Raw genomic sequence first — 223542 nt, forward strand, 5'->3', positions numbered from 1 at the left:
GGAATCCACGCCTTCGCCAGGGTGCTATCTGGCAACCTGACAGATAAGGGAATCCGCGTTAACGACGTTGCTCCGGTCCAATGTCGCCACCGCTCAACCGGCCTGAAAAGCAAGCCGCCGACGTCTCGAAATTTGGCGCGAAGGCCGATGAAACGGCCCGCGCAGCCGGAAGAAATTGCACCCGCCTAAGAGTTCTAGCATCGCCGCAATCTCCAGTCACATCACCGCAGGGATCCTTCCAGTCATAGGCGCCTGGTAGCTTAGGAGCAGAGCTATGCTATGCCGTTGCAATCCGGATGCTCGATCAACCAGCAACGCGCAAAGCGTCCGGTTGAGCTGACACGGTTCCGCATTGTGTCAGCTCAGAATAGTCGCGGAACCTATTTCTCCGCGCGAAATTTAGCCCCTTATGAGCAAGCGTGGCCGCGACTTTTTACGAAATTGGATGAATGAAAACGTTCCCGATCACCCTTCCTTCGATCCGGCATTGGTGACTGACCTGGCCGACCGGGCGATGGAAGACGCCGTACTTGTAGGCATAGAGTACCGCGAAATCGACGAAGAAGTGCATAGTCTGTTTGCACTGATGGTTGAGGCAGTAGCGAACCAGAAGAATGGGCCCCGATAGGCCAGCGGAATAAGCCCGGAACTTCCATCGATCGGAGGCATCGCGCAATCCTTGCACCAGCAGGCCAATTGAAGACCCTGCCGACTTCGCGGCCACTCTGATGCTAACCCGGCGTAAGCTTGTTATTGTGCAGTGCAGCAACGATGTTGCCGTAAGTGCATTGTGCTCAGGCTTCCGCCATTCCGCGGTCTAGGACTCGATTTGCGCAACATCTCAGATACGATCGCTCGCCTTTCGGCCATGCGAGGCCGGCCAGCATTTTCCCAACAAAGCCATCTCGACAGTCTGTCCGACCTGGCCACGTTCGGGTCCAATCCAGGCGCCTTGCAGGCCCGCTTCTACATTCCCGAGAACCTGCCGCGCGAAGCAGCGCTGGTGGTCGTTCTGCATGGCTGCACGCAGACGGCGGCCGGCTATGATCACGGTTCTGGCTGGTCGCGCCTGGCAGAAGAGGAAGGCTTTGTGGTGTTGCTGCCCGAACAGCAGCGCGCCAACAATGCCAATCTCTGCTTCAACTGGTTCGTGCCCGAAGATGTCACCCGCGATCGCGGTGAAGTGCTCTCCATCCGCCAGATGATCGAAGCCACGGTGACAAAACATGGTCTGGACCGCCGGCGCGTCTTCATCACCGGTCTGTCCGCCGGCGGTGCCATGGCGGCGGCAATGCTGGCAACATATCCGGAGGTGTTTGCCGGCGGCGCAATCATCGCCGGCCTTGCCTATGGCAGCGCATCGACGATCCCGGAAGCTTTCGATCGCATGCGTGGCCATGGCGGCCCGTCCAATTCGGAACTCCAGCGGCGCCTGGGGCAGGCGTCGTCGCATAAATGGAGTTGGCCAAAGATTCGATCTGGCAGGGCACCGCCGATCACACGGTGGCGCCTGAAAATGCGGACGCCCTCGTCGCCCAATGGCAGGGCGTTCACCGCATTGTGGCAAGCCCTGCTCGAAAAGAGACCGTCGATGTACAAACGCGGCAGGTCTGGCGCAACGCCGATGGCAATGCGGTGATCGAGAAATACACAATTGCCGGCATGGGCCATGGCACCCCCTTGAAGACGGGTGGTGAGGATGGTTTGGGCCATGCCGCGCCATTCATGCTGGACGTCGGAATATCGTCGACTCGCCACATTGCGGCCTTCTGGGATCTCACAAATCGAGATGCTAAACATCGGGCCAACTCAGAGCCCACCTCGGCGCGACGAGCAAGCAGAGCGGCGAAAGGGCCGAGTCGCCGAGCTGAAGAGGCAGGCGGCGGACGCCGATGCCAAGCTCACGCGATTGTACGAGGCGATCGAAAATGGCCTCGCCGATTTGGGTGATTCCAATCTTAAAGGGCGGATCGGTGAGCTGAAGCAAGCGCGAGACACTGCGCGTGCCGACGCTGAGCGTGCAGAAGTGCGCATGGAAAGCGGGGAAACTCCGATTACGCCGGAGTTGCTTCACCGGTTCGGCCTAGAGGCGCGAAAGAAGATTCGAACGGATAATGGGTTCAGCCGTCACTACGTGCAGGCGCTAGTGCAGCGGATTGAAGTGGGAGAGGCCGAAATTCGGATCACTGGCTCCAGACTAAAACTCCTGCAGACGCTCGCCACGGGGCAGGGCGGCTCTGGAGTGGAACTGCGTGCAAGCGACGTTCGCAGTTTTAATCTGAAGTGGCTCCCCGGGCCGGATTCGAACCGCCGACCTTAGGTTTACAAAACCGTAGGTCGTTTTACCGGCGGAAGTGATCGAGGCCCTGCTTCGTCGCTGCGCGATTGTAGCCGCGGCCATCCATCGGAGGCGTTCAACGCCGCCCGAGATTGCGGACTGATACCAGCAATCGCGTCAACTACGCAGCCTTTGCCGCTTGGATAGTGTGGAGCATTTCCGGCTTGAGGTGCGTATAGCGCCGCAACATCTTCCAATCCTTGTGCCCCGTGACCAGCGCTACCTGTTCGATTGTAAACCCAGCTTCAAAAAGGCGGCTCGTTCCTTCGTGCCGCAAGTCGTGAAAGTGAAGGTCGTGGATGTCCAGGTCAGCGCACCCTCGGCGAAAGGCGGTGCCGACTGACCGATGGTTGAACGGGAAAATTCGATCGTCGTCACTGCTTCGCTTTGCGCGCTGCTCCTCAACAATGGCCCACGCATCGTATCCAGTTGCCGCAAACAGCGGTATGCGCTGATTGTTACCCTTTTTGTTGCGTGGGTCTTTGCGGTCGCGGATGAGAAGCATCCGCGTGCGAGACTCCAGATCGGACCAACGCGCCTTGCAAATCTCCTCCTGACGCATCGCGGTTGCAACGGCGAAACGTATAATGCGGCCAACCGGCGCTATCTGAAGAGGGTTTGCGTCGAAGTGAGCGACTAGCCTGTCGAGTTCATCCTGAGTGGGTCGCCTGTCGCGCTCACATCCCTTGCCGACAAGGCCGAGGCGCTTAAGCGCGATGCGCGCGAGATCGACGGGTTCGACCTTCACCGGTAGACCGTGGACGGCCGCAGCATGAGACAGGATAAGTTTCACAAAGCCGATGTCGATGCCGAGAGTCATCGGTCCGGCACCTTGGGCGGCTCGATCGCGACCAAAGCGAATGAGCCGTTCGCGATCGAGGGCCGCTATGTTGCACTTCCCCAGATGTCTTTGGAGCATATCGAGCGCTGCGGCCTTGGAGCGGCGAGGGGACTTGCCTACATCGCACATGTCGTCGATATGAAGGTCGATGAGTTCGCCGAAAGTTTTTAGGCGCGCTGTGCGGGACTTGGTTGGCGTCTCACCGCGATCGACCTGGCGCTCGGTTTCGGTCGCCCAGCGCCGAGCGTCGTCTCGGCGCAAGAAGGTCTCGCTGACGTAGCGACCTTTGCGACGGACTTGGACGCGCCAGGAACCGGACGAGAGTTTTGTGTAGGTGGCCATTTTTTCGTGTGCGCTCCGTGTGCACTGAGAGATCGAAACGTGGCGAAAAGGGTCGTATTCTGGCGTAAAGTGGCGTGGCCGCGCTCGCGACTAACGGATTGATGTTAAAGAAAAAATGCTGAAAAATCAAGATCATAGAGTGGCCGTGGCCCCGATGATGGACTGGACGGACCGGCATTGCCGATTCTTCCACCGCCAGCTGACGAACCGTGCGTTGCTTTACACCGAAATGGTGGTGGCAGACGCGGTCCTCCACGGCGCGCGCGATCGGTTGCTTGGCTTCGATGCGGTGGAACATCCGGTCGCCTTGCAGCTCGGCGGTTCCGATCCCGCGAAACTTGCCGAGGCGGCGCGCATTGGCGAGGCTTTCGGCTATGACGAAATCAATCTCAATGTCGGCTGCCCGTCCGACCGCGTCCAGTCGGGGACGTTCGGTGCCTGCCTGATGAAAGTGCCCAACCTTGTCGCCGAGTGCGTCGCGGCGATGAGAGCTGCGGTGACGATCCCCGTCACCGTAAAATGCCGCATCGGCGTCGACGAACAGGATCCCGAGCCGGCGCTCGATACGCTGGCCGACGGGGTCTTCGATGCCGGCGCCGACGCGTTGTGGGTGCATGCGCGCAAGGCATGGCTGGAAGGGCTGAGCCCCAAGGAAAACCGAGACATTCCGCCGCTTGACTATGACAGGGTCTATAGGCTTAAGGCTGGAAAACCGAGCAAATTCATAGGCATCAATGGTGGTATTCAGTCACTTGAAGAGGCGCGCGCGCATCTCGATCAGGTTGACGGCGCCATGCTTGGACGCGCCGCCTACCACACACCAGGCATTCTGGCCGGCGTTGACGCCGGCTTCTATGGCGCAAAGCCCGAGGCGTTCGACTTCGCAGCGCTTATCGACGCGATGGCCGGTTATGCGGCGCGCCACATCGAACAGGGCGGGCGGCTCGGCCATGTCACCCGCCATATGGTCGGGCTGTTCCATGGGCTGCCCGGCGCGCGCCGTTACCGCCAGATCCTGTCGACCGACGCAAACCGGCCCGGCGCCGGGCCTGATGTGCTGAAGACGGCGTTTGCGGCCGTCGACTTTGGCGCAGGGACCGCCGAAGCGGCCTGAGCTGGAGCAACTCCAGGACAGTGTAAAACGGTTTTCCGTCCGTGAATTGCGTCGAAACAAAGAGTGGGAGCAGCTCACCGTCTCCATGAAACGGTGAACTGCTTTAATCCCTGAGGATCATGCGGTCGCCGCGCACGTCGAAGCCTGACAGCGAACCGATGAAATTCATGCCGAGCAGGCTCTGGCTCAGCATGCCAGGGGCCGCGACCATCACCGACATGTCCTTGCGCACGATGCCGCCGATCGCAACCGCGTCGGTCTTGACCGCCGCGGCGCGCGCCATGCCGTTGGCTGTCGACACCGGTATCGTGTAGTTGAGCGCGGCAGGGTTGAAGCCGGCGGCTTGCGCGTCTTCCGACGTCAGCACCGTGCTGGTAGCGCCGGTATCGACCACGGCCCGCACCGGGTTGCCGTTGACCAGGATGCGCGCCTCGAAATGGCCGTTGTCGGCCTTGTCGAGGGTAACGGTGGCGTGGCCGTCTTCGACGCCAAGCGCAAGCGGACTACCGGGAACGAGGCCCGCAGTCACCCGGCTGGCAACGTCCTGCAGTTCGTACCGATACTGGTAGCCGGTGATCAGGGCGAGCACGATTGCCGCCCAGGCGCCAAGGTTGCGGGCCATCGCGCCCAGCGGGCGGCCTGACCGCAGCAGGCCGGCGCCGATCAGGGCGCCGAAGGCGCCAAGCCAGATCAGCCGGCCGAAATCGTAATTTTCCACGCCCAGCGTGCTGCCGGCGGAATCGTTGAGCATGAGCAGGACCGCGCCCACGCCGATCACCGCCATCATAATCCAGAACAGCCGGCTGCTCATCCGTGCCTCGCTAGAGTGCGTCGCGTTCGCGCGCCATGCGGGTGCGGCGCGTTTCCCGGCGCGGCCGGCGCTCGACCGTTTCCAGCCGGGCCGGCAGTTCGGCCATCACATTGCGGCGCGTTTCGGGCGTCATCCCCATCCAGGCGCCGATTTCCTCGCGCGTGCGGCCGCAACCGAAGCAGAAGCCGGTTTTCATGTCGATCGAACAGACGAGGATGCAGGGCGATTCGATGGCCGTCATGACTTTCTCACGAGCGACCCGTTTGGAATCCGCTCTTCCATCTCCACATGGTGCAACGGCAAAGCCAATGCAAGCCCTCGCAATCGCGCCGTCCCGGGCCATCTTTGCGGCAATCAAGGCGGATGTTTGGGGGAGGTTGTGCCGATCACGCAACGCGGCTATGCCGCTCACCAAATCCAGGAATGATTGCTCACGACATGACCAGCGCGTTACCTTTCGACGATTTTCGCAACCTGCTCGACAATTTGCCGGCAGCCGATCTCAAGGCGGAAGCGCGCGTGCATGCGCTGTTCGCCAAGGCGGACAAGCCAGCGCATTCGCTCGGCCGCATCGAGGAGATCGCCGCGTGGCTTGCGGCCTGGAGCGGCAGGGCTCCGCCCGCCGTGACAAGGCCGCTGATGGCGGTCTTCGCCGGCAATCATGGCGTGGTCAGACATGGCATTTCGCCACGCCCGGTGGCAGCAACAGCCAATGCGGTCGAGCTTTGCGCGGCCGGTGGCGCGGCGATCAACCAGATCTGCATCGCCAACGATCTCGGGCTGAAAGTGTTCGATCTTGCGCTGCACGTCCCGACCGGCGACATCACCGATGATGCCGCGCTTGACGAGCGCGGTTGCGCGGCGACCATGGCCTTCGGCATGGAAGCGATCGCCGGCGGCACCGACCTGCTTTGCCTCGGCGATCTCGGTGTCGGCAATTCCACCGTCGCTGCCGCGCTGTTTGCGGCACTGTTCGGGGGCAGGGGTGCCGATTGGGTCGGCCCGGGATCCGGCGCGGATGCGGCCATGCAGGCGCGCAAGGCGGAGGTGGTCGATGCGGCACTGGCGTTTCACGGCGGCCATCTAGAGGACCCGCTAGAGGTGTTGCGCCGGGTCGGCGGCCGTGAGTTCGCGGCGATAGCCGGCGCCATCCTCGCCGCGCGGATGCAGAAGATCCCGGTGCTGCTCGACGGCTTTGCGGCAACGGCCGCAGCGGCGGTGCTTTATGCCGCGAACCCCGCAGCGCTAGACCATTGTCTTCTCGCCAGCCTGTCGCCGGAGCCCGCACATGCAAGGGCCGCCGAGCTCCTCGGTTTGCGCCCGCTGCTCGACCTCGGCATAAGCCATGGCGAGGGGGCGGGGGCGGCGCTTGGCGCAGGCCTCGTCAAGGCGGCGGCGCTGACCAGTTCGGGCATGGCGGCGGCTGTTCGGGGTTAGCCACCAGGCATACGCGGCGTTGACGAGGTAGCGCCTATCGCCGCCGTGCCGCGACCGCTGCGGTCGGCAATGCCGGCAGCTCTTCCATCACCCGGCTCAGCGGGAAGATGGCAATCGCCTCGGTGCCCTCGCGCAGCTTGGAATGGAGCTCGAATTCGCCGCCATGCATGGCAAGCAGCCCTTGCACGATCGGCAGGCCAAGCCCGGTGCCTTGCTCGGCGCTCTTGATGGCGATCGAGCCCTGGCCGAAGGCTGAAAGCACGATCGGAATCTCGTCCTCGGGAATGCCCGGGCCATTGTCCTTGATCGAAATGTATTGCCCGCCGCCCGCCGTCCAGCCGACGCGGACGCGGATTTCGCCGCCGGTGGCGGTGAATTTTATGGCGTTGGACAAAAGGTTGAGCGCGATCTGGCGCACGGCGCGCTCGTCGGCGAACAGACGCGGCAATGTCTGTTCGAAATCCTGGATGACGCGGATGTCCTTGTTGCGCGCCCTCAACTCCATCATGTGGCAGCAATCCTCGACGATGTTCAGCAACATCACCGGCTCCTCGTTGAGCTGGTAGCGGCCGGCCTCGATGCGCGACAGGTCGAGGATCTCGTTGATCAAGTCGAGCAGATGCTGGCCGGAATCGTGCACGTCATGGGCGTAGTCGCGATAGGTGGGGTTGCTCATCGGCCCCAGCACTTCGTTCGCCATCACCTCGGAAAAGCCGAGAATGGCGTTGAGCGGCGTGCGCAATTCATGGCTCATCGAAGCGAGGAAGCGCGACTTCGCCAGATTGGCATCCTCAGCCCGCCGCCGCGCCTCGTCCGACATCGATTTCGCCGTCTCGAGTTCGGCGATCAGCGCGTCCTTTTCGGAGCGGAACGACAACAGCATCAGGGAGGAGCGGTTGAGTTGACGGGCGACATAGGCGAAGAAAGGCAGCGACACGACAAGCAGCCCGGCCATGATCGCCTCGACCGGCATCCACAATCTGGTGCCGACATAAGCATAGAGTGCGACAGGCACGGCAAAGGTCACCAGCAGTGTTCCGCTGAGCGACGAGGCCATGAGAGCCGTCCCGGCCATGGCAAGCAGCATCACCACCGCCTTGACCACCTGGAACTGGTCGACTTCGCAGGCGGCGCAGCCGAGCAGGACGAACCAGGCCCAGCCGAGGCCGCACAGGAAGTGGCCGACCAGGAATTCCCTTCGCGTTTGCAAGGGGTTGAGCTCGGAAGCTTCCGTGCGCTCAATGCGCCGGGCCATGAAGGCGACGATGGTATAGCAAGTGAGCGTGAACAGCGCCCAGAGCCCGATCTCGTTGCCGACGCCGGCCAGCCGGCCAGCCGCGGCGATCGCCAGGACCAGCAGCGGGATGGCCACGGCGCCGCTTGTCATGGCGCGGGCGTGGAGATTCAGCAGTTCACGGTCGAAATCGGGATTGCCCGCCTGCTGCGAAAGACGGTCGCGCGTCTTGCGCACCGCGCGCGCCACATCGCTGTTGCGATGAGGTTTCCTGCGGTCCACAATGAACTTGTCCGCTGTGTTCGAGCGTTGCAAGGGCATCAAAAACTTCAATTTATGCGTGCAGCGGTTCCAAGGTGTTAAGCTACGTTCGAATGATTAACCAACCGTTTGCCATATGAGCCGTTCCTGGTCGCCAAGATCGCGCCGGTACGCGGCGCCGCGCCCGAGAAGCCTGTGGCGCAAGCTCATGGACTACGGGCTGACTATCGTCATTCTGGGGCTGCTGATCCTGCTGGCGGCACGCCTCGACCGGGTCGAGACGCGCAAGACGCAAGGCGCGGCCGTCATCAATGACGGCGATTCGATCACGCTCGGCACCGAGCGCATCCGCATGCGCGGCATCGACGCGCCTGAATACACCCAGACCTGCCGCAGGAACGGCGCCGATTATGCCTGCGGCACGCTTGCGCGCCAGTCGCTGGTGCGCCTGATCGCCGGCAGGCCGGTCACTTGCAGCGGCTGGCAGCGGGATCGTTATGGCCGGCTGCTTGGTAACTGCAAGGCGGGTGACACGGATCTCAACCGCGCCCAGGTCGAGGCTGGCTGGGCCGTTGCCTATGGCGATTTCGAAAGCGAGGAAGCGACTGCTCGCGCGGCAAAGGTCGGCATCTGGGCAGGCACGTTCGACCGGCCGCAAGACTGGCGCGACAGCCACCGCGGCGAAGTCGTGGAGCGAAAACACGGCACGCTGGCATCGATCGGGGATGCCGTGCGGGAGATTTTTCGCTTCTGGTGAAACGCATCTGGCGGAAGGGAAGGAGGATCGAATGAAGCTTTTCGACGGCGGCCGGGCGCCCAACCCGCGGCGGGTACGCGTTTTCCTTGCCGAGAAAGGGATCGCGGTTCCAATCGTGTCCGTCGACATGGGCGCGCTGGAGCACAAGAGCCAAACAGTGAGTTCGCGCAACCCTTTACAACGCCTGCCGGTTCTGGAACTTGACGATGGCACCATCATCACGGAATCCGTCGCCATCTGCCGCTACTTCGAGGAGTTGCAGCCCGAACCGGCCCTGTTCGGACGCGGCGCGCTCGGCAAGGCGCAGGTCGAGATGTGGCAGAGGCGGATGGAGCTCAATCTGCTGGGCAGCGTCGCGCAGGCCTTTCGCCATATCCATCCGGCCATGAAGGAATGGGAAATCCCGCAGGTCCCGGAATGGGGCGAGGCCAACAAGCCGAAGGCGGTCGAGTTCCTTAAGATCCTCGACCGCGAGCTGGCGAGCCGTGAGTTCGCCGCCGGTGACAACTATTCGATTGCCGATATTACCGGCCTGATCGCGATCGACTTCATGAAGCCGGCCCGCATCAAGGTGCCGGAGGAATGCACCAATGTGTTGCGCTGGCATCAGGCGATCTCCAGCCGGACGAGTGCCGCCGCTTGAGTGTGGAACTGGACAGCTTTGCCGCGACGGTCCGGGCCTGCCGCATCTGCGTCGAGAACCCCGTCGGCAAGCCGCTGCCGCATGAGCCAAGGCCGGTTCTGCGGCCGTCGTCCAGCGCGCGCATCCTGATCGCCAGCCAGGCGCCGGGAACCAAGGTGCACCTGTCAGGCATGCCGTTCACCGATGCCTCCGGCGACCGCCTGCGCAACTGGCTTGATGTGACCAGCGACGAATTCTACGACATAGAGAAATTCGCCATCGTGCCGATGGGCTTCTGCTTTCCCGGTCAGGATGCCAAGGGCAGCGACTTGCCGCCAAGGCGCGAATGCGCACCGGCATGGCGCGCGCCCTTGATGGCCCTGATGCCGGCGATCGACCTGGTGCTGACGATCGGGATCTATGCGCAGTCCTGGCACATGGGCGCCGCGCGCCGACCCTCGCTGACGGAAACGGTGATGGACTGGCGTGCCATCTGGGAGAATTCGGTCGGCACGAAAGTGCTGCCTCTGCCGCATCCGTCCTGGCGCAACACCGGCTGGCTAAAGCAGAATCCATGGTTTGAAATGGATTTGCTGCCTTTCCTTCGGTCGGAAATCCGCTATCGCATTGGCTAGGCATTCAGCAAGAAATCACTCGCTTTAGTGGCGATTGGCAGAATTTCTTTCTTGTGAAAGCCTCGAATAAGAGGGAATATAGATAAACTATTCCCCAGGAGCCTCTCATGGACCGCCTTGACCGAAAAATTCTACGCCTCCTGCAGGAGGACGCGACGCTCGCGGTCGCCGATGTCGCCAAGAAAGTCGGCCTGTCGACCACGCCCTGCTGGCGCCGCATCCAGAAGCTCGAGGAGGAAGGCGTCATCAAGCGGCGCGTCGCCATTCTCGACCATGAGAAGGTCAATGTACGGGTCACTGTCTTCGTCTCGATCCGCACCAATTCACACAGCCATGAGTGGCTGCGGCGGTTTTCCGAGGTCATCCAGGAATTTCCCGAGGTGGTCGAGTTCTACCGCATGAGCGGCGACGTCGATTACCTGCTGCGCGTCGTGGTGCCCGACATCGCCGCCTATGACGCCTTCTACAAGCGGCTGATCGCCAAGATCGAGATCCGTGACGTGTCGTCGTCCTTCGCCATGGAGCAGATCAAGTACACCACAGAGATCCCGCTCGACTACATGGTGTTGGACAAGGAATCGGGTGCCAACGCTGCCTGAGCGCCAAACCGTTAGAGTATTTCACCGTTTCGCGGAAACGGCGAAATGCTCTAACTCTTTGTTTTGACGCAATTCCTGTGGGAAAACCGTTCACACTTTTCCTGGTATTGCTCTAGTTCTTCTTTTTGTTGAGGAAACTCCAGGGCGAATTCACCGGCAGGACGATGGTGTCCGGCACGGTGTCGACGCCGACAACCTCCGCCTTGCGCACGGTATAGCCGGACTGGATGACACTGACGCCATCCAGAATGAACAGCTGGCTCTTTTCCATGTCCGGCCTCAGGGCGTCGGTGACGGCGACCGACTGGTAGGCTTGCGACATCTTGTAGGGATGGGCTGGCGTGACCAGCACGATCTGGTTGGGTGGCGGCGTCGGCATGTGGCTGCACGCGCCCGTCCATGGCACCAGCAGGAACTGATACACAAGGTCACCGTCGCGATCGACCGGCAATGCATAGCCGGCTAATTGTACCGTCTTGTCCGCAGGCCAAGCGACAGCGTCTCGCCATGATCGGGCAATTTTGCCGCGATCATCGGCAAGCCGGCGTCTTCGGCAACCGCCTGGCTCGCCGGGCGCAGATCCTTCCAGAATATGTGCATGGTCTCGGCCGAGGCACCGGCGGCGCAGAGAGACAGCGCGGCCGCGAGCGCCAGCATTGATTTGAAATGGATGCTCATGCCGCTTCCTTTGCGGGCGAGTAGAGACGCCGTGCCCAATGGCGTCAATGCTCGAGCCGCATCACATGTCGGCGAGAACCGGCCATGCCGGCCTCGCGGAAGCCACGCGATGCAAACATGTCGCGAAAACCCATGAAACGGTAACTCGGCGACGCCTCGGACACCGGATAGGCCTCAATGATACGCGCGCCCTTGGCGAAGGCATGATCGATGGCCGCATCGAGCAACGCCGAAGCAAGGCCGCCGCCGCGCAAAACCCTCGGCACATAGAAGCAGACAATCGACCATACGCCGCTCTCGCCGTCATCCTGCTGCTTTGAAAGCTTGCGATAGGTCTCGCGTGGCGCGACCGAGCACCAGCCGATGGTCTTGCCGTCGAGCTCGGCGGCTATGCCGACCGGGGTGCTGGCATCGATGAGCGCCATCATCCGCCGCTTCTTCTCGTCGCTCTGGGCGTGCTCGCGGCCGGACTGCCGCCAGGCCATGCACCAGCAATATTTTGGCGCCCCCGGCTGCTCGAACAAAGTCTCGAAGCCGCCACGGGTTGCTCGCGTCACCTCGGTGAATCGGATGTTGGCGAGGTCAAACGTTTCTGGCGGCGATCCGCGCGAGCGTTTTGGCATCGGTCAGCTCCTTCACGGCATTCCTGCCGTTCCAGCGTGCCGTCTTGTCGGTCGATCGCGCGAGCCGTTCAGCGACAGCAAGGGCCGCGCCGTGCATGGCCATCGATCGCTTGCCGATCGAACGAAGCGCCCAGTTCACGGCTTTCTTCACGAAATTACGGTCGTCCGTGGCATGCGCCTCGATGATCGGCGGGAAGGTGAGAAAGGTCGCCTCCGGCTCTTTCTTCCGGTGGACGACAGACCAGGCCATCATGGCAAAGGCCGTGCGTCGAACGAATTCCCGTTCATCGGCCGCGAACTCGCCGATCAGTTCCTTCCAGGCGTCCGTGTCGACGAAAAGGTCGGAGACGCCGTCGACGATATCCCAGGAATCGAAACTCGACGCCCATTGCCTTGCGTTCGCGGCAGAAAACCGGCTCGGGTCGGCCGTGACGGAAGCGATGAACTGCGCCTCCATAATGCCTGACTCCCACAGCTCAAAAGCGCGCTCATGGTTGCGTTTGATCTTCCGGGCGATCTGCCGCTGGACGCCATGTGGGATTCCAAGCGCGCGTTCGATCCTGATACCGTAGCGCAGCATGCCAAGACGATTTTCCTCCGAGCCGATCAAGCGCAGATGCGCGACGATTTCGTCGGCACTGGATTGGGGCGAAAGCTCGGCCATCGCAAATCCTACTTCTCCAGCCGCGCCAGCAGCGAGGACGTGTCCCAGCGCTTGCCGCCCATGGCCTGCACGTCCTTGTAGAACTGGTCGATAAGCGCGGTCACCGGCAGCCTGGCGCCGTTGCGATCAGCCTCCTCCAGGCAGATGCCGAGATCCTTGCGCATCCAGTCGACGGCAAAACCGAAATCATATTTTCCCGCATTCATGGTCTTGTGCCGGTTTTCCATCTGCCAGGATCCGGCCGCACCCTTGGAAATCACCTCGATCACCTTCTCGATGTCGAGCCCGGCCTTCTTGCCGAAATGGATGCCTTCCGACAGGCCCTGCACCAGCCCGGCGATGCAGATCTGGTTGATCATCTTGGTCAGCTGGCCGGCGCCCGCCGATCCCATCAGCCCGACCATGCGGGCATAGGCGTCGATAACCGGCCTGGCCCTGTCGAACGCGGCCTGGTCGCCGCCGACCATGACGGTCAGCACGCCATTCTCGGCGCCAGCCTGGCCACCGGACACCGGCGCGTCGAGAAACGAGAAGCCGCCGGCTTGCGCGGCCTCCGCCAATTCGCGCGCGACCTCGGCCGAGGCCGTGGTGTTATCGATGAAGACCGAACCTTTCTTCATCGATTTGAACGCACCATCGGGGCCTGTCGTCACCGAGCGCAGATCGTCGTCATTGCCGACGCAGGAAAAGACAAAGTCCTTGTCCTTGGCTGCCTCCGCCGGCGTCACCGCAAGGCTGCCGCCATGCTGGCCAACCCATTGCTCGGCCTTGGCCTTGGTGCGGTTGTAGACAGTGACGTCGTGGCCCCCCTTGTTCCTGAGGTGCCCGGCCATCGGATAACCCATTACGCCAAGACCGAGAAATGCCACGGATGCCATAAGCTTGCCCTTCAGACTGAAAATGGAATTTGCTGCGAAAGCTCTAGAGCAATTCCTGGAAAAATGTGAAGCGGTTTTCCCACAGGAATTGCGTCAAAACAAAGAGATAGAGCGGTTCCGCGTTTCCGCGAAACGATGAACCGTTCTAGACTCTGCGTTCAATTCGTCAAGACGCGAGGGAACACGATCGACTGGTGCAGCCGAAGCCGAGAACGGGTCAGCGTTTCAGGTGAATGGTGATGCGGCGCTCGATCCATTCGATGGCATGACGCAAGATCTCGACCATCACCAGATAGACGATGGCGACCCAGATATAGGCTTGAATGTCGAAGCTGTTCGCGAAGGCGAGCTTTGCATTGCCCATCAGATCATAAACCGTGATGATGGCGACGATGGCGGATGCCTTGACCATCAGGATCAGTTCATTGCCATAGGGTCGCAAGGCGACAATCAACGCCTGCGGCAAGACGATCTTGCGCAGCGTCTGCAGTTTGTGCAGGCCGAGCGAGGCTGCCCCTTCCCATTGCCCTCTTGGCACGCTTTCGATGGCACCGCGCAGGATTTCGGCCTGGTAGGCGGCGGTGTTGAGCGCAAAGGCGAAGACGCCGCAGTTGAAGGCGTCCTTGAAGAAATCCCAGAGCGTGAACCATCCCATCGTAAATCCGACCGGGATGCTTACGTGAGGCAGAACTTGGACCCAGTCGCTGACGACCGGTAGGTATAAGCCAACCGCACTGAGCTCCGGTCTGAACGAACCCACCCCGTAATAGACCAGAAATGTCTGAACCAGCAGCGGCGTGCCCCGGAAGAAATAGACGTAACAATAGGCAAGACCGGACAGGATCCGGTTCCTGGACATGCGCCCATAGGCGACAGGCACCGACAGGACGGCGCCAAGCACCATTGAAATGGCGACCAGCGACAGGGTGACGCCAAGCCCTCTGAGATAGGCCGGCGCATATTTGGCGAAGAAGGCTGCGTTCCAGGCAAAGAACAAGTAGCTGACGATGCCGAGGCCAAAGGCGATCCACAGGCAAACAAGCGCGTAGCCGACGATGCGCCGTCGCGGCCAGCCGCGAGCTCGCGGTGGTGGCCGTTCGACCATGGTGGCTGTCGCGCTCATCGTTGTGCCTCGCGTTTGCCGAGCGAGCGCAAAATGGCGTTGGTGGCGAAGGATGACACGACGGCCAGACCAAGAAAGACCAGTGCCGCCACACCGTAAAACAGGAACGAATGCTTAGTGACGCGAGCGGCCACGCCGGCGTTGCGCAACGTCTCTGCTAGACCGACGACCGACACCAGTGAGGTGTCCTTCAGCAGGCTGAGCCAGCAATTCTCAAGACCAGGAAACGCGATGCGCAGCAGCTGCGGCAAGATCACAAGGCGCATTGTCTGCCCGTAGGAAAGACCAATGGCATAACCACCCTCATACTGACCTTTCGGTATGGCACGGAAGGCCGACAGGAAAACCTCGCTGGCGTAGGATGAGAAGATCAGGGCAAGCACGATCATGCCGGCGACGAAGCTGTTGACGTCGATGGTCGCTTCGGGGCGAAAATACCTGATGATGTGCTGCAGCAGGATCGGCACGCCGAAAAAGAACAGGAAGAGCGTGACCAGTTCCGGCAAGCCGCGAAAGACCGTGGTGTAGATGTTGGCGGCCAGGCGCAGCGAAGGCTCTTCGGATTGCTTGCCGAGCGCAATGAAAAAGCCGATCGTCAAACCAATGGGGAGCGTCGCCAGCGCCAGCAGAACCGTTACTACGACGCCATAGGCAATATCGTCACTCCAGCCATCGGGTCCCCAACTGAGAAGTGTCCATATGCTTTGGGCTGGCATTGACGGGTCTTATCTCCACGGCATTCCCAAGACGAATAGAAAGACGGCGGGGAATTTCCCCGCCGTCTTGATCCAGTCTATCAGGATTCGGCGCCGTAGACGTCGAACTTGAAGTACTTGTCGTTGATTTCCTTGTATTTTCCGCTGGCTCGGATGGCGTCGATGGCCTCATTGAGCTTGTTGACCAGGTCGGTCTCGCCCTTGCGCACGGCAATGCCGGCGCCCGGTCCGAAGATCTCGACCGGTTGCGGCGAGGGCTGGCCGAGAATCTTGCAGCAGGCACCATCGGGCGAGTCCAGCCACTGCTGCAGCACGACGATATCGTCCTCGATCGCGTCGAGACGGCCATTGGCAAGATCCGCCTGCTCCTCGGGGCTGCTCGGATAACCCTTCACGGTGCTGTCGGTGTAGGTCTTCGAGGCATAGTTGAAATGCGTGGTCGTGGTGGCGACACCGATGGTCTTGCCGGCGAGATCTTCCTTGGTCACGCCCTTCAGCGTTGAGTCTTTCGGCACTGCCAGAGCCGAAGGCGTGTTGTAGTATTTGTGGGTGAAGTCGACCTTCTCCTTGCGCTCGGGGGTGATCGACATCGAGGCGACGATTGCGTCGAACTTGCCGGCCTGAAGCGCGGGGATGATGCCGTCCCAATCCTGGGCGACGAAGGTGCACTTGACCTTCATCTGGTCGCACAGCGCCTGGGCGATATCGATGTCGAAGCCGACGAGCTTGCCGTCGGAGGTGAGATTGTTGAACGGGGGATAGGCGCCTTCGGTGCCGATCCGCAGGGTCTTTTCCTGGGCCTGGGCTACGCCGAGCGTCAGCAGCGCGGCCGATGCGGCGAGCGCGATACGCAGTGCAATACGCATGATAGTCCTCTCTTTATGGTCCCGGCCGTCGTTCCGAAACGGCTCTGTGGGGCGGTGCTTTTGACCGCCCGCTGAAGCGATACTCCCACTCTTTCAAAGAAAAAAGCAACTGCAAAACCACCAAAATCGGTAACGGGGTTCTGCCGTTACGTTAGATCTCAAGCAACGAGGCCGGTGGTGCGCTCGATGAAGTCGACTATCGATTTTACGTCGTTGAGGTCGAATACCGGCAGGCTCTTGTCCGTGACGGCGAAATCCGCGGCGACGGCGACAATATTGGGATCGTCAGCCGAAAGCGGCGCCCGGTCCTTTGCCTCCAGCCGCCTCGTTTCGATCTTGCGGTGGGACTCGCGCTTGTAGCCTTCGATCAGCACGATGTCGCATGGGGCGAGGCGCGAAAGGATCCCTTCCAGCGGTGGCTCGTCCTCGCCGCGCAATTCGTGCATCAGCGCCCAACGGTTGCCGGAAACGATCGCGACCTCGGTGGCGCCGGCCTGCCGATGGCGGAAGCTGTCGGCGCCAGGCTTGTCGATGTCGAAGTCATGATGGGCATGTTTGACCGTCGAGACCTTCCAGCCGCGCCGCACAAGCTCGGCGACCAGCTTTTCGGTCAGTGTGGTCTTGCCGGAGTTTTTCCAGCCGGTGATGCCGAAGATGTTCATGATGTCATGCTCTGCAACAGGCGTCTGGCCTCGGCAAGATCGTCCGGCACGTTGATGTTGAAGAAAGGATCGAGCCCTGTGGATTGCTGGATCGGGAATTCCACCTCGACATGACCGTGACGCTCGATGAAGGTCAGCACCCGCCGGCTATCCTCATCGACGAGGAAATGCCGCAAGGCGTCGCGACAATCGGTTGGCCACAGCGCGAAGGTCGGGTGGAGCCGTCCGGCCGAGGAGGCGACAGCGATCGAACCGGGGCTTCGGCCGGCCGCCGCCGCCAGGCGGTCGACGAGATCAAGCGGCAGGAAGGGCGTGTCGCCGGCAGCGGTGACGACAGCCTTGCAAGGTGTGCTGGCAACGGCCCATTCGAGGCCGGTCAGAATTCCGGCAAGCGGGCCAGCAAAGCCTTCGACGGTGTCGGCAAGCACGGCCAGTCCGAAACGGGAAAAGCGTGCCGGATCGCCATTGGCACTGAGCGCCAGGGTTTCAATCTGCGGGCCAAAGCGCGACAGTACCAGGTCAAGCACGCAGCCGGCGCCAAGCGGCAACAGGCTCTTGTCGCCGCCTCCCATTCGCCGTGACTGGCCGCCGGCCAGAATGATCCCCGCGACATCCCGTTTCATGCCACCCAGCCTCTACGCCAGCCGACGGAAATCGCAAGCAGCTTCAAGGGCTAGATTCCGTCCGGCGCCATGGCCGGCCCGGTGCTTTCGGCGACGATTCTTCTCCGGCCGACCAGCCGTTCGCGGTAAAGCGTATAGAGACCCGAGCCGACGACTATCGCCGCACCGACGATCATCGGCATGTCCGGGAAATCGCCGAAGACGATCAAGCCAAGCAATATGGACCAGAGGAGCGCGGTGTAACGGAATGGCGCGACGAAGGAGATCTCGCCCGAGCGCATCGCCATGATGATGAACTGATAGCCGACGAGCACGAGCACCGCAGCCAGCGCCAGCAGTGTTGTGCTCTTGCCGGTCATCGGCGTCCAGCCACCCATCGGCGACAACAGCACCGCGCCGACGACGGTCATTGCCAGAGCGGTGGCGGTCGAGACCAGCATTGTCGGTATGGCTTGAGGGATACGCTTGGTGGCGAGATCTCGCACGGTGCAGCATGCAACGCTGACCAGTGCCACAAGGGAATAGATGCTGAAGCCGTCGAAACCCGGCCGCACGATAATCAGCACGCCGGCAAAACCGATGGCGATCGCCATCCAGCGTCGCCAGCCGACTGGTTCGCCGAAAAACAGCGCGGCACCCATCGTCACCGCCAGCGGCAGCGCCTGAAGAACCGCCGAGACGCTGCCGATCGGCAAATGAGCCAGCGCCACGAGGAATGACACGGTGGCACCCGCTTCGCCCAGGACTCGGATTGCCACCAATGGCTGCAGCATCAGGCGCGGCTGCAAAAGCGCGCCACGTTGCCAGGCCAGCAGGCCGACGAAGAGCGAGGCAAAAGCCCCCCTGATCAGCATGACCTGCGCCATGTTCATCGATTGCGAAGAGTATTTGGTGATGGCGTCGTTGAGCGTGAAGCCAACCATCGCCACCATCATGAACAACGCGCCGCGAAGATTTGGAGAAAGGGGCAAGAGATCTACCGATTGCCTGAGCAATCAAGCCTGTAACAGCCCGCCGCGAAACAGCAATGGCAAAGGGCTGTGCCAGAACAGGGAGAATCCGTCGGCGCCGGGGTAAAATCACATCCCGGCTTCGTCACGGATCGTATCGGGAGGCGGCTTCGCCTCCCGGAAACCGACCAACCTGGGCGATGCCTATTTCTTCGGCGTCAGCACTTCGGTGCCGTTGCCTTCCTTGCCGGCGATCGTCCACAGGCCATGCAGCGAGCCGTCCTCCTCGACCTTGTAGACAACGAGGCCGATATCCTTCTCCATGACATAGCCGGCGGAGAATGCGTCGTCATTGCGCATGCAGATGCCGTCCGAGGAGGAGCCGCCCGTCTCCCAGTGGATCGTGCAGGTGGTCCCACTGGTCAGCGTGATGGTGGCTTCGCCGCCATAGGCCGAGCCATCGAAGTTGGTGCCGGCCACGGTGTAAGTGCCGCCGATCGACTGCGCTGCCACGGGCAGGGCCGTGAAGCCAAGCAATGCAAGAGAAAGAATGAGTTTGCGCATGACGTTTTCCCCCTATCAGCGAAGAGCCGCTTTCAGCCGAAAAGCTAGGCCGGAACAAGCTGGCCGTAAATCCGGCGGTGGTCGCGAACGAGACTTTTTCTGGGGTGTGATCCGAAATGCTCACTGTCCCTCGAGGCTGCCGGCAATGGCGCCAACGAGCGGGTCGTATTTCGACTTCAGGGCCGGCGGGTAATCGATCCAGACCGTGCGAATGACACCATCCCTGCCGAACAGGCGCCGCTCGTAAAAAATCTTTCCGTCCTTCATCCCCGACAGCACCGCCCAGTCCTTTCCGGTCTTGCTGTAGGTGACGGCATAGCCGGGTTCCTTGCTCGCCTTTTCTTCCGCGACAAAGCCCTTCGGCGTGTCGTCGTCGACGTTGAGGATGCCGGAGCAGGTCAGGCTGGCGCCATCCGCGCTCAGCCATACCTGTCCGTCGCCATTTTCGGGCTCGGGCTGACGATCGGTGAAGATCTCGTCGGGAAAGGTGCAGACTGTGCCGAAGCGCTCGTTCACATAGGTGAAGGGCTTGGCGATTGCGCCGCTTGCCGCAATCGCCGCGAAAGTCGCAATCACTGAAAAAAGCCGCCGCATCTACCTCCCCAAAGCCAATGACCGGGAGCAATCCTTGCACAGATCGGCGGGAAGGTCAGCCGCCGGTGACGCTCATATGCCGGGACACGGACGGGCGGCTGGTGCGGCGGTCGATGATGAAATCGTGGCCTTTCGGCTTGCGGCCGATGGCTTCGTCGATCGCGTCGGCGACAAATTCGTTGCCTTCGGACGCCCGCAAGGGCGCGCGCAGATCGGCGGCATCCTCCTGGCCGAGGCACATATAGAGCGTGCCGGTGCAGGTCAGCCTAACCCGGTTGCAGCTTTCGCAGAAATTATGCGTCATCGGCGTGATGAAGCCGAGCTTTCCGCCGGTCTCGGCGACGTGGACGTAGCGGGCCGGGCCGCCGGTCTTGAAGGGAATGTCGGTCAGCGTGAACTGTCGCTCCAGCGAAGCGCGCAGCAGCGATAGCGGCAGGTACTGGTCGGTGCGGTCGGCGTCGATCTCGCCCATCGGCATGGTTTCGATGACGGTCAGGTCCATGCCGCGGCCGTGCGCCCAGCGCATCATGTCGGGCAATTCGGCGTCGTTGAAGTCCTTCAGCGCCACGGCGTTGAGCTTGACCTTCAGCCCGGCCGCCTGAGCGGCATCGATGCCTTGCATGACCTTGTCGAGATGGCCCCAGCGGGTGATCTGGTGGAATTTGTCGGCGTCGAGCGTGTCGAGCGAGACGTTGATGCGCCTGACGCCGCAATCGGCGAGCTCGGCGGCGAAGCGCGACAGCTGCGAGCCGTTGGTGGTCAACGTCAGTTCTTCCAGCGCGCCGCTGTCGAGGTGGCGCGAGAGCTGGCGCACCAGATGCATGATGTTCTTGCGCACCAGGGGCTCGCCGCCGGTGAGGCGCAGCCGTTTGACGCCCTTTTCGATGAAGACGGTGCAGAGCCGGTCCAGCTCTTCCAGCGACAGCAGGTCCTTCTTCGGCAGGAAGGCCATGTCTTCGGCCATGCAATAGGTGCAACGGAAATCGCAGCGGTCGGTGACCGATACTCTGAGATAGCTGATCGTGCGACCGAAGGGGTCGATCATGTTCATGTTCGAGCGTTTCCGTGGCCGTTATCGGCGTCGTTATATACAGCTATGTGATACGATCCAGCCCGCCATTCAAGATACCGCGTCTCGATCTTTGGTAACATCCCGGAGCCGACACGGTGTGTCGGTCGTCTATCAGGACTTTTCCCCTTTCGCGAAGCGGCGTAGGGAAGGGCAATCGATACGGGATGAAACTGCATGACCGCGCCAAAAGAACTCAGGGTCTCCAAGGACCGCAAGCTGCTGTCGGTCACCTTTCCCAATCAACAGCCATTCGAATTGCCGGCGGAGCTGTTGCGCGTTGCCTCGCCATCGGCCGAGGTACAGGGGCATTCCCCGGAGCAGCGGGTGACGGTTCCCGGCAAGCGCAACGTGGCTATCCTGAAGATCGAACCGGTCGGCAACTATGCGGTGCGCATCACCTTCGATGATTTCCACGACACGGGTATTTTCACCTGGAACTACCTGCATACGCTCGGCCATGAGAGGGATGAGCGCTGGAATGCCTATCTTGCCGAGCTTGCGGAAAAAGGGCTGAGCCGGGATCGCTGAGCTGGCGTCGTAAAGGCGTCACACATCTGGAGTAGCGCCGGCAAAGGTTCGGAGACGAAACGATGTCGCTCATCACCACGGTCGAACAGCTCGAAGCGCTCTATGGCTTTCCCGGCGAAGCCTCGCTGGTCAAGGAACTCGACCACGTCATTCCCGAATACGCAGCCTTTATCGAGGCTTCGCCCTTTGTTGCGCTTGCCACCAGCGGCCCGGAGGGGCTGGACTGTTCGCCGCGCGGCGATCTCGCCGGCTTCGTGCGCATCGTTGATCCGAAGACACTGATGATGCCGGACCGGCGGGGTAACAACCGTGCCGATTCGCTGAAAAACATCATCCGGGATCCTCGCATCGGGCTGCTGTTCCTGGTGCCGGGCTCCGGTACGACGTTGCGCATCAACGGCCGCGCGCACCTCACCACGGATGCCGCCCTTTGCGCGTCGTTCATAGTCGACGGCAAGGCGGCGCGTTCGGTGACCGTCATCGAAGTCGATTCGGTCTATTTCCAGTGCGCCCGCGCCATCGTGCGGTCGGAACTTTGGAATCCGGCGAAACATGTCGACCCGAAATCACTGCCGACGCCAGGAAAAATCCTGGAAATCACCAGCCTCAAGAACATCGACGGCGAAACCTATGACAAGGAATGGCCGGAGCGGGCGAAGAAGACGATGTGGTGACTGACCGGGCCGTCAGGCTTCCTTCAGCACCTCGTAGATCTTGCGCATCTGTTCGCCGATCATGTCGCATTGTTCCGGCGTCGACTGGCTCATCGCCTTTTCGATCAGAGCCATATGCACTTTCAGCGCCTGCATCAGCAGCGCCTCGCCGGCCTCGGTCAGGGCCAGCCGCAGGATGCGCTTGTCCTTCTCGTCGCCTTCGCGGCGCAGCAGGCCGCGCGTCTCCAGCTGCGGCAATAGCATGGTGATGTTGGAGCGGCCGACGAGCAGCTTGCGGGCAAGGTCGTGCTGCGACATGCCGGGATGGCGGTAGAGGTTCATCAACACGTCGAGCTGCGCCGGCTTGAGATCCAGCGTCGCGAGCTTCACCGCCAGCGTGCGCTCCAGCACATGGCAGGCGCGCGCCACCGCGACCCAGTTGCGAAAACGCGGGTTGTCCCAGGGCAGCTCTTGTTTATTGTTCATCTTTGAACTATTATGTTCATGCTTGAACGTATGGATGGATTCTCACTATGGCATCATTCGGGCTGAAGGTCATCCGAGGTGTGTTTGGTGCGGCCGAACATATTGCGCCGCGCATCACCGGGCGTGCGGCCTTCGAACTGTTCTGCCGTACGCCGAGCGCCAGGGCGCTGACCGACGGTGAGCGCCGCGCAATCGGCCGCGCCGCCGAATTCATGACGGAGGCGCGCCATCATCGGCTGAAGACGGCGACCGGCTGCGTGGTGGTGCATGAATTCCGGCCGGAGCCGGGCAGGGCGGCTCCCGGCACCGTGCTTGTCGTTCATGGCTGGCGTTCGCGCACCGAATACATGCGCGCATTGATCGAAGGCTATCGCGCCGCTGGCTACAGGGTCGTTTCGCTGGACCTGCCGGGCCACGGCCATTCGCAGGGCCGGCACCTGAACATGGTCAACGCGGTTGACGCTGTGCGGGTTGCTGGCGAATGGTTCGGTCCGTTCGTGGCGGCGGTGGGGCATTCCTTCGGCGGCGCCGTCGCCGCCAATGCCATCGCCGGCTCGGTCAAAAACGTTCCGCCGCTGACAGCCGGGCGTCTTGTGCTGATCGCGGCGCCAAGCTCCTTGCCGGCGATCTTTGCCGACTTCAGCCGCATGCTCAATGTCGGTCCCCGCTCGCAGGTTGCCATGGCGGACCGTGTCGAACACCTGTCCGGCCGGCCGCTGCACGAATTCACCGGCGACCGCCAGCTCGCACAGGCGCCCGTGCCGACGCTTATCATCCACGCGCCCGATGACCGCGAGGTGCCAGCTGAGCATGCGAGACGCTATGCCGGCGCCGGCGGTCATGTGCGGGTGCACTGGGCCGACGGGCTCGGCCACCGCCGCATTCTTGCGGACAAGGGTGTTGTCGAACGCGCCGTTGCCTTCGTCGCGGGGAACCACGAGCCGTCATTACTGCATTGAGCCGCGGTCCTCGTTCCATGCATGTCGTTGTCTCGAAACCGGGACCGCTTTTGAGCGACATGCATTGGGCTACTTCTTCTTCTCGCCGGGCTCGACCGGCAGTCCGGCCGCCTTCCAGGCGGTGTAGCCGCCAAGGATGTGCTTGACCGGCGTCAATCCCATGTCCTGCGCGGTCTTGGTGGCGAGCGCCGAGCGCCAGCCGCCGGCACAAAAGAAGACAAAGCTCTTTCCCGAGGCGAAAAACGGCTTGTGATAAGGGCTTTCGGGATCGATCCAGAATTCCAGCATGCCACGGGTGACATGTTTGGCGCCGGGTATCCTGCCGTCGCGCTCTACTTCGCGCGGATCGCGCAGGTCGACGAAGATGGTGCCCTCGTCCTCGATCAATCCCGCCGCTTCTTCAGGCGAAACCACTTCGATCTCGGCATTGGCCTCGTCCAGCAGTTCGCGATAACCCTTTTTCACCGTCGTCCCTCCCGGCCTTGCTGGCAGGTCCGAATTTCGAGCACACCAGCCTGCGTTTGTCACGCTGCCTCGGTTGCGGCCATCGTCTTCCACGCCGCCATCGCCCCGGCCACGGTCGCCAGCAGGGCGGCGCGCGATGCACCATCCCGCGCCTGGATCGACATGCCGTGCTGAACCGTGGCAAAGAAAGTCGCCACGGCACGACAGTCGAATTTCGCCGGCAATTCGCCCTCGGCCACGCCGCGCTCGAGGCGCTTGCGCAAGGCTGTGAGGTTTCCGGCGCGACGCCGGCGCAAATCCGCGCAGATGGCGCCGCTGCTTGAGTCTTCGTGCAGTGCACCCAGTGCAATCAGGCAGCCCTGCGGGCGATCGGTCCGCGAATAAGCCTTGGCTGTCTGCCGCAGGAAGTTCTCGATCGCCTTGCATGCCGTCGATGCCTGGTCCAACGCGGCCCAGATCTCTGTTCCTTCGGCTTGCGTGTAATATTCGGTCGCTTCGAGGAACAGCGCCTCCTTGCTGCCAAAGGCGGCATAGAGGCTGGGCGAATTGATGCCCATCGCAGCGGTCAGCTCGGCAATCGAAGTGCCCTCGTAGCCTTTGGCCCAAAAGAGCTCCATCGCGCGCCGCAGGGCCGCGGTTCGATCGAAGGTACGGGGACGGCCTCTTTCCGACATGGCGCCTTTTCTGTGTTGATCGATACATAAATCAGTTGACGCAACCGGGCAAGGCTGCCAGACATTTATGTATTGATCGATACAAAAATGGAGAAACAGATGTCTTCCAGCAATTTGAACGGCAAGGCCGCCCTCGTCACGGGTGGCAGTCGCGGCATCGGGGCGGCGATTGCACGGCGCCTGGCCGCCGATGGCGCGGCTGTCGCACTGACTTATGTGCACGGCGAGGAGCAGGCTCTCTCCGTTGTTGCCGATATAGAGGCCAAGGGCGGCCGTGCCTTTGCGATCAGGGCCGACAACCGGGATGCGGCGGCGATAGACAGAGCCGTCGATCAGGCCGTTGGCGCCTTCGGCCGGCTCGACATCCTGGTCAACAGTGCCGGCATCTGGCGAACGGCACCCATCGATACGCTGTCGCTTGCCGATTTCGACGAGACCATGTCGGTCAATCTGAGAGCCCCGTTCATCGCCTCGAAAGCCGCGGCGGCTCATATGGGCGAGGGCGGTCGGATCATCTCGATCGGCAGCAATCTCGCCGAACGCGTCACCGACACCAGCCTTGGCGCCTATTCCGCCAGCAAGGCGGCACTGGTCGGGTTGACCAAGGCCCTGGCGCGCGACCTCGGTCCGCGCGGCATCACCGCCAATGTCGTCCATCCCGGCTCGACCGACACCGACATGAACCCGGCGGACGGACCGCATGCCGAGCACCAGCGCCAGAAGATGGCTACGCCGCGATTCGGCAAGGCCGACGACATCGCCGGCATGGTCGCGTGGCTTGCCGGCCCCGAGGGGCGTTTCGTGACCGGCGCCGCATTGACCATCGATGGTGGTGCCAACGCCTGAATTTTGCGGAGTTCCTAGGCGGGAGCGGGAACACCCGCGCTCCCGCCGTCACGATGTTGTGAAACCGTTCTGCAACAGGCTTTCCGAAATTTATGAAAGCTTAACGAAATCGGTATGAATCGGTATAGTCGCGCCTTACATCCGCCATGCGGTGAGCGAGACGGTCTAGCGTGCGGAACGGGAACCGGTTGCGACCGGAGCGGGTGATTCATGAAATTCCTCGGAAACAAAGCAACCGCGATGCCGCTGATGGCGATCGCGGCAACGCTCGCCTTGGGCGCGCCTCAAGCCGGTGCGCAAGGGCTTTTCGACATGCTGTTCGGCGGTGGTGTCAGGCATGAGCCACAAGGGGAATTTCCGCCTCCGCCAAAGCACAAACCCAAGCCGAAAGTCCCGGCTGGCGGCGGTGGCGGCGTAAAGATCAGCAGCCCGTCCTATTACACCTACAAGGCTGACAGGCTGGTGCGCGTCGACTTCTCGACGCTGTCGGCGGCGCCGCAACCGGCAACGCCGCAGGACGCGGCGTTCGTTCCGTCCGCCACTGGTGCTGCTTTCCACGACGCCATTGCCGGTCTCAGCGACTACGAGCTCTATGCCGAGCCCGACATCGCCAAAGCACTGATTGCCTACTATTCGGCCAATCCGGACTTCATCTGGGTGAGCGGAGCCAGCCTCAACAACCGCGCCCAGGATGCGGTTCGGGTGCTTGGCGAGGCCGCGAGCTATGGCTTGACGCCAGCCGATTATACGGTCGACGTGCCGGCCGTGAATTCGGCCTCGTCGGACGACGCAGCCAAGTTGAAGGAATTGGTGCGCTTCGAAATGTCGCTTTCGGCGCGCGTCTTGCGCTACGCCCATGATGCCCAGAGCGGCCGTGTCGAGCCCAACAGGATGACCGGCTATTATGATTTCCCGGCCAAGCCGCTCGACATGGTCGGCGTACTGAAGACGCTCGCGCATACGCAGGAAGTGCGCACTTACCTCGAATCGCGGCATCCGCAGAATGCGGAATATCAGGCGCTGCGCGTCGAGTTGGAATCCTTGCAGGCAAGTGCCGAGAACGAGATCGTCGTCGATCCCAAGCTGCTGCTGAAGCCGGGGCAGACCAGCCCCGAACTGCCGAAGCTGCTGTCGCTGATCGCACGCAATCTCGATGACGACATGGGCGGCACCTATGGCGAGATCCTGTCGCGGCTGGCGACCAGCGAAGTCTACGTCCCCGAACTGGTGCCGCTGATCAAGGCGGTGCAGGTGAAGGAAGGCATGAAGGGCGACGGCGTCATCGGTCCGCGCACCGTCGCCTTGCTGGCCGGTACGTCGAAGGCCGACAGGCTGCTCAAGGTGCAGGTGGCGCTGGAGGAACTGCGCTGGCTGCCTTCCGATCTCGGCAGCCCGCGTGTCTTCATTAACCAGCCCGCATTCACCGCCAGCTACATCGACAATGGCGAGGAAAAGCTGAAGATGCGCGCCGTCGTCGGTCGGGTCACCAACCAGACGGCGTTCTTCTACGACCAGATCAAGCAGGTCGATTTCCATCCCTATTGGGGCGTGCCGCAGTCGATCATCGTCAACGAGATGCTGCCCAGATTGCGCAGTGATCCCGGCTATCTCGACCGGGCCGGCTACGAGGTGACGGACTCGCGCGGCAAGCGCATTCCGTCGTCGGCGGTCAATTGGGGCGCCTATGGCGCCAACATTCCCTACAGCGTGCGCCAGCAGCCGAGCGAGGCCAATGCCCTGGGCGAACTGAAGATCCTGTTCCCCAACAAGCACGCGATCTACATGCACGACACGCCGCAGAAATCGTTCTTCAAACAGGACATGCGCGCGCTCAGCCATGGCTGCGTGCGCCTGCAGGACCCGCGCGGCATGGCGGCCGCTGTGCTTGGCACCTCGGTCGACTATGTGGCCGAGAAGCTGAAGCACGGACACTCGACCGAGGATGTGACGCGCAAGATCCCGGTCTATGTCGCCTATTTCACCGCATGGCCCGACATGTCCGGCAAGGTCGAGTATTTCAACGATGTCTACGATCGCGATTCGCGGCTGAAGCAGGCCTTGGACGCGACCGAGGCGGTGCGTTCGCCGTCCAGCTGATCGTTCAGAACTGCGACAACGGGCGGCGGAAGCCCGCTTCCCGCCCGGCGATCAGCCAGTAGATCAAGCCGGCGACAAGGCCGGCGGCGGCGATGATGCCGATGTCGGCCCATCGCTCCGGATCCATGTCTTCCGCCGAACTCGGCCAGATCAGGAAGAAGCCGCCGGCGGCGGCAGCGGCGCCGAAGACCATGTGCATCAGGATATTGCGCAACGAGAAGAACTCGGCGATCAGCGCGAAGATCAACGTCTGCAACGCGGTCACGACAATCGTCAGGAAATAGATGAACATGCCAAGCGGCGGCACCACCAGGGCGGCGATCGGCGTAACCCCCATGACGTCGAAATACGCCGGCGCATTGGGTAGGGAACTGAGCGCGGCGTAGATCGCCACCACGGCGAACAGGCCGACCAGTATCGCGACGAGATAGCCGGCAAGCATCATCAGGATGCGCTTCATCACGTGCTTCGCCGTCGCCATGCCCATCCCCCATACGGCGCAGTCAACCGGTTCAGTCAGCCATCAAAGACGATCCGGCGCAAGGGCAGGCGCCTTTGCCGGCATGCCAGGCTTTCCTCATACACCAAGCATGGCTGGTCAGGCGCCGCCGCACAGATGCTCGGAGTCCGGCAAGGCCCAGTTCCCCTTGGCAACCAGATCGATCGAATAATAGACCCGGCCGCGGTCGTCGTCCTTGGGGCAGTCCCTGGGAATCGCGATCAGGCACATCACGACGGGTTCGCCTACCTTCGAGGCGGCGAGGCCAGGTTCGCGATCATAGGAGACGGCCCCGCCGCCATTGGTGAATGTCGCGGCGCTGCCCGCGTCGGGGTTGGCTGTTTCCAGCGGATCGTCGCCGAGCCGCGTGGTCAGCGTCTTGATGTGCGTGGACGCGCATTGCCCGACCGCGGAGGGCAGGGGCTGATCCTTGTTGCCGGGGTTGCGCGCCGCGGCGTCCAGCGCCTTCTTGCCGATCAGCGCGATGTTGTAATCCTGCACCCATGATGGCGCGTTGCCATAAGTCTGCAGGGCATTGTTGAGTGCGCTGACGATGCAGGCGGTGTCGCTCTTGCAAGCATTGCGGTCGGCGTTCAGCCCGCGGGCGATCTTGCGTTTGTCGCCGCCGAATGCCGGCTCGTATCCCTTGTAGGCCTTGGCGACCAGCAGATCGATGGCCGACAGCTGCGGGTCGGCGCAGATCGCTTTCTCCGCCGGCAGGCTTGCCTTGGCACAGTCGAAGGACGGCCCGTCGGCCCGCGCCGAGGGCGCGGCAAGAATGCTGCCGGCCAGCATGATGGCGAGGACGAGCAAGACATCGGTTCGAACGGAAAATCGCATGACTGCCCCCAAGCCAACAGCATTGCCCAAGGCGCTGCCCGCGCCCTGGCGTGCATATCACACTCCAAGGATGGACAATTTGCGGCACTCCGATTGGCCATGAAGGCGCGCGGAGAAAACGGCAGGCCCGTCGAATGGAGAGTGTCTGCCGACGGCTCCTACTTAGGCTCGGCGGTCACCGGATCGTAGGTGATTTCGACCTTCGCCTTGTCTGACGTATAATAGGTGACGGTGTAGGCACCATTGTCCCAGTCGACTTCCTTCACATAGCGGAAGCCGTCGCGCTGCTCGACCTTGGCGATGATCTCCGAAAGCTTCTTGGCGTTGGGCGGCGGCAGCGGCTTGTCATCCGCGGCCAGAGCCGGCCCGGCGGCGAGAAGAACGGCAACGCTGGTCACCACGAGAAATCTGGACATGGTTTTCCCTCAAGTTTCGACGCAAGGAAACTCGCTGGCCTGGGGGTTGGTTCCAGATGGGAGGCGAGGGTCTTGCAAGTCCACCGACTTGCGGTTGCGCGAAAAAAGAGTCCGCCAAAAAACCATGATGCACGCGTCACTATCCCCCCAGCCATAGTGCTGGCAGTTGATTGGGGGGTCCATATGCGCACGCGTCACATCGTCATGCTTGCACTGTCAGTGCTTTCCATCCCGGCCGTTTCCATGCCTGTGCAGAAAGCCCGAGCGCTGGAACCCGAACGCCACACGGTCTACTGCGCCGACGATCGCATCGAGGTGTCGTTCTGGGATCTCGAACAGATGAAGGTGCGGAACGGCTTCAACGTCTGCCAGTTCCAGAGCTACACAAGCTACAGCAGCGCGCTGAATTTCGCCCAGAAGAATTTTGGTGGGGAAGGGGCGAGTTGTAGTTGCTGAGGCGATTCCGGCCTTGATTATAATGTGCAGGAAAGCCGATAACGAGGCGCAGCTTACGCGCCAGTTACGCAACGCGACATCCGTGTAAACCGCTGTTCTTCACGTGTAATGCCAGTCGCCTACCCTGCCAAGCACAGGGATACTGGATTTCGGCTGGGGAGCACAGCGCTCACAGATGTCCAGGATACCACGCAGCCTAGAGCGGCTACGCCAGAGAGGTAGGCACGGTCAGAGGCATTCACGAGAAGCGTCTTTGCCGGGCGTCGAAAGCCGTCAACAATAAATATGGTGGTGGACGGCCCGAGTCCTTTTGCAGCCTGCTGCAATAACTATGTAATCACCGCGGATTGGTGAGGGCTTAGATGGTCCAGCAGAGGGTTGTTCGCGTCGCTTCCAAACTTTTGACTGTGGCTCTAGCAGGCCCGGCAGCGATTCATATTCTCGGTAAGCTCAATGAGAAGGTCGAATTCTCGGGCATCCTCACCAGGATTGTCTGGAATTTCCGCCTCGTCAGTCGCGCAATATGGACCGAGATTTTCGCCTTGATCCCCAATTTTCCGGTCATCAACGCGGACGTGCTCACGCTGGCCGTCCTGCTCATCGTTCCTACACTCCTGCAGAAGCCCACGCTCAGGGAGTTGCCCGAAAGCCAGTTTTATATTCGACTATCGCTGTGCCTCACTTACCTGCTGACAATCTGGTTCATACCGCTGCCCGGAAACAGTCTTGTCAGCCTGGCTTTGATGTCGCTCATATTCCTCGCAACGGTAGAATTCGCGTTCCGTATCGGCGTCATGCACGACACCCTTGGCAAGCGGTGGCGTTCGATTGACCCTGCGGGAATCGTTATAATGATTGCTGGGACCTTCGCAGCCGCTGTGGTCCTGAATTACATCGGCGGACGACCGGGCTTTGCGAAGGCACTCAATGACACCGTGCAGACCTTGGTGTTGGTGTTCATCTTCTATTTGGTGGTGCAACGCATTGAGCGAGGCGCCCCTGGTCCGCTGTACGTCGTACTCCTCGCCGGAGGTCTTGTCGGGCTGGATTGGCTGAGCACGACGGCCAAGCCAGCCATGGATGCTTGGCTTACCCATATTGGGGCCTAAGGGGAACTGCCATGAGCAAGACCGAGGTAATGTTTGATCTTCTCGCCGACACCTTTAACGAGACCATGAAGCTTTTGCCTCAGGTCAAGTTCGATAAGAACAACCGCGTCCATCAGGGCCTAATGGCCCTTTACGCGTCAATTATTGAAAATACGGACAGTGCGCTCGTGCTCCGCCGGGCTGGTAAGGCCGCAGGTGTGGATAACATCCTACGCACAAATCTGGAGGCATTTGTTGACCTCATCAACTTGGCCAACGATGACGCCTATTACGACCAGATGCTTGCGCTGTACCACAAGGATTGGCTGGATCTCATGGAACGGGGATTGGCCGGCAATCCGTACCTTGCCTTCTTCAGGGGTGATCCCGATGCAGCGAAGAGGCTCAGGGAGCATAAGGACGCATTGAAGGAACTGGAGAAGCTCGGCAAACCTAAGACCATCTTCCAACGCTTTCAGATGGCTGGGATGGAAAATGAATACCGTGCCGCGTACAAAGACCTGTCGGGTGTTGGCCACAACAACATCAAAGCCCTCTCTGAGCGCCATTTCATCTACAACGAGAATGGGGAGATAGAGGTGGCGGTTTTCGCCGAAATGGCCGAGGAATCTTCGCTGGCTTCCCTTGACCAGTTTGTGACTATTTTGACCCAAGCGGGGCACATTATCCACGACTACTTCAAGTCGGCGGGCGCTGTCGAAGCCGCAGCGTTGATGAAACATCGTGCTGACATGCAAGCGTTCTTTGCAGGTGGGTCGGACTGACAACAGGACGCAGTGGAGAACCCTGGGGCATCTGTGCTTTTCCCGCTAGGTTCTGCGGTAGCCTGAAGTAATGTCCGATGGTTTATCGGCAGGATTCAAGTGGCGCTGAGAGTGTGAAGCGGCCACCCAAAGAAGGGAAGAAGCCTTTCGACCGCGACACCGCAATCGCCATCGTGGCTTAGCTACTCCTAGATGGTCAAGTTCTATCTCGGGAGGCTCACTATGAAATCCCAGATACGTTTATCCAGAAAATTCTCAGCAGCTCCTTCTTGGGAACTCAGTTTCAGCATCTCGATAAGGTCCAAATTCGACAAGAGGATAAGAAGTTTGCCAGATTCCCGCATGGCCCCTTGGGCCGCACGGATCGCCCCTTCATTAGCTCCAAATCGCGAGATCAAGATGCATACAGTGCGCAATGCTCCGGAAAACAGATAGCGCTCTGTCGAATAAACTTGGTCCGGACCAATCCTTTCGCCGTAATTCTTACATTCAAACAATATCGCTTTCGTTCTGAAATCCTGCCGAATGCCATCCCAAAAGGGATTCCCCGGTTGTATCCTGCAGATAAAATCATATCGATTACCGCCATCCGAGGTTTCAGCCTGCTTTTGAAAGCCATAAAGATAGGGGTCGAACAGCTTTATAAAAACCGACATGCATAGCGTTTCGTATGCGGACGGAGAGAGATCGTTATTGGCAAAATGATCGCTCAGTTGTCGGCGCAGCATGTCGCTCTCTGAATCATTCGGTGCTGAGCCGGTAGGGTCCCCTTTTTTGAATTGTTGCAGCCGTGCTGTGATTTCCTTGAATGGCGCTGCTTTATCAAACAGTTCCTTCAGATCCCATATATCTACCGCGTATTGACTTTCCGCCCAGGCTTTTGCAGCCGGAGTGAGCTCGCTTCCCACCACGACGATCGGTCGAGAAATATCGACTGTTTGACTCAGGGAACGCAGCCGCTCGGCGTCAGCACGAAGCTTCAACATCGCGGATTCGACCCTCACTATTGAAACTTCGACGGGAATTTGGGCTCCTCCGAGGCTTGCAATTAGGTCGACTTCCATCTTTCCGATGCGTGCGTTGCGCACCACATCGTAGCCCAGCTTCACGAAAAGGTCCGCCACGACGTCCTCAAAAGCGAATGCTTTAAGGACCGTCTCACGGTTGCCGCCGTTCCTCATGGAATGCCCCTCAGTAATCTTCGTGTGTTCAGTAGGCGTTAGCAGGCAAAACCAACCACCGATCTTTTGGCGTCTAGTACCTGGCAAAGGCCACACGCTTAAACTTCTTCCGCCGAAAGGGCCAGGCACTGTGGCGCGGCTCCAACGTCTGTCAGTTCCAGAGCCATTCGAGCTACAGCAGCGCGCTGAATTTCGATCAGAAGTATTTTGGCGGGGAAGGGGCGGACTGTAGTTTCTAGCTACTGATCTGGAGTGCAATTTCAGCGCGGAAAATGGTGGGCGATGCAGGGATTGAACCTGCGACCCCACCCGTGTGAAGGGTGTGCTCTCCCGCTGAGCTAATCGCCCGCTCGTTGCCCGAAGGCCAAGCGAGCCGCGATATAAGGGAGGCCAACCGGTTTAGTCAAGGCGGTGTCCGGCATTCTCACAGCGATCGGATTCTTCACCCTTTCGGGTCTGTTCCGACAGGATGCCGGTCGCTGCCCGTTCAATGTCCAGCGGCGCTGATCAGCCTTTCCGCCAGATCCACGGTCAGCGCATCGAAATGCGAAATTATCGCCGAGGGCTCGAATTCGCGGACGTGGCGGTCGGTGTAGCCGAAATCGACGGCCACCACAGGAATGCCGGCGGCCTTGGCGGTGTCGATGTCGGTTTGCGAATCGCCGACCATCAAGGCGCGGTGGGGATCGCCGCCGGCCAGCCTGATGGTTTCGGTCAGGTGACGCGGATCGGGCTTGCGGAAGGCGAATGTGTCCTGTCCGGCGATGGCCGCGAAATGCCTGGTCAGGCCGAGCGCTTCGATCAGCGCCAGCGAGTTGGCCTCGTACTTGTTGGTGCAGATGGCCAGGAGATAGCCCGCCTTCTCGAAGCGTGCGATCGCCTCGATGACACCAGGGTAGGGGCGGGACTTGCCGGGAATGTTGTCGGTATAGTGATCGAGGAACAGTTTCAGCAGCCGGTCATGCTCGGTGACATCGAGCGAACGCTGCTGCGCGGCGTGCGCCCGCTCTATCATCACGCGGCCGCCATGGCCGACGAAACGCTTGAAGCCGGCCTCGTCGACGGCGGCGAGTTCGCTGGCGGCCAGGCTGTGGTTGAGGCTGTCGAGCAGGTCCGGCGCTGTATCGATCAGCGTACCGTCGAGGTCGAACACGATTGTCGGGCGAATCATTGTCTGTCCCACGCAGGTTTGTACAGCTGGCAGGCGATAAAGGCTGGCGCGCGTCAAGGCAAGCAGGGCGGTGGTATGGCCGCCAGGGGCTTTGACCGGACCGGCAAAAATGCTAGGAGCCCAAAACACTTAAGCGCGTCGCATGTGGTTCCCAAAAACCGAGGTTACTTTTGGGCGACATGCATCAAGTTTCGGGGCGGCAAAGCAGCATGGATGCGAGGCAATTGAAGGTCGAGGCCGCGCGGGCGGCTCTTGCCCATGTCAGCGATGGCATGCGGCTCGGGATCGGCACCGGCACCACTGCCGAAGAATTCGTACGGCTGCTCGCCGACAAGGTCGCGACGGGCATGACCGTCATCGGTGTCCCGACGTCGGAGCGCACCGCTGCATTGTGCCGCGAGCTTGGCGTGCCGCTGTCGACATTGGAGGAAACACCCGAGCTCGACCTCACCATCGACGGCGCCGACGAGGTCGACCCGGAACTGACCTTGATCAAGGGCGGTGGCGGCGCGCTGCTGCGCGAGAAGATCGTGGCCGCGGCCTCGCAGCGCATGATCGTCATCGCCGACCGGTCGAAGATGGTCGAGACGCTCGGCCGGTTTCCGCTGCCGATCGAAGTCAACCAATTCGGCCTGCGCGCCACCGAGATCGCGGTAGCGGCGGCGGCTGAAAATCTCGGCCTTTCCGGTCCGATTACATTGAGGATGACGGGAGGCCAGGCTTTTGTTACAGACGGCGGCCATTTTATCCTCGATGCATCTTTTGGCCGCATTCCGGATACAAGAGCGCTTTCGAATGCTCTCCACGCCATTCCGGGCGTGGTCGAGCATGGTCTTTTCATCGGGCTGGCGTCAGCGGCCATCATCGCCGGTGGCGACGGCATCCAAACCGTCCATGCCGCCCGAAAACCAGGGAGTTCTACCGATCATGATGTTGCATAACCGGGTTCGCGGCCTTTGCGTCGTTCTGGCGGCCTCGGCCGTTTTCGCCTTCTCCTCGCCGGCGTTTTCGCAGGACGTCACCGAGTCGCACCTGAAGGCCGCCCGGGCGGCGGTCGCGGCGATCCATGCGACCGACCCGTTCGACAACATCCTGCCGCAGGCGGCGGCCGCGCTCGAATCGCAGCTCATCCAGAAGAACCCGGACATGCAGGAGTTGATCGGCAAGACCATCAACGAGAAGGCGCTGGCGATGGCCTCGCGCCGCGCCGATCTCGAGAAGGAAGCGGCCCTTGCCTACGCGAAGGTGTTTTCCGAAAAAGATCTCAACGACATCGCGGCCTTCTATGGCTCCGAGGCCGGCAAGAAGCTGCTCGACAACGGTCCGGCCGTGACGCGTGATTTGGTCAAGGCAGCCGACATCTGGCAGAACGGCCTTGCCCGCGATCTCGCCCAGCAGGTCGGCGAAACGCTGGCCGCGGCCGCCAAGGCCAAGGCGCCGGCTGCGCCGGCACCCGCTGATGGGGCTGCTCCGGCGGATGGCGCTGCTCCGGCGGATGGCGCCGCGCCCGCTGATGGTTCGGCTCCCGCCGACGGCACGCAGAACTGATCCTGCGTTTTCAAATACGGCCTTGCGGCCATCTGTGAAGCCCGGCTTGTCCGGGCTTTTCTTTTGGCCTTTGGCGGCCTACCTGTCACTCACATTTTCCGACGTTCAAGGAGCTGCCTCATGGCCGGTTATGATTACGATCTCTTCGTCATCGGCGGCGGCTCCGGCGGGGTAAGGGCGGCGCGCGTTGCGGCGGCACTCGGCAAGCGCGTCGGCATCGCCGAGGAATACCGCTTCGGCGGCACCTGCGTCATCAGGGGCTGCGTGCCGAAGAAGCTCTATGTCTACGCCTCGCAATTTCCGGAGCATTTTGCCGACGCGGCCGGCTATGGCTGGACGGTGCCGGAGGCCAGTTTCAACTGGCAGACACTGGTCGCCAACAAGGATCGCGAGATCAGCCGGCTGGAGGCGATCTACAAGAAGAATGTCGAGGGCGCCGGCGGCGAGACCTTTCATTCGCGGGCGATGATCGTCGATCCGCACGTGATCCATCTTGTGGGCGAGGACCGCACCGTCACCGCCGACCAGATCCTGATCGCCACCGGTGGCCGTCCAGCGGCGCATCCGGCGCTGCCCGGCCACGAACACTGCATCTTCTCCAATGAGGCTTTCGATCTCAAGGCGTTGCCGAAGGCGATCATGATCGAAGGCGGCGGCTACATCGCTGTCGAATTCGCCAACATCTTCCACGGCCTCGGCGTCGACACGACCCTGGTCTATCGCGGCAAGGAGATACTCAGCCGCTTCGACATGGATCTGCGTCACACCCTGCACGAGACGATGGAAAAGAAGGGGATAAAAATACTCTGCCATTCGGTGACCGAACGGGTGCACAAGCGGCCGGATGGCCGGCTCGACGCCCTCCTGACCAGCGGCAAGACGCTGACGGTGGACCAGGTCATGCTGGCTATCGGGCGCATCCCCAACACCGAGAATATGGGGCTGGAAGGCGTCGGCATCGAGATGACCTCGACCGGCGCGATCAAGGTCGACGATTATTCCCGCACCAACATCGACAATATCTGGGCGATCGGCGACGTCACCAACCGCGTGCAGCTGACGCCGGTGGCGATCCATGAAGCGATGTGCTTCGTGGAGACGGCCTTCAAGAGCAACCCGACCGCGCCCGACCACGAAACGATCGCGACCGCCGTCTTCTCGCAACCGGAAATCGGTACGGTGGGCTTGTCGGAAGACGAGGCCGTCAAGCGTTTCGCGGATATCGAGATCTATCGCGCCAGCTTCCGGCCGATGAGGCATACGCTGTCGGGCCGCGACGAAAAGATGCTGATGAAGCTGGTGGTCGACGGCACTTCCCGCAAGGTGCTTGGTGCCCACATTCTGGGGCCGGATGCGGGCGAGATGGCGCAACTGCTCGGCATTCCGCTGAAGGCCGGCCTGACCAAGGATGATTTCGACCGCACAATGGCCGTGCACCCGACCGCGGCGGAAGAGCTTGTCACCATGTACAAGCCGACCTACCGCGTGAAGGACGGCCAGCGCGTCTGACTTCGCCTGCCGGCAGCGCCCGCCCGAGGGAGCAATCAATGCCCGTAACCGCTGGGCAGCGAACCTGACGGTGGCGGCACTGACAAACGCAGCAATTGCCGGCGCCTTCCCCGATGAACTGCGCGACGCCGGCCAGCGGCGGAGATAACTGGCGCGGCTACAGCAGGGTGCCGCGCAGGATGACGAGCGCCACCGAGAAATAGATCACCAGCCCGGTGACATCGACCAGCGTCGCGACAAATGGCGCCGATGCGCTGGCAGGATCAAACCCGATCCGTTTCAGGGCGAACGGCAGCATCGACCCCGAGAGGGAACCAAAGGTAACGATGCCGACCAGTGTCGTCCCGACCGTCGCTGCAATCAGCGGCCAGTGCGGGCCGTAATCGTAGAAACCGAAATACTGCCACAGCGTGATGCGGCAGACACCGACAACGCCAAGGATCGATCCCAGCACGAGGCCGGTCGGCAGTTCGCGCAGCGCAACCCGCCACCAGTCGCCGAGGCCGATCTCGCGCAGTGCCAGCGCGCGGATGACCAGCGAGGTCGCCTGCGAGCCGGAATTGCCGCCGGAACTCATGATCAGCGGGATGAAAAGGGTGAGCACGATCGCCTTCTCCAACTCGCTCTCGTAGCTCTGCATGGCGTTGGCGGTGAGCATTTCGCTGAGGAACAGGGCGCAGAGCCAGCCGGCCCGCTTCTGGATCATGGCGAGGAAGCTCATCTTCATGTAGGGCTCGTCGAGCGCCTCCATGCCGCCGAAGCGGTGCACGTCCTCGGTCGTCTCCTCGATCATCGTATCGATGATGTCGTCGATGGTGACGATGCCGAGGATCTTGCCATGGTCGACAACCGGGACGGCGAGCAGATCGTATTTGGAGATCGTCTGCGCCAGGTTTTCGCGATCCGTCAGCGGTGTGACCGTGACCGGCATGCGGTCCGGCGCCACCGACAGGATCGGATCGTCCGGCTCACCGGTGATGAGCCGGCGCAAGCCGGTCGACCGCACCAGGAGGTGCGTCTGCGGATCGACAATGTAGATCGCGTAGACGGTTTCGCGCGTCCGCTCGACCTTGCGGATGTAGTCGAGCGTGCGCCCGACGGTCCAGTCCGAGGGTACGCTGACGAACTCCGTCGTCATGATCGATGCGGCGCTGCCTTCGGGATAGCCCAGAATGGAAAGCAAGGTCGCGCGCAGTGGCGGCGCCAGCGCACCGAGCAGTTCGGAGCGTGCCGGCTCATCGAGCTCGCGCAGGATGTCGGCCGCGCGGTCGACGGACATGGCGGTGAGCAGCTTGCTTGCCTTGGGGCGAGGCAGGGCCTCCGCGAGTTCGGGCGCACCCTCGAGTTCAGGCTGATCGAAAATCTCGACCAGACGCTCGAAGGGTACGGCGCAAAGCAGATCCGTCGCGGTTTCGCGCGATTCATGGTTGAGCGCCTCGACCACGTCGGCGACATGGTCGTTTGCAAGGATGCGGGCGATGGCGACGGCCTCGTCGTCCGCTACAGGGAAGAAATCGTTCATGGCTCACTCCTTGCCGTCCGGCAGGACATGAACCATTCAGGTCACGTCTAGGCGGACGGCGGTTGCGTTCGACTAATACTGTCGCCAGGCATGGCGCGGTGACCTTTCTGCTTGCGGGTTCGCGTTTGACTATCAGCAAGCCGGCGCAACATAGGAGCGCGCCTTGCCGAGTCAATCGTGGTGACGATGGAAAACGGTGCCTGATGGCTTCGATCGCGACACTGTGATCGCCGACTGCCGTTTTGTCCGGCAAGTCGAAGTGAACGCATCGTTATTTCTGTTTCAGCCGGCGCGAGAAACGCAGCCATTTGTCTTCGACCGGCCGTGGCTGGGCCAGGATCGTGGTGAGTTCGACGGGCAGGGTCGGAGCCAGCGGCTTCTTGGTGGCGACACCGTCGGCGATCAAGACGATCGAGTGGTAGAACTCGGTACCGGCAGCCGATCTGGGTGCGACCGCCTCGTGCATGACGCTGATCACCGTGACATCCGGACAATTGTCCTTGATCGCCTGGTGGAAGGCAATCTTGCCCTCCGGGTCGAGCGCGCCGGTCGCCTCGTCGAGGAACAGGAGGCCCGGCTGCTGCAGGATGATGCGAGCCACCACCAGCTTCTGTTTCTGACCGCCCGACAGGACCTGATCCCAGCTTTTACCCTCGCGGTTTTCATTGGCCATGTGTTCGATGAAGTCACCAAGGCCAGCCTTGTGCAGCGCCGACGCAACCTGAGCATCGCCATGGTCGTGTTCGGAGCCCGGCAGGCAGACCAACTGTTTCAGCGACACCTGCTGCAGCTTGACCTCCTGGGCGGCATAAAAACTCTTCACCCCGTCAGGGAAGACGATGGTGCCGCGGCCATAGGGCCAGAGGCCGTTGATCGCCTTTATCAGCGAGGTCTTGCCGCAGCCGGATTCGCCTTTCAGGAAGGTCCACTCGCCGCGCCGGAAGCGCAGGTTCGCGGCGCTGAGGAACGGTGTCGCATCCTCGCCCTGATGCGCCAATTCGAGTTTCTGGATGGTCAGGCCGAAAACCGGGTTCTGGCTGGCATATTGGAAGTCGGAGCGGCCGGTCTGGCTGTAGAATTCCTGCGGGTGCTGGACGTTTTCGATCGCATTCGCCAGTTCGGTGACACGCTGGCTGTTGGCGCGCAGCGTGGCGATTGCCGGCATGACATGGATGAACCAGGAACATTGGCCGATCAGCGAATTGACCAGTTCGGAGCCGGTTATATAGCCCTTCAGATCGAGGCCGTTGTGAATGAACGGTACCAAGCCTGGCCCGTAGGCGACGATGCGGGCGCCGATGAAATTGTAGATCAGCTCGAACGACATATAGACGGTGTTGACAATGTTCAGCCGCGACCAGGTTCCGTCGATATCGACGTAGAGCCGGCGATGCATTGACTTCTGCACACCTTCACCATGCGATGCCGCGACATGAAAACTGCGGCGCAGGAAGGTGGTCAGTTCGCCGCGATAGCTACCTTCGGCTTGCTGCATCCGCACATTGAGGCGTTCCAGCAGGCTGCCGAGCTTGACCGCGATCCATGTGTTCAAAGGCACGTAAGTGGCGACCGCCAGGAAGGCGAGGATGGCGCTGCCGTAGCTGCCGAGGAATTCCAGTCCCTTCACCTCGACGGAGGTTTCGAGCAGCTTCTGACCGACGAAATAAAGCGAGGTGGCGACGCCAAGCACGCCCATGGCGAGGCCTATGGCGCCGCCCGTCATATCCTTGATCGATTCCTGCACGCGCTGGTCGATGTTGTCGGGAGCGGAGGCGCCGCCGCCGGTCGAAGCATGCTGGGCATGGAAATGCGTATGGTTGCCGTCCAGCAGCGCCTCGTTGAAACGGCTGTCCAGCCAGCCGCGCCATTTGCGGTGCAAGGTCACAGAGACAAGATTGCGGATGCCGGTGAAGCCGGCGTCCTTGAGCACGACCAGCAAAACGAGAATACCTGCATTGACCAGCAGTGTGCGAAGCGGCGTGGTGTTGGCGGCGTCGTGGAAGAAGGCGATCGAGTTGACCAGCTCACCAGAAGCTTCGGCGAACCAGACGCCCGCCTTGCTGGACAGCGCGGTAAGCAGCGCGATTACCAGCGTCAGCGTCCAGGCTTCTTTCCACCGATCCGACAACCAGTAGGCCCGCATGAGCCCCCAGAAACTGCGCATCGAGGATACCGGCGTCAAATGCGACCGCTCCGCGCCGCCGCTGTGTAGTCCATCCGGTACTGACTCCTGCGATCGTCTGCCGATCCGAATCACGATCCCGCCCAAACCTTTTTTGTTTTGTTACGGATGGTAACACCAATTGATCATTTTCCATTAATTTTTGTAGAGGGACGGCGGGATAAAGGTGCCAGCCGTGTCGGCAAGGCAACAGAACGGGCTTCCCATGCGTCGCGGGCAAGCCCGCCGAAAGGCGATTTAATACAGTGATATCATTCGTTTACCGGGCCCGACAACAGGACACACATACCTTCCCTTGGGGAAGGTATTCACACGATTTCGTGACCCATTTTGGCTTGTTCGGTCGACCGATTTTTCATTGCGGCTAACGAAAATTCCGGAAAACAGGCCGTCATAATGTGTCAACGGCCCTGTCCCAAAGGCCGAGCAATGACCTCAAAAAGTCTTTGCGGCAGGCGAAGGAATGACAGGCGTCAGCCGACCGTGTCCAGTTCGCCGCGCGCCTTGGCCGCCGCCACCTGGCGGATGGCATCGGCCAGCGTGTCGACGTCTTGCGCACCCATCACGGCATATTTGCCTTCAAGCAGAAAACACGGCACGCCTGATATGCCCATGCGCGATGCCGTGGCGATCTCGGTGCGCACCGCCTCGACATCGGCGTCGGTCGGCAAGAGCGTCGCCACCACGGATGCGTCCATGCCGGCCTCGCGGGCGGCTTCGACCAACACGGCATGGTCGCCGATGTTGACGCCCTCCTCGAAATTCAGCTGGAACAGGCGGCGGACCAGCCTGTTCTGCACGGCTTCGCCAGCGGCGCCAGCCCAGCGGATCAGGCGGTGCGCATCCAGCGTGTTTGGTGCCACCTTGATGGCATCGAAGGCAAAGGAAATGCCCTCGGCGTCGCCAAGCGGTTCGATGCGGGCATGGATCTCGCGAATGCGCTCGTCGCTGCCGAATTTGGCCAGCATATACTCCCGGCGGTCCTTGCCCTGCGGCGGAATGGTCGGATCAAGCTGGAACGGCCGCCAGCGTATGTGCACATCTATATCGCCGGCCGCGGCAACCGCCTTGTCCAGCCGCTTCTGGCCGATGAAGCACCACGGACACACGACGTCCGACACCACGTCAACGGTTATGGCGTTCGCTTCGCTCATCTCGATCTCCGGATTTTCAGTTCGGTTTGCGCCACCAGGTCGGCAGCTGATAACCGAATATGGGCGTCTTCCGCGGATGTTCCAGATAATTCCAGTACGCAAGCCACTGCTGCGTGTTGTACTGCATCGGCACCATGTAGTTGCCCGAGATCAGCAGCCGGTCGAGAACGCGAACGGCGGCGACATAATCCTCCTTGGTGTGTGCGTTCAGCATGGCGTCGATCGCGGCATCGATTGCCGGGTCGGCGACGCCGGCAAGATTGAATGATCCTTCGGTCTTGGCCGCAGCGGACGACCAACGCCCGATCTGCTCGATGCCCGGGGACAAGGAATTGTTGAAGCCGCTCGAGCCGACCAGCACCTCGAAGTCGAAACGCTGCTTGCGCGACTGGATCTGGTCGCCATCCAGGCTGCGGATGCTGACGTTGATGCCGATCTTCTCCAGTGTGCGCTGGTAGATGCCGGCCAGGCGTTCTTCGTCCTGCGAAGCGGTCAGGATCTCGAATCCGAAAGGTTTGCCTTCGGGATCGAGCATTGTGCCGTCCTGCACGTGGTAACCGATGCTTTTCAGGAGATCGAAAGCGGCCTTAAGCACCTTGCGGTCCTGGCCTGAACCGTCGGTCACCGGCGGTTTCCAGGTGCCGTCCATGATTTCGGCCGGGACGCGGCCGGGGTAGGGGGCCAGCAACGCCTTTTCCCTGTCGTCGGCCGGATGGCCAAGCGCGGAGAGTTCGGAATTCTGCCAATAGCTCATCGTTCTCGTGTATTTGCCGCCGAACAGGTTCTTGTTCGCCCATTCGAAATCGTAAAGCATGCCGAGCGCGCGCCGAACCACCGGGTTGGAGAATTTCGGCAGCCTGGTGTTGAACAGGAAACCGGTCACGACAGGCGGAATGCCGGTGTCGAAAGTTTCGGAAACCACCTCGCCCCTGTGGAAGGCGGGAAAGTCGAGATCGCGCTCACGCTTCACCGGATCACTGTCGTCGTCGATGGCGCAAAGGCCCTTCTTGAAGGCTTCGAGCTTGGCGTTGGCGTTGAGGAAATATTCGATGGTGATCTGGTCGTAATTGTCGAAGCCGCGCTTGGCGGGTGCGTCCTTGCCCCAGTAGTCCGGATTGCGCTTGAAGACGATGCGCTGGCCGGGCGTCACCTGCGCGATCGTGTAGGGTCCGCTGCCGATCAGCGGCTTCAGCGTCGTCCTGTCGAATGTGTCCATGTCAAAGGCATGCTTGGGGATGATCGGCGTCAGCGCGATGATCAGGGGAAATTCGCGATCGGCCTTGTCGTTGAAAGTGAAGCGCACGCTGTGGTCGCCGGTCTTTTCGAGCTTGGCGATCCTGGCCATGCGGTCGCTGTAGGGCGGGCGGCCCTTTTGCGTATAGACATCATAGGTGAACAGCACGTCTTCCGGCGTCACCGGCTGTCCGTCCGACCATTTGGCCTTCGGGTTGAGATGGAATTCGATGCTCTTGCGCTCCGGGTCCATGTCGGCGGTATCGGCGAGCAGCCCATAGAGCGTGAATGCCTCATCCGCGCTGCGCTGCATCAGCGGCTCGAAGACCAGATTGCCGAAGATCGTGTCCATCATGCCGCGCGCGGTCGTACGCAGGCTTTTCAGGATGAAAGGGTTGAGATTATCGAAGCTGCCGACGACGCAGTAGGTGATGCTGCCGCCCTTCGGCGCGTCGGGATTGACGTAGCTGAAATGCGCGTAGTCCGGCGGCAGGGCCGGTTCGCCTTGCATGGCAATCGCGTATTTTGGCTCCGACAGCGCCGGCAGCGGCAGGGTGAGAAACGATATCGCGGTGATCAGCCAAACAAGAACGCGGCCCATGACCGTCTCCTTAACAGGTCGGCTTGATGATTCGGTGCGCACCCTAGCATGAGGCAGCTGCGTGCCGGCCAATGGTGTCATCAAGAATTACAAGTGAGCGGGCTGGATTCGGCACCGCTTGCAGTGTAACACGCCGTCCGAAGTCATTCTGTTGCCTCATTTCGGCAACAGGTAGCTGGACCACACGGCGCAGAGAAGCCGGTTCCGGGATCATTTGAGAGGAAATGCACGACATGACGAGCCTGAACAGCAACGCGTACCGCCTGTCGGTCATGGCCGCTGGCGTGATCGGCTTTCTGGGCGCAGGACTTCCCGCGGCTTCCGCGCAGCAACAGCAGCAGATACCCCAGGGCTGGTTCAAGGCCTGCACCAAGCAGGAAGACGTCGATATCTGCAACGTCCAGAACATCGTCACCGCCGGCAACGGTCAGCTCGTCACCGGTGTCAGCCTGATCGAACTCAAGGGCAAGGTTAACCGCAAGGTGTTCCAGGTCACGGTGCCGACCGGTCGCCTCGTGCCTCCCGGTATCGGCCTGCAGATCGACACCGGCAAGGCTCAGAAGCTCGACTATGTCATCTGCTTCCCGGATCGTTGCGTGGCGGAAGTGCCGCTGACCGACCAGCTCGTCGCCTCGTTCAAGAAAGGTCAGGGTATCACGCTGACCTCGATCAATTTCCAGAACCAGGCCAACCCGATCAAGATCGCGCTGCAGGGCTTCAGCGGTGCCTATGACGGCCCGCCGCTGCAGCAGTCGGACATCGAGGACCGGCAGAAGAAGCTTCAGGACTTCGTGGCCAAGAACAACCAGGACTTCGCCAAGAAGCTCAAGGACGAGCAGGACAAGGCGAAGACCGCCAACTGATCACCGGCATCCGGCCAAGGCCGGTGCCAAAGAAAAAGCGGGGCCATGCCCCGCTTTTTTCGTTTCCGGCCTGAATTTCTCGGCGGATAGCTGGAGTGCCGGGAGGTCAGTGCCTGGATTGCCGTTTCGGCTCGTAGCGTCCATCCGGCTTCTTGTCGAACATCTCCTTGATCTGCGGGTGGCGAACGGGCTCGCCCGACCGGTCCTCGAGCAGATTCTGCTCGGACACATAGGCTATGTATTCGGTTTCCGAATTCTCCGCGAGCAGATGGTAGAATGGCTGATCCTTGCGGGGCCGCACATCGGCGGGGATGGCTTCGTACCATTCGTCGGTGTTGGCGAATTGCGGATCGACGTCGAAAATGATGCCCCGAAACGGAAACAGCCGGTGACGAACCACCTGTCCGATCGCGAATTTGGCCGTTTTCATCGTACTCACCACTGAATTCCTTGACTTTATTTGGCGCAGACTCCGAGTCAATTCAATCCCGAAGCGTCTGAGCGTCTTCAAGCTACGCAGAATTCGGCGCAAAGGTTTGGGTTGATGTCGCGATGCCGCGATAAAGTCCGCAAGTCGCTACCGATGCCGCACCGGCTTTCGCAGGCCACCCACGAGTGCTGCAAAGCCGCTGCCCGGACGAAGCCCTTCGCGCATGAAGAAGGCGCGCAGCGGCGCAAAACCGCCGAGAACGCCCAGACCAGCGCCCCGCGCGATCTGCGCCGGCAACATGTCGGAAAGCAGCGACATGTTGAGGAGATTGACCGCACCGCTACGCGCCAGAATATCGGGGCGACGCTTGAAATCGTAGGCGGCAAGGGCCTTGGCGCCGCCGGGGTCCTCACGATTTTCGCTCGCAATACCAACCAGATCGTCAATATCCCTGATGCCAAGGTTGAGGCCTTGCGCACCGATTGGCGGAAACACATGGGCGGCTTCGCCGACGAGCGCCACCCGCTCTCGTGCGAAGCGCAGGGGCGTGACGGTCGAAAGCGGATAGATCTGCCGGCCCGGTTCCACGGTGACCCGACCCAGCATTGACTGCATCTGCTGCTCGACCCGCATTGAAAGCGTTGCGTCATCCAGGGCGGCAAGCGCCTTGGCTGTCTCGGGCTTAACCACCCAGACGAGACTTGAGCGATTGCCCGGCAGCGGAACCTGTGTGAACGGGCCTGTCTCTGTGTGGAACTCCGTCGAGGTGAAGGCATGGTCTCGGCCATGGCCGAAATTGAGCACGAGCGCGGCTTGCGGGTAGGAGCGTGCGGCAGTCGAGATGTCCGCTGCCTCGCGCGCGGGCGATTGGCGTCCATCGGCGGCAACCGCCAGCGACGCGCCAACCTCACTGCCGTCGGCGAGGTCGGCGTGGGCTTTGTCGGCGCCGAGATGCCAGGCCTTGACCATAGACCTGCGCCATTCGATCCCGGAATGCGCGGCCACCTTGGCGGCAAGCGCCGGGCCAAGGACGCTGTTGGGCAGGTTCAGCCCAAACTGCTCCTCGTCGATCTCGGCGGCGCGGAAGGTGACGACGGGACTGCGGATCAGCCTGCTCGTCGCATCGACGATGCGCATGACTTTCAACGGCGCGGCCTTGGGTTTGATGTCTTCGAGGAGATCAAGCCGCTCAAGCACTTTCAGGGCAGGGTTCATCAGCGCCGTGGTACGGCCATCGGGAGCCGACGCCTCGGGCCCGACAAGCGTCACCGCAAAGCCGGCATCAGCGAAAGCGAGCGCCGCGATCAGGCCCGCGGCCCCGGTGCCGGCAATCAGTATGCGCGCTGTTTCCTGATGCTCCAAGGTCGGCTTCCGGCTTATGATGCTAGGCGGGCCACCAGACCTGCCAATCTATAGGCATATAGGTCAGATCATGCGGCTTGATCAACGCGGCGATTCGGCCCATTCGGTTGTCATGACCGGCCACCAGGACGATTTCAGCCATCTCGACCGCGCCGGCCGCGCCATGGCAAATGTCGCGCGCAACCCGCGTTTGACGGTCAACATCGTCGTCGGCGCCGGCATCGCATTCGCCTGGCTGTTGCTGGGGGCGATGGCGATTCGGGGCGCCGATGTCCGAGGCAGCGCGCCCGGCGACACCCTCCTGCACGGCCTGCCACAGCTGCCGCTGCCCGATTTCCTGGAGCGGTTCTTCGCCCTCTGCCTATCGCCGGCGCCGCTGGACGCAAGCATCGGCTTTCGTGCCGTTGCTCTCACCGTGATGTGGTTCCTGATGGCAATCGCGGCGATGCTGCCGTCCGCTGCCCCGATGATCCGCACCTATTGCGAGATCGCCGATACAGCCCGGATCAAGGGCGAGCCGGTCGTTCATCCTCTGGTGCTGGTTGCCGGATATCTCGGCGTCTGGCTCGCTGCCTCAGTCCTGTTCTCGGCACTGACGCTCAGCGTGCACACATTCGCCGCGTCCAGCGAGATCTACGATCCGGTGCTTGGGATTGCCGGCGCGCTCGCATTACTGGTTGCCGGCCTCTATCAGTTCAGCGGCCTCAAGGAGGCCTGCCTGAAGAAATGCCGCAACCCGTTCTCGATCCTGTTTTCGAACTGGAGCGGCAAAGCCAGCAGCGTCTTCCGGCTTGGTGTCGTGCAAGGCATCTGGTGTTTCGGCTGCTGCTGGGCGCTCATGCTGGTGATGTTCGCCGTCGGCGTGATGAACATCTTCTGGATGGCGCTGATCGGCGTGTTCACCCTGATTGAAAAACAAATGACGGGCAGTCTTCCAACCCGGCTGGCCGGTGCGATACTGCTTGTCTGGGCAGCCGCGCTGCTAGTAGTCTCGCTTTCAGTGGGGGAAATTCGATGACAGATCAGGGCTGGGCAATGAAAGGAGAGCTCGTACTCTCCTGCAATTGCACGGTTTTTTGCCCTTGCGTGCTGTCGCTCGGCAGTCACCCTCCGACCGAGGGCTATTGCCAGACCTGGGCGGGTTTCCGCATCGATGCCGGTCATTTCGGCGAGGTCGACCTGTCAGGCCTAAACCTTGGGCTGATCATGGAAATCCCCGGCTACATGAGCCGAGGCAACTGGACCGCCGGCCTGTTCATCGACAAACGCGCCTCGATCTATGCGGTCAAGGCCTTGACGAAGATCTTCACCGGCAAGGCGGGCGGGACCACGTCGCTGCTGTCGATCCTCGTCGGAAAATTCCTGGGTGTGGAACAGGTGCCGATCACCTATGAGACGCGGGACAAGACGCGTATCTTCCAGATACCGAAGATCATCGATGGCGCGGTGACGCCAATCGCCGGCAAGGATCGCGAGAAGGATACGGTGATCACGAACTCGGAATACTGGATCGCGCCGGAGATCATCGTGGCGAGGTCCGACAAGAGCAAGATGCGCGCCTTCGGCCGCAACTGGAATTTTGCTGGCCGCTCGGCCGAAATCTGCAAGCTGGATTGGCGGGGCCCGTGAGCAAGAACACTACGGCCAGAAAGGCCGCCAAGAAGATCGCGGACCGGATTCCGCGGCCGAAGAAGAAGGTCACCTGGCCGCAGGCAAGGGCGTTCTCCGTCCACCTGCTGACCGCGTCAGGCTCGTTCCTTGCATTCCTGTCGCTGGTGGCGGCGAGCGAGGAGCGCTGGACGGCAATGTTCTGGTGGCTCGGACTGGCGCTGTTCGTCGACGGCATCGACGGGCCGATCGCCAGGAAGCTCGAGGTCAAGGAAATCCTGCCGACCTGGTCGGGCGAACTCCTCGACAACATCATCGACTATGTGACCTATGTGCTGATCCCGGCCTTCGCGCTCTACCAGCGCGGCTTCATGGGCGAGGGACTGTCGTTCCTTTCGGCTGCGATCATCGTCGTTTCCAGCGCGATCTATTATGCCGACACCGGCATGAAGACGAAGGAGAATTTCTTCAAGGGCTTCCCCGTGGTCTGGAACATGGTGGTGTTCACGCTGTTCGTCATCGAACCGGGACAATGGGTGTCGTTCGCTGTCGTGGTGGTGGCTGGCATCCTGACTTTCATCCCGATCAATTTCATTCATCCGGTGCGGGTGGTGCGGCTGCGACGCATCAATCTCACAATGACCCTTTTGTGGTGCGCCTTCGGCGCGCTTGCGCTTGCGCAGGCGGCTCTGGCAGCCTTCTACGATCAGATCGGCGTGCTGGGCGAACAGGTCGGCACTTTCACCAAGATCGGCATTACCATTACCGGGCTCTATCTGGCCTGCATCGGTGGCATCATGCAGTTCTTTCCAAATCTCGGTGCCAAGAAGGCCTGATCAGCCAGAGGAATCCCAATCCATGTCCAAAGCGATCCGTATCCACGCCCATGGCGGTCCGGAAGTTCTGACCTATGATGACGTCGATCCCGGCCAGCCAGGTTCCGGGCAGATTCTGGTCAGGCATACGGCCATCGGCCTCAACTTCATCGACGTCTATCATCGCTCCGGTCTCTATCCGCCGCCCGGAGGTTTTCCGCTCATTCCGGGCAGCGAGGCCGCCGGCGTGGTGCTGGAGGTAGGGCAGGACGTCGATTGGCTGAAGCCGGGCGACCGGATCGCCTATGCCGTGACGACGGGAGCTTATGCCGAAGAACGCGTCATCGATGCCAGCCGGGTCGTCAAGGTTCCGGACGGCGTCAGCGACGAACAGGCCGCCGCGATGATGCTGAAGGGCATGACGGCCGAATATTTGCTGCGCCGGACCTTCAAGGTGAAAGCAGGCGACACGATCCTGTTCCATGCCGCTGCCGGCGGCGTCGGGCTCATTCTCGGCCAATGGGCGAAACATCTCGGTGCGACCGTCATCGGCACGGCAAGCTCGACCGACAAGATCGAACTCGCCAGGGCGCACGGCTTCGACCATGTCATCAACTACAGAGAGCAGGATTTCGTCGCCGGCGTCGCCGCCATCACCGGCGGCAGGAAATGCGACGTCGTCTACGATTCGGTGGGCAACGACACCTTTCCGGCTTCGCTCGACTGCCTGAAGCCGCTCGGCATGTTCGTCAGCTTTGGCCAGTCCTCGGGACCGATCCCGCCATTTTCCATGTCGCTCTTGGCGCAGAAGGGTTCGTTGTTCGCCACAAGGCCGACGCTGTTCGTCTACAACGCAAAACGCGAGGACCTCGATGCCTCCGCGGCCGCGCTGTTCGAGGTGGTGCTCAGCGGCGTCGTTAAGATCAAGATCAACCAGCGCTATGCGCTCAAGGATGCGGGCAAGGCACACTCGGATCTTGAAGGCCGCAGGACAACGGGGACGACTATTCTCGTTCCTTAGTCCCGCCTGCCTTGTTATCCCTTGAATTTCCGCTGAAATTCTTGAAGCTCTTTCAAGACGCGTGCCGCTTTCCGTTGAGAGCCGGCGGCGCCTACCATGCTTGCGGGAACACAGAACATATCTGGCGAACCAGATGGGAGGCACTGTGAGTGCAGATCATGATGGGGCGAACCTGCTTGAGGTTCGTGGCCTGACCAAGATATTCGGCACGCTGACCGCGTGCGATCATGTCGACCTCAACATCGCCAAGGGCGAAATCCACGCGCTACTCGGCGAGAACGGAGCCGGCAAGTCGACGCTGGTCAAGATGCTGTTCGGCTCGCTGGAGCCCAATTCCGGCGAGATTTTCTGGAACGGCCAGGCGGTGCGCATCATCAGCCCGGGTGCCGCCAAAAAGCTCGGCATCGGCATGGTGTTCCAGCATTTTTCGCTGTTCGAGGCGCTGACCGCGGCCGAGAACATCGCGCTGTCGCTCGATGACGGCTCGCCGATCAGCAGCATCGCCGCGAAGGCGAGGGCGCTTTCCTACAGCTACGGCCTGCCGCTCGATCCGGACTCGCTGGTCGGCGACCTGTCGGTCGGCGAACGCCAGCGTATCGAAATCATCCGCTGCCTGCTGCAGACGCCGCAGCTCATCATCCTTGACGAGCCGACCTCGGTGCTGACGCCGCAGGAAGCCGACAAGCTGTTCGAGACGCTGGAGCGGCTGCGCGCGGAAGGCAAATCGATCCTCTACATCTCGCACCGGCTGGAAGAGGTCAAACGGATCTGCGACCGCGCCACCGTGTTGCGGCATGGCAAGGTGGTCGGTCACTGCAATCCGCGCGAGGAGACAGCCGCCTCGCTCGCCCGCATGATGGTCGGCAACGAAGTGCAGGCCGTGGTGCGCGCGCCGGTCGAGGGGATCGAAACCGCGCAGCCGCTGCTCGAAATCCGCGGCCTCAGCCGCAAGCCGGCAACGCCGTTTTCGATTCCGCTCAAGAACATCAGCCTGAATGTCCGCGCCGGCGAGGTGATCGGCATTGCCGGTGTTGCCGGCAACGGCCAGGGCGAGTTCTTCGAATCCGTTTCCGGCGAGGTCTTGCAGCAGGATGCCGCCTCGGTGCGTATCCGGGGCAAGGATGCAGGCGGTCTCACCATCACCGGACGGCGCCTTCTTGGTGCCGCCTTCGTGCCGGAGGAGCGCCTCGGCCACGGTGCCGCGCCGCGCATGAAACTCTCGGAAAATCTTTTGCTGTCGCGCCACGCCACTGACGGCAGGGCCTTTGTCGGCGCTGGCGGGATGGTCAAAAGCGGCGCCGTCTACGCTGCCGCTCAACGCATCATCGTGGCGATGGATGTGCGCAAGAGCGCGCCGGACCCGGAAGCGGCCGCACTTTCGGGCGGCAATCTGCAAAAGTTCATCGTCGGCCGCGAACTCGACCGCCGCCCAAGCGTCATGGTGGTCAACCAGCCGACCTGGGGCGTCGATGCCGGTGCAGCCGCCCATATCCGACAAGCCTTGATCGAGCTGTCGCGCAGCGGCTCGGCGGTTCTGGTGATAAGCCAGGATCTCGACGAGCTGTTCGAGATATCGGACGCCATCGCGGTCATGCACAATGGCGAATTGTCCAAGCCGATGCCGATCGCCGAGGCGACCTTCGAGAAGGTCGGCCTGCTGATGGGCGGCGCCGAGCCCGGCCACGCCGAACACACGCTGGAGACGGCATGATGCGCCTTGAACTCGTCAAACGCCCGCAGCGCTCGGCGCTGTTTTCGATGCTGTCACCGTTCATCGCCTTCGCGCTCACCATTATCGCCGGCGCCATCATGTTCGCCCTGCTCGGCGTCAATCCGCTGACCGCGTTCCGGATCTACTTCATCGAGCCGATCAGTCAGGTCTGGCAATTGCATGAGCTGGCGATCAAGGCGGCGCCGCTGATCCTGATCGCGGTCGGCCTGTCGGTCTGCTACAAGGCCAACATCTGGAACATCGGTGCCGAAGGCCAGTTCATTTTCGGCGCCATCTTCGGCTCGGCCATTCCGGTTCTGTTTCCTCAGTTCGAAGGCCCGCTGGTGCTGCCGCTGATGCTTCTGCTCGGCATGGTCGGCGGTGCCGCCTACGCGGCGATCCCGGCCTTGCTCAAGACCCGGTTCAACACCAATGAGATCCTGACCAGCCTGATGCTGGTCTATGTCGCCCAACTCTTCCTCGACTGGCTGGTGCGCGGCCCATGGCGCGATCCGCAGGGCCATGGTTTCCCGCAGACGATCCAGTTCGGCGATTCGGCGGTCCTGCCGGAACTGATGCCGGACGCCGGACGCGCCAACTGGGGTTTTGTGTTCGCGCTGGTTGCCGCGGTGCTGATCTGGATCCTGATGGGCCGCATGCTCAAGGGCTTCGAGGTCCGCGTGCTGGGCTCCAGCCCGAGGGCAGGGCGCTTCGCCGGCTTCGGTCTCAGCCGCATGGTGTTCTTCGCCTTCCTGCTGTCGGGCGCACTGGCCGGCCTTGCCGGCATTTCGGAAGTCTCCGGCGCCATCGGGCAGTTGCAGCCGGTGATTTCTCCCGGCTACGGCTTCACGGCCATCATCGTGGCGTTCCTCGGACGCCTGAACCCGCTCGGTATCGTCGCCGCGGGCCTGGTTCTGGCGCTGACCTATCTCGGCGGTGAAGCGGTGCAAAGCGCGCTCGGCATTTCAGACAAGGTGGCGAGGGTGTTCCAGGGCATGCTGCTGTTCTTCGTGCTCGGCTGCGACACGCTCATCCACTACCGCATCCGGCTGATCGGCCTGTCGTTGATCAAGCCGCAGGGCGCGGCACCGCTCGAAGCCGCGCCGAAGTTGAAGGAAGCCCGCTGATGGACATCACCGTCAACATCCTCCTGACCATCGCCACGGCGGCGACGCCGCTTTTGATCGCGGCGATCGGCGAACTGGTGGTCGAACGCTCCGGCGTGCTCAATCTCGGCGTCGAAGGCATGATGATCATGGGCGCGGTCGGCGGGTTCGGGGCCGGCTACCTGACCGGATCGCCCTGGATCGGCCTTCTGGCGGCAATCGCGATGGGCGCGCTGTTCTCGCTGCTGTTCGCGGTCATGACGCTGTCGCTGGCCACCAATCAGGTGGCGACCGGCCTGTCGCTGACGCTGCTTGGCCTCGGCCTCTCCGGCATGATCGGAACGAGCTTTGTCGGCCAGCCCGGCGTCAGGCTGCCCAATCTCGACATTCCCGGCCTCAGCTCGATCCCGGTCGTGGGCAGGCTGCTGTTCGGCCAGGATCCGATCTTCTACATCTCGATCGCGCTGACCGCCGCCGTCATGTGGTTCCTGTTCAAGACGCGTACTGGCCTGACACTCCGCTCTATCGGCGACAGCCATGCTTCGGCGCACGCGCTCGGCATCAAGGTCATCCGCTACCGCTATCTCTCGGTCATCTTCGGCGGCGCCTGTGCCGGTCTGGCCGGCGGCCATCTGTCGCTGGTCTACACGCCGCAATGGGTCGAGAACATGACCGCGGGCCGCGGCTGGATCGCTCTGGCTCTCGTTGTGTTCGCCTCGTGGCGGCCGTGGCGCGTGCTGGCCGGCGCCTACATCTTCGGCGCGGTGTGGATCGGCCAGCTTCATGCACAGGCTTTTGGCATTCCCGTGCCTTCGCAGATGCTTTCTTCTCTGCCCTATCTGGCAACCGTCGTGGTTCTCGTTCTAATCTCGCGCAACAAGCGTCTGACGATGATGAACACGCCGGCATCCCTGGGGCAGCCATTCGTTCCGGATCGTTGACAATAATAACAAACGGGAAGCTCCAAGGCTTAACACAGAGAGGTAACACAATGAAAAAACTGCTTATTGCCCTGATGACGACGACAGCGGCATTGTCGCTGGCCGCGTCCGCAGAGGCTGCCGACAAGTTGAAGGCCTGCTGGGTCTATACCGGCCCGATCGGCGATTTCGGCTACTCCTACCAGCACGACCAGGGCCGCCTTGAGGTCGAGAAAGCGCTCGGCGACAAGGTCGAGACCGCCTATCTGGAGAACGTCTCCGAAGGCCCCGATGCCGACCGCGCCTTTGAGCGCCTGGCACGCGAAGGCTGCAAGATCATCTTCGGCACGTCGTTTGGCTTCATGGACGCCGAAGTGAAGGTCGCCAAGAAGTTTCCCAAGGTGATGTTCGAGCACGCCACCGGCTACAAGACCGGTGACAATCTCGGCATCTACAATGCCCGCTTCTATGAAGGCCGCTACGTACTCGGCCAGATCGCCGCCAAGGAATCGAAGTCCGGCGTCGCCGGCTACATCGTCTCCTTCCCGATTCCCGAAGTGGTGATGGGCATCAACTCCTTCATGCTCGGCGCGCAGTCGATCAACCCGAACTTCAAGGCCAAGATCGTCTGGGTGAACTCGTGGTTTGACCCGGGCAAGGAAGCCGACGCCGCCAAGGCGCTGTTCGACCAGGGTGCCGACATCATCGTCCAGCATACCGATTCGACCGCTGCCCTGCAGGTGGCCGAGGAGCGCAAGCTGCACGGCTTCGGCCAGTCGTCCGACATGATCAAGTTCGCGCCGAATGCGCAGATGACCTCGCTGACCGACGAATGGGGTCCCTATTACATCAGCCGCGTGCAGGCAGCCATAGACGGCACCTGGAAGCCGGACAATGTCTGGCTCGGGATCAAGGACGGCGCGGTGAAGCTCGCGCCCTACACCAACATGCCCGACGATGTGAAGGCGATGGCCGAGGCGACCGAGAAGAAGATCGCCGGCGGCTGGAACCCCTTCACCGGACCGATCGCCAAGCAGGACGGCTCGGCGTGGTTGAAGGACGGCGAGGTCGCCGACGACGGCACGCTGCTCGGCATGAATTTCTACGTGAAGGGCGTCGACGACAAGCTGCCGCAGTAAGCTGCGCACCACGTTTCGAATAGGAAAGGGCGCCGCGAGGCGCCCTTTTTATGTGCCTGGAGAAATGGACGGAAGGCTCAGACGGCCGAACCGTAGAGATCATAAGCGTCGGCACGCTCGATCTTCACCGTGACGATGTCGCCGGCACGCATCGGGCGGCGCGACTGGATGTGGACCGAACCATCGATCTCGGGCGCGTCGTATTTGGTGCGGCCCTTCGCCGAGGTGCCGTGCGCCTCGTCGATCAGCACCGGCAGGCGCTTGCCGACCTTCCTGGCCAACTGCGTCGCCGAAATCTTCTGCTGGCGCTGCATGAAGCGGTGCCAGCGTGCTTCCTTGACCTCCTGCGGAACCTGTTCGAGGCCGAGGTCGTTGGAACGGGCACCCTTGACCGGCTCGTATTTGAAGCAGCCGGCACGGTCGATCTTGGCCTCGTCCAGCCAGTCGAGCAGCATCTCGAAATCCTCGTCCGTCTCGCCGGGGAAGCCGACGATGAAGGTCGAGCGGATGGCGAGGTCGGGGCACACGTCGCGCCAGCCGCGGATGCGTTCGAGCGTCTTTTCGCCATGCGCCGGACGCCGCATGTTCTTCAGCACCTGCGGCGAAGCATGCTGGAACGGGATGTCGAGATAGGGAAGGATCTTGCCGTCGGCCATAAGCGGGATGACGTCGGCGACATGCGGGTAGGGGTAGACGTAATGCATGCGCACCCAGATCCCGAGCTTGCCCAGTTCTTCCGAGAGATCGAGGAATTTCGCGCGCACTTCGCGATCGCCGAACATCGACGTCTGGTACTTGATGTCGATGCCGTAGGCACTGGTGTCCTGCGAGATGACGAGGAGTTCCTTGACGCCGGCCTTGGCCAGTTTTTCGGCCTCGCGCAGCACGTCGGCGGCCGGGCGCGAAACGAGATCGCCACGCAGGGCGGGAATGATGCAGAAGGTGCAGCGGTTGTTGCAACCTTCCGAGATCTTCAGATAGGCATAGTGGCGCGGCGTCAGCTTGACGCCTTGCGGCGGCAGCAGGTCGATATAGGGATCGTGCGAAGGCGGGGCTGCCTCATGCACGGCGGCCATCACGCTCTCGTAAGCTTGCGGTCCGGTGATCGCCAGCACGTTGGGGTGCTTCTCGCGGATCACGTCCGGCTCGGCACCAAGGCAGCCGGTGACGATGACCCTGCCGTTTTCCGAAAGCGCGGAACCGATGGCATTGAGCGACTCGTCGCGGGCGGAATCCAGGAAACCGCAAGTGTTGACCACAACGAGATCAGCGCCATCATGCTTGCGGGCGATCTCATAGCCTTCGGCGCGCAGGCGCGTGATGATACGCTCGGAATCCACGAGCGCCTTCGGGCATCCAAGGCTGACAAAACTGACGCGAGGGGCGGACATAGGCTAGTTTCCAATGGGGGTACGGGCCGAACGCTGATCCGGCCTCAAGTCGCTGTAAATGTCGGTCTGTGGCGCGTGGCTGGAGCCAATACGCGCGGCGCAATAGCATGGCTTCCACAATCAAGCAAACCGGCCGACAGGCCGATCCGCGCCATAAGGATGGCTCAGTGGCCTCCGGATCCGAACCAGGGTGCCAGGAAAGCGAAGTTTTCGGGGAATTGCTGCACGGCCCCGTCAAGCAGCATTTTGACCGCAACATAGAGGATGATCACCAGGCCGAGATAGGCAATCCAGCGGTATTTGTGGAGCAGGCGCGCGACGAACGATGCGGCAAAGCCCATCAGGGCGATCGACAGGGCCAGCCCGACAATCAGCACCGTCGGATGGTTCATGGCCGCGCCGGCTACGGCCAGAACATTGTCGAGCGACATGGAAACGTCGGCAATGACAATCTGCCAGGCTGCCTGCGAGAAGGTCTTGCTTGGCCCCTTGCCGCCGATGACCCCATCCTTGTCGAAGTCGCCGTTCGATAGCGCTTCCGTGGCGTCACGCTCCTGCTCGTGGCTGACGCGCAATTCACGCCACATCTTCCAGCAGACCCACAGCAAGAGCAGGCCGCCGCCGATAAGCAACATGGGCCCGATGGTGAGCAGCCATTGCGTGATCAAGGCGAAGAAAATGCGAAGGACGGTGGCCGCGGCGATGCCGACGAGAATGGCCCGTTTGCGTTGGCTGGCCGGCAGTCCGGCCGCGGCGAGGCCGATGACGATGGCATTGTCGCCCGCAAGCGCAAGATCGATGGCAATGACCTGAAGAAGGGCCGATAGGCCTGCGGCGGTAAATATTTCCATCGACCTGGAAGCCCTTCGCCGAGTGTTCGTCGTCGACTATTGCGACGGGCCTAAAGGCATGGTCCGCTGCCGTCAAGGCGCCGCATTGGACAACGCTGGAAAACCACTTTCGTGGCAGTGGCATTACAGGAGATTTTCAGCCGCCGCCGGCTCGTGAACCGAAGCCGACACAAGCCCGCGAAAAAACTAGTCGTAGAGATTGTATTTTGCCCAGTCGGCTTCTGGAATCTCATCGCCGATCCGGTAACGAAGCTGGAGAACTTCCATATGGTCCGGCCCCGTCTGGCATTTGAACTTCAGCCGGTACCATTGCCCCTTGCTGCGGAACGCCGCACCGGGGCTCCTGATCGCATCGGCGCTCATCTCAGGCGTGGCGAAGGCGTAGGCGACAACACGGTCGGCCTTGAACTTGCGATCGTCGTGGGTGATCCGGTCCAGGATTTCGGCATCGCACCGCTGCTCGAGGCGTGTTTGCGGATCAAGTTTCATCAGCCCGGCACGCAAGGCGTTGTCCATTGCGCTGGCCGGGAAAGCTAGCGTCAGGGACGCCATGGCCATCATGCAGAGTGTCTTCATGGGCGGGACAAGCAGCATATTTTGTCTGAAAAATCAACCAACAGGGGCGTTTCATGCCGGTCATGCGGCGGCATTCAGGGGGTCGACGCAATCAAAATCTCGTGTCGGACATCCTCGTGCGAGGCCTGCGGCCAACGCACCAGCGAGGCGCGGCCGGCATCCGTGAGATCATAAAGGCCGCGGTCCACGCGCGCGAACCAGCCATAGACGTTGTGCTGCAGGATTTTCGGGGCGATCGGCGTCAGCGCCTTCAGGTCGCGCGGCCGTTTGGGTCCGTGGACAAGCGCGGCGGCACAGGTGAGGGCGCTCTGGCGGTAGGCGGTCATGATAGGATTGCGCGATCCTCCGCCCGCGACAGGATCACCGCGGCGGCGCTGGTGTTCGTCGACAAGGCGAGAGCGCCGCCGCGCATTCCTGCGTGGCTCAGGCGCGGCCGGGCTGACAAGCACTTCGACCTTGTCATTCGCGGTCACACCGAGCAAGCCGAAACCGAGCCGGCGGCAGAGGTTGCGAAACCGGGCGTCGCTTTCGCGTCCCTTGCCTCGTGCCGACATACGCGCCGCCAGCCACACTTCGTCGCAAGCGGCCGCGCGGTCGACGCCCTGCAGCACCAGTTCGAGGTTGAACTGCAATTTCAGCTCGCAGATGACGACAATCGGCGGCTCGCCCTCGCGCAACGCGACGATGTCGCAGCCGCCAATCTCCCCCTTCACCACGAAGTCGAGAGTTTCGAGGAACCGCTTCACCGGCGCATAAAGGGAGGTCTCGTTCATGCCCCAAGGCTTAGCCGATTCGAGGCAAAAAGCCTTCCCGCTTCAGGGAGCGCAGCGTGGTCGGATGCTCAGGAATGAATATTTCCGAGGAAGGCCAAGAGCACGCTGTTGAACAGCCCGGGGCGTTGCAGCGGTGCGAAATGGCTGACGTCAGGCAGGACGATCAGTTCCGACGCCGGGACGTTTTGGGACAGATAGTTCGCGTGCTCCCGCTTGATGAACTCGTCATGTTCACTTTGAACGATCGCCACGGGCACGCGCGTCCGCGCCATGTCGGCGGCGGAATAATTGGGTTCGGTCTTCATCATCAGGCCGACGGCTTTGACGAATGCGTCGAACTGGCCCGGCGTTGCCGATAGTTCACGCATCGAGGCCAACGCGAAACACCTATGACTATTGCTGGTGCCCGCCAAAACCAACCCGCGACGCGATCTCCGCTACCAGGCGACAGCGCCATTTCGAGCAGCAGATGGCAGTCGCCATTGATATTAGCCGTCAGGCTTCCGTGCTCGCCACCGCCCGTTTCGATCGCTTGCCGCGAGGCACGAGCGGGTAGCCGACCTGACCGAAATAGCTGGACGGGATCGGATCATCGACACCGTATTTTTCCGGCACCTTGTTGCCGGTGGCATTGTAGGTGCCGAACACCATGTCGAGGAGGGGGAGTTGGCCGGCGAAGTTCTTGTCATAAGCCTCGCGCTGATTGGCATGGTGCCAGCGATGGAATTGCGGACTGGCGATCAGCCACTTCAAGGGGCCAAACGGAATCCGCAGGTTCGAATGCACAAGCAGCGTGTGCCAAAAATATATGACCGAGAAGGCGGCGATCGAGGCTTCGGAGAATCCGAGGAAAAAGATCGGCGTCAGCGATATCGCCTTTGTGGCAATCGCGTCGACCGGATGGGAGTGGAAAGCGCCGAGCCAGTCCAGTTCCTCAATGCCGTGATGTACCGCGTGGAACCTCCAGAGCGCAGGGATTTTGTGGAAGGCCCGGTGTGCCCAATAGACACCGATGTCGGTGATCAAGATGATTTCCGCGACCTGCAACCAGACGGGCTGACCGCCGACGGCGCGCATCATCGATTGCGGGACCACGATTGCGGCGGCGTCAAGGGTGTAGGCCGCTATCAGGACGATGGCTACCTTTACGATGAAGCCGTTGAACAGCACATAGATCAGATCGACACCCAAGCCCTTGCGGAAGGTCTTCTGGGGCCGCTCGTGGAACAGATGTTCGAACGGAATGAATATCAACGCGGAGATCAACAGCGCCTTGATGCCAAAAATATCCATTCGCCCGCCTCTATAGCCCAGCCTTGGTCGGCACCCGCTCGCACTTCAGCTTCTGACAGAACCATATTTCTCCTTTCCAAAGGCTTGATGCCGGACTTTCGTCTTTGCAGCCGGGCAGGTGAGGGATGCGCCCGCCGGCATGTCACACCAGCGTCGCAACCGGGCGATATCTTTGTAGCGCGCGGTGGCGAACGCAGCGCGTCGCGCGTCCTCCCAGGACTAACCCCTCCGGTTCCCTGCCGGCGGGGTTTTCTATTTCAGGAACCACGCGCCCATCGCCAGGGATACGCCGCCCGACAAACCGACATGATCGTTGTCGCGCAACCGACGATGGGTCGAAAGTGAAGCCGTCCAGCGCGATTGCCCGTTCTATCCGCGGTCCGACGCCGGCGGTTGTCGATGCCGTCTGTCTGCCAGATCAAGGTTTGCTCTATAGAAATCGAGACGATCGCGATCTTTCCCCAACCATTGAACCGTTTCCCGCAAACCGGTGCGCAATGGCGTTTGCGCGGTCCAGCCCAGCTCTGTCGCGGCGTGTCGGGTGTCAGCCTGCCAGATGTCCGTGTCCCAGCCTCGATCAGGCATGCTCTGCCAATGCGGTTCAGCCTCGCAACCTGTCATGGCGCGCACGATATCGACGATTTCTCCCAGTGTGGTTTGTCTACCGGTGCCGATGTTGAATATTGCCCCAGGATCCGCCGGCGGACGGCTGGCTGCGATGAGCATGGCGTCGATCGCATCTTCGACCCAGACGAAATCACGAGCCGTGTTGGGATTGGCAAGCGGCGGCCATTTCCCGGCTGTTGCATGAACAAGCAGTGACGGCACAAGGCGTCGCGGCTCTTCCCATGGCCCATAGATCGAATAGAGACGAAGCGTCGGCATACGAATGCCGGATTTTCGCGCGAGATCGCGACAGAACGCGGTCGCCGCGGCCTTGGAGACGGCATAGGCCCCTTCCGGCTCGGTTGGCTCGTCCTCGGAGGGGGGGTGTCTCTTGCGGCCGTACTCCAGCGAACTGCCTGTATGCACGAATGCCTCGACGTCCGCCTTGAGCGCGGCAAGAGCCAATGCGCGGGTGGCCTCCAGGTTTGTACGCGCAATCCTGGCTGCGTCTGTCTGCCATGAATATGCGCCGTGCGCAGCCAGATGGAACACGTAGCGGGGGCGCAATCGATGCAACAGCACCTCCACCGACGAAGCGTCCGTCAGATCGACCACATGCGTCGAAAGCTGCGGCTGTTGTGTGGGGATACGCCACGTCGCGTAGCCCGGGCGCAGCAGCAGATCGACATACCACCCCATCGACAGCAGCCGTCTGACCAAACTCGCGCCAACAAAACCGCTGCCGCCCGTCACAACGGCGCGTTGCATCTCAGACGGCTCGCATTCCGGCGAAGTCTCCATAGTCGAAGACATCGAGATATTGCCAGGCGGCCTGCGCCACCGCCGCATGCTCCTGGACAGAGAGTTCCGCGGCTGTCGCCCGATTGGCTTCCGGTGTGGCACGGCGGATCGTTCCCCAAGGGTAGACTTCACGCAACGCCAGACCGTTCCATGACGGCGCCGAAAGCGCGACGTGATCCTCGATGCCCAGCGCGGACAGAACCGGCGCCAGAGCCTTGCGCGGGTCGGACAAAGTATCCTCCAGCCTCACGATGTGAACCCGGTCTGGATGACGATGCCGCGCAAGCAGGGCATGGTATTGGTTCAGGCACCACGCCCGCATATAGTCCGACAGGCGCATGGGAACCGGCCGCTTTTTTGTATCGGCGTAGGCAGAGAACGGATTACGCACCACATGCATCATGTGAGCGGTGGGCATTGCGGCGAGAATTGCCTCGGAGTCCACCGTGATGATCGGACTGTAGCCGACATAAACCTTCTCGCGGCCGCTGCGGTTATAGTCTTTCCAGCTATCGAATGTAGACCTGAAGAAGGCCGCGACGTTGTTCGCGGCGCTGCGCCCGCTAGCCTTCACGCACTCGATGTATCGATCGCTCCGGGCATCGTCGTTGAAGTCGAAGGCCATGTCACGAAACTTGCTGACGTGTGGCGTCCGCGCACGCACTTTGCATTCTTCGTCGATGATCAGCCTGTAGTCGTCCATTGGACTCGCATCGAGCGGGAAGACTGGCCAGCGGTATTTGACCGGGAACAGCGAGGTCAAGGCATCACTGACGAACCGCGTGCCGATCTGCGACTCGAACGGATAGACGAACAGCTCCGGGTGGCCGTCAAGAAACCGATGTGTGGTGTTTCCGCCATTCTCATACATGGCGCCGAGCATCAGCAAGCGGAAGTCGTCGGTCATCAATTCCTCTCGACGTTATTCATTGGGACGGCTTGGGCACGGCTTGCCACGCATAAAACAGCGCGTGCTCCGCGTCAGGCATCCGATCAAAGGCATCAAACGGAAGGCGATCGACCATCGACGAAGGGACGGCCTCGATCGCGAAAATCTGGTTGCCGGCCGGCCAGATCAGGCTGGCCACGATACGTCCGCTTTTGATGTCGACCGCGTGGAGTCCGCAGACGCATTTGTCCGCTTCGAGCCCCGGCGCATAGGCGCGAAAGCGCGGAATGATCCTTGAGGTGCCGACGATGGCAAGATCACCGAGCGCGCACAGGCCCCTGGTCCAGCCCGGCAGGCGCGCGACGACCTCGACGCGGCCATCCCGACCACAGTTCACAACGGTGCCATACCCGCTATTGGCCACCCACAAGTCGCCGCCGACGAAGCGGGGCGAGTGCGGGCGGGTCAATCCTCGCGATATCGGCAATCGGGTCGCGCCGCTGAAAACGACACCGCGCCCTTCAGGGGCAAATTCGATCTGGCCTGGCCGCGCGCCGGCAAGATCGTCCTTGGACGCCGTGAAATAGCTTTCGGCGAGGCTCTCTCCGGCCGCGATGCCGTTAAGCTGCAAATGATTCAGGCCAAAATCAGCGCCCGCGATCCCCTCGATGCATGACGGCCACCATACCCGCTGGTGATCGCCGCCCGCCGGAAATGACACAATGGCGTTGTCGCCGACCGCGCTTCCGTGAAGTTGAGGGCCGATCATCGCCAGATCGTGCAGATAGGTGCTGCCAGGCAGGAACCGGGTACTCGCAGGCATCAGCACGCGGCCGGCGATGCCCTTTGACTCGAGGTCTCTGCGTGGCAGAAGCCGCTCCGCCGGTCGCAACGTGTACAACATGTTCGGATTGCGCGTGCTTGCGACGTGGACTTCCGCGCGTGCCGCGTCGAAGGCGATGCCGGACGGATGCGGCAGCCGCAAATAACTTACCTGAGGTGATCCCGACGCCGTCGAGAGCGCCATCAGGAGATGCTCGTATTCGCGGCTGACCAGCAAGGTGAGGCCGGTCTCGGCAAGAACATCCCACCATGGTCCGCTTATCTCGGATTCAAGCAGGCTGCTTCGGACCGCCTCCCCATCTTGCCACTGCGCCACGACACTGGCCGGGTCGCGCCAGGCCTCATGGTCGGCCTGGAAGCGTGCGTGATCCTCCTGGTCGCTCAATTCTGCAATCTCATTCGCAAGGCACCGCGATAAAGCCTCATGGCTGTCCGCCATCCGGTTGTCGAGCGACCACCGTGTCGGTGGCCTGATGCCACGCCCAATGGCACTATCGAGTATCCATGGCGGTGACAGGCCACGCAGAATTCCAGATCGATCAGATCGTCATCGCGCTGCAGGTCCAACAGCGCCTTGAAGCGACGATGAAACAGCTTCGGCGTGCCATTGATGTCGCGCGATCGCAGTCCGAACAACAGCCTCGCCTCGAGATTGTACAGCCACGAACCGAGTCCACGCAGCCATGCCCGGCCTTGCTTTCGCTCAGCCTTGAGGACACTTTCCGGCCTGCTTATTCCGGCATCCAGCGCCCGCCGCAGGTCATCGCCCCTGGTGCGGGCCGAATTCGTGTAGCATAGGAACTCTCCCTGGGCCGCTGCCAGACCAGCCCTCACGGCGCGCCCCCAACCGGCGCAATCGGCGCGCAACGCACGCACATTGGCGTGATGGGTTGCCAACTCCGTACATCGTACCGCGCTTTCGTCACGCGACCCATTCTCGACAAGGATAATTTCCCAGGGCACCGAAAGACCACGCAGAGCGGCACGGTATTCGTCAACCACGGTGACAACATGGTCGGCCTGATTATGAACGGGAAGGATGATCGAGACTGTAGGGTTCATCGCAAATCTACAAAAGCAGTGCCTGAGCAGCGGCTGAAATGCGGTCGGCGGTCAAACCGCTGTGTTCCATCAGCCAGGCCGCACTGCCGCCATGGCCCCCGCCGGGTAGGGTTGCCGCGAGGCGGCGGAAAGGTCTTGCCAATCCGGCTTCCGCGAGAACCTCCGCGACCAATGAGCCAAGTCCTCCTGTCTGCTGATGCGCCTCGATCGTCAGGACGGCGCTGGCATCCGCCAGTGCTGTTCGCAGATCCGCCAATGGCACAGGCGCAAGACAAGGCACTGACAACACCGTCGCCTGCACGCCGGCATTTGCCAGTCTCTCGGCAGCCGTCATGGTCTCCGCAACCTGGGCACCGGTCGAAATGAGCAGCACATCGGCGCCTCGACGCATGGTCTGAGCCCGCTCGAGTTCGAACAGGCCACCCGAAATCGCGACCTGCGGACTGTCCTTGCCCAGCCTGAAATAGATTGGCGAGGGCACCGACCACAGGCACTCCAGCGCCGCGGCGGCCTGAGGTCCATCGATAGGCGCAATAACCGTCATTCCGGGCAGTGCGCGCATGACCGCGATATCCTCGAGACTATGATGTGTCGAGCCGCCCGTACCGTAGTCGAAGCCGCCGCCGACGCCTATGATGCGGACGGGAAGTTCGTGCGCCACCGGGCCGTTGCGAATGAATTCGTAAGGCCGCAACGTTGCAAAGGTGGCGATCGAATAACAGAACGGAAGAAATCCGGCTTCCGCCAAACCGGTTGCGACACCAATCATATTCTGTTCGGCGACACCGACATTGACGAACCTGTCCGGATACGCCTGGGCAAACGGCTCCACGACCGAGAAGCCGAGGTCGGCGGTCAGCAGCACTATGCGCGGATCACGCGCGGCCAGTTCGCAGAGCTTGGCAATGAACTCGCGCCTCACGGCAGCGCCTCGCTCTGAGCCAGGGCAATCGCATAATCTTCATCCGACATCGGCAAGTAGTGCCAGCGCACCTCGCCCTCCATGAAACTAACGCTACGCCCCGATACGGTCTGCGCCAACACCACCAGCGGCTCCTGCTGGTGCGGGCGAAGCGCCTCGAGAACGGCCGCGGGCGCATGCCCATCCACCTCCCGCACCGTCCACCCGCAACTCATCCAGCGCTCCGGCATCCGGCTTTGATCCATGATCTCGGCGGTCCTGCCCAACGCCTGCTGTCCATTGACGTCGACGACGACGATCAAGTTCGCGAGCCGATGATGCCCGGCGAACATCGCCGCTTCCCATGTCGACCCTTCATTGCACTCGGCATCGGACAGCAGGGCATAGGTGCGGCGGTCCTTGCCGAGCAGGCGTGCGGCGAGCGCCGATCCCGCGCCGATCGACAGACCAAGACCGAGCGAGCCCGTCGAGAAGTCGACGCCGGGGAGGTGACGGGTCGGGTGCACGCCCAATCGGGAATCATCAGCGCAATAGCTTGCCAACTCGGAGCGGCTAAGCCATCCGCGCAAGAACAGAGCGGCATATAGCGCAAGGGCGGCATGCCCTTTTCCCAGGATGAAGCGATCACGATCCGGATCGTCCGGCGATTTCAATCGTATCGCGCCACCGTAGAGAGCTGCGAGCAGGTCCACCACGGACAGCGCCGATCCGATGTGTCCAACATGGGCGCGATATGATTCTTCAAGAATCAGCTTGCGGAGAGCCCGCGAACTCAGGATTTGCTGATCAGCGAGTGGCTGATCAGGCTCCATGACAGCCTGCCATGTCCGTGGTAGTGATCGACATCATGCGGCTGCCCTCTCGTATGATACGACACACTAGCGCATTCCTCGCCGATCTTGAAAGGCGGCCTGTACTTCTTCTCTGTTTAGGAATCTTGCTTGCCTGGTTCATGGCGGGCGTCCCGTTCATGAGGTTCGACGTCCCGACCGAATTGTGGGGCGATCGCATCTTCCTGTTGCTTCACGGCAGGCTTTTTCTCGATTGGCCACATATTTTTCGAACAGATGCCGTCGGCTTTCCCGATCGGCTGGATCTGCTCGGCTTTCCGTTCACCGACCTCACTGAACGCGTGGTGCAATTTCTGGCTACGCGCCTGTCGGGTGATGTCGTCGTCGGTGCCAATTTGTATCTTGTCGTCATCATCGCGGCGAACTTCGCAGCCGCATTCCACGCTCTGCGTGCCTTTCAGATTCGTCCCTGGTGGTGCCTCGCGGGCGCTTTCGCTTTTGCATTCATTCCTTATTTCGCCAAACGTTCAACCGGGCACGATTATCTAGCCGCCTATTATTCGGCCCCGCTTGCATTCCTGATCCTGCCTAGGATCGTCACGGCTGTTCGCAAGCAGTCGCTGATCGACATCGTGAGGGACCCGGTCACGCTCGTGTGCTGCGTGGTGATCGCTACTTCAGGAATCTATTACAGCTTTTTTGCCCTGCTCACCTGGGCATTTGCCGGTCTGGCCCTGGCTGCACAGGAACGAAACTGGCGCTATTTGCCAGCCTTGGCCCTTCCAGCCGGGGTGATGTTGGTCACGTTGCTGCCGATTCTGGCGTTCTTTGTCGCGGTCGCGCCAGACAACGCCGGCAGCTTCGCAGCAAGAACAGCATCCGAGCAGCCACTGTATGGCTTTCGTATTTCCGACGTAGTCCTCGGGCTGAAGCAATTCGGCATCACGCCGAACGCACTTTCCGATTACATGGCAATCCGCGGCACGGCCGAGGGAACAGATGCCTGGCCTGGTCCCATCCTGTCGGCCTTCGCATTGCTGGCTGTCCTGTTTGGTTCATCGCTGCTGCGAAGGCGCAGTCCTGGTTCCCGTCCGGACTACGAAGGCCTGGCGCCAATGTTCAACGCGTATCTCGTCTTCTGTATGATCTATTGCGTGCCCTTCGGTCTGGGATTGATCTTCAATCTGCTGATCGCGCCAGAAATCCGCGCACAGAATCGGATCTCACCTTTTTTTGCATTCGCGGCACTGCTTGTGTTCCTCGGCCTATGGCAGCGTGTAACGCTCTGGCTGCAGTTCAGATTCGGCCGCCCGATCGGCGGGGTAGCAGCCACGGCGGGCCTGATTGCGCTGCTATTTGTAAACAGCGTCGGTAGCGAAGCGCTTTTTGCGCGGCAGCAGCGCGCCTTGCAGCGCGAGCCGGCTTTCGCCGCGGAGATGACGAGCATTCGCGCGACTTTGGCCGCGGCGGATTCAGCAGGGCTGCAGCGGATCCTCGAGCTGCCGATAGCGGCCTGGCCTGAATCGCCCGCCATACGCGGCTTCGCGCCCTACAATCATTTCTTGCCTTTTATCTTCAGCGCTCCGGGCAGTTCCCGACACTGGAGTTACGGCGCATTCGCGGGAAGCGATGGCCTGTCGCGCCTGCAAGCCCTGCTGAAAGTCGCGAACTGGCCCTGCGCGCTTGCCGAGCTGGCATCCAGCTACGATGCCGTGCTGATCGATCGCCGTGGCTACGGTGCCGCCGAACTCGCGGCGTGGGACAGCCGGCTGACCGCATCCGGAGCGCGCTTGGTCAGCGATGATCCGGTTCGCCGCCTCTATCGCTTGCCGACTTCGGAATGTTCGCAACCGCTGTTGCCATTCGATCGATGGCTCAGCGCCGCCAAGGGCGGGGAACTCGAGCCACTCCTCGATCGGGGATGGCATTCGCCGGAGCCATGGGGACGTTGGGGCAAGGACGCGATGCATCGCATACTTTTGCCCAATCGCGGCCTGGGTAGCCACGACCTTATCCTGGATCTCAAAATCCTGCAGCTTGCCGACAATGCCGGCCGAATTCCGCGCGTCGAAGTGCGCGTCAACCAAACCCTGATCACCACATTGGGTGTTGCACAACCGATGCACCCGGAAGAGCAACGCATCGTCATTTCCCGTCGGCTTCTGCCCCAGACGGGCTTCACGACGATCGACCTGAGGCCCGAGGGCGGCCCCATACCCGCATCGAGGGTGGTGCCTGAAGACAAAAGATTGCTTGGGGTCGGGTTGATTGCAATGCGCCTGCATGAGGCCGCCGAATAGCTCAATATTGTGGCGGAGGGAGTGTCATTTAAACCCACGTCCGTTGACGTTTGCTGACGCAACTAAAACCTGTTGAATCATAAGGGTTTTCGGCTTTCTTTGTTTGGCATTATCCGCGCCAATCCGCTAACATCATGCTCCGAAGTTAGGAACGGAGTTGCTGATTTGGTCCGCTCGCTCAACCTGCTTGCTGAGACAACTATCCGCGCAAAGGACATGAAGCCGGGCCGCTACAGTGACGGCGGCGGGCTCTATCTGATGGTGAAGCGGGGAGGCACCAAATCCTGGACCTTCGTCCACTTCAAAGGCTCTGGAAAGGACCGTGAGTGGAAGGAGGCCGGCTTAGGCTCCTATCCCTCGGTGTCATTGAAAGACGCGCGCATCGCTGCAACTAATTGCCGCGACCGTCTACGCCGTGGGCTCGAACCGATCGACACGGAAGTCAAAGCCGAAAAGCCGACCTTCGGCAAAAGTGCTGACGATTTGATTGCGGTGGTCGGGAAGGGCTGGCGGAACGCCAAGCACAAAGCCCAATGGGAAATGACCCTCGGCGACGCATACTGCAAGCGCATCCGTCCTAAGCCTGTAGATACCGTCGACACGGCCGACATCTTGGAGATCCTGAAACCCATCTGGCTTGAGAAGCCCGAGACGGCGCAACGTCTGCGCGGGCGCATCGAACGCGTTCTTGATGCGGCTAAGGCCGCTGGTCATAGGTCCGGCGAAAATCCAGCTCTGTGGCGCGGGCACCTGCAACACCTGCTGCCGAAGCGGAGGAAGCTTTCTCGCGGGCATCACGCGGCAATGCCATATACTGACGTGCCGGCGTTCGTGCAGCGCCTTCGGGCTTCAGAAGCTATGTCGGCGAGGGCGATGGACTTCCTCATCCTGACGGCGGCTCGATCCGGCGAAGTTCTAGGCGCCGTCTGGCCGGAAATCGACTTCGGTGAAAAGCTCTGGACTGTGCCAGCGGAACGCATGAAGGCGGGCGTCATCCATCGCGTGCCGCTCACCGATGCGGCCCTAAGCATACTTAAGCCTCTCCACGAAGCTCGCATCAACGATTACGTTTTCCCAGGCGAGAGCAAGCGCCAGGAACATGTGCAACTGTCGGTCATGGCCATGACAATGCAGATGCGGCGCATGGAGGTTGGCGAGTTTACACCGCATGGTTTCCGGTCGGCGTTCCGTGACTGGTGCGGGGACCAAACGTCTTTCCCTCGGGAGGTTGCCGAAGCGGCTCTTGCCCATCGGGTCGGCGACTCGGTCGAGAACGCGTACCGGCGAAAGGATGCGTTGGAGAAGCGTCGCAAGCTGATGGCTGCATGGGCAAACTATCTCAAAGCTCCGGCAGTGCGCGGACACCTGCGTCTTGTTAGGGGAAACCAGATTTAACTTCCGCTGCTGTCCGTGGGACTCTTGACGGCTCTTTCCCAGAAGCGGATATTTGCTGCGTGTGTTGAAGTTCCCGGTTTGAGGACCGTTCGCGGCTTGATCTGAGCCGGTCGCGATATCGCGTGTGCAACGCGGGGTTTTCCCATTTTCCGTGCATAGCCTGGTGGGGCCTTTCGGTCGTTTGGCGTCAAGCCAAATTGCCGAACGCTATCCCCTAGAACCAAAAGCGAACACCGCTGGTGATAACCTGTGGAAAAACTCGGTTACAACGACCCATAACTGACTGTTCCAAAAGGGAAAAATTCAGGTCTGTGGAAACCGGGTATTGCGCGCTTACAGGTTCGACGTCGAGTCCTGATTCTGGTACTATGTCCGAGTTGATTTGTTGATGTCTCAACGGAACGAAAGGAAGGAAATGTCTGCCACTCCCAACGCCTTTACCGTCGCCGATTTTTGCGACGCTTACGGCATCCGCCGCAACTCTGCGTATCTCGAAATGAAGGCCGGTCGGCTGGAATATCGAAAGGCCGGCAGGAAAACGCTGATCCGCAAAGTTGATGCCGACGCCTGGCTGGATAGCCTGCCGAAGGGAAACCCTGAACCAGCCCACCAAGGGGAAGAAGCTTGAGCGGCGGTCGCCAAACCAAAGCCGCTCAAGCCAATCCTGAACCGAACTCTCTCCCCACGAGATCGAAAGGAACAGAACAATGCAGCCTGTAGCAGGCGCGAAGGCGTCCGTTAATTCACATTCAAAAACAGCGAACAGAAAATTCGCCATTACGGTCAAGATCGAGCCAGATGGCCGCACCGTCAAGCTCGACGGGCGCGCTGCCTGGATGATGAAGCAGTTGATCAGTGCCGGGAAGCGCGGCCTGACTACGCTGGACCTGCCGGCCGGCATCAGAGTTGGCCACTGCATTTTTTTGCTGCGCCGAGCCGGGTTCATCATCTCGTCTCCGCGCGAGAGCCACGGCGGCCCTTTTCCGGGTACTCATTCCCGCTACTCCCTTAAGACTGAAGTCACCATGGTTGGTGGCGCGGCAGAAGCCGCATGAGGGGCGCTGCTAAACGGCAAACCGGGGCCGCCAGCGCTCCGATCACTGAAGCCGCCCAATGGCTGGCGACAGGCGGCGCCGACAAAGCGCACGCCGTCCTTCCTCAAATTCGTAAGCTTTTCAACCTGTCGATCGCCGAAGCCATACACGCCGAGCGAGAGGCAAATTTGATCCGTGCGAGGGCTCAATAATGGCGTCACGGAACGAAAGAGATCACAGCCGCACGGAGCGTGGCAAACGGTTCTCCCTGGTGAAGAAGCATACTCTGCCGCCAACCGACCAGGGCGGCTGGATGGCTGAAACTCGCGATTTTTTGGAGTCTGTCGCCTATCGGACGCTGAGCACCAACGCTCGTCGCGCACTCGACCGGCTTAAGATAGAGCATATCAGCCACGGACGAACGCACAATGGACGCCTGATTGTCACCCATGAACAGTTCATATCGTACGGCGTAACTGCAGAGTATGTAGGCGACGCGCTTGATGAATTGGACTTTAAGGGCCTGCTCAAGATCAATCGCGGGCGCGCAGGCAATGGGACTGCTCATCCGAACGTCTTCCGGTTAACCTTCGATGGCGACCACGAAGGGGCGGCGGCAACAAATGAATGGCGCCGTTGCACTGACCAGCAAGCGAAACAGTGGGTCGAAACCGTCCGAGATCAGCGCAAGCTGAAACGCGCCGGAGTTGGTCGCAAGCCTAAATCCTCGCTTGGGGTTCCCGAAATGCCTCCGCTTCGGGTTCCCGAAACCCGTCGTCTGGCCGGCGCGAGGTGACGCATGGCAACTCCTTGGAAATCAACGCGTCGTCCAATTTCGGGAATCCGAAGGGCTATATATAGTTTGGCCGGTGAGGGGACACGCTATGACCCTTGATGGCCTGGCCGTCCCAGCCTGGCGAGCGGCGCCATGCCAGATTGTGCCTTTTCCGGCCAGAATGAGGATCGGGAAGATCCGGCGGACTGCTGAAATCCTCGGCGGCCGGCACGGAAAGGGTGCTGACCGTTACTGGCAGCAGGTCATCGGCGGCATGCGGTCTCAGATGGAAAAGGCCGGTCTGCCCTCCGCCTTAATCGAGAGCGAGTTGCAGGGATTCGCCGACGCGGTTTTCGCACAGCTTTCCGGTGCCCACCCATACGATGGCGACGCAGCATGATCCGACTGTTCTCGCCCGCGCCAGCGGGCGGGCAGCAAAAGTCCGGCAAACGAGCAGCAATTGCCTGATCTGAATTCTAACAAGGGGTTGAAGATGACTGACCTAGCTTGTTTTCCAGCGTTTCCGAGCCAACCCGATGACGCTTTTGTCGCCGGCTGGTTGGCCCACATCAACGACACGGGCTATCCTGAAACCTACCGCGACATCACGACCACGCATCCACCGTCTGACGGAAAAGTGGTGTTGCTAACCGGTGAGGTGAGGGTGCCGGTTTTAAGGCGCGAAGGGCAGGAGTTGGTGCCTTGCCCGATCTGTTCGCCTACGGCCAAAAAGTTCAAGGTCGGTCGCGGCGCATGGTTTCCCGAAGAAAAAACCGTGAGGTTTATCGGCCACCGCTGCGCGGCGAAGCACTTCGGCGAGCTGTACGCCGAGGCCGAAGAGCGGTTTAAGATTGACGCCCGGTGCCGTCACCTTGTCGCGGCTTGGGCTTCATTGGCCGCGCGGCGCGATGACCTGGTATCGCTGATCGACCAGATTCAGCCGACTGCCGAAGCCTTGGCTTTTGTGCGAGAGCAGATCGATGATCAGGCACCGGGTTTCGCTGATTTTCTGTACACTGATCTGCATAAGCGCGGCGGCGAAATCAGCATCAAGAACGACACGGGCCTTCGGGATCAAAAAGGACAGGTGATCCTCGATACCGTCGTGCTCGGGCAAGCCTATGGCTATGTCTTCCTGAAGCGAGGCTTTGGACCTCAAAACGTGCTTCGCGAGGCCAGAGGCTTTCTGGCCACGATGGACACGCCGTTGCCGGCTTGGTCTCCGGGTGGAACGAACGACACCGCCACACTGGAAATTCTCAGCCGAGGCGGTCAGGCGATCAAGATGATGAGTGCCGTTCGAGAGACGATTTCGCTCATATCCAGCGCTCAATTATTCTTGGGCAATTTCACCCTTGCCTTGTTGGAGCGATGGGGGCGCAACGACCAATCGCCTTTCCGCTCACTCGTCTTCAACAAATCCGGCAAGCAGCTTTTGCTGCGATCAGTGTCATTTGCCGGTGAGCACTTCGCGAACGCGCTCTTCCCGGACATTACCTTAGCGGATCTGCCGTATAACGGCGCCGCGCTGGACCCTCTGACGTCGGAGCGGCAGTTTTGAGCCGCGCTCGATCGACCGCGCAAACGTTGGCGCACGTTGACCAGCGTTTGGCGGCTAATGTCACGTCACGTCACGATGACGGCCTGCTTGTCTACGCCGATGGCGCATGCGAACCGAACCCTGGCGCCGGTGGCTGGGCCTTCGTGGTTTATCGCGATGGGCTCGAGGTCTATTCCGAGTGCGGCGGCGATCCGGATGCCACCAACAATACGATGGAAATGACCGCGGCTTTGCAGGCTCTCCGCTGGATCGCCGAGAACATTTCGGGGGAGCCGGTCCGGCTGCTCACTGACAGCATGTACGTGGTCAACGGCTGCAACGACTGGCGGCATGGCTGGAAACGCAAAGGCTGGAAGCGGGGTGCAGTCAAGGCATTGGCGAATGCCGACCTCTGGCAAGCGCTCGATGCAGCTTTGATTGCGCGTCCGATCAAGCTGGAATGGGTCAAGGGCCATTGCGGCATCATCGGCAATGAACGAGCGGACGAGCTTTCCCTGATCGGCCGACAGTCCGCCTTGGACCGGTCGCCGTCGTCGCTCGATCTAATTCGCCAACAGCTCGATTACAGCGCAAGAGCATGACAGGAGCCGCCCAGATGACGCGCCCGCATCGTGCTTCCATGCCGTTTCACGCCTTCAGCAGCTTCAACAAGAAGGGCGGGAAGGCCGTAGACATCGTGATCAGGCGCCGCAACCAGGCGCTCGACATGTACCAGGAAATGAGCACGTACGAGAACATCGCGGAGTGTCTAGACATTTCGCCGACGACAGTCGTCCAATACGTCAAGCGGGCTCGAGACAAGGGCGACGTGCGGGCAAGGCGGCCGTTCAAGCATCGTGGCCGGCTGCTCGCGCTGCAAAGGCGGAAAGCGATCAAGGATATGAGAGCACTGGGATTTTCAGCGCGCGAAATCGCGAAGCAGCTTGGTGTGCACGTCAGGCTGGTGCAGATCCGGCTCAAGGAAGGTCAATAAGCATGGCAAGGCCGAGTAGCTACACCCAGGAGATAGCGGACACGATCTGCGAGAAGCTGGCAGACGGGCAGAGCCTACGGACCATATGCCTAGCAGAAGACATGCCCGGCAAATCGACGGTCTTTGCGTGGCTTGCTGATCCCGCCCGGGATGATTTCAGGACCAAGTACGCGCATGCGCGCGAGGCCCAGGCTGACGTGCTGGTCGACGAGATGACCGACATTGCCGATGACGGCAGCAACGACTGGATGGAACGGAGGAACAGCGACGGCGCCGTGATCGGCTGGCAGGAGAATGGCGAAGCGCTGCGGCGCTCTGCACTACGCATCAGCGCGCGCCAGTGGATCGCTGAAAAGCTCAGGCCGAAGAAGTACGGCACCAAGGTCGCGCTGACGGATGCCGAGGGCGGGCCGCTGACAATCCAAATCGTGAAGTTCTCGGAAGAAGCGGGCGATGCCGACAGTCAGACTTCCGGCAAATAACTGGCGGCCGCGCTGGTATCAGCAGAAGGCTTGGAACACATGGGAGCAGGGGTGTAAGCGCCAACTGCTGTTCTGGCACCGCCGCGCCGGCAAGGATGACGTCAACCTGAACATGCACGCTGTGTCCGCCTATGAGCGGCCCGGCACGTACTGGCACATGTTGCCGGAGGCGGCCCAGGCGCGCAAAGCAATCTGGAACGCGGTCAATCCCCACACCGGCAAGCGCAGACTGTTCGAGGCGATCCCCGAATCCATCATCGCGAACATGAACGATCACGAGATGTTCCTTCGCTTCAAGGATGTGGATTCCACGTTTCAGGTCGTCGGGTCGGACAACTTCAACAGCCTGGTCGGGTCTCCGCCCCGCGGTATCACGTTTTCGGAATGGGCGCTGGCCAATCCGTCGGCGTGGGCATACCTGTCGCCGATCCTGGCTGAAAACGGCGGCTGGGCTTCGTTCATCACGACGCCGCGCGGCAACAATCACGCCAAGGGCATGCTGGACACGGTGAAGAACGATGTGTTCCACCCGGTCACCAATCCGCTTGGCTGGTTTACGGAAGTGCTTTCAGTCAGCGCGACGAACGCGATCAGTCTCGACGCCATAGAGCGCCAGCGCCGCGAATATACCGGCCTATTCGGCAAGGACATCGCCGATCTGCTGATCGAGCAGGAATATTACTGCTCATTCGCGGGCGCCATGGTCGGCGCCTACTGGGGCGCGGAGATGGCCCAGGCGGAAACGCAAGGCCGTGTTCGAGCCGTGCCAGTCGACCCGGCATATCCCGTCCACACCGCGTGGGATCTCGGCAAGGCCGTCAACAATCCTATCTGGTGTTTTCAGGTTGTGCCGCAATTCACCACCACCGCAATGGGAACCCCGGTCCACATAGGATCGCAATTGCGCATCGTAGATTTCTATCGACCCGACACTGAAGACCTGGAGCAGTGGTGCAAGTGGCTGAACGACAAAGGCTATAACGGGAACGATTATGTGCCGCATGACGTCATGCACCCGGTCTGGGGCACGAAGCACACGCGTTTCGACATGCTGAAGGCCATGGGCCGCAAGCCGAAGATGGTCGGCATGGTCAGCGTGGCGGATGGCATCAACGCTGGCCGAGAGGCGATCAAGCTTGGCGTCTTTGACGAAGAGCGGACATGGGACGGCAGAGATGGTCTGAAGTCCTATCGTCGCGAGTGGGACGACGATCTGAAGCGGTTCCGCGACAATCCGGTGAAGGACTGGGCAGAGCACATCGGCTCAAGCTGGCGGTATCTGGGCTTGGCATGGCGAGAAGTCATCGTGCCATCGGCCAAGCCGGAAGGCGACAAGGGCGCCTATCAGGCGATGCCAGACGGCTCCATTCGCAGCGGTCAGACGGTCAAAGAGGCGGTCGACGCCATGATCAAGCGTCGGCGAGCGGGAAGAAACTAATCGACGGTTGCGCGGTAGATTTTCAGCATGCCGTAAGGCTCTGGATCACCGAGGCCGCATTCATAGTCGGAACGCGTCATAGTCGGATCGCCGTCAGCGTATGCCTGGCCATTCACCCAATCCCGGCAACTCTGGACATTGGGCAGTCCATGCTGCTCGCGGACGGTACTAAGATCTGCGCTATTCGGATAATAGAACGCGTCAACGGTTTCCCAAGGAGCGGCATCGTTTGGCCAATACCAGTCGGCCACGGTTCGCGCCGGATGTCCGAAGGAAAACCATAGCCCGACAACGATACAAACGAGTACCGGCAAGCAGCCGCTGTTCTGATCCATCACCAATCCCCCGGCGGGACGATAGACCCGAAGTCACGGCGATTTCAAACGGCTTATCTTTTCGTAGCGGCATCAGCACCCTAGCGCCAGTCAACAGGATTGGAGCGGCCATGCCTCGCGCTGCTGGTATATACTCAGCCCCTCCGGGCACAACGGCAACGCCGAACACGACAGTTGCCAGCGCGCCGTACAACGCCTTGGTGGCGGACCTTGTGGCGGATGCCAACGCGGCGCGACCGGTCACGGCTGGCGGCACGGGCGCGACAAGCCCGGTTGGTGGTCATGACGCCTTCAACACCCAAGGGCAGGACATTGCCTCGGCGGCAACACCCAACATCGCCGCTGCGACTGGCGCGTACCTCAACATCACCGGCACGGTCACAATCACCGGGTTTACCAGCGCCGCCGCCGGCATCGAGCGCGAAACGACCTTTACGGGCGTCCTGACGCTCACACACAACGCCACCAGCCTCATTCTGCCCAGCGCGGCCAACATCGTCACGGCGGCCGGCGACGTTGCGCGTTGGCGCTCTCTTGGCTCGGGCAACTGGAAGTGTGTCGGCTTCACGCGGGCCAGTGGTGCCCCAACCGTCAACACCCTGACCCAGCCCTCCCTGATCTTGAAGCAAAGCGCTGCGCCGACACCGACAGCTGATGGCGACGTTCAGTGGGACACTGACGATAATATCCTACTGATCGGCGACGGTGCCGCCGCGCAGACGTTCGTCCCGTTCCCTGCTTCTGTGGTGGCTGGCGATCTGTTCTATGCATCGAGCGCGAAGGCGTTGGTTAGGCTCGCGAAAGGCACAGCCGGTCAAGCTCTCGTGATGAACGCTGGAGCAACAGCGCCAAGCTGGGCTGCGCTACCCCTTTCGAAGTCATTTGAGAGCGCACAGCAGACGGTCACGAATGGCGGGTCCTTGACGCTTGCCCATAGTCTCGGGGCCAGCCCCAAACTGATCCAGGTCAGCATGATCTGCCAGACAGCCGAGCGCAGTTATTCGATCGGCGATGAGGTTGTTATGAACCCGTCAGTCAGTGATCCGGGATCGAACGGCCACGGCTTTGCTGTCACGGTTGACGCGACGAATGTGAATGTTCGGTTCAGCGCCAATGCTCCTCTCACCGGGTTCGACAAATCAAGCGGCTTTTGGGGCAATTTCACCAACGGCAATTGGAAACTGGTTGTCAGGGCGTGGGCCTAGCCGTGCTTTGCGATGAAATTGTCAATCGGGCCGGTTAACAGGTCGGCTTCCTGCTTGATCTTCTCATCGTCCCAATCCCACCAGCGGATTGCGAGCATCTTCTCGACGGCTTGTTCAGGGAAGCGAAGACGGATTTTCTTTGCAGGGTTGCCACCGACAATCGTATAGGGCGGCACGTCCTTTGTGACCGTGGTCTGAGCAGCTACGACGCCTCCATGACCAATCTTGACGCCTGGCAGGATCATCGACCGTCTGCCGATCCAAACGTCGTTGCCGATGGTGATGCCGCGCCGTCCGCTTGGGTCCTTACGTGCCGGCTTTCCCAGCATATTTGCGTGGATGAAGGAGGTTGTCGCACTAGCTGTTGGGTGATTACCGCTGCACAAGAAAATGACGTCGGCCGCGATCGAGCAAAAAGAACCTATCTCCAGGGGAGCGTCAGGATTGCAACCGAATATCTTAAGGCCGTTGTCGATGCCATAAGTCCAGCGGCCAATTTTTGTGTCTTTCGGCACAGGATTCTGTCTATTACGAAACCAAATAGTCAATTTTGACATCAAGCCCCCCCGGAATTTTGAATATTCGTTGCCGATAGCATGGTGCCATCACAACGCGCGATAGAAAATCAAGCGGCTACTGTTTTCGCCCTCCCTGGCCTCATCTTGCGCCGGTTCGTAAACCCCGCAGGGATCAGCCATGGATCGCAGCGCATTTTATGCCGCTCTTCGTTCTCGAAACTCAGGCGTGTTCGGCACCAGCCTATCCACGGGTCAGGTTGCCGTCCTCGAACTGATCCTGGATGAGGCCCAGGCGCGCGACGTGCCGCTTCAGCAGCTCGCCTACATCATGGCCACGCCGTATCACGAAGTCGGCTCGCCCATGCAGCCGATATCGGAAAACCTGAATTACTCGACCAAGGCGATGATGGAAGCGTGGCCTTCCCGCTTCCCGACAACCGCCAGCACGCTCGGATACGTGCGCCAGCCGCAGAAGCTCGCCAATTTCGTCTACGCCGGCCGGATGGGCAACACTGCCCCGAATGACGGCTGGGCCTATCGCGGGCGTGGTCTGTCGCAGATCACCGGCAAGGAAATGTATGCCAAGATGGGCTTGGCGATCGGCGTTGATCTCGTCGGGAATCCAGATCTCGCGCTGAAGCCGGACATTGCCGTACAGATCATGTTCGTTGGCATGTTGCGCGGCCTGTTCACCGGCAAGAAGCTGTCAGACTGCATCACCACTGCCAAGGTCGATTACGTCAACGCGCGGGCGATCATCAACGGCGACGTGAAGCGCAACGGCGCAACCATCGCCGGCTATGCCAGAGCTTTCGAGACGGCATTGCGAGCCGGCGCCTATTCGGGGGCGGAAGCCGCTACAGCGCCGACCGCGCCTGTTGCGCCAGCACCACCCGTCATCGCCCCGCAACCGAGCGTTCCAGCGGCTTCCACGCATGAAACGCCGCCTGTCGTCATCACCCCGGCACCGCCTCCGCCAGCGCCGCAGATCGTCTACCCCGAACCCACGCCGACGACCGAAACCAAGACAGTGGAACGCAACTGGCTGTGGCGCCTGCTGTTCGCGGTGGTTGGCGCAATCTTCAAGAGGAAATGACCATGTGGACCAAAATCAAAGCCTGGTTCAAGAACTCCGAAACCATCGCATGGGCGCGCCTTCAGATGTTGGCCGGTGCCATCATGACGACAATTTCAGTCACCGATCCGGCGCTGTTCAACCAGTATGTGCCGGAGAAGTGGTTGCCCATCTACATCGTGGCTTCCGGCGTCCTGACTGAAATGCTTCGCCGCGTCCGCGCAAAGGACATGTGAGATGACCGCGCTCCTCGCATGGTTCCTCAGCAATCCTACCATTCTTGGCATGGGCGCAGCCGTCATTGCCGCGCTCAGCTACGGCTTTCAGCAGCGCTTGGCCGGCGCCAAGGCAGAGCGCAACAAGCAGGCGCAAGCCGAGACCGAATCTCGCGACATTAAGGACCAGGTTCAGAACGATGTCGGCGCATTGCCGGCTGGTGCGGCAAGGAAGGAACTCGGCACATGGTCAAAGGGTTGATCCTTGTAGGCCTGATCGCGCTTGCCGGCTGCACGAGCCCCAAGGGGAGCTTCTGCGCTATTTCAGAACCGGTGCGGCTTTCTGAAACAGCCATCGCCGCTATGTCAGATACGGAGGTGAAAGCCGCGTTGACCCACAATCGGACCGGCCAAAAGCTGTGCGGATGGAAGCCGTGATGCATGATCTCTTCGACTTCCTTGGCATCAAGGCCCCTGTCGTGGTAGCCGGCCTTTCTGGCGGCATTCTCCGGGCGTTGTCGCGCCATCGCTACAAGATCCGCGAAATGGTGGCTTCGCCTGTCTGCGGCGCCCTGGCGGCGGCCTATCTGACACTCCCCGTCGTTGCCTACTTCCGCGCGACTGGTGTCCCGCTCCCCGACCCGGCGGACGACACCACCACGCTCGCCGCCGCATTCCTCATAGGCGTTTCGGCAATGTGGATCTCGGACATCCTGTTTGAGATGATCGTGCGGAAACTCAAGTCCGCGATGGACGAGTAATTCAGCATCAGTCGCAGGAATCGGCTTGGACGGGTCGAAACTCGATAAAGGACGGTTGCATTGCGCTGGCATCTGACGGAACCTGCAGCAGGTCATACCCATTGAGTCCAGCCGCTGCGAGAAACAGGCACCGGTTAACGAATTTACAATCCGCTAATATCAAGCTGTGCAATGAACATGCGCTGTCTTGGCAAAATACGAATATAGTCGTGAGAACACGAGGGAGAGATGGCAATGGCGAAGTCCATGACTGGCATGTCCGTAAAAAGGGCCGCAACCGCTGCGGCTACCGACAAGAATCCCGTTTACAAAACGGTGGTTCGCGAGTTGCGCACGCTACAAACGGCTGTCGAAAGCCCAAGTGGCAGTTGGACGTTGCTGAAAGAGCGTTCGTCCGCTAACGGTAGCATTATTGAAAAGCGGAAATAGCGTCGGGGGGCCATGCGGCCGTTGTATTCTGCGTCCGACCACGGACGGGTTGTTGGTACCCAGAATACCGAAGAATACCGCGAAGAGTGGCGCAGAGATTACGCGCGCCTAATCCACAGTGCTGGATTTCGAAGGTTGCAGGGCAAGACACAGGTCTTCCCTGGCCACGAAGGAGATTTCTTTCGAAACAGGCTAACCCACTCGTTGGAAGTTGCCCAGATCGCGAAATCCATTGCGATAAGACTGAATGCAAGCCATGAGTTGTTTGCCGATCCGGCCCAGAAGCTAGCGCCAGATCTCGTTGAATTTGCCGGTATGGCTCACGACTTAGGGCACCCACCGTTTGGACACAATGGTGAGGAAGCCCTCGACGAATGTATGCGGAAGCATTTCGGCGGCTTTGAAGGCAATGCTCAAACTTTTCGAATATTATCCCGGCTCGAGAAAAAGGTGACTTTGGCCGCACCGGACGACCTGCGTCCGTTCATTACTGGAAAAGATCAGCGCTGCGGGCTAAATCTCACTTTTCGATCCCTTGCTTCAATATTGAAGTACGACTCGGTAATTCCCATCAGATCCGCTGATAGACCTCAGGAAAAGCGGAATGAGGTGGTCAAGGGATACTATGATTCCGATCGGAAATTGGTGGAGGAAATCAAGGAACGGGTTCTCGGTGAGAAATACATCGGCAAGTTTAAAGTTGTTGAATGCTCGATCATGGATATCGCTGACGATATTGCGTATTCAACATACGATCTAGAGGACGTGTTCAAAAGCGGATTTTTGAGTCCGCTAGATTTATTTGCGCTTGATTCTGCAATATATGACAATGTTGTAGCCACAATAAATAAGAGATTGGCAAAACAATATCCAGATGTTTCTACGCGCATAACTGTTAAGGATGTACCTGAGATTTTGCACGACGTTTTTTCAGACTTATTTACGTTCGGAACAGAGCAAATAGAAATTTTGAAGAACAGAAAATCTACAAACGAATATAAAAAGATGTACTTTTCTGTCGAGGCACAGCAGAGATCACGGCTATACGCTGCGGACGGTTACAATCGAACAGCATTCACATCGAAACTCGTCGGAGCATTCATTCAGGGTGTCGAGGTTCAACCGAATTCGGCCCATCCGCAGTTGCACAATGTGCGCCTTGACTATAAAACATTTGTGACAGTCGAAGTTCTAAAAAACATAACATACGAAGCGGTAATAAGAGCTCCAGCGCTACAGGTTGTAGAGTATAGGGGAAAAGATATAATAAAGAAGATCTTTCATGCTATCAATCAAAAAGGAGGGGATAGATTACTTCCGGCAGATTTTCGTGATGTATACACCAATGGTGATGAGCTTAATAGATGCAGAACGATATGCGACTTCATTGCGGGAATGACTGATCGCTACGCGGTTGAATTTTACAGTCGCTTGTTTGGCGCGAACGGCATGACGATGCACAAGCCGCTCTAGTACGACGTTGCTACCCAGCCAGTAGCCGGCCTCCGATTGACTCTTTGGGCCTGATTGCTGCTTCTCCTCCGCAAGCGGCTTATGTTTTCGCTGAGCGAGCCGGCATTTTCCCGCCATGGCCAAGGCGGACAAGCGCACCCCCGAAGAGCAGAAGCAGGGAAAGGCCCTTCGCGAAGAAGGCGCCAAATGGCTGAACCGTGTCGAAGCCGCCGGCAAGCTTGAAAAGCAATGGATGGACGACGCCGAAAAGGCGGTCAAAGCCTTCACTGGCGAGACGGCCAGCAACGATTACACTACGCCGACGACGCTCGGCACGACCTACGATTTCAACATTCTCTACGCCAACGTCGAGACCATCGTTCCCGCCGTCATCAACAGCCCGCCGGCACCGGACGTACGCCGTCGTTTCGGTGATGCCGATCCGGCCGCCAAGGATGTGGCCGAGATAATCGAACGGTCGATCAAGGTTCAGGTCGACGATTCAAAGCTCCAGGTCGAACTGGAGGCCGAGGCGCAAGACGCTTTCCTGGCTGGTCGCGGGGTCGTCCGGCTGCGCTTCAACAGCGATTTTGTGAAGGATGCCACCGATGGGCTCGACGAGACCGAGAATGCTGACGGAAGCGGAGCTTCGGATGGTGCGGGCGGCGGGAACGACGGAGCCGAAGTGTATGCTGACGGTGATGGCCCGGGCGCCGACGGCGTTGCCAGCCAGCCGGGAAGCGCAGCAGGAAACGAACGTCTCGCCAATGAGCGGATCGAATTCGAAGCCGTAAGCTGGCGGGATTATCGCCACGGCCCGGCCAAGCGCTGGAAAGACCGGCCTTGGGATGCCTTCCGATTCTGCATTCAGCGCGAAGACGAGGATACAGCCTTCGACGCCGGAATGATCGGCATCCAGACCTCCGATCAGGAGAAGAAAGCGCGCGGCGAATCCGACAGCGACCTCACCGGATGGGAAGTCTGGTGTAAGAAAACCCGCAAGGTCTATTTTGTCGACGACACAGGCGTCATCCTGAAGACGGTCGACGATCCCTTGGGCCTGACTGACTTCTTCCCGATCGCAACGCCGGTTCAGCCGATCGAACTCACCGGCCGACTGATGCCAGTCAATCCCTTCTCGATCTATTCGAAGCTCGCGGACGAGCTGGACCTGACCACCAAGCGCATCAACATCATCACCAACCATATGAAGGTGAAAGGCTGGTATTCCGGCGATGCGGGCGACATCGCCAACATGCTGGCGGCCGATGACACGGAATTTGTCCCGATCGGCAACTCGGATATCTGGGCGGCCAATGGCGGCCTTGCTGGTGCGGTCGCCTTCTGGCCGGTGGAAAAGTTCATCCTCGTTCTTCGCGAACTATACAACGCCCGCGACCAGACCAAGCAGGCGATTTACGAAATCACCGGGATATCGGACATCGTTCGCGGTGCCTCGAAATCCAACGAGACGCTAGGCGCCCAGCAGATCAAGACCCAGTGGGGCTCGCTGCGTATCCAGAAGATGCAGCGCATGATGGAACGCGGCGCGCGTGACCTGTTCGTGATGATGTCGGAAATCATCCCCGCCAAGTTTTCACATGAAACGCTCCAGCAGATGACCGGCATCCAGATTATTCCGACGCAGCAGGATTTGACGCCGATCCAGCCCCCGCCAGCACCGCCGCAGGGCGCTCAGATGCCGCCGGAGATTGCGCAGCAGTATCAGCAGGCATCGCAGGCCGCCCAGGCAGCGGAGAAGGCAAGGCAGGCCAAGGTGGCGCAAATGCAGAGTGTCCAGCAGCTTCTGGGGCAAAGACTTTCCAGCATGTACCGGATCGACGTCGAGAGCGATTCCACCGTGCGCGCGGACCTCACCAGGCAGAAGTCCGAAACGGCGGAATTCATGCAGGCGGCCGGCGCCTATTGGGCCGCCGTTGGCCCTCTCGTCCAGCAGGGCGCGCTCCCGAAGGATGTCGCTGTTGAAATCTTCGCCTCGAACTCGCGCCTGTTCAATCTCGGCAAGTCGGTCGAGGACGTGCTTGAAAAGATGATCACCGATGCCAAGGCGCAAGCCCAACAGCCTCAGAAGCCAAATCCCGAACAACAAAAAGCTGAAGCGGACGCGAAGGCGCGAGCGGAGGACCAGGCGTCAAAAGCTGCTGATGCGAAGCTCAAAAGCGACCAGGCCACGCAAGACATGCAGTTCAAGCGCGAACAGCACGACATGACGATGAAGGAAAAGCAGTTCGATCTGCGCTCCAAGCAGATCGCGGCTGCGTCCGATCAGAACCAGGTGCTCGCCGCGAATGGCATTGTGCCTCCGCCAATCCAAATCGACCCGATCGGCGGCGAGGCCGTCATGAAGGAGCTTGCCGCGCAACGGCAGATGTTCGGCGAATTCATGGTCGCAGTCACCGCTGCGCTGACAGCCCCGAAGAGGGTCATCAAGGACCAGCAGGGCCGCCTTGCCGGCGTCGAGACCATCCAGCCTCAACAGCAACAGGGAATGCAGTAATGGCAACCACCAGTGAAATCGAAGTTGGCATGGCCGCCATCGCGGCGCGTCTCAGTGAGCAGCGCCAGGTGATGCAGAAGGTCAAGGCTAATGCGGGCACGGCGTCGGCGGCCCTCGCTGCCATTCCGAGCGACTTCGCCGATGTCGTAGCGACCGTCAACGCCTTCGGCACGGGCAATGCCTATGAGGCAGCAGTGAAGGCCCAGCTTGGCAAGATGACGACCGAATTCAACGCGCTGAAAGCGAAGGCCGATGCGGTCGCGGCGGTGGATCTCAACAGCTAATGCTTGATGGGCAATTCTATCCCGGCCAGCAGCCGCAGTTTGACAGCGAAGTGTCAGGGATTCGCAATCCTTGGTACAAAAGTTCGCTGTTGCAGATAATTACACGGCAGTCTCTGACGACCAATCTGAAGCTGTGCCTTGATGCCGGCGATTCTGCATCGCTTCCGGCCGCCTCTACGAAATGGCTGGATACAGCTGGCGGCGGTTACGATTTTTTCCTGGGCACGACAGCGGGGGCAGAAGCGACCGACCCGACGATCAACGGGACCGCCAACGCTCGCACGCTCAACGAATATTTGTCCTTCGACGGCGGTGACTACCTAACCTACGACACCACCAACGAAGCGTGGATGAACAATCTCCATAAGGACAACGCGAAAAATGCCAGCGCAATTTGGATCTGGTACCCGTCGACAGCATCCAACTCTCTGTTCGGCAATAGCAATCAGGCTCCGGCCAGCATTGGCGTCGATTGGGTGGTCGTTGCCACGGGAAACCTTAAGTGGGCTCAAAGGAATGGGATCAGTACGGGCGTTAGCGTCACTTCCACGCTGGCCTTGACGCCTGGAGCGTGGAATTTCGTTGCCCACTCGATTGATGAAGCTGCTGGAACGATAGTTATTCAGGTCAATGGCAGTCAGGAAACGCTGGCGATTACCTACGTTTCCCCCTCAGCCGCCGCCGCCAGCTTCACGTTTCAGATCGGGACGCGCGGGAATGCAAGCACGCCTATGGCGAACACGTCTCGCCTGGCATCCATGGCTATGTGGGAAGGCAGGACGCTAACAACGGCAGAGCTTACTGCGCTATTCGAAGCCAGCCGTAGAAGGTTCGGCATATGAGAATCCCCAGCGGCAAGATCGACCAAAACATCTACTTCGTCGCGGTTGACACCACCGACCTTGTGACCCGCAAGACGGGCCTTACCACGTTCACGGTCTATCGCAGCCGCAACGGCGGTACCGCGACCGTCTACACTACGCCGACCATCGCCGAACTGTCCGCCGCCAACATGCCGGGCGTCTATTCGCTGCTGATCGATGAGGACACCACGATAGCGTCCACGTCGGACGCAGAAGAGTACACGGTGCACATCACCCAGGCGAGCATGGCGCCGGTGACGCGGGTGATTGAGCTTTTCCGCCGCGACACCACGAGCGGTCGAACCCAGCTTGTCGATGCCAACGGCAGGGTTGATGTTTCTGCCATCTCAGGCACGGCCCAGTCAGCACGCGACATTGGTGCAAGCGTTCTGCTGTCATCGGGCACCGGAACGGGCCAGGTGAGCCTCGCAGCCGGCGTAGTGGCCGCAAATGCAACCCAGATTGCCGGCGCGGCAGTGAACACCGCGAGCGCCCAGCTTGGCGTCAACGTGGTCAATGCCGGCGGTACCGCATGGAATTCAGGCGCGATCACGGCCAACACCTTCGCGGCCGGCGCGATCACGGCTGCAAAGTTCGCGGCCAACGCTCTTGACGCGGTCTGGTCGACCACGACGCGCATTCTTACGGCTGGCACGAACATCGTCTTGGCGAAGGGAACGGGCGTCACCGGTTTCACCGATCTGGATGCATCAGGAACCCGCGCAGCGGTTGGCCTGGCATCGGCCAATCTCGATACTCAGCTCGCCGCGATCGGCAACAAGACCATCAATCTGCCGCCCGATCCCGCCGACGCATCGGATATTGCCACGGCAACGAATGCCATCTTCAATCGCCTTGGCGCGCCGGTCGGAGCTTCCGTCTCGGCCGACATCGCCGCAGTTAAGTCAGATACGGGAGCGATCAAAACTAAGACCGACAACATCCCGGCTGCTCCTGCCGCCGTCGGAGACATTCCGAGTGCCGCGACAGTCGCCACGGCGGTTCACGATGCAGTGGTGGACGGCACCATGACTTTCCGCCAGTCGACCAGGCTGCAGAACGCCGCGCTTCTCGGGAAGGCCAGCGGCATGACAACCGCGACCGCAGTCTTCCGGGACGTTTCGGACACCAAGGACCGAATTGTCGCCTCTGTCGATGCTGACGGCAATCGCCTGGGCGTGACGCTGGACCCGACCTGATGTTTGCGGACCGCTATTTCGGTAAGCGCTACTTCCCGAACCGGTATTTCCCGACCGCGGCGGAATCGCCTGTCATTGCCCATCCCTTCGGTGGTGACCCCGGGGGGTACCGCCGGCCCATCAAGTATGTGCGAGACGGGAAAATCGTCGACCTCAACGAGCCGCCAGCGCCCGTCCTTGAGGTGGTCGAAGAGTGGCCGGAGCTTTCACCTCAGATCGTTGCGGCGCTGCGTGCTGGCCTGCCTGTGGACCAGCCGGCGCCCGTGGATCTCGCCGCGATGCTCGAACAGAAGATGGGCCAGTTGATGATACAGCGTCATCTGGCTGACCTCGCCGACGATGACGCTATGGCGGCCCTGCTTCTCGCCTGATTTTTCAAACGGCTTATCTTTTCGCACCAACCGGCCGCACCCTCCGTCCTGCCTCCAAGCGGGACTAGAAATGGCTCGGTACGTGTTTCGAAATGGCATCTTCGTCGACCGGCAAACGGGCGCTCCTATGGAGAAACCGTACGCCGGCCAGATCACGATGCCTAGCGTCATGTCGGACATTCCCGAATACCGTTCACCGATCGACGGTGCGGTAATCGGCTCGCGCTCACAGCGGCGCGACGACCTGAAGAAACACAACTGTGTCGAGTACGAGCCCAGCCTCTCCCCGACCAAGGGCAAATTTCGCAATCCCGACTTCTGCCAGAAGCGGGGCCTTCAGGTGTCAGAGGAATTTCGATGAGCGCTCAACTTGCTGCCGTGGCTGAAGCCGCACCCGTAGTCGTCGATGCCGGGGCGATCAATGACAATACTGTCGCCGACGATTCGGCGCTTGAAGCCATCTGGAACAAGAACGAGCGCGACAACGGGGCGGAACGCGAGAACGGCAAGTTCGTCAGCGCGGACCGGAATGAAACAGCCGACACGGTATCGCCGAAGGGCGATGATGGCGGGGAACCGGCCGGCGATGGTCTGACGCCTGGCGCCGGTTCGGTTCCCCTGCCTGACAACTGGAAAGGCCTTCAGGGCGCCGATGTCGTCAAGGGCGCATGGGAAAAGACCCCGGCTGAAATCCGGGCCTTCGTTGCGGCTCGTGAGCAGGAATTGCAGGGCCGCCTGTCCGACCACGGCCGGCAGCTTTCCGCAGTCAAGCCCATTCAGGAGGTGATCGACCGCCACGGCCACTACTTCGACCCCCAGAAGGGCCGCAAGCTGGCTGATGGGACGGTGGTCACGCCCGCGAAGGCGATCGACTTCCTTTTCAATGCCCAGGCCAATCTGGACCGGGCACCCGTCGAATCTATCATGGCCATCATCGACAGTTACGGCGTGCGCGACAAAATCGCGGCAGCCTTTGGCCATACCGTCCAGCAGGGCGAAAGCGAATTGCGGCAAGAGATTGCCGGGTTGAAGACGTTGCTCGCAACGGTCGGAAACCCCGCAAGTATCGATGACCGCATAAACCAGAAGCTTCAGGAGCGCGTCGAACAGCAGTCGGCCGCCGATGAGTTGACCCGCTTGTCAGCCGACAAGCCGCTCTACTCGGAAATTCCTGAAGTCGACATGGTAGAAGCAATCCACAAGGCGCGAAGGAAGCTTGGCGATGCCGCCTCGAAAGAGGCCGTATTCGGACTGGCTTACGACATGGCCGTGAACGCCGACCCCGATCTTCGGGCCAAAGCAGCCGCTGGAAAGCCAGCCGCTTCGAATGGTGCCGGCAAGGTCGAAGGCGCTCGTCGAGCCGCCGCCGTCAACATCCCATCAACCGCATCTGGCAAGGGCCGCGCTCTCACCGAAGAGGAAGAGTTGGCCGCTGTCTATGATCGAAACCAAAAAGGTTAAACACCATGGCTGGTCCGTCGACCACCTTCACTGAAATGGTGTCCACCACGCTTCGCAACAGCGCGAACGAGGTGGCGGACAACGTTTCGAAGAACAACGCCTTCCTCAACCGGCTGAAGAAGAAGAACAAGATCCGCAACCTTGACGGCGGCACCGAAATTCAGGTGCAGCTCGAATACGCGGAGAACAACACCTATCAGCGTTACGCCGGTCTCGACACGCTGAACACCAACGGCTCGGATGTCGTCACTTCCGCGAAATTCGACTGGGCGCAAGTCGCGCTGCATGTCGTCTCGAGCGGCAAGGAGCTTCGCCAGAACAGCGGCAAGTTCGCGATGATCAACCTCGTCAAGACCAAGAAGGGCAACGCGCTGAAGACCGCCGCGAACAACTTCTCGGTCGATCTGTACTCGGACGGCTCGCTGTCCAACCAGATCGGCGGTCTCGCCAACATTCTCCAGACCAACGGTCAGGGGACGGTCGGCGGCATCGATTCCGCAACCTGGACGTTCTGGCGCAACAAGTTCCTGGAGGCCACCGGCACCAACCTTGCCGCATCGCCTTCGGCAGCTAACGCCGCATCGTTCAAGGCCGACATGAACCGGCTCTGGCTGGGTCTGACGCGCGGCGCCGACAAGCCGGACATCATCACCTTCAGCCACGACTTCTATTCGCTCTACGAACTCGGAGAACAGCAGTTGCAGCGGTACATGGACGCCGACATGGCCCAGTCTGGGTTCATCGGCCTCAAATACAAGACCGCTGACGTGATCTTCGACGACAACACGAATTTCACGACCACGGCTGAAAAGGGCTACTTCCTCAACACGGATTACATCTACGTCGACCAGCACAAGGAGGCGCAGTGGACCCAGGACGACGAGAAGAAGCCCGTCAACCAGGACGCCGTTGTCATCCCCTTCTACTGGATGGGCAACCTCGTCACCTCGAACCGGTCGCTTCAGGGCGTCCTCTTCGACGCGGCATAAGGAGCGAAAACCATGACCTCTTTTGTTGGCATCGACGTTACCCAGACGTTCTCGGCGGCACAGTTGACCGGCGCGAATTCTGGCAAGGCTCCCAAGATCAACGACCTCTACGAGTCGTTTGACGGCAAGACCTACCGTTTCGTGAAATACAATCAGGGGGCGGGCGCCATCGCGGCCGTCATCAACAATGTTGTGGGCTTCTATGCTCCCGGCGGAACTTCGACCGGCGTCACGAATGAAGTCACTTCGGACGTTTCCGACACCGCTGCAAACGGTGCTGGCGTTCTGGCCGGCGCGCCTGGCAACGGCGAATACTGCTGGATCCAGGTGAAGGGGCCGGCGACGCTGAACACCGCCCTGGTATCCGGCGCATCCGGTCAGGCTCTTGCGCTGTCGGTCACCACTGACGGCACCCTGAAGGTTGCCGCCGCGGTTACCGAAACGGTCTGCGCATATTCGATCCTCTCGGCATCGAAAATCATCATGTGCGCCTTCCCGTACTGATCGACACATAGGCGGGGCTTCGGCCCCGCTTTTCCCCTTTCAACCAATAGGAGGCCAGCATGGCCAGAGTACGAAAAGCAGAAGCGCCTGCGGGCTGGGACGGCATCAGCCAGTTTCGCAAGCTCTGGAACGGCGGGGAGCATCGCAGGGCCTACGATCTGGCGACGGCCGCCGAGTTGTCGGAAGACGATTGGGCCGTGCTGCACGGCGAATTCCCCGAACTTCTGGAACTGATCAACACCTAAAGGGCGCTTCGGCGCCCGCCCATTTGGAGCAAAGACCAATGTCCGACAACCAAGCCCCGATGATCCGCGTGATGGGATTCAAGACGAGCTACGAGATGTTGCCGCTCAAAGGCGATCCCGTGACCGAGAAATGCGATCTGAAGGGCTACAAGCTCGACGCCAGCGGCCGGCGCATTCTTGAACGGCAGGCGGAGGACTGGGTGACCTATTCCCCGTCGCATTCGCCGATGAACACCAAGACGACCGAACGTGTTCGCCTGATGCTGCCCGATCCGTCGAAGATGGGCGAGGACCAGGACGGCGAAAAGCTGAAGTTCATGACGTTGCGCTGGATGCAGATCGAGCCGGCCTATGAAGCTTTCAAGAAGGGGCAGGACATCCCCGTCAACGGCATGGCGCTCGCGGCGTGGCCTGGCGTTTCGCCCGAGCAGGCCGAAGTGCTTCGGCAGTCTGGCATCCGCACGGTGGAAGAAGTCCGCGACCTTCAGGAAGGCCAGATGGACAAGGTTCGTCTGCCGAACATGCGCGAGATGCGAAAGCAGGCGAAGATGTTCCTCGAGCACACCGACGCGGCCAAGGCATCGGAGCGCGAGGCCCAGAAGGACGCCATCATTGAACAGATGGCGGAGCAGAATGCCGCCTTGGTCGAACGAATGGCGGCCATGGAAGCGCTTCTTGAAGAGCGCACCCAGCCCAAGGCGAAAGCCAAGGACGCAGCCTGATGGCTATTCTCGATGTGGTGAAAGGCGCTGCAACCGTGCTCGGCCTCGACGTGCCGAACCAGGTCTATGGCGCCACCACGCGGGAAATGGTCGAGATGCAGGATCTAGCCAATGTCATGGCGGCGGAAATTGTCGACGCCTACGACTGGCAGAAGCTGCTGATCTACTACACCATCACCGGGGACGGCGTGGCCTCCGACTTTGACATTCCGTCCGACTACAAGCGGATGCAGAAGACCTCTTCCATGTGGTCGTCCCGCTGGCTGTGGCAGACGATGCATCTGACCGGCCCGGATCAGTGGACAGAGCTTCAGGTGACGCCGATCGCGACCGTCAACGGCTACTGGATCATCTTCGGGGATCAGTTCCACCAGTGGCCGGTCATGGCCAACGGGGAGACCGTGAAATTCTTCTATGTCTCCAACCTGATCGTGAAGGCGAGCGACAATTCGACGAAAACCAGCTTCACGGAAGACGCCGACAGTTTCCGGCTTTCCGAACGGCTGCTGAAGCTCGCCATCATCTATCGGTGGAAGCAGAACAAGGGGCAGGCCTACGAGCAGTGGTTTGACGACTATCAGACCCTGCTGTTGCGCGACATCGACAAAGATCCCGGCTCCAAGGCTGTCATCTCCGGCGCTCCGCCTGTCAGTTGGCGCGGCCGCGGTATTGCCTGGCCCGGAACGGTCACAGGTGCGCCGTGAGACTGGAACGCTTCCCAGGAAGGCGCAAAGCGGTTGCGCCCCAGGCGCGCGCCGTCGCCAACCCGTATACGTTTGGCGCTCCCGTCGCCGGCTGGGTCACCAACCACAGCCTGGTGAAGTCGGCGCCGTTCTCGGCTCAGACCCTTGAAAACTTCTTCCCGACCTCTACCGGCATTGCCCTTCGGGGCGGCTCGATCAAGCGCGCGACGATCAGCGCCCTGCCGGTTGAAAGCTTCATCACCTACAACGCTAACGGCACCAAAAAGATTTGGGCCTGTGACGCGAATTCCATCCGAGACGTGACCTCGCCGGCAAGCCCGACCGTGCCGCCTTCCGCCGACGTCTCCGGGCAAACCTCGGGCTATTACGCCTACGTGAATTTCACCACGTCCGGCGATAGCTTCGTGATCGCGGTCAACGGCACCGATTTTCTTCAGCTCTTCAGCACCGCGTTCGGCTGGTCGGCCGTCAATGGGCTGGCGACCTATCGGCTGAACTTCGATGCGCAGACGGTCAATTTCCCAAGCTCGGGCACAGTCACGGGCGGGACGAGTGGCGCAACCGCTACCATCGTCAAGAACATCGACAACGGCGCCACCGGCTCGCTGCTGGTGCAGTCGATCACCGGCACGTTCCAGGACAATGAAACCATCACGGGCGGCGGCGGTTCGGCCAAGGCGGATATCCCTACCGGCGTTGTTCAGGTTTCGGCGGCGATCACCGGCGTCAACACGTCCTTGCTCTCGCATGTCTGGCTCTATCGCAATCGCCTGATGTTCATTGAGGGCGGCACGATGCGCGCCCGGTTCCTGCCCGTTGACAGCGTGACAGGCGCGATCGGCACCCTGAACCTGTCCGGTGTCTTCCAGCGCGGCGGTTCTCTCCTGTTCGGCGCAACCTGGTCGATGGATACAGGCGCCGGCATCGATGACAAATGCGTCTTCGTCACCACCGAAGGCGAGGCGGCGGTTTATGAGGGCTCCAACCCTGCCGGTTCGACCGCGGCGGAATGGAACATGGTCGGCCGCTACGACATCACCACGCCCATGGGCAAGCGCGGCACGATGCGCGCTGGGGGTGACTTGATCATCCTGACCAAGGAAGGGCTGGTTCCGATTTCGTCGGCGATCACCAAGGACGCGGCGGCCCTGTCGCTGGCGGCAATCTCGCGCAACATTGAGCCGGACTGGAAGCGCGAAGCGGCCCGCCGGCTTTCCTTGCCCTGGGAAATCGTGAAATGGCCTGACATGAATTACGCGATTGTGTCGCTTCCGATCACGTCGACCGGACAGGAAGCATGGTCGTTCGTCGTCAACCTTGAGACTGGCGCCTGGTGCAAATTCGTCGGCTGGGAAACCCGCTGCATCGAGCTTCACAATTCCCGGCTGTTCTTCGGCACGAATGACGGCAAGGTTTACGAGGGCGAAATCAACGGCAACGATGATGGCAATCCGATTGCCTATACCTATGTCGGCAATCCCGACCACATGAAGTCGCTTGGCCGGCTGAAGACGGTGCGCGAAGCCCGCGCGACGTTCCTCAGTGCCACGCCCTACACGCCGCTGATTTCGTTCTCGGTCAACTACTCCGTGTCGCTTCCTCCCGCGCCGACTGCCGCAGACGGTGGCACGGTCGATCTTTGGGATTCCGGCCTCTACGACGTGATGAAGTGGGACCAGGCCGCGCCTACGCCTTCGATTGGCGGCGGCCAGTGGATATCGATCGGCAAGACCGGCTACGTGGTCCAGCCGCAGTTGCAGATCACCGGCTATCTCGGGTTCCGGCCGAATACCGAATTCGTGCAGATGGACGTTACCTTTGAAAATGGAGGTGTCGTTGTCTGACTACGGCATCACCATCGAGAATTTCAAAGAGGCATGGCCCGAACTGGAGCCGCTGTGCAGAACCCACTACGGGGAGATGCAGGCGCGCATGGCCGCCGAAGGGATGAGGATCGGCGATTTCAAGCCGCGCGTGTCGACCTATGCCGGCGCGCCGCATCTGCTCTGCTTCGTGGTTCGGATCGAGGGCGAGGCAATTGGCTACGCATTCATCTGGATCACCCAGGACATGCACAACAGCGAACCGATCGCCCAGGAGGACACGATTTATATTCGGCCGGATCACCGGAACGGCATCGGCCGCCGGTTCACCAAGCATATCCTGGGCGAACTTAAAACGCGCGGCTGCGTCAGGGCGCACGTGACCATCGCTACCGATCTCCGCGTTGCCGCCATGTGCGAGCGCGTGGGGTTCAAGCGATCGGCAATCGCAATGACCTATTTTCTTCAGGAGACCTGACCCATGTGCGCGCCGTCAGCACCAGAACCGCCGGACCCCAAAGAGACTTCCGCAGCCTCGACCGCCACGAATGTCGGCACCGCGATTGCCAACGCCAACCTCGGCAACGTCAATCAGGTGACGCCCGATGGCTCGCTGACCTATTCTCAGACGGGAACCTATAAATGGAATGACCCCTATACGGGCAAGTCCTACGACATCCCGACTTACACGGCCACGCAGGCGCTGTCAGGCACCAGCCAGGCGATCAAGGATCAGACCGACCAGGCGAAGCTTAATCTGGGCGAACTGGCGGCCGGCCAGTCCGGGTTCCTGAAGGATTGGCTTGCGAAGCCTGTTGATCTGTCCAACGACGCCACGGAAGCGCGGTTGATGGATCTCGGCATGAAGCGGCTTCAGCCGGCGCTGGACGCTCGTCGACAGGCCAATGAGGCCGACTTGATCAACCGCGGCATCCGCCCCGGCTCGGACAACTACGCCCAGGCGCAGAACATCCAGGACCAAGGCGAAAATGACGCGTACAACTCGCTGCTGCTGAGCGGTCGCGGTCAGGCCGTCCAGGAGGCTTTGGCCCAGAATTCGGCGCCGATCAACAACCTCACGGCCTTGCTGTCTGGCTCACAGGTCAGTCAGCCCAATTTCGTCAACGCAAACATGCCGACGATCCCGACCACGGACACCGCCGGGTTGATCAACACGAACTACAATCAGAAGCTCCAGGCATGGCAGCAGGATCAGGCCAACAGCAACGATCTGTTCGGAGGTCTCTTCGGTCTCGGCGCGAACCTGATCAAATATTCAGACCGTCGATTGAAGAAGAACATCCGCGCGATCGGCACCTATGCGAACGGCCTGACCAAATACGTGTTCGAATATCTCTGGGGCGGTGGCGAACAGGTTGGCGTCATGGCCGACGAGGTTCGCGCCTATCGACCCTACGCGGTGATGAAGGTCGACGGCTTCGATGCCGTTGATTACGGGAGGGCCTTCGCATGACGGTGCAACCGAGTTTCATCTTCGGCGGGGACACTGGCGTACAGACGCCGGAAGAACTCGCGCGCCTTCGCGCCATTGCTGACGCCCTTCGCGGACCTGTGGCGCCGAAGACGGCCGGGCAGGGCCTTTCTGCGGTCGGCGAGGCTCTTGGCTACCGTTTGGCCAACAGCAGGGCGAACAAGGCGGAAGCAGATTGGCGCAAGGGCGGCGACAGCGTGTTCTCGGCGCTGTTCGGCTCCACTGGCACCGGATCGGCGCCGGCCGCTGCTGGCGGGGCACCCACGGCCGATAGCGGCAGCGTTGCAACGCCCAGCCAGGGCGGCGCCGCTGGACCGGCTCCAGACCTGTCAGGCAACGATATCTATTCCAGTTTCATGGACACGGTGAAATCGAAGGTCACCAACCCCAATGGCCTCGCCGCCGTCGCGTCGACTGCGAACGCCGAAAGCCGGTTCAATCCGAAGAATGCATTCGGCTCATGGTCCGATCCGAGCGAAAGCGGTCAGGCCGGCACGGCCGGTGGCATCTTGTCCTGGCGCGGCCCGCGTTTCGAGGCCATGCGGCAATTCGCGGCCAAGAACGGCGGCGATCCCAACAGTCCTTCGCCGAAACTCCAGGCGCAGTTTTTCCTTCAGGAAGATCCGGGGCTGATCGATCGGCTGAACGCGGCGAAGTCGCCGACCGAAGCCCAGCAGATCATGAACAACGCATGGAAGTTTGCGGGCTACAATCGGCCGGGCGGTGAGGCTGCACGGCGTATCGCACAAGCCAATTCGTTCGCCTCGCGGTTCACCGGGTCTGACGCACAACCGGTGAAGGTGGCGAGCCTTGATCCGGCCGCTGGAATGGCACCGGCAGCAGGCAGCGCCGTTGCCAATGCTCTGGTCGCTCCTGCCGTCTCAGGACCGCAGCAGACACCCGCGCAAGCCCTGTCGGGCGCTCCTGTGCCCACGCCGGCCCCGCGCGTCGTGCAGTCTCCCCGTGCCTCTGATGGCGGCGGTCTTCCGGTCAACGCGCCGGCACCTGGCTCAATCCGCAAGGGACCGGACGGCAAGACGTATCAGTATGCCGAGACGAAAGGCATGGCAGGCGCGACAGGCGATTTCGGATGGATTCCGGTCAACACTGGTGCGGCGCCGGCCGCTCAGGGCGGTGTTCAGGTCGCCGGTGGCGGCCCTCCGGTCCAGCAGCTCATGCAGGCCGCGACCGATCCTCGGTTGAGCCCCGAACAGCGAGGCGTTGTCAGCATGCTCCTGAAAAAGAAGATGGACGAAGCCGACCCGGCCACGCAGATGGAGATGGAGAAGAACCGGCTCGAAATGGAAAAGACCCGGATCGAGACGGAACGCCTGCAAAATCCGCAGATGACGCCGGCCGAAAAGGCTCGCCTCGATCTGGATGAACGCAAGTACGAGGCAGACAAGAACAAGCTGATTGAAGTGGGCGGCACGTTGGTCGACCCGAACACGCACCAGCCTGTCTACACCGGCCCGCAAACCGATTGGGAGAAGCTGGACGACGGAACGCTTTACAATAAGCGCACCGGCGAAACGAAGGCTGTGACCTCTGGCGACTCCAACGCCGGCAAGTTCCGGTTCAAGGGCAATTCTGTTGAGGCACAGTCGCTCAATGGGCTGATGGATACCGGGGATCTGACAGAGGAGCAGGCCCAGCAGCTCGGCGCCGGCAAGACGATCACCGGCCCGAACGGTGAAATGCTGTTCCTGACCCCGCAAGGTGTATTTGGCCAGGCCGGCAAGGACGCTCCCGCAGTGCCGGTCGCGCCTCGCTCCGCTCCGCCGGCCGCCCCGGCTCCCGCGCCACAGGCAAGCCCGTCTGCGGCTCCTCCTGCTCCTGTGGCCCCGTCTGCCCCGGCACCAACTCCGGCGGCGCCTGTAAGCCCGCGCGCGGCAAACCCGGCGCCGGACCAGAATGCCGGCATCATGCCGCTGACAGGGCCGAAGACGAAGGCGCCGAACGAACAGCAGCAGCGAGACGCCAAGCTTTATTCCGTCGTCGCCCCGGAACTCGGCATCGTGGAGAAGAATTTCGACGCGCTGTCCAATCTGTCGGACCAGGCGCTTTCAGCCGTTCCGCACGGCTCGGACTATGGCGCCGACTATCTGAAATCGGAGGATTATCAGCGCGCATCGAACTCGCTGAAGACCATCATTGCTTCCTACCTCTATAGTGTGTCGGGTGCGACCGCCGCGCCGGCCGAGGTTGAAAACCAAGCCTCTATCCTGACACCGAAGCCGGGCGAGGCGAAAGCGTCTGTCGCGGACAAGCTGGCGCGGGTCAGGGCAATGGTCGAGGCGATCAAAGGGGGCAGCACAGTCGCGGCTCCAGGTGGCGCCACCAGCGGGAACGGCGGCACGACCAGCAACGGCCTCAACTGGAGCATTGAACCCTGATGGCAACGCTCAACATCCAGGGCCGCAAGGTCAAGGTCGACGATGCCTTTCTGTTGATGACGCCCGATCAGCAGAATGCAGCGGTCGAGGAAATCGCCAAGTCCCTGCCGGCGGGGCCTGGCGGTGACGTGGCGGCGGCCGACGAGCGCGCGAAGGCTGGCTTTGCCAAGGCGCGGCAGATCATGGACAGCGGCGGCCCGACGCCTGACGGCGGCCACAAGGTGCCAGACTATCACCCTCCAGGCTTCGATATGGGCGCCGGTGGCACATTCCTGACCTCGACGGGCGAGGGCGTTCCTATCGCCGGCCCACTCATCGACAAGGGCCTTACCGCTGCATCTGCCGGGATCGGATCACTTCTCACCGGCGAGCCTTATGACAAGGTGCACGGCGACATGTCCCAGATGCTGGAGACGAGCCGTGCGGCTCACCCTGTCGCCAAGACGCTGGGCAATGTCACCGGTGCGGTTGCTGGAACGTTGCCGGCGATGATGGCGGCCCCGGAGGCATTCGGCATCGGCGTTGCGTCGAAGCCTCTGCAGTACGGTCTTAGCGCGCTCTCCGGCGCTGCGATCAACGGTGCAGATTCCGCGGTTCGCTCGGGTGGCGACACGAGGGAGGCGATCAAGGGTGGTATCATTGGTGGCGGCCTTGGATTGGCCGCACCGATCCTCGCGCCGCTCGTCGGCAAGGGCGTCAAAGCTGTAGCCGACAATCTGCACATCGGGGCGGTAGCGCGGGCTCTCGGATTGGACAAGAGCGCGACCAAGGTATTGGCGGATGCTGTTCGGCAGGACGGCGTAGATCCCGCCGCGCTGTCCCAACTCGGCGACAATGGCATGCTGATGGATCTTGGCCCGAACATGCGGCACACGGCTGGTGCAATCGCGGCCACTCCGGGCGAAGGCAAGGCTATCGTCCGTGGCGCCATCGGTGCCCGTGATGCCGACGCCAACTGGCGCATTCGTTCGGCCTTGAATGAGACGCTTGGCGAGGCGCCCACGCCGTCGCGCATCATCGGTAGGGCCGATCAGAACCAGATGCGCTTGCAGCCTGAATATCGGGATGCACTGCGCGATGCCTCAGATGTCGATACAGCACCGATTGCCCGCTACCTTGATGCGGAAGCCCAGACGCTGCGCGGAGATGCGCAGCGGGGCATCCAGCGCATCCGAGGCATGCTCAACTATGTTCCCACCGGAGAGGAAGCCGCTCGAGCCAGGGCATTGGGCCAACCAGTGCAAGGCGGGCTGATCTATGACGCCGGCACGCTGCTGAACACGCGGCAGGCCGTCGACGACCTTCTTCAGACAACGCAGGGCAGCAACGCCATTAATGCGCTCCAGACTGCGCGGCAAGCCATTGACGACGAGCTTGCCGCCAAGGTGCCAGGCCTTAAGGCGGTGGACGCCAAATATGCCGAACTGGCCCGCCAGAAAGAAGCGGTTCAGCGCGGTCAAACGGTCCTGTCCAGCGGCCGGGAAGCTCCCCGCCCGGATGAACTCGCGGCCGAGGTGCAACAGGGCGCGCTGCCGCAAGGTTTGCAAGTAGGGCCGTCGGCGGTGCCGGTTCGCTTGCGTGAGGGTGCCCGGGCCGAGATTGAGCGCATCGTGGGCACCAACGCGAACGACCGCGTGGCGCTTCAGCGTCTGATCAAAGGTGAGGGTGACTGGAACCGCGCTCGCCTCTCGACGCTGTTCGGTTCGGAGAAAGCGCAGGCGATCATCAGTCTGCTCGATCGGGAAAAGCTGTTTGCCGACACGTCGAACATCGTCACGCGCAATTCGGAAACGGCTGCGCGTCTCGCTGCCCGCGAAGCGATCGACCCCGGCAACGCGCCCGGGTTCGGCGTGCGCGAGGGCTTCATTGCCGGAGGCGCGCGCGGCGCGGCGCGAGCCGCAGGCATGCGGACGGTGGATAAGGTCATTGAAGCCCTTAGCAATGGCGGGAATGAAAAGGCGGTGGCAGATATGGCGCGCACCCTGACTGGTGGCCCTCGGCAGAGTGCCGTGCTGGATGCCCTTATGAAGGCCGGCCGGGGATCTCGCCTTCACCGGTCACAGGTCGATCGAGTGGCGCGCACGCTCCTGCTCAGCGGCCCCGCTGCGGCCGACCGCCCGTGAACGCCGCTCCCGGCTGTCTTCATAGAACCAGATCAGCCACATCACGACCAGGCCGACCATCACGCCAACCATGAAGTCGGTCGAGGTTTTGCTTAGGAACCAGTCGAGGCCCTGGTGCAAGACCGCCAGCAGGGCGATGGTGATCAACGCGGCAATGATCTGAAGAACGGCGTTCCTGGACATGGGGCGGGACCATAGGGCGATTTCTCCGATTTTCAAAGCGTCCTCAATCTCTGTAAAGGCAAGTTCTTTATTCGGTGAAATAGGCTGGCCCATGTCAAAGGTACTCCTGTATGTTGCGCGCTCTTTCGGGAGGGGATTATGCGCAATTTTTTTCTGGTGGCTTTTGCCTTAGCAAGCACCGTCGTTTTTGCCGACGCGGGTAACTATGACAGTCTATATTTGATACCGAAGAATGGGACAGATCCAAAAGTAGTCGACGCGATAACAGGCACTGTGCAGCCCGTTTACGAAACGCCAGATGGAAAGAAGCCGATCGATTGCCCACCGGAGGGTTATTGGTCAGCCGCTGGTGCGTTGTTTCGATGCAAAGATGACTTCAAATTCCAACTAGTGAGCCCACGAGATCCTGCCGCGTATCCGGCCGGAGCGCTCATATTAAAGAGTTCTAATCCAGGCACCGACGACCCTGGCCCAAGCGCGCCGAAAGCGAAATAAGATGTTGAAACGTGAAGACTTCCTTGAAGATAAAAAGTATCTAAGTGCAACTATCTCTGAACTTTGCCGGTATATTGCCTTCGGCCTGCTTATCGCATTTTATACCATAAGTTCTGATAGTTCAGATTTCTCCAAGCATTTGAAAACCTACGGGGTTCTTGTGTTCCTCATAGGCTTCTGCAGCGCGATGGCCATACTTTGTGATTACCTTCAATACGTATTTGGCTTAATGACTGTGGAAAAGGCGCTTGCGAAGAAGGTCTATGAGTACGACGACGCATCGGGCGCCTATTGGGGGAGAAAGGCCGCATTTGAGGCCAAGCAAGTTTTTGTAGGAGTAGGCGCGCTATCACTGGTCCTCATGGTTCTGGTGGCTACTTTCGCGAGGCGGTGACGGTCTTTGGCAAATGATAAGGACGCTGCCCGGCGGGGCAGCCATTCTCATTTTCGTCGCGGGAACTCAATAACCTTCGCCTCGGACTCCAGCTCCAGCGGGTCATGGCCTGGCCCTTCATGGTACAACACCTGGCGTAGGTCGCGCTGGTCGACACGCTGGCCGCAATAGGGGCAGGGGTAAAAGTTGTCTCCCTCGCTGGCGGGTTCGCCGCCGTGGCGCTTGCCGGGAATAGGCGGGCCAAGGTCTGACAGCTTTGTCATGCCGCAGGAATTAGCCGATGGGGCCGGGATTTTGTCGCCCTGCCGCTGCTAAGCTGTTGGCGGGGTTTCAGATAGGTCGCAAAAATCGACAGCTTCTTTTCGTAGCCAATTCGGACCATCGCTTGGCACCCGTCGCACCTGAAGGCTCCAATTGTACGGAGCCAGGATCCGAATCTTACAATTGGTTGCGAACAGACCGGACAGTGGAATTCCATCAGCACATTGCTCAGTTCGTCGGATAAAGCCATTTCGTCGTTCTCCCAACCCGGCGCCCCACCGGTTGGACTCAAGCAAGAATGCCGCAATATGTTCCAATATGTTCCAATGTGGGCCTTCTGGCTGGTCAGTGAAGGGACTTAGGTCCTAGCTAGGCGGTCGTGATGGAGGGGTCGGACCGCGATGCCAAATTGATTCGTCGTTTCAATTATGGAACTATTTTAGCCAAAGCTGATTGAATCGCGTTTTCGTGAGTCAGTTCATGCGTCTAGCGTTCATCGAGCCTCTGCTGCCGACCCTTGTCGACAAGCCTCCCGACGGCGACGAATGGATTCACGAAATCAAGTTCGACGGCTACCGCTCCCAAATCATCATCGACCACGACGTGCGGATCTTCACCCGCAACGGCCACAACTGGACGGCGAAGTATCGCAACCTAGTCGGGGCGGCGAAAAGGCTAGGCGTCGAAAACGCGATCATCGACGGCGAGATTGTCGTGCTCAACGAGGCTGGCCTGTCTGACTTCGCCGCGCTACGCAAGGCCATCACAAGCCGAGAGGAGGACCTCTATTTCGTGGCGTTCGACCTATTGCACCTCAACGGCCACGACCTGCGCGACATGGATCTGGAAGACCGCCGCGAGATTCTGGAAGGCCTCATAGGGCTGGACGATCATATCCAGTTCAGCCAGGCGATGCCGGGCGAAGCGAGCGCCATCTTCCACCTGATTGACGAAGCCGGCATCGAGGGAATGGTATCGAAGCGGCGCGACAGCAAATATCGCAGCGGCCGGTCGACCAGCTGGCTCAAGATCAAGAGCTATGCGGTCGAGGAGTACGACCTGCTCGGCGTCGAGCGTGAGATGGGCAAGCCAGCCTTCGCGCTCATGGCTGACCGCAAGACCGGGAAATATGTCGGATCGGCCTTTATCAACTCGAAGGGTGCGATAAGAGATCGGTTGTGGAAGCGGGTGCAGGAGCATGCCGGGCCCGCCCCAAAGGGCATGAGGCGGCCGGCGACGCAATGGGTCAAGCCTGGCATCATTGGACGGGTAAAGCACTTGCGCGGCGAGGAGGACTTGCGGCACGCTTCGTTGCAGGATTTCCGGGAGGAGGATTGATGCCTCGTCGGCTCGTATCTAGAGGCTGAAACTATACTCAAAGACGTGGCCACGCTGTTCGTCGGTCACGCGGACCCATATAGGCTCGCTGGTGCGCAGGGTAACTTCGCGCTCGGTAGCTTCCTTGGCGGCCCTTAAAGGCGTGGTTGCATTAACAAGGTGCGTTGCGGTGACGGCATCGCCGTCCATCTCCTCGACATGATATTTAGGCACTATAGCGCTCCCAGGCGTTAATCCCGACGCGCAACGTCCAGATCAGGTCTTTGTTGCAGTGATGCCTCACATCAGACCACGACACGCCCGACATCATCGACGAGATCGGTTTGGGGCCGTGGGATCTGTTTGACGTTTGATAGCGGCATCACGCTTCGGAGCATTGACCCTGTCGAGAAAGGTCTGAAGAGCGAGCACCATGGTCCTGGCGCCTTGCTTACTAAGTCCGAACTTGGTGACGCCGTCCACCGTCAACAGTCCGACAATGCACCTCGTCGGTCGCGGGTCGTCACCATCAATATCGATCGTGCAACCATAAACGGTCGGCAACATATGGTTCTTCTGTCGCTTTGCCATCGTGAGACCTCACAGGTAGCGCTCGCCGTCGTCTCGATGGTCCAAACAGAACCAATGCGTGGCTTGGCGGGGTCGGGAAAAACCAAAACCGGCGTGTTTCGAGCAGCCGGGGTGTTCGCACATATGTCCCAGCACTTTCGCGCGCTCTCTCGGCGCCGGCGTCATGCCGTCGGCAAGCTTTGCTGGTTCGTCGCTCATGCGCGATAGATTCCACAACACGGCTTGACGGGCAAGGAATTTGTTCCTTTTCTGTTCTCAGGTGGGGCGACTATCGAGAGGTGTCGCAATGGCTAGGTCGAAACCGTCAAAGCAATTATCAGAGACTGAAATCGCAACTTTCCTTACAGCGGCGGAAGCGCTTCATAGGAGCATTGTGAAGCCGTTTATATCTCCACATTGTGACCACTACAGGCAGACGCACGTCCTGCATGAAGTGCTGCTGAAGGCGGTGAGGGATGTGACCGGGAAGGAAGTTGAGTTCATTCAATGGCACACCACGGGACCGGTTAGATCGCCTGAGGCTGGCTAGTCCGCACTTGGATAGAAATGGCCGGCGCCTGGTTGGGAGCGTTGGGGGCTTTGGGCAAGGCGCCGGCCGAGCGGGGATCGTATCCGCCGCCATTGAATGATGATCGATTCTCACACGCGTCGTTATGGTGTGATCGCGGAAGACGTACCTGCCCGGAAGCGACGACTCGCGCTCATAGCTTCTTGAGCCTGACGCCTGGGCTACCGTGATTCAAAAACTCGATGCCCGCTTCCTCAAGAACGGTCATCACGGCGCGCACCTTGTCCAGACCGCTGGTCAGCCCCTCGGCGCCCTTCTTTTCCATCGCGCTTATCGTGTTGATGTTGACGCCTGCCCGTTTGGCCAGCGTCCCTTGATCCATGTCAGCGAGCGCCCGAGCAGCGCGAAGCTGGTTTCCTGTAGTGAGCATGTTATGTCCCCATATCGGTAGACTAGGAATATTTCATAGTTTGCTGTTGACGGCAAGCGAATTGCGGTTCATGGTTAACTAGTAAATGCAACTAGTCTATAGGGAACCAAACACATGCCGAACGTACCTGTTCGGGCTGCCGCCGAAGGCATGCCCAATCTCAGCCGCCGCCGCCTCCTGCTTGGCCTCGCCGCTGCATCTACTGCCGCCGCAGTTGGAACCGTCGCCGCTCATGCTGGCGCAAAGGCCGCGCCGGTAGAGAACCCCGATCTGATTGCTATCGGCAATCTGACCCCGGCAATCGAACAGGCTTATGTCGATGCCTGGGAGCATGAGGAAAGTGTCGTTCGGAAATGGGCGCCGAAATGGCCAACTGCGCCGGCAGCGCTTACAGCGAAGCCTTCCCATTCAAGCGAGCTTGAGCGTGATTTCTTCGGCGCGCATCACGGGCGACACATTTACACCAGTGATTATTTTGAATGGCGGCTTGACCGGGCCGGCCGCGCTTTGAAAAGCCGTTCGACATCGCCGGGTTCGACGCGTGATGGCTGGCGGGCAGATTTTGATGAAGCGTCTCGGCTGCTCGTCGTTGCCAAAAAATATGAGCGCCGGACGGCTAGCATACAAAAGGCTTCCGGCTATACGTCGGCTTGGAAGGCTCGGCATGCAGCCGCGCAAGCCCTCGCCGCCCATATCACTGCCGTTCTGGATCAGCCCGACATCACCATTGAAGGGATGCTGATCAAGGCTGAAGCATTGGCTGTATGGGGAAGGGTACCCGAAAAGGACCGTATCTGGGCCGCCGTCGATCGCAAGCGGAACTGGCACGGGCAGATTGCGGAGTCCGTCCTCCGCCATGCGAAAGGCGGTGTCGCATGACACGGCCTGTCCTTAGCAAGCAGTATCCTGGCAACGAAGCTGTTGACGTGATGGATCATGCACTTGACCTCATCCGGGTCACGCGGCTGGCCATCAACGCCTATGAGGCCGACCCTTCGAACGTCTCCGCGAAGGAAATGGCATCGATCGCTTATGTCCTCATCTATGCCCAAGACTTGCTGGAGCCGCTTCGGGAGCATCTGAACAAGGCGGGCGCGGCATGAATGCGCGCGCCCGCCTTTCAGACCCGACTGTCCGCCGCTCGATCGAGGACGAAATCGAACGCCTGATCTCTCTGCTCGACTTCGTGGAGCCTGACCCGGATCTAGAGCCGTACCTAGCTGGCGGCATCGAGATTGTCGGGACTGATGACAGAGAGCAAGATGATTGCGACCTAGAAGAGCAGCACGACGCCGAAGGGTTTTGCCCGGAGGACTATGGCGATGGTCAGGCATGGTCAAACGATGCTGAACTCCCGCAAGAGGGGCAGGAATGGCAAACTGATCCGTGGGCTCGACTAACCCCGCGTCGACGCGCCCGCGCCTGACAATGCCTCGTGTTCTTTAAGCCCGCTGCCTCTCGGTAGCGGGCTTTCGTTATTGGGGGCTAACTGCGGGATCAGCGGGCATAAGCGATACCGCGCCCTTGCGAAGGCCGCAGCACCGGCCCCCAAATCTGTGATGGTCAAGGATCCCGCCAAACACCGCGAAGAGCAGCGACGATACAGGGCCAAACACCTTGAAAAGATTCGAGCAAAGGAGCGAGAGCCGGCATTCAGAGAAAGAAAGAAGCAATGGATGATTGATCACCCAGAGACGATGGCTGAGTCGCGGCGAAAGTACCGGGCCAAGCACAAAGAGGCGATCGACGCCTACAACGGTGCTTGGAGACTAGCTCATCGTGAACACATAGCGGAGTACCAGCGTAAACGTTATCCCGAGAAGCGCGACGCCATCTTGGCCCAAGGTCGAGCGTACAAGCTTGTGAACCGCGACAAGGTTCGGAGGCAAGAGGCCGCTCATCGGCTCGTAAAGAAATCCATCAACGCCATCCGGCACAACCCCGAGGACGTCTATCGCGTAGTCAGCCGGGCGGTCAGCGCCGCACTACCCCGGTTCATGCGTGACGACGTCATCAACTCCATGCTCCTGGCCGTACTGGAAGGCGAATTGCTCCTGCAGAACGTCGCCGCTCGCGTAAAAGACTACCTTGGTCGCTACAACCAGCAGTACGACACTTTCAAAACGCTATCGCTCGATGCGCCGATGGGAGGCACGGACCTCAGACGAATCGATTTGCTGGAAGCGCCGGCACCATATGAGCCCGAAGAGGACGAGGAAGACCCCGACATGGTGATGCTCCGGGGAGGCCAATCGCTGTGGCGATGACCGATCATCATCGGGAAAAGTTAGGAATTGAGTTAGGAATACAATAGGGTAATGGCGAATTTCATCGCCTTATCAATGCGATAGCGAGATATCTGGCGGAGGGAGTGGGATTCGAACCCACGGTGAACTTGCGCCCACGCCGGTTTTCAAGACCGGTGCCTTAAACCGCTCGGCCATCCCTCCAAGCAATTGCAATCATTGCGCTTTTGACAATTTGCGTGGGGCCATGGAATGCCCGTTGCTACGCAGTTTGCAACTGTTTGCCTTTTCGCTCGCTGCTTATAGCGGCCTGAAGCGCAACGTCAACTTGCTCCGCTGCATCTGTCGTAAGCACATGAGTTGTCCGGATTAGGCAGCACATGAGTTGTCCGGTTTTATCGCCAGCGAATGGAGGCTGGGGATGGCCCAGGCGCTCGCTATCTTCGGGTGGGTGCCGGCTGAAAGCATCTGTGTAGCGTGGGTATGCCGAAGGTCGTGGACGCGCGGCAGCGGCGGACCGAGGGTCTAAATATTCGCTTGCGCTAATATAAAAGTGACGTAACGTCACTCCCCAGCATCTTGGGGATGCGCAACCGTGGGGAAGTACGATGAGAGTGATCTTGTTTTGCGCGGCACTCGTGATCGCTGCGACTGGTGTCGCCGTTGCCAAGGAGAAGAAGGTCGCGGTCAGCGATGCAGCGGCCCTGTGCTCTACGAAACATTCGAGCAAGAAGCCGAGGCCGGAGTTGGACTGCAACTTGACCGGAACAACTAAATTGCCGGGTGGAACAACGCCGGAAAAGCCACGCCTGGGATACGACGCCAATCCGTGGATCATGACTGGCCTTTAAAGCCGGGCTTAGGCGGACAGCGGAGTGAAGCACTTCAGGACCGGTGCGGCCGGCTGGACGAAACTGTTCAGGCCGTACGTCCTTTACGCACCCTTACGAATCCGTAAGTCGCGCATATGGGCATTGTCTCGTAGGCTGCAGGTCGGAGCGGCGATGCCCGTCGATGCTCCACGGGGTGTGCACAGACCACCCTACAGCCCGTTGCCTTTGCCTGCCCCCCAAGCTTGGCAACGGGCTGATCCCATCACCATCAGAGGCTCCCGATTCTTATCGTCGGCCATCAGGCTCGCGCCGGGCTCTACGCAAGCCCCGCTCATCACTGCCCGTTTCGCGCAGTTTGATCGACGACGTTTGAGCGAGGAAAAGCGCTGGTTCACGCAGCAAGCGCCGTCACAATCTTGCCCGGTTCCGGCCACAATCGGTTAATATCGTGATAAACAATTCCTGCGCACAAAGGATCGGGGTTCAGGGCGTCGTTGATATCGTCGAGTGAGTGCTTTGGCTCCTCTGTTGTTGAAACGACGGCGTCTTGATTGAGACTGTAGGGGATTTCAGGAAAATGCAGGCTACGACGCGCCCGCGTCTTCGTCGCGCTTCCACGCTTACGCTGCTTGCTGCGTCGGCTGCCTTGCTGGCAGCCTGCGCGTCGCAGCCCGAGCCGAAAGCGATGGTGAATCCCAAACCTCGTTCCAAGGAATATTTCGCCGAGACCGAATATGGCGTGAAGGCGAGCCCGCGCGCCAACTTCATGCGGCGCGGCGGTGGTCGCGACCAGCTCGGCAAGCCCTACCAGGTTCGCGGCAAGTGGTACTATCCCAAGGAAGATCGGCATTACGCGAAGGTCGGCCTGGCCTCCTGGTATGGCGACGCCTTCCATGGCCGGCTGACCGCCAATGGCGAAGTGTATGACACAGCGCAACTGACCGCCGCGCATCCGACCATGCCGCTGCCGAGTTACGCCCGTGTCACCAACCTCGACACCGGCAGTTCGGTCATCGTGCGCGTCAACGACCGCGGGCCGTATCATGAGGGCCGCATTATCGACGTCTCGGAGCGCGCGGCGCAGATGCTCGACTATGACAAGGTCGGCACCGCGAAGGTCAAGGTCGAATATGTCGGTCGCGCACCGCTCGACGGCAATGACGATCAGTATTTGATGGCATCCTACCATCCGGGCAACCGGATTCCGGATCCGTCGGATGGCCTGCCGACCGGTGTCATGGTGGCCATGAACGGACCGTCGCCAAGTCTGCCCGTGGGTGCGGCAGCCGTACCGTTTCCGGGTCAGTTGACGAATTCCGGTGAGGCGTTCGCCACGCAGCCGGCTCTGTCGGCGCAGGCACCGGCTTTAGGCGACCTGGCGCTGCCTGACTTCGGACCGATCGTTCCCTCGCGCCCGGAAATCGGCCTGCCGCCGCAGTCGCCATTCGCGATTGCCTCGCTGTCCTACGCGGATGAACGCGTGCGGCGCGGGGATGTCTTTGCCGCACTGGACGACAACGGCATGTCACCCGCCGACATCCTGCGGTCGTGGAAAAAGTCCAGTCCGCAAGCAGCGCCGTCCAGCGCCGACTATGTCGCCGCCGGCACGTTCGACGACGCCGCGGAAGCCAAGCGCGTGGCAGCAGCACTTCAACCCTTCGGCAGAACGGAGATCCAGCGTTCCGATCTCGACGGCAATGATTGGTACGCGGTCAATCTCTATCCGAATGGCCATGGCGGGCTGGACGAGTTGCTGCAGGCGGCATGGTCGCACGGCGCGCCCGACGCACTGGCCGTGCGCAACTGATTCACGAGCCGGTTTTCCGCTGAACAGTTGATCCGTCCCGGAAAAAGCCCGATAGTTTCGCGGGCTTGCCGGAGGGACCGGCCAACGGGTCGAATTTCATGCAGTTTCGCTTGCTTCAGCCTTTTGCCGGGTTTTTTCTTCTCGGTCTCCTGATTTCCCTTGCTCCAGCCCACGCGCAGCTTTTCGAGACCAAGGCCACACAGGCCTTCATGATCGATGCCGATACCGGCACGGTGCTGTTCTCGAAAGATGCCGACAAGCCGATCCCGCCGGCCTCGATGGCCAAGCTGATGACCATGGAAGTGGTTTTCAACGCCATCAAATCCGGGCGGCTCAAGCTCGACGACACGTTCGTGGTGAGCGAAAACGCCTGGCGCAAGGGCGGCGCGCCGTCGGGAACATCGACGATGTTCGCCAAGCTCAAATCGGCGATCCGGCTCGAGGACCTGATCCAGGGCGTGACCGTGCAGGCAGCCAATGACGGCTGCATCGTCATCGCCGAAGGCATGGCCGGGTCAGAGGATAATTTTGCCGCGCAGATGACCGAGCGTGCCCGCCAGATCGGCCTCAAGACATCGACCTTCGTCAATTCGACCGGCCTGCCGGCCGATGGCCAGCAGACGACCGTGCGCGAACTGGCGCAGCTGGCCCTGCATTTGTGGCGCGATTACCCGGATTTCTATCGCTACTATGGCCTGAAGGATTTCACCTGGAACAAGATCTCGCAGAGGAACCGCAACCCGCTGCTGACCATGGATATCGGTGCCGATGGTCTGGCGGTCGGTGCAAGCGAGGCGTCCGGCTTCGGCATCGTCGCTTCGGCCAGCCACAACGGCACGCGGGTGGTCGCGGCGATGAGCGGGTTCGCCAATGACAAGGAACGCGCCGAGGAGGCGCGGAAGCTGCTCGACTGGGGCGCGCGGTCCTTCGAGAAGACCGAGATCTTCGCCAAGGACGAGGTGGTTGGCGAGGCCCAGGTTTTTGGCGGTGCGAAATCCGGCGTGACGTTGAAGGCAAAAGGGCCGATCGCCATCTTCCTGCCGATCACCAACCGCGACAAGCTGACGGCAAGGATCGTCTATACCGGCCCGGTCGCCGCACCGGTGGAGGAGGGCCAGCCAGTGGGTGCGCTGCGCGTCTGGATCGGCGACACGCTGAGCCAGGAGACACCGCTTTTCGCCGCCGAGTCGATCGGTGTCGGCACGCTGCCACAGCGCGCACTCGATGCCGTCAAGGAACTGGCGATCGGCTGGCTGCGCTAATGCATGTCGCTCAAAAGTGGCCACGGTCTTGAGACAACGACATGCGTAAAAGCAAAAATCTGACGGCATGGACGTTTCCCCGAACGCGGACTATCTAGAGCGCAACAATCCACTCCAACATGGACAAAGGCCGTTTCGATTGGCGCGCGGATTTTTCATCACCTTCGAAGGCGGCGAGGGCGCAGGCAAGTCGACGCAGATCGAGCGGCTGGCAAGGAAGATGCGCGCCAAGAAGTATGACGTCCTCGTCACCCGCGAACCGGGCGGCTCGCCGGGCGCGGAAGCGGTCAGGCATGTGCTGCTTTCGGGTGCCGCGGAGCCATTCGGGCCGAAGATGGAAGCACTGCTCTTCGCCGCCGCCCGCTCCGACCACGTCGAGCAGGTCATCCGGCCGGCGGTCGAGCGTGGCTCTATCGTTCTTTGCGACCGCTTCCTGGATTCTTCGCGCGTCTACCAGGGCGTCACCGGCGGGATCGACCCGGCATTCATGGCTGCGCTCGAACAGGTCGCCATCAACGGCATGATGCCCGACATCACGCTGGTCTTCGATATCGATCCGGCCGAGGGCCTCCGGCGCGCGACCCTGCGGCGCGGCAGCGACGCCGGCGCCGACCGCTTCGAAAAGGAGACGCTGGCCATCCATCAGGCTCGGCGCGAGGCCTTTCTGGCAATCGCCGCAGCCGAGCCGGAACGCTGCATCGTCATCGACGCGTCCACCGATCCCGATACGGTGGAGCATGTCGTCACCGCCGCCGTGTTCGCGGCGCTGGAGGCGAGGGCGCCCGCGCGCAACAGGCAGGCCGCACCAGTATGATCTTCGAGCGCATCGCGCCGGAACAGCATGATACGCTGGATGGCGTGCCCGAGCCGGCCGAAACGCCTCGTCTGGTCGGGCACGGGCAGGCCGCCGAGATGCTCGCCGCCGCCTACCGATCCGGAAAACTGCCGCATGCTCTGATCTTCGCGGGGCCGGTCGGCATCGGCAAGGCGACACTGGCCTTTCACCTTGCGCATCACCTGCTGAAGCACCCAGACTTCGGGCAGGCGCCGGAAAGCCTGGCCGTTCCCAATCCGGGCTCGTCGCTGTTTCGCCAGATCGCGACCGGAGCACATCCGGGCGTGCTGCACCTGACCCGGCCGATGAATGACAAGACCAAGAGCTTCAAGACCGTCGTCACCGTCGACGAGATCCGCAGGGTCAGCCGCTTCCTGTCGATGACCTCGCATGATGGCAGCTACCGGGTGGTCATCGTCGATCCCGCCGACGACATGAATGCCAATGCTGCCAATGCCTTGCTTAAAAATCTTGAGGAGCCGCCGGCACGAACGCTGTTCATTCTCATCGTCCATGCGCCGGGCAGCCTGCTGCCGACGATCCGCTCGCGCTGCCAGGTGGTGCGCCTGACGCCGCTCGGCGCCGACGAGCTGCTGGCGGTGCTGGAGACCGCGGAGCCGCCGCCACCGAACGATCCGGCCGCACGGGCGGCATTGGTCGAGCGGGCAGGGGGCAGTGTGCGCAACGCGATCCTGCTGACGCAATATGGCGGGCTGGAAATCGCCCAGACACTCGATGCGCTGGTGGCGGCGGGAAAGACCGATATCGGCGGAGCCTATCGGCTCGCGGAAGTCGTCGCCGGCCGCGACCAGGCGATCCAGTTCGATATCTTCAACCGCCGCGCGCTCGACCTATTGTCGGATGCGGCAAGCCAGGCAGCACTGTCAGGCGACCTCGCACGGGCGAAAACGCTGTCGGACACTTGGCATGAGGCGCTGGACGCGATATCTGAGACCGACACCTACAATCTCGACAAGAAGCAGCACGCCTTGACCATGATCGACCGCCTGAATTCTGCGATGCGAATGTGACGGCCTTTTTGGTGCATGCCGTTGCCCCAAAACCGGGGCCACTTTTGGGCGGCATGCATCGGCACCGGGATGGCAAATGCCATTCCGATGCGATATCCACCGCCACGGCTTCCATTCAGACATTCATGACGGTTCATTCATGTCACGCGACACATTCTACATCACGACCGCGATTTCCTACCCGAACGGCAAGCCGCATATCGGCCATGCCTACGAACTGATCGCCACCGACGCGCTCGCCCGCTTCCAGCGGCTCGACGGCAAGCAGGTCTTCTTCCTCACCGGGACCGACGAGCACGGCATCAAGATGCTGCAGACAGCGAAGCGCGAAGGCATTTCGGCGCGCGAACTGGCCGACCGCAACGCGGCCGATTTCAAGCGCATGGCGACCGCGCTCAACGCCTCCAATGACGATTTCATCCGCACCACGGAAGAGCGGCACTACGCGTCCTCGCAGGCGATCTGGAAGGCGATGGACGCCAATGGCGATATCTACAAGGGCGGCTATGCCGGCTGGTACTCGGTGCGCGACGAAGCCTATTACGGTGAGGAGGAGACAGAAGTCCGTCCCGACAATATCCGCTACGGGCCGCAGGGAACGCCGGTCGAATGGGTCGAGGAAGAGAGTTATTTCTTCCGCCTCTCTGCCTATCAGGACAAGCTCATCGCGCTTTACGAAAGCCAGCCCGACTTCATCGGCCCGGCCGAGCGCCGCAATGAGGTGATGAGCTTCGTCAAGTCGGGGCTGAGGGATTTGTCGATTTCGCGCACCACTTTCGACTGGGGCGTGCCGGTGCCGGGCGACGAGAAGCATGTCATGTATGTCTGGGTCGACGCCTTGACAAACTACATCACCGGCGTCGGCTATCCCGATGAAAATGATGAGAAATGGCGTTTCTGGCCGGCCGACGCGCATATCATCGGCAAGGACATTGTGCGCTTCCATGCGGTCTACTGGCCGGCCTTCCTGATGTCGGCCGGCATCCCGCTGCCGAAGCGCGTTTTCGGCCACGGCTTCCTGTTCAACCGCGGCGAGAAGATGTCGAAGTCTGTCGGCAACGTCATCGACCCGTTCACCATGGTCGAGCATTACGGCCTCGATCAGGTGCGCTATTTCTTCCTGCGCGAAGTGCCGTTTGGCCAGGACGGCAGCTACAGCCATGAAGCGATCGTCAACCGCACCAATGCCGACCTCGCCAATGGTCTCGGCAATCTGACGCAACGCTCGCTGAAGATGATCGCCGCGAATTGCGGTGGCGTGGTGCCGCAGCGTGGCGAACTGACGGAAGCCGACAGTGCGATCCTCGACCAGGCGGTGGAAGCGCTTGGCACGGCGCGCAAGGCGATGGCGGATCAGGGCATTCATCTGGCGTTGGCGGCGATCTTTGGCGTGGCCGCCGAAGCCGACCGTTATTTCACGTCTCAGGAGCCCTGGGCGGTGAAGAAGACCGATCCGGCGCGGATGGAAACGGTGCTGTGGACGACCGCCGAAATCGTCCGTCGCGTCGCACTTTTGAGCCAGCCCTACATCCCGGGGTCGGCCGCCAAGCTGCTCGATCTGCTGGCGGTGCCGGCGGACCAGCGTAACTTCGAGCATGTCCACGCCGACTATGCGCTTGTGCCCGGCACGACATTGCCTGTGCCGGAAGGCGTGTTTCCGCGCTACGTCGAACAGCCGGGCGCGAACGCCTGATGCTCGTCGACAGCCACTGCCACCTGGACTTTCCAGATTTCGCCGAGGAGCGGGCGGCCATTGTCGCCCGCGCCAAAGCGGCCGGCATCGGCCGCATGGTGACGATTTCCACTCGCGTAAAGCGGTTTCAGCAAATACTTGAAATCGCTGAAACTTTTGATGAAGTTTACTGCTCAATCGGCACCCATCCGCACAATGCAGCCGAAGAGCTCGACGTCACCGCTGCGGACCTCGTTCGCCTGTCCGATCACCCGAAGGTGGTGGCGATCGGCGAGGCTGGGCTGGATTACTTCTACGACAAGGCGCCGCGCGATGCGCAGGCGCGAGGCTTTCGCAATCACATCGCGGCGGCTCGCGTGACCGGGCTGCCGCTGGTCATCCATTCACGCGACGCCGATGACGACATGGCGGCCATTCTCGAGGACGAAACAGGGAAGGGCGCCTTCCCCTTCATCCTGCACTGTTTTTCCTCCGGACGCCGGCTGGCCGAGGTGGGCGTCTCGCTCGGCGGCTATGTGTCGTTCTCGGGCATCCTGACCTTCAAGAACTCGGCCGAATTGCGCGCCGTCGCCGCTGACGTGCCGCATGACCGGCTGCTCGTCGAAACCGACGCGCCATACCTGGCGCCGATCCCATTCCGCGGCAAGCGTAATGAGCCGGCCTATGTCGCGCACACCGCCAAGGTGCTGGCGGAGACGATTGGTGTCAGCGAGGCTGAAATCGCCGATCTGACGACGAACAATTTCTTCCGGCTGTTCGGCAAGATGCCGCGACCTGCCGAGCTGAGCGCCTGACCGATGACTGACCGGCTGCGCCTGACCATTCTCGGCTGCGGCTCGTCGCCAGGTACGCCGCGCATCACCGGCGACTGGGGCAATTGCGACCCGGACAACCCGAAGAACCGGCGCATGCGTACGGCCGTTCTGGTTGAACGGATCGCGACGAATGGCAACCGCACGACCGTCGTCATCGACACTGGCCCCGATTTCCGCCAGCAGATGCTGATGGCCTCTGTCAGGCGCATTGACGCGGCCGTCTACACGCATCCGCACGCCGATCACATCCACGGCATCGATGACCTGCGCGGCTTCGTCCTCGATCAGCGCCAGCGGATCGATATTCACGCCGACGAGCCGACAATGCTGCGGCTGCGCCAGGCATTCGGCTACTGCTTCGAGACGCCACCCGGCAGTTCCTATCCGCCGATCGTCAGTGCCCATATCATCGACCACGCCAAGCCGGTGGTGATCGAAGGAGAGGGGGGTGCCCTCACCCTTGAGCCATTGCCGCAGGTCCATGGCGACATCATCTCGCTCGGGTTTCGCATTGGAGCGCTGGCCTATTGCCCTGACATCAGCGACTTTCCCGACGCCACCGCCGAGCGGCTGTGCGGCCTGGAGATGCTGGTCATCGACGCGCTGCAGTACAAGACCCACCCCAGCCATCTGTCACTCGGCCAGGCGCTCGGCTGGATCGAGAAGCTGGCGCCGAGGAATGCCGTGCTGACCCACATGCACGTGCCGCTCGACTATGCCACAGTGATGGCCGAGACTCCGGCCAACGTGGCGCCTGCCTATGACGGCATGGTGATCGAAATACCTTATAAATCAGAGCGATAGATCGATTTTCTCGCAAGCTGCAAGCCATGAAATCGTTCAAGCTGGGTAGAAACCTCGGAAACCTGCTCTATCGTGACTATCTGGCCCACGGTCACGAGGATCTGGTTAGCAAATCCCAGGTCGGATGGCGGTGGGCATCTGGGCTGCCTTCATTGTCGGTAAGCGCACCGTATGCCCGTGCACCGTGGAGTCGCCGATTGCCGGCGGCAAACCGACTTGGCGTGAGTTGCTGCGTCCTGGGAGAATCCGGGCCGGATTGGCGGGCTCGATGCGGAAAGCGCTGTCCTGATTGCTGCGCCACCTGCGTCCACAAGTTCCATAATCTATCTTATGCGACTTTTGCATGCGCACACTTCGGGCCCCTGAGCGGCCCGGATAGCGGGTAAGTTTCAGCCGAATGGCGTCCGCTGCGGTGGAGACGAAGCGAGGACATAGCGGTCGCCCTATGGCGCGGGCTTCCTTAGTCGCCCTCGAGCCTGTCGTGCACCGACGACGAAGCCTTTTTGCGCGCACAGGCGAACAGCGCTCGCAAGCGCCGCATCCGCTTCTTCCAGGTGGCCGGCGATGTGGAGAACCTCTCCAAGACCGTCGAGGACGAACGACTGGAGGAACAGAAAGTCCGTCGGCTCGGCGATCGCGACAGCCTCCCGGGCCATACGGAGAGCTCCCTCCACATCGCCCGCACGGACCAAGATCTTTGACCGAACGCATCGCAGCAGGCCTTGCGAGTACGTATCGTCACTGCCGGCGATCCCCTCGCCCAATCGAACAAACGCTTCGGCCTCCTCGTACCGGCCTTGGACATAGATGGCTTGGGCGAGGATGCCGGCAATCGTGGGTAACCATGCGAACTCGCCGGTGCGTTGAAGTGTCTTTACACCCCAGCGAAGCTCCCGCTCGGCGGCTGCCGCGTCGCCTGCCCAGAGCTCGGCCAAGGCGCTCATCTCCGTAAGAGGTCCCGCGCTCCACACGGTCAGTGCGACTTCCTCGACCGTTGACCGCGCCTGCGCTATCAACTGCCGCGCCTCGCCAAATCGGCCGCGCATCGCCTCGAGATTCCCCCAGCTGAAGAGCGCCGCCGACATCGCCTTGCGATCACCCTGCGCCCTGGCGAGCACGTCCTTGCACCGGCCGATCGCCGCCTTGACCGGCATACGGCCGGCCCACACGACAAGCGGCACCCATGAGAGCGACTCGAGCCATTCTCTGTCGTTGCCCGCTGCAAACGCATGCGCCGCCGCGCTCTCCCACGCCTCTTCAGAGGCACCGAAATTGCACTTTGTCAGGTGAAACAGGCCAAGCAAGGACCAACCCTTGGCCAAGCCGTGCTCGTCGTTCTCCTGCTCGAACATCGATATGGCCTGCCGTGCCTCTCGGTACGCCTCGCCCGCCCACCCCTCCGGTTCTGACAGGAAGCGCACCCACAGATCGAGAATGAGCGCATGCGCTTGCAGTCGACGATCGGCGGAGGCGGTCGCTGCCTCACGCATCTGCGCGATCGCGCCACGCGTGCGCTCGAGATCGCCGGTCTCCAGCAGTGCAAATGCGAGCTCCGGCAAGAGTGCCAGTCGCCCAGGATCGTCGCGAGGGCCGAGCGAGATGGCGCGCGACAGCATGTTGACCGCGGCAGGCATGTCGCCCCGCGCGAAGGCGCGCTGCCCGGCAGAAGCCAGCGGCACGCTCGCACGCCGTGCCAGCGACTCGACGCGCTCGTTCGATAGACCGAGCTCCGCGAGAGACCTGTAGGCTCGCTCGAGGTGGTAGCCGACGATCTCTTCGTACTCTCGGGCCCGCTCGCGCATCCTTGCCTCCAACCATGAGGCGAAGCGCTCATGCATGTGGGCTCGCACGCCCTTTGGAATGCCATTGTAGGCCGCGTCCCCGACGAGACTGTGAGTGAAGCGAAAGGCATCCTCCTCCTCCAGATCCGAGCGATCTGGGCGGATCAGCTGCTTTCTCGCCAGAGACTGAAGCTGGCCGCCAACGCGAGGTCGCTGCTCTTCGGGCGACATCTCCTCGACGGCCCCCCACCAGAAGATGCGCCCGATCACGGATGCCCGCTCGATGACAGAGCGCTCCTCGCCGCCGAGCCGGTCGAGGCGCGCGTTGATAAGGGCGTTGATCGTGGGTGGAATCGTCAGCCTCGACAGGTGGTCAGCCGCCGTCCACGTGCCGTCGACGGCAATAAGCAAACCGTCGTCGATCAGCATCCGCAGCGTCTCCTCCACGAAGAGAGGGTTTCCCTCGGCGGCATCGGCGATCCGCGCGCGGGCCTCGTTCGCTAGCTCCGCGCCTCCGAGCAAGTTCCGGATCAAGCCATCCGTATGGGCGTCGCTCAGCGAGCGCAGGGTAATGAGGGACGCATTCGCCTTCGACGTCATCCAGCCGGCGCGAACCTCGAGCAGCTCAGGGCGAGCGAGGCAGAGGAAGAACGCCGGCACGCCGTCAAGCGAATCGGCGAGATATTCGAGGAGATCGAGGAACGTCGGCTCGGCCCAGTGAATGTCGTCGAACACGACGACCAATGGCCGATGCGTTGCCAGCTTGCCGAACAGCTTGCGCACGGCCCAGAACGTCTCTTGAACACCAGGCGTCGCACGGGTGAGGCCCATGAGTGCGGACAGGCGTTCGACGACCAGCGCGGCATCGGGACCTTCCAGTAACTTGCCAATCTTTGCGCGAGCATCGTCGGGCGAGTGACTGTCTGTGATGCCCGCCGCGGCCTTGAGCACCTCGATGATGGGCCAAAAGGTAATCCCCTCGCCGTATGGCAGGCACCGCCCCCCGACGACCGTCGTTGTCCTTTCGAGTCGGGGAAGAAATTCACGCGTCAGCCGCGACTTGCCGATTCCCGCCGGGCCCATCACCGTCACGATCTCGCATACTCGAGACTTGACCGTCCTTTCGAACATCTCTCCAATTGCGGCGACTTCTTTGTCGCGACCGATCAGAGGGGATTCGAGACCACGGGCAGCGGGCGCCGCGGGGGCGACATCCATGAGGTTCCACGCGGCGACGGGCTCTGACTTCCCCTTCACGCGAAGCGGCTCGATCGGCGACGTCATCGCGACATCGCGGACAAGCCGATACGTCGCGTCTCCGATCAGGATCTGCCCTGGCTCGGCAGCTTGTTCGAGCCGGGCAGCAATGTTGACCGCGTCTCCGACCGCGAAAGTTTCGCCCTGGCCCGGATCCCCGGCGAGCACCTCACCCGTGGTCATACCTATCCGGATCACGATCCTGGCGCCCCAACGCGCCTCGAACTCATCGTTCAGCCGATGAAGCGCATGAAGCATTGCAACCGCGGCTCGAACCGCACGCACCGCGTCGTCCTCATGGAGGAGCGGGATGCCGAACACCGCCATGATCGCATCCCCGATGAACTTCTCGGTTGTCCCCCCGTGGCCACGAATTACCGCGGCCATCTCCCGAAAGTACTGGGTCATGAGATTGCGAAGCGACTCGGGATCGAGCTCATCTCCCAACGCCGTCGAGCCGACAATATCAGCAAAGAGGACCGTCACCACCTTGCGCGTATCGGCGGCACCGGAAGCTCGTTGGGTCAGCGGCGATTCACAGGACGCACAGAACTGCAATTCGGCTGCATTGGCAGATCCGCATGTCGAACAGATCGAGCTCCCGAGAGCATATCTCATTGTGCTCATGGACTGTACGGCCAGGCCTTGCGGAGGGCAAGTCCGTCCCGCAGGGCCGCCCCTCTTGACAGGCCCATCTTAGTCTAGGATAGTTTAGGATGGTCTAAGATAACTGGAGGATGGGCGATGGCAGTAGAATTGCCAGCACACGTCAAAAAGTATCTCGACGACATGGAGGTCTCGGCGGATGCCCTCCCAGAGGACGCGTGGGAGACATTTGCCAGTCTCTCGGGGGGCGAGATAGCCCTTCTAAGGAAGCTGGGGAAGGACCTGGAGGAAGCAGATGACGGCATCGTCATCAAGGTTCACTAGCCGAGCTTCTTAACCAACGGGATGCTTCTTAACCAGCGGAATGCTTCTTAACCACCGGGATGCCGGCATGGGCGGGATCGAGGTTGGGGCCGCTACTACGCCGAGCGTTCGTCTCCGGCGGAAGATCGACCTTGTGGTCCAACCATACGCAAAGTCATGTCGCACCCTTGTGACGCATCCGAGGCTTGCTGACTTTTGGCCGCAGTTCCTGCTCACTCAGCACCAAATCATTCGTGCGACAGTGCCCTTGACGGAAGTAGCAGCGGAGCGAGCCGAGAAAATGGCGGCTACTGACCCTATCGCGTCCGGTCTGGTCCGATACCTGGAGGAGCACGTCAAGGAGGAGTTGGGGCATGATGACTTGCTGCTCGACGACCTCGAACTGCTGGGTGTGAAGCGGGCGACGGCGCTGAGCCGCATACCATCTCCCTCGGTCGCGAGCCTGGTGGGAGCGCAGTACTACTGGATCCATCACCATCACCCTGTCGCGTTCCTTGGTTTCGTCGCGTTGATGGAGGGACATCCGCCGACACCGACGCTGATCCAGACGCTGATCTCCGCGACGGGGTTTCCGCATGCGGCTTTCCAGACGCTCATCGACCACGGTGATCTCGATCCCGGACACCGCGACCGGCTCTACCGCACGATCGACGCCCTGCCCCTGACAGCCGAGCACGAAACCGTCATGGGCATCTCCGCCATGCATGGCGCCACGCTTCTTCCATCCACGATCGAGGAGATCCTCGAACAGGGGTAGCGAGGCGGCAATTGGGAAATCAACATGGCCTCCGGCAGCGCGAACGATGGAAATGATCTGCCGCGCCTTGCACGGATCGACCCACGCCTGTTCGATCTTCTCTTCAGCGGCTGCAAGGTCGAACGCTACGCGGCTGGTCAGCATCTCTTCGTTCAGGAAGATCCATCCGATCGTATTTACGGGGTGATGAGCGGGACGGTGGAGATCTCGATCTATTCGCAGGGAGGCCAGAGGCTGGTAGCCAATATCGAGCTTGCGCACAGCCTGGTCGGAGAGGTTGGCGCGCTCGACGGGCGCCCGCGCACCGCAACCGCCATCTGCCTCACCGCATGCGATCTGGCCTCGCTCGGCCGGGTGCAACTCTTCGATCGCATTGAAAGAAACCCATCACTGGCACGTGCCATGATTGAGCTGTTGTGCGCACGGCTGCGTTGGATCAGCAGCGAACTTGGGGATCATGCTTTCTTCGGCATTGAGGCGAGGCTGGCGAAGCGGCTGGTCTTCCTGGCTGGCGTAATGGCGGATGGGTCAGGCTGGATACCGATTTCCCAGTCTGAACTGGCCGAATTCCTCGGCGCCACGCGCGAGTCCGTCAACAAGACGCTCAACAATTGGCGCAACCGCTCGATCATCGCAATCAAGCGTGGTGGCCTGCGAATAACCAATTTCGGCGCCCTTCGTCATCTGGCCGAGACACAGAACGACAACTGACGTCGCCAATTCACATGGGTGGAATGAGGGCCACCGCATCGGATCCTGACAATCCGTGGAAATGTTGGCCTGAGGCGGGAGAGCGGTGGCGCTGACCACCGCTCCCCACTTGTATCTCAGTTGCGGCAATTGGGGCTGACAGGGTCATACTGGTGCGGGCTGACCCCCATGCAACTGGAGTTCGAAACGCCACCAGCCAACCCGATCGATCCTGTCTGGAACCCATACACCGCTTCTTCCGAAGCCAATGGATGTTGGCCCTTGACCTCTCCCGGGGCCTCGAAGTCGCCATTGTCGGCACGAAGGCTGTGGACGAAGGTCGAGTCGATCGCGAACGAAGGTGCCGTAAGCATAAGCAACGCTGATGCAGCTGTAATTATCTTGTACATTTTTATCTCCTTTGTTTGGTTCCACCACAATTATTGTGACTAGAACGAAAATTCATCCTATTTGCAAAAGACCATGTCTCTCGTTTGATCTGATGTTTTTTCTCTAAGATCTATTTGCAAAGGGCAGATAAATTTCTGTTCTGGCACATCTTGTACGCCACGCACGAATTTGTATGTGAAGGACTTCACAAGAGGTCACTAATATGAGGTAGGTCGCCTTTTCGAGAGGCGTCTGGAACAAATCCGTCGCGAGATCGACGACACGACAATCGACTACAATCGCAAAAGCTCAGGGGGCGATCGAAGGCGTCGAGCTTCCCGATCCACAAAGACGGCCTACTTTGCGGCGACCGCTGTTACGCGATAACCTCCCAGTCCGTGTCATCAGGACCATCAAGAAAATGTCGCCATCATTCCTCGGCCTTCCCGACCGCCTCGCCGACGGCCGCACGCCCCGTGCGGTGATCTTCGGAGCCGGCCATGGCAGCACCTATCCCGGCCAGGACAGCAGCGGCCATGCCTTGGCCGCCGACGCCATACGCGCGGCCAGCCAGGGTGATGCTCCGCTCGTTGAGCACTGGGATTTCGATCTCGGCGGTCCGTTGTTCGACGGCAAGCCAGTCTGCTGCGTCGACGCCGGCGACATCTCGACCATCCTGCACGACAATACCGAAAACAGGGTCCGGATCGAAGCCAGGACGCGTGAGGTCCTGGCCTTGCCGGCCGTGCCAATCCTGCTTGGCGGTGACGATTCCGTCGTCACGCCGTTCCTTGCCGGCTTTGCCGATCACGGACCGATCTGGATCCTGCAGATCGATGCCCATATCGATTGGCGCGACGAGGTGCATGGCGAACGCTACGGCTATTCGAGCCCGATGCGGCGGGCGAGCGAGATGGCGCATGTCGCGGGCATGGTGCAGGTCGGCCTGCGCAGCGTCGGCAGCGCACGCCTCGCTGAAATCGAAGCGGCGCGGCACTATGGCAGCCGTTTCGTAACCGCCCGCGAAATTCATGCTCAAGGCGTGGAAGCGGCGCTCAGGCATATTCCGGAAGGCGCGCGGGTCGTCGTCACCTTCGACTGCGACAGCCTCGATCCCGGCATCATGCCGGGCGTGGCGGCGCGCACGCCAGGCGGCCTCACCTATACACAGGCCATCGACCTGATCGCGGGCCTCGGCAAGCGGGCCAGGATCGCGGGATTCGACCTTGTCGAACTCTATCCGCCCGCCGATATCGACGGAATGTCGGCCCTGACCGCAGCGCGTGTTCTCGTGAATGTGATCGGCACAATCGCCCGGCAGATTTGAAAACCGACTTTCCTCTGTTTCGAACAAGCAGGCCCCGATTGGCGGTCAAGCAGGACGGTGACCACAAGGCCTGCCAGCTATGTGGCGCCGGCCGCCGAAATGCGCCGATGGACACCGTCCAGGCTTTCCGCCAATGCGTCAAAGACGTTGTGGGCCGTGAGTTCGTTCAGGACCTGCTCATTGATGCCGCCGCGGGTCGCATAGTCCTGCGCCAGATTGGCGAAATCCGCATCAGGCGCCGTCTCCGGCGCGTGCCCAAGCCCCTTGAACAGCGCCGCAATATAATCGCGCCCCTTCGCGTCTGGAACGCCATGCGCTTTCAACCAGTGATGAATCGTATCGAGGTATTTGAAATAGGTGGCATAGGTCGCGGTCGCCACGCTCAACGCATCGAACTCTTGCGAGTTCTCGACCTCGATCACCTTCCCCAGCCCGCCGAGCAACGCCGTCACATCCGGATCAGGCGGGTAAATAATTGTCGCCCCCAACCGGTGAGCGACCATCGGCATGGGAAGCGCTTTTGTCACGCGGGTCGCTGGGGCTGTCAGGCCGATGATTTCCTCGCGTGACAACGTGGCGATCAGGCTGATGACATGATGGCCGCGCCGGAACCGCAATTCAGGCAGCACCTGATGGGCAATCTGCGGCCGGACCGCCAGCATGACGGTGTCGCACGCGTCGAGGACCGCCTGATTATCGGCGGCGACATGCACATTCGGATAGCGGGAAGCGAGATTCGAGGCGATCTCTTCGTTGCGCGGCGACAACACGACCGAAACCGGATCGTCGGCTACGGATTTGAGACCGGTAACGATGGCAGCCGTGAGCGTGCCTGTGCCGATGAAGCCAAGTTTCATTTGATGCCCCACGGCGTTGGTTATGCGGTTGGCCGTCCGGTGATCACCGCCGCCCCAGCTCCAGGCTGATCCGGTAGCCCAGAGAACGCTTCGCTCCCGGCTCGATCAGCATCACGCCAGGTTTCTCGCTGAATTCGCCGTCGAAATCGGCTGGGCTTGCAATGCCGTGCCACGGTTCGATGCACAGGAACGGCGCGCCGCCCGGCTTGGACCAGATGCCGAGTTCCTCTGTTCCCTGCCATGACATTTCGATCGCTGGACCGTGGTCGGCGGCGTAGCGCACGCTCGTGCTGGCGGGCCGATCGAGAATGACGGCGTCGTCATCGAACAGGCGTTCGGATAGTGGAAGCGTCTTGCCTTCGATGGGTGTCGGCCACGCCACCGGGAGTAAAAGGCCATCCTTCAGCCGGCGGATCGGCGCCGGCTCGGCATCCGCAAAGGTCAGCCGATAGGCCTCCTTGGGCAATTCCGGCAGCAATGGCCAGTTGAATGCCGGATGCGCGCCGACCGAAGCCGGCAATGGCTCGTCGCCGGTGTTGGTGATCGCGAAGGTCACGCCAAGCTGCAGACGGTCGAGCGTGTAGGTCACGGCGAGGCGGAAGGCGAAGGGATAGTGCGCGCGCGTGTCGGCGTCGTCGGTGAGGACCAGCGTGCAGGAGTGGGGTCCCCTCTCCTCCCAGGTGAACGGCTTGTCGCGGGCGAAGCCGTGCTGTGTCATCGGATAGGTGCGGCCACGATGGCGCAGTTGGTCGCCCTTCAGCCGGCCGACGATCGGGAACAGGACCGGCGAATGGCGTCGCCACTCTGGACCGGCCTGCCACAGGAACTCAAACCCTTGCGCATCCTGCAGCGAAACCAGTTCGGCGCCCTGCCCGACTATGACGGCCGAGATGCCGTCGCCACGGAGCGTTTGGCTGTCCTGTGCCATATGTCCTCGCGGGCCGGCGTTGAAGCTGGCGGCAGACTAGCAAAAGCCCCCGGGGACTCAAGCCGGGTCGTGTCGGAACGGATTGGGCCGGAACGAATTGTGGCCGGAGGATCTCTCCTCCGGCCACCTCTCCGCATCAAGGGCGAGAACCCCACCCTTGCCCACAGCGGACAGTCGTTACTCCCGTTCGCCGGTGAAATTCAGCAGCAGCTGGAAGATGTTGATGAAGTTCAGGTAGAGCGAGAAGGCGCCGAAGACGGCGAGCTTCTGGCGCGATTCCGCGTCGAAATTCTCGGCATACTGTTCCTTGATCGTCTGCGTGTCCCAGGCGGTCAGGCCGATGAAGACGGCGATGCCGATCACCGAGATGGCAAACTGCAGCGCGGTCGAGCCAAGGAAGATGTTGACGATGCTGGCGATCACCACGCCGATCAGGCCCATGATCAGGAACGACGAGAACTGCGTCAGGTCGCGCTTGGTCGTGTAGCCATAGAGGCTGGTGGCACCGAACATGGTTGCGGCGATGAAGAAGGTGCGCGCGATGCTGGTTCCGGTGAAGACCAGGAACACGGAGGCGAGCGACAGGCCCATCACCGCGCAGAAGGCCCAGAACATCATCTGGGCGCTGGCCGCCGACATGGTCTGCATCTTGAACGAAAACAGCACGACGAAGGCGAGCGGCGCCAGCATCACCACCCATTTCAGCGGGCTGGAGAAGATCGGCACGTAGAGCGCCGGCGTCGATGACACCAGGAAGGCGACAAGGCCGGTGACCACGAGGCCAAGGCCCATATAGTTGTAGACGCGCAGCATGTGCTGGCGCAGGCCCTCGTCAAAGACGGCTCCGGTTTGGGCGCCGGTGCCAACGCGATATCCCAGATTGGGCGTATTCATCTGCAGTCTCCTTTAGATCGGTCAGTAAAGTGTTCTGGCGAGCGTCTCGGCGGCGCGGTCGAGGTCATGGACGCCGCTCTTCGCGACCACCGCGTAGGCAACCTCGCCGATCTGGAAATAGGCCGAGGAAATATCGCCCGAGGGCGCGACGGTCGGCTTGACCACGTCGAAGGTTCCCGGCCGGATCGCAAACAGCGACACCAGACCCATATCCTTGGTGTCGACAGCCATCTCGACGCTCGGACCGAAGCGCGACGGATAGATCTGCACGTCGCGCACCTTCCAGTCCTTGGGCAGCGACGGCATGACGATCGCGGTGGCGGCGCGGATCTCTCCGGCATTGTAATTGGGCGCTTCCGGCTGCGAGGGCATGGCTTCGCGCACCAGCGTCGTCCTGTGTGCCCGCACCGCCTCGTCGACATAAGCGGGCGGCTGCGGCGAAGCGACGACCTTGGTCACGGACATCGGCCCGATGATGCCGTTCGCCAGCCAGCCGGCGGCAACGAAGGCGGCAACGGCGGCGGCACGCTGCAACACGCCGAAGATGCGGCCGCGGGCAAGCCCCCTCTCCAGACGCCGCGCCGCGTCAGCGGTCGCCGGCCGCGCCATGCCCTTGGAGCCGGCGAGCGCCACGCGCAGTTCGTCGCGGGTCCGCAGATCCGACATCACGCGGGCGGCAGCCTCCGGACGCGTGGACAGGAATGCTTCCACCTCGATGCGGCGGGTGACATCCAGTTGCTCATCGACATAGGCGTCGAGGTCGGTGTCCGTAACGGGGTCGACAAGAGCGGTCATTGCTCACCTCCCACGATCCTGAGATGATTCTTGCCGCGCCCCGGGGCGGCGTCTTCCATCTGGCGCAAGGCGGCGCGCGCCCTGCCGATGCGCGACATCAGCGTGCCCAGCGGCACACCCGTGGCATTGGCCGCCTGCTGATAGGAAAGCCCTTCGATGGCGACCAGATGCAGCGCCGAACGCTGCTCTTCCGGCAGGTTGAAAAAGGCTTCCCGCACCTGCGCCAGGCGCACCGAATGCTCCTGCGGAGCTGGCGTGGCGGTGTCGGCCAGGTATCCGGCCTGTTCGATGCGCGCCGCTTCCGAGCGGCGCGAGCGCATGCGGTCGACAAAGGCGTTGTGAACGATCGAGAGCAGCCACGCCCGGAGGTTTCCGCCGGAGCGGAAAGTGCCGCGCCGCTCATAGGCGCGCACCAGCGCGTCATGCACGAGATCCTCGGCATCCGCACTGTCGCGCGTCAGCGACTGCGCGTAGCGCCTTAGCGATCCGAGCTGTCCTATGATGTCAAAGCGTGGCATCGACCGTTTCATGCCCTGTTTACGGAGCATGTGGGGATTTTAATCCCGACCTCGCCATTTTTCTTCGACGGGCTCCGCCGGAGAATCGCATTTGCGCCCGTCGCCCGCCGGCTCTCAGGGGCGAAGCGGCTTTGCCGGTTTGGGCGTAGTCACGCCGCAGGCGCGCAACACCCATCTGCGGCCGTCGCTGCGAAAATCGGTGATGCTCAGCGGCTCGATGTCGATCTTCCAGCTGGCGGCAAGCGGCGCGCCGAGAACATGCAAGATTGCTGTGCGAATGACGCTGGCATGGGTCAGTGCGATCGTGTGACCGCGCTCGGCGATTAGCCGGTTCATCAAATTGGAGGCCCGATGGGCAACATCGGCCAGCGACTCGCCGCCATGCGGTGCTGCATTGGGGTCTGTCAGCCAGGCGGCGATATCCTCCGGCTGCTCGGCCTGAATCTCCTCAAAGCTCCTGCCGGCCCAGCTTCCATGATCCTGGTCCGCCAGGAGCGGTTCGAAGGATGCCTCCAGCCCAAGGGCCTCGGCGGTCTGCCGGGCACGAAGCGAGGGCGCGGTCCACACGCGTTCGGCGCGACGCAGCGTCCCGCGCATCGCCTTCGCCAGCGTCAGCGATCGCGGCTCCAACGGCTCGTCCGCAGGGAACGCTCCCAGGCGTGTCGCGGTCGTGGCGCCGTTGCAGATCATCGTCAGCCGTACGAGCATAAAGCAGTGATCCCCAAGCCGCTTTCGAAGCGGCGCATACGCAGCGATTAGAATAGCGGCTATCGTTTCGATCGAAAGGCCACACCCTTGGGTGCCGCCTTGTGTTTCGCACAACTAAAACCGCTGGCGAAGCGCCTTCTATTTGCGTATCACTCCGCCGCGCCAACGGAACCATAGTGATGTTTGAAGACCTGCAGCCAGCTCCCGCCGACAAGATCCTGGCCCTGATCGGCCTCTATCGCGCCGATCCGCGCCCCAACAAGGTCGACCTCGGCGTCGGCGTCTACAAGGATCGCGACGGCAAGACGCCGGTGATGCGCGCCGTGGGCGAGGCCGAAAAGCGGCTGCTGAACAGCCAGGACACCAAGACCTATCTTGGCCTTGCCGGCGATGTCGGTTTCAACGCGGTGATGGCCAAGCTCGCCTTCGGCCCGGGGGCGGACATGACGCGCATCCGGGCGGCACAGGCGCCTGGCGGCTCCGGTGCGTTGCGCCTTGTGGCGGAGTTGCTGAAGCGGACGCGCTCGGACGCCACCGTCTGGCTGTCTGACCCGACCTGGCCGAACCATATGCCGGTGATGCGCGCCGCCGGCCTGCAAATCCGCGAATATCCTTATTTCGACGCAGCCTCGGGGGCGGTTCGTTTCGACGACATGCTGGCGGCGTTGCGGACGGCAGAGAGCGGCGACGTGGTGCTGCTGCATGGCTGCTGCCACAACCCGACCGGCGCCAACCTGGATGCGGCACAGTGGGAGGCCGTCACCGATCTGGTCGTCGAGCGTGGGCTGCTGCCGTTCGTCGACATCGCCTATCAGGGCTTTGGCGACGGCCTCGAGGCCGATGCTCTCGGCTTGCGCCTGCTGGCGGCGAAAGTGCCGGAAATGGTCGTCGCCTCAAGCTGCTCGAAGAATTTTGCCGTCTACCGCGACCGTGTCGGTGCGGCGATGGTCCTGGCCAGGGACGGCGCACAGGCCGATGTGGCGATGAGCCAGATGCTGTCGGCGGCGCGCGCCATGTATTCGATGCCGCCGGACCATGGTGCGGCGGCCGTGCGCATCGTCCTGGAAGACGCCACCTTGCGTGCCGACTGGGAAGCCGAGCTGGAAGAGATGCGCCTGCGCATGCTTCGGCTTCGCGTCCAGTTCGCCGAGGCACTGCGCCGGCAATCCAACTCCGACCGCTTCGACTTCGTCGCCAGCCATCGCGGCATGTTCTCGCGACTTGGCCTCACGGAAGCGCAGGTCGAGCGGTTGCGCACCGAACATGGCGTCTACATGGTCGGCGACAGCCGCATCAACGTCGCCGGGCTGCCTGAAGACGGCATGGATGACCTCGCCAAGGCCATCGTCTCCGTGATCGACTGAAGCGGCTCACCTGTGGACAAGGCCCCCTCGCCGGCTGACAACATTGGCCGCGCGTCGGGCCGCAGGATAGCATCCGCCGCATGACGCCATCGAAAGACATTTCGCGCCTGATCGAGATCATGGCGGCGCTGCGCGCGCCGAAGACAGGCTGTCCATGGGACATCGAGCAGGATTTCTCGACCATCGCCCCCTACACGATCGAGGAAGCCTATGAGGTGGCGGATGCCATCGCCCGTGGTGATCTCGATGACCTGCGCGACGAACTCGGCGATCTCCTGCTGCAGGTCGTCTATCATGCGCAAATGGCTGAGGAAGAGGGTGAATTCGCCTTCCCGGACGTCGTCCAGGCCATCACCACCAAGATGATCCGTCGCCATCCGCATGTCTTCGGCGACGAGAAGGCGCGCAGCGCCGGCATGGCCAAGGGCATGTGGGAAAAGATCAAAGCTGAGGAGAAGGCGGAGAAGCGGCAAGCCCGCCTCGCGCGCGGCCTCGACCCGGAGGACAATGGCAAGGGGTTCCTGGACAGCGTTCCGGTCGCCCTGCCCGCTTTGACGCGGGCGTTGAAACTTCAGGAGAAAGCTGCTCGTGTCGGCTTCGACTGGAGCGAGGCGGCACCCATCCTCGACAAGATCGAGGAAGAGATCGGTGAGTTGCGCGAGGCGCTGGCCAAGGGCGAGATGGCCGCGATCAAGGACGAATTCGGCGACATGCTGTTCGCCGTCGTCAATCTCGGGCGGCATCTCAAGCTCGATTCGGAAGCGGCGCTGAGCGGTACGAATGAAAAATTCCGCTCACGCTTCCACTATGTCGAGCAGGCCCTGGAAAAGTCAGGCAATACGCTGGAAAAGGCCACCCTGGCCGAGATGGAAGCGCTCTGGCAGGAAGCGAAGAGCGCGAAGTAGGCCCGTCAACCGGCAATTCCGGACGGAAAGCACTGCACGCTTTCCTGGAATTGCTCCGGGCTACCCGTTGTTTTTACGACGCAATCGGTTCTCGATCTCTTCGCGGGCGCTTTGCGTGGCCTTGAGCGAGATGGTGGCGCTGCCGTCGTCATTGTCGGTGCGCGAAACGACATCGCCATTGCGGTAAAGCCAGTCGACAAGACCGAACTGCGCCGGCTCGATCGTCACCGTCAGGTCTTCGAGCTCGCCCGCCATGCGTGTCTCGATGAGCGCTTTCAGCGCGTCGATGCCCTCGCCGGTCACCGCCGACACGGCGATCGGCGGACCCTTGCTGCCGTCGGCGGCATCGGCGAGCAGCCGGCTCCTGTTGCCTTTGTCCAAAAGATCGATCTTGTTCCAGACCTCGATCACGCGCTTGGTATCACTGGCGTCTACGCCGAGGTCGGCCAGGATGCGCTCGACATCCTCTGCCTGTGCGGTCGTGTCGGGATCGGAGATGTCGCGCAGATGGATGACGAGATCGGCCTCGACTACCTCTTCCAGCGTCGCGCGAAAAGCCGCGATCAGATGCGTCGGCAGATCCGAGATGAAACCGACCGTGTCCGACAGGATGATCGGCGTGCCATGCGGCAGGCGCACGCGGCGCAGCGTCGGGTCGAGCGTGGCGAACAGCATGTCCTGCGCCAGCACGTCCGCTCCGGTCAGCCTGTTGAACAGCGTCGACTTGCCGGCATTGGTGTAGCCGACGATCGCCACCACCGGGAACGGCACCTTCTTGCGCTTGGCGCGGTGCAGGTCGCGGGTACGGCGAACCGTTTCCAGCTCGTGCTTCAGCTTGATGATCTTTTCCTGCAACTGCCGCCGATCGGATTCGATCTGGGTTTCGCCGGGGCCGCCGAGGAAGCCGGCGCCGCCGCGCTGACGTTCAAGGTGGGTCCAGCTGCGGACAAGGCGGCCCTTCTGGTAGTTGAGATGGGCAAGTTCGACCTGCAGCGTGCCTTCCTTGGTACGGGCGCGCTCGCCAAAGATCTCGAGGATCAATCCGGTGCGGTCCAACACCTTGGCATGCAGTTCCTTCTCGAGATTGCGCTGCTGCACCGGGGTCAGAGGATGGTCGACGATGACCAGCTCCGCGTCCTTCTCCTTGACGATCTCGGCAAACTCTTCGACCTTGCCACTGCCGAGCAACGTCGCCGGGCGTGGGTCGTTGACGGTCACTACAGCCGTATGGACGGGGTCGAGATTGATGGCCCGGGCAAGGCCGACCGCCTCGTCGTGGCGGGCTTCAGCGGACCGCGTCAAGCGAGGACGGTTGGTATCGTCGTCGCCGCGCGGCTGGCGGGTAAGCACAGGTACAATGACGACAGCCCGGGTCGGCCCCTTGGCTTCCGTCCCGGGATGATGTGCTGGTTTTCCGCGAACCATAGCGTCCGCGTCTTTCTCACGTGCCAATCAGGCGCCCTGGCTTTCCTCGCCATCGAACATCTGAACCGGCTGGCTCGGCATGATCGTGGAAATGGCGTGCTTGTAGACGAGCTGGGAGTGGCCGTCGCGGCGCAGCAGGACACAGAAATTGTCGAACGAAGTGACCACGCCGGTCAGCTTCACGCCGTTGATGAGGAAGATGGTGAGCGGGTTCTTGCTCTTGCGAACTGAATTCAGGAACAGGTCCTGAAGGTTTTGCGATCGTTCCGCCATTGTTCTTGTCTTTCGCCGATCCCCTTCGGTTTGCTAGCCAATGCGCCAAATTGTCGGGCACATGTCAAGCGCGCAAACACCGTCTTGTCGTCAGTAACGACAAGCAGAACGAGATATATTGATGTTCATTCCACCTGTGCGGTTATCAGGCTGGACTTTTTTCCGCAACGTCAAAAAAGGCTTGCCGCAACGAAAGTGTTATTGAGCCGGGGTGACCATTGGCGACCGGATCGCCGTCGATCGATACGACCGGCATGGCAATCGTGGTCGCGGAACTAATGAAAGCCTCGCGCGCCACCTTGGCCTCGGCAACGGAAAAACCGCGCTCCTCGATCTTCAGGCCGAGCTTTGCCGCCACCTCAAACATGGTCGTGCGGGTGATGCCGCGCAGGATGCCATGATCGGCCGGCCTGGTGACCAGGACGCCGTCCTTGGTAACGATCCAGGCGTTCGACGACCCGCCTTCCTTGACGTTGCCGTCGGTGTCGACGAACCATGCCTCCTGGGCGCCCGCTTCCTTGGCCTTCTGCTTGGCCAATACATTGGGCAGCAGTCCGACGCTCTTGATGTCCACCCGGTCCCAGCGGTTCTCGGGCACGGTGATGACCGCGATGCCTGTTTCGGCTCGCTTTGTACCGGCGGCGGGATCGGCCTTCTTGGCTGTCACCACCAGGGACGGCTTGGTATCAGCCGACGGGAAGACAAAGTCGCGGCTTGCGACACCGCGCGTCACCTGGACATAGACCAGACCGTTGACGACATGGTTGCGGTTGACCACTTCGCGCAGGATGAGCGGCAGCACATTGCGCGCGACCGGCCAGGCGATCGACAGTTCGGTCAGCGAGCGGTTCAGCCGCGCAAGGTGGCGCGGCATGTCGACGATAAAGCCGCGCGCCACTTCGCAGACCTCATAGACACCGTCGGCGAATTGATAGCCGCGATCCTCGATATGCACGGAAGCATCCGCGTGAGCGACGTAGCGCCCGTTGACATAGGCAATGCGCGGCATTGGCGACCCCTGGAAAACTCTCGGGCTTTCTTATGCGATTCCGCCTTGGCCGTAACCGGCAAATGCTTGGCCCAGGCGTGGCTGAACAGACATCGCGCCTGTCAGACGCCCAGCGACTTCAGCTTGCGGTGCAGGGCCGAGCGTTCCATGCCGATGAACTCGGCCGTCTTCGAGATATTGCCGCCGAAGCGGTTGATCTGGGCGATCAGATAGTCCTTCTCGAACTGTTCACGCGCCTCGCGCAGCGGCAGCGCCATGATGTGCTGGTCGGACTGATTCGGCGTGCGCGGCATGACATCGCCGATCTCGGACGGCAGCAGGTCCGCGGTGATCGGCGCATCGACGTCGTCGCCCCGCGCCAGGATCATCAGGCGCTCGACATTGTTGCGCAGCTGGCGGACGTTCCCCGGCCAGTTGTGCGCCTGCAGCACAGCCAGCGCGTCGTCGCCGATGCGACGCGGCTTGATACCGGCCTGGCGGGCTATCTGCTTCATGAAGTTGTCGACGAGATAGGGAATGTCCTCGCGCCGCTCGGCCAGCCCCGGCACCATCACGGGAACCACTGCCAGGCGATGATAGAGATCCTCGCGGAAACGGCCATCGGCGATCATGGCTTCCAGGTTCTGCGAGGTCGAGGAGATGATGCGGACATCGACCTTGACCCGCTTTGTGCCCCCTACCCGCTCGAACTGCTGCTCGACCAGCACGCGCAGGATCTTGTTCTGCGTCTCGCGCGGCATGTCCGCCACTTCGTCGATGTAGAGGATGCCGCGATGAGCCTCTTCCAGCGCACCGACCTTGCGCTCGACACCGTTCGATTCGGTGCCGAACAGTTCTATCTCCATGCGCTCCGGCGTGATGTTGGCGGCGCTCAGCGTCACGAACGGCGCGCCCTTGCGCGCCGACAGCGTGTGGATGGCGCGGGCCGCCAGTTCCTTGCCCGAGCCGGACGGACCGATGATCATGACACGGCTGTTGGTCGGCGCGACGCGCTCGATGGTCTGACGCAGCTGGCTCATCGCCGACGACATGCCGATCAGGTCGAAGGTCTCGCCGCTGCGCTGCTTGAGGTCCGACACCTCGCGCCGCAGTTTCGAGGTTTCAAGCGCGCGCTCGGCAATGAGGATCAGCCTGTCGGCCTTGAACGGCTTCTCGATGAAATCATAGGCGCCACGACGGATGGCCGAGACCGCCGTTTCGATGTTTCCGTGGCCGGAGATCATCACCACCGGCAAGGTGGGATGCATGGTCTTGATCTCGTCCAGCAGTGCCAAGCCGTCCAGACGCGAACCCTGCAGCCAGATATCGAGGAAAATCAACCTCGGCGCACGATCAGCTATGGCAGCCAGCGCGCTGTCGGCGTCGAATGCCGTGCGGGTTTCGTGACCTTCGTCGCTCAGGATACCTGCGACGAGCTCGCGGATGTCTTCCTCGTCATCGACGATGAGAATATCAGACGCCATTACCGACCTTTTCAGTTTCTCTTTCGTGTTCCGTCTTGGCCTGGCCGCGCGGCGGCGTGGCAGCCGCGGGCGGCAGAATGATGCTGATCATCGCGCCGCGCCCGCCATGGAAGTCCGCAGGTGCATCATGAAGTTCCAGCCTGCCGCCATGGTCCTCCACGATCTTCTTGACGATAGCCAGACCAAGCCCGGTGCCCTTCTCTCGTGTGGTCATATAGGGCTCGAGCAGCCGTTGGCGATTCTCCCGCGGCAGACCTTTGCCATTGTCGATGACGTCGATTCGAATCGCGCCATTCTGACGGCCGGCTTGAATCCGGATTATGCCGTGCGAACCATCCTTCTGTTCCAGTCCATCGATCGCTTCGGCGGCATTCTTGATCACATTGCCGAAAGCCTGCGCCAGAAGGCGGCTGTCGAACGTGCCCTTGAGCGGTTCGTTGCCGAATATCCGCTCGAAGGTGATGTCGGCGCGGCTGACCTCGACCAGGAACGAAGCCTCGCGCAGCGATTCGCGCAGATCGATGGCCTTCATCTCGGGCTTTGGCATGCGTGCGAAGGCGGAGAATTCGTCGACCATGCGGCCGATATCCTCGACCTGCCGGATGATGGTGTCGGTGCATTGGTCGAAAACCTCGCGGTCCTCGGTGATGACCTTGCCGTAACGACGCTTGATGCGCTCGGCCGAAAGCTGAATCGGCGTCAGCGGGTTCTTGATCTCGTGGGCAATGCGGCGCGCCACGTCGGCCCAGGCGGAAGAACGCTGTGCCTGGACCAGATCGGTAATATCGTCGACGGTCACGACGTAGGATTTCTCCTCCGAGCCGTCGTCACCGGCCTCGATGGTGATCTGCACGTTGAACGTGCGCTCGGTGCCGGCGCGGAAGAATGTCACCTGCTCGCGGTAGACAGGCTTGCCTGACTGGCGGCCGATCTCGAAGACGCGGCCAACATGCGGCAGGATGGCGGAAAGGTTCTGCCCGAGCGCGGCACTGGCGGAGATGGCCAGCATCGATTCGGCCGAACGGTTGACGATGGTGATGATGCCGTAGGGATCGACGCCGATGACGCCGGCGGTGACACCGGCAAGCACGGCTTCGGAAAAGCGCCGCCGCTCGTCGATCAGGTCCTTTGCCGACAGGATCTCGTTGCGTTGCGATTTGAGCTCGAGCAGCATCTTGTTGAAAGTGTCGCCAAGCGAGGCGACATCGCCATCGGAAGGTCTGACGGGGACAGCGACGTCGAGATTGCCTGTGGCCACCTCGTCGGCGGCACCGATGAGCTGGCGAATGGGCCGCACAAGACGGTCGGCGACGGCAATGCCGGTCCAGATCGCCGACAGGATGATGATCAGGGTCAGCGACAGATACGGCAGCGCGAAGGCCACTTGCGAGGTGCGCCTGTTGTCTTCGAGATTGCGGTACTCGTCCGTATTGGACCTGACGATCTGCCGCGCCTTGATCACCTCGGGATCAACCAATCGGATGGTGTAGAGGTAGAGGCCCTCGATCTCACGCAGCTTGACGATGGCGCCCATGATGTTGCGGGTGCGCGGCTCTATCAGCACCGGTCTGCCGTCGGTGGCGCTGCTGACTGAGCCTTCCGGCGGTTCCGGCATGGCGAAATCGGCATCGGTCTGGGCGCTCATGACGAACGAGCCGTCGGGCTTGATCAGCGCCGCGTGGGCCAGCGACCGGCCTACCGCCTCCTTGTTGAGGAGGTCGAGAAAGCCCGTCCGGTCAAGGCCGTAGAGCGTGCGCGACGCATCGAGGTCATAGGCCATCGACAACGTCGTGCCTTGCAGATTGCGGGCGTTTTCCTGGACATAGGCATCGGCGATCGACAGCGAGGAATTGACGATCGTCTTGGTGCGAATCTCGAACCAGCGGTCGAGGCCGATATCGAGCGTGATCGAGGCAATGATCGCCACCATGATGGCGGGAATGGCGGCAACCAGCGCGAACATCGCAACGATGCGCACATGCAGCCGCGAGGCCGCCTTGCCGTGCCGGCGCGCCATCACGATGCGATGCACCTCGCGTCCAACCAGGGCGCTGAGGAAGAGCACGAAAGCGGCGTTGAGCGCGATCAGCGCCCAGGTCGTCCTGGCGTCAGGCGCGATCGGCGTCGCGCCGACCAGGATGGTGAAGGAGATGGCCGCCATGACCAGCGCGCCGACGACCGCCACCACGCCGGGCAGCGCCAGCAAGCGGCGCCCGTCGCGCGCGCCGGGTTCGCTGAAGAGCGGTTGGTTGATTACAGGTGCCTGCGGAGCCATGTCGCCGTCTTGGAGCCAATGATTGCGTCCGATCTATGCAACGCATTGTGGCGATTATGCAACAAGTGTGACAATGGCGGAAATCTTTCGCCGCTCAGTCCCCTGAAAAGAGCCGGATCGGATCAGCGCTCAGCCTGGCCGCGACGATTTATAGACATTGACGCCGAGTTCGCGAATCTTCTTGCGCAGCGTGTTGCGGTTCAGGCCCAGCAGCTCCGCTGCCTTGATCTGGTTGCCGCGAGTCGCCGTCATCGAGGCCAGGACCAACGGATATTCGACTTCGGACAGGATGCGCTGATAGAGCCCGGCCGGCGGCAATTCGCCGGCAAACGAGGCGAAATAGCGCTGCAGGAAATGCTCGACAGCCTGGCCGATGGAGAGGTCGTCGGGGATGAGGTTACCGCCGCCGGGGACCACGGGCCGTTCCCCGGTCTTGAGCTCCGCCTCGATGATCTCGGCGGAAATCTCGTCTTGCGAATAGAGGGCGGCCAGCCGGCGAACGAGGTTTTCCAGTTCGCGCACATTGCCCGGCCATGGGTAGCGCTTCATCAGCTCAATGCCGCCGGACGAGATGCGCTTGGTCTGCAGCCCCTCCATCTCGCCAAGCTTGAAGAAGTGGCGCACGAGGTCTGGCACGTCCTCGGACCGCTCGCGCAATGCCGGCAGCCTGAGGGGCACGACGTTGAGGCGGTAGAACAGATCCTCACGGAACAGTCCCTGGTTGATCAGGGTGCGCAGATCCTTGTTGGTGGCGGCGACAATGCGCACGTCGGTCTTGATAGGCGTACGGCCGCCGACCGTCGTATATTCGCCCTGCTGCAGGACGCGCAGCAGGCGCGTCTGCGCCTCCATCGGCATGTCGCCGATCTCGTCGAGGAAAAGGGTGCCGCCCTCGGCTTGTTCGAAACGGCCGGTGGAGCGGTTCTGGGCGCCGGTGAAAGCGCCCTTCTCGTGCCCGAACAGTTCTGATTCTATCAGGTCGCGCGGGATCGCCGCCATGTTGATGGCAACGAACGGGCCGCCGCGACGGCGGCCATATTCATGCAGCGCACGCGCCACCAGTTCCTTGCCGGTGCCGGATTCACCCGAGATCATCACCGTCAGGTCGGTCTGCATCATGCGCGCCAGCATGCGGTAGATGTCCTGCATGGCCGCCGAGCGGCCGACCAGCGGCATCGTTTCAGGCTGCTCATCCGGCCGCGCATCGATCTTCGGGCGTCGCGGCTCCGACAGCGCCCGGTTGACGATGTTGAGGAGTTCGGTCAGGTCGAACGGTTTTGGCAGATATTCATAGGCGCCGGTTTCGGATGCGCGAATCGCCGTCATGAACGTGTTCTGGGCGCTCATGACGATAACCGGCAGCTCCGGCCGCGCCTTCTTGATACGCGGCAGCATGTCGAAGGCGTTTTCGTCCGGCATCACCACGTCGGTAATGACGAGGTCGCCCTCACCCGCCGCCACCCAACGCCACAAGGTCGAGGCATTGGAGGTGACGCGCACCTCATGGCCGACGCGAGAAAGGGCCTGATTGAGCACGGTGCGGATCGCCGCATCGTCATCGGCGACGAGAATATTGCCGCGGGCGGTCATTTGCGGTCTCCTTCGCCGTCTTCATCGGCACCGAATGGCGTTTCCTTCCAGGCCGGCATCAGGATGCGGAAGGTGGTTCCGCGTGGGGTCGAGTCGCATTCGATGATGCCGCCATGCTCGCCGACGATCTTGGCGACGAGTGCCAGCCCCAGCCCCGAGCCGTTCGGCTTGGTGGTGATGAAGGGATCGAACAGGATCGGCAGGATGTCCTCCGAGACGCCGGAGCCATTGTCGCGCACGCAGAATTCCAGCGGCAGCGATACGCGGTCCTGCGTGCCCGGAACCGAAACGCGGATGCCCGGCCGGAAGGCGGTCGACAGCACGATCTCCCCCTGCGGGTCGCTGCCAATCGCCTCAGCGGCGTTCTTGACCAGGTTCAGGAACACCTGGATCAGCTGGTCGCGGTTGGCGAATACCGGAGGCAATGATGGATCATAGTCTTCCAATATCCTGATTTTCTTTGCAAAACCGTTCTTGGCGATCGCCTTGACATGGTCGAGCACGACGTGGATGTTGACGGGGTAACGGTCGATCGGCCGCTCGTCGGAAAACACCTCCATGCGATCGACCAGCGACACGATACGGTCCGTCTCGTCGGTGATCAGCCGGGTCAGAGCGCGGTCCTCGTCGGAGGCCGACAGTTCGAGCAACTGGGCAGCACCGCGAATGCCCGAGAGCGGGTTCTTGATTTCATGGGCAAGCATCGCCGCCAGGCCGGTCACCGAGCGCGCCGCACCACGATGCGTCATCTGCCGGTCGATCTTGTCGGCCATCGAGCGTTCCTGGAACATGACCACGACAGAGCCCGGGAATTCCGGCACCGGCGCGACATAGAGATCGACGACCTTCTCGATGCCCAGGCGCGGCGACGACACATCGACGCGATACTCGTTGACCGGAGCCCGGCGCTCGCGCACCTGATCGACAAGGGTCAGCAGCGGACTGCCGAAGGGGATCAGCTTGGACAGCGTGTTGCGCGCCAGCATGGTCGCGCTGGAGCGAAAGAAGTCCTCGGCATCGGCGTTGGCAAAGGTGATGAACCCCTCCTCGCTGATCATGATCACCGGACGCCGGATGGTGTTGAGAACGATCTGGGCGGCATCCGCCATTTCAGCGACCTGGCCTGCGGTGGCGTTCATGCGGCGCTCCGCAGGTTCAAGGGTTGCGGATCTCGCGAGAACACATTTCGCAGCAAGGCAATGACGCGGGCCGGCTCGAACGTGGTCAGGATGGCTTTCCGGTCGTCGTCGGCAACGCCAACGGCATGGCGATCGAGATACCAGCCCAGATGCTTGCGCGCCTGCCGCAAACCGCTCTCGACGCCATAAAGCGCCAGCATGTCCTCGTAGTGGGCGACGACATAGTCGGCCAATGCCGCGGGACTTTGCGGTATGTCGACCGCCGTTTCATCTGCCGCCGCGGCTGCGATGCCACCGGCGATCCAGGGCGCGCCATAATGCGCGCGGCCCACCATCACGGCATCGGCGCCGGATTGCTCGAGAATGGTGGCCGCTTCGGCCGGGGAGCAGACATCGCCGTTGGCAACGACGGGAATCGACACCGCTTCCTTGACGCGAGCAATGGCACGCCAGTCGGCCTTGCCCTGATAGAACTGGCAGCGCGTGCGGCCATGCACCGTCACCATCTGGACGCCCGCTTGCTCGGCACGGCGCGCCAGGAGGGGCGCATTGAGCGCACCTTCGTCCCAGCCCAGCCGCATCTTGACCGTCACCGGCACCTTGACCGCGCCGACCACGGCCTCGATCAACGACAGCGCATGGTCGAGGTCGAGCATCAATGCCGAGCCGGCATAGCCGCCGGTAACCTTCTTGGCCGGGCAACCCATGTTGATATCGATGATGTCGGCGCCCTCGCCGGCGGCGATCCGCGCGCCTTCGGCCATATGGGCGGCCTCGCGGCCCGCAAGCTGCACCATATGGACGGGCAGGCCGGAATGACGTATGCGCAGGTCGAAGCCGGCCCTGCCCTTGGCGAGTTCGCCGCTTGCCACCATTTCGGACACGACAAGGCCGGCGCCATGCGCATGGGCGCGCTGCCGGAAAGGCTCGTCGGTAATACCCGACATCGGCGCGAGGAACACGCGATTGCGGATTTCCACGCCGCCGACGTCGAGAGGCGCGGCCAATTTGGTCAGGTTAACCATGCACAAAAACCAAGCACGTCCATTCGTTGCACATTCTCTAGCCAGAACCGCCACAATGTGCAACGCGGAATGACGCCACATTAAGGCGCAATTGGGAAAATGCCGGCCTTCGGTGTTGTCGTGACCCGGACCGCCCTGCGCCCTTGAGGACGCGTCGTGGACACTTTGGAATTCATATTTGACGCACGATCTTTTCGGAAAACCAATTACACTTTTGGGGATCGTGCGCTAAGCCAATCGCCATGACTGACGGAAGTGAAAACTCGAGCGCGACAGGTGGGGTTGCGGTGGTGATCGTCGCCGCCGGCCGCGGCGCTCGTGCCGGGCAGGCCAACGGACCCAAGCAATACCAGAACATCGGCGGCCGCGCCGTCATTGCGCATACGCTGGAGATGTTTCTTGCCCATCCGCGAACCGGTCAGATTGTCGTCGCCATCCACGCCGACGATCACGAACTGTTCCGGCAGGCGGCGGGCGCCCAGGCCCAGCGTGTCATCGCCGTCATCGGCGGGCCGACCAGGCAGGAGTCCGTCCGGCTCGGGCTGCTGGCGCTGAAGGGCAACGCGCCGGACCAGGTTCTGATTCACGATGCCGTCCGCCCCTTCGTCGACGCGGACTTGATCGACCGCACCATCGCGGCCATCAGCGAACACGAGGGGGCGTTGCCTGCGCTGCCCGTTGCCGACACGCTGAAGCGCGAGTCGGCATCCGGCGTCGTGGCGGAAACCGTTTCCCGCAGCGGGCTGCACGCGGCGCAAACCCCGCAAGGTTTTCCCTACGGACCGATCCTTGCCGCGCACGACAAGGCCCATCAGCTGGGCAAGCTCGACTTCACCGACGACGCGGCCATCGCCGAATGGGCGCATATTCCGGTCAAGCTCGTTCCGGGCTCGCCGGACAATGTCAAACTCACCTGGGCACGGGACATCGCCATGGCGCACCAGCGACTTTCCAGCGAACGAACACACTTCCCCGACATCCGCACCGGCAACGGCTATGATGTCCATGCCTTCGAGGCCGGCGATCACGTGACCCTGTGCGGCGTCGCCATCCCGCACGACAAGAAATTGTCGGGCCATTCCGATGCCGATGTCGGCCTGCACGCCTTGACCGATGCGCTGCTGGCGACCTGCGGCGCCGGCGACATCGGCACGCATTTTCCTCCGTCCGATCCGCAGTGGAAGGGTGCTGCGTCGCGGATATTCGTCGAACATGCGGCGAGAGTGGTGCGCGAGCGCGGCGGACGCATCGCCAATGCCGACATCACGCTGATCTGTGAAGCGCCGCGTGTCGGCCCGCACCGCGAGGCGATGACATCTGCCCTGTCGCAGATGCTGGGGATTTCCGCCGACCGCATCTCGATCAAGGCGACAACCAACGAAAAACTCGGCTTCGTCGGCCGCGAGGAAGGTATTGCGGCGATCGCCACCGCCAGCGTGGTCTTCCCCGGCGAGGTGCCGGAATGAGCAACGGCGAGCTGGCATTTGCCCTGTTCGAGGCCTGCCGCGCGCGCGGCATCATGGTAGCGACGGCGGAAAGCTGCACGGGAGGCATGATCATTGCCGCGCTGACCGACATTGCAGGCTCATCCGCCGTGGTCGATCGCGGCTTCATCACCTATTCCAACGAAGCCAAGATGGACATGCTTGGGGTTTCCGCCGCCACGCTCGATGCGCATGGCGCGGTTTCCGGCGAGACAGCGATCGAGATGGCCGCCGGTGCGCTTTCCCGCTCGCGCGCGGGGTTGACCCTGGCGGTTACCGGGATCGCCGGGCCTGGCGGCGGTTCGGCGGAAAAACCTGTCGGCCTGGTCTGGTTTGGCGTCGGCCTGGCTGGCCAAACGGTGACCGCCGAACGCCAGCTGTTCGCCGACAAGGGCCGTGCTTTCATCCGCCGCGAGACGGTCAGGCACGCCCTGGAGTTGGGTCTGCGTGCGCTTGGCCAGCATCAGGCCGACGGCGCAACCCCATAAATGACGTCGGCGCGCTTTTCGAAAGCCTCGGCGAACATGCGAAAGGCGCGGTCGAACATGGTGCCCATCACCGCGCCCAGGATGCGGCTCTTGAACTCATAGTCGATGAAGAAGCGGACGGCACAGCCGGCCCCATCGGGCTCGAAGCGCCAGACATTGCTCAGATATTTGAACGGGCCGTCGATGTACTTCACATCGATGGCGTTCTCGTCGGGCTTCAGCAGCACCTGCGTCGTGAAGGTTTCGCGGATGGCCTTGTAGCCGATGCTCATGTCGGCGACGAGAACGGTACGCCCATCACGCTCCTTGCGCGAGCGCACCGTCAGCGCTTCGCAAAGCGGCAGGAATTGCGGATAGGCCTCGACATCGGCAACCAGCGCAAACATCTGCTGCGGCGTATGGCTAACGCGGCGGGTGGCTTCGAATTTCGGCATGAACGGCTCTAAAGCGGGTCGCGTCGAAACGGATTCATGCGACGCGCTTCAGAATCTTCGTTTTTATGCATGTCGTTCTCCCAAACCGAGGTCACTTTGGGCGACATGCATCAGAGCGATTTCTGGAGCTGCGCTTCCCGCGCCGCGCGTAGCCGGGCGAAATCGTCGCCGGCGTGGTGCGATGAACGCGTCAGCGGGCTCGATGCCACCAGCAGAAAACCCTTGGTCCGGCCGATCGTCTCAAAGGATTTGAATTCCTCCGGGGTGACGAAGCGGATCACCGGGTGGTGCTTCTTCGACGGCTGCAGATATTGGCCGATGGTCATGAAGTCGACATTGGCTGAACGCAGATCGTCCATCAGCTGCAGGATTTCATTCCGCTCCTCGCCCAGCCCGACCATGATGCCGGACTTGGTGAAGATCGACGGTTCGAGTTCCTTGACCCGCTGCAACAATCGGATCGAGTGGAAATAGCGCGCACCCGGCCGGACCTTAAGATAGTTGGACGGCACGGTTTCGAGATTGTGGTTGAAGACGTCGGGCCTGGCCGCCACCACGATCTCTAGCGCACCGTCCTTGCGCAGGAAATCGGGCGTCAGGATTTCGATGGTGGTCGATGGCGTTGCCGCGCGGATGGCCCGGATAACGTCGGCGAAGTGCTGCGCGCCGCCATCGGCGAGATCGTCGCGGTCGACCGAGGTGATGACGACGTGGCTGAGCCCCATCTGCTTGACGGCATGCGCAACGCGGGCAGGCTCATCAGGGTCGAGCGCGGTCGGAATGCCGGTGGCGACATTGCAGAAGGCACAGGCGCGGGTGCAGATCTCGCCCATGATCATGAAGGTGGCGTGCTTCTTTTCCCAGCATTCACCAATGTTGGGGCACCCGGCCTCTTCGCAGACCGTCACCAGCTTGTGGGATTTGACGATCTCACGCGTCTCGGCATAGCCCTTCGAGACCGGCGCCTTGACGCGGATCCAATCCGGTTTGCGCAAAACTTCCTGGTCGGGCTTGTGCGCCTTCTCGGGATGCCGCAGTCGCGGCGCGTTGGCGATCGTGTCGAGGACAGTGACCATCTGAACCCTGGCTTTTCTCGCGATCGCCCGTCGGCGATCGTCACTTTTACGTCATCTAGGACTTTTCGGTATAAAGAAAAAGGCTGCAGCGGCGCATGCCGCTACAACCGTTTTTGCATAGCGGGAACGATATGCCTTTAGCGGCGCACCAGGCGTGCGACCCAGATCAGCAGGCAGGCACCGATGAAGCCGGTGATCAGATAGGCGGTCCAGCCGACGCCGAACACGCCGATATTGAGAGCCTGCAGGATTGCGTTCAGCACCACTGCGCCGACGATACCCATGATAATGTTCATGAAAATGCCGGTGTTGCTCTTCATGACCATCTCGGCGAGCCAGCCTGCCAGGCCGCCGATGACGATGGCTGCGATCCAGCCCACGCCGTTCAAGTGCATTTGCCTTCTCCTTGCGCACGTAAAAATGCATCCGGAAACGAACTACGCTGCCGAAGAGATCCTGCGGCTTTCGCGGCTGAGTCTCTTGTGGCGAATCTATCATGCGTTCAATGCGCGGCCATAGGCGTCGAGCACGCTTTCCTTCATCATCTCCGACAGCGTCGGATGCGGGAAGATGGTGTGCATCAGTTCTTCCTCGGTCGTTTCGAGGTTCATAGCCACGACAAAACCCTGGATCAGTTCGGTCACTTCGGCGCCGACCATGTGCGCGCCGAGCAGTTGACCGGTCTTCTTGTCGAAGATTGTCTTGATGAAGCCCTGGTCCTCGCCCAGCGCGATCGCCTTGCCGTTGGCGGCGAACTGGAAGCGGCCGACGCGGATATCCTTGCCCTCGGCCTTGGCCTTGGCTTCCGTCAGGCCGACAGAGGCGACCTGCGGATTGCAGTAGGTGCAGCCGGGGATCTTGAGCTTGTCGATGGCATGCACGCCAGGGAAATTGGCGATCTTCTCGACGCACACGACGCCCTCATGCTCGGCCTTGTGGGCAAGCATCGGCGGGCCGGCGACATCGCCGATGGCGTAGATGCCGGGTACGTTCGTCTTGCCATAGCCGTCGACCACGACACAGCCGCGATCGGTCTTCACCCCAAGCGCTTCAAGGCCGAGATTCTCGATGTTGCCCTGCACGCCGACGGCCGAAATCATGCGGTCGGCGGTGATCTTCTCGACCTTGCCGTCCTTCATCTCGACATGCGCGGTGACCGAATTGGCCCCCTTTTCGACCTTGGTCACCTTGGCCTCGAGGATGATCTTCATGCCTTGCTTCTCGAACTGCCTTTGCGCGAATTTCGAGACTTCGGCATCCTCGACCGGCATCACCGCCGGCAACAATTCGACGACCGTCACGTCGGCACCCATGGTGCGGTAGAAGGAGGCGAATTCGATGCCGATGGCGCCCGAGCCCATCACCAGCAGCGATTTTGGCATCTCCTTCGGCACCATGGCTTCAAAATAGGTCCAGATCAGCTTGCCGTCCGGCTCGATGCCAGGCAGCGCGCGCGGCCGCGCACCGGTCGCCAGGATGATGTGCTTGGCGGTGTAGGTGCCCTCGCCCTTGACGCCCTTCGGCACCGGGGGTTGCGGCTCCATCGGCTTCTTGGCGGTCTTGGACACGACAATCTCGCCCGGCTTAGACAGCTTGGCTTCGCCCCAGATGACGTCGACCTTGTTCTTCTTCATCAGGAAGGCAACGCCGCCATTGAGCCGCAGCGAGACTTTGCGCGACCGGTCGACGACGGCCGATGTGTCGACGCTGACTTTGCCGTCGAGCTTCAGGCCGTAATCCTTCAGATGATCGGAATAGTGCATGATCTCGGCCGAGCGCAGCAGCGCCTTGGTCGGAATGCAGCCCCAGTTGAGGCAGATGCCGCCGAGATGCTCGCGCTCGACGATCGCCGTCTTGAAGCCAAGCTGGGCGGAACGCACCGCCGTGACATAGCCGCCCGGGCCGGAGCCGATGATGATGACGTCGTAGTTCTCAGCCACGATTTTTCTCCTTCAATCACAATTCCAGCATGACGCGCACGACCGGTGTCAGCGCCTTGCCGATGTTTCGCGTGTTTTCGGCGTCGAGATGGACGCCGTCGAGCGGTGTGGTTTGCGCCACGGTGCCGGCATCGAAGAAACCGCAACCGACTTCGTCGGCCAACGCCGCATATTGCGGTGCCAGGTGCCTGGAAGCATCGTCACCGCCGGCAAACATTTCCTTGAAGTCGGCATTTTCGGTGCGGCTTACAACGGGTGGCGACACAATGAGTATTTGTGGCGCCGGCCAGTCGAACGGATAGTCATGGCCACGCACGATGTCGATAAGCCGCTGGATGCCTTGCTTGGCCGCGACCGGATTGCCGTGGATCCACGGCTTCATGTCGTTGGCACCGAGCATGATGACGATCAGGTCGACCGGCGCGTGTGTCGTCAGCACCGTCGGCAACAGCCGTGCGCCGTTGCGGTCCGCCCCAGCCAGATGATCGTCGAAGGCCGTGGTGCGGCCATTGAGGCCGTCGGCGATGACCTGGACGCCGCCGCCAAGCCCAGCCTGCAGCACGCTTGGCCAGCGATCCTGCAGCGGATGGCGGCCACCCTCGGCATTGTAACCCCAGGTCAGCGAATCGCCGTAGCAAAGCACCGTCTTCATCCGTTCAACCCGTCTTGCTTCAATCAAACCGCGCCCTGCTCGCCAGCGCACGAAAAGCCATCGCTCAACGAAAAGACGAGGGTGAAGACAACCGTTACCAATGCTGAGAGCAAGAACACCAGGATGTACTCTTCCTGTGCGTTGGCGATGACAGCCGGTTGCTGTGCCCCCAACGCCGCCGGCGAATCCGGAAAGGATGAAGGCGAAAAGGCTGGTGAAGAATTTCCGCACCGCCTCTCCCCTTGCCTAGACCAGCATGCCCATCGGGTTTTCGATCAACCGCTTGAAGGCGACCAGCAGTTCGGCGCCAAGTGCCCCGTCGACGGCACGATGGTCCGTCGACAGCGTCACCGACATCACGGTGGCTACTCTGATCTCGCCGTTCTTGACCACGGCCCGCTCCTCACCGGCACCGACCGCCAGGATCGTCGCGTGCGGCGGGTTGATGACGGCGGCGAAGTCCTTGATGCCGAACATGCCGAGGTTCGACACCGCCGTGGTGCCGCCCTGATACTCTTCCGGCTTCAGCTTGCGGCTGCGCGCACGGCTCGCCAGATCTTTCATCTCGTTGGAGATGGTGGACAGCGACTTCTCGTCGGCATGTCGAATGATCGGCGTGATCAGGCCGCCGGGGATCGAGACGGCGACGCCGACATCGGCATGCTTGTGCCTGACCATGGCGGTTTCGGTCCATGAGGCATTGGCATCCGGCACCGCCTTCAGCGCCATCGCCATCGCCTTGATGACCATGTCGTTGACCGACAGCTTGTAGGCGGGAGCCTCGCCCTTGTCGGTCTTCTTCATCGGGGCGGCGGCATTGATCTGCGTGCGCAATGCCAGCAGCGCATCGAGCTCGCAGTCCAGCGTCAGGTAGAAATGCGGAATGGTGGTCTTGGCCTCGACGAGGCGGCGCGCAATGGTCTTGCGCATATTGTCGTGCGGGACGAGGTCGTAGGAACCCTCCTCGAAGAGCTTCAGCACCTGGTCGTCCGACATCGCCTTCACGGCGGGAGCGGAAGCAGCAGCCGGCGCGCCGGCCGGAGCCTTGGCCGCGGGCGCCGCCTTGGCACCGCCACCGGCAATCGCCGCGTCGACATCGGCCTTCACCACCCGCCCATGCGGGCCGGTGCCGGTCACTCCAGACACATCGACGCCGGCCTCCTTGGCGATGCGGCGCGCGAGCGGCGAGGCAAAGGTGCGCTCGCCAGCCGCATGACCATTGGCGACCGGAGTCGCCTCAGCCTTGGGCGCGGGGGCGGCAGGTTCGGCCTTCGGCACATCGGCCTTTATTACTTCAGCCTTGGCATCCGCCTTCGGCGCCTCGGCTTTCGCCGGTGCGGCACCACCACCGCTTTTCGCGGCGGCGCCTGCGTCCTCGCCTTCGGCAGCAAGGACCGCAATCAGCGCATTGACCTTGACGCCTTCGGTGCCTGCGGGGACGACGAGCTTGGCTACCGTGCCCTCATCGACGGCTTCCACTTCCATCGTCGCCTTGTCGGTCTCGATCTCGGCGATGACGTCGCCTGGCGAAACCTTGTCGCCTTCCTTGACCAGCCACTTCGAAAGATTGCCCTCTTCCATCGTGGGCGAGAGCGCCGGCATGGTGATGTTGATTGGCATTTTGACCTCCCGCCCGGTTCAGCGATACGTGACGGCTTTGACCGCCTCGATGACCTCGCCGACATTCGGCAGTGCCAGTTTTTCGAGGTTGGCCGCATAAGGCATCGGCACATCCTTGCCGGCAATGGTGATGACCGGCGCGTCGAGGAAATCGAAGGCACGCTGCGAGACCTGGTTGGCGATGTGGTCGCCGACCGAGTTCTGCGGGAAGCCCTCTTCCACCACGACCAGCCGATTGGTCTTCTTGACCGAGGCGATGATCGTGTCGAGATCGAGCGGGCGGATGGTCCTGAGATCGATGATCTCGGCGTCGATTCCCATGCCGCGCAATTCCGCTTCCGCCTTGACCGCATAGGTCATGCCGATGCCGAACGACACGATGGTGACGTCCTTGCCTTGCTTGTGGATGCGCGCCTTGCCGATCGGCAGCACGAAATCATCGAGCTTGGGCACGTCGAAGGACTGGCCGTAGAGGATTTCGTTCTCAAGGAAGATGATCGGGTTGGGGTCGCGGATCGCGGCTTTCAGCAAGCCCTTGGCGTCGGCGGCCGTATACGGCATCACCACCTTCAGGCCCGGAATGTGGCTGTACCAGGCGGCGTAGCACTGCGAGTGCTGGGCGGCGACACGGGCGGCAGCGCCGTTAGGTCCGCGAAACACGATCGGCGCCCCCATCTGGCCGCCCGACATATAGAGCGTCTTGGCGGCCGAATTGATGATCTGGTCGATCGCCTGCATGGCGAAGTTGAAGGTCATGAACTCGACGATCGGCTTCAGCCCGGCCATCGCGGCACCGACGCCGACGCCGGCAAAACCGTGCTCGGTGATCGGCGTGTCGACGACGCGGCGCGGTCCGAACTCCTGCAGCAACCCTTGCGTGATCTTGTAGGCGCCCTGGTATTCGGCGACCTCCTCGCCCATGACGAAGACATCGCCGTCGCGGCGCATCTCCTCGGCCATGGCATCGCGCAGCGCTTCGCGCACCGTGGTCGAGACCATCTCGGTGCCGGCAGGGATATCCGGATCGGCGGCGATCTCGGTCTTCGGCGCCGCCGCGACTGGTGCCGCGGCCTCGCTCTTGGCCGCAATTGGCGCCGGTGCAGCCGTTTCAGCCTTGGCAGGCTCTTCGCCGATGCCTTCGCCGGCCTTGTCGGTGTCTTCGCCTTCAACCGCAAGCACGGCGATCACCGCGTTGACCTTGACGCCTTCGGTGCCGGCTGGAACCACGATCTTGGCCAGAGTGCCTTCATCGACGGCTTCGACTTCCATCGTCGCCTTGTCGGTTTCGATCTCGGCGATGACGTCGCCGGCGACGACCTTGTCGCCCTCGTTCTTCAACCACTTGGAAAGATTGCCCTCTTCCATGGTCGGCGAGAGAGCGGGCATGAGAATTTCGATCGGCATGTCCTGGCCCTCCCTTACAATACGATATCGGTCCAGAGCTCGGACGGATCCGGCTCCGCATCGTTCTGGGCAAACTCGGCGGCGTCGGCGACGATGTCGCGAACCTCCTTGTCGATGGTCTTCAATTCGTCTTCGGCCGCCCACTTCTTCTCGATCAGCCGCGCCTTGACCTGCTCGATCGGGTCATGCTCGGAGCGCATCTTCTGTACTTCTTCCTTCGAGCGGTATTTCGCCGGATCCGACATCGAGTGGCCGCGATAGCGATAGGTCTGCATTTCGAGGATCAGCGGGCCATTGCCGGCACGGCACCATTCGGTGGCGAGTTCGCCGGCGGCCTTGACCGCGCGCACATCCATGCCGTCGACCTGGATACCTGGAATCTTGAAGGACGCCCCCCGGTGCGAGAAATCCGTCTCCGCGGAAGAGCGCGAAACCGACGTGCCCATGGCGTAGCGGTTGTTCTCGATGATGTAGATCACCGGCAGCTTCCACAGCGAGGCCATGTTGAAGCTTTCATAGACCTGGCCCTGGTTGGCCGCGCCATCGCCGAAATAGGTCAGCGAGACATTGTTGTTGTCGCGGTAGCGGTTGGCGAAAGCCAGCCCGGTGCCGAGCGAAACCTGCGCGCCGACAATGCCGTGGCCACCGTAAAAATGCTTCTCCTTGGAGAACATGTGCATGGAGCCGCCCTTGCCCCGTGACAGGCCGCCACGGCGCCCGGTCAGTTCGGCCATGACGCCGCGCGGAGAAAGCTCCATCGCCAGCATGTGGCCGTGGTCGCGATAGGCGGTGATCATCTGATCGCCTTCGATCAGCGCCATCTTCATGCCGGTGACGACCGCTTCCTGGCCGATATAGAGATGGCAGAAGCCGCCGATGAAGCCCATGCCGTAGAGCTGGCCGGCCTTTTCCTCGAAGCGGCGGATGAGCAGCATATGCCGGTAGGCGGCAAGCTCTTCGTCCTTGGTGAATTCAGCGGGCTTGGGCGCGGAAAGACCCGATTTGCCGTCGGATTTCGATTTGGCAGGCGCTTTTCTGGCTGCGGTGGCCATGCATCACTCCCTGTTGGCGTCTCTTTGCGGACATTAGGGCAGGATGAAATCCGCCCTGGGAAGATCAGCTCTCCCCACCGATTTATGCAAGGCTAACACGCGTTACAGCGTTGCGCCATGACGAATTTGCATAGCTGGCATGCGCCTAAGCGATTAAAATCATTGAAAATATTGGTGATTAACTGAAATACAGTTATTTCGACGAAGCCGGCAACATGATGGTGATCTCATCAGCCTGGGACAGATTAAGCGCCCTGCGCGCCTGCTCGTCGAGCATGTCCTTTTCCAGCGTACCGTCATGCATGAGCCGAACGCGCCGCTCGAGCTCCACCCGGCGCGCCTTGACGGCATCGAGCTGCGCCTGCAACGCAACCGTCTGGGCTTCCAGCTGATATTTCGAATTGATGCCGAATTCGCCGTGATAGGCATGGAAGCCGAAATAGGCCAGGAACACGACGCAAAGCGAAGGGATGATCAGCCGGCCGGTATTTCTCTGCTTATGCTGACGCGTCCACATGGCCCGTTCCCTCGCGGCCGCGAACTCATGCGGCTCACGATCTTTTTCACCCGATTGTGCTTAACGGACGGTTACGGAGCCCTGCCCGGCGACAGCGAAATGAAAAAGGGCGGGAATGATCCCGCCCTTCGTTCAACGTCCGAGTTCAATGGTTTCGGATCAGCCCTTGATCACCGACTTGCCGGCGTAGCGCGCCTGCTTGCCGAGCTCTTCCTCGATGCGGATCAACTGGTTGTACTTGGCCATGCGGTCGGAGCGCGACAGCGAACCGGTCTTGATCTGCCCGCAATTGGTGGCGACGGCGAGATCGGCGATGGTCGAATCCTCGGTCTCGCCGGAACGATGCGACATGACAGCCGTGTAGCCAGCCTTGTGGGCGGTCTCGACCGCGTCGAGCGTTTCGGTCAGCGAGCCGATCTGGTTGACCTTGACCAGGATCGAATTGGCAACGCCCATGCGGATGCCGTCGCGCAGGCGCGCCGTGTTGGTGACGAAAAGGTCGTCGCCGACCAGCTGCGTCTTCTTGCCGATCAGGTCGGTCAGGTACTTCCAGCCTTCCCAATCGTCCTCGGCCAAGCCGTCCTCGATCGAGATGATCGGATAGTCGGCGGCAAGCTTGGCAAGGTACTTGGCCTGCGCCTTGGGGTCACGCGTCTTCTTCTCGCCCTCATAGACGTAGTTGCCGTCCTTGAAGAATTCGGTGGCGGCGCAATCGAGACCGAGCGCGATCTCCTCGCCCGGCTTAAAGCCGGCCTTCTCGATCGATTCCATGATGAAATCGAGCGCCACCGGCGCGCTCTTCAGGTTCGGGGCAAAGCCGCCCTCGTCACCGACATTGGTATTGTGGCCGGCATCCTTCAGCTTCTTGCGCAGCGTGTGGAAGATTTCAGAGCCCCAGCGCACGCCTTCGCGCAGCGTCGGCGCGCCGACCGGCAGGATCATGAATTCCTGGAAATCGATCGGGTTGTCGGCATGCGCGCCGCCATTGATGATGTTCATCATCGGCACAGGCAGGATATGCGCCTTGGTGCCGCCGACATAACGGTAGAGCGGCAGGCCGGCGGCATCGGCCGCGGCCTTGGCCACCGCCAGCGAAACGCCCAGAATGGCGTTGGCACCGAGCCGGCTCTTGTTGGGCGTGCCGTCGAGTTCGATCATCGTCTGGTCGATGTGGATCTGGTTTTCGGCTTCCATGCCGCCGATCGCCTCGAACAATTCGCCGTTGACCGCCTCCACGGCCTTCAGCACGCCCTTGCCGAGATAGCGGGCACCGCCGTCGCGAAGCTCGACGGCCTCATGGGCGCCGGTCGAGGCGCCTGACGGCACCGCTGCGCGGCCCATCGAACCGTCTTCGAGTACAACATCGACCTCGACGGTCGGGTTTCCACGGCTGTCCAGGATTTCACGTCCGACAATGTCGATGATGGCGGTCATTGCGATGTCCCCGATTGATCTGACGAAAGGTCGCGCCCGTCTTAGCCAAAGCGACGCAAAAGGCAATCCGGCCATGGCCGAATAGTGCCGCCGGCCCGATTCACGAAGCGCAAATTTCTGTCATCATAAGTCATGCGCCCGGACATCGATTTCGGGTTATGGCTATTGTCGCGCGGGGCGAAACAGGAGGAGTTTCGCCATGTCCGAGTTGAGCGGTATTGTCAGTTTGTTTCTGATCGCGGTCGCGTTGCTGACATCATGCGACAATCAGCAGTCACCGCCAAAGGCCAATGTTACCTTGCCGGCCTTGAGCATCAGTGAATGAGGTTGGTGCTGAATCAAAAAGGGCCCCGTCGAAACGGGGCCCTTTTTGCCTGTGGGGTCAATGCCAGTAGGGCGTGACCTTGTAATACTCATACGACGCATCACGCGCGCTTTCACCGTCCGCGCCGGCCAGTTCATTGATCGAATAGGCGGGCGCCGCCTTCAGCTGTTCCTTCGAGAAGGGCACGACGTAACCGCCCTTGTCTTCATCATAGTCGAGACTCGCCCAGGGAACGGCGTGGTACTTCTCGCCGATGCCGAGAAAACCGCCAAAGCCGATCACCGCGAACATGATGCCGTTCGACGTCTTGTCGAGCATGATGTCCTCGATGCTGCCGATGCTCTTGCCTTCGGTGTTGTAGACGGATGTGCCGATGACTCGCGAAGCGGCGATGGCTTCGGTGTGGCCTGTCTGGGTTGTCATGGTCTGCTCCTCATTGTCGTTGAACACTGCTTTGACAATGAGGGGGACGGGCGAAAGTTCCCGACTTTTTAAGTGCCGGACAGTCACTCCGCGAGAATGAAAGTCACCTTCATGTTGACGCGGTAGGCCGAAATCTTGCCGTCCTCGACGACGATCTTCTGATCCTGGATCCAGGCGCCTTCCACGTTCTTCAGGGTTTTCGACGCGCGGGCAATTCCCTTCTCGATGGCGTCCTGAAAACTCTTCTTCGATGACGAGGTAATTTCGGTGACGCGGGCAACAGACATGGCTTTCCTCCTGCCAAGACGCTCATTTGCCGGCCAAGCGTACAACCGGCCCCTGTCCACCACAAGCGCTGGCAGGAAGCGCCCGCTCAGCGGCCCTTGGCTATCCGGTCGAAGGCCATCAGCCTTTCGAGAAGCGCCGGCATGTCCTTCAGCGGCACCATGTTCGGCCCGTCGGAAGAGGTCGAATTGTCGGGATCCTGATGGGTCTCGATGAAGACGCCGGCAACGCCGACGGCGACGGCCGCGCGAGCCAGGGTTTCGACAAAGCGACGCTCACCGCCAGACGAACCGCCCTGCCCGCCCGGCTGCTGGACCGAGTGCGTGGCATCGAAAATCACCGGAGCGCCGATTTCAGCCATGATCGGCAGGGCACGCATGTCGGATACCAGCGTGTTGTAGCCGAAGGACGCGCCGCGCTCGGTGGTCAGGACATTGGCGTTGCCGGAACCTGTGATCTTGGCGACCACGTTCTTCATGTCCCAGGGCGCAAGGAATTGCCCCTTCTTGACGTTGATGACCTTGCCGGTCCTTGCCGCGGCGACCAGCATGTCGGTCTGACGCGACAGGAAGGCAGGTATCTGCAGCACATCGACATGCGGAGCGACGATCGCGCACTGCTCCTCGGTGTGGACATCGGTCAGCACGGGAAGCGAAAACGCCTTGCGCAGTTCGTCGAAGACGGGAAGCGCGGCATCCATGCCGGCGCCGCGCGTCGCCGACAGCGAGGTGCGGTTGGCCTTGTCGTAACTTGTCTTGTAGACGAGGCCGATGCCGAGCCTGCCGGTCAGTTCCTTCAGCGCGCCGGCCATGTCGAAGGCATGCTGGCGCGATTCGAACTGACACGGGCCCGCGATCAGCGCCAAGGCCGCATTGTTGTCGAAGACGACATTGCCGACCGTTACCGACGAATTGGGCGTCGTCGAATTGGGCTTGCTCATTGGATCTCCCGGAAGATGAAAGCCGCGCCCTGTCCGGATGCGGGCTGCACGACAATGTCAGTGCCCGCTATATCGTGCTGGATGGCATTGGCTGCAAGCATGCTCGATGTGGCATCGGCGCTGCGCACCGCGAAGACAACCGCCGCGAAGCGGAGCTTGGTGGGTGAACCGGCCGAAACACCAAAGCGCGCGGCGAAAGACACGGGATCGAGCACGCTCAGCGTTGCATTTGGCAAATGAAACGCTGAGCCCTGCACGCCGGCAGCGGCATTCCCCATCGCCACGGAAATCAGCCGAGACTGTTCGGCTGGATGGTCGCTGAGCGCCACCACTTCCACAATGCCTGTCGCGCCATTGGTGTGGGCCTGCAAGGCCGCGCGGTCCACATCAGGCGCATTGATGCGCTGGCAGGCAAAAAGGAACGCATCGGTTGTGTCATTGGCCGAGGCGAAGGCCAGCTTGAATGACGCCACGTCGCTCTTGCCTGATGTATCGGTGAAAGCGCGTGAAAAGCTCAGCGTGCCTCCCGCCGACAGGCCGGCCTCGACATAGCGCACATGGTCGGCTTCGGCATTGTCGGTTCCCAGCACCACCGCGGAAAATCCCTCATCGCCGCGGCTTTCGCGGTAGAGGCGGTCGCGCGCGACGAAGACATTGCCCTCGCCGGCGGCCTTGATCGCGGCCTGTTCGCTGCCAATCGCGAGCGGCTCCAGATAGGTGCCGTCGGCGAGGAAAACGCAGCAGTTTTCCGTTCCAAAGGGATGGATGCCGGTCGGGGCGACGACGAAGCCGAGCGAAGTGAGCCGGGCTCGCGCCACATCGAGGTTCTGCGTCGGCAGCACCAGATGATCGAGCGGATGAATGCCGGCTGCTGTTGTTCGGGTCATGCAGGCGCGATGTGCATCATTCCGCAAAACGGTTCAAGGTTCTTCTCATCCGCCGCAGCAGGATTTGACGCCGCGGCATCCCCCGTGCGGGAGATGCTCCGATCCGCGCCTTCGACGATTGTCCCGGCTTCGCGATTCACCTTCGAAGAGCGCGCCTTGGGCTATCTGATGGGGCGTCGACAATGACACCTGCCGGAACAGGGCGCTGGATCAACTGCCACAGGCGCTTGATCAGCTGCCGGCCACGACATCGGCGGAATAGCGCAGTTCGCGCAAGGGTTTGACCTTGCTGGTGGTCTGCGCATAGAGCGGATGCGCCTTGTAAGCGGCCAGCGCCGCGTCATCGGCGAACTCAGCGTAGACGACGACATCGACTTCATCCGACAGCGGGTCGACCTTGGTGTTCAAAGTGACCTCGAAGAGGCTGGAATGAGGAATATTGCCGAGCGCCAAAAGCCCGCTGCGCACTGCCTCCACATCCTCCTTGCGCCTGGCGCTGAAGAAAACGATATGCCGGATCAATTCCGCCTCCTCGATCTGAATGCAGGGGTCTTTAGTGACGGCGGTCCCCTCGCGTCAACCGTTCATGGCGCCACGCGTCCTTGCGACGCGCCCGCATGGTGCCGGACCTCATCTCGCGGTGACCAACGCCTGCGATCTTCGGAAGGGACGTCCAGGTCGGGAGGGGCTGTTCAGGCCTTGCCGGTGACGTACCGAACGATATGGGAGAGTTCCCTGACCGACATGTCGAGATACCGGCCCTGATTGTACAGGCCATCCCAGATCAGGAAGAAGGCGACGGCGGCAATGACGATTACGTAACGCATGGCTAAAGCTATCGCACAGGCGCGGCGGCGGTCATAGACGTTTTTGGGTTCGGGAAGCCGCAACTCGACGCAAGGGCGCAGACACCAATCGCCACTTGGCACAGCCCAGCCAATGGCCTGCCTCTTGAAGTTCCCCCTCATGACGTGGAAGATTGTGACAGGCATTCGCTGGGAAGCGCTGAAGCTTTGGCCAACAGGCGCGCGCTTTCGTTCGAGCCCGCCTCGCGCCGAACCCATGAGCTACCGGGCCAGGCAAGGGTGTTCGAACCTGGCGAATGATCCAAGAGAATCGTGGCTCGGCAATTTGCGCCGGAACCACGGAAATCCAGGGGCGTGAAATGGCACATGGGGAACATAACGGCGCGGCGCTGAGCGAGGCGGTCAGGCTCGACGAGTTCAACTTCGCCGAGATCGTCAAGGGCCTGCCGGCCAAGGCGCGCATGGTGCTGTCGGCGGCGATGAACCTGCCGCGCGGTTCTCTCAAGGTCAGGATGCCGGACGGCCGCGCCGTTCTGGTTGGCGGCAAGGCGCCCGGCCCCGATGCCGAACTGGTGCTGAAGAACTGGCGCCTGCCAGGCCGCGCCTTTTCCGGCGGCACGATCGGCGTTGCCGAATCCTATATGGACGGCGATTGGGAAAGCCCTGACGTGACCAGTTTCCTGGAACTGTTCGTGGTCAACTCGGTGATCGGCGAACGCGTCGCCGGCGGCGCCAGCTGGCTCATCAACACCGTCCAGCGCATCCGCCACTGGTTCAACGAGAACACGCACACCGGTTCAAAGCGCAATATCTCGGCGCATTACGATCTCGGCAACGCCTTCTACAAGGAGTGGCTCGACCCGAGCATGACCTATTCCTCGGCGCTCTACGCCAATGGAGCCAATGATCTTGAAAGCGCCCAGGCCGCCAAATATCGGGCACTGGCCAGGGATACGGGTATCGGCGGAAAGGATCATGTGCTGGAGATCGGCTGCGGCTGGGGCGGCTTTGCCGAATTCGCGGCACGCGAAATCGGCTGCCGCGTTACGGGACTGACGATCAGCCGCGAACAGCACGACTTCGCCAAGGCACGCATCGCCAAGGCCGGGCTTGCCGACAAGGTCGACATCAAGCTGCAGGACTACCGCGACGAAACAGGAACTTACGACCGCATCGCGTCTATCGAGATGTTCGAGGCGGTCGGCGAAAAATACTGGCCGGTGTTCTTCTCGAAGATGAAAGCCTGCCTGAAACCCGGCGGCACCGCGGGTCTGCAGATCATCACCATCAACGAAGCCGCTTACGACACCTATCGCGCCAGGCCGGATTTCATCCAGCGCTACGTATTTCCCGGCGGCATGCTGCCGACACCGTCAATCCTGAAGGCGCTCGGCAAGGATCATGGCCTTGCGCATCTGCGTGAGCGCGTTTTCCCCGACGACTATGCGCGCACGCTCGCCGAATGGCGGCACCGCTTCTGGGCGTCGTGGGAGAAGATCGTACCGCTCGGCTTCGACGATCGTTTCAAGAAGCTGTGGGAGTTCTACCTGCACTATTGCGAAGCCGGCTTCCGCGCCAGCTACATCGACGTGCGCCAGGTGGTCTACAAGGCCTAGGTCGATACGCCAGGGGCCCGCCTTTGGTGAGCATCCCCGACCGTCGAACTTGTGGCGTTAAGTCAAAGCGCCAATCGCGGCGTCTTGATGCGACGTGATGAAACCGCGATCGCGCGTCGGCCGTTCTCAGCATCCGACGCCCCGCGCCAAGATTACGCCGAGCGCCTCTGACCATAGGAGGCTTCCATGAAGCGAACACTTACCGCCATTGCCATCCTGCTTGCCGCCGCATCCGCTGCCGATGCACGGCGCATAACCCCACCGACCGTCATGAACGATCCGCTGGGCGTCAGCATCAGCCCAACCATAAGACCTGGTGTCGGCGACCTCATCGACAACACACCGACCTCGACCATCCACGAGGTGCATGCTCCGGCCGGGATGACGCCCTTGACCGTGCCCAGCGACCCGACTGGCACGTCGCTCGAGCCGACGCAGCCAGTCAGCCCGCAAGCCCCCGCGACGGCACTGCCGCTGACGCCCGAAAACTGAGGGCCGCGCTATGCGCACCAGCCGGGGCAATCCCTGGAAACAAGGCCAATTCCGGAACCGGTGAAACGATCCGGAATTACCTTCAATCGAGGAGATGGAGCGGTTCGGCGTTTTCCGTGAAATGCCGAACCGCTCTAGACGACCCGGATCAGAGCAGGATGCGGTATTTCGCAAAACCGGCTTCGCCCTCGCCCGCCGGTTCGATCTTCAGCGACTTCACATCGGCGATGAAGTCCTTTGCCTTGACGCCTGTCTCGAACACGACGCTGGTTCCCGGCAGCGATGCGAACGACCAGTTGCCGTCGGCCGACGGGTTGATCGTGCCCTGGCTCACAATGTAGCGAACGATGACGTCGCGGTTGGTGTCCGGCGCCTCGTAGATGATCTTGGAGGCGTTGATGTCAGGAAAATTACCGCCGCCGCCGGCACGGTAATTGTTGGTCGCGACGACGAATTTCTGATTGGGATCAATTGGTTTTCCGTCGAACATCAAGTCGACGATGCGATTGGCGCCGGCATTCGCCACGCCGCCCTTGGCATCATATTTCGGCGGCTGCGACAGATCGATCTTGTAGGAGACGCCATCGATGACGTCGAAATTGTAGGACGGGAAATCGGTGTTGATGAGCGTCTGGTCGGGCTTCCCTGCCTCGATCCTGTTGAAGATGCCGGCCGACATTTCCAGCCATTCCTTGACCTGGGTGCCAGTGATTTCGACGGCGCGCACGGTGTTGGGGTAGAGGTAGAGGTCGGCGACGTTTTTGATGGCGATGTCGCCGGCCGGCACGTCGGTATAGTAGTCGGCGCCGTTGCGCCCGCCTGCCTTGAAGGGAGCGGCGGCCGACAGCAGCGGCACATCCTTCCACTGCGTGCTCTTGAGAATGTTCTTCAAGTACCAGGTCTGCGCCTGGCTGACGACCTGCACCGAGGGATCGTCGGCGACCAGCGCGAAATAGGAATAGAGCGGCGCGGAGGTCTTGCCGACCGGACGGCGCACATAGGCCAGGGTCGCCTGATGATCCTGCTCGAGGGCGGCGATGATGCGCTTGTCGTCGGGGACAGTCGGCTTGTTCTTGTTGTCGACGCGCTCGAAGATCGGCCGCGCCTCGGAGGTCGCGGACGCGACCTTCCATTTCGATCCGTCACGCTCCAGCATCAGGTCGATCAGACCCATATGCGAGCCCCAGAAACCGCCCATCACGGCCGGCTTGCCCTGCAAGGTGCCTTTTTGCGTGTCGACGCCTTCGAGCAACTGGAAATCCTTCTTGCCGGGGAACACCAGATGCTGGTGACCGGTAAACACGGCATCGACGCCATCGACGCCGGCGACGAAGAAGGAAGCGTTCTCCATCATGTCGCCCTGCTTCACATCGATGCCGGAATGCGAGAGCGCGATGACGATGTCGGCGCCCTCTTCCTTCATCTGCGGCACCCAGGCCTTGGCCGCCTCGACGATGTCGCGCGTCTTGACGTTGCCTTCGAGATTCTTGAGGTCCCAGACCATGATCTGCGGCGGCACGAAACCGATGATGCCGATCCTGATCGGCTGTTCGGCGCCCGAACCGTCCTTGATCTTCTTGTCGAGGATCACATAGGGCTTGAGGTAGAGCTTGTCGTCACGCGGGTTGGCGGCAAGCTCGGTGCCGCGGATCAGATTGGCGCAGACGAAGGGGAAATTGGCGCCAGCCAGCACCTTGTCCAGGAAGGACAGGCCGTAATTGAACTCGTGGTTGCCGAGCGTCGAGCATTCGTAGCCGAGCAGGTTCATGCCTTTCATGATCGGATGCAGGTCGCCGTCCTTGAGGCCTTTCTCGTAGGCGATGTAGTCGCCCATCGGGTTTCCCTGCAGCAGGTCGCCATTGTCGATCAGCATCGAGTTGACGGCTTCCTTGCGCACCGCGTCGATCAGGGACGCAGTGCGCGACAGGCCCATCGTGTCGTTGGCTTTGTCGGCGTAATAATCATAGGGCAGCACGTTCACATGGATGTCGGTGGTTTCCATGATCCGAAGATGCGCCTGGTTAGCTTGAGCGCGGGCGGAGAAGGGATGAAGCACGATCAGCGCCCCTGAGGCTGCGGCGCCGGCGAGAAAACCGCGGCGGGAGACGGGATGGAGCAGTTGCGACATGTTTTCTCCTTCGACTAGCTGACGCCCTGCCCCGGAGCGGAACTTCGCGCCGAAATAGGCTCGAGTCCACTCAAGAAGTCGCGCGCATGCGGACATCAGTCCATCAGCTGGAGATGACGCGCGGATGAATGGAACAGTGAAGGAAAGTCAGGTCTTGTCGTCGTCGCCCTGGGTGATCAGCCGGGCGCTGCGCTGGCCTGTGACGTAGATCCATAGCCAGCTCAGGGAAACCGCAAGCCGGTTGCGAAAACCGATCAGGAAGTAGATGTGCGCAATGCCCCACAGCCACCAGGCGAGCCAGCCCGTGAGCTTGATCCAGCCGAAATCGATCGCGGCCGCGCGCTTGCCGATCGTCGCCAGATCGCCGGCGTGCTTGTAATGGAAAGGACGTGCCGTCATATCGCCGCCAAGCCTGGCCTTGATGGTAGCCGCGACATGTCGGCCCTCCTGCTTGGCGGAGGGCGCCACGCCAGGTACCGGCCGTCCATCTGGCTTCAGCACAAGGGCGGCATCGCCAATGACAAAAATTTCCGGGCTGCCGGGCACGCTGAGGTCAGGCTCGACGAGCACCCTGCCCGCGCGGTCCGCCTTCGCGCCCAACCATTCGGCGGCGGGTGAAGCGGCAACGCCGGCCGCCCACAGGATCGTCCGGGCTGCCAATTGCTTGTCGCCAAACACAACACCCTCGGCGTCGCAGCGCGTGACGGCACGGCCGAGCTCAACCGTCACGCCAAGACGTTCCAACGCCTTGCTGGCGTAACCGGAGAGTTTCGGCGCGAAATTGGCAAGGATGCGGTCGCCGGCCTCGATCAGCACCACGCGCGTTTGCCGCGTATCGATATTGCGGAATTCGCCACGCAGCGTCTCGTGCGCCAGTTCGGCGATGGTCCCGGCCAGTTCCACGCCGGTCGGTCCCCCACCAACGATGGCAATCGTCAGCAGCGCCTGGAGCTTGGCGGGATCGGTTTCGCGCTCGGCCTGCTCGAAGGCCAAGAGAATGCGCCGCCGAATGGTGGTGGCGTCCTCCAGCGTCTTCAAACCCGGCGCAAAAGGCTCCCATTCGTCATGGCCGAAATAGGCATGTCGCGCGCCGGTGGCCAGCACCAGCGTGTCGTAGGCGACCGCGCTGCCGTCATCAAGCAGCACGCGTTTGCCGGCACGGTCGACGCCGGTGACATTGGCCAGCAGCGTCGTCACGTCCTTGCGCTTGCGCAGAAGATGGCGGATCGGCCACGCAACCTCGGAGGTTGCCAGCGCGGTCGTGGCAACCTGGTAGAGCAGCGGTTGAAAAAGATGATGGTTGCGTTTGTCGATCATGGTGATGCGCACCGGTGCGCCGGCGAGCGCACGGGTGAATTCGAGGCCGCCGAAACCCGCGCCGACAACGACGACATGGTGGCTGGGTCCGGTCATCTCGTTCACCCCTGACGGCAAGATCGCCTGCGCTAGATGTAGGTATTTTTGTGCGTTGCAGCAACAGAAGGGCGGTGCCCGGGACTCGTCGTCCCATGTCGTGAATACACAAGATGTATCGTGTCGCGAGGTATAGCGTCATCGAACACGCGATGAGGTGACGCATGGCTAACGATCATGACGACCAGGGTCCGGCGCAATATGCCTCGCCGCCCTGTTTCATGCATGAACTCGATCCGGCATTCCAGGCGCCGCTGTCCGACTGGACCGATGTGAGACGTTGGCGCAAGGCCGAGCGCGAACGGCTGATTGCAGCGCGGCTCGCAGTTTCGGCCGACGCGCGAACGGCAATGTCTCAGCGCATCGCCGAAGGGCTCGACGCGATCATCGGCGATATCGCCGGCCGTATGGTCAGCCTCTATTGGCCGTTTCGCGGCGAACCGGACCTGCGGCCGTGGATGGCGGCGATCAATGAACAAGGTGGCCGCACAGCGCTGCCCATCGTCGTGGAGAAAGCGCAACCGCTGATCTTCCGCGCCTACAAACCAGGCGACCGGCTGGAAAAAGGCGTCTGGAACATCCCGATCCCGGCCGAGGGCGATCCGGTCCTGCCGGACATCGTCATCTCGCCGATCGTCGGCATCGATCCGGCAAACTATCGGCTGGGCTATGGCGGCGGCTTCTTCGACCGCACGCTGGCCGCCATGCCGTTCAAGCCGCTGGTCATCGGCGTCGGCTACGAACTGCAGCGCATCGCGACCATCTATCCGCAGCCGCACGACATTCCGATGGATCGGATTGTCACGGAAGCAAGGAGCTAGGCCGAGGCTCCCGATTTCGTCATCCCCGGGCGAAGCAGCCGCGTAGCGGCGTCACGGAGACCCTGGGATCCATTCCGTGACCTCCATCGAGGGTGCAGCAGAGCAGAATTCCGCACCGTAGTAACGCTCCGGAATCCCGGCATGGATCCCTTGGGCTGCCGAGCAGTTCCAGGGGTCTGCGCCGCGTCGCTTCGCTCCTTGCTCCGCCCGCGGATGACGAAGCGGCCAGCCGTTTCGAGTTCAAGCCATTTCCGGCTTCATGCCCATGGCGGTGCGGTCGACGATTTCACGCAAGGCAAAGGACGAGTTGATCTTGGTGACATGCGGCATGGCCGACAGCCATTCCTTGTGGATGCGCTCATAGTCGACAAGGTCCTTTGCCGCGATGCGCAGGATGTAATCGTATTCGCCCGACATCAGGTGGCAGGACAGCACGTTGGGGCAACGCTTGATCGCCGCCTCGAAATCCGACAGCGTCTTCTCGAACTGGCCCGATAGCGATATATGCACGATCGCCGTCATCTGATGACCGAGTGCCGCATTGGAAAGCCGGGCGTGGTAGCCGCGAATGGTGCCGGATTTTTCCAGATTGTCGAGCCGGCGCGAACAGGCCGACTGCGACAGGCCAACCTTCTCGGCGAGCGCCGCATTGGGTATCCTGCCATCCTTCTGCAATGTCTCGAGAATGGCGATATCGATCCTGTCGAGCGGCATTTTTCGTGAATCCTGCGAACATCTGGCCATTTTTCGCAACAATTATCGAAACCTGCCTGTCCGCGCAAGCGCATTCGCAAACACTTGCGCGCCGATTCGTGGTTCACTCAGGCGATACAGGGAGTGAGCCCAAAAGGGCCCGGATCAGGAGAAGACAATGCGCGTCGGCTGCCCCAAGGAAATCAAGAACCACGAATACCGTGTCGGCCTCACGCCCGGCTCGGTCCGCGAATATGTGGCGCACGGCCACGAAGTGCTGGTCGAGGCCGGTGCCGGTGCCGGCATTGGCGCCGATGACAACGCCTATCGCGCCGCCGGCGCCACCATCGCCAAGACCGCCGCCGACGTGTTCGCCAAGTCGGACATGATCGTCAAGGTCAAGGAGCCGCAGCCCAATGAGTGGGCGCAGCTGCGCGACGGCCAGATCCTGTACACCTATCTGCACCTGGCTCCGGATCCGGAGCAGACCAAGGGCCTGCTCGCTTCGGGCGTGACCGCGATCGCCTACGAAACCGTGACCGATGATCGTGGCGGCCTGCCGCTGCTGGCGCCGATGTCGGAAGTCGCCGGCCGCCTGTCGATCCAGGCCGGCGCCACGGCGCTGCAGAAGGCCAATGGCGGCCGTGGCGTGCTGCTCGGCGGCGTGCCCGGCGTGCTTCCCGGCAAGGTCACCGTGCTCGGCGGCGGCGTCGTCGGCCTGCATGCCGCCCGCATGGCTGCGGGTCTTGGCGCCGACGTCACCATCATCGACCGCTCGATCCCGCGCCTGCGCCAGCTCGACGACCTTTTCGCCGGCCGTGTGCACACCCGCTACTCCACCGTCGAGGCGCTCGAGGAAGAATGCTTCTCAGCCGACATCGTCGTCGGCGCCGTGCTGATCCCGGGTGCCGCGGCACCCAAGCTGGTCACCCGCGAAATGCTGTCCGGCATGAAGAAGGGCTCCGTGCTGGTCGACGTCGCCATCGACCAGGGTGGCTGCTTCGAAACCTCGCATGCGACGACTCACGCCGAGCCCACTTACGAGGTCGACGGCGTTATCCATTATTGCGTCGCCAACATGCCAGGTGCCGTGCCGGTCACCTCGGCCCATGCGTTGAACAACGCGACGCTGCACTATGGCCTGCAACTCGCCGACAAGGGCCTGAAGGCGCTGGTCGACGACCATCATCTGCGCAACGGCCTCAACGTCCACAAGGGCAAGATCACCAACCGGGCGGTCGCTGAGGCGCTCGGCTACGAACTGGCTGAGCCGAAAGCCGTTCTGGCCGCGTAATACACCCAGAAAAAGTCAACTTACGATTGTTGCCCGCCGGTTCTCTCCGGCGGGCTTTTGCTGCCTATCTTGGCCGACAGCCTGGTTACCCGGCAGATCGCTGTCAGCTGCAGAGGCAGGTTGCTCGAAACTGTTGCATTTTTGTCATACCCAAATTGACCGACTCCCTGTTAGGAACAGCTCGGGTTTATTATTAGGGGTACGGGCTATGCTTACTCGCGTTTCCGCGAAATCTTTTCTCCTCGGTGCTGTTTCTGTCGTGGCTTTGATGTCCGCGGCCCATGCGGCAGACGTCGTACAGCCGGTCGAGGCAAGCGGTTTCAACTGGAGCGGTGCTTATATCGGCATCGGCGGCGGCTTTGGCGCGACCGTGCACAAGGTCAGCGCTCCGGATACAAGCTTCAACGGCATCGGTGGGAATGGCGTGTTCGGCGAACTGACCGCCGGCTATGATTACATGGTCAACGAGCGTTTCCTGCTCGGCGGTTTCATCGATGCCAACTACGGCAATATCGGCCCTTCGCTGAGCGTTCCGGGTGCCGATATCGACCTCACGAATTCCTACGGCTTCGACGTCGGCCTGCGCGCCGGCTATCTCCTCAATCCGAGCACGCTCGGCTATGTGCTCGGCGGCTACAGCTGGCAGCATTTCAAGCTGGACGGGTCTGGAGACGCCGATGGGCTCGAATTCACCGAGAACCGCGGCGGCTATGTTCTTGGCGTCGGTATGGAAACCGTGCTGCGCGGCAACTGGACGCTCAAGACCGAATATCGTTATGCCGACTACGGCGACAAGTCGGTTCTTGATGTCGGCGGCGACTCGCTGAACGTCGAGCCGTCAACGCACACGTTCCATATCGCTGCCAACTATCGCTTTGGCGCTCAGAATGGCAGCGGCGCTTCTTTCGCAGCTCCGGCCTACAACTGGACCGGCTTCTATGTTGGTGGCGCACTTGGCGCCGGCACAATGGTGCATGATCTGACGCTCGGCGGCGCACTTGAGCTGAACGGCATCGGGGGCGAAGGTGTCTTCGGTGAAGGCAGCGTTGGCTACGACCATGATTTCGGCACCTGGGTCGCCGGTGTCCAGCTTGACGGTCGCTACTCAGGCATCCGGACCAAGCTCGATATTTTCGGCGGATCGATCAAGGGTGACGCCGACTATGGATTCGATGCGCTCGCCCGAGTCGGCGCCAAGGTCAACGAGTCGACGCTCGCCTATGTGATCGGCGGCTATAGCTGGCAGCACTTCAATCTGCATGCATCCGCACCTGGCGGCCCCAGCGGCGATATCTACGACTGGGGTTCCAGTGGTTTCTCGGTTGGCGGTGGTCTTGAAACGGCCGTTTCCAACAACATGACCGTTGGCCTCGAATACCGCTATTCGCAGTATGCGAAGGAAGATTTCGGCTCCGACGGCATCTTGGAAGATACCCCTTCGTTCCAGACCGTGCGTCTGGGCTTGAAGTACAAGTTCAACTAAAAGGCCCTCCAGGCAATAGTTGCAGCCCGTCGGCCCAGCCGGCGGGCTTTTTTCTTTGCGTTGAAGACTTTCGTGCTGAACGGCAACAAAAAAGCGGAGCCAAAGCCCCGCTTCCTCGATATCGAGATTGCCGCCGGTTCATCCGCGGTCGGCCAATCGATCGACAATCGCTTTTTATCGTATCTATGCGACGGGAGTACGACAGAATTCCTGGCGACAATTCTCGCGGCTCAGGCCCGTTCGATGCGACACTGATAGCAATTGTTGCGCGCCGAACGAACGTGGACATAGGCGATATCATCGCGCTCGAACAAGGCTTTGGCCCGGGCGGCTATCGCGTTGGTTGGGATGACGCCGCCGCTGCCGTAGACGATACGGTCGTCCCTGCCATAGCCGCGCACGATATAGTCCGGACTTTCGAGGATTTCAGGTAGCGCATCTGTCTCGGCCGCGCTCTCGCATTCTTCGGCATGCAGGAAGATCGGGCCGGTCTCGGCATAGGGTTGAAGATCCGGGAATGGACGGAAAGCCAGGACAAGATAGGCGTCGCCGGCTGCGATATTCTTGAGACAGTGCCGGCAAGGCATGCCATCGCCGTCGGAGATGTTCCGCTCTGGCGTGTGGCCGTAAGCATCGGGTCCACCGCGCTGCAGGGCTCTGACATGTTCGGTGGGTAGCGCCTTGAACTGAATGGTCATCATGGAGATCTCCGGCTCGTCGACCGGAAATTATCGGCTCTGGCCGATGCGTCCCACCCGATTCTTGCCAAGGATCGAGGGGACCGATCCGATGTCGGCGATCGATCCCCTCATACCAAGCAGCGTGATCGCACCCGATCTATGAAATAAGCCGGCCAGATAAAGCAGCGAAACCCCGAATCAGCGGATGAAATCGTCGAAGCGCCGCAGAGTCACCCTGCGATTCTGCCAGTTTTCGTTCTGCGTTGGCACGAGCAGGAACTCCTCGCCGTAGCCGACGGTTTCCAGGGCATAGCCCGGTACGCCGAATTCACGCACCAGCGTGCGCTTCAGCGAGGCGGCGCGCTGCTCGGACAGGATCTGGTTCGACTGAAAGGATCCGACCGCATCGGTATGCCCCTCGATCAGCACGCGCGCACCGGGATCGCGGCGCAGGATGCGCCGAAGCGCATTGGCGATGGTCTCGATCTTGTCGTATTGCGAACTGGAAATGGCCGCCGAGCCGAAGGCGAAATTGATCGACTGGATGTCGATCGAGCGCGCCATGCGGCGCAGATCCGGCCGGCGCTTGAATTCGCGAATGGTGACGCGCTCGTTCGGCCGCAGCTTCACCCGGGGCGCCGCCTCGAGCTTGCGCTCGATCGTCGCGGCGGAAGGCGTCGTCGCTTGCGCGGCGGCAAGGCTCGGCATGGCAATCGCAGCGATCAGCGCGGCGGCCAGTGTACGGCGTGTCAGCATATCTTTTCTCCTTCGGCATCTGCCGCATTGATGATGCGGGCAACATGCCAGAGGCAGGCTGAAGCGCCGATGAATGAAAGGTTCAGATTCCCGCTGGTGTCACGGCCGCATGACGCTGGCCGAACGCTCGGCGAAAGGCAGCGGGTGCACGACCTCCTTCTTCTGCGCGACCGGCCTGAAACCGAGCTTCTGGTAAAGTGGGAGTGCCGCCGGATGGTCAAGCGTACAGGTCTGCACCGTCACCCGTTTCGGCCCATATGACCACGCGGCCGCAATCGCCGAACCCAGGAACCAGCGGCCGAGGCCCTGCCCGGTGGCATGTTCCATCATGCCGAAATAGGCAAGTTCGACTTCCTCCGGCAAATGCGGCTTGATGTCGAAGAAACCCGCCGGCGCGCCGTCGAGATAAAGCACCCTGATGTCGCGATCCTCACGGTGGATGCCGGCCGAAAGTTCATCGTCATTCAGCCTGAGAACATTCACCCAGTGCCATTTGCGCCCCACCCGGTCCATCAGGTAGCGATAAAAATGCAAGGGAATGTCCCTGGTCTTCAAAAGCGCGACCTGGCGGTTGTAGGGCACTGGCGGCGAGACGGCAGGAGGGGCATGCATTTCGAGAAAAGTCACCGTGACTTCAATGTCCTGCAGCACGCCGTTTTCCATCGCGTTCATTCCTTGCCAGTTTTCGCTGGGCCGGTCTTCGCGAGGCCAGTTGCCACAGGCGTGTCGGAGAGCCCGCCCCACTCGGTCCATGAGCCGTCATAGAGCCTGTTGTCGGTGTGGCCAAGCGTCTCCAGGGCGAGCGTAATCACCGCCGCGGTGACGCCGGAGCCGCAAGATGTGACGATGGGCTTCGACAGGTCAATGCCGGCGTCCTCGATCACCTTGCGCAAACGGTCCTTCGACAGCAGCGAACCATTCTCCGACAGTGCGGAATACGGCACATTGCGCGCGCCCGGCATATGGCCTGAACGGATGCCGGCACGGGGTTCGGGCTCGGCACCGGTGAAGCGGCCTGGTCCGCGGGCATCGGCAATCTGGCTGGCGCCGGTCTCGACGATCCGGCGCATGTCGGCCAGGCTGGCGACGCGGCCGGCGTCGAAATCGGCATGGAACACGCTTGGCGCGATCTTCGTCGGCTCGGCCGTTACCGGCCGGCCGGCCGCTTTCCAGCCGTCGAACCCGCCGTCGAGAACGTAGACCTGGAAAACACCCATGATGCGGAACATCCACCATGCCCGGGGTGCCGAGAAGAACCCCGGACCGTCATAGATGACGATGGTGTCGTCGGCCGAGACGCCCATCGCTCCGACATATTGCGCAAAATGCTGCGGCGACGGCAGCGTATGCGGCAAGGCAGCGTCAGGATCCGAAACCGCATCCTGGTCCAGGAAGCGGGCGCCGGGGATGTGGGCTGATTGATACTCGGCACGCGCGTCGCGCTTCTGCGCCGGCAAGTACCAGGATGCGTCCACGATTGTCAGGCCGGGCTCGCCCAGGCGTCCCTGCAGCCAGTCCGCATCGACGATAAAAGGACTGTCTTCGGCCATTTTGGTTCTCTCTATCCCGGGTAAGGCAAAGGGTTGCGTGTCAGGCGGCCGGCATCGGGCCGAAGCGGATGCGGAAGCGCCGGTTCTCACGGCCTTTCTTCTCGATCTTGCCTATGTGGATTTCGCCGATTTCGCCGGTGCTTTTCACATGCGTGCCGCCGCAGGGCTGGCTGTCGACCGTGCCATTCTCACCGATGCAGACCAGGCGGATCCTGCCGGTGCCGACCGGCGGCCGGACGTTCTTGGACTTCACCAGGCCAGGGTTCGCGGCGAGTTCCTCGTCGCTGATCAGCCTGGTGAAAATCGGATGATCGGCTCGCACCAGATCCATCAGGCTCGCGGTCACCTCTTCCTTGCTGAAACTGGCGTCCGGAATGTCGAAATCGACACGGCTGTCGTCCTCGGAAACCGCTGCACCCGTGATCGGGAACGGGCAAACGACTGTGAGCAGGTGACAGGCCGCGTGCATGCGCATCAACAGGTGCCGGCGTTCCCAGTCGATGGCGAGTTTGACCTTCTCGCCAGCCGCCAGGATGGCCTGCTCGGGCGCCGGCACATGGATGATCTCGTCCTTGGTCTCACCCGTGATGGTGGCGGCAATGGCGATGCGGCTGCCGTCGGCGCGTTCGAGATAGCCGGTGTCTCCCGGCTGTCCACCCGAGGTGGCGTAGAAGATCGTCCGATCGAGAATGATGCCACCACGATCATTGACGGCAACAACCGTCGCATCCGCCGTGCGCAGGTAGGCATCGTCGCGAAACAGCGCTTCCGTTTTGTGCGCCATCACGAGACCTTTTCGAACGGCACCGAAATCTTGCTCTGCAGTTCCATCCAGCCTGGCACGGGAAGGTTCTTCTCGCGCAGGAATTCCGGGTTGAACAGCTTCGACTGATAGCGTGTGCCGTAGTCGCAAAGAATGGTCACGATGGTATGGCCGGGGCCCAATTCCCGGGCCAGCCTGATCGCGCCGGCAATGTTGATGCCTGTCGAGCCGCCGACGCAAAGACCTTCTTCCTGAATGAGATCGAAGACGATCGGCAATGCGTCCTCGTCCTTGATCTGGAAAGAGAAGTCCGGCGTGAACCCTTCGAGATTGGCGGTGATGCGCCCCTGCCCGATGCCCTCGGTGATCGAGCTGCCCTCCGACTTCAATTCGCCGCTGGTGTAGAAACTGTAAAGTGCGGCACCCAGTGGATCAGCGAGCGCGATCTTCACATCCTTGCTCTTGGCCTTCAGCCCGAAGGCAACGCCGGCAAGCGTTCCACCGGATCCCACCGCCGAGACGAAACCATCGACCTTGCCGCCGGTCTGGCTCCAGATTTCCTCCGCCGTGGTCCGGATATGGCCGTCGCGGTTGGCGACGTTGTCGAACTGGTTGGCCCATATGGCGCCGTTCGGCTCGCTTCTGGCCATCTGCTCGGCCAGCCGCCCTGACAGTTTCACATAATTGTTGGGGTTCCTGTAGGGCACGGCCGGCACCTCGATCAGCTCGGCGCCGAGTAACCGGATCGTATCCTTCTTTTCCTGGCTCTGCGTGTCCGGGATGACGATGACGGTGCGATACCCCAGCGCCTTGGCGACCAGCGTCAGGCCGATGCCGGTATTGCCGGCCGTCCCCTCGACGATGACACCGCCCGGCTTCAACAAGCCGCGCTGTTCAGCGTCACGAATGATGAACAGGCCGGCGCGATCCTTGACCGATTGGCCCGGATTCATGAACTCGGCCTTGCCCAGGATCTCGCAGCCGGTTTCTTCAGAAGCCTTGTTGAGGCGGATCAGAGGCGTGTTGCCGATCGCGTCGATCACAGAACGGGGCATTCAGGATTCCTTGTGTGCGTGCGCCGAAACCCTAGAAACCCGACGCTGCGGTTTCAAGGCAAGAATTCGCCTGGTCCAGTCGCATTTCCAGCATTGCGTTGCATTGGCGTTCCCGAGGCCGGGCTCGGTATCGCACAGTTCATTTGCACCCGACGTCGAGAAGCACTCTTTTCATTCGATTTCCTGACCGCTAGAGCAAAGCACCAACAAACTCGGCAGGGCGCAGCATGACACTCTATCGGGCCGATCCGAAACACGGCGTCGCCTGGGTCACGGGCGGCAGCAGCGGCATTGGCCGCTCGCTGGCCAGGGATCTGGCGTCCCAGGGCTACGCGGTGGCGGTAACCGCACTGGACGACGATCCGATCGATACGCTCATTGTCGAGACCGCGCAGATGCCGGGCAGCGTCACCGCTTTTCCCTGCGACGTGACCGACGAACCGCGCATGGCAAGAACGGTCGCCGCGATCGAGAACGAGCTCGGCCCGATCGTGCTCGCCGTCTTCAATGCCGGAAACTACATCTCCACGCCCGGAGAGGCTCTCGTCGTCAAGGACTTTCGCAAGTCCTTCGAGGTCAATTATTTCGGCATCATCAACGGGCTGGTGCCGGTCGTGGAGCATATGCGCGTGCGATCACGCGGCCATGTCGTGCTGGTGGGATCGGTCACCGCCTATTTCGGCTGGCCAACCACCGCTGCCTATGGCGGCACTAAAGCGGCGATCAACATCCTGGCAGAGTCGCTGAAGTACGATTTCGACAAGATGAACATCCGCGTCCAGGTGATAAACCCCGGTTTTGTCGACACGCCGCTGACTGAAAAGAACATGCTGCCGATGCCGGGCCTGATGCCGGTCAGCCGGGCCACGCGCCGCATGGTGAAGGCAATCAAATCCGGTGGCTTCGAAGTCACCTTTCCGTACCGCACCAGCTGGCCGCTGAAGTTTCTCAGCCTGCTGCCCAGACCGATCACCCGATCGGTGATCAGTCTGACGACCAGCTGGAAAGCACGGCCGCTGCATTACGAGCGCAAACCGCCCAACAAATAGGATGCCCACAGGATTGGTGGCGTGGCTGCGGGAACGGCCGTTGCCTGTTTGCGGCCACCACCATAGGTTTGTTGTTGTTGCGTGGAGTCTGCGATGGGGCGACGGATCGTGCTTGCTGTGCTGGGCCTGATCGCCGTCCTTGCTCTGGCTTTCGTTCTTGGCCCACGCGTTCCCGTCGACACCACGATCCGCTTTGATCCTTCCGCCATCGGCGACGATCCGCAGGCCTATGTGGCCAAGGTGGAAGCCGCCGTGCCCGGTATCCGCGACGGGCTGGAGAAGGAGATCGTCTGGGCCAACCCGATGGTGCATGCCAGGACGCCGCTGTCGATCGTCTATATCCACGGCTTTTCCGCTTCCAAAGGCGAAGTCCGCCCCCTGCCCGACGAGGTGGCCGACCAGCTCGACGCCAACCTCTTCTACACCCGCCTTACCGGTCACGGGCAGGACGGCGCGGCGATGACGCAGGGCAGCGTCAATGCCTGGATCAACGACTATGAAGAGGCGCTCGCCATCGGCCGGGCGATCGGCGACAAGGTGATCGTCATCTCGACCTCGACCGGCGGCTCGCTGGCGGCGTGGGCGGCAACACAGCCCGGCGCGTCGGATGGCGTGGCGGCCATTGCATTCATCTCGCCCAATTTCGGCGTGAAGGCGTCAGGCGCCGAGATCCTGACCATGCCGTGGGGCAAGCAGATTGCCGAACTCGTCATCGGCAAGGAACGTAGTTTCGTGCCGCGCAACGCGCTGCACGAAAAATTCTGGACCACCAAATATCCGGTTGCCGCGACATTGCCGATGCAGGCGCTGACCGAACTCGCCTATGGAGCGCCGGTGGAGAAAGCCGATATCCCTGCCCTGTTCATCTTCTCGGATTCGGACAGGGTGGTGCGGCCTGACCGCACCCGCGAAATCGCCGGCCGCTGGGGCGCGCCGCACGAACTGGTGCCGGTCGACGACACCGGCGACCCGGACAACCATGTCATCGCCGGCGACGTGCTGTCGCCATCGACCACGGCTTTCCTGGCGCAACGGATTACCGTCTGGGTCGAGGCGGTGGCGAAGTAAGGTTCCGAAAACAAGGAGGGCGGCCGAAGCATCGCTTCAACCGCCCTCTTATCTATCAGTCAGGCAACCAGCCAACCACCAAGGTTGGCCGACTGCCGCGAAGCGTGATCAGGCAGCCCGCGCTGCCGGCCGCTTGCCGCCGAAGCGGCGCTTGTTGTTGCCCTTGAAGGGTTTCGCGCCTTCCGGCTTGCGCTCGCCGGCAAATGCCGGCTTGTCGCCGAAGCGCTTCTTCCCGAAGCCTTGGTTCGGCTTCTTCTCGCCGCCCGGCCGCCTGCCGTCGCGACGGCCATTGCGGTCGTTGCGATCATTGGCGGGCTCGAAGCGCTCGTTCTTTTCAGCCGGATTGCGCTGCGGATCGGGGCTGCCGAGATGGTCGGCAACGATCGGCAACTTGGTGCGGATGATGCGCTCGACCTGGCGCAGCTTGCTGTTTTCCGAAGGATCGCAAAGCGTGATCGCAATGCCGTCCATGCCGTTGCGGCCGGTACGGCCGATGCGGTGGACGTAGCTTTCGGCCTCGTCGGGCAGGTCGAAATTCACGACATGGCTGATGCCGGGCACGTCGATGCCGCGCGCGGCGATGTCGGTCGCGACCAGAATGCGCACCGATCCATCACGAAAATCGTTCAGCGCCTTCTGACGGGCATTCTGCGACTTGTTGCCATGGATGACGGCGGCCTTGAAGCCGTCGCGCTCGAGGTCCTTGGTCACCCGGTCGGCGCCATGCTTGGTGCGCGAAAAGATGATGACGGACTTCATCGCCTCGTCGGCGAGCATGGTCGACAGCACCTGGCGCTTCTGCTTGGTGCGGGCGAAAACGACGCCCTGCACGATCTCGGCCGCCGCCGTGCTTTGCGGCGAGACTTCGATGCGAACCGGGTTCTTCAACAGGCCCTTGGCCAGTTCGGCGATCTCGTCCGGCATGGTGGCCGAGAACAGCGCCGTCTGGCGGTCAGGCGCGGTCGCCTTGGCGATGCGCTTGACGTCGTTGATGAAGCCCATGTCGAGCATGCGGTCGCCCTCGTCCAGCACCAGCCATTTGGTATCGGAGAGGATGAGGTCGCCCTCGCGCACCAGGTCGGTCAACCGGCCCGGCGTGGCAATGAGGATGTCGACGCCGGGAGCAACCTTCTTCACCTGGCTGAAGCGCGAGACGCCGCCCAGCACCAGTGCGGTGGAGACATGCTGGCCTTTTGCGAGGATCTTGATGGTGTCCTCGATCTGCACCGCGAGTTCGCGGGTCGGCGCCAGGATCAGCGCACGCGTCGTCTTGGCGCGCCGCTTGGTGCCGAGCGCGATGATCTTCGACAGGATCGGCAGCGCGAACGCAGCGGTCTTGCCGGAACCCGTCTGCGCGATGCCGAAAATGTCACGGCCTTCCAGCTGCGGCGGGATGGCCTGCACCTGGATCGGCTTCGGTTCGGCGAAGCCGGCATTGTGGGTGGCCTTGAGCAGCGCACCGGTGATTCCCAGCGCCGCGAAACCGGAGAGTTCCGCGGTGACGTTGCCGGGCAATGTGTTTTCGTTGGTCAAAATAATCTTCTTTCACGCGGCTTCTTGGCCGCAAACGTCGATGGCGGCAGGGCGCAACCTGCCGTCGAAAAATTGGATATGAAACGACAAGGCGGGCGGACGGTATCGTCCACTCGGCTGCGCTGTCGTGCCCGCAGGCATCATGCCACGGGGCTTTTTCACCACTTTATGATGTACCGGAAAGAGGGCCGATATACCGGAAAGAGGGAAAACAGACGCAACCAGTCTCATTTGTCGAGAAGGCCGGAATCTCCCGGCCCAAGCGCCTATGGGCTGCATATGGCTGAGTTCGCCCCGGAATGCAAGGGGCGCCATGTTGCAGCGCAGCAAAAACCGGCCAAAGCCGACGCTTGCGCTCCCCAGCGGGCATCATTACCACAAACGCAGCTTTCCGTTTCTGGAGACCAAGTGATGAAGGACGTGCTGAAGGAACTCGAGCGCCGGCGCGAGATCGCCCGCATGGGCGGTGGCCAGGCCCGCATCGACGCCCAGCACAAGAAGGGCAAGCTGACCGCACGCGAACGCATCGAGGTGTTTCTCGACGAGGGTTCGTTCGAGGAGTTCGACATGTATGTCGAGCATCGCTCGACCGATTTCGGCATGGAAAAGACCAAGATCGCTGGCGACGGCGTCGTCACCGGCTGGGGCACGGTCAACGGCCGCCCGGTCTACCTCTTCGCCAAGGATTTCACCGTGTTCGGCGGCTCGCTGTCGGAAGCCCATGCCGAAAAGGTCATCAAGGTGCAGGAGATGGCGCTGCGCAACCGCGCGCCGATCATCGGGCTCTACGATGCCGGCGGCGCGCGCATCCAGGAAGGTGTGGCGGCGCTCGGCGGCTATGCCGAGATTTTTCAGCGCAATGTGCTGGCCTCCGGCGTCATTCCGCAGATTTCCGTGATCATGGGCCCGTGCGCCGGCGGCGACGTCTATTCGCCTGCGATGACCGACTTCATCTTCATGGTGCGCGACACCTCCTACATGTTCGTCACCGGGCCGGATGTGGTGAAGACCGTCACTAACGAAACGGTGACGGCGGAAAGCCTTGGCGGCGCCTCGGTCCACACGACGAAATCCTCGATCGCCGACGGCGCCTATGACAATGATGTCGAGGCGCTGCTGCAGATGCGCCGGCTGGTCGATCTCCTGCCTGCTTCGAACACGTCGGAGATTCCCGAGATCGAATGCTACCAGTCGGTGACCGACCACGACCTGTCGCTTGACCGCCTGATCCCCGACAACGCCAACAAGCCCTACGACATCAAGGAACTGATCCTGAAGGTCGCCGACGAGGGCGACTTCTTCGAGATCCAGCAGAATTTCGCCAAGAACATCGTCACCGGTTTCGGCCGTGTCGAGGGCCGCACGGTCGGCTTCGTCGCCAACCAGCCGATGGTGCTGGCCGGCGTGCTCGATTCCGACGCCAGCCGCAAGGCGGCGCGCTTCGTGCGCTTCTGCGATTGTTTTTCGATCCCGATCGTCACCTTCGTCGACGTTCCAGGCTTCCTGCCGGGTACCGCGCAGGAGTATGGCGGGCTGATCAAGCACGGCGCCAAGCTGCTTTTCGCCTATGCCGAGGCGACCGTGCCGAAGATCACCGTCATCACCCGAAAGGCCTATGGCGGTGCCTATGACGTGATGGCCTCAAAACATCTGCGCGGCGACATGAACTATGCCTGGCCGACGGCGCAGATCGCTGTCATGGGCGCCAGGGGCGCGGTGGAAATCATCTACCGCAAGGACATTGGCGACGCTGAAAAGATCGCAGCCCATACAAAGACTTACGAGGATCGCTTCCTGTCGCCCTTCGTCGCCGCAGAGCGCGGTTATGTCGACGAGGTGATCATGCCGCACTCGACCCGCCGCCGTATCGCCCGGGCGCTGCGGATGCTGCGCAACAAGGACATGCAGAACCCCTGGAAGAAGCATGACAACATCCCGCTCTGAAGCGTCTATCAGAGTAGCTGTCGAACACTCACTCCTCCTCCGCCGCGCCAAATCCCGCCCCCATCGTGGCGCTGGTAGCGCTTGCCCAGGGTGTCGCATGATTGTCGATGCGCATCTGGAAGATGAAATAGGTCGGCGAGCAGAAGCCGATGCTTTTGACCTTGGCCGCGCCCGGCGTGTCCGACGGCAGCGACTGGCACATATAGTCCTCGCGGCAGAAATGATCGGCCGAACACGCCGGCCGGTTGCCGCGATTGACCGCGCCGCCGAGGCATTGGTCGAAATTGTTGGTTGCCACGCAAGTGTCGAATTTCTTGCCGCCGACCAACCCGCAGATCTCGTTCGGCATCGGCTTGCCCTTCTTGAAGGCGGCAAAGCCGCGGTCCTTGTCGTCGCAGGCGCGGTAGGCGATGCCGGCCGGCACGCCGATCTTCGGCGGTCGGCAGGTATAGGCGGTGCGCGAAATCCCCGGGGCGAAGGCGGCGAACTGACCGGTGATTTTGTAGCGATCGTTGAAGGGCTGCGAGGCGTTGCTGGCGATCGACCCGGTCAGGCAGGGATGGCCGGAAAACATCTTTTCGCTGTCCATGGGCAGCAGACACTGCGCCAGAGTGGTGTGCACGCCTGATGCGGTCGCCAGCGGCGTGCAGACTGTGCCGCCACCGCATGCCCAAGTCGCGCCGAAACGCTTGGCATCGTCCGGCATCAGGCACGGCATCGCCATTTCGGCCGGCGTGTAGTCGACATCGCCGGCATCGGTCCAGGTGGCTGGCGGTGCGAAAGACAGCGGCCGGTAGCGGTTCGGCTCCTTGCCTTCTTGCGCGGCGCGCAGCCAGGCTTCGCGGCGCGGGATCTCGGCATGGAGGTGCGGCGAGATGCCGACCTCGATGCGGTTGAGCGGCGATGTCGTCTTGTCGTCGAGGCCGATGAAGTGGAAGCCGGCCGTGGACCCCGCCTGGTGACAGCCCTGGCAAGCGCCATTGTCCAGCCGCTCGACCAGCGCCTCCGGCGTGCGCACCAGCTTCATCGAGGAATAATCGAGCGATACGAATTCCTTGGGTTGGAATATTTGCGTAAACGGATGGTTGGCCTGCCGCGCGCTGCCGAAGGTCGACCACGAGATGACCTTTTTGGCCAGGAATTCGTCCGGGATTTCGTAGACGCCAAGATCGACCGCCGCGACATTGGCCCTGACATAATCGGCAAGCTCTTTCTTCAGCGCCGCATCTTGCGATAGCCGCGCGGTATCAGGTGTGTTCTCCAGCGGCTTCTCGCTGATCGCAGCCCCATCGATGCCGAAGATCCGCATGAGATAGGCTGCCTGCCCGCCGAATTCGGTCTCCTGGCCGGAGGGAAAGCGCACCACTTGCGCATTGAGTTCGAGCTGCTTGAAAGTGAGCCCGGCCCGCTCCAGCGGCCCGCCGACCAGCCAGCCAGCGTCGATGCTCTCATCCAGTTGCGGCGTCCAGCGTCCGGCAACGCCAACACAACCGCCATCGGCATCCGGTGCCGCACTGTAGACCGCGTTGAAATTGAACGGCAGCCGCGAGGCCAGGACCTTGCCGCCCTTCTTGAAGCTGTAGGCGAGGCGATAGATGAAACGCACTTCGCCACAGCTCTTGTCGCCTTCCAGGGCAGCGAAATCACGCCGGTCGAGCCGGTTGACGACGCCGACCAGACGGAAGCGTGCCGCCTCCGTCTTCAGCCAACGCATGTCCATGATGCGACCGACATTGCCATCGGTTACCTCGTAAAGCGTGCGCCCGCCGGCCTTCATCTCGGCCCGCAATGTGGCAATGTCTGATGCCACCGTATCGACGATCGCATGATAGGCGGGGGCTTCGTCATAGAGCGCCTTCAGGTCGTCCGCTCCATCGACGGCGAAAATGCCGGCGAAGCCAAAGCCCTTGGCATCGAGGGTGGCGAGAACCGCCGGATCATCGATGATGGTCACCGGCTGTTCGGCGCGCGCGCCATGCGAAGTGAGCAGCGCGACGAAGGCCGCAACGGTGAGCGCGAAACGCTTCATCCGTTAGGCACCTTGCGCCGTGCCTCGACCAGTTCGCGCAAAACCGGCACCAGCGCCAGCGGCAGATCCTCGGCAATCAGCCCCGGTCCAAACCGGCTGCCGGCCTCGGCATGGATCCACACTGCCGCGCAGGCTGCTTCGAACGCCGGCATGGCTTGCGCCATCAGGCCGGCTGATATGCCCGACAGCACGTCGCCCGACCCGGCGGTGGCAAGCCAGGCCGCGCCGTTGGAATTGATCGCCGCCCGGCCATCGGGCGCGGCGATCACCGTGTCGGCGCCCTTGTAGACGATAATGGCATTGGCACGTGCGGCCGCCGCACGCGCCTTGTCCAACTTGGACGAGGCGTCATCACCGGCTATGTCGGGAAACAGCCTGGCAAACTCCCCTTCGTGTGGTGTCATCACCAACGCCGGCGCATTCGGCCTGCGCGCCGCTTCGAACAAGACGTCCTGCGCCTCACGAAACGAGGTGATCGCGTCGGCATCGAACACAAGTCCGTCGACCTGTGCGGAAGAATTCCGTGGCTGGCCGGCAGCGAGCAGCGCGAGCCCAAAGGTCCGCGTTTTTTCGCCGACACCAAAGCCGGGTCCAAGCACGAAGGCCGAAGGCCGGCGTTCGCCGGCAAATTCCTCGATGTCCGCGACATCGTCGGTCTTGCGCAGCATGATCGAGGTCAGATGGGCGGCATTGACCTGCATGGCGTTGCCCGGCGACAGCACGGTCACCGCCCCTGCCCCGCTTCGGGCCGCGGCAAGCGCCGACAACCGCGCCGCGCCGGTGGCGCTCGGCCCGCCGGAAAAGACGCCGACATGGCCGCGTTTGTATTTGTGCGCGTCGACAGCCGGCACCGGAAAATCGCGCAGCCAGCGCGCCGGGCTGTTCTCGAACGCCCGGGACCGTAGCCGTGCGATGACGTCGTCGCCGATGCCTATATCGGCAAGCACGATCGGACCGCATCGCTCGCGGCCCGGCAGCAGCAGATGGCCGGGTTTCTTGCGCGCAAAGGTCACGGTGACGGCCGCGGTGAATGCCACGCCCAAAACCCTGCCGCTGTCGCCGGAAACGCCCGAAGGCAGATCGACCGCGATAACCGGCAGACGTCGGTTGGAGGCGATATCGACCGCCCTGGCGGCATCACCCGACAGCGGCTTGGACAGCCCTGCCCCATAAAGCGCGTCGACCACGATCGAGCCGGGCTCGGCTTCGAAGCTGGACAGCTGCCGAGGCGCGATCGGGCATTCCGCGGCGGCGAGCGCCGCATCGCTTTTTGGCCTCGGCGCTTCGGACGCCCAGATCGTCGTGGCGACGCCGCTGTCGGCCAGGATGCGGGCGACGACATAACCGTCGCCGCCATTGTTGCCCGGCCCGCAAAGCACATGGACATGGGTCGCCCCGGGATAGCGGGTGAAAACCTCGGCCGCGACCGCTTCACCGGCGCGCCGCATCAAGCCGATGCCGGCGACTGGACCGGCGGCAATCGCCAGCCGGTCCGCCTCGCCCATTTCGACGGAAGTAAGAAGTTCATCGCTCATGGATTGCCGATCCGCATTCGATCAAGCATTGTCCAGTTTTCGATCCGAAGCAAACCAAGAGGAGTTGGCGCGACTGCGGCCATAGTGTTCGGATGGGAGGCATTGCAGACGGTAAATGCCTTCTATTTAGGCGATATGCTTAATTATTGTGCCGCGACACCCCTTGGCACCGTTGAGACTCAAGAAGCCGGTGCCGCATCCGATGCAGTGAATGACGCGAATTTGCATCCCGGCGCGGTACGGCTTTGAAATCGTATGAGACCGCTTCTGTTCCGCTGAATTGGCACAGTTCGTGCTTGATGGAGGCGCAAGCGGGGGCTCACAACCCGTTTTTTTGGCAGTGGAGGCCACTTTTTACATGAAAAAGATCGAAGCGATCATCAAGCCATTCAAGCTGGACGAAGTGAAGGAAGCGCTTCAGGAGGCCGGACTGCAAGGCATCACCGTCACCGAGGCCAAGGGCTTCGGACGCCAGAAAGGCCACACCGAGCTCTACCGTGGCGCCGAATATGTCGTCGATTTCCTGCCCAAGGTGAAGATCGAGGTCGTGCTCGGCGACGATGCGGTCGAAGGCGCCATCGAGGCCATCCGCAAGGCGGCGCAGACAGGCCGTATCGGCGACGGCAAGATCTTCGTCTCCAACATCGAGGAAGTCGTGCGCATCCGCACCGGCGAAACCGGAATGGACGCGGTCTGATCGGACCCGGCCACCGCTTGAAACGTCATCCATCAAAAAACACGTCATCACACAGGGATACATGACATGACGACAGCCAAAGACATCATGAAGCAGATCAAGGACAACGACGTGAAATTCGTCGACCTGCGCTTCACCGACCCGAAGGGCAAGCTGCAGCACGTGACGATGGATGTCGTCGAAGTCGAGGAAGACATGTTCGCCGACGGCGTCATGTTCGACGGCTCGTCGATTGCCGGCTGGAAGGCCATCAACGAGTCCGACATGGTGTTGATGCCCGATCCGGACACCGTTCACATGGACCCGTTCTTCGCGCAGTCGACCATGGTCATCCTGTGCGACATCCTCGACCCGGTCTCGGGCGAATCCTACAACCGCGATCCGCGCGGCACGGCCAAGAAGGCCGAAGCCTACATGAAGGCCGAAGGCATCGGCGACACCATCTATGTCGGCCCGGAAGCCGAATTCTTCGTCTTCGACGACGTCAAGTACAAGGCCGATCCCTACAACACCGGCTTCAGGCTCGATTCCACGGAACTGCCGTCAAATGACGACACCGATTACGAAACCGGCAACCTTGGCCACCGCCCGCGCGTCAAGGGCGGCTATTTCCCGGTGCCGCCGATCGACAGCGCGCAGGACATGCGCTCCGAAATGCTGACCGTGCTCGCCGAAATGGGCGTGCGCGTCGAAAAGCATCACCACGAGGTGGCGGCCGCCCAGCACGAACTCGGCATCAAGTTCGACGCATTGGTGCGCAACGCCGACAAGATGCTGATCTACAAATACGTCGTGCACCAGGTCGCCAATGCCTACGGCAAGACGGCAACCTTCATGCCGAAGCCGATCTTCGGCGACAATGGTTCGGGCATGCATGTCCACATGTCGATCTGGAAGGGTGGCAAGCCGACCTTCGCCGGCAATGAATATGCCGGCCTGTCGGAGAACTGCCTGTTCTTCATCGGCGGTGTCATCAAGCATGCCAAAGCGATCAACGCCTTCACCAACCCGCTGACCAACTCGTACAAGCGCCTGGTGCCCGGCTATGAAGCGCCGGTGCTGCTCGCCTATTCGGCGCGCAACCGCTCGGCCTCGTGTCGCATCCCGTTCGGCTCGTCGCCGAAGGCCAAGCGCGTCGAGGTCCGCTTCCCCGATCCGGGCGCGAACCCTTACCTGGCCTTCTCCGCGCTGCTGATGGCCGGTCTCGACGGCATCAAGAACAAGATCCATCCGGGACAGCCGATGGACAAGGACCTCTACGACCTGCCGCCGAAGGAACTGAAGAAGATCCCGACGGTCTGTGGTTCGCTGCGTGAGGCGCTCCAGAGCCTCGACAAGGACCGCGGCTTCCTGAAGGCCGGCGGCGTCTTCGACGACGACCAGATCGACAGCTACATCGAACTGAAAATGGCCGAGGTGATGCGCTTCGAAATGACCCCGCATCCGGTCGAATACGACATGTACTACTCGGTCTAAGAGCCCGTTCGGATAGCTTGCAAAGCCCTTGAAGGATTTCCCCCTTCAAGGGCTTTTTGCTGCGCCAACGCTCACCGTGGATGCGTACGGTCAGTCACATCAGTGAATTGCTTTTGGGTGCTGGGATCGTGTGGCTTTGCCCGCTTGTGACCGCCGCCGAAACACGCGGCTTCATGGTCGCGGTATAAAGCCATGGCAGGCGCGTTGGCGGATGGCTCTAGGGCGCAACAAGCCGCCAGGAGCGAGCGGCGCACTGCCTCAGGCTGCAATGCCCGCTCGTCCGGCGCCCCCGCCAATGCCGTCGTTCAAGAAACCCCGCCCCGTTCGAACAGCATCGCTTTGGCGTAACCCCAAGGCACGATACGCATGCCTCGGCGCGATCTGTCAACGTTGCCAACCGGTGGTGCAAACGGTCGATCTTGGTGCTTTAACAGGGGCTTATATAAGAGCCTTTGAGCTTACAAAGCCGCTCGAACCGGCGGTTTTCCGGGCTTTTCAGGCAATTTCCGCGCCTACAGCCCGGAGAGCACGGTGACCAAACGTTAGCCGGGGCGGACGGGCGCCTCGTTTTGGCCGGTCCTTTTCAACCTGACTTTTTTTGGGGGAATTCATTCCACCGGGCCGGCGCCGTCAAAAAGGCTTCTGGCAAGGACCAAAGTTCTCACGAAACAGGGATAGCGCGGGGTGGGCATCTCATCGGCATGGTCGTCGGTGCCGTGTAAGCTCTGTCCGGAACAAGCATCAAGCGGATATCCGTCGACGCCCTGAATTAAGAGGTTACCCGAACGCGCCGTGGCGGATTCGCGCACTGCCCCCGCCCCAAAAGCACAAAAAAGCCCCGGCGTTTTCCTGCCGGGGCTTTTTGTCACTGAAGTTGCGGGTGCGGGTCATCTCATGGCCCGCGCCGCGGAAACAATCAGGCGGCGGCCGAAACCGACGCGTCGGTCGCAACCTGCGAAATCGTCTTCAGAACCTGGGAGGCGATCTGGTAGGGGTCGCCCTGGGAATTCGGACGGCGGTCTTCCAGATAACCCTTGTAGTCATTCTTGACGAAGGAGTGCGGTACGCGGATCGAAGCGCCGCGGTCGGCGACGCCGTAGCTGAACTTGTTCCACGGCGCGGTTTCGTGCTTGCCGGTCAGGCGCTTGTCGTTGTCCGGACCGTAGACGGCGATGTGGTCCATCAGGTTCTTGTCGAACTGTGCCATCAGGGCCTCGAAATAGGCCTTGCCGCCGACTTCGCGCATGAACTTGGTCGAGAAGTTGCAGTGCATGCCCGAGCCGTTCCAATCAGTATCGCCAAGCGGCTTGCAGTGGAACTCGATGTCGATGCCGTAAGTCTCGGTCAGACGCAGAAGCAGATAGCGCGCCATCCAGATCTGGTCGGCGGCCTTCTTGGAGCCCTTGCCGAAAATCTGGAATTCCCACTGGCCCTTGGCCACCTCGGCGTTGATGCCTTCATGGTTGATGCCGGCAGCAAGGCACTGGTCGAGATGCTCTTCGACGATCTTGCGTGCGACGTCGCCGACGTTCTTGTAGCCGACGCCGGTGTAGTACGGACCCTGCGGTGCCGGGTAGCCGCTCTCGGGGAAGCCGAGCGGACGTCCGTCCTTGTAGAAGAAATACTCCTGCTCGAAGCCGAACCACGCATCCTCGTCATCGAGGATGGTCGCGCGGCTGTTCGATTCATGCGGGGTTACGCCATCGGGCATCATGACTTCGCACATGACCAGAATGCCGTTGGTGCGAGCCGGATCCGGGTAAAGCGCCACCGGCTTCAACACGCAGTCGGAGCTGCGGCCCTCGGCCTGCATGGTCGAGGAACCGTCGAACCCCCACAGCGGCAGCTGTTCGAGCGTCGGGAATTCCGCGAATTCCTTGATCTGCGTCTTGCCGCGAAGGTTGGGGACCGGGGTGTATCCATCGAGCCAAATGTACTCGAGCTTGTATTTCGTCATTCTAGCCTCTCGTTGCTTGATCACCGAACACCAAACGGCATCGACATGCGTCTGCCGCCGGCAGCCGGCGCTGCCGATCACTAAAATGCAATTCGTGTGCCACTCCGGTATTGGCGGGTGCGGCAAAATGGCCGCGATATCGCGTCGAATTTGCTGAGCCGCCTCATCAATGGGTTCGGATCGATCAAACGCGCAACTCGCACAAATATTAGGCAAATAATGATCTTTTCGTAGGCATATTGCCTAAAGGAATCGCAGGACCTATCTTCTGAGAAAGCTGAATCGACAAGCTCCTGAAGAAGAAAGGAGACGGCCCATGGAAATCGTTCCCACCCGTCCGTCGGCGAAAATTCTGATGTTCCCCCTGGCAGCGCGTAAATCTGCCTCAAATTTAGGCGCGAAGGCGCAATTCGCGGCAGAGCTCGCCTCGTTGCGTACCACATACGCCGATTTTGACGGCTGGTATCACGAAGCAGCCGTCGAGGAAGAAAATCATCGGAAGAGCTGATCTGCGTCTTCCGGTTCCGACATGAAAAGCCCGGCGTGACTGCTCACGCCGGGCTTTTCATTGGCAGATGGATCCGATCGACTAATCCTTGGCGTGCAAGTTGGTGCCGAGCGTGTCCTTGACGAAGATCATGCCGATGACGAGCGTGATCGCCGCGATCACCACCGGGTACCAGAGGCCGTAGTAGATGTCGCCCCTGTAGGCGCTGAGCGCGAACACCGTCGCAGGCAGCAAACCACCGAACCAGCCATTGCCGATGTGATAGGGCAGCGACATGCCGGTGTACCGGATGCGGGTCGGGAACATCTCGACCAGGATCGCCGCGATTGGGCCGTAGACCATGGTAACGAGCAGCACCAGGAGGAACAGGATGCCGATTGTCATCGGCCAGTTCACGGCCGCCGGATCGGCGAACATGGCGAAGGCGCCGCCACCCGGTATATTATAGACGGTGACCTCCGGGGCGCCCGCCGCCTCATCCGTGGTCAAGAGCTTGTCCTTGACGGCCTGATCGGTCGGCACCGCTGCCTTTTCACCGCCGCGGATGGCGGCAGCATCAAGTTTCAGCTCAGGGTTGGCTGCGATGAAAGCGTCGAGCTTCTGGTCCGCGACCTTGATCGCTGCCCGCTTCAACGGATAACCGCCGTCCTGCAACGACATGTTGACGGCCTTGACGAAGGCCGAGTCCTTGGCCTTGGCCTGATCGCCGGCGGCGACCGCGTCGTAGGACGTCACCGTCTCGTTGCCGATCTTGACCGACGCAGCCGTTCCGGCCGCGGCCGTCGACACCACGTCATAGGGAACCGAGTTCTTGGTCAGGAACGAAGTCGCGATGTCGCAGGACGTCGTGAACTTGGCTGTGCCGACCGGATTGAACTGGAACCTGCAGTCTCCGGGTGCCGCCGTCACCGTCGCCCGCGTGTTCTGCTGCGCCTTGGCGAGCGCCGGATTGGCGGCCCAGGTCAATGCCTTGAACAGCGGGAAGGTGCTGACAATGGCGAGCGCAAGGCCAGCCATGATAATCGGCTTGCGGCCGATCTTGTCGGACAGCCAGCCGAAGACGACGAAGAAGATCGAGCCAAGCGCCAGCGCAACGGCAATCATGATATTGACCGATTGCGCGTCGACCTTGAGCACGTTCTGCAGGAAGAACAGCGCGTAGAACTGACCATTATACCAGACCACGGCCTGGCCGGCGGTAAGGCCGAACAGCGCCAGCAGAGCGATCTTGGCATTCTTCCACTGACCGAAGGCTTCCGAAAGCGGCGCCTTGGATCCCTTTCCTTCGTCCTTCATCTTCTGGAAGGTCGGCGATTCCGAAAGCGACAGCCGAATCCAGATCGAAACGGCGAGCAGCACGAAGGAGACGATGAACGGAATGCGCCAACCCCAGGCAGCGTAGGTTTCCTTGCTCAGTGATCCCTGGACGATGAGGATAACGATCAGCGACAGAAACAGTCCGAGCGTCGCCGTCGTCTGAATCCAGGACGTGTAGAAGCCACGGCGATCATCCGGCGAGTGCTCGGCAACGTAGGTCGCCGCCCCACCATATTCGCCGCCGAGCGCCAGACCCTGCAGCATGCGCAGGAAGATCAGGATCACCGGAGCGGCGATGCCCAAAGTCGCATAGCCGGGCAGCAGGCCAACCAGGAAGGTCGACAGGCCCATGATCGTCATGGTGACGAGGAATGTGTATTTGCGGCCGACAAGGTCACCAAGGCGGCCGAACACCAGCGCGCCGAACGGGCGCACGAGGAAACCAGCGGCGAAGGCCAGCAGCGCGAAGATGTTGCGCGTCGCCTCGGGAATGGTCGGGCTGAAAAAGGTCGAACCGATAAAGGCCGCCAGTGAGCCGTAGAGATAGAAATCGTACCATTCGAAAACAGTGCCGAGCGAGGAAGCGAAGATGACCTTCTTCTCCTCTCGCGTCATGCCGCGGCTCGTTCCGCCGGCGGTCGATGCCATTGCCATTGATATGTCCTCCCGTGAGACCCTTGCCCTCGATGCAACGCCAATGTCCGCGTTCTCCTCCGAACGCAGACTCAAAAAAAGCGGAGCCATCAGGCAAAAAATGGCAGAAAGCGTCCGCCGGCGGCAGAGCGACGATGGGATTATGACTTTGGTATTAGGTGCGGTGCGGCAACGGCCCGGGCTCAGGCCCTGAGCGCCTCGAGAAGGCCGGCCGCGGCCATCATGTCGCGCTTACGGGCGGCACGGCGCGCGACCGCTTCGGCGTCCTGCCCCCATTGCTCGATCTGCCAGTCCTCGTCGACATGGCCGGCGGCCCAGGCGGCCTCCGCGTCGAGTTCACCGAAATCGACGGCCACCGCCAGCAGCGCCGAACCGGTCAGCGAGGTCATGAGGTGGATGGCGGCCAGCCGCAGCGGCTCGGCGCGCTGATTGAGATGACTGCCCAGAACGGCGATCGTCTCGCGCGGCTGCTCGACATGGATGATGCCCTCGGCAAGGTTGAAGCGCGCCCCGAATGCGGCGCGCGCCCAATCGATGACGGGATCCCACTGCTCGTTCTGCCGGTCAACCAACCCTTGCGGCGCGTCGGCGCGGTAGCAAAGCAGGTCGGACGAGGCAAAACGCAGTATGTCTTCCAGCACCGCCTGCGGGTCACTGGCGACGCCATCAATGGCTGTGTTGACCAAGCGCATTACCGGCATCGTCACCGGATTGATCGTCTCGCCCTGTTCAGCGAATTCGTCGGCAACCAGCACCGCCGCCGCCTCGGTCGGCAGCGCCAGCAGCGCCTTGCCCGGCGTGCGCACCGGCTTGCCGTCGAGATGCACGGCGAAACCTTGCTCTACCGGCGCAACCGAAACGGTCTTGTAGAAGCGCTTGGGCAGCGGCGTCTTCATCTGGATCTGGGCGCGACGCACAGGATCCGGATCCGAAAGATACTTGCCCGCTTCGAGGTCGTTGAGGATGTCACGCATGAAAAATCTCTCTCACACCGGTGTCAGCTTGCGCGCCGGCCGGTTGACGATGATCAGGCCCGCTGCAATCAGGCCAAGCGCCAGAAAAATGCGAATGGTCAGCGGTTCGTTCAAGATGATCGCACCGCACAAGACACCAAAAACCGGCGACAGGAACGTGAAGCTGGACAGGCTTGACGCGGGATAGCGACGCAGCAGCCAGAACCACAGGACATAGGTGAAAGCGACGATGTAGATCGCCTGGAAAAGCAGCGCCAATGTCGGCAACAAGGAGGCATCGCGCACCGGCGGACCGGCGAGAGGCAACACCAATATGCCGACGACCGCCGCACCGGCGAGTTGATAGAGCAGCAGCTTCTCGGCGCTGGCTTCAACCAGTTTCGAGCGTTTGATGAGAATATTGGTCAAGGCCCAGAAAAATCCGGAGCCGAGACTGAGGAGATCGCCGAACAGCATGTCCCCGCCTCCGCCAAGCTTGTCTGAAAAGACAGCGGCAAGGCCGGCGAAGGCCAGCAGCAGGCCAAGGAACTTGCGCATGGTGATCTGTTCGCCAAGCAGGAGATGACCGCCAATCAGCATCCAGAACGGCATTGTGTTGACCAGCAGCGTGTTGCGGGCAACCGTCGTATGCTCCAGGCCGACATAGAGGCAGAGGAACTCGACGCCGAAAAGCGCACCCACGACAATGCCGGCGAGCAATGTGCCGTCGCGCGTGAACAGAGCAATGCCGCGCCAGCGGCACCAGAGGAAGACGCAGAAGCCGCCGATGATCGAGCGTGCGATCGACAGGAAGACGGGGTCGTAGCCGGCATAGGAGATCTTGGCGGCGACGTAGTTCAGGCCCCACGAAAAGGTCAGGCCGACCATGATGGCGGCGGCGGCCATGTCGACTGTGTCGCGCCGATCGAGCGCGTCGGTGGCGCCGCTCAACGTCAGTCCTCCGCGTTCTGCTCGTCGAAGCCGATCAGGTTCCAGCTCTGGCGCATATGCGGCGGCATCGGCGCGGTGACATCGATGACGCCCTTGTCCGGGTGCGGAATGATGATGCGGCGCGCGTGAAGATGCAGTCGGTTTTGAATGCCGCCCGGAAAGTCCCAGTTGGTGTCGGCCTCGAAATATTTCGGGTCGCCGATGATCGGGCAGCCGATATAGGCGGCGTGCACACGAAGCTGATGGGTGCGGCCGGTATAAGGCTCCATCTCCAGCCAGGTCATGGTCTGCGCCGCCTGCTCGATGATGCGGTAGTAGGATACGGCGTGATCGGCGCCCTTTTCACCATGCGCGGCAATGCGCACCCGGTCGCCGTCGGGCGTTGGTTCCTTGATTAGCCAGGTCGAGATCTTGTCCTCGCGCTTGGGCGGCACGCCCTTGACCAGGGCCCAGTAGGTTTTCTTCGTTTCGCGGGCGCGGAACGCCTCGGACAGCTTCATCGCGGCGAGCCTTGTACGTGCGACGACCAGCACGCCCGACGTGTCGCGGTCGAGCCGATGAACCAGCCGCGGCTTCTCACCCTTCTGGTTGCGCCAGGCTTCCAGCATGTCGTCGACATTGCGGGTGACGCCCGAACCGCCCTGCACCGCAAGGCCCGCCGGCTTGTTGAAGACGAAAACCTTCGGGTCCTCATGGATAAGCATTTTCGCCAGAACGTCGGCATCGCCCTGGTTGCGGATCGAATGACCGGTCAGCGCGCTTTCACCCTTCTTGTCGACCTCGAGCGGCGGGATACGCACCACCTGGCCAGGCTCGACACGGCTGTCGGCCTTGACGCGGCCGCCATCGACGCGGATCTGGCCGGAGCGCAGCAGCTTCTGCAAATGGCCAAAACCAAGGCCCGGAAAATGGGTCTTGAACCAGCGATCGAGCCGCATGCCCGCCTCGCCGGCCTCCACCGTGATCTGTTCAACGCCTGCCATTTTTTCTTCGCTTACCCGTTTCCAAAGCAGGGCTCGGCCTGCGCTTGGCGCGGCAATAGCATTAAGGCAGGCTTCTTGCGAGCCAAAGACCCAAAAACAGGGCGATGATGGCGCCAATGACGCTGGCCAGCGCATATCCAAACGCCGGCAGCGTGGCTCCCCGTTCCCACAGCGTGGCGAAATCGAGCGAAAAGGCGGAAAAAGTGGTGAAGCCGCCCAAGATTCCGGTGGCGACAAATAGCCTGACTTCGTTCGGCCCGCCGCGGCGCGCCATGATGGCGATGAACAGACCCATGGCAAAGGAGCCAAGGATGTTGATCGCCATCGTGCCCCAGGGATAGTTGGGGCCGACCAGGCGCAGCGCGCCCATGTTGGTGAGATGGCGGATGCCGGCGCCGATGCCGCCGCCGACGACAACAAGAAGCAGATTGAACATCGCCGTTTACTGCCCTTGCGAGGGCGGCGGCGTCAACCCGTCAAGCCCCTGACGGCATCTCCGGAACGGCACAGATGGTCGAGCGCGTCAGGAACCGCCTCTCGCGCCCATTGTCGAGCGAGAACATGCCACCCCTGCCCGGCACGACGTCGATGGTAAGGTCGGTGTGCTTCCACACTTCATATTGCGAAGCGCTGATGTAGACCGGCGTTTCGCCGATCTCGCCCAGCATGACGTCATTGTCGCCGACGATGAAGTCGCTGCGGGGATAGCACATTGGCGAGGAGCCGTCGCAACAGCCGCCCGATTGATGAAACAGCACCGGGCCGTGGTCGGCGATGATCTCCGCCAGGAAGGCAATGGCTTCCGGCGTGGCCGAGACTTTTCCGAGTGAAATCTTGTCGGACATGCCGTCCTCCTCCATCCCCAAACCATCCGAGGCGCGACTGATAGAGCCACGCCTCGGATCACGCATGATCCCCCCGGGGGGATCATGCGCCGCCTCGGGAGGCAATCAGAAGAAACCCAGCTTTTTCGGGCTGTAGCTGACCAGCATGTTCTTGGTTTGCTGATAGTGGTCGAGCATCATCTTGTGGTTTTCCCGTCCGATGCCGGACTGCTTGTAGCCACCGAAAGCCGCGTGCGCGGGATAGGCGTGGTAGCAGTTGGTCCAGACACGGCCGGCCTGGATGGCGCGGCCGAAGCGGTAGCAGCGGTTCGCGTCACGGCTCCAGATACCGGCGCCGAGGCCATAGAGCGTGTCATTGGCGATCGACAATGCCTCGTCGTCATCCTTGAAGGTCGTCACCGAGACCACCGGCCCGAAAATCTCCTCCTGGAAGATACGCATCTTGTTGTGGCCCTTGAACACGGTCGGCTTGACGTAATAGCCGCCGGCCAGATCGCCCGGCAGATGGTTCTGTTCGCCGCCGGCAAGCACTTCGGCGCCTTCCTTGCGGCCGATGTCGAAGTAGCTCAGGATCTTTTCCAGCTGTTCGCTCGATGCCTGTGCGCCGATCATGGTTGCCGGATCGAGCGGGTCGCCCTGGACGATCGCCTCGACCCGCTTCAATGCCTTTTCCATGAACTTGTCGTAGATCTTCTCATGCACCAGCGCGCGGCTGGGACAGGTGCAGACCTCGCCCTGGTTCAGCGCGAACATGACGAAGCCTTCGATGGCCTTGTCGAAGAAGTCGTCATCTTCCGCGGTCACGTCCTGGAAGAAGATGTTGGGCGACTTGCCGCCGAGTTCCAGTGTCACCGGGATGAGGTTCTGGCTGGCGTACTGAGAGATCAGCCGGCCCGTCGTGGTTTCGCCGGTGAAGGCGATCTTGGCGATGCGGTTCGATGAAGCGAGCGGCTTGCCGGCCTCGAGGCCAAAGCCGTTGACGATGTTGAGCACACCATCCGGCAACAGGTCGCCGATCAGGTCCGCCCACAGCATGATGGTGGCGGGTGTCTGTTCGGCCGGCTTCAGCACCACGCAGTTGCCGGCGGCAAGTGCCGGCGCCAGTTTCCACACCGCCATCAACAGCGGGAAGTTCCAGGGAATGATCTGACCAACGACGCCAAGCGGCTCATGGAAATGATAGGCGACGGTGTCGTGGTCGATCTCCGAGATGCCGCCTTCCTGGCTGCGTACGGCACCGGCAAAATAGCGGAAATGGTCGATGGCCAGCGGCAAGTCGGCCGCGGTCGTCTCGCGGATCGGCTTGCCATTGTCCCAGGTTTCGGCAAGCGCCAGGAGGTCGAGATTGTCTTCCATGCGATCGGCGATGCGGTTGAGGATCAGCGCGCGGGCGGCGGCGCTGGTCCTACCCCACGCGTCCTTGGCCTTGTGCGCGGCATCAAGTGCCGCCTCGATGTCCCTGGCGTCCGAGCGAGCGATTTCGCCCAGCGGCCGGCCGGTCACCGGCGATATGTTCTCGAAATATTTTCCGGAAAGCGGGGCAACCCATTTGCCGCCGATGTAATTGTCATAACGCTTGGCGAAGGGAACCTTGGCCGTGCGGGAAAATTCCACCTTGTTCATTGTCTTCCTCCCAAGTGGCAGCGTCACGGGATGTGGCGCGTCGTTGGGAAGAGTCGCGGACGGGGTCAGCTTTGTCAGCCCCGGCTCCGGCATCCGCCAGCGCGGACTGTCGCAGATCTGCGACAGTCACGGGCTCAAAGCTCAGTGCGGACGGCGGATGCCGAAGCGGGCAAGCTTGCGGTGCAGGGTCGCCCGCGAAATGCCGAGGCTGCTGGCAGCCGCCGACACATTACCCTCGGCGCGCGCCATGGCCCTCTGGACCACGCCGCGCTCGGCTTCGTCCAGATCTTCCGCCGCCCTGGCCAAGTTGCCCAAAATGTCCGCGGCAGGGAGACCCCTGGCCAGGATCTGCTGGGTGATGCCGAGGCCAAGGCGGGCCGAGCGTGTTGCGCCGATCACCAAATCATCGCCATTGACGGCGATCAATGCGCTGGCGCTGCGCTCGGCGACCGGTGCCAGCAGGATGCGAGCGTCTGAAAACACCAGGCGGAAATTCTCGGCCTCGATGCGACGCGCGGCGTCACCCACCGCGATGGCGATCAGGTTGACGAAGCCTTCGGTCAGGTCCGACCGGCAAGATGACACATCGAGGGCGGCCGCCAGATTGCCTTCATGATCGTAGATCGGCGCCGTGGTGCAACTGAGCAATGTGTTGCGCGAAAAGAAATGCTGGTCGCGGTGGATGGTGAGGGCGCGCTGATCGGCAAGACAGGTGCCGATGCCATTGGTACCCTCGGAGTCCTCGCTCCATACCGTGCCCGTCCACAACCCCCACTCGTCGAACGTGTCGTCATCCGCAACGGCGCCGCGGCGCTCGACAGGAATGCCGTCACGGTCCGCAAGCAGCACACAGCAACCAACGCCGCCCACGGCGAGGTAGAGACGATCGAGGCTCGCATCCGCGGCGCGCAGCAGCGGCTCTATGCGTTGCCGGGCCTTGCTCAACTCGCTTTTGGTGAGACGCTGCGGCGCCTTTCGTTCGGCTGGATCGAGGCCGTGCAATGTGAGCGAGCGCCGCCAGGACGCAACCAGCGCCGAACGCGCTGCATCGCTGCCGGCGATGGCCGCCTGGATGAAATCCGCATGATGAACCGTAGGCTGCCGTCCGCTCACCTTATCCTCCAAAGGCGATTGTCGCTTCCAACCCGAGCTGCGTTATATCCACTCAGATATATCCGCAGTATGGAGTTGTAGGCACCGAAGCCCGGCGACGCTATTGGACGATGGTGCAACAGACGAAAAAGGCGGCCTGTGCCCGAAACCGCCAAGATGCTCGTCACCAGTCAGGCGTTGCCCAGCCCGGATACTTTTTCCTGAACTCACTGTAGAGGGCATCGACTTCGGCTCTGCTGACCGGGCGCACCCGCTCGTAGAGGTAACCGGTAACGCCGGACAATTGATATTCCGCGATACGCTTGTATGCAGCCCCGATGCCTTTTCCCTCGACAATGTACTGGTTCGGAATCGTGACGCAGATCTGGGCACCCGGTTGCAGATGGGTAACCGGACGGTCCGTCACGACAACGTATCTGGATTTCAATGCGTCCGGTTGGAACTGATCGCGACTGTCCACCTGGCAAATCCATCCGACATGGGTAACAAGATCCCGCTTCATGCCGAACAAGAGTGCGTCGCTCATCACAGGACCCGAGGCAAACACCGAAAACCGGTCCTCCGGTCCCATCCTGGCGATGAGGTCATCGATCAGGCGCCGGTACTCGGGGAGATTGTCGAGGTGAAGCGGAAGCGTGGCTTCCCTGGCGAAGACGAAGCCGACCGGCGACAACAACTGACGGCCAGCGGGAAAAAACGTGCCCAGAAACGCAAGTCCGGCAACAACGGCCATGGTGGCGGCCGACCATCGCGATTTCAGTGCCGGCGCGGAGACGATCGAAACGATCGCCTGGGCATAGGCGGGAAAGAGCCACAGCAACATCGGTAGAGAATGATGCCGTTCGGGATCCTGTGTCCGGATAAAGATCAGGAAGGTGAGCCCGGCGGCGATGGCACAGAGCAAGGAAAATCTGTTGCCGCGCACAACAGAGATGTAGAGGCCTGCTATGACCAACGCCCAGTTCAGATAGCTGAGCCGGGAGCCTATTCCACCAAGTTGGTTGACAAAGGTCGTCCTGTATCCGCTGTAAAGGTCGGCGTAGCTGGTTCCCAGGATCTTGGCGATCAGCGGCAGTTGGAAGCTTAACGCTGTCGCGGCAATAAGGAAAATCGCACACACGCCGCCCAACACAGCGTTCCGGAAGGCCGGCAAATCCCGATCCCTTGCGATCTGCAGCAGACCCAGCAAGGCCGCGGAAACGGTGATCCCTATTGCGGCGTAGGCGTACCAGCGGCGCAGCATGAACGCCAACCACAGGCACGCGCCTACAGATATTCCGCTTATCACCGGTTCGCGGGTCAGGAACTTGGATTTCCAGAGGAAATAGGTTGCCGCGGTCAAAGCGAGACAGCCGGCGACGTCAGGCAATCCACGAAGCGTCGGCGCCCAGAACGGAGTATACAGGAAGGCTGCGATCCAGACGGCGACCCAACCTCGGGAGGGTGTCTCGGAGACCGCCTCCAGATAGCTTATTCTGCCTATGAAAAGCACCGCCGGGACCAGGTACACCGCGACTATTCCAGCGACGAAGGAAAGCCTTGAACCGCCGAAAGCGAGGTGAAACGGCATCAGGGGCACCAGGATCGCCACGCCGTAATCTTCCGTCGCGATGGAGGTGCTCAATTGGCTCAGCCATTTGGAAGGGCTCTCGACCAGGAGGGCGCCTTGCTGGTTGAACATGTTGAAGTAGGCGGCGAAGTCCCAGTAGTAGACGGACTCTTCGAGATTTATGTATGCAGCGCTGAGGGCAAGCCCAAACAACACGGTGCATAGGTAGGTACCCGTCCAGAATCCGAAGATTTTGTTCTTTGTCACTTGAGACCGCCAAGGAAGGAAGAGACAGAAACGCGGAACCAACGCCGAAGTCGTCCCCTGACGCCGCCAGGAGCCGCTCCGGCGAATCTTGTGACAAGATTCATATAATGAATTGTTGAGAGCCCATGGGCCGACGCCAAATGAGCTGATGCTTAAGTACCCACGCAGCAAGCATGGAGAACGCCAATAACCAGCGATCCGCAAAGCAGCCGGCAGAGATGCTTGCTTGCAAACTGCTGCCGGCTACGTTGACGTATTGTCAGTTCAGGTGGTTTCCACCTTCTTCGGCTTGGTCGAGCCGATCATTTTCCAGTTCTTGTAGAACATCGAATTGATGCGCTCGACACTGACCGACACGACGGCGAGCATGCAGGCGATGAGTCTTGGGAACGGGGACGGCCTGATGATGTCCATGAACACGCAGTACCGGCGGCCGTCATATTCGTTGACCGAGCGATGCAGCAGCGTATCGTCGAAAATGAACTGCGGATTGTCGTACCAATAGTTCTTGACGTTGCCGCATTCGACGAAGATTTCCGCCTTCACAGGGATCAGATTGTAGAGGATGCGCAGGCTGAGCCGCAGCGGCCCGAAGTGCCAGGAGGTCGATTCGCGCTTGCTGAAAACGGAAACGGCGATGGTCTTGATGTATTTGAAATCCTTGTTGAATTCGGCGACGTTGTCTATTTTGTGCTTGCCGTACCATTGATAGACATACATGCCGCGCCGACCGGCGCCGAAATTGGCATCGATATCGGCAATGATCTCGTCCTTGCGCGCCTTGAAGATGTCCAGGACCTCGTTGACCTCGCGCTGATAATCGTCCGGAAACTGCTCCAGCTTCCACACGCCGGGGTTCCGGTAGCACAGGAGATCAACCAGCAGGTTGAACGGCGAAAGCAGCCAGGTGAAGAGGCCGTTGCCAAGGAAATAACCGCTGAACAGCGCCAGATCCTTCCTGTCGTTGCGCAGCACGTCGATCAGCCCGCAGACGATGAAGATCGTCGTGAGGATGGGGATGAAGTAAAAGCCAAGGGCGAGAAGTGGGATGGCGATGGCGAATTTGCGAAGGGATTTGCGAAGGGTTTTTGTCATTTTTCCACGCGCGGAGCGCGATCCTGTTGCGAATGAGTGTGCCAAATCTCGGCAACGGCCACCGCCCGACCGTGCGCCTTGATAAGATTTTTTGGGTCGCCGCACAACGCCACGACTGCGTGGCCTGGCAGCTGCCTGGTGGAATTTGCCAGACTTCGGTCAATGAACCGCTGGGGTCAATGCACCGCCGGCAAGCCGAACTCGTCCCATTTCTCCCTGGCCACGGGATCGCCGACCAGGAACTCAAAGCCGATGACGCTTTCGCCGTCTTGCGCGAGCTGGCATTTGAACTTGAGGTTATACCAGTTTTTGCGACTGCGGAAAGCCGCGCCATCCGCGACGATCGTGGTGCCGCGGACCCTCTCCTCGGCCGTTGCGTAAGGCACGACGCGCTCCGGCTGAAAGTCCGCGCGCCATCGCCGTATCTGGTCCATGGCTTCGAGATTGCACAACTGCACCATGCGCTCGTCGGAAGCGAAGGTCGCAAGATCGGCGCGCGCCTGACGGCTGCGCGGATCGGCGAGCGTCTTACCCGACAGCATTTCGGTCGGCCGGATCATGGCCGGCGCGGTGGGTGGTTGAGTTTGAGGAGGAGCACTCGGCGGTGGTGATGGCGCTGGCGCCTCTGGTGCCGAAGGTCTTGCTGGCGCTGGCGATGGCCTTGTCGACGCCTCGAACTGCTGGGGCGTCAGAATGCCGACCGACACCCGCTCCTCTTCCAGCCGCTTCGGCAGCTTCGGCAGCGGCATGAGAGCCAGCGTCGCGGCAAGCAGCGCGTGGAGAACGACGGAGGTCGAGATACCCCATGGCGAGGCCTCGCTTCGAAGCGTGACGACCACCGGGCCGCGCAAAGTCAGCTAGCCCCGTTCCTTGCGCAGCTTTGCCCAGTAGTCGAGCCGCTTCCTGATGTCGCGCTCGAAACCACGCTCGGGTGGATCGTAGAACGTCTGGCGGCCCATCTTCTCCGGAAAATAGTCCTGGCCCGAAAAAGCGTCCGGCTCATCATGATCGTAGCGATAGCCCGCGCCGTAATCCTCTTCCTTCATCAGCTTGGTCGGCGCGTTGAGGATGTGCTTTGGCGGCAGCAGCGAACCATGCTCCTTGGCAGCGCGCGTAGCTGCCTTGAAGGCGGTGTAGACGGCGTTGGATTTGGGCGCTGTGGCGAGATAGACAGTGGCCTCGGCAAAGGCCAGTTCGCCCTCAGGCGAGCCCAGATAGTCATAGGCGTCCTTGGCGGCATTGGCAACGACCAGCGCCTGCGGATCGGCAAGGCCGATGTCCTCCATCGCCATGCGCACCAGCCGGCGGCCGAGATAGAGCGGATCCTCGCCGGCATCGAACATGCGCGCGAGATAGTAGAGCGCGGCGTCCGGGTCCGAGCCGCGCACCGACTTGTGCAGCGCCGAGATCAGATTGTAGTGGCCGTCCTGGCCCTTGTCGTAGATCGGCGCGCGGCGCTGGACGATACGCTGCAGCCCTTCGGGATCGAATATCTCGCCAGGTTTGGCTGCGCGCCAGACTTCCTCGGCGAGTGTCAGCGATGCGCGTCCGTCGCCGTCGCTCATGCGGATCAGCATTGCCCGCGCCTCGTCGTCGAGTGGAAGCGCCCTGCCCTCCGTGGCCTCCGCGCGCGTCATCAGCTTGGCGATGCTCTCCTCACCGAGTGAATGAAAGACCATGACGCGCGCGCGCGACAGCAAGGCGGCATTCAATTCGAAGGACGGGTTCTCGGTTGTGGCGCCGACCAGAACGACCGTCCCATCCTCCATGACAGGGAGAAACGAATCCTGCTGGGCACGGTTGAAGCGGTGGATCTCGTCGACGAAAAGCAGGGTCTGGCGGCCGTTGGCGCGGCGCAGCTTCGCCGCCTCGAACACTTTCTTGAGGTCGGCGACGCCGGAAAAGACCGCCGATATCTGCTCGAAGGCCAGGCTGGTTTCGCCGGCAAGCAGCCTCGCCACCGTGGTCTTGCCGGTGCCCGGCGGCCCCCAGAAGATCATCGAGCCCAGCGAGCCGGAGCCGATCAGCCGGGTCAGCGCGCCATCGGGGCCGGTCAGATGCTCCTGGCCGACGACCTCGCCAAGATTTCTGGGCCGCAGCCTGTCAGCCAGCGGCCGTCCAGGCGGCGCCTTTTCCGGTTCATCGACGCTGAACAGATCGGCCATTTATGTCTTCAGGTTGGAGCACGACCGCTCGGGCCGAACTCAGTAACGCAACACCTGGCGCAGTATCTGCCCGCCGCGCTCGACGGTAAAGCGCCACCAGCGCGTATCCTGCTGGGCTACCTGCGCCAGCGTCGCGGCGGTGTCGATGGTGGTGCCGTTGACCTCGCGCACGATATCGCCCGGCTGGAAGCCGAAATCGGCGGCCGGCGAATCGCGATTGATATCGATCACCGTCACGCCTTTGAGATCTGTACGCAGGCCGAGCTTCTGGGCAAGCCGCGGCGAAAGTTCGGCGACCTTGGCACCCGAAAACGGGCTGCGGCCATGCAGCGTCACTTCCGACGCCTTCGCACCTTCCGGCGCACGCTCCAGCGCGATATCCATCGCCGCCTGCTGGCCCTTGGTCAGGATCGCGAAATTCGCCTTGGTGCCGATCGACAGCGTCGCCATGCGATAGTCCAGCGCCGCGATGCTCTCGACCGGCTTGCCGTTGATCTGCATCACGACGTCACCGGGCTTCAGCCCTGCCTTGCCGGCGGGTCCCGCCGCGTCGACCGACGAGACCAGCGCCCCGGTCGGCTTTTCCATGCCGAGCGATTCGGCGATCTGCGGAGTCACCGCTTCGAACTCGGCGCCGATATAGGGCCGTTCGAAGAAATCGAGCCCGGCCTTGGCGGCGTCGGCGAAGGCCCGCACCATGTTGGCGGGGATGGCGAAGCCGATGCCGATCGAACCGCCGCTGCGGCTGTAGATGGCTGTGTTGATGCCGACCAGTTGGCCACCCATGTTAATGAGCGCGCCACCCGAATTGCCAGGATTGATAGCGGCGTCGGTCTGGATGAAATAGCCCGAATCCGAGACGCCGATATGGCTGCGGGCAAGTGCGGAAACGATGCCGCTGGTGGTGGTCTGGCCGACGCCGAAGGGGTCGCCGATGGCCAGCACCAGGTCGCCGACCTCAAGCGCGTCGGAATCGCCGATGGCGATGACCGGGAACGGCTTGTCGGATTCGATCTTGAGCACGGCGAGATCGAGTGTCTCGTCCTTGAGCATTATCTTGCTGGCGAATTCGCGCCCGTCGGCGGTCGCCACCTTGACCTCATCGGCATCCTTGATGACGTGGAAATTGGTGACGATGACACCGCTCGGATCGACAAGCACGCCCGAGCCGAGCGAGGACTGCGCCCGCGGCTGCGCGCGGCCGAAAAACTCCTCGAAGAACGGATCGCCTTCAAAAGGCGACGTGACCTTGGCCGTCTGTGAAGCATAGACATTGACCACGGCCGGCGCGGTCTGCTTGACCAGCGGCGCGAACGAAAGCTGCACCTCCTCGCGGCCGAACGGCACGCGCTTGTCGGGCCCAGAGGTGGCATTCTCGCCTTCAACGCCATGCAACAGATCGGTCAACACGTCCGACAGGCCCGGATCCGCGGGCTTGGCGGCGTCTTCGGCCAGCGCCTGCCGGACTGCCGGTGCGGCTGCGACCACCATGAAGGCGAAGAGCAGAACAAAGGACAGTCTTTTGGCGCGCATTCGCGAATCCTCCAAGGCGAGTTCGGGCGCATTGTCCCGACGATTGTGCAAAATGAAAGGCTAAGCCGCTGAAATCCGATTATTTTCGCGCCAGAGGATCTTTATGTGCGCGCCTCGACGCAGGCAGAACATGAAAAAGGGGCCCGCAGGCCCCTTCAATTCATTCCGGAAAGACGGTGCCTTATGCGGCCGCGGCTTCCGCGTCGGTGCCTTCGGCTTCGAGGCGGGCGCGGTCGCCGGCGCCCTTGGCCGAGATGTCGCGATCGACGAACTCGATGACGGCCATCGCGGCATTGTCGCCGTGACGGAAGCCCGCCTTCATGATGCGCAGGTAGCCGCCGTTGCGGTTGGCGTAGCGCGGGGCGATGGTGTCGAACAGGCGCTTGACGACGCCTTCATTGCCGATCTGCGCGATCACCTGCCGGCGGGCGTGCAGGTCACCGCGCTTGCCGAGCGTCACCAGCTTCTCGACGATCGGACGCAGGTCCTTCGCCTTCGGCAGGGTGGTGACGATCTGCTCGTGCTCGAGCAGCGACACGGCGAGGTTGGCGAACATCGACTTGCGATGGCTAATGCTGCGGGCGAAGCGGCGGCCTTTGAAACCGTGGCGCATGGCTCTTTTCCTTCTTCAGTTGTTCAAGAGGCCAAGGCCTCTGATGGTTTTCCGCATGACCGTCGGATCGAGCGGCTCACGCCGCCGATCCTTGGAATTCATGCTCAATATTGGTCTTCGTAACGCTTGGCGAGGTCTTCGATGTTTTCCGGCGGCCAGTCCGGCACTTCCATGCCGAGATGCAGGCCCATCGCAGCCAGGACTTCCTTGATCTCGTTCAGCGACTTGCGGCCGAAGTTCGGGGTGCGCAGCATCTCGGCTTCGGTCTTCTGGATGAGATCGCCGATGTAGACGATGTTGTCGTTCTTCAGGCAGTTGGCCGAACGCACCGAAAGCTCGAGTTCGTCGACCTTCTTGAGCAGCGCCGGGTTGAAGGCGAGCTCGGTGACGGCTTCCGCCGCGACTTCCTTCTGCGGCTCGTCGAAGTTGACGAACAGGCCAAGCTGGTCCTGCAGGATGCGGGCGGCGAATGCCACCGCGTCCTCGCCGGAGATCGAGCCATCGGTCTCGATGGTCATGGTCAGCTTGTCGTAGTCGAGAACCTGGCCCTCGCGGGTGTTTTCGACCTTGTAGGAGACCTTCTTGACCGGCGAGTAGAGGCTGTCGACCGGGATCAGGCCGATCGGCGCGTCCTCGGCGCGGTTGCGCTCGGCCGGCACGTAGCCCTTGCCGGTGTCGACGGTGAATTCCATGCGGATTTCAGCGCCTTCGTCCAGCGTGCAGATGACGTGGTCGGGATTGAGGATCTCGACATCGCCAACCGTCTGGATGTCGCCGGCGAGAACCGCACCCGGGCCCTGCTTGCGAACGACCATGCGCTTGGGGCCGTCGCCTTCCATGCGGATGGCGATTTCCTTGATGTTCAAGACGATGTCGGTCACGTCCTCGCGCACACCGGCGATGGACGAGAATTCATGCAGAACGCCGTCGATCTGCACGGCGGTAACGGCCGCACCGCGCAGCGAAGACAGAAGCACGCGGCGCAGCGCGTTGCCGAGAGTGAGGCCAAAGCCACGCTCGAGCGGCTCGGCGACCAGCGTGGTCAGCGTCTTCTTCTTCGACGAGAACTCGATCTTGTTCGGCTTGATCAGTTCCTGCCAATTTTTCTGGATCATGATGCTTTCCTTCCGTTGACCCACCACCATCCAATCGTGGCGGGCGACCTGGAATGCCGCGGAGGAGCGCCGTTGAGGCGCTCACGCGGCGTTCGATAATTGCTTAGACGCGGCGCTTCTTGCGCGGGCGGCAGCCATTGTGCGGAATCGGCGTCACGTCACGGATGGAAGTGATGGTGAAGCCGGCCGCCTGCAGGGCGCGCAGTGCCGATTCACGACCGGAGCCAGGTCCGCAGACCTCGACCTCGAGCATGCGCATGCCGTGTTCCTGGGCCTTCTTGGCAACGTCCTCGGCAGCCATCTGGGCAGCGAACGGGGTCGACTTGCGCGAACCCTTGAAGCCCTGGGCACCGGCCGACGACCAGGCAATCGAATTGCCCTGCGCGTCGGTGATGGTGATCATCGTGTTGTTGAAGGTCGAATTGACGTGGGCAACGCCCGACGAGATATTCTTGCGTTCGCGACGGCGAACACGAGCGGCTTCCTTGGCCATGATAGTCCTTTCAGTTGATCTCTACACCGCCGTAATGCCAGCGGCTCCACCTAGGAGAAGGCAGTAGGGGAATATGGCAGTAGGGCAGTATGTCTGCCGTTCCTATTGCCTTACTGCCCTACTCCCTTACTGCCCTAAATTACTTCTTCTTGCCGGCGATCGACTTGGCCGGGCCCTTGCGGGTACGCGCATTGGTATGCGTGCGCTGGCCGCGAACCGGCAGCGAGCGGCGGTGACGCAGGCCACGGTAGCAGCCGAGGTCCATGAGACGCTTGATGTTCATCGACACTTCGCGGCGCAGGTCGCCCTCGACCTGGTAGTCGCGGTCGATGGTCTCGCGGATCTGCAGCACTTCCGCGTCGGTCAGCTGGTTGACGCGGCGCTCGGCCGGGATGCCGACCTTGTCGACGATCTCCTGGGCGAACTTCTTGCCAATGCCGTGAATGTACTGAAGCGCGATGACGACGCGCTTGTTGGTCGGAATGTTGACGCCGGCTATACGAGCCATGTTCTTCTCTGCTCCATCTGGGCCGGCCAACCTTCAAAACAAGGAAGACCCGGCGCTGTCAAAGTTGCCCCGCGTCCGGTGGAGGCCGGCCCTTGCGGGAGTTTCCAGTTCAAAGCGACTGCCTTGCCCTTGCGGACAAGCAAAGTTCGCACCTGATAGGAAGACGGGCCGCCATACCGCAGCGGACCGCCCCCGTCAAGCTTAATCTTTAAATTCCCTTACCGTGCCTTGGCGGCCGCTGCCAGAACAGCTTCGATCTCGGTGGTCACCGCATCGATGCTGGCCATGCCGTCAACGGTCTTCAGCTTGCCCTTGGCGTAATAGTAGCCGGTCAGCGGAGCGGTCTTCTTGTAGTACTCGCGCAGACGCTCTTCGAACACCGCCGGATTGTCGTCCTTGCGCACCGGCTGGCCGGCGGCCTTGGCATCCTCGGCACGCTTGACGATGCGGCCGACCAGGGCCCTGTCGTCGACGACCAGTTCGATGACCGTGTCGAGGCCGATGCCACGTTCGGAAAGCATCTGATCAACCGCATCGGCCTGCACCAGCGTGCGCGGATAGCCATCGAGGATGAACCCCTTGGCGCAATCGGCCTGATCGATCCGCTCGGCAACGATCGCGTTGACGATGGCATCCGACACCAGTTCACCGGCATCCATCACCGCCTTGGCACGCTTGCCGACCTCGGTTCCGGCCTGGACGGCGGCACGCAGCATATCGCCCGTCGAGAGCTGGGGTATGCCGTGTTTTTCTACCAGTCTTTGTGCTTGTGTCCCCTTGCCCGCTCCTGGCGGCCCAAGCAAAATCAACCTCATCTGGCTTTCTTCCCCCCGCGCAGCTTCGACTTCTTGATCAGGCCTTCATACTGGTGCGCAATCAGGTGACCCTGAATCTGCGCGACCGTATCGAGCGTGACACTGACCACGATCAGAAGCGATGTGCCACCAAGGTAGAATGGTACGCCAGTCGCCGAGATCAGGAACTCCGGCAGCAGGCACACCAGCACCAGGTAGATGGCGCCGACGACGGTGATGCGGGTGAGAACGTAATCGATATAATCGGCGGTGCGCTCGCCCGGACGATAGCCCGGGATGAAGCCCGAATGCTTCTTGAGCTGATCGGCGGTGTCCTTCGGGTTGAAGACAATCGCTGTGTAGAAGAAGGCGAAGAAAACGATCATCGCCGCATAAAACAGCATGTAGAGTGGCTGGCCGTGGCCAAGCGAAGCCAGGATGGTGCTTGCCCAGGCCGGCATGTTGGTCGTCTGCGAGAAGCCGGCGATGGTAGCCGGCAGCAAGAGCAGCGACGACGCGAAGATCGGCGGAATGACGCCCGACGTGTTGAGCTTCAGCGGCAAATGCGAGGTATCGCCCTGGAACATGCGGTTGCCGACCTGCCGCTTCGGATACTGGATCAGCAGGCGGCGCTGGGCGCGCTCGAAGAACACGATGAGCGCGATGACCACGATGGCCAGAACGATGATCGCCAGGATCAGACCGGTCGACAGGGCGCCGGTGCGGCCGAGTTCCAGCGTGCCGGAGATGGCATGCGGCAGGCCTGCGACGATGCCGGAGAAGATGATCAGCGAAATACCGTTGCCGATGCCGCGCGCGGTGATCTGCTCGCCGAGCCACATCAGGAACATGGTGCCGCCGACCAGCGTGACGACGGTCGAGATGCGGAAGAACATGCCGGGATCGCTGACGATCCCGTTACCGCCCTCCAGGCCCACCGAAATGCCATAGGCCTGCACAAGCGCCAAAAGCACGGTGCCGTAGCGCGTGTACTGGTTGATGACCTTGCGGCCTTGTTCGCCTTCCTTCTTCAGCGCTTCCAGCGACGGGATGACCGAAGTCATCAGCTGCATGATGATGGAGGCGGAGATGTAGGGCATGATGCCGAGCGCGAAGATCGCCATGCGCTGCACGGCGCCGCCCGCGAACATGTTGAACATGCCGAGCACGCCCTTGCTCTGCGAGGAGAAAGCCTGGGCGAAGGCGTCGGGGTTGATTCCGGGAAGCGGGATGTAGGTGCCGAGACGATAGACGAGCAACGCGCCGATGGTGAACCAGATGCGTTTCTTCAGGTCCTCCGCCTTGGCGAAGGCCGAGAAATTCAGATTCGAGGCTAGTTGTTCAGCAGCCGAAGCCATGCCTGATTCTCCGCTTGGTAACGCTTGATGGCCCGTGAGGTCAGGCGGTGCGTTTCACCGAAGCTCACGAGATAAGCTCCGGGCTGTAAACATGCAAGCGGCCGCGTTGACGCGGCCGCCTAATTGAGCAGGTCAAAGCGCAATCGTGAGCAAAAACTGGGTCCCGCTCTTGCCGATCGCGCTTCAAATCGCCGTTACTCGGCAGCTGCCTTTTCCGGCAACTTGACCGAGCCGCCGGCCTTCTCGATCTTCTCGATCGCGGCCTTGGAGGCGCCGGCCACGTCGAAGGCGAGCTTTGCCTTGAGCTCGCCGTCGGACAGCACGCGCACGCCATCCTTGACGCGGCGGATGACGCCGGCGGCGACAAGCGCCTCGGCCGTCACGGTTGCCTTGGCGTCAAGCTTCTTGGCGTCGACGGCTTGCTGGATACGGGCCAGCGAGACGACAACGAAGCTCTTGGCGAAGAGGTTGTTGAAGCCGCGCTTCGGCAGGCGCCTGTAGAGCGGCATCTGGCCACCCTCGAAGCCATTGATGGCGACGCCGGAGCGTGCCTTCTGGCCCTTGACGCCGCGACCGGCGGTCTTGCCCGAGCCGGAACCGATGCCGCGGCCGAGACGCTTCTTGGAGTGCGTCGCGCCGTCCTTGTCACGCAGATCGTTGAGTTTCATCTGGGTTCTCCTGCGCTTTGGCTCAGCCCTCGTCCACGACGCGGACGAGATGCTGAACGGCGGCGATCATGCCGCGCACGGAAGGCGTATCTTCCAGCGTGCGCTGCTTGTGCATCTTGTTGAGGCCGAGGCCGACCAGCGTCGCGCGCTGTTCCTTCGGACGGCGGATCGGCGAACCGATCTGCTCAACGGTGATGGTCTTGGTTGCTTTCTTGGCCATGGTCAAAATCCCTGGTCAGTCGACTATTCTTCAGCCGCTACGGCGGTGCCGCGGCGGGCCTGAAGGGTCGAATACTTGATGCCGCGAGCGGCAGCGACATCCTTGGGATGCATCTGGCTCTTCAGCGCGTCGAAGGTGGCGCGAACCATGTTGTAGGGGTTCGACGACCCCATCGACTTGGCGACCACGTCATGCATGCCGAGCGTCTCGAAGACGGCGCGCATCGGGCCGCCGGCGATGATGCCGGTACCCTGCTTGGCGGCACGCAGAAGAACGCGTCCGGCGCCCCAGCGTCCCTCGACGTCGTGGTGCAGCGTGCGGCCCGAGCGCAGCGGCACGAAGATCATGTCGCGCTTTGCGGACTCGGTTGCCTTGCGGATCGCTTCCGGCACTTCGCGCGCCTTGCCGTGACCAAAGCCGACGCGGCCCTTCTGGTCGCCGACGACGACGAGTGCGGCGAAACCGAAGCGACGGCCACCCTTGACGACCTTGGCGACGCGATTGATGTGGACCAGCTTGTCCACCATGCCGTCGTCGCGCTCTTCACGCTCGCGGCCGCGGCCGCCTTCCCTACGTTCCTGTGCCATATCCTGTTCCTTGTTCTTTTCCGGAAGCACGGGTTGATGATTGTCGACGCCACTTTGGGTCGCCGACGGTGAAAGAATCAGAAGCTGAGACCGCCTTCGCGAGCAGCTTCAGCCAGGGCCTTGACACGGCCGTGATAGATGTACGGGCCGCGGTCGAAGACGACTTCCTTGACGCCGGCCTTGGTCGCGCGCTCGGCGATCAGCTTGCCGATCGCGGCGGCGGCAGCGGTATCGGCGCCGGTCTTGAGCGAACCCTTGAGGTCCTTCTCGAGCGTCGAGGCAGCGGCGATGGTGTGGCCCTTGGCGTCGTCGATCACCTGCACATAGATGTTCTTCGAGGTGCGGTGGACCGACAGACGCGGACGCTCGCCGGCGACCTTCCTGATCTGACGACGGACGCGCTGCGCGCGGCGCTGCGTGGATTCCTTGGTACCCATGATGGTCTTCCTTGCCTTCAAAAAACGGAGGCCGCCATGTGCGGTAGGCGAAAGCGCCTCCCGCGACCGCTCCCCGCGGCGTTACACTTCCCTGGCTTGGCCCTTTCCGAAAAGTCCGAGACTTTTCAGGGCCAGGCCCACTACTTCTTCTTGCCTTCCTTGCGGACGATCTTCTCGCCAGCGTAGCGGACACCCTTACCCTTGTAGGGCTCGGGACCGCGGTATTCGCGGATCTCGGCAGCCACCTGACCAACCTGCTGCTTGTCGATGCCGGCCACTGTGATCTCGGTCGGCTTCGGCACGGTGATGGTGATGCCGGCCGGCGTCTCGTAGACCACGTCATGGCTGAAGCCAAGTGCCAGCTGCAGGTTTTTGCCCTGAAGCGCGGCGCGGTAGCCGACGCCGGTGATCTCGAGCTTCTTCTCGAAGCCGTCCTTCACGCCCTGCAGGATGTTGACGATCTGCGTGCGCGACATGCCCCACTTGGAGCGGGCGGTCTTGGTCTGGTCGCGCGGCTGGACAGCGATCTCGCTGCCTTCCATCTTGACCAGGACTTCGTCGTTCACCACGAACTTCAGCTCGCCCTTGGGGCCCTTCGCCGTAACGGTCTGGCCGTTGACGGTCGCGGTCACGCCCTGCGGCAGCGAAACGGGTTTCTTTCCAATACGAGACATTTTTTTGTCCTCGTCACTTCTCTTGTTTCAGGTCTCTGTCTTCGGAACGATCCGAAGACCGGATTCCACTTTGCGCTCAGCTGCCAGATCAGAAGATCTGGCAGAGAATCTCGCCGCCGACGTTCTGTTCGCGTGCTTCGTGATCGGCCATCACGCCCTTCGGCGTCGAAAGGATGGCGATGCCGAGGCCGTTGGCGACGTGCGGGATCGACTTGGCCGAGACGTAAACGCGGCGGCCCGGCTTCGAGACGCGGGCGATTTCGCGCACGACCGGGGCGCCGTCGAAATACTTCAGCTCGATTTCGATTTCGGACTTGCCGTTGTCGAAGTCGGTCTGGCTGTAGTCGCGGATATAGCCTTCAGCCTTCAGCACGTCGAGGACGCGGGTGCGCAGACGCGAGGCCGGCGTCGAGACACTCGACTTCTTGCGGCCATAGGCGTTGCGGATGCGGGTCAGCATATCGCCGAGAGGATCGCTCAATGACATGTTATGTCCTCCTTACCAGCTCGACTTGACCAGGCCCGGGATCTGGCCGTTATTGCCGAGATCACGAAGCGCGATGCGCGATACTTTGAGCTTGCGATAGTAGGCACGCGGACGGCCGGTGACTTCGCAGCGGTTGCGGATGCGGATCTTGGCCGAGTTGCGCGGCAGGGCAGCAAGCTTGAGCTGAGCGCGGAAGCGCTCTTCCATCGGCTTGGACTGATCCATGATGATCGCCTTCAGGGCAGCGCGCTTGGGACCGTACTGGTCGGCAAGCTTGCGGCGCCTGTTGTTCTTCTCGACTGAGCTGGTCTTTGCCATTTCAGATTTTTCCTTTTCTCGCTGCCGTTACTGGCGGAAGGGGAAGTTGAAGGCCTTGAGCAATGCCCTGGCTTCGTCGTCCGTCTTCGCAGTCGTACAAACGATGACGTCCATGCCCCAGATCTGATCAACCTTGTCGTAGTTGATCTCCGGGAACACGATGTGCTCCTTGATGCCCATGGCGTAGTTGCCACGGCCATCGAAGCTCTTGGGGTTCAGTCCGCGGAAGTCGCGGACGCGCGGCAGCGCGATGTTCACGAGGCGGTCGAGGAACTCGTACATACGTTCCTTGCGCAGCGTGACCTTGGCGCCGATCGGCATGTTCTCGCGGACCTTGAAGCCAGCGATCGAATTGCGGGCGCGGGTGACGACGGCCTTCTGGCCGGCGATCAGCGCCAGATCTTCGGCCGCAACCGACGGCTTCTTGGAGTCGGCGGTCGCTTCGCCAACACCCATGTTCAGCACGATCTTGTCGAGGCGCGGAACCTGCATGTTGTTGTCGTAGCCGAACTGCTCCTGCAGCGCCTTGCGGATGGTCTCGTTGTAGACCTGCTTGAGGCGCGGCGTGTTGGTGGCAGTCGCCTGCTTGGTTTGAGCCTTAGCCATTGATGACTTCTCCCGAGCGCTTGGCGACGCGCACCTTCTTGCCGTCCTTCTGGAAGATGAAACCGACGCGGGTCGGCTTGCCATCCTTGGGGTCGGCCAGCGCGATGTTCGACAGCTGGATCGGCGCTTCCTTGGTGATGATCCCGCCCTCCTGGGACTGGGACTGCTTCTGGTGACGACGGATCATGTTGACGCCGCGCACCAGCGCGGTGTCATCCTTCGGCTGAACCGAGAGGACTTCGCCCGAACGGCCCTTGTCCTTGCCGGCCAGCACGACGACCTTGTCGCCTTTTCTAATCTTTTGCATTGGTCCGGCTCCTTACAGCACTTCAGGCGCGAGCGAGATGATCTTCATGTGGTTCTTGGCGCGGAGTTCGCGCGGAACCGGTCCGAAGATACGCGTGCCGATCGGCTCTTTCTTGTTGTCGACGAGAACGGCCGCGTTCTTGTCGAAACGGATCACGCTGCCGTCCGGGCGGCGGATGTCCTTGGCCGTGCGAACCACGACCGCCTTCATCACATCGCCCTTCTTAACGCGGCCGCGCGGAATGGCTTCCTTGATGGACACCACGATGATGTCGCCCACGGAAGCGTATTTCCGCTTCGAGCCGCCCAGCACCTTGATGCACATGACACGACGCGCGCCGGAATTATCCGCCACGTCGAGGTTTGTTTGCATCTGAATCATGACTGGCCGCCTTCTTCTTTTCTAACGGGACGGGCTCTTCACCCCTCCCCGGTCTGTCCAAAATTCGTTTGTTTACGCCTGGTCCGAAGACACAACGATCCAGCGCTTATCCTTGGAAATCGGCTTCGATTCCTGGATGAACACCTGATCGCCAACCTTGTGGGCGTTGTTCTCGTCGTGCGCCTTGTACTTCTTGGTCATGCGCACGGTCTTCTTCATCACGGGATGCGTGAAGCGCCGTTCGACCTTGACGACAACCGTCTTCTCGTTCTTGTCGCTGACGACGGTGCCCTGCAGAATGCGCTTTGGCATGGTTTTCGTCCTTAAGCCTTCTTGGCCGCGGACTTTTCCGCAGCGATGGTCTTGATACGCGCAATGTCCTTGCGGACCTGCCTCACGCGCGCGGTCTTCTCGAGCTGGCCGGTGGCCTTCTGGAAGCGCAGGTTGAACTGCTCCTTCTTCAGGCTGGCCAAATCGTCGGTCAGCTGGTCCTGGGTCTTGGTCCGGATGTCTTCGGCTTTCATGATCAGCCCGTCCTTATTCTGCGATGCGCTGTACGAAGCGCGTCCTGACCGAGAGCTTGGCCGCGCCGAGACGCAGCGCCTCACGGGCGGTTTCTTCACTGACGCCGTCGATCTCGAACATGATACGGCCCGGCTTGACGCGCGCCGCCCAGTAGTCGACGGCGCCCTTGCCCTTGCCCATGCGGACTTCGGTCGGCTTCGACGTGACCGGCAGATCCGGGAAAATACGGATCCAGACGCGGCCAGCGCGCTTCATTTCGCGAGTGATCGCGCGGCGGGCCGCCTCGATCTCACGCGCGGTGACGCGGTTCGGCTCAAGCGCCTTCAGCCCGAAACCACCGAAATCCAGGTTGGTGCCGCCCTTTGCGGTACCATGGATACGGCCCTTGAACTGCTTGCGGAACTTTGTGCGCTTTGGCTGCAGCATCGTTCTAACTCCAAATTCCTAAATGTCTCAGGCGTTTTCGCGACGACGACCGCGTTCGCGATCACCACCACCGCCGTGCGCAGCATCACCCTCGGTCGCGCGACGTTCCGAAGCCATCGGATCGTGCTCGAGGATCTCGCCCTTGAATACCCAGACCTTGACGCCGCAGATGCCATACGCCGTATTCGCCTCGGCCGTGCCGTAGTCGACATCGGCGCGCAGCGTGTGCAGCGGCACGCGGCCTTCGCGGTACCACTCCATGCGGGCGATTTCAGCGCCGCCAAGACGGCCGGAGCAGTTGATGCGGATGCCTTCGGCACCGAGGCGCATCGCCGACTGCACGGCGCGCTTCATGGCGCGGCGGAACGCGATACGGCGCTCGAGCTGCTGGGCGATCGACTGGGCGACCAGGGTCGCATCGATTTCCGGCTTGCGCACTTCGACGATGTTGAGGTGCGTCTCGGACTTCGTCATCTCCATCAGCTTCTTGCGAAGCTTCTCGATGTCGGCGCCCTTCTTGCCGATGATCAGACCCGGGCGCGCGGCATGGATGGTGACGCGGCACTTCTTGTGCGGGCGCTCGATCACGACCTTGGAGATCGCGGCCTGCTTGAGTTCCTTCTCAAGATACTTGCGGATCTTGATGTCCTCATGCAGCAGCTTGCCGTACTCGCCGGTGTTCGCGAACCAGCGCGAATCCCAGGTGCGGTTGATGCCGAGGCGAAGACCGATCGGATTGACTTTCTGGCCCATTATGCGGCCTCCCCTTTTTCTTCGACTTCACGAACAACGATCGTGAGGTGCGAGAACGGCTTCTCGATACGGCTGGCGCGACCACGGCCACGAGCGTGGAACCGCTTCATGACAATCGACTTGCCGACATAGGCTTCCGCCACCACCAGCGCATCGACATCGAGGTCGTGGTTGTTTTCCGCGTTGGCGATCGCCGATTCCAGCGTCTTCTTGACCGTGCCGGAAATCCGCTTGGCCGAGAATTCGAGGTCGGAAAGCGCTGTCGCGACCTTCTTGCCGCGGATCAGCGCGGCAACGAGGTTCAGCTTCTGCGGGCTGATACGGATCGTGCGCAACACGGCGCGCGCTTCGTTATCAGCAAGCCTGCGCGGAGCTTTGGCCTTGCCCATGATTATTTCCTCTTCGCCTTCTTATCCGCGCCGTGACCGTAATAGGTCCGCGTCGGAGCGAATTCACCGAACTTATGACCGACCATGTCCTCGTTCACCGAAACGGGAACATGCTTCTGGCCGTTATAGACACCGAAGGTGAAGCCGACGAACTGCGGCAGGATGGTGGAGCGACGGCTCCACATCTTGATCACCTCATTGCGACCACCTTCACGAACCTTGTCCACCTTCTTGAGAAGGTAGCCGTCGATGAAGGGGCCTTTCCAAATAGAACGAGTCACTTGGCGTTACCTCTTCTTAGCTCTTGCGCTGATGGCGCGAGCGCAGGATGAACTTGTCGGTCGCCTTGTTGGACCGCGTCTTCTTGCCCTTGGTCGGCTTGCCCCACGGGCTGACCGGATGACGGCCACCGGAGGTGCGGCCTTCACCACCGCCGTGCGGATGGTCGACCGGGTTCATGGTCACGCCGCGATTGTGCGGGCGCTTGCCGCGCCAGACCGTGCGGCCGGCCTTGCCGTCGTTGATGTTGCCGTGGTCGGGGTTCGACACGGCACCGACGGTGGCCATGCAGGAGCCGTGAACGACACGCTGCTCGCCCGAGTTGAGGCGCAGGATCGCCATGCCCTGGTCGCGACCCACGAGCTGGGCGTAACCGCCGGCCGAACGGGCAACCTGGCCGCCCTTGCCCGGCTTCAGCTCGATGTTGTGGACGATCGTGCCGACCGGCATCGATGCCAGCGGCATCGCATTGCCCGGCTTCACGTCGACCGCTTCGCCAGCCACGATCTTGTCGCCGGCGGCAAGGCGCTGCGGGGCGATGATGTAGGACAGCTCGCCATCGTCGTACTTGATCAGCGCGATGAAGGCGGTGCGGTTCGGATCGTATTCAATGCGCTCAACCGTGCCGACGACGTCGAACTTGCGGCGCTTGAAGTCGATGATGCGGTACGAACGCTTGTGACCACCGCCGATGAAGCGGGCGGTGATGCGGCCGTAATTGTTGCGGCCGCCCGACTTGGTCAGGCCCTCGGTCAGACCCTTGACGGGCTTGCCCTTGTAGAGGCCCGAGCGGTCGACGATGACCAGCTGGCGGGTGCTCGGCGTTACCGGGTTGAATTTTTTCAGTGCCATTGTTCTGTCCTCGCGGCCTTGCTCAGAGACCCGTCGCGACGTCGATCGACTGGCCGTCGGCCAGCGTCACGATCGCCTTCTTGACGTCGCTCTGGCGGCCGATCGTGCCGCGGAAGCGCTTGATCTTGCCCTTGCGGACAAGCGTGTTCACGGCCATCACCTTGACGCCGAACAGCGCTTCGACGGCGGCCTTGATTTCCGGCTTCGACGCCTTCTTGGCGACGTTGAAGACGACCTGGTTCTGCTCGGAAGCCATGGTCGACTTTTCGGTGATCGCCGGGCTGACGATCACGTCGTAGTGACGAAGGTCGGTCATTTAAAGCGCTCCTCGAGAGCCTCGACGGCGGCCTTGGAAAGGACCAGCGTGCCGCGGCGCAGAATGTCGTAGACGTTGATGCCCTGGATGGGCAGCACGTCGATGTTGGGGATGTTGGTCGCGGCCAGCTTGAAGTTCTTGTCAAGCTCGGCACCACCGATCACCAGGGCATTGCTCAGGCCCAGGGTCGCGAAATTCGCGATCAGCGCCTTGGTCTTGGCCTCGGTCAGCTTCAGCTCGTCGATGACGATGATCGACGCACTCTTGGCCTTGGCCGAGAGAGCATGCTTCAAGCCCAGAGCGCGCACCTTCTTCGGCAGGTCGTGCTCGTGGCTGCGAACGACCGGGCCGTGGGCCTTACCGCCGCCGCGGAACTGCGGAGCGCGTGCCGAGTGGTGACGGGCGCGGCCCGTACCCTTCTGCTTGTACATCTTGGCGCCGGTGCGCGCGATTTCGGCGCGGCCCTTGGCCTTGTGCGTGCCCTGCTGCTTCTTGGCAAGCTGCCAGCGCACGACGCGCTGCAGGATGTCCTCGCGCGGATCAAGGCCGAAAATCTCCTCGGAGAGTTTCACCTTGCCGGCGTCCTTGCCGCCAAGCGTTGTGATCTTGAGATCCATTATTCCGCTCCCTCTGTGGCCGGAGCCTCGTTCTTAGCAGCACTTCCTGCTGCAACTGGGCGGATCGCGGCGGGCTTCGGCGCATTGGCCGGCAGTGCCACCTTGGCCGCATCGCGGACCAGGATCCAGGCGCCCTTCGATCCGGGAACCGCTCCGCGGATCAGGATCAGGCCGCGGTCGGCATCGGTCGAGACGATCTCGACGTTCTGCGTGGTGACGCGGGTGTCGCCCATATGGCCGGCCATCTTCTTGCCCTTGAACACCTTGCCGGGGTCCTGGCGCTGGCCGGTCGAACCGTGCGTACGGTGCGAGACCGAGTTACCGTGCGTCGCGCGGCCACCACCCATGTGGTGGCGCTTGATGACGCCCTGGAAACCCTTGCCGATCGTCGTGCCCGTCACATCGACCTTCTGGCCGGCGACGAAGTGCTCGACGGTGATCTCGGCGCCGACATCAATCATGTTGTCGGCGGATACGCGGAACTCGGCGACCTTCGCCTTCGGCTCGACGGAAGCGGTCGCGAAATGGCCGCGCATCGCCTTCGACGTGTTCTTCACCTTGGCGAGGCCAACGCCGAGCTGAACGGCGGTGTAGCCATTCTTCTCCTGCGTGCGCTGCGCCACGACCTGGCAGTTCTCCATCTGGAGAACAGTGACGGGAACATGTTCCCCGGCATCGTTGTAGATGCGGGTCATTCCCACCTTCTTTGCAATCACACCTGAACGCATCGGTTCAATTCCTTTAGAGTTCCGGGCCAGGGGCACCGCCCCTTACCGCGCTCTCATTCCCTTAGAGCTTGATCTCGACGTCGACGCCGGCGGCCAGATCGAGCTTCATCAAAGCATCGACGGTCTGCGGGGTCGGATCGACGATGTCGAGCAGACGCTTGTGCGTGCGCATCTCGAACTGCTCGCGGCTCTTCTTGTCGACGTGAGGCGACCGGTTGACCGTGAACTTTTCGATCCGCGTCGGCAGCGGAATGGGGCCGCGGACGTTTGCGCCGGTGCGCTTGGCCGTCGACACGATTTCCTTCGTCGAGGCGTCGAGCACGCGGTGATCAAACGCCTTCAGGCGGATGCGGATATTCTGTCCGTTCATGCGTCACTTCCTTGTTCTGGCGCGGCGCGGGCAACTTCCGCGCCCGCGACAGATCGGTTTAAGTCCAAATTACTCTTTGATGGTGACGACGATGCCGGCACCGACGGTGCGGCCGCCTTCACGGATGGCGAAGCGCAGCTTCTCTTCCATGGCGATCGGCACGATCAGCTCGACATCGACCGTGATGTTGTCGCCAGGCATAACCATCTCGGTGCCAGCCGGCAGCGACACGATGCCGGTCACGTCCGTCGTGCGGAAGTAGAACTGCGGGCGGTAGTTGGTGAAGAACGGCGTGTGACGGCCACCTTCGTCCTTGGTCAGGATGTAGGCTTCGGCCACAAACTTCTTGTGCGGCTTCACCGTGCCCGGCTTGGCCAGAACCTGGCCGCGCTCGACACCTTCACGATCAACGCCGCGCAGCAGCGCGCCGATGTTGTCGCCAGCCTGGCCCTGATCGAGCAGCTTGCGGAACATTTCCACGCCCGTGCAGGTCGTCTTGGTCGTCGGACGGATGCCGATGATCTCGAGTTCCTCGCCAACCTTGACCACGCCACGCTCGACGCGGCCGGTCACGACCGTGCCACGGCCCGAGATCGAGAACACGTCCTCGATCGGCATCAGGAACGGCTTGTCGAGCGGACGAACCGGCGTCGGGATGTAGGCGTCGACCTGAGCCATCAGCTCGCGGATCGCGTCCTCGCCGATCGTCTTGTTCGAATCCTCAAGAGCGGCCAGCGCCGAACCCTTGACGATCGGAATGTCGTCGCCGGGGAACTCGTTCTTCGACAGAAGCTCGCGAACCTCGAGCTCGACCAGCTCGAGCAGCTCGGCGTCGTCGACCTGGTCGACCTTGTTCAGGAACACCACGATCGACGGCACGCCGACCTGACGGGCAAGCAGGATGTGCTCGCGGGTCTGCGGCATCGGGCCGTCAGCAGCGGAAACCACCAGGATCGCGCCGTCCATCTGCGCGGCACCGGTGATCATGTTCTTCACATAGTCGGCGTGGCCGGGGCAGTCGACATGGGCATAGTGGCGATTGGCCGTCTCGTATTCGACGTGAGCCGTCGAGATCGTGATGCCGCGCGCCTTCTCTTCCGGCGCCGCATCGATCTGGTCGTAGCGCTTGTACTCGCCAAAATACTTCGTGATCGCCGCCGTCAGCGACGTCTTGCCATGGTCAACGTGACCAATCGTGCCGATGTTCACATGAGGCTTAGTGCGCTCGAATTTACCTTTTGCCATGTGATGTCTCCATTTCCTGCTCGCCCATGCGGGCTTTGAATTGCGTTACCGCGGCAGCTCTTTCGAGTTACGCGTACTTTTTCTGGACTTCCTGGGCGACCGCGGTCGGAACCGGCTCGTAGTGATCGAACTGCATCGTGTAGGCCGCGCGGCCCTGGCTCATCGAGCGCAGGTTGTCGACGTACTTGAACATGTTGGCGAGCGGCACCATCGCGTTGATGACGACGGCCACGCCACGCGCTTCCTGGCCCTGGATCTGGCCACGACGGCCGTTCAGGTCGCCGATGACGCTGCCGACATAGTCTTCCGGCGTCACGACCTCGACCTTCATGATCGGCTCCAGCAGCTGCACGCCAAGCTTGGGCGCGGCCTCACGGAAGCAGGCACGGGACGCGATTTCGAAGGCCAGGACCGAAGAGTCGACGTCGTGGTAAGCGCCGTCGATCAGCGTCGCCCTGACGCCGATCATCGGGAAGCCCGCGAACGGACCAGCGCCCATGACGCTCTGGATGCCCTTCTCGACGCCTGGAATGTATTCCTTCGGCACGGCGCCGCCGACGATCTTGGACTCGAACACGAAGTCTTCGCCCTCGGCATTCGGCTCGAACACAACTTTCACGCGAGCGAATTGGCCGGTACCGCCGGTCTGCTTCTTGTGGGTGTAATCCTGCTCGTGCTTGCGGGTGATCGTCTCGCGATAGGCCACCTGCGGAGCGCCGACATTGGCTTCGACCTTGAACTCGCGGCGCATGCGGTCGACGATGATGTCGAGGTGCAGTTCGCCCATGCCGGAGATGATGGTCTGGCCGCTTTCCTCGTCGGTCTTGACGCGGAAGGACGGATCCTCGGCAGCCAGGCGATGAAGGGCGAGGCCCATCTTTTCCTGGTCGTTCTTGGTCTTCGGCTCGATGGCGATCTGGATGACCGGATCGGGGAATTCCATGCGCTCGAGGATGACCGGGTGCAACGGATCGCACAGCGTGTCGCCAGTGGTCGTATCCTTGAGGCCCGCCAGGGCAACGATGTCGCCGGCGAAAGCTTCCTCGACGTCGGCGCGCGAATTCGCATGCATCTGCAGCATGCGGCCGATGCGCTCCTTCTTGCCCTTGACGGTGTTGTCAACGGAGACGCCCTTGGTGAGCTTGCCTGAATAGATACGGGCAAAGGTCAACGAACCGACGAACGGGTCGTTCATGATCTTGAAGGCGAGCATCGAGAGCGGCTCGTTATCGTCCGCATGACGCTCGATCTCGGCATCGGTCTTGGCATCGACACCCTTGATGGCGGGAACGTCGGCCGGCGACGGCAGGTATTCGACAACGGCGTCGAGCAGCGGCTGCACGCCCTTGTTCTTGAAAGCCGAGCCGCAGAACATGGGGTAGAACTTGACCGCGATCGTGCCCTTGCGGATCAGCGAACGGATCTCGTCATTCGACGGCATCTTGCCTTCGAGGTAGTTCTCGAGGGCCGTCTCGTCCATTTCGACGGCGGCTTCGATCATCTTCTCGCGGTATTCCTCGGCACGGGCCTTGAGGTCGGCCGGGATCTCGACGATGTCCCAGGCAGCGCCCAGGGTCTCGTCACGCCAGACAAGCGCGTTCATCTCGACGAGGTCGACGACACCCTTGAACTCGGTCTCGGCGCCGATCGGCAGCTGCATGACGACAGCCTGCGCGCCGAGGCGCGAGCCGATCATCTCGACCGAGCGATAGAAGTCGGCGCCGATCTTGTCCATCTTGTTGCAGAAGATCATGCGCGGCACGCGGTACTTGTCGGCCTGGCGCCAGACGGTTTCCGTCTGTGGCTCGACACCGGCGTTGGCGTCGAGCAGCGCGATGGCGCCGTCGAGCACGCGCAGCGAACGCTCGACTTCAATGGTGAAGTCAACGTGTCCGGGAGTGTCGATGATGTTGAAGCGGTGCATCTTGCCGTCGCGACCCTTCCAGAAGGTCGTGGTCGCGGCGGACGTGATGGTGATGCCGCGTTCCTGCTCCTGCTCCATCCAGTCCATGGTGGCAGCGCCGTCGTGCACTTCGCCGATCTTGTGCGACTTGCCCGTGTAATAGAGGACGCGCTCGGTGGTCGTCGTCTTGCCGGCGTCAATATGCGCCATGATACCGAAATTGCGGTAGTCTTCGATTTTGTATTCGCGGGCCATCGTAGCTGCCTCTCAGTCCTGTTCGCGCTTTACCAGCGGTAGTGTGCGAAAGCGCGGTTGGCTTCAGCCATCTTGTGGGTGTCTTCACGCTTCTTGACGGCGGTGCCGCGGTTGTTGGCCGCGTCCATCAGCTCGCCCGAGAGGCGGTCGACCATGGTGGTCTCGTTGCGGTTGCGAGCAGCCGCGATCAGCCAACGGATGGCCAATGCCTGGCGGCGCTCGGGACGCACGTCGACCGGAACCTGGTAGGTGGCGCCGCCGACGCGACGCGAACGCACTTCCACATGCGGCGCGACATTGTCGAGCGCCTGATGGAAGACGGTGACCGGCTCCTGCTTGGTCTTCGACTGGACCTGGTCGAGCGCGCCATAGACGATGGTCTCGGCGACCGACTTCTTGCCGTCATACATGACGGCATTCATGAACTTGGTAACGATCAGATCGCCGAACTTCGGGTCCGGGTTGATCTCACGCTTTTCTGCACTGTGACGACGCGACATGGCTTTTGTCTCTCAATCTCGTAGCCCGACGCATTGAAGCAGCGCCAGGGCCGGAAAATCTTACTTCGGACGCTTTGCGCCGTACTTCGAACGGCGCTGCTTGCGGTTCTTCACGCCCTGCGTGTCGAGCACGCCGCGGATGATGTGGTAGCGGACGCCCGGAAGATCCTTGACGCGGCCGCCGCGGATCATCACCACGGAGTGCTCCTGAAGGTTGTGACCTTCGCCGGGGATGTAACCGATCACTTCAAAACCATTGGTCAGGCGGATCTTGGCCACCTTACGCAGCGCCGAGTTCGGCTTCTTCGGCGTCGTTGTATAGACGCGCGTGCAGACGCCCCGCTTCTGCGGGTTCTGCTGCATGGCCGGGACCTTGTTGCGCTTCACCGGCGCAATGCGCGGCTTGCGGATCAGCTGGTTGACGGTAGGCATTAAACCCTCTTGTCTCTCAATTCCGTGTCTCGCCCGGTCAGGGCCGCTCAAAGCGTCATTTCCATACGCAAATTCGGGCCACAAACCGCGCCTCGCGGTCTTGCCCGAACAAATGGCAGAGGAAGCGGAAGCCGCTTCATGCACGCCGGAAATGTCTTTTCGCTCGTAAAACGAACCCTGTTTGAAGCAAACTCCAAAGCGTGTCGCTTCGGAAAGGAGAGCCTCACATCGGTTCTGACTGGCCGGCTTCTACTCGCAAGCCCGCGAAGCGTCAACCCCGCAACGGCAAATATTGCATTGAAGCCCTGGCTTGGCAGCCATGCGAAAACCGCATGTAATTTTCTTTCGCCAGTTTGCAAGGGCGAGGAAGAAAGTGACCGGTTTTTGGCTTTTGCGCGACCTCGCTTCATGCGAAAAGCCGCCTGAGCAACTCAAAATGCCCTCGCCTGCCCTTTGCCAGGAGGAATCAGTCCGTGAACGACAATGAAGAACGCCCGGTCACCATCATTACCGGCCGGGTGTGGAAGCGCAAAGGCGGCAAAGCGGAGGGGGTGCATGTCATGCTGGTCGCTCCCGATGACGATTCGGCGGTGCGCCGCGCTCTCGAATCGCTTGCCGCGGAAGGTTACGCGGAGGCCGAGCTCGACCAGATCGGCGACATGGAAGGCGTACCCGATGACGAGCCGCACCTGTCGGCCTACCAAGGCGCGCTCGAAGGCGAAGTGTCGATCGTCACCTTCGACGAGCCGATCTGAGAATCATGTCCGGACGCGGCTGACGTCGGCCAGGCCGATGCTCCATCCATTGCAACTTGCCAGGCTATCGTCTCACGCCTGGAAAAAATCTGCCCTTCCCATCTCGGAGCCCCCATGTCCTCGAACAGCAATCCCATTAAGATAGGCATTGTCGGCGTCGGCAAGATCGTGCGCGACCAGCACCTGCCGGCCCTGGCGAAGGACCAGAACTATCGCCTCGCCGCCGCGGCAAGCCGGCACGGCAAGGTCGACGGCATCCCGAATTTTCCCACCATCGAGGCGATGCTTGACGCGGTGCCGGAGCTCGACGCCGTCTCGCTCTGCATGCCACCGCAATTCCGTTACGATGCCGCGCGCACCGCGATAGAGGCGAAGAAGCATGTCTTCCTGGAAAAGCCGCCGGGCGCCACGGTCAGCGAGGTCGAGGATCTGAAGGTGCTGGCCGCGAAAAACGGCGTCTCCCTGTTCGCCAGCTGGCACTCGCGCTATGCGCCGGCGGTGGAGGCCGCGCGCAGCTTTCTCGCATCGACCCGGATCCGCTCGGCTGCGATCGTCTGGAAGGAAGATGTGCGCCGCTGGCATCCGAACCAGGACTGGATCTGGGCACCGGGCGGCTTTGGTGTCTTCGATCCCGGCATCAACGCGCTGTCGATCGTGACCCACATCCTGCCGGCGATGTTCATCACGTCGGCCGTGCTCGACTTTCCCGAAAACCGCGCTGCCCCGGTCGCGGCGCAAGTCACCTTCCGCACCTCGAACGGATTGCCGGTGACGATGGACCTCGACTGGCTGCAGACCGGCCCGCAAAGCTGGGACATCCTGGCCGACACGGATGCAGGCAAGATGGTGCTTTCCGGCGGAGGCTCGAAGCTCGCCATTGACGGCCGCGTCGTCCATGACGAGCAGGAGGCGGAATACCCGATGCTCTACAAGCGTTTCGCGGAGATCGTGCGCGCCGGCGCCTCGGACGTCGATCTCGCGCCGCTGCAGCATGTCGCCGACGCCTTCATGCTAGGCAAGCGCAACGTGGTCGAGGCGTTTTTTGACTGAACAGGGATGCGCCGGCCGACCGTCGCTCGATTTTCAACTGACAATCGCAATCGCAAAGCCATCATAACCCTTGGCGCCGACTGTCTGGATGGCGGTGCCATCCAGGCGCCTGTCGCCACCGATGAATGAGAACGCTGCCCGGGCGCCCACGACATTGGCGTCATGGCCACCCTTATCGATCACCGCGCCGTCGCGGATGACATTGTCGCAGATGATCACCGTCCCCGGCCGCGAAAGCCGCATGGCCCAGGACAGGTAGTTCGGGTTGTTCGGCTTGTCGGCATCAATGAAGATGAGATCGAACGGCCCGGCATTCTCAGCGCTTAGCGCCGCAAGCGACTGAAGGGCCGGCCCGACCCGCAACTCCACGCGCTCCGACACGCCCGCACGGACAAAATTAGACCCCGCGACCTTGGCGTGGTGCGGATCGAGTTCAAGCGTCACGACCTTGCCGTCCATGGGCAACGCTCGCGCCATCCAGATCGTGGAGTAACCACCCAGCGTGCCGATTTCGAGGATCTTCTTCGCTCCCTGAATTCGCGCGAGGAGCGAAAGCAGCTTGCCCTGCGCCGCCGAGACGTCGATCGGCGGCAAACCTTGGTCACGATTGGTCGCCAGGACAGCGTCGAGGGCGGGATCCGCCTCGAGCAGGGCATCAACGATGTAGTCATCGACAGCGGCCCAGGTTTTCCTGCTCATCGTTTTCTTCTCCGATCGAAAGCCGAAACGCGAAAGGTGGGACCCAGTGGGCCCTCTTACCGTCATGGATACCAACTTCGCCGCGCCCCGGAAAACAAAAAGGCCGCCGGGTTGCCCCGACGGCCCTGTTGCCTGAGATTTCCGAGAGCGGTTCATCGTTTCAAGGAAACGCCGAACCGCTCTATCTTTTGTTGTGGCGCAATTCCGGACGGAAAACCGCTTTGCACTTTTCCTGGAACTGCTCCCGCCGCGCTTACTGCGCGGCGGTTGTCATATCGGCCAGCATCGGCTCGGCGACTTCCACACCGGAGGCCTTGCGGCGCTCGTCGATGATCAGTTCGTCGCGCGAGGTGGCGATGCGCCGGATCTGGCTCATCGTGCCGCCCGTACCGGCCGGGATCAGCCGGCCGACGATGACGTTTTCCTTCAAGCCCTGCAGCATGTCGGTCTTGCCGGCAACCGCGGCTTCCGTCAGCACCCTGGTCGTCTCCTGGAAGGAGGCGGCCGAGATGAAGGACGGCGTCTGCAGCGAGGCCTTGGTGATGCCGAGCAGCACCGGCTGGCCTTCGGCCGGCTTCTTGCCGTCCTCGATCAGACGCTCGTTGACCTCTTCCAGCTCGATCACGTCGACGTGGTCGCCCGGAATGTAGGTCGAGTCGCCCTGCGTGGTGATCTCGACCTTCTGCAGCATCTGGCGGACGATCACCTCGATGTGCTTGTCGTTGATCGACACGCCCTGCAAGCGATAGACTTCCTGGATCTCGTTCACGAGGTAGGACGCAAGTGCCTCCACGCCCTTGATCGCCAGGATGTCGTGCGGCGCCGGATTGCCGTCGAGGATGTAGTCGCCCTTCTCGATGACGTCGCCGTCCTGGAGATGGAACGGCTTGCCCTTCGGGATCAGGTATTCGACCGGCTCGAGCGTCGAGTCATGCGGCTCGATGATGATGCGGCGCTTGTTCTTGTAGTCGCGGCCGAAGCGGATCGTGCCATCGATCTCGGCGATGATGGCGTGATCCTTCGGACGACGTGCCTCGAACAGTTCGGCAACACGCGGCAGACCGCCGGTGATGTCCTTGGTCTTGGCGCTTTCCATCGGGATACGCGCCAGCACGTCGCCGGGACGAACCTGCGCACCCGGCTCGACCGAGAGAATGGCCTCGACCGAGAGCAGGAAGCGGGCATCGCCGCCCTTCGACAGCTTGCCGACCTTGCCCTTGGCGTCCAGGATGGCGATCGCCGGCTTCAGGTCGTTGCCGCGCGGCGTCGAACGCCAGTCGATGACCTCACGCTTGGTGATGCCGGTCGACTCGTCGGCCGTTTCCTGAACGGAAATGCCGTCGACCAGATCCTCGTACGACACCTTGCCCTCGATTTCGGTGAGGACAGGGCGGGTGTAGGGATCCCACTCCGCGATACGCTGGCCACGCTTCACCTTGTCGCCATCGTCCACGAAGATGCGCGAACCATAGGTGACACGGTGCGTGGCGCGCTCCTTGCCGGCTTCGTCGAGGATCAGCACCGCCATGTTGCGGCCCATGACCATCTGCTGGCCGTCGGAGTTGCGCACCACGTTGCGGTTGCGGATCTCGACCTTGCCCTCATAGGAGGCTTCAAGGAACGAAGAGTCCACCACCTGCGCGGTACCGCCCATGTGGAAGGTACGCATGGTGAGCTGGGTGCCCGGCTCGCCGATCGACTGCGCCGCGATGACGCCGACGGCTTCACCCTGGTTGACCGGGGTGCCGCGCGCCAGATCGCGTCCGTAGCAGACCGCGCACACGCCAACCCTGACCTCGCAGGTCAGTGCCGAGCGGATGCGGACCGACTGGACGCCGGCCTTTTCGATCTGCTCCACGTCGCGCTCGTCCATCAGCGTTCCGGCCTTGACCAGCAGGTCGCCGGTCACCGGATGGTTGATGTCGTCGAGCGCGGTGCGGCCCAGCACGCGCTGGCCGACCGAAGCAACGACCTGACCGGCATCGACGATCGGCTGCATGGTGAGGCCCTTGTCGGTGCCGCAATCCACGGAGTTGACGATGCAGTCCTGCGCCACGTCGACCAGGCGGCGGGTGAGATAACCCGAGTTCGCCGTCTTCAAGGCGGTGTCGGCCAGACCTTTGCGGGCGCCGTGGGTCGAGTTGAAGTACTCGAGCACGGTCAGGCCTTCCTTGAAGTTCGAGATGATCGGCGTCTCGATGATTTCACCCGACGGCTTGGCCATCAGGCCGCGCATGCCGGCGAGCTGACGCATCTGGGTGGGCGAGCCACGCGCACCGGAGTGCGACATCATGTAGATCGAGTTCATCGGCTTCTGACGGCCATTGTCCTCGAACTCGACCGCCTTGATGCGGGCCATCATTTCGTCGGCGACCTTTTCCGAGCACTTGGCCCAGGCGTCGACGACCTTGTTGTACTTCTCGCCCTGGGTGATCAGGCCGTCATTGTACTGCTGCTCGTATTCCTTGGCCAAAGCCTCGGTGTCGGAGACCAGCTTGATCTTGGTATCCGGGATCAGCATGTCGTCCTTGCCGAACGAAATGCCGGCACGGCAGGCGTGAGCGAAACCGAGCGCCATGATGCGGTCGCAGAAAATGACCGTCTCCTTCTGACCGCAATGGCGGTAGACGGTGTCGATCATCTTGGAGATGTTCTTCTTGGTCATCTCCTGGTTGGCGGTCTCGTAAGGCACGTTGACGTTCTTCGGCAGAAGCTCGCCGATGATCATGCGGCCAGGCGTGGTGTCATGGATCTTCGACACGACCTTGCCTTCGGCGTCGACCGTGCGGAAGCGGCCCTTGATCTTGGCGTGCAGGGTCACCGCCTTGGTCTCGAGCGCGTGCTGGAGTTCGCCCATGTCGGCAAACACCATGCCCTCGCCCGGCTCGTTCTGGTTGACGATCGAGAGATAGTAGAGACCCAGAACCATGTCCTGCGACGGCACGATGATCGGCGCGCCGGAAGCCGGGTGCAGGATGTTGTTGGTCGACATCATCAGCACGCGGGCTTCAAGCTGCGCTTCCAGGGACAGCGGCACGTGAACAGCCATCTGGTCACCGTCGAAGTCGGCGTTGAAGGCCGTGCAGACCAGCGGATGCAGCTGGATCGCCTTGCCCTCGATCAGGATCGGCTCGAACGCCTGGATGCCGAGGCGGTGCAGCGTCGGCGCGCGGTTCAACAGCACCGGATGCTCGCGGATGACCTCGTCAAGAATATCCCAGACCTCCGGACGCTCCTTCTCGACCAGCTTCTTGGCCTGCTTGACGGTCGAGGAATAACCCTTGGCGTCAAGACGGGCGTAGATGAAGGGCTTGAACAGTTCGAGCGCCATCTTCTTCGGCAGGCCGCACTGGTGCAGCTTGAGCTCCGGACCGGTGACGATGACCGAACGGCCGGAATAGTCGACGCGC

Annotated in this window: 243 protein-coding genes, 2 tRNA genes and 2 pseudogenes (2 of these 247 only partly in view); 104 read left to right on the plus strand and 143 right to left on the minus strand. The window is 61.6% G+C overall.

What is annotated here, in order from left to right; translation table 11 throughout:
• From MesoLj_RS36885 to MesoLj_RS22655, 4 genes and pseudogenes are all read left to right on the plus strand, one after another.
• On the plus strand, positions 1–189 hold the 3' portion of the coding sequence (locus MesoLj_RS36885) for an SDR family oxidoreductase (RefSeq protein WP_446720254.1). It extends 12 nt beyond the left edge of the window; 189 of the gene's 201 nt are visible here — the last part of the coding sequence; the start codon falls outside the window, past its left edge; it ends in the stop codon at positions 187–189.
• A 220-nt stretch (positions 190–409) separates the two neighbouring features.
• On the plus strand, positions 410–628 hold the full coding sequence (locus tag MesoLj_RS22645; RefSeq protein WP_202322650.1) for a DUF768 domain-containing protein: 219 nt from the start codon (positions 410–412) through the stop codon (positions 626–628).
• Between the two features lie 201 nt (positions 629–829).
• Positions 830–1950, plus strand: a pseudogene (locus tag MesoLj_RS22650) (extracellular catalytic domain type 1 short-chain-length polyhydroxyalkanoate depolymerase).
• On the plus strand, positions 1910–2320 hold the full coding sequence (locus MesoLj_RS22655; protein ID WP_202322651.1) for a hypothetical protein: 411 nt from the start codon (positions 1910–1912) through the stop codon (positions 2318–2320). Before MesoLj_RS22650 ends, MesoLj_RS22655 begins: the two are co-directional and overlap by 41 nt.
• Positions 2321–2459: 139 nt before the next feature.
• Here the strand turns inward: MesoLj_RS22655 and MesoLj_RS22660 are convergent, their stop codons facing one another.
• The gene (locus MesoLj_RS22660) at positions 2460–3521 is read right to left on the minus strand and encodes a tyrosine-type recombinase/integrase (RefSeq protein ID WP_202322652.1); all 1062 of its coding nucleotides are present in this window, start codon (positions 3519–3521) and stop codon (positions 2460–2462) included.
• Positions 3522–3636: 115 nt separating this feature from the next.
• On the opposite strand from MesoLj_RS22660, the gene dusA reads away from it, so the two are divergent.
• Entirely contained in the window at positions 3637–4635 is a 999-nt protein-coding gene (gene dusA / locus MesoLj_RS22665; protein WP_202322653.1) for a tRNA dihydrouridine(20/20a) synthase DusA, read from the plus strand.
• A 103-nt stretch (positions 4636–4738) separates the two neighbouring features.
• On the opposite strand, the gene MesoLj_RS22670 is transcribed toward dusA, so the two are convergent.
• Both MesoLj_RS22670 and MesoLj_RS22675 read right to left on the minus strand, forming a co-directional pair.
• Positions 4739–5446, minus strand: coding sequence for a TIGR02281 family clan AA aspartic protease (locus MesoLj_RS22670; protein ID WP_140773786.1), 708 nt, complete (start codon positions 5444–5446; stop codon positions 4739–4741).
• A 10-nt stretch (positions 5447–5456) separates the two neighbouring features.
• Complete coding sequence (locus tag MesoLj_RS22675) at positions 5457–5687, minus strand: DUF1289 domain-containing protein (protein ID WP_010909481.1); 231 nt, start codon at positions 5685–5687, stop codon at positions 5457–5459.
• Between the two features lie 197 nt (positions 5688–5884).
• Between MesoLj_RS22675 and MesoLj_RS22680 the strand changes: the two genes are divergently transcribed.
• Entirely contained in the window at positions 5885–6883 is a 999-nt protein-coding gene (locus MesoLj_RS22680) for a nicotinate-nucleotide--dimethylbenzimidazole phosphoribosyltransferase (protein ID WP_202322654.1), read from the plus strand.
• Positions 6884–6917: 34 nt separating this feature from the next.
• Here the strand turns inward: MesoLj_RS22680 and MesoLj_RS22685 are convergent, their stop codons facing one another.
• On the minus strand, positions 6918–8438 hold the full coding sequence (locus MesoLj_RS22685; protein ID WP_202322655.1) for a sensor histidine kinase: 1521 nt from the start codon (positions 8436–8438) through the stop codon (positions 6918–6920).
• A 76-nt stretch (positions 8439–8514) separates the two neighbouring features.
• Here MesoLj_RS22685 and MesoLj_RS22690 point away from each other — a divergent pair, with 76 nt between their 5' ends.
• The 4 genes from MesoLj_RS22690 to MesoLj_RS22705 all read left to right on the plus strand — a co-directional run bounded on the left by MesoLj_RS22690 (position 8515) and on the right by MesoLj_RS22705 (position 10991).
• The gene (locus tag MesoLj_RS22690; protein WP_202322656.1) at positions 8515–9135 is read left to right on the plus strand and encodes a thermonuclease family protein; all 621 of its coding nucleotides are present in this window, start codon (positions 8515–8517) and stop codon (positions 9133–9135) included.
• Positions 9136–9166: 31 nt separating this feature from the next.
• Positions 9167–9778, plus strand: coding sequence for a glutathione S-transferase (locus MesoLj_RS22695; protein ID WP_202322657.1), 612 nt, complete (start codon positions 9167–9169; stop codon positions 9776–9778).
• On the plus strand, positions 9718–10392 hold the full coding sequence (locus MesoLj_RS22700) for a uracil-DNA glycosylase family protein (RefSeq protein WP_202322658.1): 675 nt from the start codon (positions 9718–9720) through the stop codon (positions 10390–10392). The genes MesoLj_RS22695 and MesoLj_RS22700 overlap by 61 nt, the downstream gene beginning before the upstream one ends.
• Before the next feature lie 107 nt (positions 10393–10499).
• The gene (locus tag MesoLj_RS22705) at positions 10500–10991 is read left to right on the plus strand and encodes an Lrp/AsnC family transcriptional regulator (protein ID WP_006205209.1); all 492 of its coding nucleotides are present in this window, start codon (positions 10500–10502) and stop codon (positions 10989–10991) included.
• Positions 10992–11103: 112 nt separating this feature from the next.
• Here the strand turns inward: MesoLj_RS22705 and MesoLj_RS36375 are convergent, their stop codons facing one another.
• The 14 genes from MesoLj_RS36375 to moaA all read right to left on the minus strand — a co-directional run bounded on the left by MesoLj_RS36375 (position 11104) and on the right by moaA (position 20983).
• A complete protein-coding gene (locus MesoLj_RS36375) occupies positions 11104–11442 on the minus strand; it encodes a DUF3299 domain-containing protein (RefSeq protein ID WP_244735143.1) in 339 nt (112 codons plus the stop codon).
• An 11-nt stretch (positions 11443–11453) separates the two neighbouring features.
• Complete coding sequence (locus tag MesoLj_RS36380; RefSeq protein ID WP_244735144.1) at positions 11454–11669, minus strand: hypothetical protein; 216 nt, start codon at positions 11667–11669, stop codon at positions 11454–11456.
• Between the two features lie 44 nt (positions 11670–11713).
• The gene (locus MesoLj_RS22715) at positions 11714–12292 is read right to left on the minus strand and encodes a GNAT family N-acetyltransferase (RefSeq protein ID WP_202322659.1); all 579 of its coding nucleotides are present in this window, start codon (positions 12290–12292) and stop codon (positions 11714–11716) included.
• Positions 12252–12956 (minus strand): DNA alkylation repair protein, encoded by a 705-nt coding sequence (locus tag MesoLj_RS22720; protein ID WP_202322660.1) that lies wholly within the window; start codon positions 12954–12956, stop codon positions 12252–12254. Before MesoLj_RS22720 ends, MesoLj_RS22715 begins: the two co-directional genes overlap by 41 nt.
• Before the next feature lie 8 nt (positions 12957–12964).
• A complete protein-coding gene (locus tag MesoLj_RS22725) occupies positions 12965–13834 on the minus strand; it encodes an NAD(P)-dependent oxidoreductase (protein ID WP_140773795.1) in 870 nt (289 codons plus the stop codon).
• Between the two features lie 217 nt (positions 13835–14051).
• The gene (locus MesoLj_RS22730) at positions 14052–14957 is read right to left on the minus strand and encodes an ABC transporter permease (protein ID WP_202322661.1); all 906 of its coding nucleotides are present in this window, start codon (positions 14955–14957) and stop codon (positions 14052–14054) included.
• On the minus strand, positions 14954–15673 hold the full coding sequence (locus MesoLj_RS22735; protein ID WP_140773797.1) for an ABC transporter permease: 720 nt from the start codon (positions 15671–15673) through the stop codon (positions 14954–14956). The genes MesoLj_RS22730 and MesoLj_RS22735 overlap by 4 nt, the downstream gene beginning before the upstream one ends.
• A gap of 80 nt (positions 15674–15753) precedes the next feature.
• The gene (locus tag MesoLj_RS22740) at positions 15754–16539 is read right to left on the minus strand and encodes an ABC transporter substrate-binding protein (protein WP_140773798.1); all 786 of its coding nucleotides are present in this window, start codon (positions 16537–16539) and stop codon (positions 15754–15756) included.
• 158 nt (positions 16540–16697) lie between these two features.
• Complete coding sequence (gene mobB, locus MesoLj_RS22745; protein WP_140773799.1) at positions 16698–17201, minus strand: molybdopterin-guanine dinucleotide biosynthesis protein B; 504 nt, start codon at positions 17199–17201, stop codon at positions 16698–16700.
• Entirely contained in the window at positions 17198–17824 is a 627-nt protein-coding gene (mobA, locus tag MesoLj_RS22750; RefSeq protein WP_202322662.1) for a molybdenum cofactor guanylyltransferase MobA, read from the minus strand. The genes mobB and mobA overlap by 4 nt, the downstream gene beginning before the upstream one ends.
• 50 nt (positions 17825–17874) lie before the next feature.
• The gene (locus tag MesoLj_RS22755; RefSeq protein WP_202322663.1) at positions 17875–18795 is read right to left on the minus strand and encodes a DMT family transporter; all 921 of its coding nucleotides are present in this window, start codon (positions 18793–18795) and stop codon (positions 17875–17877) included.
• A 183-nt stretch (positions 18796–18978) separates the two neighbouring features.
• Positions 18979–19338 (minus strand): hypothetical protein, encoded by a 360-nt coding sequence (locus MesoLj_RS22760; protein ID WP_202322664.1) that lies wholly within the window; start codon positions 19336–19338, stop codon positions 18979–18981.
• Positions 19339–19458: 120 nt separating this feature from the next.
• On the minus strand, positions 19459–19932 hold the full coding sequence (locus tag MesoLj_RS22765; RefSeq protein ID WP_202322665.1) for a hypothetical protein: 474 nt from the start codon (positions 19930–19932) through the stop codon (positions 19459–19461).
• A gap of 55 nt (positions 19933–19987) precedes the next feature.
• On the minus strand, positions 19988–20983 hold the full coding sequence (gene moaA, locus MesoLj_RS22770) for a GTP 3',8-cyclase MoaA (RefSeq protein ID WP_202322666.1): 996 nt from the start codon (positions 20981–20983) through the stop codon (positions 19988–19990).
• Between the two features lie 195 nt (positions 20984–21178).
• Between moaA and MesoLj_RS22775 the strand changes: the two genes are divergently transcribed.
• Together MesoLj_RS22775 and MesoLj_RS22780 are read left to right on the plus strand one after the other, a co-directional pair.
• Positions 21179–21532: a gamma-butyrobetaine hydroxylase-like domain-containing protein gene (locus MesoLj_RS22775; protein ID WP_202322667.1), complete on the plus strand. Its 354-nt coding sequence runs from the start codon at positions 21179–21181 to the stop codon at positions 21530–21532.
• Positions 21533–21594: 62 nt separating this feature from the next.
• Positions 21595–22206 (plus strand): pyridoxamine 5'-phosphate oxidase family protein, encoded by a 612-nt coding sequence (locus MesoLj_RS22780; protein WP_202322668.1) that lies wholly within the window; start codon positions 21595–21597, stop codon positions 22204–22206.
• A 12-nt stretch (positions 22207–22218) separates the two neighbouring features.
• On the opposite strand, the gene MesoLj_RS22785 is transcribed toward MesoLj_RS22780, so the two are convergent.
• Complete coding sequence (locus tag MesoLj_RS22785) at positions 22219–22671, minus strand: MarR family winged helix-turn-helix transcriptional regulator (protein WP_202322669.1); 453 nt, start codon at positions 22669–22671, stop codon at positions 22219–22221.
• 47 nt (positions 22672–22718) lie between these two features.
• Between MesoLj_RS22785 and MesoLj_RS22790 the strand changes: the two genes are divergently transcribed.
• The gene (locus MesoLj_RS22790; protein WP_140773807.1) at positions 22719–23630 is read left to right on the plus strand and encodes an alpha/beta hydrolase; all 912 of its coding nucleotides are present in this window, start codon (positions 22719–22721) and stop codon (positions 23628–23630) included.
• Between the two features lie 69 nt (positions 23631–23699).
• Here the strand turns inward: MesoLj_RS22790 and MesoLj_RS22795 are convergent, their stop codons facing one another.
• Together MesoLj_RS22795 and MesoLj_RS22800 are read right to left on the minus strand one after the other, a co-directional pair.
• Entirely contained in the window at positions 23700–24095 is a 396-nt protein-coding gene (locus tag MesoLj_RS22795) for a rhodanese-like domain-containing protein (RefSeq protein WP_202322670.1), read from the minus strand.
• Between the two features lie 59 nt (positions 24096–24154).
• Complete coding sequence (locus MesoLj_RS22800; protein ID WP_140773809.1) at positions 24155–24769, minus strand: TetR/AcrR family transcriptional regulator; 615 nt, start codon at positions 24767–24769, stop codon at positions 24155–24157.
• A gap of 99 nt (positions 24770–24868) precedes the next feature.
• Between MesoLj_RS22800 and MesoLj_RS22805 the strand changes: the two genes are divergently transcribed.
• Both MesoLj_RS22805 and MesoLj_RS22810 read left to right on the plus strand, forming a co-directional pair.
• The gene (locus MesoLj_RS22805) at positions 24869–25615 is read left to right on the plus strand and encodes a 3-oxoacyl-ACP reductase family protein (protein ID WP_202322671.1); all 747 of its coding nucleotides are present in this window, start codon (positions 24869–24871) and stop codon (positions 25613–25615) included.
• A gap of 210 nt (positions 25616–25825) precedes the next feature.
• Positions 25826–27712 (plus strand): L,D-transpeptidase family protein, encoded by a 1887-nt coding sequence (locus tag MesoLj_RS22810; RefSeq protein ID WP_202322672.1) that lies wholly within the window; start codon positions 25826–25828, stop codon positions 27710–27712.
• Between the two features lie 4 nt (positions 27713–27716).
• Here MesoLj_RS22810 and MesoLj_RS22815 read toward each other — a convergent pair whose 3' ends face one another.
• The 3 genes from MesoLj_RS22815 to MesoLj_RS22825 form a co-directional block, all read right to left on the minus strand.
• Positions 27717–28199 carry a hypothetical protein gene (locus MesoLj_RS22815; protein WP_202322673.1) on the minus strand — a complete coding sequence of 161 codons (483 nt, stop codon included), beginning with the start codon at positions 28197–28199 and terminating at the stop codon, positions 27717–27719.
• A gap of 111 nt (positions 28200–28310) precedes the next feature.
• On the minus strand, positions 28311–29051 hold the full coding sequence (locus MesoLj_RS22820) for a lysozyme inhibitor LprI family protein (RefSeq protein WP_244735145.1): 741 nt from the start codon (positions 29049–29051) through the stop codon (positions 28311–28313).
• A 158-nt stretch (positions 29052–29209) separates the two neighbouring features.
• Entirely contained in the window at positions 29210–29467 is a 258-nt protein-coding gene (locus tag MesoLj_RS22825; RefSeq protein ID WP_140773813.1) for a PepSY domain-containing protein, read from the minus strand.
• A gap of 183 nt (positions 29468–29650) precedes the next feature.
• Between MesoLj_RS22825 and MesoLj_RS22830 the strand changes: the two genes are divergently transcribed.
• The 3 genes from MesoLj_RS22830 to MesoLj_RS22840 all read left to right on the plus strand — a co-directional run bounded on the left by MesoLj_RS22830 (position 29651) and on the right by MesoLj_RS22840 (position 31796).
• The gene (locus MesoLj_RS22830) at positions 29651–29923 is read left to right on the plus strand and encodes a hypothetical protein (RefSeq protein WP_202322674.1); all 273 of its coding nucleotides are present in this window, start codon (positions 29651–29653) and stop codon (positions 29921–29923) included.
• Between the two features lie 362 nt (positions 29924–30285).
• Positions 30286–31032 (plus strand): hypothetical protein, encoded by a 747-nt coding sequence (locus MesoLj_RS22835; RefSeq protein WP_202322675.1) that lies wholly within the window; start codon positions 30286–30288, stop codon positions 31030–31032.
• Positions 31033–31043: 11 nt separating this feature from the next.
• A complete protein-coding gene (locus MesoLj_RS22840; protein WP_202322676.1) occupies positions 31044–31796 on the plus strand; it encodes a DUF5677 domain-containing protein in 753 nt (250 codons plus the stop codon).
• A 203-nt stretch (positions 31797–31999) separates the two neighbouring features.
• On the opposite strand, the gene MesoLj_RS22845 is transcribed toward MesoLj_RS22840, so the two are convergent.
• The 3 genes from MesoLj_RS22845 to MesoLj_RS22855 all read right to left on the minus strand — a co-directional run bounded on the left by MesoLj_RS22845 (position 32000) and on the right by MesoLj_RS22855 (position 34148).
• Entirely contained in the window at positions 32000–32977 is a 978-nt protein-coding gene (locus tag MesoLj_RS22845) for a restriction endonuclease (protein ID WP_202322677.1), read from the minus strand.
• Positions 32978–33250: 273 nt separating this feature from the next.
• Positions 33251–33325, minus strand: a tRNA-Val gene (locus MesoLj_RS22850).
• Positions 33326–33464: 139 nt separating this feature from the next.
• Complete coding sequence (locus MesoLj_RS22855; RefSeq protein WP_202322678.1) at positions 33465–34148, minus strand: phosphoglycolate phosphatase; 684 nt, start codon at positions 34146–34148, stop codon at positions 33465–33467.
• Positions 34149–34357: 209 nt separating this feature from the next.
• Between MesoLj_RS22855 and rpiA the strand changes: the two genes are divergently transcribed.
• The 3 genes from rpiA (at position 34358) to gor (ending at position 37205) form a co-directional block, all read left to right on the plus strand.
• Positions 34358–35089 (plus strand): ribose-5-phosphate isomerase RpiA, encoded by a 732-nt coding sequence (rpiA, locus tag MesoLj_RS22860; protein ID WP_202322679.1) that lies wholly within the window; start codon positions 34358–34360, stop codon positions 35087–35089.
• Positions 35076–35696, plus strand: a complete 621-nt coding sequence (locus MesoLj_RS22865; RefSeq protein WP_140773816.1) for a DUF2059 domain-containing protein — start codon at positions 35076–35078, stop codon at positions 35694–35696. The genes rpiA and MesoLj_RS22865 overlap by 14 nt, the downstream gene beginning before the upstream one ends.
• Before the next feature lie 120 nt (positions 35697–35816).
• Complete coding sequence (gene gor, locus MesoLj_RS22870) at positions 35817–37205, plus strand: glutathione-disulfide reductase (RefSeq protein WP_202322680.1); 1389 nt, start codon at positions 35817–35819, stop codon at positions 37203–37205.
• A gap of 157 nt (positions 37206–37362) precedes the next feature.
• On the opposite strand, the gene mgtE is transcribed toward gor, so the two are convergent.
• From mgtE to MesoLj_RS22890, 4 genes are all read right to left on the minus strand, one after another.
• On the minus strand, positions 37363–38727 hold the full coding sequence (gene mgtE / locus MesoLj_RS22875; RefSeq protein ID WP_140773818.1) for a magnesium transporter: 1365 nt from the start codon (positions 38725–38727) through the stop codon (positions 37363–37365).
• A gap of 271 nt (positions 38728–38998) precedes the next feature.
• Positions 38999–40891, minus strand: a complete 1893-nt coding sequence (locus tag MesoLj_RS22880) for an ABC transporter ATP-binding protein/permease (protein WP_202327429.1) — start codon at positions 40889–40891, stop codon at positions 38999–39001.
• Positions 40892–41382: 491 nt separating this feature from the next.
• The gene (locus MesoLj_RS22885; protein WP_202322681.1) at positions 41383–42063 is read right to left on the minus strand and encodes a DsbA family oxidoreductase; all 681 of its coding nucleotides are present in this window, start codon (positions 42061–42063) and stop codon (positions 41383–41385) included.
• A gap of 16 nt (positions 42064–42079) precedes the next feature.
• On the minus strand, positions 42080–43897 hold the full coding sequence (locus MesoLj_RS22890; RefSeq protein ID WP_202322682.1) for an extracellular solute-binding protein: 1818 nt from the start codon (positions 43895–43897) through the stop codon (positions 42080–42082).
• Positions 43898–44130: 233 nt separating this feature from the next.
• Here MesoLj_RS22890 and MesoLj_RS22895 point away from each other — a divergent pair, with 233 nt between their 5' ends.
• Positions 44131–44760, plus strand: a complete 630-nt coding sequence (locus MesoLj_RS22895; RefSeq protein WP_140773822.1) for an invasion associated locus B family protein — start codon at positions 44131–44133, stop codon at positions 44758–44760.
• Positions 44761–44866: 106 nt separating this feature from the next.
• On the opposite strand, the gene hspQ is transcribed toward MesoLj_RS22895, so the two are convergent.
• Together hspQ and MesoLj_RS22905 are read right to left on the minus strand one after the other, a co-directional pair.
• Positions 44867–45190, minus strand: a complete 324-nt coding sequence (hspQ, locus tag MesoLj_RS22900; protein ID WP_056577259.1) for a heat shock protein HspQ — start codon at positions 45188–45190, stop codon at positions 44867–44869.
• A gap of 147 nt (positions 45191–45337) precedes the next feature.
• The gene (locus tag MesoLj_RS22905; protein WP_202322683.1) at positions 45338–46552 is read right to left on the minus strand and encodes a UbiH/UbiF family hydroxylase; all 1215 of its coding nucleotides are present in this window, start codon (positions 46550–46552) and stop codon (positions 45338–45340) included.
• Between the two features lie 70 nt (positions 46553–46622).
• On the opposite strand from MesoLj_RS22905, the gene MesoLj_RS22910 reads away from it, so the two are divergent.
• From MesoLj_RS22910 to MesoLj_RS22945, 8 genes are all read left to right on the plus strand, one after another.
• Positions 46623–47570 carry a DUF2182 domain-containing protein gene (locus tag MesoLj_RS22910; RefSeq protein WP_202322684.1) on the plus strand — a complete coding sequence of 316 codons (948 nt, stop codon included), beginning with the start codon at positions 46623–46625 and terminating at the stop codon, positions 47568–47570.
• Positions 47567–48181 carry a DUF1326 domain-containing protein gene (locus tag MesoLj_RS22915; RefSeq protein ID WP_095788751.1) on the plus strand — a complete coding sequence of 205 codons (615 nt, stop codon included), beginning with the start codon at positions 47567–47569 and terminating at the stop codon, positions 48179–48181. Before MesoLj_RS22910 ends, MesoLj_RS22915 begins: the two co-directional genes overlap by 4 nt.
• Positions 48178–48996: a phosphatidylcholine synthase gene (pcsA, locus tag MesoLj_RS22920; protein ID WP_140773825.1), complete on the plus strand. Its 819-nt coding sequence runs from the start codon at positions 48178–48180 to the stop codon at positions 48994–48996. The genes MesoLj_RS22915 and pcsA overlap by 4 nt, the downstream gene beginning before the upstream one ends.
• A gap of 22 nt (positions 48997–49018) precedes the next feature.
• Entirely contained in the window at positions 49019–49996 is a 978-nt protein-coding gene (locus tag MesoLj_RS22925; protein ID WP_202322685.1) for a quinone oxidoreductase family protein, read from the plus strand.
• A 133-nt stretch (positions 49997–50129) separates the two neighbouring features.
• Positions 50130–51707, plus strand: coding sequence for an ABC transporter ATP-binding protein (locus tag MesoLj_RS22930; RefSeq protein ID WP_202322686.1), 1578 nt, complete (start codon positions 50130–50132; stop codon positions 51705–51707).
• On the plus strand, positions 51704–52834 hold the full coding sequence (locus tag MesoLj_RS22935) for an ABC transporter permease (protein ID WP_202322687.1): 1131 nt from the start codon (positions 51704–51706) through the stop codon (positions 52832–52834). The genes MesoLj_RS22930 and MesoLj_RS22935 overlap by 4 nt, the downstream gene beginning before the upstream one ends.
• The gene (locus tag MesoLj_RS22940; protein ID WP_140773829.1) at positions 52834–53754 is read left to right on the plus strand and encodes an ABC transporter permease; all 921 of its coding nucleotides are present in this window, start codon (positions 52834–52836) and stop codon (positions 53752–53754) included. The genes MesoLj_RS22935 and MesoLj_RS22940 overlap by 1 nt, the downstream gene beginning before the upstream one ends.
• Positions 53755–53804: 50 nt before the next feature.
• Positions 53805–54872, plus strand: coding sequence for a BMP family ABC transporter substrate-binding protein (locus MesoLj_RS22945; protein WP_140773830.1), 1068 nt, complete (start codon positions 53805–53807; stop codon positions 54870–54872).
• Between the two features lie 77 nt (positions 54873–54949).
• On the opposite strand, the gene rimO is transcribed toward MesoLj_RS22945, so the two are convergent.
• The 12 genes and pseudogenes from rimO to MesoLj_RS23005 form a co-directional block, all read right to left on the minus strand.
• On the minus strand, positions 54950–56263 hold the full coding sequence (gene rimO / locus MesoLj_RS22950) for a 30S ribosomal protein S12 methylthiotransferase RimO (protein ID WP_202322688.1): 1314 nt from the start codon (positions 56261–56263) through the stop codon (positions 54950–54952).
• Between the two features lie 164 nt (positions 56264–56427).
• On the minus strand, positions 56428–57114 hold the full coding sequence (locus MesoLj_RS22955; RefSeq protein ID WP_140773832.1) for a TerC family protein: 687 nt from the start codon (positions 57112–57114) through the stop codon (positions 56428–56430).
• A gap of 186 nt (positions 57115–57300) precedes the next feature.
• The gene (locus tag MesoLj_RS22960) at positions 57301–57708 is read right to left on the minus strand and encodes a DUF930 domain-containing protein (RefSeq protein WP_181179963.1); all 408 of its coding nucleotides are present in this window, start codon (positions 57706–57708) and stop codon (positions 57301–57303) included.
• A 56-nt stretch (positions 57709–57764) separates the two neighbouring features.
• On the minus strand, positions 57765–58463 hold the full coding sequence (locus MesoLj_RS22965) for a DUF2161 domain-containing phosphodiesterase (protein ID WP_202322689.1): 699 nt from the start codon (positions 58461–58463) through the stop codon (positions 57765–57767).
• A 68-nt stretch (positions 58464–58531) separates the two neighbouring features.
• Positions 58532–58852, minus strand: a pseudogene (locus tag MesoLj_RS22970) (alpha/beta fold hydrolase); the annotation flags it as partial.
• 106 nt (positions 58853–58958) lie between these two features.
• Positions 58959–59756, minus strand: a complete 798-nt coding sequence (locus tag MesoLj_RS22975; protein WP_202322690.1) for a sterol desaturase family protein — start codon at positions 59754–59756, stop codon at positions 58959–58961.
• A 369-nt stretch (positions 59757–60125) separates the two neighbouring features.
• Positions 60126–61130 (minus strand): NAD-dependent epimerase/dehydratase family protein, encoded by a 1005-nt coding sequence (locus MesoLj_RS22980; protein WP_202322691.1) that lies wholly within the window; start codon positions 61128–61130, stop codon positions 60126–60128.
• A 1-nt stretch (position 61131) separates the two neighbouring features.
• Entirely contained in the window at positions 61132–62070 is a 939-nt protein-coding gene (locus MesoLj_RS22985; RefSeq protein WP_202322692.1) for a sulfotransferase, read from the minus strand.
• A gap of 19 nt (positions 62071–62089) precedes the next feature.
• Positions 62090–63280, minus strand: a complete 1191-nt coding sequence (locus MesoLj_RS22990) for a DUF4915 domain-containing protein (protein WP_202322693.1) — start codon at positions 63278–63280, stop codon at positions 62090–62092.
• A complete protein-coding gene (locus MesoLj_RS22995) occupies positions 63277–63957 on the minus strand; it encodes a glycosyltransferase family 2 protein (RefSeq protein WP_140773839.1) in 681 nt (226 codons plus the stop codon). Before MesoLj_RS22995 ends, MesoLj_RS22990 begins: the two co-directional genes overlap by 4 nt.
• Positions 63958–63964: 7 nt before the next feature.
• Positions 63965–64879: a transketolase family protein gene (locus MesoLj_RS23000; protein WP_140773840.1), complete on the minus strand. Its 915-nt coding sequence runs from the start codon at positions 64877–64879 to the stop codon at positions 63965–63967.
• Positions 64876–65691, minus strand: a complete 816-nt coding sequence (locus MesoLj_RS23005) for a transketolase (protein ID WP_202322694.1) — start codon at positions 65689–65691, stop codon at positions 64876–64878. The genes MesoLj_RS23000 and MesoLj_RS23005 overlap by 4 nt, the downstream gene beginning before the upstream one ends.
• Before the next feature lie 158 nt (positions 65692–65849).
• Here MesoLj_RS23005 and MesoLj_RS23010 point away from each other — a divergent pair, with 158 nt between their 5' ends.
• The 11 genes from MesoLj_RS23010 to MesoLj_RS23060 all read left to right on the plus strand — a co-directional run bounded on the left by MesoLj_RS23010 (position 65850) and on the right by MesoLj_RS23060 (position 75628).
• A complete protein-coding gene (locus MesoLj_RS23010) occupies positions 65850–67970 on the plus strand; it encodes a hypothetical protein (RefSeq protein WP_210346661.1) in 2121 nt (706 codons plus the stop codon).
• 165 nt (positions 67971–68135) lie between these two features.
• Positions 68136–69365: a tyrosine-type recombinase/integrase gene (locus tag MesoLj_RS23015; protein ID WP_202322696.1), complete on the plus strand. Its 1230-nt coding sequence runs from the start codon at positions 68136–68138 to the stop codon at positions 69363–69365.
• A gap of 415 nt (positions 69366–69780) precedes the next feature.
• Positions 69781–69993: a helix-turn-helix domain-containing protein gene (locus tag MesoLj_RS23020; protein WP_202327617.1), complete on the plus strand. Its 213-nt coding sequence runs from the start codon at positions 69781–69783 to the stop codon at positions 69991–69993.
• 79 nt (positions 69994–70072) lie between these two features.
• Positions 70073–70420: a winged helix domain-containing protein gene (locus MesoLj_RS23025; RefSeq protein WP_202322697.1), complete on the plus strand. Its 348-nt coding sequence runs from the start codon at positions 70073–70075 to the stop codon at positions 70418–70420.
• 190 nt (positions 70421–70610) lie between these two features.
• Positions 70611–71195, plus strand: a complete 585-nt coding sequence (locus tag MesoLj_RS23030) for a hypothetical protein (protein ID WP_202322698.1) — start codon at positions 70611–70613, stop codon at positions 71193–71195.
• 88 nt (positions 71196–71283) lie between these two features.
• Positions 71284–71574: a DUF6074 family protein gene (locus MesoLj_RS23035; protein ID WP_202322699.1), complete on the plus strand. Its 291-nt coding sequence runs from the start codon at positions 71284–71286 to the stop codon at positions 71572–71574.
• A 60-nt stretch (positions 71575–71634) separates the two neighbouring features.
• Entirely contained in the window at positions 71635–72735 is a 1101-nt protein-coding gene (locus MesoLj_RS23040) for a hypothetical protein (RefSeq protein WP_202322700.1), read from the plus strand.
• A complete protein-coding gene (locus MesoLj_RS23045; protein WP_244735146.1) occupies positions 72732–73316 on the plus strand; it encodes a ribonuclease H family protein in 585 nt (194 codons plus the stop codon). Before MesoLj_RS23040 ends, MesoLj_RS23045 begins: the two co-directional genes overlap by 4 nt.
• Before the next feature lie 14 nt (positions 73317–73330).
• Complete coding sequence (locus tag MesoLj_RS23050) at positions 73331–73708, plus strand: helix-turn-helix domain-containing protein (protein ID WP_202322701.1); 378 nt, start codon at positions 73331–73333, stop codon at positions 73706–73708.
• A 2-nt stretch (positions 73709–73710) separates the two neighbouring features.
• Positions 73711–74190 (plus strand): terminase small subunit-like protein, encoded by a 480-nt coding sequence (locus MesoLj_RS23055; RefSeq protein ID WP_202322702.1) that lies wholly within the window; start codon positions 73711–73713, stop codon positions 74188–74190.
• Positions 74162–75628, plus strand: a complete 1467-nt coding sequence (locus MesoLj_RS23060; protein ID WP_202322703.1) for a hypothetical protein — start codon at positions 74162–74164, stop codon at positions 75626–75628. Before MesoLj_RS23055 ends, MesoLj_RS23060 begins: the two co-directional genes overlap by 29 nt.
• Here the strand turns inward: MesoLj_RS23060 and MesoLj_RS23065 are convergent.
• On the minus strand, positions 75625–75963 hold the full coding sequence (locus MesoLj_RS23065) for a hypothetical protein (protein WP_202327618.1): 339 nt from the start codon (positions 75961–75963) through the stop codon (positions 75625–75627). The genes MesoLj_RS23060 and MesoLj_RS23065 overlap by 4 nt on opposite strands.
• 212 nt (positions 75964–76175) lie before the next feature.
• On the opposite strand from MesoLj_RS23065, the gene MesoLj_RS23070 reads away from it, so the two are divergent.
• Positions 76176–77168 carry a hypothetical protein gene (locus MesoLj_RS23070; RefSeq protein ID WP_202327620.1) on the plus strand — a complete coding sequence of 331 codons (993 nt, stop codon included), beginning with the start codon at positions 76176–76178 and terminating at the stop codon, positions 77166–77168.
• Here the strand turns inward: MesoLj_RS23070 and MesoLj_RS23075 are convergent.
• Positions 77165–77725 (minus strand): CatB-related O-acetyltransferase, encoded by a 561-nt coding sequence (locus MesoLj_RS23075; protein WP_202322704.1) that lies wholly within the window; start codon positions 77723–77725, stop codon positions 77165–77167. The genes MesoLj_RS23070 and MesoLj_RS23075 overlap by 4 nt on opposite strands.
• 187 nt (positions 77726–77912) lie before the next feature.
• Here MesoLj_RS23075 and MesoLj_RS23080 point away from each other — a divergent pair, with 187 nt between their 5' ends.
• The 24 genes from MesoLj_RS23080 to MesoLj_RS23195 all read left to right on the plus strand — a co-directional run bounded on the left by MesoLj_RS23080 (position 77913) and on the right by MesoLj_RS23195 (position 99312).
• Complete coding sequence (locus MesoLj_RS23080; protein ID WP_244735147.1) at positions 77913–78782, plus strand: glycoside hydrolase family 19 protein; 870 nt, start codon at positions 77913–77915, stop codon at positions 78780–78782.
• Positions 78779–78997: a hypothetical protein gene (locus tag MesoLj_RS23085; RefSeq protein WP_244735148.1), complete on the plus strand. Its 219-nt coding sequence runs from the start codon at positions 78779–78781 to the stop codon at positions 78995–78997. The genes MesoLj_RS23080 and MesoLj_RS23085 overlap by 4 nt, the downstream gene beginning before the upstream one ends.
• 1 nt (position 78998) lies before the next feature.
• On the plus strand, positions 78999–79238 hold the full coding sequence (locus MesoLj_RS23090; protein WP_202322706.1) for an ABC transporter permease: 240 nt from the start codon (positions 78999–79001) through the stop codon (positions 79236–79238).
• A complete protein-coding gene (locus MesoLj_RS23095; protein WP_202322707.1) occupies positions 79223–79414 on the plus strand; it encodes a hypothetical protein in 192 nt (63 codons plus the stop codon). The genes MesoLj_RS23090 and MesoLj_RS23095 overlap by 16 nt, the downstream gene beginning before the upstream one ends.
• Positions 79414–79737, plus strand: a complete 324-nt coding sequence (locus MesoLj_RS23100; protein WP_202322708.1) for a hypothetical protein — start codon at positions 79414–79416, stop codon at positions 79735–79737. The genes MesoLj_RS23095 and MesoLj_RS23100 overlap by 1 nt, the downstream gene beginning before the upstream one ends.
• Before the next feature lie 234 nt (positions 79738–79971).
• Positions 79972–80166, plus strand: a complete 195-nt coding sequence (locus MesoLj_RS23105) for a hypothetical protein (RefSeq protein ID WP_202322709.1) — start codon at positions 79972–79974, stop codon at positions 80164–80166.
• 135 nt (positions 80167–80301) lie between these two features.
• Positions 80302–81639, plus strand: coding sequence for a dGTP triphosphohydrolase (gene dgt / locus MesoLj_RS23110; RefSeq protein ID WP_244735149.1), 1338 nt, complete (start codon positions 80302–80304; stop codon positions 81637–81639).
• Positions 81640–81754: 115 nt separating this feature from the next.
• Entirely contained in the window at positions 81755–84136 is a 2382-nt protein-coding gene (locus MesoLj_RS23115) for a hypothetical protein (protein ID WP_202322711.1), read from the plus strand.
• A gap of 29 nt (positions 84137–84165) precedes the next feature.
• Positions 84166–84420, plus strand: coding sequence for a hypothetical protein (locus tag MesoLj_RS23120; protein ID WP_202322712.1), 255 nt, complete (start codon positions 84166–84168; stop codon positions 84418–84420).
• Positions 84420–85262 carry a LamG-like jellyroll fold domain-containing protein gene (locus MesoLj_RS23125; RefSeq protein ID WP_202322713.1) on the plus strand — a complete coding sequence of 281 codons (843 nt, stop codon included), beginning with the start codon at positions 84420–84422 and terminating at the stop codon, positions 85260–85262. Before MesoLj_RS23120 ends, MesoLj_RS23125 begins: the two co-directional genes overlap by 1 nt.
• Positions 85263–85324: 62 nt before the next feature.
• Entirely contained in the window at positions 85325–86482 is a 1158-nt protein-coding gene (locus MesoLj_RS23130) for a hypothetical protein (RefSeq protein ID WP_202322714.1), read from the plus strand.
• Complete coding sequence (locus tag MesoLj_RS23135; RefSeq protein ID WP_202322715.1) at positions 86482–86853, plus strand: hypothetical protein; 372 nt, start codon at positions 86482–86484, stop codon at positions 86851–86853. Before MesoLj_RS23130 ends, MesoLj_RS23135 begins: the two co-directional genes overlap by 1 nt.
• Positions 86854–86923: 70 nt before the next feature.
• Complete coding sequence (locus MesoLj_RS23140) at positions 86924–87214, plus strand: hypothetical protein (protein ID WP_202322716.1); 291 nt, start codon at positions 86924–86926, stop codon at positions 87212–87214.
• Complete coding sequence (locus MesoLj_RS23145) at positions 87211–88314, plus strand: hypothetical protein (RefSeq protein WP_202322717.1); 1104 nt, start codon at positions 87211–87213, stop codon at positions 88312–88314. The genes MesoLj_RS23140 and MesoLj_RS23145 overlap by 4 nt, the downstream gene beginning before the upstream one ends.
• 5 nt (positions 88315–88319) lie before the next feature.
• Entirely contained in the window at positions 88320–89303 is a 984-nt protein-coding gene (locus tag MesoLj_RS23150) for a phage major capsid protein (protein WP_135918183.1), read from the plus strand.
• Positions 89304–89315: 12 nt separating this feature from the next.
• On the plus strand, positions 89316–89807 hold the full coding sequence (locus MesoLj_RS23155) for a hypothetical protein (protein WP_202322718.1): 492 nt from the start codon (positions 89316–89318) through the stop codon (positions 89805–89807).
• 59 nt (positions 89808–89866) lie between these two features.
• Positions 89867–90052, plus strand: a complete 186-nt coding sequence (locus MesoLj_RS23160; protein WP_202322719.1) for a hypothetical protein — start codon at positions 89867–89869, stop codon at positions 90050–90052.
• A 38-nt stretch (positions 90053–90090) separates the two neighbouring features.
• Positions 90091–90774, plus strand: coding sequence for a hypothetical protein (locus tag MesoLj_RS23165; RefSeq protein ID WP_202322720.1), 684 nt, complete (start codon positions 90091–90093; stop codon positions 90772–90774).
• Positions 90774–91478, plus strand: a complete 705-nt coding sequence (locus tag MesoLj_RS23170; RefSeq protein WP_202322721.1) for a hypothetical protein — start codon at positions 90774–90776, stop codon at positions 91476–91478. The genes MesoLj_RS23165 and MesoLj_RS23170 overlap by 1 nt, the downstream gene beginning before the upstream one ends.
• The gene (locus MesoLj_RS23175) at positions 91475–93322 is read left to right on the plus strand and encodes a hypothetical protein (protein ID WP_202322722.1); all 1848 of its coding nucleotides are present in this window, start codon (positions 91475–91477) and stop codon (positions 93320–93322) included. The genes MesoLj_RS23170 and MesoLj_RS23175 overlap by 4 nt, the downstream gene beginning before the upstream one ends.
• A complete protein-coding gene (locus tag MesoLj_RS23180) occupies positions 93315–93779 on the plus strand; it encodes a GNAT family N-acetyltransferase (protein ID WP_202322723.1) in 465 nt (154 codons plus the stop codon). Before MesoLj_RS23175 ends, MesoLj_RS23180 begins: the two co-directional genes overlap by 8 nt.
• Positions 93780–93782: 3 nt before the next feature.
• The gene (locus tag MesoLj_RS23185; RefSeq protein WP_202322724.1) at positions 93783–94775 is read left to right on the plus strand and encodes a tail fiber domain-containing protein; all 993 of its coding nucleotides are present in this window, start codon (positions 93783–93785) and stop codon (positions 94773–94775) included.
• Positions 94772–97189 (plus strand): phage tail tip lysozyme, encoded by a 2418-nt coding sequence (locus MesoLj_RS23190; protein WP_202322725.1) that lies wholly within the window; start codon positions 94772–94774, stop codon positions 97187–97189. Before MesoLj_RS23185 ends, MesoLj_RS23190 begins: the two co-directional genes overlap by 4 nt.
• A complete protein-coding gene (locus tag MesoLj_RS23195) occupies positions 97189–99312 on the plus strand; it encodes a hypothetical protein (RefSeq protein ID WP_202322726.1) in 2124 nt (707 codons plus the stop codon). The genes MesoLj_RS23190 and MesoLj_RS23195 overlap by 1 nt, the downstream gene beginning before the upstream one ends.
• Here MesoLj_RS23195 and MesoLj_RS23200 read toward each other — a convergent pair.
• Positions 99247–99588 carry a hypothetical protein gene (locus MesoLj_RS23200; protein WP_202322727.1) on the minus strand — a complete coding sequence of 114 codons (342 nt, stop codon included), beginning with the start codon at positions 99586–99588 and terminating at the stop codon, positions 99247–99249. The genes MesoLj_RS23195 and MesoLj_RS23200 overlap by 66 nt on opposite strands.
• 403 nt (positions 99589–99991) lie before the next feature.
• On the opposite strand from MesoLj_RS23200, the gene MesoLj_RS23205 reads away from it, so the two are divergent.
• Complete coding sequence (locus tag MesoLj_RS23205) at positions 99992–100384, plus strand: hypothetical protein (protein WP_202322728.1); 393 nt, start codon at positions 99992–99994, stop codon at positions 100382–100384.
• 741 nt (positions 100385–101125) lie between these two features.
• Positions 101126–101983 carry an ATP-dependent DNA ligase gene (locus tag MesoLj_RS23210; protein ID WP_202322729.1) on the plus strand — a complete coding sequence of 286 codons (858 nt, stop codon included), beginning with the start codon at positions 101126–101128 and terminating at the stop codon, positions 101981–101983.
• Between the two features lie 18 nt (positions 101984–102001).
• Here the strand turns inward: MesoLj_RS23210 and MesoLj_RS23215 are convergent, their stop codons facing one another.
• A complete protein-coding gene (locus MesoLj_RS23215; RefSeq protein ID WP_202322730.1) occupies positions 102002–102196 on the minus strand; it encodes a hypothetical protein in 195 nt (64 codons plus the stop codon).
• A gap of 366 nt (positions 102197–102562) precedes the next feature.
• Entirely contained in the window at positions 102563–102751 is a 189-nt protein-coding gene (locus MesoLj_RS23220; protein WP_202327621.1) for a hypothetical protein, read from the minus strand.
• A gap of 88 nt (positions 102752–102839) precedes the next feature.
• On the opposite strand from MesoLj_RS23220, the gene MesoLj_RS36385 reads away from it, so the two are divergent.
• The gene (locus MesoLj_RS36385) at positions 102840–103082 is read left to right on the plus strand and encodes a hypothetical protein (protein WP_244735150.1); all 243 of its coding nucleotides are present in this window, start codon (positions 102840–102842) and stop codon (positions 103080–103082) included.
• A 172-nt stretch (positions 103083–103254) separates the two neighbouring features.
• On the opposite strand, the gene MesoLj_RS23225 is transcribed toward MesoLj_RS36385, so the two are convergent.
• Entirely contained in the window at positions 103255–103491 is a 237-nt protein-coding gene (locus MesoLj_RS23225) for a hypothetical protein (RefSeq protein WP_202322731.1), read from the minus strand.
• Between the two features lie 114 nt (positions 103492–103605).
• Between MesoLj_RS23225 and MesoLj_RS23230 the strand changes: the two genes are divergently transcribed.
• The 4 genes from MesoLj_RS23230 to MesoLj_RS23245 all read left to right on the plus strand — a co-directional run bounded on the left by MesoLj_RS23230 (position 103606) and on the right by MesoLj_RS23245 (position 105758).
• Complete coding sequence (locus tag MesoLj_RS23230; protein ID WP_202322732.1) at positions 103606–104370, plus strand: hypothetical protein; 765 nt, start codon at positions 103606–103608, stop codon at positions 104368–104370.
• A complete protein-coding gene (locus tag MesoLj_RS23235) occupies positions 104367–104594 on the plus strand; it encodes a hypothetical protein (RefSeq protein WP_202322733.1) in 228 nt (75 codons plus the stop codon). The genes MesoLj_RS23230 and MesoLj_RS23235 overlap by 4 nt, the downstream gene beginning before the upstream one ends.
• On the plus strand, positions 104591–104917 hold the full coding sequence (locus MesoLj_RS23240; RefSeq protein WP_202322734.1) for a hypothetical protein: 327 nt from the start codon (positions 104591–104593) through the stop codon (positions 104915–104917). The genes MesoLj_RS23235 and MesoLj_RS23240 overlap by 4 nt, the downstream gene beginning before the upstream one ends.
• Before the next feature lie 133 nt (positions 104918–105050).
• Positions 105051–105758, plus strand: a complete 708-nt coding sequence (locus MesoLj_RS23245) for a hypothetical protein (RefSeq protein ID WP_202322735.1) — start codon at positions 105051–105053, stop codon at positions 105756–105758.
• A gap of 93 nt (positions 105759–105851) precedes the next feature.
• Here the strand turns inward: MesoLj_RS23245 and MesoLj_RS23250 are convergent.
• Positions 105852–105941 (minus strand) — tRNA-Ser (locus MesoLj_RS23250).
• Positions 105942–106345: 404 nt separating this feature from the next.
• Between MesoLj_RS23250 and MesoLj_RS23255 the strand changes: the two genes are divergently transcribed.
• The 8 genes from MesoLj_RS23255 to MesoLj_RS23290 all read left to right on the plus strand — a co-directional run bounded on the left by MesoLj_RS23255 (position 106346) and on the right by MesoLj_RS23290 (position 114817).
• Positions 106346–106588, plus strand: coding sequence for a hypothetical protein (locus MesoLj_RS23255; RefSeq protein WP_202322736.1), 243 nt, complete (start codon positions 106346–106348; stop codon positions 106586–106588).
• Between the two features lie 559 nt (positions 106589–107147).
• Positions 107148–108377, plus strand: a complete 1230-nt coding sequence (locus tag MesoLj_RS23260) for a septal ring lytic transglycosylase RlpA family protein (protein ID WP_202322737.1) — start codon at positions 107148–107150, stop codon at positions 108375–108377.
• Between the two features lie 98 nt (positions 108378–108475).
• Positions 108476–109639: a D-alanyl-D-alanine carboxypeptidase family protein gene (locus MesoLj_RS23265; protein ID WP_202322738.1), complete on the plus strand. Its 1164-nt coding sequence runs from the start codon at positions 108476–108478 to the stop codon at positions 109637–109639.
• Between the two features lie 139 nt (positions 109640–109778).
• Positions 109779–110453, plus strand: coding sequence for a dTMP kinase (tmk, locus tag MesoLj_RS23270; protein ID WP_202322739.1), 675 nt, complete (start codon positions 109779–109781; stop codon positions 110451–110453).
• On the plus strand, positions 110450–111505 hold the full coding sequence (locus MesoLj_RS23275; RefSeq protein ID WP_202322740.1) for a DNA polymerase III subunit delta': 1056 nt from the start codon (positions 110450–110452) through the stop codon (positions 111503–111505). The genes tmk and MesoLj_RS23275 overlap by 4 nt, the downstream gene beginning before the upstream one ends.
• A gap of 139 nt (positions 111506–111644) precedes the next feature.
• Complete coding sequence (metG, locus tag MesoLj_RS23280; protein ID WP_202322741.1) at positions 111645–113198, plus strand: methionine--tRNA ligase; 1554 nt, start codon at positions 111645–111647, stop codon at positions 113196–113198.
• Positions 113198–113992: a TatD family hydrolase gene (locus tag MesoLj_RS23285; protein ID WP_140773851.1), complete on the plus strand. Its 795-nt coding sequence runs from the start codon at positions 113198–113200 to the stop codon at positions 113990–113992. Before metG ends, MesoLj_RS23285 begins: the two co-directional genes overlap by 1 nt.
• 3 nt (positions 113993–113995) lie before the next feature.
• Positions 113996–114817, plus strand: a complete 822-nt coding sequence (locus MesoLj_RS23290; protein ID WP_202322742.1) for an MBL fold metallo-hydrolase — start codon at positions 113996–113998, stop codon at positions 114815–114817.
• 443 nt (positions 114818–115260) lie between these two features.
• On the opposite strand, the gene MesoLj_RS23295 is transcribed toward MesoLj_RS23290, so the two are convergent.
• Entirely contained in the window at positions 115261–118482 is a 3222-nt protein-coding gene (locus tag MesoLj_RS23295) for an ATP-binding protein (RefSeq protein WP_202322743.1), read from the minus strand.
• Positions 118483–118599: 117 nt separating this feature from the next.
• Here MesoLj_RS23295 and MesoLj_RS23300 point away from each other — a divergent pair, with 117 nt between their 5' ends.
• The 3 genes from MesoLj_RS23300 to MesoLj_RS23310 all read left to right on the plus strand — a co-directional run bounded on the left by MesoLj_RS23300 (position 118600) and on the right by MesoLj_RS23310 (position 120253).
• Positions 118600–118785: a hypothetical protein gene (locus tag MesoLj_RS23300; RefSeq protein ID WP_140773854.1), complete on the plus strand. Its 186-nt coding sequence runs from the start codon at positions 118600–118602 to the stop codon at positions 118783–118785.
• A 280-nt stretch (positions 118786–119065) separates the two neighbouring features.
• Positions 119066–119542, plus strand: coding sequence for an iron-containing redox enzyme family protein (locus tag MesoLj_RS23305; protein WP_244735151.1), 477 nt, complete (start codon positions 119066–119068; stop codon positions 119540–119542).
• Between the two features lie 24 nt (positions 119543–119566).
• Positions 119567–120253, plus strand: a complete 687-nt coding sequence (locus tag MesoLj_RS23310; RefSeq protein ID WP_140773856.1) for a Crp/Fnr family transcriptional regulator — start codon at positions 119567–119569, stop codon at positions 120251–120253.
• A gap of 116 nt (positions 120254–120369) precedes the next feature.
• Here MesoLj_RS23310 and MesoLj_RS23315 read toward each other — a convergent pair whose 3' ends face one another.
• The gene (locus MesoLj_RS23315; protein WP_140773857.1) at positions 120370–120642 is read right to left on the minus strand and encodes a hypothetical protein; all 273 of its coding nucleotides are present in this window, start codon (positions 120640–120642) and stop codon (positions 120370–120372) included.
• A 401-nt stretch (positions 120643–121043) separates the two neighbouring features.
• On the opposite strand from MesoLj_RS23315, the gene MesoLj_RS23320 reads away from it, so the two are divergent.
• The gene (locus tag MesoLj_RS23320; RefSeq protein ID WP_202322745.1) at positions 121044–121949 is read left to right on the plus strand and encodes an agmatinase; all 906 of its coding nucleotides are present in this window, start codon (positions 121044–121046) and stop codon (positions 121947–121949) included.
• Between the two features lie 77 nt (positions 121950–122026).
• On the opposite strand, the gene MesoLj_RS23325 is transcribed toward MesoLj_RS23320, so the two are convergent.
• From MesoLj_RS23325 to MesoLj_RS23350, 6 genes are all read right to left on the minus strand, one after another.
• Positions 122027–122806 (minus strand): pyrroline-5-carboxylate reductase, encoded by a 780-nt coding sequence (locus MesoLj_RS23325; protein WP_202322746.1) that lies wholly within the window; start codon positions 122804–122806, stop codon positions 122027–122029.
• 43 nt (positions 122807–122849) lie between these two features.
• Complete coding sequence (locus MesoLj_RS23330) at positions 122850–123734, minus strand: aldose 1-epimerase family protein (RefSeq protein WP_202322747.1); 885 nt, start codon at positions 123732–123734, stop codon at positions 122850–122852.
• 177 nt (positions 123735–123911) lie between these two features.
• Positions 123912–124628 (minus strand): Bax inhibitor-1/YccA family protein, encoded by a 717-nt coding sequence (locus MesoLj_RS23335; RefSeq protein ID WP_202322748.1) that lies wholly within the window; start codon positions 124626–124628, stop codon positions 123912–123914.
• A gap of 21 nt (positions 124629–124649) precedes the next feature.
• Positions 124650–125423 (minus strand): anti-sigma factor family protein, encoded by a 774-nt coding sequence (locus MesoLj_RS23340; protein ID WP_140773861.1) that lies wholly within the window; start codon positions 125421–125423, stop codon positions 124650–124652.
• The gene (locus MesoLj_RS23345) at positions 125420–125971 is read right to left on the minus strand and encodes a sigma-70 family RNA polymerase sigma factor (protein WP_140773862.1); all 552 of its coding nucleotides are present in this window, start codon (positions 125969–125971) and stop codon (positions 125420–125422) included. Before MesoLj_RS23345 ends, MesoLj_RS23340 begins: the two co-directional genes overlap by 4 nt.
• Positions 125972–126055: 84 nt before the next feature.
• Positions 126056–126649 (minus strand): histidine phosphatase family protein, encoded by a 594-nt coding sequence (locus MesoLj_RS23350; RefSeq protein ID WP_202322749.1) that lies wholly within the window; start codon positions 126647–126649, stop codon positions 126056–126058.
• A gap of 179 nt (positions 126650–126828) precedes the next feature.
• Between MesoLj_RS23350 and MesoLj_RS23355 the strand changes: the two genes are divergently transcribed.
• Both MesoLj_RS23355 and mazG read left to right on the plus strand, forming a co-directional pair.
• On the plus strand, positions 126829–128013 hold the full coding sequence (locus tag MesoLj_RS23355; protein WP_202322750.1) for an amino acid aminotransferase: 1185 nt from the start codon (positions 126829–126831) through the stop codon (positions 128011–128013).
• 80 nt (positions 128014–128093) lie between these two features.
• Positions 128094–128918, plus strand: coding sequence for a nucleoside triphosphate pyrophosphohydrolase (gene mazG, locus MesoLj_RS23360; protein WP_202322751.1), 825 nt, complete (start codon positions 128094–128096; stop codon positions 128916–128918).
• A 60-nt stretch (positions 128919–128978) separates the two neighbouring features.
• Here mazG and hflX read toward each other — a convergent pair whose 3' ends face one another.
• The 8 genes from hflX to dusB all read right to left on the minus strand — a co-directional run bounded on the left by hflX (position 128979) and on the right by dusB (position 139117).
• A complete protein-coding gene (gene hflX / locus MesoLj_RS23365; RefSeq protein ID WP_202322752.1) occupies positions 128979–130370 on the minus strand; it encodes a GTPase HflX in 1392 nt (463 codons plus the stop codon).
• Positions 130371–130616: an RNA chaperone Hfq gene (hfq, locus tag MesoLj_RS23370; RefSeq protein WP_006202172.1), complete on the minus strand. Its 246-nt coding sequence runs from the start codon at positions 130614–130616 to the stop codon at positions 130371–130373.
• A gap of 145 nt (positions 130617–130761) precedes the next feature.
• A complete protein-coding gene (locus tag MesoLj_RS23375; RefSeq protein WP_202322753.1) occupies positions 130762–131625 on the minus strand; it encodes a D-amino-acid transaminase in 864 nt (287 codons plus the stop codon).
• A gap of 101 nt (positions 131626–131726) precedes the next feature.
• A complete protein-coding gene (gene ntrX / locus MesoLj_RS23380; RefSeq protein WP_010909346.1) occupies positions 131727–133088 on the minus strand; it encodes a nitrogen assimilation response regulator NtrX in 1362 nt (453 codons plus the stop codon).
• A complete protein-coding gene (locus tag MesoLj_RS23385) occupies positions 133078–135363 on the minus strand; it encodes a sensor histidine kinase NtrY-like (RefSeq protein ID WP_202322754.1) in 2286 nt (761 codons plus the stop codon). The genes ntrX and MesoLj_RS23385 overlap by 11 nt, the downstream gene beginning before the upstream one ends.
• A gap of 129 nt (positions 135364–135492) precedes the next feature.
• Complete coding sequence (gene ntrC / locus MesoLj_RS23390; protein ID WP_010909344.1) at positions 135493–136953, minus strand: nitrogen regulation protein NR(I); 1461 nt, start codon at positions 136951–136953, stop codon at positions 135493–135495.
• On the minus strand, positions 136950–138092 hold the full coding sequence (locus MesoLj_RS23395) for a two-component system sensor histidine kinase NtrB (RefSeq protein WP_140773869.1): 1143 nt from the start codon (positions 138090–138092) through the stop codon (positions 136950–136952). The genes ntrC and MesoLj_RS23395 overlap by 4 nt, the downstream gene beginning before the upstream one ends.
• Positions 138089–139117: a tRNA dihydrouridine synthase DusB gene (dusB, locus tag MesoLj_RS23400; RefSeq protein ID WP_202322755.1), complete on the minus strand. Its 1029-nt coding sequence runs from the start codon at positions 139115–139117 to the stop codon at positions 138089–138091. The genes MesoLj_RS23395 and dusB overlap by 4 nt, the downstream gene beginning before the upstream one ends.
• Positions 139118–139359: 242 nt before the next feature.
• Here dusB and MesoLj_RS23405 point away from each other — a divergent pair, with 242 nt between their 5' ends.
• Both MesoLj_RS23405 and MesoLj_RS23410 read left to right on the plus strand, forming a co-directional pair.
• Positions 139360–140583: a bifunctional 2-C-methyl-D-erythritol 4-phosphate cytidylyltransferase/2-C-methyl-D-erythritol 2,4-cyclodiphosphate synthase gene (locus MesoLj_RS23405; RefSeq protein WP_202322756.1), complete on the plus strand. Its 1224-nt coding sequence runs from the start codon at positions 139360–139362 to the stop codon at positions 140581–140583.
• The gene (locus MesoLj_RS23410; protein WP_202322757.1) at positions 140580–141089 is read left to right on the plus strand and encodes a CinA family protein; all 510 of its coding nucleotides are present in this window, start codon (positions 140580–140582) and stop codon (positions 141087–141089) included. Before MesoLj_RS23405 ends, MesoLj_RS23410 begins: the two co-directional genes overlap by 4 nt.
• On the opposite strand, the gene MesoLj_RS23415 is transcribed toward MesoLj_RS23410, so the two are convergent.
• From MesoLj_RS23415 to eno, 10 genes are all read right to left on the minus strand, one after another.
• Entirely contained in the window at positions 141065–141523 is a 459-nt protein-coding gene (locus tag MesoLj_RS23415; RefSeq protein ID WP_202322758.1) for a type II toxin-antitoxin system RatA family toxin, read from the minus strand. The two genes, MesoLj_RS23410 and MesoLj_RS23415, sit on opposite strands and share 25 nt — an antisense overlap.
• A gap of 110 nt (positions 141524–141633) precedes the next feature.
• Positions 141634–142599: a lipoyl synthase gene (gene lipA, locus MesoLj_RS23420; protein ID WP_202322759.1), complete on the minus strand. Its 966-nt coding sequence runs from the start codon at positions 142597–142599 to the stop codon at positions 141634–141636.
• Positions 142600–142736: 137 nt separating this feature from the next.
• Positions 142737–142994, minus strand: coding sequence for a GlsB/YeaQ/YmgE family stress response membrane protein (locus MesoLj_RS23425; RefSeq protein ID WP_202322760.1), 258 nt, complete (start codon positions 142992–142994; stop codon positions 142737–142739).
• Between the two features lie 99 nt (positions 142995–143093).
• Entirely contained in the window at positions 143094–144539 is a 1446-nt protein-coding gene (gene lpdA / locus MesoLj_RS23430; RefSeq protein WP_202322761.1) for a dihydrolipoyl dehydrogenase, read from the minus strand.
• A gap of 16 nt (positions 144540–144555) precedes the next feature.
• Positions 144556–145191, minus strand: coding sequence for an SGNH/GDSL hydrolase family protein (locus MesoLj_RS23435; protein ID WP_202322762.1), 636 nt, complete (start codon positions 145189–145191; stop codon positions 144556–144558).
• Positions 145192–145437: 246 nt separating this feature from the next.
• Positions 145438–146811 (minus strand): pyruvate dehydrogenase complex dihydrolipoamide acetyltransferase, encoded by a 1374-nt coding sequence (locus MesoLj_RS23440; RefSeq protein WP_202322763.1) that lies wholly within the window; start codon positions 146809–146811, stop codon positions 145438–145440.
• Between the two features lie 18 nt (positions 146812–146829).
• Positions 146830–148215: a pyruvate dehydrogenase complex E1 component subunit beta gene (locus MesoLj_RS23445; protein WP_202322764.1), complete on the minus strand. Its 1386-nt coding sequence runs from the start codon at positions 148213–148215 to the stop codon at positions 146830–146832.
• A 14-nt stretch (positions 148216–148229) separates the two neighbouring features.
• Entirely contained in the window at positions 148230–149267 is a 1038-nt protein-coding gene (pdhA, locus tag MesoLj_RS23450) for a pyruvate dehydrogenase (acetyl-transferring) E1 component subunit alpha (RefSeq protein ID WP_202322765.1), read from the minus strand.
• Positions 149268–149460: 193 nt separating this feature from the next.
• Positions 149461–149784, minus strand: coding sequence for an FtsB family cell division protein (locus MesoLj_RS23455; RefSeq protein ID WP_140773879.1), 324 nt, complete (start codon positions 149782–149784; stop codon positions 149461–149463).
• Positions 149785–149943: 159 nt separating this feature from the next.
• A complete protein-coding gene (gene eno, locus MesoLj_RS23460; protein ID WP_056567941.1) occupies positions 149944–151218 on the minus strand; it encodes a phosphopyruvate hydratase in 1275 nt (424 codons plus the stop codon).
• Positions 151219–151417: 199 nt separating this feature from the next.
• Here eno and MesoLj_RS36655 point away from each other — a divergent pair, with 199 nt between their 5' ends.
• Positions 151418–151543 (plus strand): hypothetical protein, encoded by a 126-nt coding sequence (locus MesoLj_RS36655; RefSeq protein WP_274609132.1) that lies wholly within the window; start codon positions 151418–151420, stop codon positions 151541–151543.
• A 57-nt stretch (positions 151544–151600) separates the two neighbouring features.
• Here the strand turns inward: MesoLj_RS36655 and MesoLj_RS23465 are convergent, their stop codons facing one another.
• From MesoLj_RS23465 to MesoLj_RS36660, 6 genes are all read right to left on the minus strand, one after another.
• On the minus strand, positions 151601–151966 hold the full coding sequence (locus tag MesoLj_RS23465) for a PRC-barrel domain-containing protein (RefSeq protein WP_140773880.1): 366 nt from the start codon (positions 151964–151966) through the stop codon (positions 151601–151603).
• A gap of 83 nt (positions 151967–152049) precedes the next feature.
• Positions 152050–152253, minus strand: a complete 204-nt coding sequence (locus MesoLj_RS23470) for a dodecin family protein (RefSeq protein ID WP_056567944.1) — start codon at positions 152251–152253, stop codon at positions 152050–152052.
• Between the two features lie 86 nt (positions 152254–152339).
• The gene (gene kdsA / locus MesoLj_RS23475) at positions 152340–153191 is read right to left on the minus strand and encodes a 3-deoxy-8-phosphooctulonate synthase (protein WP_140773881.1); all 852 of its coding nucleotides are present in this window, start codon (positions 153189–153191) and stop codon (positions 152340–152342) included.
• Positions 153188–154078 carry a VOC family protein gene (locus MesoLj_RS23480; protein ID WP_202322766.1) on the minus strand — a complete coding sequence of 297 codons (891 nt, stop codon included), beginning with the start codon at positions 154076–154078 and terminating at the stop codon, positions 153188–153190. The genes kdsA and MesoLj_RS23480 overlap by 4 nt, the downstream gene beginning before the upstream one ends.
• Before the next feature lie 231 nt (positions 154079–154309).
• The gene (locus MesoLj_RS23485) at positions 154310–154600 is read right to left on the minus strand and encodes a Dabb family protein (protein ID WP_140773883.1); all 291 of its coding nucleotides are present in this window, start codon (positions 154598–154600) and stop codon (positions 154310–154312) included.
• Positions 154601–154770: 170 nt separating this feature from the next.
• Entirely contained in the window at positions 154771–154905 is a 135-nt protein-coding gene (locus tag MesoLj_RS36660; protein ID WP_274534552.1) for a hypothetical protein, read from the minus strand.
• 139 nt (positions 154906–155044) lie between these two features.
• Here MesoLj_RS36660 and MesoLj_RS23495 point away from each other — a divergent pair, with 139 nt between their 5' ends.
• The 3 genes from MesoLj_RS23495 to MesoLj_RS23505 all read left to right on the plus strand — a co-directional run bounded on the left by MesoLj_RS23495 (position 155045) and on the right by MesoLj_RS23505 (position 156992).
• A complete protein-coding gene (locus MesoLj_RS23495; protein WP_244735563.1) occupies positions 155045–155242 on the plus strand; it encodes a DUF1365 domain-containing protein in 198 nt (65 codons plus the stop codon).
• Position 155243: 1 nt separating this feature from the next.
• Positions 155244–156500, plus strand: coding sequence for an SAM-dependent methyltransferase (locus MesoLj_RS23500; RefSeq protein ID WP_202322769.1), 1257 nt, complete (start codon positions 155244–155246; stop codon positions 156498–156500).
• A 186-nt stretch (positions 156501–156686) separates the two neighbouring features.
• Complete coding sequence (locus tag MesoLj_RS23505) at positions 156687–156992, plus strand: hypothetical protein (protein ID WP_202322770.1); 306 nt, start codon at positions 156687–156689, stop codon at positions 156990–156992.
• Positions 156993–157140: 148 nt separating this feature from the next.
• Here the strand turns inward: MesoLj_RS23505 and MesoLj_RS23510 are convergent, their stop codons facing one another.
• Both MesoLj_RS23510 and MesoLj_RS23515 read right to left on the minus strand, forming a co-directional pair.
• On the minus strand, positions 157141–159120 hold the full coding sequence (locus MesoLj_RS23510) for a bifunctional 2',3'-cyclic-nucleotide 2'-phosphodiesterase/3'-nucleotidase (RefSeq protein WP_202322771.1): 1980 nt from the start codon (positions 159118–159120) through the stop codon (positions 157141–157143).
• Between the two features lie 147 nt (positions 159121–159267).
• Complete coding sequence (locus tag MesoLj_RS23515; RefSeq protein ID WP_202322772.1) at positions 159268–160533, minus strand: NAD(P)/FAD-dependent oxidoreductase; 1266 nt, start codon at positions 160531–160533, stop codon at positions 159268–159270.
• A gap of 164 nt (positions 160534–160697) precedes the next feature.
• Here MesoLj_RS23515 and MesoLj_RS23520 point away from each other — a divergent pair, with 164 nt between their 5' ends.
• On the plus strand, positions 160698–161354 hold the full coding sequence (locus MesoLj_RS23520; protein WP_202322773.1) for a 5-formyltetrahydrofolate cyclo-ligase: 657 nt from the start codon (positions 160698–160700) through the stop codon (positions 161352–161354).
• 240 nt (positions 161355–161594) lie between these two features.
• Here the strand turns inward: MesoLj_RS23520 and MesoLj_RS23525 are convergent, their stop codons facing one another.
• Positions 161595–162068 carry an Lrp/AsnC family transcriptional regulator gene (locus MesoLj_RS23525; RefSeq protein WP_010909317.1) on the minus strand — a complete coding sequence of 158 codons (474 nt, stop codon included), beginning with the start codon at positions 162066–162068 and terminating at the stop codon, positions 161595–161597.
• Positions 162069–162225: 157 nt separating this feature from the next.
• Here MesoLj_RS23525 and ald point away from each other — a divergent pair, with 157 nt between their 5' ends.
• On the plus strand, positions 162226–163341 hold the full coding sequence (gene ald, locus MesoLj_RS23530; RefSeq protein ID WP_140773889.1) for an alanine dehydrogenase: 1116 nt from the start codon (positions 162226–162228) through the stop codon (positions 163339–163341).
• A 208-nt stretch (positions 163342–163549) separates the two neighbouring features.
• Positions 163550–164824: an outer membrane protein gene (locus MesoLj_RS23535; protein ID WP_202327437.1), complete on the plus strand. Its 1275-nt coding sequence runs from the start codon at positions 163550–163552 to the stop codon at positions 164822–164824.
• A gap of 230 nt (positions 164825–165054) precedes the next feature.
• Here the strand turns inward: MesoLj_RS23535 and MesoLj_RS23540 are convergent, their stop codons facing one another.
• The 6 genes from MesoLj_RS23540 to MesoLj_RS23565 all read right to left on the minus strand — a co-directional run bounded on the left by MesoLj_RS23540 (position 165055) and on the right by MesoLj_RS23565 (position 169628).
• Positions 165055–165522 carry a DUF1203 domain-containing protein gene (locus tag MesoLj_RS23540; protein ID WP_140773976.1) on the minus strand — a complete coding sequence of 156 codons (468 nt, stop codon included), beginning with the start codon at positions 165520–165522 and terminating at the stop codon, positions 165055–165057.
• 180 nt (positions 165523–165702) lie between these two features.
• On the minus strand, positions 165703–166260 hold the full coding sequence (locus MesoLj_RS23545) for an OmpA family protein (protein WP_140773890.1): 558 nt from the start codon (positions 166258–166260) through the stop codon (positions 165703–165705).
• Positions 166261–166359: 99 nt separating this feature from the next.
• A complete protein-coding gene (locus MesoLj_RS23550) occupies positions 166360–166923 on the minus strand; it encodes a GNAT family N-acetyltransferase (RefSeq protein WP_140773977.1) in 564 nt (187 codons plus the stop codon).
• A gap of 5 nt (positions 166924–166928) precedes the next feature.
• Positions 166929–167810, minus strand: a complete 882-nt coding sequence (gene sseA / locus MesoLj_RS23555; RefSeq protein ID WP_202322774.1) for a 3-mercaptopyruvate sulfurtransferase — start codon at positions 167808–167810, stop codon at positions 166929–166931.
• Positions 167811–167850: 40 nt separating this feature from the next.
• Positions 167851–168594 (minus strand): alanyl-tRNA editing protein, encoded by a 744-nt coding sequence (locus tag MesoLj_RS23560; protein ID WP_202322775.1) that lies wholly within the window; start codon positions 168592–168594, stop codon positions 167851–167853.
• Complete coding sequence (locus tag MesoLj_RS23565) at positions 168594–169628, minus strand: cysteine synthase A (protein WP_202322776.1); 1035 nt, start codon at positions 169626–169628, stop codon at positions 168594–168596. Before MesoLj_RS23565 ends, MesoLj_RS23560 begins: the two co-directional genes overlap by 1 nt.
• Positions 169629–169855: 227 nt before the next feature.
• Here MesoLj_RS23565 and MesoLj_RS23570 point away from each other — a divergent pair, with 227 nt between their 5' ends.
• Positions 169856–170677 (plus strand): SDR family oxidoreductase, encoded by an 822-nt coding sequence (locus MesoLj_RS23570; protein ID WP_202322777.1) that lies wholly within the window; start codon positions 169856–169858, stop codon positions 170675–170677.
• 93 nt (positions 170678–170770) lie between these two features.
• On the plus strand, positions 170771–171745 hold the full coding sequence (locus MesoLj_RS23575) for an alpha/beta hydrolase (RefSeq protein ID WP_202322778.1): 975 nt from the start codon (positions 170771–170773) through the stop codon (positions 171743–171745).
• Between the two features lie 108 nt (positions 171746–171853).
• On the opposite strand, the gene MesoLj_RS23580 is transcribed toward MesoLj_RS23575, so the two are convergent.
• On the minus strand, positions 171854–173278 hold the full coding sequence (locus tag MesoLj_RS23580) for a DEAD/DEAH box helicase (RefSeq protein WP_202322779.1): 1425 nt from the start codon (positions 173276–173278) through the stop codon (positions 171854–171856).
• Between the two features lie 411 nt (positions 173279–173689).
• On the opposite strand from MesoLj_RS23580, the gene MesoLj_RS23585 reads away from it, so the two are divergent.
• Entirely contained in the window at positions 173690–175222 is a 1533-nt protein-coding gene (locus MesoLj_RS23585; RefSeq protein ID WP_056568004.1) for an acyl-CoA carboxylase subunit beta, read from the plus strand.
• 28 nt (positions 175223–175250) lie between these two features.
• Here MesoLj_RS23585 and MesoLj_RS23590 read toward each other — a convergent pair whose 3' ends face one another.
• Positions 175251–177251: a hypothetical protein gene (locus MesoLj_RS23590; protein ID WP_202322780.1), complete on the minus strand. Its 2001-nt coding sequence runs from the start codon at positions 177249–177251 to the stop codon at positions 175251–175253.
• Positions 177248–178786: an NAD(P)H-hydrate dehydratase gene (locus tag MesoLj_RS23595; RefSeq protein WP_202322781.1), complete on the minus strand. Its 1539-nt coding sequence runs from the start codon at positions 178784–178786 to the stop codon at positions 177248–177250. Before MesoLj_RS23595 ends, MesoLj_RS23590 begins: the two co-directional genes overlap by 4 nt.
• Positions 178787–179144: 358 nt before the next feature.
• On the opposite strand from MesoLj_RS23595, the gene MesoLj_RS23600 reads away from it, so the two are divergent.
• Both MesoLj_RS23600 and glnA read left to right on the plus strand, forming a co-directional pair.
• On the plus strand, positions 179145–179483 hold the full coding sequence (locus tag MesoLj_RS23600) for a P-II family nitrogen regulator (protein ID WP_006205430.1): 339 nt from the start codon (positions 179145–179147) through the stop codon (positions 179481–179483).
• Positions 179484–179549: 66 nt separating this feature from the next.
• Complete coding sequence (gene glnA / locus MesoLj_RS23605; RefSeq protein WP_140773899.1) at positions 179550–180959, plus strand: type I glutamate--ammonia ligase; 1410 nt, start codon at positions 179550–179552, stop codon at positions 180957–180959.
• Positions 180960–181875: 916 nt separating this feature from the next.
• On the opposite strand, the gene MesoLj_RS23610 is transcribed toward glnA, so the two are convergent.
• Positions 181876–182916: a glutamine synthetase beta-grasp domain-containing protein gene (locus tag MesoLj_RS23610; protein ID WP_065005076.1), complete on the minus strand. Its 1041-nt coding sequence runs from the start codon at positions 182914–182916 to the stop codon at positions 181876–181878.
• 316 nt (positions 182917–183232) lie between these two features.
• Between MesoLj_RS23610 and MesoLj_RS23615 the strand changes: the two genes are divergently transcribed.
• Complete coding sequence (locus MesoLj_RS23615) at positions 183233–183424, plus strand: DUF2735 domain-containing protein (protein ID WP_140773900.1); 192 nt, start codon at positions 183233–183235, stop codon at positions 183422–183424.
• Between the two features lie 81 nt (positions 183425–183505).
• Here MesoLj_RS23615 and MesoLj_RS23620 read toward each other — a convergent pair whose 3' ends face one another.
• The 44 genes from MesoLj_RS23620 to rpsL all read right to left on the minus strand — a co-directional run bounded on the left by MesoLj_RS23620 (position 183506) and on the right by rpsL (position 217628).
• Positions 183506–185395 carry an MFS transporter gene (locus MesoLj_RS23620; protein WP_140773901.1) on the minus strand — a complete coding sequence of 630 codons (1890 nt, stop codon included), beginning with the start codon at positions 185393–185395 and terminating at the stop codon, positions 183506–183508.
• Positions 185396–185577: 182 nt separating this feature from the next.
• Positions 185578–186369, minus strand: a complete 792-nt coding sequence (locus MesoLj_RS23625; RefSeq protein WP_202322782.1) for an ATP12 family chaperone protein — start codon at positions 186367–186369, stop codon at positions 185578–185580.
• Positions 186370–186381: 12 nt separating this feature from the next.
• Positions 186382–187254 carry a DMT family transporter gene (locus MesoLj_RS23630; protein WP_181179985.1) on the minus strand — a complete coding sequence of 291 codons (873 nt, stop codon included), beginning with the start codon at positions 187252–187254 and terminating at the stop codon, positions 186382–186384.
• Between the two features lie 47 nt (positions 187255–187301).
• On the minus strand, positions 187302–188282 hold the full coding sequence (locus MesoLj_RS23635; RefSeq protein ID WP_140773904.1) for an RluA family pseudouridine synthase: 981 nt from the start codon (positions 188280–188282) through the stop codon (positions 187302–187304).
• 61 nt (positions 188283–188343) lie between these two features.
• Positions 188344–188718: a fluoride efflux transporter CrcB gene (gene crcB / locus MesoLj_RS23640; protein WP_140773905.1), complete on the minus strand. Its 375-nt coding sequence runs from the start codon at positions 188716–188718 to the stop codon at positions 188344–188346.
• A 40-nt stretch (positions 188719–188758) separates the two neighbouring features.
• Positions 188759–189127 (minus strand): DUF779 domain-containing protein, encoded by a 369-nt coding sequence (locus tag MesoLj_RS23645; protein ID WP_202322783.1) that lies wholly within the window; start codon positions 189125–189127, stop codon positions 188759–188761.
• Between the two features lie 105 nt (positions 189128–189232).
• Complete coding sequence (gene adh / locus MesoLj_RS23650; protein WP_202322784.1) at positions 189233–190750, minus strand: aldehyde dehydrogenase; 1518 nt, start codon at positions 190748–190750, stop codon at positions 189233–189235.
• Between the two features lie 141 nt (positions 190751–190891).
• Positions 190892–191863 (minus strand): helix-turn-helix domain-containing protein, encoded by a 972-nt coding sequence (locus MesoLj_RS23655; protein WP_202322785.1) that lies wholly within the window; start codon positions 191861–191863, stop codon positions 190892–190894.
• Between the two features lie 163 nt (positions 191864–192026).
• Positions 192027–193679 (minus strand): hypothetical protein, encoded by a 1653-nt coding sequence (locus tag MesoLj_RS23660; protein WP_202322786.1) that lies wholly within the window; start codon positions 193677–193679, stop codon positions 192027–192029.
• A gap of 264 nt (positions 193680–193943) precedes the next feature.
• Positions 193944–194774, minus strand: a complete 831-nt coding sequence (locus MesoLj_RS23665; RefSeq protein WP_202322787.1) for an aspartyl/asparaginyl beta-hydroxylase domain-containing protein — start codon at positions 194772–194774, stop codon at positions 193944–193946.
• A gap of 176 nt (positions 194775–194950) precedes the next feature.
• The gene (locus MesoLj_RS36390; protein ID WP_244735152.1) at positions 194951–195625 is read right to left on the minus strand and encodes a DUF930 domain-containing protein; all 675 of its coding nucleotides are present in this window, start codon (positions 195623–195625) and stop codon (positions 194951–194953) included.
• Positions 195626–195631: 6 nt separating this feature from the next.
• Positions 195632–196939 (minus strand): replication-associated recombination protein A, encoded by a 1308-nt coding sequence (locus MesoLj_RS23675; protein ID WP_140773911.1) that lies wholly within the window; start codon positions 196937–196939, stop codon positions 195632–195634.
• A gap of 39 nt (positions 196940–196978) precedes the next feature.
• Positions 196979–198472, minus strand: a complete 1494-nt coding sequence (locus MesoLj_RS23680; protein ID WP_202322788.1) for a DegQ family serine endoprotease — start codon at positions 198470–198472, stop codon at positions 196979–196981.
• Positions 198473–198653: 181 nt separating this feature from the next.
• Positions 198654–199085 (minus strand): 50S ribosomal protein L17, encoded by a 432-nt coding sequence (gene rplQ / locus MesoLj_RS23685; RefSeq protein WP_140773913.1) that lies wholly within the window; start codon positions 199083–199085, stop codon positions 198654–198656.
• Positions 199086–199189: 104 nt separating this feature from the next.
• Entirely contained in the window at positions 199190–200200 is a 1011-nt protein-coding gene (locus MesoLj_RS23690) for a DNA-directed RNA polymerase subunit alpha (protein WP_006205443.1), read from the minus strand.
• 103 nt (positions 200201–200303) lie between these two features.
• A complete protein-coding gene (gene rpsK / locus MesoLj_RS23695) occupies positions 200304–200693 on the minus strand; it encodes a 30S ribosomal protein S11 (protein WP_006205444.1) in 390 nt (129 codons plus the stop codon).
• A 139-nt stretch (positions 200694–200832) separates the two neighbouring features.
• Positions 200833–201201 (minus strand): 30S ribosomal protein S13, encoded by a 369-nt coding sequence (gene rpsM / locus MesoLj_RS23700; RefSeq protein ID WP_006205445.1) that lies wholly within the window; start codon positions 201199–201201, stop codon positions 200833–200835.
• Positions 201202–201419: 218 nt separating this feature from the next.
• Entirely contained in the window at positions 201420–202016 is a 597-nt protein-coding gene (locus tag MesoLj_RS23705; RefSeq protein ID WP_202322789.1) for an adenylate kinase, read from the minus strand.
• A complete protein-coding gene (gene secY, locus MesoLj_RS23710) occupies positions 202013–203353 on the minus strand; it encodes a preprotein translocase subunit SecY (protein ID WP_056568050.1) in 1341 nt (446 codons plus the stop codon). Before secY ends, MesoLj_RS23705 begins: the two co-directional genes overlap by 4 nt.
• A gap of 194 nt (positions 203354–203547) precedes the next feature.
• Complete coding sequence (rplO, locus tag MesoLj_RS23715; protein WP_056568053.1) at positions 203548–204021, minus strand: 50S ribosomal protein L15; 474 nt, start codon at positions 204019–204021, stop codon at positions 203548–203550.
• Positions 204022–204043: 22 nt separating this feature from the next.
• Positions 204044–204241: a 50S ribosomal protein L30 gene (gene rpmD / locus MesoLj_RS23720; protein ID WP_006205449.1), complete on the minus strand. Its 198-nt coding sequence runs from the start codon at positions 204239–204241 to the stop codon at positions 204044–204046.
• 23 nt (positions 204242–204264) lie between these two features.
• Complete coding sequence (gene rpsE, locus MesoLj_RS23725) at positions 204265–204828, minus strand: 30S ribosomal protein S5 (RefSeq protein WP_032933400.1); 564 nt, start codon at positions 204826–204828, stop codon at positions 204265–204267.
• A 77-nt stretch (positions 204829–204905) separates the two neighbouring features.
• Entirely contained in the window at positions 204906–205265 is a 360-nt protein-coding gene (gene rplR, locus MesoLj_RS23730) for a 50S ribosomal protein L18 (RefSeq protein ID WP_010909284.1), read from the minus strand.
• 140 nt (positions 205266–205405) lie between these two features.
• Positions 205406–205939 (minus strand): 50S ribosomal protein L6, encoded by a 534-nt coding sequence (gene rplF, locus MesoLj_RS23735; protein WP_013895694.1) that lies wholly within the window; start codon positions 205937–205939, stop codon positions 205406–205408.
• Between the two features lie 88 nt (positions 205940–206027).
• A complete protein-coding gene (gene rpsH, locus MesoLj_RS23740; protein WP_006205453.1) occupies positions 206028–206426 on the minus strand; it encodes a 30S ribosomal protein S8 in 399 nt (132 codons plus the stop codon).
• Positions 206427–206438: 12 nt separating this feature from the next.
• Positions 206439–206744 carry a 30S ribosomal protein S14 gene (gene rpsN, locus MesoLj_RS23745; RefSeq protein ID WP_010909282.1) on the minus strand — a complete coding sequence of 102 codons (306 nt, stop codon included), beginning with the start codon at positions 206742–206744 and terminating at the stop codon, positions 206439–206441.
• 27 nt (positions 206745–206771) lie between these two features.
• Positions 206772–207350, minus strand: coding sequence for a 50S ribosomal protein L5 (rplE, locus tag MesoLj_RS23750; protein WP_140773915.1), 579 nt, complete (start codon positions 207348–207350; stop codon positions 206772–206774).
• Positions 207343–207657: a 50S ribosomal protein L24 gene (gene rplX, locus MesoLj_RS23755; RefSeq protein WP_006205456.1), complete on the minus strand. Its 315-nt coding sequence runs from the start codon at positions 207655–207657 to the stop codon at positions 207343–207345. Before rplX ends, rplE begins: the two co-directional genes overlap by 8 nt.
• A 12-nt stretch (positions 207658–207669) precedes the next feature.
• Positions 207670–208038: a 50S ribosomal protein L14 gene (gene rplN / locus MesoLj_RS23760; protein WP_006205457.1), complete on the minus strand. Its 369-nt coding sequence runs from the start codon at positions 208036–208038 to the stop codon at positions 207670–207672.
• 72 nt (positions 208039–208110) lie between these two features.
• Positions 208111–208350 carry a 30S ribosomal protein S17 gene (rpsQ, locus tag MesoLj_RS23765; RefSeq protein WP_010909280.1) on the minus strand — a complete coding sequence of 80 codons (240 nt, stop codon included), beginning with the start codon at positions 208348–208350 and terminating at the stop codon, positions 208111–208113.
• An 11-nt stretch (positions 208351–208361) separates the two neighbouring features.
• Positions 208362–208562, minus strand: coding sequence for a 50S ribosomal protein L29 (rpmC, locus tag MesoLj_RS23770; protein WP_006205459.1), 201 nt, complete (start codon positions 208560–208562; stop codon positions 208362–208364).
• A 13-nt stretch (positions 208563–208575) separates the two neighbouring features.
• On the minus strand, positions 208576–208989 hold the full coding sequence (gene rplP, locus MesoLj_RS23775; RefSeq protein ID WP_010909279.1) for a 50S ribosomal protein L16: 414 nt from the start codon (positions 208987–208989) through the stop codon (positions 208576–208578).
• Between the two features lie 27 nt (positions 208990–209016).
• Complete coding sequence (gene rpsC / locus MesoLj_RS23780; RefSeq protein WP_010909278.1) at positions 209017–209742, minus strand: 30S ribosomal protein S3; 726 nt, start codon at positions 209740–209742, stop codon at positions 209017–209019.
• On the minus strand, positions 209742–210131 hold the full coding sequence (gene rplV, locus MesoLj_RS23785) for a 50S ribosomal protein L22 (RefSeq protein WP_010909277.1): 390 nt from the start codon (positions 210129–210131) through the stop codon (positions 209742–209744). The genes rpsC and rplV overlap by 1 nt, the downstream gene beginning before the upstream one ends.
• 2 nt (positions 210132–210133) lie before the next feature.
• Complete coding sequence (rpsS, locus tag MesoLj_RS23790; protein ID WP_006205463.1) at positions 210134–210412, minus strand: 30S ribosomal protein S19; 279 nt, start codon at positions 210410–210412, stop codon at positions 210134–210136.
• A 16-nt stretch (positions 210413–210428) separates the two neighbouring features.
• On the minus strand, positions 210429–211262 hold the full coding sequence (rplB, locus tag MesoLj_RS23795) for a 50S ribosomal protein L2 (RefSeq protein WP_010909276.1): 834 nt from the start codon (positions 211260–211262) through the stop codon (positions 210429–210431).
• A 22-nt stretch (positions 211263–211284) separates the two neighbouring features.
• Complete coding sequence (locus tag MesoLj_RS23800; protein WP_010909275.1) at positions 211285–211578, minus strand: 50S ribosomal protein L23; 294 nt, start codon at positions 211576–211578, stop codon at positions 211285–211287.
• Positions 211575–212195: a 50S ribosomal protein L4 gene (gene rplD / locus MesoLj_RS23805; RefSeq protein ID WP_019857964.1), complete on the minus strand. Its 621-nt coding sequence runs from the start codon at positions 212193–212195 to the stop codon at positions 211575–211577. Before rplD ends, MesoLj_RS23800 begins: the two co-directional genes overlap by 4 nt.
• Positions 212195–212923: a 50S ribosomal protein L3 gene (gene rplC, locus MesoLj_RS23810; protein ID WP_095775810.1), complete on the minus strand. Its 729-nt coding sequence runs from the start codon at positions 212921–212923 to the stop codon at positions 212195–212197. Before rplC ends, rplD begins: the two co-directional genes overlap by 1 nt.
• Positions 212924–212984: 61 nt before the next feature.
• The gene (gene rpsJ / locus MesoLj_RS23815) at positions 212985–213293 is read right to left on the minus strand and encodes a 30S ribosomal protein S10 (protein WP_010909272.1); all 309 of its coding nucleotides are present in this window, start codon (positions 213291–213293) and stop codon (positions 212985–212987) included.
• Positions 213294–213362: 69 nt separating this feature from the next.
• On the minus strand, positions 213363–214538 hold the full coding sequence (tuf, locus tag MesoLj_RS23820; RefSeq protein ID WP_010909256.1) for an elongation factor Tu: 1176 nt from the start codon (positions 214536–214538) through the stop codon (positions 213363–213365).
• A 67-nt stretch (positions 214539–214605) separates the two neighbouring features.
• A complete protein-coding gene (gene fusA, locus MesoLj_RS23825) occupies positions 214606–216696 on the minus strand; it encodes an elongation factor G (RefSeq protein WP_140777457.1) in 2091 nt (696 codons plus the stop codon).
• 29 nt (positions 216697–216725) lie between these two features.
• On the minus strand, positions 216726–217196 hold the full coding sequence (gene rpsG / locus MesoLj_RS23830; protein ID WP_008875664.1) for a 30S ribosomal protein S7: 471 nt from the start codon (positions 217194–217196) through the stop codon (positions 216726–216728).
• A 60-nt stretch (positions 217197–217256) separates the two neighbouring features.
• Entirely contained in the window at positions 217257–217628 is a 372-nt protein-coding gene (gene rpsL / locus MesoLj_RS23835; RefSeq protein WP_006333356.1) for a 30S ribosomal protein S12, read from the minus strand.
• Between the two features lie 473 nt (positions 217629–218101).
• Here rpsL and MesoLj_RS23840 point away from each other — a divergent pair, with 473 nt between their 5' ends.
• Together MesoLj_RS23840 and MesoLj_RS23845 are read left to right on the plus strand one after the other, a co-directional pair.
• Positions 218102–218383 (plus strand): transcriptional regulator, encoded by a 282-nt coding sequence (locus MesoLj_RS23840; RefSeq protein ID WP_140777459.1) that lies wholly within the window; start codon positions 218102–218104, stop codon positions 218381–218383.
• 114 nt (positions 218384–218497) lie between these two features.
• Positions 218498–219433 carry a Gfo/Idh/MocA family protein gene (locus tag MesoLj_RS23845; protein ID WP_202322790.1) on the plus strand — a complete coding sequence of 312 codons (936 nt, stop codon included), beginning with the start codon at positions 218498–218500 and terminating at the stop codon, positions 219431–219433.
• 33 nt (positions 219434–219466) lie between these two features.
• Here the strand turns inward: MesoLj_RS23845 and MesoLj_RS23850 are convergent, their stop codons facing one another.
• Both MesoLj_RS23850 and rpoC read right to left on the minus strand, forming a co-directional pair.
• Positions 219467–220132, minus strand: a complete 666-nt coding sequence (locus MesoLj_RS23850; protein WP_202322791.1) for an O-methyltransferase — start codon at positions 220130–220132, stop codon at positions 219467–219469.
• Positions 220133–220385: 253 nt separating this feature from the next.
• Positions 220386–223542 carry the 3' portion of a DNA-directed RNA polymerase subunit beta' gene (gene rpoC / locus MesoLj_RS23855; protein WP_140777465.1) on the minus strand. It continues 1040 nt past the right edge of the window, so only the last 3157 of its 4197 coding nucleotides appear in the window; its start codon lies beyond the right edge, outside the window; it ends in the stop codon at positions 220386–220388.

The sequence above is a fragment of the Mesorhizobium sp. 113-3-9 genome, from assembly GCF_016756515.1.
Lineage (GTDB): Bacteria > Pseudomonadota > Alphaproteobacteria > Rhizobiales > Rhizobiaceae > Mesorhizobium.

Coding starts and splice junctions, on each gene's coding strand:
- MesoLj_RS22645 (WP_202322650.1), top strand. CDS start 410: ATGAGCAAGCGTGGCCGCGACTTTTTACGAAATTGGATGAATGAAAAC.
- MesoLj_RS22660 (WP_202322652.1), bottom strand. CDS start 3,521: ATGGCCACCTACACAAAACTCTCGTCCGGTTCCTGGCGCGTCCAAGTC.
- dusA (WP_202322653.1), top strand. CDS start 3,637: ATGCTGAAAAATCAAGATCATAGAGTGGCCGTGGCCCCGATGATGGAC.
- MesoLj_RS22670 (WP_140773786.1), bottom strand. CDS start 5,446: ATGAGCAGCCGGCTGTTCTGGATTATGATGGCGGTGATCGGCGTGGGC.
- MesoLj_RS22675 (WP_010909481.1), bottom strand. CDS start 5,687: ATGACGGCCATCGAATCGCCCTGCATCCTCGTCTGTTCGATCGACATG.
- MesoLj_RS22680 (WP_202322654.1), top strand. CDS start 5,885: ATGACCAGCGCGTTACCTTTCGACGATTTTCGCAACCTGCTCGACAAT.
- MesoLj_RS22685 (WP_202322655.1), bottom strand. CDS start 8,438: ATGCCCTTGCAACGCTCGAACACAGCGGACAAGTTCATTGTGGACCGC.
- MesoLj_RS22690 (WP_202322656.1), top strand. CDS start 8,515: ATGAGCCGTTCCTGGTCGCCAAGATCGCGCCGGTACGCGGCGCCGCGC.
- MesoLj_RS22695 (WP_202322657.1), top strand. CDS start 9,167: ATGAAGCTTTTCGACGGCGGCCGGGCGCCCAACCCGCGGCGGGTACGC.
- MesoLj_RS22700 (WP_202322658.1), top strand. CDS start 9,718: ATGCACCAATGTGTTGCGCTGGCATCAGGCGATCTCCAGCCGGACGAG.
- MesoLj_RS22705 (WP_006205209.1), top strand. CDS start 10,500: ATGGACCGCCTTGACCGAAAAATTCTACGCCTCCTGCAGGAGGACGCG.
- MesoLj_RS36380 (WP_244735144.1), bottom strand. CDS start 11,669: ATGAGCATCCATTTCAAATCAATGCTGGCGCTCGCGGCCGCGCTGTCT.
- MesoLj_RS22715 (WP_202322659.1), bottom strand. CDS start 12,292: ATGCCAAAACGCTCGCGCGGATCGCCGCCAGAAACGTTTGACCTCGCC.
- MesoLj_RS22720 (WP_202322660.1), bottom strand. CDS start 12,956: ATGGCCGAGCTTTCGCCCCAATCCAGTGCCGACGAAATCGTCGCGCAT.
- MesoLj_RS22725 (WP_140773795.1), bottom strand. CDS start 13,834: ATGGCATCCGTGGCATTTCTCGGTCTTGGCGTAATGGGTTATCCGATG.
- MesoLj_RS22730 (WP_202322661.1), bottom strand. CDS start 14,957: ATGAGCGCGACAGCCACCATGGTCGAACGGCCACCACCGCGAGCTCGC.
- MesoLj_RS22735 (WP_140773797.1), bottom strand. CDS start 15,673: ATGCCAGCCCAAAGCATATGGACACTTCTCAGTTGGGGACCCGATGGC.
- MesoLj_RS22740 (WP_140773798.1), bottom strand. CDS start 16,539: ATGCGTATTGCACTGCGTATCGCGCTCGCCGCATCGGCCGCGCTGCTG.
- mobB (WP_140773799.1), bottom strand. CDS start 17,201: ATGAACATCTTCGGCATCACCGGCTGGAAAAACTCCGGCAAGACCACA.
- mobA (WP_202322662.1), bottom strand. CDS start 17,824: ATGAAACGGGATGTCGCGGGGATCATTCTGGCCGGCGGCCAGTCACGG.
- MesoLj_RS22760 (WP_202322664.1), bottom strand. CDS start 19,338: ATGCGCAAACTCATTCTTTCTCTTGCATTGCTTGGCTTCACGGCCCTG.
- MesoLj_RS22765 (WP_202322665.1), bottom strand. CDS start 19,932: ATGCGGCGGCTTTTTTCAGTGATTGCGACTTTCGCGGCGATTGCGGCA.
- moaA (WP_202322666.1), bottom strand. CDS start 20,983: ATGAACATGATCGACCCCTTCGGTCGCACGATCAGCTATCTCAGAGTA.
- MesoLj_RS22775 (WP_202322667.1), top strand. CDS start 21,179: ATGACCGCGCCAAAAGAACTCAGGGTCTCCAAGGACCGCAAGCTGCTG.
- MesoLj_RS22780 (WP_202322668.1), top strand. CDS start 21,595: ATGTCGCTCATCACCACGGTCGAACAGCTCGAAGCGCTCTATGGCTTT.
- MesoLj_RS22785 (WP_202322669.1), bottom strand. CDS start 22,671: ATGAACAATAAACAAGAGCTGCCCTGGGACAACCCGCGTTTTCGCAAC.
- MesoLj_RS22790 (WP_140773807.1), top strand. CDS start 22,719: ATGGCATCATTCGGGCTGAAGGTCATCCGAGGTGTGTTTGGTGCGGCC.
- MesoLj_RS22800 (WP_140773809.1), bottom strand. CDS start 24,769: ATGTCGGAAAGAGGCCGTCCCCGTACCTTCGATCGAACCGCGGCCCTG.
- MesoLj_RS22805 (WP_202322671.1), top strand. CDS start 24,869: ATGTCTTCCAGCAATTTGAACGGCAAGGCCGCCCTCGTCACGGGTGGC.
- MesoLj_RS22810 (WP_202322672.1), top strand. CDS start 25,826: ATGAAATTCCTCGGAAACAAAGCAACCGCGATGCCGCTGATGGCGATC.
- MesoLj_RS22815 (WP_202322673.1), bottom strand. CDS start 28,199: ATGGGCATGGCGACGGCGAAGCACGTGATGAAGCGCATCCTGATGATG.
- MesoLj_RS22820 (WP_244735145.1), bottom strand. CDS start 29,051: ATGCGATTTTCCGTTCGAACCGATGTCTTGCTCGTCCTCGCCATCATG.
- MesoLj_RS22825 (WP_140773813.1), bottom strand. CDS start 29,467: ATGTCCAGATTTCTCGTGGTGACCAGCGTTGCCGTTCTTCTCGCCGCC.
- MesoLj_RS22830 (WP_202322674.1), top strand. CDS start 29,651: ATGCGCACGCGTCACATCGTCATGCTTGCACTGTCAGTGCTTTCCATC.
- MesoLj_RS22835 (WP_202322675.1), top strand. CDS start 30,286: ATGGTCCAGCAGAGGGTTGTTCGCGTCGCTTCCAAACTTTTGACTGTG.
- MesoLj_RS22840 (WP_202322676.1), top strand. CDS start 31,044: ATGAGCAAGACCGAGGTAATGTTTGATCTTCTCGCCGACACCTTTAAC.
- MesoLj_RS22845 (WP_202322677.1), bottom strand. CDS start 32,977: ATGAGGAACGGCGGCAACCGTGAGACGGTCCTTAAAGCATTCGCTTTT.
- MesoLj_RS22855 (WP_202322678.1), bottom strand. CDS start 34,148: ATGATTCGCCCGACAATCGTGTTCGACCTCGACGGTACGCTGATCGAT.
- rpiA (WP_202322679.1), top strand. CDS start 34,358: ATGGATGCGAGGCAATTGAAGGTCGAGGCCGCGCGGGCGGCTCTTGCC.
- MesoLj_RS22865 (WP_140773816.1), top strand. CDS start 35,076: ATGATGTTGCATAACCGGGTTCGCGGCCTTTGCGTCGTTCTGGCGGCC.
- gor (WP_202322680.1), top strand. CDS start 35,817: ATGGCCGGTTATGATTACGATCTCTTCGTCATCGGCGGCGGCTCCGGC.
- mgtE (WP_140773818.1), bottom strand. CDS start 38,727: ATGAACGATTTCTTCCCTGTAGCGGACGACGAGGCCGTCGCCATCGCC.
- MesoLj_RS22880 (WP_202327429.1), bottom strand. CDS start 40,891: ATGCGCAGTTTCTGGGGGCTCATGCGGGCCTACTGGTTGTCGGATCGG.
- MesoLj_RS22885 (WP_202322681.1), bottom strand. CDS start 42,063: ATGAGCGAAGCGAACGCCATAACCGTTGACGTGGTGTCGGACGTCGTG.
- MesoLj_RS22890 (WP_202322682.1), bottom strand. CDS start 43,897: ATGGGCCGCGTTCTTGTTTGGCTGATCACCGCGATATCGTTTCTCACC.
- MesoLj_RS22895 (WP_140773822.1), top strand. CDS start 44,131: ATGACGAGCCTGAACAGCAACGCGTACCGCCTGTCGGTCATGGCCGCT.
- hspQ (WP_056577259.1), bottom strand. CDS start 45,190: ATGAAAACGGCCAAATTCGCGATCGGACAGGTGGTTCGTCACCGGCTG.
- MesoLj_RS22910 (WP_202322684.1), top strand. CDS start 46,623: ATGCGGCTTGATCAACGCGGCGATTCGGCCCATTCGGTTGTCATGACC.
- MesoLj_RS22915 (WP_095788751.1), top strand. CDS start 47,567: ATGACAGATCAGGGCTGGGCAATGAAAGGAGAGCTCGTACTCTCCTGC.
- MesoLj_RS22925 (WP_202322685.1), top strand. CDS start 49,019: ATGTCCAAAGCGATCCGTATCCACGCCCATGGCGGTCCGGAAGTTCTG.
- MesoLj_RS22930 (WP_202322686.1), top strand. CDS start 50,130: ATGGGAGGCACTGTGAGTGCAGATCATGATGGGGCGAACCTGCTTGAG.
- MesoLj_RS22935 (WP_202322687.1), top strand. CDS start 51,704: ATGATGCGCCTTGAACTCGTCAAACGCCCGCAGCGCTCGGCGCTGTTT.
- MesoLj_RS22940 (WP_140773829.1), top strand. CDS start 52,834: ATGGACATCACCGTCAACATCCTCCTGACCATCGCCACGGCGGCGACG.
- MesoLj_RS22945 (WP_140773830.1), top strand. CDS start 53,805: ATGAAAAAACTGCTTATTGCCCTGATGACGACGACAGCGGCATTGTCG.
- rimO (WP_202322688.1), bottom strand. CDS start 56,263: ATGTCCGCCCCTCGCGTCAGTTTTGTCAGCCTTGGATGCCCGAAGGCG.
- MesoLj_RS22955 (WP_140773832.1), bottom strand. CDS start 57,114: ATGGAAATATTTACCGCCGCAGGCCTATCGGCCCTTCTTCAGGTCATT.
- MesoLj_RS22960 (WP_181179963.1), bottom strand. CDS start 57,708: ATGCTGCTTGTCCCGCCCATGAAGACACTCTGCATGATGGCCATGGCG.
- MesoLj_RS22965 (WP_202322689.1), bottom strand. CDS start 58,463: ATGAACGAGACCTCCCTTTATGCGCCGGTGAAGCGGTTCCTCGAAACT.
- MesoLj_RS22975 (WP_202322690.1), bottom strand. CDS start 59,756: ATGGATATTTTTGGCATCAAGGCGCTGTTGATCTCCGCGTTGATATTC.
- MesoLj_RS22980 (WP_202322691.1), bottom strand. CDS start 61,130: ATGCAACGCGCCGTTGTGACGGGCGGCAGCGGTTTTGTTGGCGCGAGT.
- MesoLj_RS22985 (WP_202322692.1), bottom strand. CDS start 62,070: ATGACCGACGACTTCCGCTTGCTGATGCTCGGCGCCATGTATGAGAAT.
- MesoLj_RS22995 (WP_140773839.1), bottom strand. CDS start 63,957: ATGAACCCTACAGTCTCGATCATCCTTCCCGTTCATAATCAGGCCGAC.
- MesoLj_RS23005 (WP_202322694.1), bottom strand. CDS start 65,691: ATGGAGCCTGATCAGCCACTCGCTGATCAGCAAATCCTGAGTTCGCGG.
- MesoLj_RS23010 (WP_210346661.1), top strand. CDS start 65,850: ATGAGGTTCGACGTCCCGACCGAATTGTGGGGCGATCGCATCTTCCTG.
- MesoLj_RS23020 (WP_202327617.1), top strand. CDS start 69,781: ATGTCTGCCACTCCCAACGCCTTTACCGTCGCCGATTTTTGCGACGCT.
- MesoLj_RS23025 (WP_202322697.1), top strand. CDS start 70,073: ATGCAGCCTGTAGCAGGCGCGAAGGCGTCCGTTAATTCACATTCAAAA.
- MesoLj_RS23030 (WP_202322698.1), top strand. CDS start 70,611: ATGGCGTCACGGAACGAAAGAGATCACAGCCGCACGGAGCGTGGCAAA.
- MesoLj_RS23035 (WP_202322699.1), top strand. CDS start 71,284: ATGACCCTTGATGGCCTGGCCGTCCCAGCCTGGCGAGCGGCGCCATGC.
- MesoLj_RS23050 (WP_202322701.1), top strand. CDS start 73,331: ATGACGCGCCCGCATCGTGCTTCCATGCCGTTTCACGCCTTCAGCAGC.
- MesoLj_RS23055 (WP_202322702.1), top strand. CDS start 73,711: ATGGCAAGGCCGAGTAGCTACACCCAGGAGATAGCGGACACGATCTGC.
- MesoLj_RS23060 (WP_202322703.1), top strand. CDS start 74,162: ATGCCGACAGTCAGACTTCCGGCAAATAACTGGCGGCCGCGCTGGTAT.
- MesoLj_RS23065 (WP_202327618.1), bottom strand. CDS start 75,963: ATGGATCAGAACAGCGGCTGCTTGCCGGTACTCGTTTGTATCGTTGTC.
- MesoLj_RS23075 (WP_202322704.1), bottom strand. CDS start 77,725: ATGTCAAAATTGACTATTTGGTTTCGTAATAGACAGAATCCTGTGCCG.
- MesoLj_RS23085 (WP_244735148.1), top strand. CDS start 78,779: ATGACCATGTGGACCAAAATCAAAGCCTGGTTCAAGAACTCCGAAACC.
- MesoLj_RS23090 (WP_202322706.1), top strand. CDS start 78,999: ATGACCGCGCTCCTCGCATGGTTCCTCAGCAATCCTACCATTCTTGGC.
- MesoLj_RS23095 (WP_202322707.1), top strand. CDS start 79,223: ATGGTCAAAGGGTTGATCCTTGTAGGCCTGATCGCGCTTGCCGGCTGC.
- MesoLj_RS23100 (WP_202322708.1), top strand. CDS start 79,414: ATGCATGATCTCTTCGACTTCCTTGGCATCAAGGCCCCTGTCGTGGTA.
- MesoLj_RS23105 (WP_202322709.1), top strand. CDS start 79,972: ATGGCGAAGTCCATGACTGGCATGTCCGTAAAAAGGGCCGCAACCGCT.
- MesoLj_RS23115 (WP_202322711.1), top strand. CDS start 81,755: ATGGCCAAGGCGGACAAGCGCACCCCCGAAGAGCAGAAGCAGGGAAAG.
- MesoLj_RS23120 (WP_202322712.1), top strand. CDS start 84,166: ATGGCCGCCATCGCGGCGCGTCTCAGTGAGCAGCGCCAGGTGATGCAG.
- MesoLj_RS23125 (WP_202322713.1), top strand. CDS start 84,420: ATGCTTGATGGGCAATTCTATCCCGGCCAGCAGCCGCAGTTTGACAGC.
- MesoLj_RS23135 (WP_202322715.1), top strand. CDS start 86,482: ATGTTTGCGGACCGCTATTTCGGTAAGCGCTACTTCCCGAACCGGTAT.
- MesoLj_RS23140 (WP_202322716.1), top strand. CDS start 86,924: ATGGCTCGGTACGTGTTTCGAAATGGCATCTTCGTCGACCGGCAAACG.
- MesoLj_RS23145 (WP_202322717.1), top strand. CDS start 87,211: ATGAGCGCTCAACTTGCTGCCGTGGCTGAAGCCGCACCCGTAGTCGTC.
- MesoLj_RS23150 (WP_135918183.1), top strand. CDS start 88,320: ATGGCTGGTCCGTCGACCACCTTCACTGAAATGGTGTCCACCACGCTT.
- MesoLj_RS23155 (WP_202322718.1), top strand. CDS start 89,316: ATGACCTCTTTTGTTGGCATCGACGTTACCCAGACGTTCTCGGCGGCA.
- MesoLj_RS23160 (WP_202322719.1), top strand. CDS start 89,867: ATGGCCAGAGTACGAAAAGCAGAAGCGCCTGCGGGCTGGGACGGCATC.
- MesoLj_RS23165 (WP_202322720.1), top strand. CDS start 90,091: ATGTCCGACAACCAAGCCCCGATGATCCGCGTGATGGGATTCAAGACG.
- MesoLj_RS23170 (WP_202322721.1), top strand. CDS start 90,774: ATGGCTATTCTCGATGTGGTGAAAGGCGCTGCAACCGTGCTCGGCCTC.
- MesoLj_RS23185 (WP_202322724.1), top strand. CDS start 93,783: ATGTGCGCGCCGTCAGCACCAGAACCGCCGGACCCCAAAGAGACTTCC.
- MesoLj_RS23190 (WP_202322725.1), top strand. CDS start 94,772: ATGACGGTGCAACCGAGTTTCATCTTCGGCGGGGACACTGGCGTACAG.
- MesoLj_RS23195 (WP_202322726.1), top strand. CDS start 97,189: ATGGCAACGCTCAACATCCAGGGCCGCAAGGTCAAGGTCGACGATGCC.
- MesoLj_RS23200 (WP_202322727.1), bottom strand. CDS start 99,588: ATGGGCCAGCCTATTTCACCGAATAAAGAACTTGCCTTTACAGAGATT.
- MesoLj_RS23205 (WP_202322728.1), top strand. CDS start 99,992: ATGTTGAAACGTGAAGACTTCCTTGAAGATAAAAAGTATCTAAGTGCA.
- MesoLj_RS23210 (WP_202322729.1), top strand. CDS start 101,126: ATGCGTCTAGCGTTCATCGAGCCTCTGCTGCCGACCCTTGTCGACAAG.
- MesoLj_RS23220 (WP_202327621.1), bottom strand. CDS start 102,751: ATGAGCGACGAACCAGCAAAGCTTGCCGACGGCATGACGCCGGCGCCG.
- MesoLj_RS36385 (WP_244735150.1), top strand. CDS start 102,840: ATGGCTAGGTCGAAACCGTCAAAGCAATTATCAGAGACTGAAATCGCA.
- MesoLj_RS23225 (WP_202322731.1), bottom strand. CDS start 103,491: ATGCTCACTACAGGAAACCAGCTTCGCGCTGCTCGGGCGCTCGCTGAC.
- MesoLj_RS23230 (WP_202322732.1), top strand. CDS start 103,606: ATGCCGAACGTACCTGTTCGGGCTGCCGCCGAAGGCATGCCCAATCTC.
- MesoLj_RS23235 (WP_202322733.1), top strand. CDS start 104,367: ATGACACGGCCTGTCCTTAGCAAGCAGTATCCTGGCAACGAAGCTGTT.
- MesoLj_RS23240 (WP_202322734.1), top strand. CDS start 104,591: ATGAATGCGCGCGCCCGCCTTTCAGACCCGACTGTCCGCCGCTCGATC.
- MesoLj_RS23245 (WP_202322735.1), top strand. CDS start 105,051: ATGGTCAAGGATCCCGCCAAACACCGCGAAGAGCAGCGACGATACAGG.
- MesoLj_RS23255 (WP_202322736.1), top strand. CDS start 106,346: ATGAGAGTGATCTTGTTTTGCGCGGCACTCGTGATCGCTGCGACTGGT.
- MesoLj_RS23260 (WP_202322737.1), top strand. CDS start 107,148: ATGCAGGCTACGACGCGCCCGCGTCTTCGTCGCGCTTCCACGCTTACG.
- MesoLj_RS23265 (WP_202322738.1), top strand. CDS start 108,476: ATGCAGTTTCGCTTGCTTCAGCCTTTTGCCGGGTTTTTTCTTCTCGGT.
- MesoLj_RS23275 (WP_202322740.1), top strand. CDS start 110,450: ATGATCTTCGAGCGCATCGCGCCGGAACAGCATGATACGCTGGATGGC.
- metG (WP_202322741.1), top strand. CDS start 111,645: ATGTCACGCGACACATTCTACATCACGACCGCGATTTCCTACCCGAAC.
- MesoLj_RS23285 (WP_140773851.1), top strand. CDS start 113,198: ATGCTCGTCGACAGCCACTGCCACCTGGACTTTCCAGATTTCGCCGAG.
- MesoLj_RS23290 (WP_202322742.1), top strand. CDS start 113,996: ATGACTGACCGGCTGCGCCTGACCATTCTCGGCTGCGGCTCGTCGCCA.
- MesoLj_RS23295 (WP_202322743.1), bottom strand. CDS start 118,482: ATGAGCACAATGAGATATGCTCTCGGGAGCTCGATCTGTTCGACATGC.
- MesoLj_RS23300 (WP_140773854.1), top strand. CDS start 118,600: ATGGCAGTAGAATTGCCAGCACACGTCAAAAAGTATCTCGACGACATG.
- MesoLj_RS23305 (WP_244735151.1), top strand. CDS start 119,066: ATGGCGGCTACTGACCCTATCGCGTCCGGTCTGGTCCGATACCTGGAG.
- MesoLj_RS23310 (WP_140773856.1), top strand. CDS start 119,567: ATGGCCTCCGGCAGCGCGAACGATGGAAATGATCTGCCGCGCCTTGCA.
- MesoLj_RS23315 (WP_140773857.1), bottom strand. CDS start 120,642: ATGTACAAGATAATTACAGCTGCATCAGCGTTGCTTATGCTTACGGCA.
- MesoLj_RS23320 (WP_202322745.1), top strand. CDS start 121,044: ATGTCGCCATCATTCCTCGGCCTTCCCGACCGCCTCGCCGACGGCCGC.
- MesoLj_RS23325 (WP_202322746.1), bottom strand. CDS start 122,806: ATGAAACTTGGCTTCATCGGCACAGGCACGCTCACGGCTGCCATCGTT.
- MesoLj_RS23330 (WP_202322747.1), bottom strand. CDS start 123,734: ATGGCACAGGACAGCCAAACGCTCCGTGGCGACGGCATCTCGGCCGTC.
- MesoLj_RS23335 (WP_202322748.1), bottom strand. CDS start 124,628: ATGAATACGCCCAATCTGGGATATCGCGTTGGCACCGGCGCCCAAACC.
- MesoLj_RS23340 (WP_140773861.1), bottom strand. CDS start 125,423: ATGACCGCTCTTGTCGACCCCGTTACGGACACCGACCTCGACGCCTAT.
- MesoLj_RS23345 (WP_140773862.1), bottom strand. CDS start 125,971: ATGCTCCGTAAACAGGGCATGAAACGGTCGATGCCACGCTTTGACATC.
- MesoLj_RS23350 (WP_202322749.1), bottom strand. CDS start 126,649: ATGCTCGTACGGCTGACGATGATCTGCAACGGCGCCACGACCGCGACA.
- MesoLj_RS23355 (WP_202322750.1), top strand. CDS start 126,829: ATGTTTGAAGACCTGCAGCCAGCTCCCGCCGACAAGATCCTGGCCCTG.
- mazG (WP_202322751.1), top strand. CDS start 128,094: ATGACGCCATCGAAAGACATTTCGCGCCTGATCGAGATCATGGCGGCG.
- hfq (WP_006202172.1), bottom strand. CDS start 130,616: ATGGCGGAACGATCGCAAAACCTTCAGGACCTGTTCCTGAATTCAGTT.
- MesoLj_RS23375 (WP_202322753.1), bottom strand. CDS start 131,625: ATGCCGCGCATTGCCTATGTCAACGGGCGCTACGTCGCTCACGCGGAT.
- ntrX (WP_010909346.1), bottom strand. CDS start 133,088: ATGGCGTCTGATATTCTCATCGTCGATGACGAGGAAGACATCCGCGAG.
- MesoLj_RS23385 (WP_202322754.1), bottom strand. CDS start 135,363: ATGGCTCCGCAGGCACCTGTAATCAACCAACCGCTCTTCAGCGAACCC.
- ntrC (WP_010909344.1), bottom strand. CDS start 136,953: ATGACCGCCCGCGGCAATATTCTCGTCGCCGATGACGATGCGGCGATC.
- MesoLj_RS23395 (WP_140773869.1), bottom strand. CDS start 138,092: ATGAACGCCACCGCAGGCCAGGTCGCTGAAATGGCGGATGCCGCCCAG.
- dusB (WP_202322755.1), bottom strand. CDS start 139,117: ATGGTTAACCTGACCAAATTGGCCGCGCCTCTCGACGTCGGCGGCGTG.
- MesoLj_RS23405 (WP_202322756.1), top strand. CDS start 139,360: ATGACTGACGGAAGTGAAAACTCGAGCGCGACAGGTGGGGTTGCGGTG.
- MesoLj_RS23410 (WP_202322757.1), top strand. CDS start 140,580: ATGAGCAACGGCGAGCTGGCATTTGCCCTGTTCGAGGCCTGCCGCGCG.
- MesoLj_RS23415 (WP_202322758.1), bottom strand. CDS start 141,523: ATGCCGAAATTCGAAGCCACCCGCCGCGTTAGCCATACGCCGCAGCAG.
- lipA (WP_202322759.1), bottom strand. CDS start 142,599: ATGGTCACTGTCCTCGACACGATCGCCAACGCGCCGCGACTGCGGCAT.
- MesoLj_RS23425 (WP_202322760.1), bottom strand. CDS start 142,994: ATGCACTTGAACGGCGTGGGCTGGATCGCAGCCATCGTCATCGGCGGC.
- MesoLj_RS23435 (WP_202322762.1), bottom strand. CDS start 145,191: ATGAAGACGGTGCTTTGCTACGGCGATTCGCTGACCTGGGGTTACAAT.
- MesoLj_RS23440 (WP_202322763.1), bottom strand. CDS start 146,811: ATGCCAATCAACATCACCATGCCGGCGCTCTCGCCCACGATGGAAGAG.
- MesoLj_RS23445 (WP_202322764.1), bottom strand. CDS start 148,215: ATGCCGATCGAAATTCTCATGCCCGCTCTCTCGCCGACCATGGAAGAG.
- pdhA (WP_202322765.1), bottom strand. CDS start 149,267: ATGGCCACCGCAGCCAGAAAAGCGCCTGCCAAATCGAAATCCGACGGC.
- MesoLj_RS23455 (WP_140773879.1), bottom strand. CDS start 149,784: ATGTGGACGCGTCAGCATAAGCAGAGAAATACCGGCCGGCTGATCATC.
- eno (WP_056567941.1), bottom strand. CDS start 151,218: ATGACCGCCATCATCGACATTGTCGGACGTGAAATCCTGGACAGCCGT.
- MesoLj_RS36655 (WP_274609132.1), top strand. CDS start 151,418: ATGTCCGAGTTGAGCGGTATTGTCAGTTTGTTTCTGATCGCGGTCGCG.
- MesoLj_RS23465 (WP_140773880.1), bottom strand. CDS start 151,966: ATGACAACCCAGACAGGCCACACCGAAGCCATCGCCGCTTCGCGAGTC.
- MesoLj_RS23470 (WP_056567944.1), bottom strand. CDS start 152,253: ATGTCTGTTGCCCGCGTCACCGAAATTACCTCGTCATCGAAGAAGAGT.
- kdsA (WP_140773881.1), bottom strand. CDS start 153,191: ATGAGCAAGCCCAATTCGACGACGCCCAATTCGTCGGTAACGGTCGGC.
- MesoLj_RS23480 (WP_202322766.1), bottom strand. CDS start 154,078: ATGACCCGAACAACAGCAGCCGGCATTCATCCGCTCGATCATCTGGTG.
- MesoLj_RS36660 (WP_274534552.1), bottom strand. CDS start 154,905: ATGCGTTACGTAATCGTCATTGCCGCCGTCGCCTTCTTCCTGATCTGG.
- MesoLj_RS23495 (WP_244735563.1), top strand. CDS start 155,045: ATGACGTGGAAGATTGTGACAGGCATTCGCTGGGAAGCGCTGAAGCTT.
- MesoLj_RS23500 (WP_202322769.1), top strand. CDS start 155,244: ATGGCACATGGGGAACATAACGGCGCGGCGCTGAGCGAGGCGGTCAGG.
- MesoLj_RS23505 (WP_202322770.1), top strand. CDS start 156,687: ATGAAGCGAACACTTACCGCCATTGCCATCCTGCTTGCCGCCGCATCC.
- MesoLj_RS23510 (WP_202322771.1), bottom strand. CDS start 159,120: ATGTCGCAACTGCTCCATCCCGTCTCCCGCCGCGGTTTTCTCGCCGGC.
- MesoLj_RS23515 (WP_202322772.1), bottom strand. CDS start 160,533: ATGACCGGACCCAGCCACCATGTCGTCGTTGTCGGCGCGGGTTTCGGC.
- MesoLj_RS23520 (WP_202322773.1), top strand. CDS start 160,698: ATGGCTAACGATCATGACGACCAGGGTCCGGCGCAATATGCCTCGCCG.
- MesoLj_RS23525 (WP_010909317.1), bottom strand. CDS start 162,068: ATGCCGCTCGACAGGATCGATATCGCCATTCTCGAGACATTGCAGAAG.
- ald (WP_140773889.1), top strand. CDS start 162,226: ATGCGCGTCGGCTGCCCCAAGGAAATCAAGAACCACGAATACCGTGTC.
- MesoLj_RS23535 (WP_202327437.1), top strand. CDS start 163,550: ATGCTTACTCGCGTTTCCGCGAAATCTTTTCTCCTCGGTGCTGTTTCT.
- MesoLj_RS23540 (WP_140773976.1), bottom strand. CDS start 165,522: ATGACCATTCAGTTCAAGGCGCTACCCACCGAACATGTCAGAGCCCTG.
- MesoLj_RS23545 (WP_140773890.1), bottom strand. CDS start 166,260: ATGCTGACACGCCGTACACTGGCCGCCGCGCTGATCGCTGCGATTGCC.
- MesoLj_RS23550 (WP_140773977.1), bottom strand. CDS start 166,923: ATGGAAAACGGCGTGCTGCAGGACATTGAAGTCACGGTGACTTTTCTC.
- sseA (WP_202322774.1), bottom strand. CDS start 167,810: ATGGCCGAAGACAGTCCTTTTATCGTCGATGCGGACTGGCTGCAGGGA.
- MesoLj_RS23560 (WP_202322775.1), bottom strand. CDS start 168,594: ATGGCGCACAAAACGGAAGCGCTGTTTCGCGACGATGCCTACCTGCGC.
- MesoLj_RS23565 (WP_202322776.1), bottom strand. CDS start 169,628: ATGCCCCGTTCTGTGATCGACGCGATCGGCAACACGCCTCTGATCCGC.
- MesoLj_RS23570 (WP_202322777.1), top strand. CDS start 169,856: ATGACACTCTATCGGGCCGATCCGAAACACGGCGTCGCCTGGGTCACG.
- MesoLj_RS23575 (WP_202322778.1), top strand. CDS start 170,771: ATGGGGCGACGGATCGTGCTTGCTGTGCTGGGCCTGATCGCCGTCCTT.
- MesoLj_RS23585 (WP_056568004.1), top strand. CDS start 173,690: ATGAAGGACGTGCTGAAGGAACTCGAGCGCCGGCGCGAGATCGCCCGC.
- MesoLj_RS23590 (WP_202322780.1), bottom strand. CDS start 177,251: ATGAAGCGTTTCGCGCTCACCGTTGCGGCCTTCGTCGCGCTGCTCACT.
- MesoLj_RS23595 (WP_202322781.1), bottom strand. CDS start 178,786: ATGAGCGATGAACTTCTTACTTCCGTCGAAATGGGCGAGGCGGACCGG.
- MesoLj_RS23600 (WP_006205430.1), top strand. CDS start 179,145: ATGAAAAAGATCGAAGCGATCATCAAGCCATTCAAGCTGGACGAAGTG.
- glnA (WP_140773899.1), top strand. CDS start 179,550: ATGACGACAGCCAAAGACATCATGAAGCAGATCAAGGACAACGACGTG.
- MesoLj_RS23610 (WP_065005076.1), bottom strand. CDS start 182,916: ATGACGAAATACAAGCTCGAGTACATTTGGCTCGATGGATACACCCCG.
- MesoLj_RS23615 (WP_140773900.1), top strand. CDS start 183,233: ATGGAAATCGTTCCCACCCGTCCGTCGGCGAAAATTCTGATGTTCCCC.
- MesoLj_RS23620 (WP_140773901.1), bottom strand. CDS start 185,395: ATGGCAATGGCATCGACCGCCGGCGGAACGAGCCGCGGCATGACGCGA.
- MesoLj_RS23625 (WP_202322782.1), bottom strand. CDS start 186,369: ATGCGTGACATCCTCAACGACCTCGAAGCGGGCAAGTATCTTTCGGAT.
- MesoLj_RS23630 (WP_181179985.1), bottom strand. CDS start 187,254: ATGGCCGCCGCCGCCATCATGGTCGGCCTGACCTTTTCGTGGGGCCTG.
- MesoLj_RS23635 (WP_140773904.1), bottom strand. CDS start 188,282: ATGGCAGGCGTTGAACAGATCACGGTGGAGGCCGGCGAGGCGGGCATG.
- crcB (WP_140773905.1), bottom strand. CDS start 188,718: ATGTTCAATCTGCTTCTTGTTGTCGTCGGCGGCGGCATCGGCGCCGGC.
- MesoLj_RS23645 (WP_202322783.1), bottom strand. CDS start 189,127: ATGTCCGACAAGATTTCACTCGGAAAAGTCTCGGCCACGCCGGAAGCC.
- adh (WP_202322784.1), bottom strand. CDS start 190,750: ATGAACAAGGTGGAATTTTCCCGCACGGCCAAGGTTCCCTTCGCCAAG.
- MesoLj_RS23665 (WP_202322787.1), bottom strand. CDS start 194,774: ATGACAAAAACCCTTCGCAAATCCCTTCGCAAATTCGCCATCGCCATC.
- MesoLj_RS23675 (WP_140773911.1), bottom strand. CDS start 196,939: ATGGCCGATCTGTTCAGCGTCGATGAACCGGAAAAGGCGCCGCCTGGA.
- MesoLj_RS23680 (WP_202322788.1), bottom strand. CDS start 198,472: ATGCGCGCCAAAAGACTGTCCTTTGTTCTGCTCTTCGCCTTCATGGTG.
- rplQ (WP_140773913.1), bottom strand. CDS start 199,085: ATGCGCCACGGTTTCAAAGGCCGCCGCTTCGCCCGCAGCATTAGCCAT.
- MesoLj_RS23690 (WP_006205443.1), bottom strand. CDS start 200,200: ATGATCCAGAAAAATTGGCAGGAACTGATCAAGCCGAACAAGATCGAG.
- rpsK (WP_006205444.1), bottom strand. CDS start 200,693: ATGGCCAAGGAAGCCGCTCGTGTTCGCCGTCGCGAACGCAAGAATATC.
- rpsM (WP_006205445.1), bottom strand. CDS start 201,201: ATGGCTCGTATAGCCGGCGTCAACATTCCGACCAACAAGCGCGTCGTC.
- MesoLj_RS23705 (WP_202322789.1), bottom strand. CDS start 202,016: ATGAGGTTGATTTTGCTTGGGCCGCCAGGAGCGGGCAAGGGGACACAA.
- secY (WP_056568050.1), bottom strand. CDS start 203,353: ATGGCTTCGGCTGCTGAACAACTAGCCTCGAATCTGAATTTCTCGGCC.
- rplO (WP_056568053.1), bottom strand. CDS start 204,021: ATGAAACTCAACGATCTGCGTGACAAGGACGGCGCGACGCACTCCAAG.
- rpmD (WP_006205449.1), bottom strand. CDS start 204,241: ATGGCCAAGAAAGCAACCAAGACCATCACCGTTGAGCAGATCGGTTCG.
- rpsE (WP_032933400.1), bottom strand. CDS start 204,828: ATGGCACAGGAACGTAGGGAAGGCGGCCGCGGCCGCGAGCGTGAAGAG.
- rplR (WP_010909284.1), bottom strand. CDS start 205,265: ATGGGTACCAAGGAATCCACGCAGCGCCGCGCGCAGCGCGTCCGTCGT.
- rplF (WP_013895694.1), bottom strand. CDS start 205,939: ATGTCTCGTATTGGAAAGAAACCCGTTTCGCTGCCGCAGGGCGTGACC.
- rpsH (WP_006205453.1), bottom strand. CDS start 206,426: ATGTCATTGAGCGATCCTCTCGGCGATATGCTGACCCGCATCCGCAAC.
- rpsN (WP_010909282.1), bottom strand. CDS start 206,744: ATGGCAAAGACCAGCTCAGTCGAGAAGAACAACAGGCGCCGCAAGCTT.
- rplE (WP_140773915.1), bottom strand. CDS start 207,350: ATGGCTAAGGCTCAAACCAAGCAGGCGACTGCCACCAACACGCCGCGC.
- rplX (WP_006205456.1), bottom strand. CDS start 207,657: ATGCAAAAGATTAGAAAAGGCGACAAGGTCGTCGTGCTGGCCGGCAAG.
- rplN (WP_006205457.1), bottom strand. CDS start 208,038: ATGATTCAGATGCAAACAAACCTCGACGTGGCGGATAATTCCGGCGCG.
- rpsQ (WP_010909280.1), bottom strand. CDS start 208,350: ATGCCAAAGCGCATTCTGCAGGGCACCGTCGTCAGCGACAAGAACGAG.
- rpmC (WP_006205459.1), bottom strand. CDS start 208,562: ATGAAAGCCGAAGACATCCGGACCAAGACCCAGGACCAGCTGACCGAC.
- rplP (WP_010909279.1), bottom strand. CDS start 208,989: ATGCTGCAGCCAAAGCGCACAAAGTTCCGCAAGCAGTTCAAGGGCCGT.
- rpsC (WP_010909278.1), bottom strand. CDS start 209,742: ATGGGCCAGAAAGTCAATCCGATCGGTCTTCGCCTCGGCATCAACCGC.
- rplV (WP_010909277.1), bottom strand. CDS start 210,131: ATGGGCAAGGCCAAAGCTCCGCGCAGGCTTGCTGATAACGAAGCGCGC.
- rplB (WP_010909276.1), bottom strand. CDS start 211,262: ATGGCACTGAAAAAATTCAACCCGGTAACGCCGAGCACCCGCCAGCTG.
- MesoLj_RS23800 (WP_010909275.1), bottom strand. CDS start 211,578: ATGACCGACCTTCGTCACTACGACGTGATCGTCAGCCCGGCGATCACC.
- rplD (WP_019857964.1), bottom strand. CDS start 212,195: ATGGATCTCAAGATCACAACGCTTGGCGGCAAGGACGCCGGCAAGGTG.
- rplC (WP_095775810.1), bottom strand. CDS start 212,923: ATGCGTTCAGGTGTGATTGCAAAGAAGGTGGGAATGACCCGCATCTAC.
- rpsJ (WP_010909272.1), bottom strand. CDS start 213,293: ATGAACGGACAGAATATCCGCATCCGCCTGAAGGCGTTTGATCACCGC.
- tuf (WP_010909256.1), bottom strand. CDS start 214,538: ATGGCAAAAGGTAAATTCGAGCGCACTAAGCCTCATGTGAACATCGGC.
- fusA (WP_140777457.1), bottom strand. CDS start 216,696: ATGGCCCGCGAATACAAAATCGAAGACTACCGCAATTTCGGTATCATG.
- rpsG (WP_008875664.1), bottom strand. CDS start 217,196: ATGTCGCGTCGTCACAGTGCAGAAAAGCGTGAGATCAACCCGGACCCG.
- rpsL (WP_006333356.1), bottom strand. CDS start 217,628: ATGCCTACCGTCAACCAGCTGATCCGCAAGCCGCGCATTGCGCCGGTG.
- MesoLj_RS23845 (WP_202322790.1), top strand. CDS start 218,498: ATGTCCTCGAACAGCAATCCCATTAAGATAGGCATTGTCGGCGTCGGC.
- MesoLj_RS23850 (WP_202322791.1), bottom strand. CDS start 220,132: ATGAGCAGGAAAACCTGGGCCGCTGTCGATGACTACATCGTTGATGCC.